Source organism: Thioclava sp. F36-6 (assembly GCF_002020305.1).
GTDB lineage: Bacteria > Pseudomonadota > Alphaproteobacteria > Rhodobacterales > Rhodobacteraceae > Thioclava > Thioclava sediminum.
On the sequence record NZ_MPZX01000002.1, the window covers coordinates 1 to 229,210 of the forward strand.

At 63.4% G+C, this 229,210-nt stretch carries 202 protein-coding genes, 2 tRNA genes and 2 pseudogenes (1 of these 206 cut by a window edge); 87 read left to right on the forward strand and 119 right to left on the reverse strand.

What is annotated here, in order from left to right; translation table 11 throughout:
* Positions 1-463: 463 nt before the first annotated feature.
* Positions 464-1,210, reverse strand: coding sequence for a CDP-diacylglycerol--serine O-phosphatidyltransferase (gene pssA / locus BMI88_RS07120; protein ID WP_078547361.1), 747 nt, complete (start codon positions 1,208-1,210; stop codon positions 464-466).
* A gap of 21 nt (positions 1,211-1,231) precedes the next feature.
* Positions 1,232-1,930: a phosphatidylserine decarboxylase gene (locus BMI88_RS07125; protein ID WP_078547370.1), complete on the reverse strand. Its 699-nt coding sequence runs from the start codon at positions 1,928-1,930 to the stop codon at positions 1,232-1,234.
* Positions 1,931-2,112: 182 nt separating this feature from the next.
* On the opposite strand from BMI88_RS07125, the gene BMI88_RS07130 reads away from it, so the two are divergent.
* Both BMI88_RS07130 and bfr read left to right on the forward strand, forming a co-directional pair.
* Positions 2,113-2,370, forward strand: coding sequence for a (2Fe-2S)-binding protein (locus BMI88_RS07130; protein ID WP_078547388.1), 258 nt, complete (start codon positions 2,113-2,115; stop codon positions 2,368-2,370).
* Positions 2,354-2,839, forward strand: a complete 486-nt coding sequence (bfr, locus tag BMI88_RS07135) for a bacterioferritin (RefSeq protein ID WP_078542760.1) — start codon at positions 2,354-2,356, stop codon at positions 2,837-2,839. The genes BMI88_RS07130 and bfr overlap by 17 nt, the downstream gene beginning before the upstream one ends.
* A gap of 271 nt (positions 2,840-3,110) precedes the next feature.
* On the opposite strand, the gene rpsI is transcribed toward bfr, so the two are convergent.
* The 3 genes from rpsI to BMI88_RS07150 all read right to left on the reverse strand — a co-directional run bounded on the left by rpsI (position 3,111) and on the right by BMI88_RS07150 (position 4,765).
* Entirely contained in the window at positions 3,111-3,611 is a 501-nt protein-coding gene (gene rpsI / locus BMI88_RS07140) for a 30S ribosomal protein S9 (protein WP_078522796.1), read from the reverse strand.
* A gap of 2 nt (positions 3,612-3,613) precedes the next feature.
* Entirely contained in the window at positions 3,614-4,075 is a 462-nt protein-coding gene (rplM, locus tag BMI88_RS07145) for a 50S ribosomal protein L13 (protein ID WP_078522797.1), read from the reverse strand.
* Between the two features lie 261 nt (positions 4,076-4,336).
* The gene (locus tag BMI88_RS07150; protein WP_075775475.1) at positions 4,337-4,765 is read right to left on the reverse strand and encodes a PaaI family thioesterase; all 429 of its coding nucleotides are present in this window, start codon (positions 4,763-4,765) and stop codon (positions 4,337-4,339) included.
* A gap of 63 nt (positions 4,766-4,828) precedes the next feature.
* Here BMI88_RS07150 and BMI88_RS07155 point away from each other — a divergent pair, with 63 nt between their 5' ends.
* Entirely contained in the window at positions 4,829-5,617 is a 789-nt protein-coding gene (locus tag BMI88_RS07155; RefSeq protein WP_078547390.1) for an enoyl-CoA hydratase, read from the forward strand.
* Positions 5,618-5,623: 6 nt separating this feature from the next.
* Here BMI88_RS07155 and proB read toward each other — a convergent pair whose 3' ends face one another.
* From proB to bamE, 10 genes are all read right to left on the reverse strand, one after another.
* On the reverse strand, positions 5,624-6,742 hold the full coding sequence (gene proB / locus BMI88_RS07160; RefSeq protein WP_078547392.1) for a glutamate 5-kinase: 1,119 nt from the start codon (positions 6,740-6,742) through the stop codon (positions 5,624-5,626).
* Positions 6,730-7,758: a GTPase ObgE gene (gene obgE, locus BMI88_RS07165; RefSeq protein ID WP_078547394.1), complete on the reverse strand. Its 1,029-nt coding sequence runs from the start codon at positions 7,756-7,758 to the stop codon at positions 6,730-6,732. The genes proB and obgE overlap by 13 nt, the downstream gene beginning before the upstream one ends.
* Before the next feature lie 96 nt (positions 7,759-7,854).
* A complete protein-coding gene (locus BMI88_RS07170) occupies positions 7,855-8,370 on the reverse strand; it encodes a GNAT family N-acetyltransferase (protein ID WP_078547396.1) in 516 nt (171 codons plus the stop codon).
* A gap of 60 nt (positions 8,371-8,430) precedes the next feature.
* Positions 8,431-8,967 (reverse strand): GNAT family N-acetyltransferase, encoded by a 537-nt coding sequence (locus BMI88_RS07175; RefSeq protein WP_078522803.1) that lies wholly within the window; start codon positions 8,965-8,967, stop codon positions 8,431-8,433.
* 209 nt (positions 8,968-9,176) lie between these two features.
* Positions 9,177-9,446, reverse strand: a complete 270-nt coding sequence (gene rpmA / locus BMI88_RS07180; RefSeq protein ID WP_075775480.1) for a 50S ribosomal protein L27 — start codon at positions 9,444-9,446, stop codon at positions 9,177-9,179.
* 12 nt (positions 9,447-9,458) lie between these two features.
* Positions 9,459-10,091, reverse strand: a complete 633-nt coding sequence (locus BMI88_RS07185) for a 50S ribosomal protein L21 (protein WP_078547398.1) — start codon at positions 10,089-10,091, stop codon at positions 9,459-9,461.
* Positions 10,092-10,283: 192 nt separating this feature from the next.
* Complete coding sequence (locus tag BMI88_RS07190) at positions 10,284-11,402, reverse strand: CaiB/BaiF CoA-transferase family protein (RefSeq protein ID WP_078547401.1); 1,119 nt, start codon at positions 11,400-11,402, stop codon at positions 10,284-10,286.
* A gap of 154 nt (positions 11,403-11,556) precedes the next feature.
* Positions 11,557-13,386: an ATP-binding cassette domain-containing protein gene (locus BMI88_RS07195; protein ID WP_078547404.1), complete on the reverse strand. Its 1,830-nt coding sequence runs from the start codon at positions 13,384-13,386 to the stop codon at positions 11,557-11,559.
* Between the two features lie 141 nt (positions 13,387-13,527).
* Entirely contained in the window at positions 13,528-14,244 is a 717-nt protein-coding gene (locus tag BMI88_RS07200) for a GNAT family N-acyltransferase (protein WP_078547407.1), read from the reverse strand.
* Between the two features lie 50 nt (positions 14,245-14,294).
* Positions 14,295-14,747: an outer membrane protein assembly factor BamE gene (gene bamE, locus BMI88_RS07205; RefSeq protein WP_078522808.1), complete on the reverse strand. Its 453-nt coding sequence runs from the start codon at positions 14,745-14,747 to the stop codon at positions 14,295-14,297.
* A 170-nt stretch (positions 14,748-14,917) separates the two neighbouring features.
* On the opposite strand from bamE, the gene BMI88_RS07210 reads away from it, so the two are divergent.
* The 8 genes from BMI88_RS07210 (at position 14,918) to BMI88_RS07245 (ending at position 20,843) form a co-directional block, all read left to right on the forward strand.
* Positions 14,918-15,508 carry a DUF177 domain-containing protein gene (locus BMI88_RS07210; RefSeq protein ID WP_078522809.1) on the forward strand — a complete coding sequence of 197 codons (591 nt, stop codon included), beginning with the start codon at positions 14,918-14,920 and terminating at the stop codon, positions 15,506-15,508.
* 216 nt (positions 15,509-15,724) lie between these two features.
* A complete protein-coding gene (gene rpmF / locus BMI88_RS07215) occupies positions 15,725-15,931 on the forward strand; it encodes a 50S ribosomal protein L32 (RefSeq protein ID WP_078522810.1) in 207 nt (68 codons plus the stop codon).
* A 78-nt stretch (positions 15,932-16,009) separates the two neighbouring features.
* Positions 16,010-17,131, forward strand: a complete 1,122-nt coding sequence (plsX, locus tag BMI88_RS07220) for a phosphate acyltransferase PlsX (RefSeq protein WP_078549677.1) — start codon at positions 16,010-16,012, stop codon at positions 17,129-17,131.
* Positions 17,128-18,102: a beta-ketoacyl-ACP synthase III gene (locus BMI88_RS07225; RefSeq protein ID WP_078542750.1), complete on the forward strand. Its 975-nt coding sequence runs from the start codon at positions 17,128-17,130 to the stop codon at positions 18,100-18,102. Before plsX ends, BMI88_RS07225 begins: the two co-directional genes overlap by 4 nt.
* Before the next feature lie 145 nt (positions 18,103-18,247).
* Entirely contained in the window at positions 18,248-18,547 is a 300-nt protein-coding gene (gene ihfA, locus BMI88_RS07230) for an integration host factor subunit alpha (protein WP_075775489.1), read from the forward strand.
* A gap of 27 nt (positions 18,548-18,574) precedes the next feature.
* Positions 18,575-19,534, forward strand: coding sequence for a MerR family transcriptional regulator (locus BMI88_RS19860; protein ID WP_078547409.1), 960 nt, complete (start codon positions 18,575-18,577; stop codon positions 19,532-19,534).
* Positions 19,535-19,621: 87 nt separating this feature from the next.
* Positions 19,622-19,699 (forward strand) — tRNA-Pro (locus tag BMI88_RS07240).
* Positions 19,700-19,760: 61 nt separating this feature from the next.
* On the forward strand, positions 19,761-20,843 hold the full coding sequence (locus BMI88_RS07245; protein ID WP_078547412.1) for a 2'-deoxycytidine 5'-triphosphate deaminase: 1,083 nt from the start codon (positions 19,761-19,763) through the stop codon (positions 20,841-20,843).
* A 265-nt stretch (positions 20,844-21,108) separates the two neighbouring features.
* Here the strand turns inward: BMI88_RS07245 and BMI88_RS07250 are convergent, their stop codons facing one another.
* A complete protein-coding gene (locus BMI88_RS07250) occupies positions 21,109-22,281 on the reverse strand; it encodes an FAD-dependent monooxygenase (RefSeq protein ID WP_078547419.1) in 1,173 nt (390 codons plus the stop codon).
* Positions 22,282-22,404: 123 nt separating this feature from the next.
* Complete coding sequence (gene dksA / locus BMI88_RS07255; protein ID WP_078522815.1) at positions 22,405-22,827, reverse strand: RNA polymerase-binding protein DksA; 423 nt, start codon at positions 22,825-22,827, stop codon at positions 22,405-22,407.
* Between the two features lie 238 nt (positions 22,828-23,065).
* Between dksA and BMI88_RS07260 the strand changes: the two genes are divergently transcribed.
* The 3 genes from BMI88_RS07260 to BMI88_RS07270 all read left to right on the forward strand — a co-directional run bounded on the left by BMI88_RS07260 (position 23,066) and on the right by BMI88_RS07270 (position 25,998).
* Positions 23,066-23,908 (forward strand): MoxR family ATPase, encoded by an 843-nt coding sequence (locus BMI88_RS07260; protein ID WP_078542776.1) that lies wholly within the window; start codon positions 23,066-23,068, stop codon positions 23,906-23,908.
* Between the two features lie 267 nt (positions 23,909-24,175).
* A complete protein-coding gene (locus tag BMI88_RS07265) occupies positions 24,176-25,570 on the forward strand; it encodes an MATE family efflux transporter (RefSeq protein WP_078547421.1) in 1,395 nt (464 codons plus the stop codon).
* Positions 25,567-25,998, forward strand: a complete 432-nt coding sequence (locus BMI88_RS07270; protein ID WP_078547423.1) for a glyoxalase superfamily protein — start codon at positions 25,567-25,569, stop codon at positions 25,996-25,998. Before BMI88_RS07265 ends, BMI88_RS07270 begins: the two co-directional genes overlap by 4 nt.
* Before the next feature lie 115 nt (positions 25,999-26,113).
* On the opposite strand, the gene BMI88_RS07275 is transcribed toward BMI88_RS07270, so the two are convergent.
* From BMI88_RS07275 to BMI88_RS07310, 8 genes are all read right to left on the reverse strand, one after another.
* On the reverse strand, positions 26,114-26,317 hold the full coding sequence (locus BMI88_RS07275) for a hypothetical protein (RefSeq protein WP_078547425.1): 204 nt from the start codon (positions 26,315-26,317) through the stop codon (positions 26,114-26,116).
* A gap of 14 nt (positions 26,318-26,331) precedes the next feature.
* On the reverse strand, positions 26,332-26,997 hold the full coding sequence (gene scpB / locus BMI88_RS07280; RefSeq protein ID WP_078547427.1) for an SMC-Scp complex subunit ScpB: 666 nt from the start codon (positions 26,995-26,997) through the stop codon (positions 26,332-26,334).
* The gene (locus BMI88_RS07285) at positions 26,994-27,776 is read right to left on the reverse strand and encodes a ScpA family protein (RefSeq protein ID WP_078522820.1); all 783 of its coding nucleotides are present in this window, start codon (positions 27,774-27,776) and stop codon (positions 26,994-26,996) included. The genes scpB and BMI88_RS07285 overlap by 4 nt, the downstream gene beginning before the upstream one ends.
* Positions 27,769-28,770, reverse strand: coding sequence for a glycoside hydrolase family 3 N-terminal domain-containing protein (locus tag BMI88_RS07290; RefSeq protein WP_078547429.1), 1,002 nt, complete (start codon positions 28,768-28,770; stop codon positions 27,769-27,771). The genes BMI88_RS07285 and BMI88_RS07290 overlap by 8 nt, the downstream gene beginning before the upstream one ends.
* Positions 28,770-29,816, reverse strand: coding sequence for an SPOR domain-containing protein (locus BMI88_RS07295; protein WP_078547431.1), 1,047 nt, complete (start codon positions 29,814-29,816; stop codon positions 28,770-28,772). Before BMI88_RS07295 ends, BMI88_RS07290 begins: the two co-directional genes overlap by 1 nt.
* A gap of 74 nt (positions 29,817-29,890) precedes the next feature.
* The gene (gene argS, locus BMI88_RS07300) at positions 29,891-31,636 is read right to left on the reverse strand and encodes an arginine--tRNA ligase (RefSeq protein ID WP_078547433.1); all 1,746 of its coding nucleotides are present in this window, start codon (positions 31,634-31,636) and stop codon (positions 29,891-29,893) included.
* A 155-nt stretch (positions 31,637-31,791) separates the two neighbouring features.
* Positions 31,792-32,214: a heme-binding protein gene (locus BMI88_RS07305; RefSeq protein ID WP_078547435.1), complete on the reverse strand. Its 423-nt coding sequence runs from the start codon at positions 32,212-32,214 to the stop codon at positions 31,792-31,794.
* Positions 32,211-34,376 (reverse strand): malate synthase G, encoded by a 2,166-nt coding sequence (locus tag BMI88_RS07310; RefSeq protein ID WP_078547437.1) that lies wholly within the window; start codon positions 34,374-34,376, stop codon positions 32,211-32,213. Before BMI88_RS07310 ends, BMI88_RS07305 begins: the two co-directional genes overlap by 4 nt.
* Positions 34,377-34,888: 512 nt before the next feature.
* On the opposite strand from BMI88_RS07310, the gene pepN reads away from it, so the two are divergent.
* The 6 genes from pepN (at position 34,889) to BMI88_RS07340 (ending at position 42,357) form a co-directional block, all read left to right on the forward strand.
* On the forward strand, positions 34,889-37,459 hold the full coding sequence (gene pepN, locus BMI88_RS07315; protein ID WP_078547439.1) for an aminopeptidase N: 2,571 nt from the start codon (positions 34,889-34,891) through the stop codon (positions 37,457-37,459).
* A gap of 141 nt (positions 37,460-37,600) precedes the next feature.
* Positions 37,601-38,014, forward strand: a complete 414-nt coding sequence (locus tag BMI88_RS07320) for a hypothetical protein (RefSeq protein WP_078547441.1) — start codon at positions 37,601-37,603, stop codon at positions 38,012-38,014.
* 86 nt (positions 38,015-38,100) lie between these two features.
* Positions 38,101-39,618, forward strand: a complete 1,518-nt coding sequence (gatB, locus tag BMI88_RS07325; protein ID WP_078542733.1) for an Asp-tRNA(Asn)/Glu-tRNA(Gln) amidotransferase subunit GatB — start codon at positions 38,101-38,103, stop codon at positions 39,616-39,618.
* Between the two features lie 143 nt (positions 39,619-39,761).
* Positions 39,762-40,733, forward strand: a complete 972-nt coding sequence (locus BMI88_RS07330; RefSeq protein WP_078522830.1) for a DUF808 domain-containing protein — start codon at positions 39,762-39,764, stop codon at positions 40,731-40,733.
* Positions 40,734-40,805: 72 nt separating this feature from the next.
* Positions 40,806-41,549 carry an alpha/beta hydrolase gene (locus BMI88_RS07335; RefSeq protein ID WP_078547443.1) on the forward strand — a complete coding sequence of 248 codons (744 nt, stop codon included), beginning with the start codon at positions 40,806-40,808 and terminating at the stop codon, positions 41,547-41,549.
* Between the two features lie 97 nt (positions 41,550-41,646).
* Complete coding sequence (locus BMI88_RS07340) at positions 41,647-42,357, forward strand: alpha/beta hydrolase (protein WP_078547445.1); 711 nt, start codon at positions 41,647-41,649, stop codon at positions 42,355-42,357.
* On the opposite strand, the gene BMI88_RS07345 is transcribed toward BMI88_RS07340, so the two are convergent.
* Complete coding sequence (locus BMI88_RS07345; RefSeq protein WP_078547447.1) at positions 42,343-43,125, reverse strand: NERD domain-containing protein; 783 nt, start codon at positions 43,123-43,125, stop codon at positions 42,343-42,345. The two genes, BMI88_RS07340 and BMI88_RS07345, sit on opposite strands and share 15 nt — an antisense overlap.
* A gap of 129 nt (positions 43,126-43,254) precedes the next feature.
* Positions 43,255-44,565 (reverse strand): polyhydroxyalkanoate depolymerase, encoded by a 1,311-nt coding sequence (gene phaZ, locus BMI88_RS07350; protein WP_078542728.1) that lies wholly within the window; start codon positions 44,563-44,565, stop codon positions 43,255-43,257.
* Positions 44,566-44,675: 110 nt separating this feature from the next.
* Here phaZ and phaC point away from each other — a divergent pair, with 110 nt between their 5' ends.
* The 5 genes from phaC to BMI88_RS07380 all read left to right on the forward strand — a co-directional run bounded on the left by phaC (position 44,676) and on the right by BMI88_RS07380 (position 50,446).
* Positions 44,676-46,469, forward strand: a complete 1,794-nt coding sequence (phaC, locus tag BMI88_RS07355) for a class I poly(R)-hydroxyalkanoic acid synthase (protein ID WP_078547449.1) — start codon at positions 44,676-44,678, stop codon at positions 46,467-46,469.
* A gap of 142 nt (positions 46,470-46,611) precedes the next feature.
* Entirely contained in the window at positions 46,612-47,061 is a 450-nt protein-coding gene (locus tag BMI88_RS07360; protein ID WP_078542726.1) for a phasin, PhaP, read from the forward strand.
* A gap of 150 nt (positions 47,062-47,211) precedes the next feature.
* Positions 47,212-47,760 carry a polyhydroxyalkanoate synthesis repressor PhaR gene (gene phaR / locus BMI88_RS07365; RefSeq protein ID WP_078522837.1) on the forward strand — a complete coding sequence of 183 codons (549 nt, stop codon included), beginning with the start codon at positions 47,212-47,214 and terminating at the stop codon, positions 47,758-47,760.
* A 300-nt stretch (positions 47,761-48,060) separates the two neighbouring features.
* Positions 48,061-50,010, forward strand: coding sequence for a threonine--tRNA ligase (thrS, locus tag BMI88_RS07375; RefSeq protein ID WP_078547453.1), 1,950 nt, complete (start codon positions 48,061-48,063; stop codon positions 50,008-50,010).
* 229 nt (positions 50,011-50,239) lie between these two features.
* Positions 50,240-50,446, forward strand: coding sequence for a cold-shock protein (locus BMI88_RS07380; RefSeq protein WP_075775516.1), 207 nt, complete (start codon positions 50,240-50,242; stop codon positions 50,444-50,446).
* A 91-nt stretch (positions 50,447-50,537) separates the two neighbouring features.
* Here BMI88_RS07380 and BMI88_RS07385 read toward each other — a convergent pair whose 3' ends face one another.
* The 5 genes from BMI88_RS07385 to proS form a co-directional block, all read right to left on the reverse strand.
* The gene (locus BMI88_RS07385) at positions 50,538-50,861 is read right to left on the reverse strand and encodes an ArsC/Spx/MgsR family protein (protein WP_078547455.1); all 324 of its coding nucleotides are present in this window, start codon (positions 50,859-50,861) and stop codon (positions 50,538-50,540) included.
* Positions 50,858-51,541, reverse strand: coding sequence for an ABC transporter ATP-binding protein (locus BMI88_RS07390; protein ID WP_078547457.1), 684 nt, complete (start codon positions 51,539-51,541; stop codon positions 50,858-50,860). The genes BMI88_RS07385 and BMI88_RS07390 overlap by 4 nt, the downstream gene beginning before the upstream one ends.
* Positions 51,534-52,826 carry a lipoprotein-releasing ABC transporter permease subunit gene (locus BMI88_RS07395; RefSeq protein WP_078549679.1) on the reverse strand — a complete coding sequence of 431 codons (1,293 nt, stop codon included), beginning with the start codon at positions 52,824-52,826 and terminating at the stop codon, positions 51,534-51,536. The genes BMI88_RS07390 and BMI88_RS07395 overlap by 8 nt, the downstream gene beginning before the upstream one ends.
* A 146-nt stretch (positions 52,827-52,972) precedes the next feature.
* The gene (locus BMI88_RS07400) at positions 52,973-53,485 is read right to left on the reverse strand and encodes a hypothetical protein (protein WP_078547459.1); all 513 of its coding nucleotides are present in this window, start codon (positions 53,483-53,485) and stop codon (positions 52,973-52,975) included.
* Positions 53,472-54,809: a proline--tRNA ligase gene (proS, locus tag BMI88_RS07405; RefSeq protein ID WP_078547461.1), complete on the reverse strand. Its 1,338-nt coding sequence runs from the start codon at positions 54,807-54,809 to the stop codon at positions 53,472-53,474. The genes BMI88_RS07400 and proS overlap by 14 nt, the downstream gene beginning before the upstream one ends.
* Before the next feature lie 236 nt (positions 54,810-55,045).
* Between proS and BMI88_RS07410 the strand changes: the two genes are divergently transcribed.
* The 4 genes from BMI88_RS07410 to BMI88_RS07425 are packed head-to-tail and all read left to right on the forward strand — an operon-like array spanning position 55,046 to position 60,671.
* On the forward strand, positions 55,046-56,188 hold the full coding sequence (locus BMI88_RS07410) for an AI-2E family transporter (RefSeq protein WP_078547463.1): 1,143 nt from the start codon (positions 55,046-55,048) through the stop codon (positions 56,186-56,188).
* A 2-nt stretch (positions 56,189-56,190) separates the two neighbouring features.
* Positions 56,191-56,865 carry a DnaA/Hda family protein gene (locus tag BMI88_RS07415; protein ID WP_078547466.1) on the forward strand — a complete coding sequence of 225 codons (675 nt, stop codon included), beginning with the start codon at positions 56,191-56,193 and terminating at the stop codon, positions 56,863-56,865.
* A gap of 50 nt (positions 56,866-56,915) precedes the next feature.
* The gene (locus tag BMI88_RS07420; protein ID WP_078547468.1) at positions 56,916-59,081 is read left to right on the forward strand and encodes an RNA degradosome polyphosphate kinase; all 2,166 of its coding nucleotides are present in this window, start codon (positions 56,916-56,918) and stop codon (positions 59,079-59,081) included.
* Positions 59,082-59,120: 39 nt separating this feature from the next.
* Positions 59,121-60,671 carry a Ppx/GppA family phosphatase gene (locus tag BMI88_RS07425; RefSeq protein WP_078547470.1) on the forward strand — a complete coding sequence of 517 codons (1,551 nt, stop codon included), beginning with the start codon at positions 59,121-59,123 and terminating at the stop codon, positions 60,669-60,671.
* Here BMI88_RS07425 and BMI88_RS07430 read toward each other — a convergent pair.
* The 5 genes from BMI88_RS07430 to BMI88_RS07450 all read right to left on the reverse strand — a co-directional run bounded on the left by BMI88_RS07430 (position 60,668) and on the right by BMI88_RS07450 (position 66,095).
* On the reverse strand, positions 60,668-61,096 hold the full coding sequence (locus tag BMI88_RS07430) for a hypothetical protein (RefSeq protein ID WP_078547472.1): 429 nt from the start codon (positions 61,094-61,096) through the stop codon (positions 60,668-60,670). The two genes, BMI88_RS07425 and BMI88_RS07430, sit on opposite strands and share 4 nt — an antisense overlap.
* A 44-nt stretch (positions 61,097-61,140) precedes the next feature.
* Complete coding sequence (locus tag BMI88_RS07435; protein ID WP_078547474.1) at positions 61,141-62,148, reverse strand: endonuclease/exonuclease/phosphatase family protein; 1,008 nt, start codon at positions 62,146-62,148, stop codon at positions 61,141-61,143.
* Entirely contained in the window at positions 62,148-62,834 is a 687-nt protein-coding gene (locus BMI88_RS07440; protein WP_078549681.1) for a TerB family tellurite resistance protein, read from the reverse strand. Before BMI88_RS07440 ends, BMI88_RS07435 begins: the two co-directional genes overlap by 1 nt.
* Before the next feature lie 230 nt (positions 62,835-63,064).
* Positions 63,065-65,194, reverse strand: coding sequence for a methylmalonyl-CoA mutase (gene scpA / locus BMI88_RS07445; protein ID WP_078542714.1), 2,130 nt, complete (start codon positions 65,192-65,194; stop codon positions 63,065-63,067).
* On the reverse strand, positions 65,166-66,095 hold the full coding sequence (locus tag BMI88_RS07450; RefSeq protein ID WP_078547476.1) for a hypothetical protein: 930 nt from the start codon (positions 66,093-66,095) through the stop codon (positions 65,166-65,168). Before BMI88_RS07450 ends, scpA begins: the two co-directional genes overlap by 29 nt.
* A 178-nt stretch (positions 66,096-66,273) precedes the next feature.
* Between BMI88_RS07450 and BMI88_RS07455 the strand changes: the two genes are divergently transcribed.
* Positions 66,274-66,750, forward strand: coding sequence for a DUF4174 domain-containing protein (locus tag BMI88_RS07455; protein WP_078547478.1), 477 nt, complete (start codon positions 66,274-66,276; stop codon positions 66,748-66,750).
* 95 nt (positions 66,751-66,845) lie between these two features.
* On the opposite strand, the gene BMI88_RS07460 is transcribed toward BMI88_RS07455, so the two are convergent.
* The 5 genes from BMI88_RS07460 to BMI88_RS07480 form a co-directional block, all read right to left on the reverse strand.
* The gene (locus BMI88_RS07460; protein WP_078547480.1) at positions 66,846-68,849 is read right to left on the reverse strand and encodes an acetyl/propionyl/methylcrotonyl-CoA carboxylase subunit alpha; all 2,004 of its coding nucleotides are present in this window, start codon (positions 68,847-68,849) and stop codon (positions 66,846-66,848) included.
* A 152-nt stretch (positions 68,850-69,001) separates the two neighbouring features.
* The gene (locus BMI88_RS07465) at positions 69,002-69,208 is read right to left on the reverse strand and encodes a hypothetical protein (protein ID WP_078547482.1); all 207 of its coding nucleotides are present in this window, start codon (positions 69,206-69,208) and stop codon (positions 69,002-69,004) included.
* A gap of 349 nt (positions 69,209-69,557) precedes the next feature.
* Positions 69,558-69,950, reverse strand: a complete 393-nt coding sequence (locus BMI88_RS07470) for a hypothetical protein (protein WP_078547484.1) — start codon at positions 69,948-69,950, stop codon at positions 69,558-69,560.
* An 889-nt stretch (positions 69,951-70,839) separates the two neighbouring features.
* Positions 70,840-71,361 (reverse strand): DUF6497 family protein, encoded by a 522-nt coding sequence (locus BMI88_RS07475; protein ID WP_246831844.1) that lies wholly within the window; start codon positions 71,359-71,361, stop codon positions 70,840-70,842.
* An 8-nt stretch (positions 71,362-71,369) separates the two neighbouring features.
* Positions 71,370-72,902, reverse strand: coding sequence for an acyl-CoA carboxylase subunit beta (locus BMI88_RS07480; protein WP_078522856.1), 1,533 nt, complete (start codon positions 72,900-72,902; stop codon positions 71,370-71,372).
* 235 nt (positions 72,903-73,137) lie between these two features.
* Here BMI88_RS07480 and BMI88_RS07485 point away from each other — a divergent pair, with 235 nt between their 5' ends.
* Entirely contained in the window at positions 73,138-74,532 is a 1,395-nt protein-coding gene (locus tag BMI88_RS07485; RefSeq protein ID WP_078522857.1) for a helix-turn-helix transcriptional regulator, read from the forward strand.
* Positions 74,533-74,593: 61 nt separating this feature from the next.
* Here the strand turns inward: BMI88_RS07485 and BMI88_RS07490 are convergent, their stop codons facing one another.
* Both BMI88_RS07490 and BMI88_RS07495 read right to left on the reverse strand, forming a co-directional pair.
* On the reverse strand, positions 74,594-74,839 hold the full coding sequence (locus tag BMI88_RS07490; protein ID WP_078542708.1) for a YdcH family protein: 246 nt from the start codon (positions 74,837-74,839) through the stop codon (positions 74,594-74,596).
* 71 nt (positions 74,840-74,910) lie between these two features.
* Positions 74,911-75,561, reverse strand: coding sequence for a thermonuclease family protein (locus BMI88_RS07495; protein ID WP_078547486.1), 651 nt, complete (start codon positions 75,559-75,561; stop codon positions 74,911-74,913).
* An 80-nt stretch (positions 75,562-75,641) separates the two neighbouring features.
* On the opposite strand from BMI88_RS07495, the gene BMI88_RS07500 reads away from it, so the two are divergent.
* Entirely contained in the window at positions 75,642-76,025 is a 384-nt protein-coding gene (locus BMI88_RS07500; RefSeq protein WP_078547488.1) for a DoxX family protein, read from the forward strand.
* A 1-nt stretch (position 76,026) separates the two neighbouring features.
* Here the strand turns inward: BMI88_RS07500 and betA are convergent, their stop codons facing one another.
* From betA to betI, 3 genes are all read right to left on the reverse strand, one after another.
* Positions 76,027-77,682, reverse strand: coding sequence for a choline dehydrogenase (gene betA / locus BMI88_RS07505; protein WP_078547490.1), 1,656 nt, complete (start codon positions 77,680-77,682; stop codon positions 76,027-76,029).
* 105 nt (positions 77,683-77,787) lie between these two features.
* Positions 77,788-79,239: a betaine-aldehyde dehydrogenase gene (gene betB / locus BMI88_RS07510; RefSeq protein ID WP_078547492.1), complete on the reverse strand. Its 1,452-nt coding sequence runs from the start codon at positions 79,237-79,239 to the stop codon at positions 77,788-77,790.
* Positions 79,236-79,817 (reverse strand): transcriptional regulator BetI, encoded by a 582-nt coding sequence (gene betI, locus BMI88_RS07515; protein ID WP_078542703.1) that lies wholly within the window; start codon positions 79,815-79,817, stop codon positions 79,236-79,238. The genes betB and betI overlap by 4 nt, the downstream gene beginning before the upstream one ends.
* 118 nt (positions 79,818-79,935) lie before the next feature.
* Here betI and BMI88_RS07520 point away from each other — a divergent pair, with 118 nt between their 5' ends.
* From BMI88_RS07520 to choV, 4 genes are read left to right on the forward strand one after another with little or no spacing between them, the layout of a single operon-like run.
* Positions 79,936-80,880, forward strand: a complete 945-nt coding sequence (locus BMI88_RS07520) for a choline ABC transporter substrate-binding protein (RefSeq protein ID WP_078522864.1) — start codon at positions 79,936-79,938, stop codon at positions 80,878-80,880.
* Between the two features lie 35 nt (positions 80,881-80,915).
* Positions 80,916-81,557, forward strand: a complete 642-nt coding sequence (locus BMI88_RS07525) for a hypothetical protein (protein ID WP_146673516.1) — start codon at positions 80,916-80,918, stop codon at positions 81,555-81,557.
* A gap of 18 nt (positions 81,558-81,575) precedes the next feature.
* The gene (choW, locus tag BMI88_RS07530; RefSeq protein ID WP_078547496.1) at positions 81,576-82,412 is read left to right on the forward strand and encodes a choline ABC transporter permease subunit; all 837 of its coding nucleotides are present in this window, start codon (positions 81,576-81,578) and stop codon (positions 82,410-82,412) included.
* Positions 82,409-83,461 carry a choline ABC transporter ATP-binding protein gene (gene choV / locus BMI88_RS07535; protein WP_078547498.1) on the forward strand — a complete coding sequence of 351 codons (1,053 nt, stop codon included), beginning with the start codon at positions 82,409-82,411 and terminating at the stop codon, positions 83,459-83,461. Before choW ends, choV begins: the two co-directional genes overlap by 4 nt.
* Before the next feature lie 117 nt (positions 83,462-83,578).
* On the opposite strand, the gene BMI88_RS07540 is transcribed toward choV, so the two are convergent.
* Complete coding sequence (locus BMI88_RS07540) at positions 83,579-84,484, reverse strand: DMT family transporter (protein ID WP_078547500.1); 906 nt, start codon at positions 84,482-84,484, stop codon at positions 83,579-83,581.
* A gap of 54 nt (positions 84,485-84,538) precedes the next feature.
* Positions 84,539-85,150 (reverse strand): LysE/ArgO family amino acid transporter, encoded by a 612-nt coding sequence (locus BMI88_RS07545; RefSeq protein WP_078547503.1) that lies wholly within the window; start codon positions 85,148-85,150, stop codon positions 84,539-84,541.
* Between the two features lie 95 nt (positions 85,151-85,245).
* Between BMI88_RS07545 and BMI88_RS07550 the strand changes: the two genes are divergently transcribed.
* Both BMI88_RS07550 and BMI88_RS07555 read left to right on the forward strand, forming a co-directional pair.
* Positions 85,246-86,100: a LysR family transcriptional regulator ArgP gene (locus BMI88_RS07550; RefSeq protein WP_078547505.1), complete on the forward strand. Its 855-nt coding sequence runs from the start codon at positions 85,246-85,248 to the stop codon at positions 86,098-86,100.
* A gap of 122 nt (positions 86,101-86,222) precedes the next feature.
* Complete coding sequence (locus BMI88_RS07555) at positions 86,223-86,558, forward strand: cupin domain-containing protein (protein WP_078547507.1); 336 nt, start codon at positions 86,223-86,225, stop codon at positions 86,556-86,558.
* A gap of 10 nt (positions 86,559-86,568) precedes the next feature.
* On the opposite strand, the gene BMI88_RS07560 is transcribed toward BMI88_RS07555, so the two are convergent.
* A complete protein-coding gene (locus BMI88_RS07560; protein ID WP_078547510.1) occupies positions 86,569-87,342 on the reverse strand; it encodes a transglutaminase family protein in 774 nt (257 codons plus the stop codon).
* 207 nt (positions 87,343-87,549) lie between these two features.
* Between BMI88_RS07560 and BMI88_RS07565 the strand changes: the two genes are divergently transcribed.
* Positions 87,550-88,452: a Stf0 family sulfotransferase gene (locus tag BMI88_RS07565; protein WP_078547513.1), complete on the forward strand. Its 903-nt coding sequence runs from the start codon at positions 87,550-87,552 to the stop codon at positions 88,450-88,452.
* A 49-nt stretch (positions 88,453-88,501) separates the two neighbouring features.
* Here the strand turns inward: BMI88_RS07565 and BMI88_RS07570 are convergent, their stop codons facing one another.
* The 5 genes from BMI88_RS07570 to BMI88_RS07590 form a co-directional block, all read right to left on the reverse strand.
* Positions 88,502-88,933, reverse strand: coding sequence for a peptidylprolyl isomerase (locus BMI88_RS07570; RefSeq protein ID WP_078522873.1), 432 nt, complete (start codon positions 88,931-88,933; stop codon positions 88,502-88,504).
* 194 nt (positions 88,934-89,127) lie between these two features.
* Positions 89,128-89,868, reverse strand: a complete 741-nt coding sequence (locus BMI88_RS07575; RefSeq protein ID WP_078522874.1) for a YebC/PmpR family DNA-binding transcriptional regulator — start codon at positions 89,866-89,868, stop codon at positions 89,128-89,130.
* 109 nt (positions 89,869-89,977) lie between these two features.
* Positions 89,978-90,373, reverse strand: coding sequence for a hypothetical protein (locus BMI88_RS07580; protein ID WP_078547516.1), 396 nt, complete (start codon positions 90,371-90,373; stop codon positions 89,978-89,980).
* 12 nt (positions 90,374-90,385) lie between these two features.
* The gene (locus BMI88_RS07585; protein ID WP_078547519.1) at positions 90,386-92,164 is read right to left on the reverse strand and encodes an SLC13 family permease; all 1,779 of its coding nucleotides are present in this window, start codon (positions 92,162-92,164) and stop codon (positions 90,386-90,388) included.
* 133 nt (positions 92,165-92,297) lie between these two features.
* Positions 92,298-93,113 carry a TIGR00282 family metallophosphoesterase gene (locus BMI88_RS07590; RefSeq protein WP_078522877.1) on the reverse strand — a complete coding sequence of 272 codons (816 nt, stop codon included), beginning with the start codon at positions 93,111-93,113 and terminating at the stop codon, positions 92,298-92,300.
* Positions 93,114-93,271: 158 nt separating this feature from the next.
* Between BMI88_RS07590 and BMI88_RS07595 the strand changes: the two genes are divergently transcribed.
* The 3 genes from BMI88_RS07595 (at position 93,272) to BMI88_RS07605 (ending at position 96,246) form a co-directional block, all read left to right on the forward strand.
* Positions 93,272-95,290: an ASKHA domain-containing protein gene (locus BMI88_RS07595; protein ID WP_078547521.1), complete on the forward strand. Its 2,019-nt coding sequence runs from the start codon at positions 93,272-93,274 to the stop codon at positions 95,288-95,290.
* A 174-nt stretch (positions 95,291-95,464) separates the two neighbouring features.
* Positions 95,465-96,019 carry a fasciclin domain-containing protein gene (locus BMI88_RS07600; protein ID WP_078549685.1) on the forward strand — a complete coding sequence of 185 codons (555 nt, stop codon included), beginning with the start codon at positions 95,465-95,467 and terminating at the stop codon, positions 96,017-96,019.
* Between the two features lie 153 nt (positions 96,020-96,172).
* Positions 96,173-96,246: transfer RNA gene (locus BMI88_RS07605), tRNA-Gly, on the forward strand.
* A 191-nt stretch (positions 96,247-96,437) separates the two neighbouring features.
* On the opposite strand, the gene BMI88_RS07610 is transcribed toward BMI88_RS07605, so the two are convergent.
* From BMI88_RS07610 to BMI88_RS07700, 19 genes are all read right to left on the reverse strand, one after another.
* A complete protein-coding gene (locus BMI88_RS07610) occupies positions 96,438-98,339 on the reverse strand; it encodes a sugar phosphate isomerase/epimerase and 4-hydroxyphenylpyruvate domain-containing protein (protein ID WP_078547523.1) in 1,902 nt (633 codons plus the stop codon).
* A gap of 13 nt (positions 98,340-98,352) precedes the next feature.
* On the reverse strand, positions 98,353-99,234 hold the full coding sequence (locus tag BMI88_RS07615) for a shikimate dehydrogenase (RefSeq protein WP_078547525.1): 882 nt from the start codon (positions 99,232-99,234) through the stop codon (positions 98,353-98,355).
* On the reverse strand, positions 99,234-99,689 hold the full coding sequence (locus tag BMI88_RS07620; protein WP_078547527.1) for a type II 3-dehydroquinate dehydratase: 456 nt from the start codon (positions 99,687-99,689) through the stop codon (positions 99,234-99,236). The genes BMI88_RS07615 and BMI88_RS07620 overlap by 1 nt, the downstream gene beginning before the upstream one ends.
* A 25-nt stretch (positions 99,690-99,714) precedes the next feature.
* Positions 99,715-101,010 carry a TRAP transporter large permease gene (locus BMI88_RS07625; RefSeq protein ID WP_078542689.1) on the reverse strand — a complete coding sequence of 432 codons (1,296 nt, stop codon included), beginning with the start codon at positions 101,008-101,010 and terminating at the stop codon, positions 99,715-99,717.
* Positions 101,007-101,540 carry a TRAP transporter small permease subunit gene (locus BMI88_RS07630; protein WP_078549687.1) on the reverse strand — a complete coding sequence of 178 codons (534 nt, stop codon included), beginning with the start codon at positions 101,538-101,540 and terminating at the stop codon, positions 101,007-101,009. The genes BMI88_RS07625 and BMI88_RS07630 overlap by 4 nt, the downstream gene beginning before the upstream one ends.
* Before the next feature lie 61 nt (positions 101,541-101,601).
* The gene (gene dctP, locus BMI88_RS07635) at positions 101,602-102,594 is read right to left on the reverse strand and encodes a TRAP transporter substrate-binding protein DctP (RefSeq protein WP_078522948.1); all 993 of its coding nucleotides are present in this window, start codon (positions 102,592-102,594) and stop codon (positions 101,602-101,604) included.
* Positions 102,595-102,761: 167 nt separating this feature from the next.
* Positions 102,762-103,448: an FCD domain-containing protein gene (locus BMI88_RS07640; RefSeq protein ID WP_078522949.1), complete on the reverse strand. Its 687-nt coding sequence runs from the start codon at positions 103,446-103,448 to the stop codon at positions 102,762-102,764.
* A gap of 186 nt (positions 103,449-103,634) precedes the next feature.
* On the reverse strand, positions 103,635-104,687 hold the full coding sequence (locus BMI88_RS07645) for a 2-dehydropantoate 2-reductase (protein WP_078547530.1): 1,053 nt from the start codon (positions 104,685-104,687) through the stop codon (positions 103,635-103,637).
* Positions 104,688-104,710: 23 nt separating this feature from the next.
* Entirely contained in the window at positions 104,711-105,499 is a 789-nt protein-coding gene (locus BMI88_RS07650; protein WP_078547532.1) for a glucose 1-dehydrogenase, read from the reverse strand.
* Between the two features lie 14 nt (positions 105,500-105,513).
* The gene (locus BMI88_RS07655) at positions 105,514-106,371 is read right to left on the reverse strand and encodes an intradiol ring-cleavage dioxygenase (RefSeq protein WP_078547534.1); all 858 of its coding nucleotides are present in this window, start codon (positions 106,369-106,371) and stop codon (positions 105,514-105,516) included.
* Positions 106,372-106,385: 14 nt separating this feature from the next.
* Positions 106,386-107,450, reverse strand: coding sequence for a maleylacetate reductase (locus BMI88_RS07660; protein ID WP_078547536.1), 1,065 nt, complete (start codon positions 107,448-107,450; stop codon positions 106,386-106,388).
* Positions 107,451-107,510: 60 nt separating this feature from the next.
* Positions 107,511-110,033 (reverse strand): ATP-binding cassette domain-containing protein, encoded by a 2,523-nt coding sequence (locus BMI88_RS07665; RefSeq protein ID WP_210402019.1) that lies wholly within the window; start codon positions 110,031-110,033, stop codon positions 107,511-107,513.
* 86 nt (positions 110,034-110,119) lie between these two features.
* The gene (locus BMI88_RS07670; protein ID WP_078547538.1) at positions 110,120-111,187 is read right to left on the reverse strand and encodes a substrate-binding domain-containing protein; all 1,068 of its coding nucleotides are present in this window, start codon (positions 111,185-111,187) and stop codon (positions 110,120-110,122) included.
* The gene (locus BMI88_RS07675) at positions 111,174-112,202 is read right to left on the reverse strand and encodes an ABC transporter permease (RefSeq protein WP_210402020.1); all 1,029 of its coding nucleotides are present in this window, start codon (positions 112,200-112,202) and stop codon (positions 111,174-111,176) included. The genes BMI88_RS07670 and BMI88_RS07675 overlap by 14 nt, the downstream gene beginning before the upstream one ends.
* A 29-nt stretch (positions 112,203-112,231) precedes the next feature.
* Positions 112,232-113,212 carry a zinc-binding dehydrogenase gene (locus BMI88_RS07680; protein WP_078547540.1) on the reverse strand — a complete coding sequence of 327 codons (981 nt, stop codon included), beginning with the start codon at positions 113,210-113,212 and terminating at the stop codon, positions 112,232-112,234.
* A gap of 1 nt (position 113,213) precedes the next feature.
* A complete protein-coding gene (locus BMI88_RS07685) occupies positions 113,214-114,248 on the reverse strand; it encodes a Gfo/Idh/MocA family oxidoreductase (RefSeq protein ID WP_078547542.1) in 1,035 nt (344 codons plus the stop codon).
* The gene (locus BMI88_RS07690; RefSeq protein ID WP_078522957.1) at positions 114,248-114,532 is read right to left on the reverse strand and encodes a YciI family protein; all 285 of its coding nucleotides are present in this window, start codon (positions 114,530-114,532) and stop codon (positions 114,248-114,250) included. The genes BMI88_RS07685 and BMI88_RS07690 overlap by 1 nt, the downstream gene beginning before the upstream one ends.
* Positions 114,533-114,542: 10 nt before the next feature.
* Entirely contained in the window at positions 114,543-115,616 is a 1,074-nt protein-coding gene (locus BMI88_RS07695; RefSeq protein ID WP_078547544.1) for an SDR family oxidoreductase, read from the reverse strand.
* Between the two features lie 33 nt (positions 115,617-115,649).
* Positions 115,650-116,717, reverse strand: a complete 1,068-nt coding sequence (locus BMI88_RS07700) for a 2,3-butanediol dehydrogenase (RefSeq protein WP_078547546.1) — start codon at positions 116,715-116,717, stop codon at positions 115,650-115,652.
* A gap of 204 nt (positions 116,718-116,921) precedes the next feature.
* Between BMI88_RS07700 and BMI88_RS07705 the strand changes: the two genes are divergently transcribed.
* From BMI88_RS07705 to BMI88_RS07715, 3 genes are all read left to right on the forward strand, one after another.
* Positions 116,922-117,842, forward strand: a complete 921-nt coding sequence (locus BMI88_RS07705; protein ID WP_078547548.1) for an NAD(P)-dependent oxidoreductase — start codon at positions 116,922-116,924, stop codon at positions 117,840-117,842.
* 26 nt (positions 117,843-117,868) lie between these two features.
* Positions 117,869-119,581: an extracellular solute-binding protein gene (locus tag BMI88_RS07710; RefSeq protein ID WP_168173959.1), complete on the forward strand. Its 1,713-nt coding sequence runs from the start codon at positions 117,869-117,871 to the stop codon at positions 119,579-119,581.
* Between the two features lie 160 nt (positions 119,582-119,741).
* On the forward strand, positions 119,742-119,972 hold the full coding sequence (locus BMI88_RS07715; protein ID WP_078547552.1) for a hypothetical protein: 231 nt from the start codon (positions 119,742-119,744) through the stop codon (positions 119,970-119,972).
* Positions 119,973-120,064: 92 nt separating this feature from the next.
* Here the strand turns inward: BMI88_RS07715 and BMI88_RS07720 are convergent, their stop codons facing one another.
* From BMI88_RS07720 to BMI88_RS07750, 7 genes are all read right to left on the reverse strand, one after another.
* Positions 120,065-121,684 carry a Na/Pi symporter gene (locus tag BMI88_RS07720; protein WP_078547554.1) on the reverse strand — a complete coding sequence of 540 codons (1,620 nt, stop codon included), beginning with the start codon at positions 121,682-121,684 and terminating at the stop codon, positions 120,065-120,067.
* 151 nt (positions 121,685-121,835) lie between these two features.
* On the reverse strand, positions 121,836-122,672 hold the full coding sequence (locus BMI88_RS07725; protein WP_078547556.1) for a TonB family protein: 837 nt from the start codon (positions 122,670-122,672) through the stop codon (positions 121,836-121,838).
* Entirely contained in the window at positions 122,669-123,055 is a 387-nt protein-coding gene (locus BMI88_RS07730) for a biopolymer transporter ExbD (protein ID WP_078547558.1), read from the reverse strand. Before BMI88_RS07730 ends, BMI88_RS07725 begins: the two co-directional genes overlap by 4 nt.
* On the reverse strand, positions 123,052-123,426 hold the full coding sequence (locus BMI88_RS07735) for a biopolymer transporter ExbD (RefSeq protein ID WP_246831845.1): 375 nt from the start codon (positions 123,424-123,426) through the stop codon (positions 123,052-123,054). The genes BMI88_RS07730 and BMI88_RS07735 overlap by 4 nt, the downstream gene beginning before the upstream one ends.
* Position 123,427: 1 nt before the next feature.
* The gene (locus BMI88_RS07740) at positions 123,428-124,108 is read right to left on the reverse strand and encodes a MotA/TolQ/ExbB proton channel family protein (protein ID WP_078547560.1); all 681 of its coding nucleotides are present in this window, start codon (positions 124,106-124,108) and stop codon (positions 123,428-123,430) included.
* Positions 124,105-124,395 carry a hypothetical protein gene (locus BMI88_RS07745; RefSeq protein ID WP_146673517.1) on the reverse strand — a complete coding sequence of 97 codons (291 nt, stop codon included), beginning with the start codon at positions 124,393-124,395 and terminating at the stop codon, positions 124,105-124,107. The genes BMI88_RS07740 and BMI88_RS07745 overlap by 4 nt, the downstream gene beginning before the upstream one ends.
* Positions 124,396-124,511: 116 nt before the next feature.
* Complete coding sequence (locus BMI88_RS07750; RefSeq protein ID WP_078547564.1) at positions 124,512-126,611, reverse strand: TonB-dependent receptor; 2,100 nt, start codon at positions 126,609-126,611, stop codon at positions 124,512-124,514.
* 207 nt (positions 126,612-126,818) lie between these two features.
* On the opposite strand from BMI88_RS07750, the gene BMI88_RS07755 reads away from it, so the two are divergent.
* From BMI88_RS07755 to BMI88_RS07780, 6 genes are all read left to right on the forward strand, one after another.
* The gene (locus tag BMI88_RS07755; protein ID WP_146673518.1) at positions 126,819-127,862 is read left to right on the forward strand and encodes a ChuX/HutX family heme-like substrate-binding protein; all 1,044 of its coding nucleotides are present in this window, start codon (positions 126,819-126,821) and stop codon (positions 127,860-127,862) included.
* On the forward strand, positions 127,859-128,698 hold the full coding sequence (locus tag BMI88_RS07760) for a hemin ABC transporter substrate-binding protein (protein ID WP_078547566.1): 840 nt from the start codon (positions 127,859-127,861) through the stop codon (positions 128,696-128,698). Before BMI88_RS07755 ends, BMI88_RS07760 begins: the two co-directional genes overlap by 4 nt.
* Positions 128,699-128,708: 10 nt before the next feature.
* On the forward strand, positions 128,709-129,764 hold the full coding sequence (locus BMI88_RS07765) for an iron ABC transporter permease (protein ID WP_146673574.1): 1,056 nt from the start codon (positions 128,709-128,711) through the stop codon (positions 129,762-129,764).
* Between the two features lie 2 nt (positions 129,765-129,766).
* Positions 129,767-130,546, forward strand: coding sequence for a heme ABC transporter ATP-binding protein (locus BMI88_RS07770; RefSeq protein ID WP_078547570.1), 780 nt, complete (start codon positions 129,767-129,769; stop codon positions 130,544-130,546).
* A gap of 121 nt (positions 130,547-130,667) precedes the next feature.
* Positions 130,668-131,003, forward strand: coding sequence for a DUF1992 domain-containing protein (locus BMI88_RS07775; RefSeq protein ID WP_078547572.1), 336 nt, complete (start codon positions 130,668-130,670; stop codon positions 131,001-131,003).
* A 109-nt stretch (positions 131,004-131,112) separates the two neighbouring features.
* Positions 131,113-131,946 carry a CPBP family intramembrane glutamic endopeptidase gene (locus BMI88_RS07780; RefSeq protein WP_078547574.1) on the forward strand — a complete coding sequence of 278 codons (834 nt, stop codon included), beginning with the start codon at positions 131,113-131,115 and terminating at the stop codon, positions 131,944-131,946.
* Positions 131,947-131,963: 17 nt separating this feature from the next.
* Here BMI88_RS07780 and BMI88_RS07785 read toward each other — a convergent pair whose 3' ends face one another.
* On the reverse strand, positions 131,964-132,791 hold the full coding sequence (locus tag BMI88_RS07785; RefSeq protein WP_078547577.1) for a DUF6544 family protein: 828 nt from the start codon (positions 132,789-132,791) through the stop codon (positions 131,964-131,966).
* Positions 132,792-133,142: 351 nt separating this feature from the next.
* Between BMI88_RS07785 and BMI88_RS07790 the strand changes: the two genes are divergently transcribed.
* Positions 133,143-133,895, forward strand: a complete 753-nt coding sequence (locus BMI88_RS07790) for an SDR family oxidoreductase (RefSeq protein ID WP_078547580.1) — start codon at positions 133,143-133,145, stop codon at positions 133,893-133,895.
* 16 nt (positions 133,896-133,911) lie between these two features.
* Here BMI88_RS07790 and BMI88_RS07795 read toward each other — a convergent pair whose 3' ends face one another.
* Positions 133,912-134,652, reverse strand: coding sequence for a sulfite exporter TauE/SafE family protein (locus tag BMI88_RS07795; RefSeq protein WP_078549702.1), 741 nt, complete (start codon positions 134,650-134,652; stop codon positions 133,912-133,914).
* A gap of 30 nt (positions 134,653-134,682) precedes the next feature.
* Complete coding sequence (locus BMI88_RS07800) at positions 134,683-136,188, reverse strand: PLP-dependent aminotransferase family protein (protein WP_078547582.1); 1,506 nt, start codon at positions 136,186-136,188, stop codon at positions 134,683-134,685.
* Positions 136,189-136,442: 254 nt separating this feature from the next.
* Here BMI88_RS07800 and BMI88_RS07805 point away from each other — a divergent pair, with 254 nt between their 5' ends.
* The 4 genes from BMI88_RS07805 (at position 136,443) to BMI88_RS07820 (ending at position 140,634) form a co-directional block, all read left to right on the forward strand.
* The gene (locus BMI88_RS07805; RefSeq protein WP_078547584.1) at positions 136,443-137,816 is read left to right on the forward strand and encodes an aminotransferase class III-fold pyridoxal phosphate-dependent enzyme; all 1,374 of its coding nucleotides are present in this window, start codon (positions 136,443-136,445) and stop codon (positions 137,814-137,816) included.
* Positions 137,817-137,908: 92 nt separating this feature from the next.
* Positions 137,909-138,907 (forward strand): taurine ABC transporter substrate-binding protein, encoded by a 999-nt coding sequence (gene tauA, locus BMI88_RS07810; RefSeq protein ID WP_078547587.1) that lies wholly within the window; start codon positions 137,909-137,911, stop codon positions 138,905-138,907.
* Positions 138,908-138,985: 78 nt separating this feature from the next.
* Positions 138,986-139,771 (forward strand): taurine ABC transporter ATP-binding protein, encoded by a 786-nt coding sequence (locus tag BMI88_RS07815; protein WP_078547589.1) that lies wholly within the window; start codon positions 138,986-138,988, stop codon positions 139,769-139,771.
* Positions 139,768-140,634, forward strand: coding sequence for an ABC transporter permease subunit (locus BMI88_RS07820; RefSeq protein ID WP_232621617.1), 867 nt, complete (start codon positions 139,768-139,770; stop codon positions 140,632-140,634). The genes BMI88_RS07815 and BMI88_RS07820 overlap by 4 nt, the downstream gene beginning before the upstream one ends.
* 106 nt (positions 140,635-140,740) lie before the next feature.
* Here the strand turns inward: BMI88_RS07820 and BMI88_RS07825 are convergent, their stop codons facing one another.
* The 3 genes from BMI88_RS07825 to BMI88_RS07835 all read right to left on the reverse strand — a co-directional run bounded on the left by BMI88_RS07825 (position 140,741) and on the right by BMI88_RS07835 (position 143,403).
* Entirely contained in the window at positions 140,741-141,865 is a 1,125-nt protein-coding gene (locus BMI88_RS07825; protein ID WP_078547592.1) for a PQQ-dependent sugar dehydrogenase, read from the reverse strand.
* Positions 141,866-142,105: 240 nt separating this feature from the next.
* Entirely contained in the window at positions 142,106-142,726 is a 621-nt protein-coding gene (locus BMI88_RS07830) for a DnaJ domain-containing protein (protein ID WP_078522979.1), read from the reverse strand.
* A gap of 278 nt (positions 142,727-143,004) precedes the next feature.
* Complete coding sequence (locus BMI88_RS07835; protein ID WP_078547594.1) at positions 143,005-143,403, reverse strand: hypothetical protein; 399 nt, start codon at positions 143,401-143,403, stop codon at positions 143,005-143,007.
* A gap of 175 nt (positions 143,404-143,578) precedes the next feature.
* Here BMI88_RS07835 and cobS point away from each other — a divergent pair, with 175 nt between their 5' ends.
* Positions 143,579-144,550, forward strand: coding sequence for a cobaltochelatase subunit CobS (gene cobS / locus BMI88_RS07840; RefSeq protein WP_078547596.1), 972 nt, complete (start codon positions 143,579-143,581; stop codon positions 144,548-144,550).
* Positions 144,547-145,134 (forward strand): hypothetical protein, encoded by a 588-nt coding sequence (locus tag BMI88_RS07845; RefSeq protein WP_078547598.1) that lies wholly within the window; start codon positions 144,547-144,549, stop codon positions 145,132-145,134. Before cobS ends, BMI88_RS07845 begins: the two co-directional genes overlap by 4 nt.
* 91 nt (positions 145,135-145,225) lie before the next feature.
* Here the strand turns inward: BMI88_RS07845 and BMI88_RS07850 are convergent, their stop codons facing one another.
* Complete coding sequence (locus tag BMI88_RS07850; protein ID WP_078522983.1) at positions 145,226-145,825, reverse strand: NAD(P)H-dependent oxidoreductase; 600 nt, start codon at positions 145,823-145,825, stop codon at positions 145,226-145,228.
* A gap of 278 nt (positions 145,826-146,103) precedes the next feature.
* On the opposite strand from BMI88_RS07850, the gene cobT reads away from it, so the two are divergent.
* Together cobT and BMI88_RS07860 are read left to right on the forward strand one after the other, a co-directional pair.
* Complete coding sequence (cobT, locus tag BMI88_RS07855) at positions 146,104-147,981, forward strand: cobaltochelatase subunit CobT (protein ID WP_078547600.1); 1,878 nt, start codon at positions 146,104-146,106, stop codon at positions 147,979-147,981.
* Positions 147,981-149,780, forward strand: coding sequence for an aminopeptidase P family protein (locus tag BMI88_RS07860; protein WP_078547602.1), 1,800 nt, complete (start codon positions 147,981-147,983; stop codon positions 149,778-149,780). The genes cobT and BMI88_RS07860 overlap by 1 nt, the downstream gene beginning before the upstream one ends.
* Positions 149,781-149,913: 133 nt before the next feature.
* Here BMI88_RS07860 and BMI88_RS07865 read toward each other — a convergent pair whose 3' ends face one another.
* Together BMI88_RS07865 and BMI88_RS07870 are read right to left on the reverse strand one after the other, a co-directional pair.
* Complete coding sequence (locus BMI88_RS07865) at positions 149,914-151,086, reverse strand: acetate/propionate family kinase (RefSeq protein WP_078547604.1); 1,173 nt, start codon at positions 151,084-151,086, stop codon at positions 149,914-149,916.
* The gene (locus BMI88_RS07870; protein ID WP_078547606.1) at positions 151,083-152,471 is read right to left on the reverse strand and encodes a bifunctional enoyl-CoA hydratase/phosphate acetyltransferase; all 1,389 of its coding nucleotides are present in this window, start codon (positions 152,469-152,471) and stop codon (positions 151,083-151,085) included. Before BMI88_RS07870 ends, BMI88_RS07865 begins: the two co-directional genes overlap by 4 nt.
* Before the next feature lie 177 nt (positions 152,472-152,648).
* On the opposite strand from BMI88_RS07870, the gene BMI88_RS07875 reads away from it, so the two are divergent.
* From BMI88_RS07875 to BMI88_RS07890, 4 genes are all read left to right on the forward strand, one after another.
* A complete protein-coding gene (locus BMI88_RS07875; RefSeq protein WP_078547608.1) occupies positions 152,649-154,025 on the forward strand; it encodes an FAD-linked oxidase C-terminal domain-containing protein in 1,377 nt (458 codons plus the stop codon).
* Positions 154,022-154,414: an SgcJ/EcaC family oxidoreductase gene (locus BMI88_RS07880; RefSeq protein ID WP_078542649.1), complete on the forward strand. Its 393-nt coding sequence runs from the start codon at positions 154,022-154,024 to the stop codon at positions 154,412-154,414. The genes BMI88_RS07875 and BMI88_RS07880 overlap by 4 nt, the downstream gene beginning before the upstream one ends.
* Positions 154,415-154,527: 113 nt before the next feature.
* Positions 154,528-155,439, forward strand: coding sequence for a hypothetical protein (locus tag BMI88_RS07885; RefSeq protein ID WP_078547610.1), 912 nt, complete (start codon positions 154,528-154,530; stop codon positions 155,437-155,439).
* Positions 155,440-155,473: 34 nt separating this feature from the next.
* Positions 155,474-156,298 (forward strand): glycosyltransferase domain-containing protein, encoded by an 825-nt coding sequence (locus BMI88_RS07890; protein WP_078547612.1) that lies wholly within the window; start codon positions 155,474-155,476, stop codon positions 156,296-156,298.
* Here the strand turns inward: BMI88_RS07890 and recN are convergent.
* The 16 genes from recN to BMI88_RS07970 form a co-directional block, all read right to left on the reverse strand.
* A complete protein-coding gene (recN, locus tag BMI88_RS07895; RefSeq protein ID WP_078547614.1) occupies positions 156,295-157,944 on the reverse strand; it encodes a DNA repair protein RecN in 1,650 nt (549 codons plus the stop codon). The genes BMI88_RS07890 and recN overlap by 4 nt on opposite strands.
* A 21-nt stretch (positions 157,945-157,965) precedes the next feature.
* Entirely contained in the window at positions 157,966-158,814 is an 849-nt protein-coding gene (locus tag BMI88_RS07900) for an outer membrane protein assembly factor BamD (RefSeq protein ID WP_078523038.1), read from the reverse strand.
* A 179-nt stretch (positions 158,815-158,993) separates the two neighbouring features.
* On the reverse strand, positions 158,994-159,914 hold the full coding sequence (lpxC, locus tag BMI88_RS07905; RefSeq protein ID WP_078522993.1) for a UDP-3-O-acyl-N-acetylglucosamine deacetylase: 921 nt from the start codon (positions 159,912-159,914) through the stop codon (positions 158,994-158,996).
* A 233-nt stretch (positions 159,915-160,147) separates the two neighbouring features.
* The gene (ftsZ, locus tag BMI88_RS07910; protein WP_078547616.1) at positions 160,148-161,845 is read right to left on the reverse strand and encodes a cell division protein FtsZ; all 1,698 of its coding nucleotides are present in this window, start codon (positions 161,843-161,845) and stop codon (positions 160,148-160,150) included.
* 269 nt (positions 161,846-162,114) lie between these two features.
* Positions 162,115-163,440 (reverse strand): cell division protein FtsA, encoded by a 1,326-nt coding sequence (gene ftsA, locus BMI88_RS07915; protein WP_078522995.1) that lies wholly within the window; start codon positions 163,438-163,440, stop codon positions 162,115-162,117.
* The gene (locus BMI88_RS07920; RefSeq protein WP_168173960.1) at positions 163,437-164,336 is read right to left on the reverse strand and encodes a cell division protein FtsQ/DivIB; all 900 of its coding nucleotides are present in this window, start codon (positions 164,334-164,336) and stop codon (positions 163,437-163,439) included. Before BMI88_RS07920 ends, ftsA begins: the two co-directional genes overlap by 4 nt.
* A 53-nt stretch (positions 164,337-164,389) precedes the next feature.
* Positions 164,390-165,304, reverse strand: a complete 915-nt coding sequence (locus BMI88_RS07925; protein ID WP_078547620.1) for a D-alanine--D-alanine ligase — start codon at positions 165,302-165,304, stop codon at positions 164,390-164,392.
* A 66-nt stretch (positions 165,305-165,370) separates the two neighbouring features.
* Positions 165,371-166,303 (reverse strand): UDP-N-acetylmuramate dehydrogenase, encoded by a 933-nt coding sequence (murB, locus tag BMI88_RS07930; protein ID WP_078547622.1) that lies wholly within the window; start codon positions 166,301-166,303, stop codon positions 165,371-165,373.
* A gap of 48 nt (positions 166,304-166,351) precedes the next feature.
* Positions 166,352-166,603 (reverse strand): DUF2484 family protein, encoded by a 252-nt coding sequence (locus BMI88_RS07935; RefSeq protein WP_078522999.1) that lies wholly within the window; start codon positions 166,601-166,603, stop codon positions 166,352-166,354.
* Positions 166,600-167,790, reverse strand: coding sequence for an APC family permease (locus BMI88_RS07940; RefSeq protein WP_078547624.1), 1,191 nt, complete (start codon positions 167,788-167,790; stop codon positions 166,600-166,602). Before BMI88_RS07940 ends, BMI88_RS07935 begins: the two co-directional genes overlap by 4 nt.
* A gap of 84 nt (positions 167,791-167,874) precedes the next feature.
* Complete coding sequence (gene murC / locus BMI88_RS07945) at positions 167,875-169,284, reverse strand: UDP-N-acetylmuramate--L-alanine ligase (RefSeq protein WP_078523001.1); 1,410 nt, start codon at positions 169,282-169,284, stop codon at positions 167,875-167,877.
* Positions 169,281-170,384, reverse strand: a complete 1,104-nt coding sequence (locus tag BMI88_RS07950; protein WP_078547626.1) for a UDP-N-acetylglucosamine--N-acetylmuramyl-(pentapeptide) pyrophosphoryl-undecaprenol N-acetylglucosamine transferase — start codon at positions 170,382-170,384, stop codon at positions 169,281-169,283. Before BMI88_RS07950 ends, murC begins: the two co-directional genes overlap by 4 nt.
* Before the next feature lie 18 nt (positions 170,385-170,402).
* On the reverse strand, positions 170,403-171,569 hold the full coding sequence (locus BMI88_RS07955; protein ID WP_078523003.1) for a putative peptidoglycan glycosyltransferase FtsW: 1,167 nt from the start codon (positions 171,567-171,569) through the stop codon (positions 170,403-170,405).
* A gap of 150 nt (positions 171,570-171,719) precedes the next feature.
* The gene (locus BMI88_RS07960; protein WP_246831846.1) at positions 171,720-172,958 is read right to left on the reverse strand and encodes an FAD-binding domain-containing protein; all 1,239 of its coding nucleotides are present in this window, start codon (positions 172,956-172,958) and stop codon (positions 171,720-171,722) included.
* A 53-nt stretch (positions 172,959-173,011) separates the two neighbouring features.
* The gene (locus BMI88_RS07965) at positions 173,012-173,446 is read right to left on the reverse strand and encodes a cyclophilin-like fold protein (RefSeq protein ID WP_246831847.1); all 435 of its coding nucleotides are present in this window, start codon (positions 173,444-173,446) and stop codon (positions 173,012-173,014) included.
* 106 nt (positions 173,447-173,552) lie between these two features.
* Positions 173,553-174,752 (reverse strand): NAD(P)-dependent alcohol dehydrogenase, encoded by a 1,200-nt coding sequence (locus tag BMI88_RS07970; RefSeq protein WP_078547628.1) that lies wholly within the window; start codon positions 174,750-174,752, stop codon positions 173,553-173,555.
* A gap of 243 nt (positions 174,753-174,995) precedes the next feature.
* On the opposite strand from BMI88_RS07970, the gene BMI88_RS07975 reads away from it, so the two are divergent.
* The 11 genes from BMI88_RS07975 to BMI88_RS08025 all read left to right on the forward strand — a co-directional run bounded on the left by BMI88_RS07975 (position 174,996) and on the right by BMI88_RS08025 (position 184,204).
* A complete protein-coding gene (locus BMI88_RS07975) occupies positions 174,996-175,451 on the forward strand; it encodes a cupin domain-containing protein (RefSeq protein WP_078547630.1) in 456 nt (151 codons plus the stop codon).
* 75 nt (positions 175,452-175,526) lie between these two features.
* Complete coding sequence (locus BMI88_RS07980; RefSeq protein WP_246831848.1) at positions 175,527-176,456, forward strand: LysR family transcriptional regulator; 930 nt, start codon at positions 175,527-175,529, stop codon at positions 176,454-176,456.
* A 182-nt stretch (positions 176,457-176,638) separates the two neighbouring features.
* Positions 176,639-177,502: an aldo/keto reductase gene (locus tag BMI88_RS07985; RefSeq protein WP_078547634.1), complete on the forward strand. Its 864-nt coding sequence runs from the start codon at positions 176,639-176,641 to the stop codon at positions 177,500-177,502.
* 153 nt (positions 177,503-177,655) lie between these two features.
* Positions 177,656-178,417, forward strand: a complete 762-nt coding sequence (locus tag BMI88_RS07990; protein WP_078547636.1) for a carboxymuconolactone decarboxylase family protein — start codon at positions 177,656-177,658, stop codon at positions 178,415-178,417.
* Between the two features lie 11 nt (positions 178,418-178,428).
* Positions 178,429-179,073 (forward strand): NAD(P)-binding domain-containing protein, encoded by a 645-nt coding sequence (locus BMI88_RS07995; protein WP_078547638.1) that lies wholly within the window; start codon positions 178,429-178,431, stop codon positions 179,071-179,073.
* Between the two features lie 36 nt (positions 179,074-179,109).
* Positions 179,110-179,505 (forward strand): cupin domain-containing protein, encoded by a 396-nt coding sequence (locus BMI88_RS08000; RefSeq protein WP_078547640.1) that lies wholly within the window; start codon positions 179,110-179,112, stop codon positions 179,503-179,505.
* A gap of 73 nt (positions 179,506-179,578) precedes the next feature.
* Positions 179,579-180,259 (forward strand): dihydrofolate reductase family protein, encoded by a 681-nt coding sequence (locus tag BMI88_RS08005; protein WP_078547642.1) that lies wholly within the window; start codon positions 179,579-179,581, stop codon positions 180,257-180,259.
* Between the two features lie 235 nt (positions 180,260-180,494).
* Positions 180,495-181,151 (forward strand): TetR/AcrR family transcriptional regulator, encoded by a 657-nt coding sequence (locus BMI88_RS08010; protein WP_078547644.1) that lies wholly within the window; start codon positions 180,495-180,497, stop codon positions 181,149-181,151.
* Entirely contained in the window at positions 181,144-182,097 is a 954-nt protein-coding gene (locus BMI88_RS08015) for an HlyD family efflux transporter periplasmic adaptor subunit (RefSeq protein WP_078547646.1), read from the forward strand. The genes BMI88_RS08010 and BMI88_RS08015 overlap by 8 nt, the downstream gene beginning before the upstream one ends.
* Positions 182,094-183,074: an ABC transporter ATP-binding protein gene (locus tag BMI88_RS08020; protein ID WP_078547648.1), complete on the forward strand. Its 981-nt coding sequence runs from the start codon at positions 182,094-182,096 to the stop codon at positions 183,072-183,074. The genes BMI88_RS08015 and BMI88_RS08020 overlap by 4 nt, the downstream gene beginning before the upstream one ends.
* A complete protein-coding gene (locus BMI88_RS08025; protein WP_078547650.1) occupies positions 183,071-184,204 on the forward strand; it encodes an ABC transporter permease in 1,134 nt (377 codons plus the stop codon). The genes BMI88_RS08020 and BMI88_RS08025 overlap by 4 nt, the downstream gene beginning before the upstream one ends.
* A gap of 141 nt (positions 184,205-184,345) precedes the next feature.
* Here the strand turns inward: BMI88_RS08025 and BMI88_RS08030 are convergent, their stop codons facing one another.
* The 3 genes from BMI88_RS08030 to BMI88_RS08040 are packed head-to-tail and all read right to left on the reverse strand — an operon-like array spanning position 184,346 to position 186,011.
* The gene (locus tag BMI88_RS08030) at positions 184,346-184,888 is read right to left on the reverse strand and encodes a tail fiber protein (protein ID WP_078547653.1); all 543 of its coding nucleotides are present in this window, start codon (positions 184,886-184,888) and stop codon (positions 184,346-184,348) included.
* A 31-nt stretch (positions 184,889-184,919) separates the two neighbouring features.
* Entirely contained in the window at positions 184,920-185,459 is a 540-nt protein-coding gene (locus BMI88_RS08035; RefSeq protein ID WP_078547655.1) for a tail fiber protein, read from the reverse strand.
* A gap of 39 nt (positions 185,460-185,498) precedes the next feature.
* Positions 185,499-186,011 (reverse strand): tail fiber protein, encoded by a 513-nt coding sequence (locus BMI88_RS08040; RefSeq protein ID WP_078547657.1) that lies wholly within the window; start codon positions 186,009-186,011, stop codon positions 185,499-185,501.
* Positions 186,012-186,510: 499 nt separating this feature from the next.
* Between BMI88_RS08040 and BMI88_RS08045 the strand changes: the two genes are divergently transcribed.
* On the forward strand, positions 186,511-191,262 hold the full coding sequence (locus BMI88_RS08045) for an autotransporter domain-containing protein (RefSeq protein ID WP_168173961.1): 4,752 nt from the start codon (positions 186,511-186,513) through the stop codon (positions 191,260-191,262).
* A gap of 398 nt (positions 191,263-191,660) precedes the next feature.
* Here BMI88_RS08045 and BMI88_RS08050 read toward each other — a convergent pair whose 3' ends face one another.
* The 3 genes from BMI88_RS08050 to BMI88_RS08060 form a co-directional block, all read right to left on the reverse strand.
* Positions 191,661-192,647, reverse strand: coding sequence for an ATP-binding protein (locus tag BMI88_RS08050; protein ID WP_078547661.1), 987 nt, complete (start codon positions 192,645-192,647; stop codon positions 191,661-191,663).
* Entirely contained in the window at positions 192,644-194,713 is a 2,070-nt protein-coding gene (locus BMI88_RS08055; protein ID WP_168173962.1) for a Mu transposase C-terminal domain-containing protein, read from the reverse strand. The genes BMI88_RS08050 and BMI88_RS08055 overlap by 4 nt, the downstream gene beginning before the upstream one ends.
* Positions 194,714-194,799: 86 nt before the next feature.
* Complete coding sequence (locus BMI88_RS08060; protein WP_078547665.1) at positions 194,800-195,561, reverse strand: hypothetical protein; 762 nt, start codon at positions 195,559-195,561, stop codon at positions 194,800-194,802.
* Positions 195,562-196,072: 511 nt separating this feature from the next.
* On the opposite strand from BMI88_RS08060, the gene BMI88_RS08065 reads away from it, so the two are divergent.
* Together BMI88_RS08065 and BMI88_RS19510 are read left to right on the forward strand one after the other, a co-directional pair.
* A complete protein-coding gene (locus BMI88_RS08065; protein ID WP_078547667.1) occupies positions 196,073-197,890 on the forward strand; it encodes a TniQ family protein in 1,818 nt (605 codons plus the stop codon).
* Between the two features lie 203 nt (positions 197,891-198,093).
* On the forward strand, positions 198,094-198,330 hold the full coding sequence (locus BMI88_RS19510) for a hypothetical protein (RefSeq protein WP_146673520.1): 237 nt from the start codon (positions 198,094-198,096) through the stop codon (positions 198,328-198,330).
* Between the two features lie 36 nt (positions 198,331-198,366).
* On the opposite strand, the gene BMI88_RS08070 is transcribed toward BMI88_RS19510, so the two are convergent.
* Positions 198,367-199,620 carry a hypothetical protein gene (locus tag BMI88_RS08070; protein ID WP_078547669.1) on the reverse strand — a complete coding sequence of 418 codons (1,254 nt, stop codon included), beginning with the start codon at positions 199,618-199,620 and terminating at the stop codon, positions 198,367-198,369.
* Positions 199,621-200,001: 381 nt separating this feature from the next.
* Between BMI88_RS08070 and BMI88_RS08075 the strand changes: the two genes are divergently transcribed.
* Positions 200,002-201,168 (forward strand): hypothetical protein, encoded by a 1,167-nt coding sequence (locus BMI88_RS08075; RefSeq protein ID WP_146673521.1) that lies wholly within the window; start codon positions 200,002-200,004, stop codon positions 201,166-201,168.
* Complete coding sequence (locus BMI88_RS08080; protein WP_146673522.1) at positions 201,165-202,292, forward strand: hypothetical protein; 1,128 nt, start codon at positions 201,165-201,167, stop codon at positions 202,290-202,292. The genes BMI88_RS08075 and BMI88_RS08080 overlap by 4 nt, the downstream gene beginning before the upstream one ends.
* Before the next feature lie 10 nt (positions 202,293-202,302).
* On the opposite strand, the gene BMI88_RS08085 is transcribed toward BMI88_RS08080, so the two are convergent.
* The 4 genes from BMI88_RS08085 to BMI88_RS08105 all read right to left on the reverse strand — a co-directional run bounded on the left by BMI88_RS08085 (position 202,303) and on the right by BMI88_RS08105 (position 217,765).
* On the reverse strand, positions 202,303-202,824 hold the full coding sequence (locus BMI88_RS08085) for a hypothetical protein (protein WP_168173963.1): 522 nt from the start codon (positions 202,822-202,824) through the stop codon (positions 202,303-202,305).
* Between the two features lie 832 nt (positions 202,825-203,656).
* On the reverse strand, positions 203,657-209,740 hold the full coding sequence (locus BMI88_RS08095; protein WP_146673523.1) for a hypothetical protein: 6,084 nt from the start codon (positions 209,738-209,740) through the stop codon (positions 203,657-203,659).
* Positions 209,733-214,700, reverse strand: coding sequence for a DEAD/DEAH box helicase (locus tag BMI88_RS08100; protein ID WP_078547681.1), 4,968 nt, complete (start codon positions 214,698-214,700; stop codon positions 209,733-209,735). Before BMI88_RS08100 ends, BMI88_RS08095 begins: the two co-directional genes overlap by 8 nt.
* Before the next feature lie 14 nt (positions 214,701-214,714).
* Complete coding sequence (locus BMI88_RS08105) at positions 214,715-217,765, reverse strand: hypothetical protein (RefSeq protein WP_078547683.1); 3,051 nt, start codon at positions 217,763-217,765, stop codon at positions 214,715-214,717.
* A 277-nt stretch (positions 217,766-218,042) separates the two neighbouring features.
* Here BMI88_RS08105 and BMI88_RS08110 point away from each other — a divergent pair.
* From BMI88_RS08110 to BMI88_RS08130, 5 genes and pseudogenes are all read left to right on the forward strand, one after another.
* Positions 218,043-218,844, forward strand: a pseudogene (locus BMI88_RS08110) (IS5 family transposase).
* A 90-nt stretch (positions 218,845-218,934) separates the two neighbouring features.
* A complete protein-coding gene (locus BMI88_RS08115; RefSeq protein WP_078547685.1) occupies positions 218,935-219,639 on the forward strand; it encodes a hypothetical protein in 705 nt (234 codons plus the stop codon).
* Positions 219,639-220,661 carry a hypothetical protein gene (locus tag BMI88_RS08120; protein ID WP_078547687.1) on the forward strand — a complete coding sequence of 341 codons (1,023 nt, stop codon included), beginning with the start codon at positions 219,639-219,641 and terminating at the stop codon, positions 220,659-220,661. The genes BMI88_RS08115 and BMI88_RS08120 overlap by 1 nt, the downstream gene beginning before the upstream one ends.
* Positions 220,662-220,751: 90 nt before the next feature.
* Positions 220,752-221,546 carry a DUF3800 domain-containing protein gene (locus BMI88_RS19515; RefSeq protein ID WP_146673524.1) on the forward strand — a complete coding sequence of 265 codons (795 nt, stop codon included), beginning with the start codon at positions 220,752-220,754 and terminating at the stop codon, positions 221,544-221,546.
* Positions 221,547-221,984: 438 nt separating this feature from the next.
* A complete protein-coding gene (locus BMI88_RS08130) occupies positions 221,985-223,622 on the forward strand; it encodes a DUF262 domain-containing protein (protein ID WP_078547689.1) in 1,638 nt (545 codons plus the stop codon).
* A 216-nt stretch (positions 223,623-223,838) separates the two neighbouring features.
* Here BMI88_RS08130 and BMI88_RS08135 read toward each other — a convergent pair whose 3' ends face one another.
* Positions 223,839-224,402, reverse strand: coding sequence for a hypothetical protein (locus BMI88_RS08135; protein WP_078547691.1), 564 nt, complete (start codon positions 224,400-224,402; stop codon positions 223,839-223,841).
* A 458-nt stretch (positions 224,403-224,860) separates the two neighbouring features.
* Between BMI88_RS08135 and BMI88_RS19950 the strand changes: the two are divergent.
* Positions 224,861-225,190, forward strand: a pseudogene (locus BMI88_RS19950) (YegP family protein); the annotation flags it as partial.
* A gap of 90 nt (positions 225,191-225,280) precedes the next feature.
* The gene (locus tag BMI88_RS08140; RefSeq protein ID WP_348638895.1) at positions 225,281-226,858 is read left to right on the forward strand and encodes a P-loop NTPase fold protein; all 1,578 of its coding nucleotides are present in this window, start codon (positions 225,281-225,283) and stop codon (positions 226,856-226,858) included.
* 390 nt (positions 226,859-227,248) lie between these two features.
* On the opposite strand, the gene BMI88_RS08145 is transcribed toward BMI88_RS08140, so the two are convergent.
* Positions 227,249-229,210, reverse strand: the 3' portion of a protein-coding gene (locus BMI88_RS08145) for an adenosylcobalamin-dependent ribonucleoside-diphosphate reductase (RefSeq protein WP_078547695.1). 303 nt of this gene lie beyond the right edge of the window; 1,962 of the gene's 2,265 nt are visible here — the last part of the coding sequence; its start codon lies off the right edge, out of view — the gene reads right to left on this strand; its stop codon occupies positions 227,249-227,251.

A 229,210-nucleotide genomic window follows, 5' to 3' on the forward strand; every position in this document is an offset into this window, starting at 1 on the left:
CGTGAGGCCAAAAAGAACCGGAAGCGCTTACTTTGTAGCGCAGCCCGCCCTCAAACCTCAGTAGTGTTCGTTGCCGTCCGTGTCAGCGTCGCTGGCCCTTCCGGCGCCCCGCTGCGGTGTGTGCCGCTTCGGTGAGGGGGTTTCTACGCATAGGGACCGGGGTCCGCAACAGGTTTTTTCATCTGATCGTCACTTTTTTCTCGATACCCTTATTTTCTTGGTCAAAAAAGCGGCGAAAAGCAAAGTGGATGGGCTCGGGGCCGATGGGCAGACACGGAATCGCTCGATACTGCCCCGGGGTCACCCGATTCCGTTTCGCGCAAATCACCCGAAATCGCCCTGATGACCGGGTGAATCGCCCCCTTCTCTCCGGTGAATCGCCTCCCCTGCCCTCACACCTCCCGGGAATCGCGAACGCCGCCCCCAGAGGAGCGGCGTTCGGCAGTGTCGAAGAGGGGCGAGGTCACGCGCGCAGAATTCTCCCGCGCGCCTTCCAGATCGCGGGGATCAACATCGCCGCGTAGATCACCGCCAGGATCACCATCAGCAGCCAGATCCGCGTGAAGACCATCCCCACCGCGATGACCGTGCCGATCAGCAGCACGCCCACCGCGCGACGCGGAATGCGCATCGCTTTGGGCGAGAAGGTCTTGATCCGCGAAATCATCAGCAGACCGACAAAGCCCAGCCAGACCGCCACGACCACCGGCACCGCGCGCGCATCACCCAGTTCAGCGAAACTGACGAACATCGGCAATAGGGCGAGCCCCGCCCCTGCGGGTGCGGGCACCCCCGTGAAGTGGCGCATCGACTCGGGCTCGGCGCGCATCACGTTGAACCGCGCAAGGCGCAGACAGGCAGCACCGGTATAGACCAGCACGAAGACCCAGCCGAAGGCGTGCGTCTCCCCCAGGGCGAAGCGGTAGAGCAGAAGACCGGGCGCCACGCCGAAGCAGAGGAAGTCTGACAGGCTGTCGAGTTCTGCCCCGAAATCCGAGGACGCGTTGAGCCGCCGCGCGAGCAGCCCGTCCATCCCGTCGATCAGCGCCGCGAGTAGGATCAGCACCACCGCGCTCTCGAACCGGTCATCCATCGCGAAACGGATCGAGGTCAGCCCCAGCCCCATCCCGGCAATCGTGACGAGGTTCGGCACCAGTTGCAGAAACGGCAACCGGTCCTTTTCATGCGGGTCGAGTTCGTGGTCTTTCATCGCGCCCTCCTCGAGCCTCTCTTACCGAATGCCGCCGGAGCGCGCTTGTTCCGTGCTTTCGAGATCGGCAATTACGGTTTCGCCCGCGACCATGTTCTGGCCGATGCAGACGAGCGGGTTCACCCCTTCGGGCAGGTAGATGTCGAGACGCGAGCCGAACCGGATCAGACCGAAGCGCTCGCCGGTCATCAGACTCTGACCTTCCTTCGACCAGCACAGGATGCGCCGGGCGACGAGCCCTGCGATCTGCACCACCCCGTATTGGCGGCCATCGGGCAGCGTCACCGCAAGCCCGTTGCGCTCATTGTCCGAGCTCGCCTTGTCGAGCGAGGCATTGAGGAATTTGCCGGGACGATAGGCCACCTTCGAGATCCGGCCCGCGCAGGGCAGCCGGTTCACGTGGCAGTTGAAGACCGACATGAAGACCGAGACGCGGGTCATCGGCTTGTCGCCGAGGCCCAGCTCCGCCGGCGGCACAGCCGGCTCCAGCAGAGAGACCACGCCATCGGCGGGCGAGACCATCAGCCCCTCGCGGGTGGGCGTCACCCGCGGCGGATCGCGGAAGAAGTAATAGCACCAGACGGTCAGCCCGACCCCGATCCAGCCCAGAGGCTCCCAGATCAGGAACAGGATGAACGTGATGCCCGCGAAGATGGCGACGAATTTGCGCCCTTCGGGATGCATCGGTTTGACGAAGGTGGAGAGCATGGAGACGGACATACGGGCCTCTTGAACTGTTTGCCCGTGCTTACCCCAGTTGCGCGGCGATGGAAACGGGGCGGGGAATTGGCACTGTGGGCGAGCTTATGCCCGACTCTTTATGTCGGATTGACATTTCCGACAAAACTACTCACCTATAGGCGGACAGGAATCCCCCCTCCCCGGAAACAGGGCGCACGACTATGATCATCTGCCATTGTCAGACCATCACCGATCGCGACATCCACGCCGCGATCGACTGGATGCGGGCCTCGGACCCCAGCACGATCATCACGCCGGGCAAGATCTATCACGCGCTCGGGAAGCGGGCCGATTGCGGTGGATGCATGCCGCTCTTTCTTTCCACGATGCGGAAGAATACCAATTTGAAAGTGCCGGTCGAACTGACCGGGCTGAGACAGGCACCAATGGAAGGAAGACGACATGAAGGGCGACGCTAAGGTCATCGACTATCTCAACGCAGCTCTGCGCAGCGAATTGACGGCCGTTTCGCAATACTGGCTGCACTTCCGGATGCAGGAGGATTGGGGCCTTGCCGCGATGGCGAAGAAATCGCGCGAGGAATCCATTGAGGAGATGCACCACGCCGACAAGCTGATCGCGCGCATCCTGTTCCTCGAAGGCCATCCGAACCTGCAAAAACTCGACCCGCTGCGCATCGGCGAAGGCCCACGCGAGACGCTCGAATGCGATCTGGCGGGCGAGCATGACGCGCTGACCCTCTATCGCGAGGCGCGCGACCATTGCGAAAGCGTGCGCGATTACGTCTCGAAGGATCTGTTCGAGGAACTGATCGCGGATGAGGAAGGCCATGTCGATTTCCTCGAGACGCAGCTCGATCTCTACGACCGCGTGGGCGCGCAGAATTACGCCCTGCTCAACGCCGCCAAGATGGACGAGGCGGAGTAAACCCTGCCCCTCGCAGGTCGAAGATGCTCGAAGGCGCTCCGAACGGGGCGCCTTCTTCTTTTTGCGGGCAAAAGATCGGGGGCGCCGTCCCCGCTTCGGCTTCGCCGAATTCGCCCCCGGGATATTTGACGCAGTTGGAAGTCAGAGCCCGCGCGGCCCTTCCAACTGCCCAAAATATCCCGGGGGAGGCGCGGCACGCGCCGGGGGCGGAGCCCCAAACGAAAAGCGGCCCCCGAATGGGAGCCGCTTTCCAAATCGTATCTCGCGAAGTTTAGCGCTTCGAGAACTGGAAGCTACGACGGGCTTTCGCACGACCGTATTTCTTACGTTCCACAACGCGCGAGTCGCGGGTCAGGAAGCCTGCGGCTTTCAGAGCCGGACGCAGCGAGGGATCGTAGAGCTGCAGCGCTTTCGAGATGCCGTGCTTGACTGCACCGGCCTGGCCCGAGAGGCCGCCGCCTGCGACGGTCGCGTAGACGTCGAACTGGCCGTCCACGTTCGCCACGCCGAAGGGCTGGTTTACGATCAGCTGAAGCACGGGACGCGCGAAGTACTTGTCCATCGCCTTGCCGTTCACTTCGACCTTGCCGGTGCCCGGCTTAACCCAGACGCGGGCGACCGCGTCTTTACGCTTGCCGGTGGCATAGGAGCGGCCTTGCGCGTCGCGCACGGGCTCACGGGGCGTGGAGGTTTCGGTTTCGGTGGCGCCAGCGTTGTCCGAGCCGGTCACGACCGATTTCAGATCGTCGAGGGTCTTGATATCGTCGGCCATGATCAGCTCCGGGTGTTCTTCTTGTTCATCGACTTGACGTCGAGAACTTCAGGCTGTTGCGCTTCGTGCGGATGCTCGGCACCAGCGTAGACACGCAGGTTCGCCATCTGCGCACGACCCAGACGGTTGCGCGAGATCATGCGCTCGACCGCCTTCATAACCACGCGCTCGGGATGCGCGCCCTCGAGGATCTGACGCGCGGTGCGCGACTTGATCCCACCGGGGTGGTTGGTGTGCCAGTAGTAGGTCTTGTCGTCACGCTTCTTGCCGGTCATCTGCACCTTGTCGGCGTTGATGACGATGACGTTGTCGCCCATGTCCATGTGCGGCGTGAAGGTGGCCTTGTGCTTGCCACGCAGACGCATTGCGACGATCGACGCGAGACGGCCCAGCACGACGCCTTCAGCGTCGATGATGACCCATTTCTTCTCGATCTCCGCGGGTTTTGCGGTGTAGGTTTTCATCTGTGATCTGCCCTTGTGGGGTATTTCGAATTCTGATGCGGGCTTTTGCGCGATTCCGGACGCGTTTTCAAGTGGGTTGCGACGGAATTTATTTAGCAAAAACAATGCGGTAAAAATTAGGTATCAAAATACCCCATATCTCGACGCGATGTTGGGCCGGGTTGGGGGCTCTGCCCCCGGCGCATCCGCGCCTCCCCCGAGATATTTGCGTCAAGGCGAAGACGCAGGGAGCGAAGCCCCTACCCATCGCGCGCGGCGGACCTACCCCATCGCGCGCGGCGGAATCGAATAGGTCATGCTCGCGCGCGCAACGGGTCGATCGTCCCCCTCGGAATAGATCAGCGCATCGCCCACGGCGAGGACGCGGCCCAGCTTGAGTACCCGGATCTTCGCGATCAGGTCGGCCCCTGCGGCAGGCTTACGCATGAAATCCATGCTCGCATTCGTTGTCACCGCCAGCGCCACGCGCCCAATCCGGGCGAGGATCGCGATATAGATCCCGACATCGGCCAGCGCGAACATGTTCGGCCCCGAGACCGTACCGCCGGGCCGCAAATGGCGCTCTTCCACCTTCAGGCGCACCACGAGCTCGTCCTCATCGAGCGCGTCGATCGCGAAGTCGCCTTTCACCTGCGGAAACGCCTCGTCGAGAAATTCCGCGAGCTCGTCGCGATCCATTACCAGCGCCATGCGCCCTCCCCTTTTCTTGTCCCTCGCTCGCCCCTAGAGTTTCGCCAAAGAGGAGGAGTTTCAATGACCGATCTGGTGATCCGCGAGGATAAGGGCGCGGTGGCGCATCTGACGATGAACAGCCCCGGCAGCCTCAACGCGCTGTCCGATGCGATGCTGGCCGCGCTCAAGGCGCGGTTTTCCGAGCTGGCCGAGGATACAAGCATCAAGGTCGTGGTGCTGCGCGGCGCGGGTAAGGCGTTCTGCGCGGGCCACGACCTCAAGGAGATGCAGCGCGGGCGCGAAGCCGAGGATCAGGGCCGCGCCTATTTCGCAGATCTCTTCTTCCGCTGCGCCGAGGTGATGCAGATGATCCCGGCCCTGCCCCAGCCGGTGATCGCCGAGGCGCATGGCATCGCGACCGCCGCCGGTTGCCAGCTGGTCGCGTCCTGCGATCTGGCTGTTGCGGCCGAGGGCACCCGGTTCGGCGTGAACGGGGTGAATATCGGGCTCTTCTGCTCGACCCCGATGGTGGCGCTGTCGCGCAACGTGCCGCGCAAGGTGGCCTTCGAGATGCTGACCACCGGCGAGTTCATCGATGCCGCGCGCGCCCGCGAGGTCGGGCTGGTCAATCGCATCGCGCCGAATGACGAACTGGGCGCCGAGACCGAGAAACTGGCGCAGACCATCGCAGGCAAGCTGGGCGCCGCCGTGAAGATCGGCAAGCGCGCCTTCTATGATCAGGCCAATATGGACCTCGCGCAGGCCTATGAGCACACGGCCGCGGTGATGGTCGAGAACATGCTCTGGCGTGATACGAAGGAAGGCGTGCAGGCCTTCATCGAGAAGCGCAAGCCGGACTGGGCGGAGTAAACCCGCTCAGCCCACCACCATATCGTCGCGATGGATCAGCGCCGCGCGGCCGGGATAGCCGAGGATCTCCTCGATCTCGCCCGAGCGGTGCCCCGCGATCAGCCGCGCCTCGTCACCGGTATAGCGCACGAGGCCTTTGCCCAGCACCGCACGATCCGGCCCCGCAATCGTGACCGGATCGCCGCGCCCGAAGCGTCCAACAACCTTGGTGATCCCGGCGGGCAGCAGCGACTTGCCAGAACGCAGAGCGTTGGCGGCCCCCTCATCGACGAAGAGCTCGCCGCGCGGCTTCATCGCCGCTATCCAGCGTTTGCGCGCCGCCTGCGGGTCGCCCTCGGGCAGGAACCAGCTGCAGCGCCCGCCCTGCTCCAGTGCGGCAACCGGATGCTCGGCGAAGCCTTCCGCAATCGCCATCGCGCAGCCGCCCGCCACCGCAACCTTCGCGGCCAGCAGTTTCGTCTTCATCCCACCCTTCGAGAGGCCCGAGACGGGATCGCCCGCCATCGCCTCGATCTCGGGGGTGATGTGTTCGATCACCGGCAGATGCTCGGCGCTCGGGTCGGTCTTGGGGTTCGCGGTGTAAAGCCCGTCGACATCGGACAGAAGCAGCAGCTGATCCGCCCCGATCGTCACCGCGATCTGGGCGGCCAGCCGGTCATTGTCGCCGAAGCGGATCTCGTCGGTCGCGACCGTGTCGTTTTCGTTCACGATGGGCACGACGCCGAGGCTCAGCAGCGTCTCCAGCGTCGCGCGCGAATTGAGGTAGCGGCGACGGTCCGCAGTGTCTTCCAGCGTCACCAGAACCTGCGCGGTACTCACGTCATGCGGCCCCAGCACTTCCTCATAGGCCCGCGCGAGGCGGATCTGACCCACTGCCGCCGCGGCCTGACTTTGCTCCAGCGGCAGCGTTTCGCCCGCGAGACCGAGCACCCGACGCCCCAGCGCAATCGAGCCGGAGGAGACGATCACAACACCCGTGCCGCGGGCGCGCAAAGCCGCCACATCGGCGGCCAGCGAGCGCAACCAATCCGCGCGCAATCCGCTCTGATCGACAAGCAGCGCCGATCCGATCTTGATCACCAGACGCTTCGCCTGCGCCAGAGCGGGCGCGCTCACGGTTGCCATGCTCCGCCCTCGTCCTCCGGCTTCGGCTTGTCCTTGGCGATCTCCGCCCAAAGCGCGCGCAACACATCCGGCACGCCCTTTTTCGACACGCCCGACATCAGCATCACGCGTCCGCCCGACGCCTCTTCCAGCTCCGCCTTGCGCTCGGCCAGCGTCTCTTCGTCAATCGCGTCGATCTTGTTGAGCACGGTGACGCGCGGCTTCTCGGCGAGGATTTCCGAATAGGCCTCCAGCTCGCCGATGATCGTGCGCCAATCCTCGACCGGGTCCTCCGCCGTGCCATCCACCAGATGCAGCAGCACCGAGCAGCGCTCGACATGACCGAGGAACTGATCGCCCAGACCCCGCCCTTCGGAGGCGCCCTCGATCAGCCCCGGAATATCGGCCACGACGAATTCGCGCCCGTCAATGCCGACCACGCCGAGGTTCGGGACCAGCGTGGTAAAGGGGTAATCCGCAATCTTCGGCCGCGCATTCGAGGTCGCAGCCAGGAAAGTCGACTTGCCCGCATTGGGCAGCCCCAGAAGCCCCGCATCCGCGATCAGTTTCAGGCGCAGCCAGATCGTGCGCTCGACACCTTCCTGACCGGGATTCGCGCGTTGCGGCGCACGGTTGGTCGAGGATTTGAAATGCAGGTTGCCCCAGCCGCCATTGCCGCCCTTGGCGAGCAGCACGCGCTGGCCCACCTCGGTCATGTCGGCGATCAGCGTCTCCTGATCCTCGTCGAGAATCTCGGTGCCGACGGGCACTTTCAGCACGACGTCATCGCCGTCCTTGCCAGTGCATTGGCTGCCCATGCCGTGCTGGCCGGTTTTTGCGAAGAAATGCTGCTGGTAGCGGAAATCGATCAGCGTGTTGAGCCCTTCGACCGCCTCGATCCAGACCGAGCCGCCCTTGCCGCCGTCGCCGCCATCGGGACCGCCGAATTCGATATATTTCTCGCGCCGGAACGAGACGCAGCCCGCGCCGCCGCCTCCAGAGCGGATATAGACCTTGGCGAGATCGAGGAATTTCATGGTCAGGCCCCTTTCATCAAGGCGCCGGGATAGCCGTCCGAGCGCGCAGGATCAAGCGCCGCGTGGGGGCGCCGCCCCCACACCCCTGGGATATTTTCACCAAGAGGAAGGGGAATGCGCGTCGCGAGGCGGGCTTTCGCAGATCATGTCGAAGTGCCGGAGCTTTCGCCCCAATGCCCGGTTTTCCTGAAGCGACTCGCCTGTGATGCGGAATCCAAGCTTCTCGAGAACCCTGCGCGAGCGGTGATTGCCCTCGAAATAGCCCGCCGCAAGCGGCTTCGCATCCGCGGTATCGAAATGCACAGCGATGACGGCACGCCCTGCTTCGGTCGCATAACCGTGGCCCCAATGGTCTCGCCCCAACCAATAGCCGAAGGCTCCGACCTTCCCGATGAGGCCGCAAAACCCTCGGTCTCGCGTGATCCCCCAAACACGTCCGAGATGGACGCGAGCGGCAGCGACCAGCGTCTCGGCATCGGTTCTGGTGTAGGGGTACGGCATCCGCGTGAGCCAGCGCGCGACCTCGAAATCATTCGCGGCATGCGTGATCGCATCGACATCTGCCGAAGTCAGGGGACGCAAGACAAGGCGCGGCGTTTCGATCCGGTGCATCTTCCTCTTGGCCCAAATATCCCGGGAGGGTTCGGGAGGGGTCCACGCGCGCGGTCTGCGTTACATTTTGCGCAGATAGGTCCAGGTCGGAACATGGCGACCGCGCGCGAGCGACCAGCTTTCCGCATCGCCCAGATACTCGAAGCCGCAATTGGTCAGGACACGAGCCGAGCCCGGATTGTCCTGAAACACCTCGGCAAAAAGCGTGCGCGCGTCTTGCGGGTTCGCTTCGATGATCGCCGCGACCGCTTCGGAGGCAAGGCCCGTATTCCAGAACCCCGGTCCAACCCAATAGCCGATCTCGGACTGATCGTCGTCGAGACGGGTCAGCGAGACGACACCCAGAAGCTCGCCCATGCCATGACGCGAGCCGTCAATCGCCCAGACGTCTTCGACGCGGTCGTCGGCCTGTGCGCGCGTGATGAAATTCTCGGCCGTGCCGGGCGGCAGCGGATGCGGGATCGCCCGAGTGCCTTCGGCGACGCGTTTATCGCCGGAATACATCTCGATCAGACCGGCATCCGAACGGCGCAGCGGGCGCAGCACGAAGCGCTCCGTTTCGATCACGGGTTGGGTGGAAATCGTCTCCTGGTACATGGGCGCTCCTCCTCGAAACGCGGACGAACCGGCGGCTCCTCCTGCCGCGTGGTCCTAGTAAATAAATAGGACAGTAGGATGACGATACATCCCCCGACCCGGTAAATTTTCTCGCCGCGTTTGCAAACATTTGCGTGCTGCACTGCAACGAGAAAGGGGACCGGCCTTTCAGCCGATCCCCCGATTTTGTGACACGTTCGTCGGTCGGGTTACTCGGCGGCCTCCGCAGCCGGGAGGACCGATACGAAGGTGCGGCCCTTGAGGCCTTTATGGAAGGTGACGCGGCCTTCAGCCGTTGCAAAGATGGTGTGATCCTTGCCGAGGCCGACGCCCTCACCCGGCCACCACTTGGTGCCGCGCTGACGCACGATGATGTTGCCCGGGATCGCTGCCTGACCGCCGAACAGTTTCACGCCAAGACGACGACCCGCAGAGTCGCGGCCGTTACGGGATGAACCGCCTGCTTTCTTGTGTGCCATGGGTGTCTCTCCTTATTTCGCGAGCTCTTTGGCCTGCTCGACCCAGTCGGGCTTGACCTTGGTAGCATCAAAGGTTTCGGGATCGACCGAAGCGAGCTGAGCGTAGGTGGTGATGCCAGCTTCGTTCAGCTTCTTCTCGGCCGCCGGGCCGAGACCGGTGATGACCTTCAGATCGTCCGCTTCCGCGACGGCGGCATCAGCCTTCGGCGCGGCTTTCGGAGCAGCAGCGGCCTTGGCGGGCTTGGCCGGAGCGGCTTCGCCTTTGCCACCATGCGCTGCACGACGTGCGATCGCGGTGCCCACGGCTTCCTTCACGCCCGACTTGTCGCCGCCGGTGGCGAGGACGTCGGTGACGCGCAGCAGGGTCAGCTGCTGACGGTGACCACGGGTACGCTGCGACGAGTGCTTACGACGACGCTTGTGGTAGGTGATGACCTTGTCGGCCTTGATGTTGTCGATGACTTCCGCCTGCACGGCCGCACCTTCGACGAGCGGGGTGCCGAACTGGGGCTTGTCGCCGCCGACCATCAGAATCTCGTTGAACTGGACTTTATCGCCAGCTTCGGCTGCGAGCAGTTCCACGCGGAGCAGATCGCCCGCCTGAACCTTGTATTGCTTGCCGCCGGTCTTGAGGACCGCAAACATGGGTCTTTCCTTTTCTTCATCCGCGCCCTGTGGCCCCTGATCGGAGTTCGTTGGACCTGTCGGCCCGCCGTCGGACTGCGCGCTCCTCATGGGAGCGAAGTTGCAAAAACGAGGCCCGGCGGAAAGAAGCCTCTCCGCCGGGTCGGGCCGATATCGGGGATCAGCCCCCGTCTGTCAAGGAAAAACGAGGTTTTATCCGCATTCGCTCCAGCGGGCGAGCGCCTCCGCCGCAGAGATCCGCCGCCCCTGCGCGCCCGCCTGCCCCGGCGTCGCCGAGAGCCGTGGCGCGGGCGCGGGCTGAGCGATGCCGTCGAGGTCGACATACGCCTCTCTTTCGGCGTTCTGCGGATGCGCAATCGCCTCCGCGATCGACAGCACCGGCGTCGCGCAGGCATCGCTGCCCGCGAAGATCTCGGCCCAGTCATCCCGGCTGCGAGTCGCAAAGCGCTCAGCAAAAGCGTTACGCAAGGCCGGCCAATTCGCACGAGCCTCGCGCGCGGGCAAGTCTTGGGGCGCGAATCCCAGCCCCGCGATCAGTGCCGCGTAGAATTGTGGCTCGAGTGCCCCCACCGCCATATGCCCGCCGCAGGCACATTCGTAGACCGTGTAGAACGGCGCGGCCCCGTCGAGCAGATTCGCCTGCCGCCGATCCACCCACGCCCCCTGCCCGGCCATCCCGGTGATCATCGCCATCAGATGCGCCACCCCGTCGGTGATCGCACAATCGACGACTTGCCCCCGCCCGGTCTCGCGCGCCCGCCACAGCGCCGCCAGCATCCCGAAGGCCAGATATATCCCGCCACCGCCGAAATCGCCCAGAAGATTGAGCGGGATCGCAGGTGCCTCTCCACCCATCGCATGCAGCGCCCCGGTCAGAGACAGGTAATTGATGTCATGCCCGGCTGTTTGCGCAAGCGGCCCCTCCTGCCCCCAACCGGTCATCCTTCCATAGACCAGCGCCGGATGATCGGGGAAATCGTTAGGCCCCAGCCCAAGCCGCTCCATCACGCCTGGCCGCATCCCTTCGATCACCCCATCGGCGCGGGCGATCAGCGTGCGCACCGCCTCGCGCCCGGCGTCGGATTTGAGATCCAGCTCCACCACGTCGCGGCCCCGGTCGAGCACGTCGACCTCCAACCCCAACACATGGTTCTCGGCCCCGCCCGAGCCGGGCCGCGCGATGCGGATCACCTCGGCCCCGAAATCGGCCAGACACATCGCCGCAAACGGCGTCGGCCCCAGCCCGGAAATCTCGACAATGCGCAGCCCGCTGAGCGGTCCCGTCCGCTTGGCCCCCGTTCGTTTGGTCATGCGCCCCTCCTTATTGCCCCGTCAGAGGGGCTCTGCCCCGCTGGCTCCGCCAGCCCCCGGGATATTTCTGCCAATCCGAAAGAGAATGCCCTCCCCTTCGGCTTGGATCAAATATCCCCGCCGGAGGCATCCGACAGCGCCGCGTGCGAAGGGTCTAGGCGTTCTGCGCCTTCTCTTCGAGCTCGAGCCATTCGACCTCGGCCGCGTCGAGCGCCGACTGGCGGTCGCTCAGCATCTCGGTTGCTTTCGCGAATTTCACAGGCTCGCGGGTGAAGAGATCGGGATCGGCGAGCAATTCGTTGATCTTGGAAATCTCATGTTCGAGCTTTTCGATCACGCCGGGCAGCTCTTCCAGCCGGTGCTTCTCGGTAAAGCTGAGGCCGGTTTTCTTCGGTGCAGCTTTCTGGGGCGCGGCGGGTTTCGCCTCTGCCTTGGGCGCGTCCCTCTTCGGCGTGGGCTTGGCCTCCGGCGCGGCCTCGGCCTTCTGCGCCTGATAATCCGTCCAGCCGCCCGCATAGACGGTGGCGCGCCCATCGCCTTCCATCGCGATGGTCGTGCTGGCGACGCGGTCGATGAAATCGCGGTCGTGGCTGACCAGCAGCACCGTGCCGTCATATTCGCCCAGCAGATCCTGCAGCAGATCGAGCGTCTCCACGTCGAGATCGTTGGTCGGTTCGTCGAGAATCAGCAGGTTCGACAGTTTCGCCATGATCCGCGCCAGCAGGAGCCGCGCGCGTTCACCACCCGAAAGCGACCGGATCGGGCCGCGCGCCTGTTGCTCATCGAAGAGGAAGTCCTTCAGGTAGCCCACGACGTGTTTCGGCGTGCCGCGCACCATCACCTGATCGGAGCGCCCCTTCACCGCCATGTCCGGGTCGTTGACCAGCCCGTCCCACAGCGTCTGCTCGGGATTGAGCGTCGCGCGCGCCTGATCGAAGACGGCGATCTCGAGATTCGTGCCCAGCTTCACTGCGCCCTCATCGGGTTCGACCTCGCCGGTCAGCATCTTCAGAAGCGTCGTCTTGCCCACACCGTTGGGACCGACGAAAGCCACGCGATCCCCGCGCAGCACGCGCAGGTCGAAATCCTTCACGATCTGCTTGTCGCCATAGCGCTTGGACAGGCCCGTGGCCTCGATCACCCGCTTGCCCGATTGCTGGCCCGAGTCGAGCTCCATCGCAGCGACGCCCTGCCGCTTGATCTGACCCGCGCGCTCGGCGCGCAGCGCCTGCAGAGCGCGCACCCGGCCCTGATTGCGCTTGCGCCGGGCCGAGATACCCTCGACCGCCCAACGCGCCTCGGCCTTGATCTTGCGATTGAGCTTGTGGCGGGCGTCGTCTTCCTCGGCCCAAGCCTTTTCGCGCCATTCCTCGAAGGTTTCGAAGCCCTCTTCATTGCGGCGCACTTCTCCGCGGTCGATCCAGAGCGTGGCCCGGGTCAACGCGCGCAGGAAGGCGCGGTCGTGCGAGATCAGCACGAAGGCCTTGCGGGTCTCCTTCAGCTGGTTTTCCAGCCAGGCGATCGCCTCGATATCGAGATGGTTCGTCGGCTCGTCGAGCAGCATCAGCTCCGGCCCCTCGGCCAGAAGCTTCGCCAGCGCCGCGCGGCGTCGTTCGCCCCCCGAGGCGGTCTCGACCGGGGTCTCGGGTTTGAACTTCAGCCCCTCGGCGACCATCTCGACCTTATAGGCCTCGGCAGGGTCCAGTTCGGAGGCGGCAAAATCGCCCAAAGTCGCGAAGCCCGACAGGTCAGGCTCCTGCTCCATATAGCCCACGGAAATGCCCGGCGGCACGACTCGCGTCCCCGAATCCGGCTCCACCAGCCCGGCCATCACCTTCATCAAGGTGGATTTGCCCGAGCCATTTCGGCCCACCAGTGCGACTCGGTCGCCTTGCTGGACGGTGAGGGATAGACCTTCGAAAACGGGATTGCCGCCGAAGGTGAGCGAGATGTCGGAAAGCTGTAAAAGCGGTGCGCGTGCCATGCTCGCGAGCTAAGCGGGCCTTGGCGAAAGGTCAATGGGCCATGCGCGATGTAGCCCCTTTGCGCGCCCGCGCCCCCTTCCCCTTGAGACAAATATCCCCGCCGGAAGCCTTCGCCCTCTCAAGCCTCACAGCCTCCCGGCTTACTGCGCCAGCGCCCGCAAGCTGCGCCGCCGCGCCTCGGGGATCGCGGCGATCTCCAGCGCGGTGAAGACGTGACAGGTGTCGAGATCGCGGTCGATCACCGCGTGATCCGACACCCAGCCGCCCATCCCGAGATAGGAACGTAGAAGCGGCGGCAGCGCGCTGACATCGCCGGCCTCCCCCGCCAGCGCCGCAGGATAGCCCACGCGTTCGGGCGCTTTGGGACGGGGGCGCAAGGTAGCAGGGCCCAAAGCGCGGGACGCGAGATGGGCAAGACCCGCGCGATGCGTCTGCCAGTCGCTGCCCGTGAAAGAGGAGCAGCCGATCAGCAGCCCGGCCCCGCTTTCCTCGGCAATCCGCGTGATCGCGGCCCAACCCAGACGCAGCACGTCCGGGTCGCGCAGCCCCGGACGGGTGCAGAAGCGCCCCAGCTCGAGGATCGGCCCGGCCCATTTGGCGAGCGGCGCAAGATCGTAAAACTGTGCGCAATAGCCCTCGGGCAGCGCCGCCCCGTTTTCCAGCAGCAGAAGCCGCGCGGCGGCGGCGGGTCCGTGATCGTCGCAAATCAGGATGTGGCGGCAAAGCGGGTCGAAGCGGTCTGCATCGGAAGCCCCGGCCCGAAACGCATCGGCGCGCAGGCGCAGCGCCGCCTCGCGCTCATCCGGACTTTGGGCCTCGCGGACCTGATAGGCGCCTTTTGCGAAACTCAGGGACATACGACCTCGCGGGTCATGGCGGCGGCCGGCTACCGGCCGCCTCGCCGCGATCAGTTGTCGCCGAGAACCTGGCCTGCATTGATACGACCGATCGAGCCCATCAGCTGACGCAGGAAGCCGATGCCCTTGACCTTGCTCTCGGTCACGCGGCGCGACAGCGTCACGACCTGACCTTTTTCAAGCCCGAAGCGTTCGACATTGGTAACGACGCCATTGTCGTTGAACGACACGGCGACGACTTCCCGGCTGATTTCCTCAGGGGCGTGCCAGGTCACGGTTTTCCAGCGCGAACCAACGTAATACCAGCCCGAGCCTTCCAGAAGCCCGGTCGAACTGGGACGCCCGATCGCGGCGGCGACATCATCACGCGTGCTCTTGCCGACCTCGATCTGAGCGAGGTCTTGGTCAATCGGCACATAGCCGTGGTTACGGTAAATCGGAGAGCAGGCGCCCGCGAAAAGCACCACGCCGAACGCGATAAACAGCATGGCCTTGCGCATCATAGAACCGATCCCCACCTGCAACCCCCTATTGCCTCTGACACTTCGGGCTTTTAGTGACGCTTACATCATGACTGCGCCGCCCTCAAGCGCTAGAGCGCGCCGATTGGGCACTCGGGCGCATGCAAAGGGTCGCAGGACAACACCGAGCGACCCAAAACAAGGAGCCGGACATGACACAGACCCCCGTCGATCCCGACCTGCCCGCCGCCCCCGAGACGATCTGGAGCGAGCCCATGCGGCTGGCCGATCTGCCCAGCCGCAAACCCACGCGCTTCGACATCGAAGCCAAGGGAGAGCGGCTCAAGGCGATTGCAGACTGGGCAGATATTCGCGACGTCGAGGCGCTGCGCCTCAAGGGCGAGCTTGCGCCGAAGGGACGCTCGGACTGGGAATTGCGCGCGACCCTCGAGGCCCGCGTGGTTCAGGATTGTGTGATTACCCTCGCCCCGGTCACGACCGATATTCGCGAAGAGGTGGTGCGGCGTTATCTCGCCGATATGGAAATGCCGACCTCCGAAGAGGTCGAGATGCCCGAGGATGACACCGCCGAACCGCTGCCCACGACGGTGAATCTCGGCGTGGTCGCGCTCGAGGCGATGGAACTGGCCCTGCCGCTTTATCCGCGTGCAGCAGACGCGGAGCTGGAAGGCGCGCAGGTGACCGAGCCGGGCGCCGAGCCGCTCAGCGACGAACAGATGAAGCCATTTGCCAATCTGCGCGACTTGCTTGCCAAGGGCGAAAACGGTAAGGGCGACGCATAGTGGCAGACGCGGTTTCGCACCGCCCGAAACCGCTTGAAAAATGGCCGGAAAAAAGGCTTGCACGGAAAAAGAATCCGAGTATGTTCCCGGCCTCATTCGACGTTTGGCTTCGCACCCCGAGAGACGCTTTCGGCCAAGTGACGAAACCACAAGGAAAATCAGGGCTGTAACGCCGCAAACACGGGCTACTGGCCCCCGAAACCCCGAGGTTGAGACATGGCTGTCCCTCAGAATAAAGTCACGCGTTCGCGCCGTAACATGCGCCGCGCCCACGACTCGCTTACCGCTGGCAACCCGGCGGAATGCCCCAGCTGCGGCGAACTCAAGCGCCCGCACCACGTCTGCCCGTCCTGCGGTCACTACGCCGACCGTGAGGTCGTCGCTCTGACCGAAGAGGTCGATCTGGACGACGACGCGGCGTAAGCCCGTCGACCCGCGCCGCACGTCATGCAAGATACGCAGGACCAGCCGCAGACGGGATCGCAGATGAAGGCCGCAGAAATGCGAGCCGCCCAGAAGGGCAAAGCGCCGGCGAATGCCGGCGCTGTCGTTCTGTCCGTCGACGCGATGGGTGGTGATCTTGGCCCCGAGGCCACGATCGCCGGCGTCGCGAAGGCGCATCGCGCTCACCCCGATCTGCATTTCATCATCCACGGCCCGCGCGCGCAGCTCGAACCGCTGATCGCCAAGCACGATCTTGGCGACTGTGTCGATCTGCGCCACGCCGAGCGAACCGTCACGATGGAGGACAAGCCCGCGCAGGTTCTGCGCAACGGGCAGGACACCTCCATGTGGTCGGCCATCGAATCGGTGCGCGACAAGGAGGCCGATGTCGCGGTCTCCTGCGGGAACACCGGGGCGCTGATGCTGATCTCGATGATGCGGCTGCGCAAAATGCCGGGCGTGAACCGTCCGGCCATCGCCTCCTTCTGGCCCTCCCGGGGGCCTGCGGGCTGGAACGTCATGCTCGACATGGGTGCCGACGTGAAAGCCGATGCGGAGGATCTGCTTACCTACGCCCTGATGGGGACCTCCTACGCGCGCAACGCGCTGGGGCTGGAGCGTCCGCGCATCGGTCTGCTGAATATCGGCACCGAAGAGCACAAGGGCCGCCCCGAGCTCAAAGAAGCCTATGAGCTGATCAGCAACGCCCAGGAGGCGGGTCAGTTCGATTTCGCGGGATTCGTCGAGGGCAACGAGCTGGCCGGCGCACGCGCCGACGTGATCGTGACCGACGGTTTCACCGGAAATGTCGCGCTGAAGACCGGCGAGGGCACCGCGAAATTCGTGGCCGAACTGCTGCGCGAGGCGCTGACCTCTTCGGTGATGTCCAAGCTGGGGGCCCTCTTCGCGATGGGCGCGCTCAAGCGCCTGCGGCACAAGACCGATCCGCGCCGCGCCAATGGCGGCGTCTTCCTCGGCCTCAACGGCACGGTCGTGAAATCGCACGGCTCGGCGGATGCCACCAGCTTCGCCGCCGCGATCGAACTGGCCGCCCGTCTGGCACGCTCGGGCTTCGGCGCGAAGCTGGCCGCACGGGTTGCCACCACCCTTCCCGCGGGGCAGGATGAGACCAAATCCGGCGAGCCACCTGCCGCCGAGAAAAGCGAGAGCAGCCAATGACGATCAGATCCGTGGTGCGCGGCGTAGGCCATTACCTGCCCGAGCGCGTTGTCGAGAACGCCGAGTTCGAGAAAACGCTCGATACCACGGATGAATGGATTCGCGGCCGTACCGGGATCGAGCGTCGCCACATCGCCGCCGAAGGGGAATATACCTCCGATCTCGCGATCAAGGCCGCGAAAGCTGCGCTCGAAGACGCGAATATGAGCGTCGACCAGATCGATGCGATCGTCGTCGCGACCTCGACGCCCGACAGCACCTTCCCCTCCGTCGCCACGATGGTTCAGGCGGGATTGGGCTCGACCACGGGCTTTGCCTATGACGTGCAGGCCGTCTGCGCGGGCTTCATCTTCGCGCTGACCAATGCGAACGGGCTGATCCTTTCCGGGCAGGCCGAGCGCGTGCTGGTCATCGGCGCCGAGACCTTCTCGCGGATCATGGACTGGACCGACCGCGGCACCTGTGTGCTCTTCGGCGACGGCGCGGGCGCGCTGGTCCTCGAGGCCGCCGAAGGCACCGGCACGGCGAACGATCGCGGCATCCTGTCGTCTGATCTTCATTCCGACGGGCGCTACAAGGACCTGCTCTATGTCGATGGTGGCGTCTCCACCACCGGCACGGCGGGCCATCTGCGCATGCAGGGCAACGCGGTCTTCAAACATGCCGTCACCAAACTGGCCGAAACCGCGCACAAGGCGCTCGATAAGGCCGGGCTCACCGGCGAGAACGTCGACTGGATCGTGCCGCATCAGGCGAACCTGCGCATCATCTCGGCCACGGCCGAACGGATGCAGCTGCCGATGGACCGCGTGATCGTCACGGTTCAGGACCACGGCAACACCTCTGCGGCCTCGATCCCGCTGGCCCTCTCGGTCGGCAAGCAACGCGGCCAGATCAAGGAAGGCCAGGTGCTGGTCACCGAGGCGATCGGCGGCGGTCTGGCGTGGGGCTCGGTCGTCCTGCGCTGGTAAGCGCGGCCTCTCTGCATTCGTTTTACGCGTTTCCCGCGCAAACGCGCGTGAGCCCGCGCATCAACCCCGTCCGCCAAGTGCTTGATATTGACTCGGGAATTACGGTCGGTCACTGTTAGCGAAATCGTTTATCCGGGGGGATAGGATGTCGAAGACCCTGACGCGCATGGATCTGAGCGAAGCGGTGTTCCGCGAAGTCGGATTGTCGCGCAATGAATCGGCGCAGCTCGTCGAAAGCGTGCTGCAGCATATGTCCGACGCCCTCGTGGAGGGAGAGACGGTCAAGATCAGCTCTTTCGGCACCTTCTCGGTGCGCGAGAAGGCCAAGCGCATGGGCCGCAATCCCAAGACCGGCGAAGAGGTTCCGATCTCGCCGCGTCGCGTGCTGTCCTTCCGTCCCTCGCATCTGATGAAGGACCGCGTAGCGGCGGGCAACTCGAAGTAACCCGATAACAAATGACAGGTCCTACCGATGGGTAAATCCGCCGACGCGTTTCGGACGATCTCTGAGGTTTCAGACCTTCTCGACACGCCGACCCATGTTCTTCGGTTCTGGGAGAGCAAGTTCACGCAAGTGAAACCGGTCAAGCGTGCCGGCGGGCGGCGGTATTACCGGCCTGCCGATGTGGCGCTTCTGGGCGGTATCAAGCATCTCCTGCATGAAGAAGGCATGACCATCCGTGGCGTGCAGAAACTCCTGCGCGAGGAAGGCATCCGCGAAGTGGCCGCGCGTGGCGAGGTCAGCGTCGAGGACGAGCGCGAGACCAACGAGGCTACGCAGAGCACCCCGGAGCCGATTGCCCCGGTTGCCGCGCCTCAGCACAGCCCGGCCCCGCAAGAGGAGCCTCAGGCGCAGGACGCGAACCTCGGCGAGGCCGAGGCGACCGAGGCAACGCGGGAAGAAATCGCTCCGCAGGAGGAAGCCCCGCAGGAGGCAGCCTCTCTCGAGGACAGCGCGCAAGATACAGCTGAACACGAGTCCCAGACCGAGTCGCTCCCTGAGCGCCCCGAGGAACTGCTCGACCTCAGCCCCGCCGAGGACGCCCCCGTCGAGGCCCATCAGGGCGGCTCGGTGACACCCTTCCCTGCCCCATCGCAGCCTTCCTTCTTCGAAGAGCCGGAGACCGCCTCCAGCGAATCCCAGGAAGAAGACGCGTGGGATGAAGACGCAGAGGCCCCGATGGCGCTCGATGTCGAACCCGAGCCGGAGCCGATGGCCCCTGTCGTGGCGATGACGATCGATCGCGGGCCGCAGGAACGCGCCGCGAAAATCGCCGCGCGGGCCGATCTCGCACGGCTGTTACATGGGCTGCGCACGCTCGATCCGGCGCGGCTGAGCCCCGCCGATCGGGGCGATCTGCGCATGTTGCGCCTGCGTGCGCAGGCCCTTCAGGTGCGGCTCGCACAGCATGGCTCCGCGCAGGCGGAATGAGTGATCTTAACCCCGGACGAATTGGCGTGAAATTTCTCTCACTAACTGCTTGCACCCGCCGCCCGGTTCGCACTATATCCCCCTCGTCGGGCTGTGGCGCAGCCTGGTTAGCGCGTCCGTCTGGGGGACGGAAGGTCGTGAGTTCGAATCTCGCCAGCCCGACCAATTCGACAAACGCCCACCTCTTCATCGGGGTGGGCGTTCGTGTATCCGGAGGAGGGATCGGATGACCATCGGCGTGCTGCCAGACACGATGCTGCAAGACATGATCACGCGCGGTGAGATCGCCGCCGAGCCAGCCATCATTCCCGAACAGATCCAACCTGCGAGCCTCGACCTGCGGCTTGGCACCGTGGCCTACCGGCTGCGCGCCTCGTTCCTCGCGGGCAAGGGGCAGAAGGTTTCGCACCGCCTGCATGACTTCGAGATGCACCGCATGGCGCTGACCGATGACGGCGTGGTGCTGGAAAAGGGCTGCGTCTATCTCGTGCCGCTGATGGAGACCCTCGCGCTGCCCGAGGGCGTCACGGCGGTCGCCAATGCCAAAAGCTCCACCGGGCGACTCGATCTGCTGACCCGCCTGATCACCGATGACGGGACCGAGTTCGACCGAATCCCCGAAGGCTATAACGGCCCGCTCTATGCCGAGATCTGCCCGCGCAGTTTCTCGGTGCTGGTGCGACCCGGTATGCGGCTCAACCAGATCCGCTTCCGCGCCGGTCAGGCGGCGCTCAGCGATGCCGAGCTGAAGATCCTGCACCAGCAGGAGCCGCTCGTGGATGGCCCCGCGGTGATCGACGAGGGTCTGGGTTTCTCGGTCGATCTGAAGCCCGCCGAGGGCGATCTGGTGGGCTACCGCGCCAAACCCCATACCGGCGTGATCGACATCGACAAGATCGGCCATTACCCGGCCCGCGATTTCTGGGAAGAGGTGCGCGCCTCCGATGGCCGCATCATCCTCGACCCCGGCGCGTTCTATATTCTCGTGAGCCGAGAGGCCGTGACGATCCCGCCCGATCACGCCGCCGAAATGGCGCCCTACCTCGCGATGGTCGGCGAATTCCGCGTCCATTATGCGGGCTTCTTCGATCCCGGCTTCGGACATGGCGCTGCTGGCGGCACCGGCTCGCGCGGGGTGCTGGAGGTGCGCTGCCACGAGGCCCCCTTCGCGCTCGAGCACGGGCAGGTCGTGGGGCGCCTCGTCTATGAGCGCATGGCCGAGGAGCCGCGCCAGCTTTACGGCAAGGACATCGCCTCGAACTATCAGGGACAAGGCCTGAAGCTCGCCAAGCATTTCCGTATGGGGTGAGCCGGGAAAAGCGTCCTTCCAGTGGAAGAACGCCCGGCGAACGCCCGAAGCGCAAGCGAAGGGCCGGGGCAGCGTCTCTGTAGCGACTGAGGGTCGCGCCCGAGCCTCGGGTGGGCGCTTGTCGCACTTTGTGGCTTGGCACTTTATCTCGCAAGTCCGCAGGTCGGTCGTGCCCGCGCTGACACCGCCAATGCGCCCTCCCGTGGGGAGGGTCGGGCGCGGCCCGGGGATGGTCGCCCCGCTCCCTCAGACAGGCACCACCGCCCTACCCCGCCTGCTGCGTCACGTCGTGGCCGTAGATCCAATCGAACCGCCCCACCAGCCGCTCCGGCGTGAAGCGCGAGGCAGCACGCAGCGCGAGATGACCAAAGGTGCGCGGCGCCCCCGAGAGATGATAGTTCCGCGCGTTCTTGTTCGCAGCAGTCACGATCTGATCGCAGCGATCCCAGCGCGCGTTCTGATAGGCGGCGAAGGCCACATCGTCGGTCTCGTAATTGGCAAGCGCCTCGGCGAGAACCCAGGCATCCTCCATCGCCATCACCGCCCCCTGCGCGAGGAAAGGCAGCGTCGGATGCGCGGCGTCGCCCAGAATCGCGACACCGGGCGCGAACCAGCGTTCGGCCACGGGGTGACGGAACAGACCCCAGAGGTTCACCTTCTCGACCTGATCGAGCCAACCGCGCACGGTCGGGCAAAAATCGTCGAAGGCGGTGCGCAGATTGATCGGATCATCCTCGAGCGCCCAGCTTTCCTCGACCCAGCGATGCCGCTCCTCGACGGCCACGACATTTCGCAGCCCCCGGCCCAGCGGATAGCTCACCAGATGCTTGCCCGCGCCCATGAAAACCTGCGCGATCTTCGGCTCGGCATCGTCGCACGGCACCAGTGCGCGCCACGCCACCTGATGGGTGAAGAAGGGCGCCACCCGCCCGTTGAGCGCCTCGCGCGTCTTCGAATTGAGCCCATCCGCGCCAATCAGAAGGTCGGTCTCGATCTCGGCGCCCTGCTTGGTGTGCAGCACCGGGTGCGCCCCTGACAGGTCTACCCGCTCGATCTGCTGCAGCAGGCGGATTTTCACCCCCGCCTCGCGCGCCCCATCGGCCAGCAACTCGATCAGCCGGGCGCGATGGACGAAGTGGTAATCCGCGTCGGGACGGAGCCGCGCCATGTCCAGCTTGGCCACCTGGCTCCCGGTCTCGCCATCGATGAGCCGCACCGCCTCGGCGCGCGGCCCCGCCGCCTCCAGCGCCTTACCCAGCCCCAGAGCGCGCAGCACCGCCGCCCCGTTGGGCGAGACCTGCAGCCCGGCGCCGACTTCGCGGATCGCCTCGGCCTGTTCGAGCACCTCGACATCCGCGCCGCGCATCGCCAGAGCCCGCGCCACGGTCAGCCCCGCGATCCCCGCACCCAGAACCGTAACCTTGCGCCCGATCAGCATGGGACCTCCTTCAAAAGCGAACACCGGCACCTTGGCGGCGCCGGTGTCGAAATGTTTTGCGCGCCTTCCCGCCCGAAGGCAACGCGCGTTTTGTGCATCCCCACACGCAGTCCGCGCAGGCGATCAGTCGTCGCGATGCACCCGTTCGCGGCGCTCGTGTTTTTCCTGCGCTTCCAGCGTCATCGTCGCGATCGGACGCGCATCGAGACGCTTGAGCGAGATCGGCTCCCCGGTCTTCTCGCAATAGCCGTATTCGCCATTGTCGATCCGACGCAGCGCCGAGTCGATCTTGCTGACCAGCTTGCGCTGACGGTCGCGGGTGCGCAGTTCCAGCGCACGATCGGTTTCCTCGGAGGCGCGATCGGCAATATCGGGAACGTTGCGCGCGGATTCCGCGAGACCTTCGAGCGTTTCAGCGGATTGTTCGAGAAGTTCGGCCTTCCACGCCAGAAGCTTTCTGCGGAAATACTCCAGCTGCCGGTCATTCATGAAGGGTTCATTCTCGGCCGGACGATAATCATCCGGAAGGAATACTTCAGCTCTCATACCTGCCCTCTCATACGTGCCGGGGGCGTCACCTTGATCGTCATTCGCCATCGGCCAACTCTCCTCGGGCGAGGCAATACCCCAAGAACACAGTGTTGTCACGTCCGCATTCGCCCGGACTGCGTGTTTCCTCATCAATTCTTACGCCCGGGTTGCGGCAGCATTTTGGCGCAGATAGGTTGCAAACGATTTGCGCAAGATCATTGCGCAGCGATCTCGAAACCGGAGCGTGTTCCCCGTGCAATTTCAATCGACCGACAGCTATGTCGCCCCGCCCGATCTGACCGTCGCGGTCAATGCCGCCGTGGCGCTGGAGCGCCCCCTTCTGGTGAAGGGCGAACCGGGCACCGGCAAGACGGAACTCGCGCGGCAGGTGGCGCAGAGCCTCGGGATGGAGATGGTGGAGTGGAACATCAAATCCACCACCAAGGCACAGCAGGGGCTTTACGAATATGACGCCGTCAGCCGGCTGCGCGACAGCCAGCTGGGCGACGAACGCGTCAACGACGTAAAGAACTACATCCGCAAGGGCAAGCTCTGGCAGGCCTTCGAGGCGGGCAAGAAAGTCGTGCTGCTGATCGACGAGGTCGACAAGGCCGATATCGAGTTTCCGAACGACCTGCTGCAGGAACTCGATAAGATGGAGTTCCACGTCTACGAGACCGGCGAGACGATCCGGGCCAAACACCGCCCCGTCGTCATCATCACCTCGAATAACGAGAAGGAACTGCCCGACGCCTTCCTGCGCCGCTGCTTCTTCCACTACATTCGCTTCCCCGAGCCGGAAGTGATGCGCGAAATCGTCGCCGTCCACTTCCCCGACATCAAGGACCGTCTGCTGACCGAGGCGCTGAGCCAGTTCTACGAGATCCGCGAGACCCCGGGCCTGAAGAAGAAACCCTCGACGAGCGAAGTGCTCGACTGGCTGAAACTGCTGCTGGCCGAGGACCTGAACCCCGAAGACCTCAAACGCGAAGGCGCGAGCCTGCTGCCGAAACTGCACGGCGCGCTTCTGAAGAACGAGCAGGACGTGCATCTGTTCGAGCGGCTGGCCTTCATGGCGCGACGGCAGGGGCGATGAGTCCGGATTGAGCCCATAGCTCCGGGTCTGGACTTAATAGCGTAACAATCATGCATCTCGGGGCCGCGCGGTCGCGCGACCTTGCATGGCCTATTGCGCTTTATGGGGTTCCCCCTTAGGAAAGCGGTAGGTGCCGGGCACCTGCCGCCTGCGGACGCGAGTCACGGTGAAGCCCGGAACAAGACGACATCTCACCCTCGAAGCATTTCGCAGGTGGGCAATGCAGGCTCCCTCCCGATCCGAAATGCCTCTCCGGAGGAGTGAGCCATGTCCGCTGGACCTGCATCTAATGCAATTGAAAACCGTCTCCTGACACAGCCCGTCGGACGATTGTTCGTGTCGAACGCCCTACCCATGGCAGTGGTCATGTCGATGGGTGGCCTGCTCAACGTCGTAGACGGGATCTTCGTCGGGCGCTTCGTCGGCGCGCAGGCCCTGGCGTCGGTCAGCCTGGCCTTTCCCATCGTCATGCTGCTCACGGCACTGACGACTTTGGCCGGTGGCGGCATGTCGAGCTTGCTCGCCCGCCATCTGGGCGCAGGTGCCCGCACACAGGCTGGAGCCGTCTTCGCAGGTGCCCACGGGCTGGCCCTCGCAATCAGCGCGGCGCTGATCGCAGGTGCTTTGTCGGTGGGGCCTGTCATCATCTCCGCACTCGCAGCCGGAAACGCGGCGGTCGCAGGTGGGGCGCAGAGCTATCTGTCGATCCTGATCCTCGGCGCGCCAATCCAGTTCGCTTTGGGTCTGCACGCCGATGCCCTGCGCAACGAGGGACGTGCAGGGCAGATCGCCATGCTCTCGGTACTCGTGAATCTGCTGAACATCGGCGCGAACTACATCGCGATCGTGCTGCTTGGATTGGGGGTGGCGGGCTCTGCAATCGGCACGGTGGGCGCGCAGACCCTCGGCCTCGCGCTGCTGCTGGTCCTGCGGGAACGCGATCGCGACCTGTTGCCCCTTGGGGCGCTCCGCCGCCACAGTTGGCTGTCGGGGTGGCTGCAGATCTTCTCGCTCGGGCTCCCTTTGTGCCTGACCTTCATTGGGATGGCCTTGGTTTCAAGCGTGGTTCTCCTCGTCGTCGGCACCGCCGCCACGAACCATGCGACCTTTATCGCGGCCTACGGCGTGGTGACACGCATTCTCGGACTGGCCTTCCTGCCACAGATGGCGATCGCGCTGAGCACTCAGAGCATCACCGGCAACAACGCGGGCGCGGGCCGGCTGGATCGGGCGGGCGCAGCCTTGCGGCTTGCCATGGGAAGCGCGTTCCTGTGGTGCCTTGGTGTGACGCTCACCGGAGCCTTTCTGGGCGAGCCCTTGGGCGCGATGTTCTCGAACGACCGGGAGGTCGTCTCGGCAGTTGCCGCAATCCTGAGGCCGATGACGGCGCTCTACGTCGTCAGCGGCCCCATCCTCGTCCTCGCCTTGCATTTTCAAGCGATGGGGTATCCGCTCCGGACCGCGGCACTCACCTTGACCAAGCCGTGGCTGCTGACGCCTGCTTTGCTGCTTGTCCTGAACGCAATGGCGGGGATCGACGGCCTGTGGTTCGCCTTCCCCATCGCCGATGCTGCGCTGTTTGCGCTGGCCTTGATCCTTGTCGTCCGAAACCGCCTCACTGCGCCCATCTCCGCAACGCCGCACGCGAAGGAAACCGCATGACACAAGCATCCCTCGACACCGTCAAGATGCAGGCCAAGGCACTGCGTCAGGCCTTGCAGGCCCAGGGTATGACCGTCAGTCATGCCCAGGCTCTCGAACTCGTCGCCCGGCAACATGGGGCGCGGGACTGGAACACGCTTCACGCCCGTCTCAGTCAACGCAATGCGCCACCGGAACTTGCCCTGGGCGACCGGGTGACCGGACACTACCTCGGACAAGCCTTTAGCGGAAAGATCGTCGCCCTTTCGGGTCCCGCCGCGCATCGCCGGGTCGAAATCGCGCTGGATAAGCCGATCGACACGGTGCGGTTCGACAGCTTCTCGAATTGGCGGTCCCGCATTCGTGGCACTCTGCGCGAAGATGGGTGCAGCCACAGCAGAACGTCGGATGGCACACCCCATCTTACCTTGGAGAAAGCGCTGTCCTGATCTCACATTTCCTTTGAGCGGTAGCCCTTTGCCGGACCTCTTCGGGAGGTTCGGCCGTCGCAGCGAATGGCAACTTTGTCCGCAAAGCTGCCGCGTCGCGAGCTGCCGGAGCCCCTCACATGCGCCGCGTGATCCGCGCCGCCTTGCGCGCCCGCTTGACCGCGTCGCGCGCGGTCTGGGCTTGCTTGCGCTCCTGCGCCGTCATCGGGCCCTGAGCTTTGCGCTTGCCGCCCCGCTTCGAGGCCATTCCGACGCCCTTGTTGATCCCGCGGCGCAGGAACATCCGGATGACCATGTTGATGATCTGGTTGAAGTTCATCGGATATCCCCTTGTCAATCCTCGAACAATTCGGACTGGCCGGTTTGGGCCTCGTCCTCCTCGCCCTCCTCGTCGTCATCCGAGCCTGCACCCGGCAGGGGGCGCGAGTCCAGCAGACCGGCGGCGCGCAGCTCCTTGAGGCCCGGCAGATCGCGGGCGCTCTCGAGGCTGAACTGGTCTAGGAATTCCTGCGTCACGACGAAGGTGACGGGGCGGCCCGGCGTCATCCGGCGGCGACCGAAGCGGATCCATTCCATCTCCAGCAACTGGTCGATCGTGCCGCGCGAGACGGCGACGCCGCGGATTTCCTCGATCTCGGCGCGGGTGACGGGCTGGTGATACGCGATGATCGCGAGCGTCTCGACGGCGGCGCGGGACAGCTTGCGCTCCTCCACCGTCTCCTTCTGCATCAGGAAGGCGAGATCGGGTGCGGTGCGCACGGCCCAGGCGTCGCCCACCTTCACCACCCGCACGCCGCGCCCCTCGTAGCGCTTGCGCAGATGCACGAGCGCCTCGGCGGGGTCGCAGCCATGCGGCATCCGCTCTTCCATCTCGCGCAGTCGGACGGGTTCGGCAGAGGCGAAAAGGATCGCTTCGACCATCCGCTCCTGCTCGGCGATAGGTGGCGCCGCGAAAAGGGTTTCTTCTTTTTCTTCAGTCTGTTCCGGTTCGTCGTTCATGTCTTCTTCCGGATCGAGATGGGTTGGAACGTATCGCTCTGGCGCAGCTCGATCTGGCCTTGCTTGGCCATCTCCAGCGAGGCCGCGAAGGTCGCGGCGGTGGCCGAGCGTCGGCGTTTGGGATCGGCGGTCCAGCCGTCGGGCAGGAAGGTGGTCAGCTCCGACCAGCCGCCCGCAAAACCGATCAGCCCGCGCATCCGGTCCAGCGCCTCCTCCATCGTGAAGACATTGGTCCGATCGAACGCATAGGGGCGGAATTCGTCGCGCGTGCGGATGCGCGCATAGGCCTGCATCAGGTCCATCAGCGAGGCCGAATAGGTGACCTTGCGGACACGCTCGACCTCTTCCGAGATGCCGCGCGCGAAGGTGTCGCGCCCCAGCCGGTCGCGCGCCATCAGCTGCGCCGCCGCCTCGCGCATCGCCTGCAGGCGTTCCAGCTGGAAGGCCAGATGCTCGGCCAGATCTTCCGCCGAGGGGCCTTCGGCCTCCGGGTCGGGCGGCAGCAGCAGGCGCGATTTCAGGAAGGCGAGCCACGCCGCCATCACGAGGTAATCGGCGGCCAGCTCGATCCGCAGCGCCTTGGCGCGGTCGACGAAGGCCAGATATTGCTCGGCCAGTTGCAGGACGGAGATTTTGCGCAGATCGACTTTCTGGCTGCGCGAAAGCGTCAGCAGAAGGTCGAGCGGGCCTTCGAACCCGTCGACATCGACGATCAGCGCCTCGGCCTGAAGCCGATCCGCTACCGTTTGCGAGTCGAACAGATTTTCGGTGTCACTCATCCATGCCGCCGCTCAAGAGTGCCTCAAGTTCGGCATCGAGCGCGGCCATGTCAACTGTCTCGGGCGGCAAGCGCCGGTCGAGCGCGGCCTCGGCGCGGGCCTTTGCCGCCTCGCTCATCGCCGGGGCAGCCATCGCCACTTCTTCCATCGCGGGCATGTCGCCCTTGCAATGGAGCACCAGATCGCAGCCCGCCGCGAGTGCGGCAGCCGTGCGAGTCCCGAAGCCGCCCGCCAGCGCCTCCATCCCGATATCGTCGCTCATCAGCAGCCCGCCGAAGCCGATCTCCTCGCGGATCATCTTGATGATCTTCGCGCTTTGCGTCGCGGGGGCGTCATCTAGCGCAGTGAAGCGGATATGCGCGGTCATCCCCAGCGGGAGATCAGCGAGCGCCTTGAAGGGCGCGAAATCAGTCGCGATCAGATCGGCCTTGGAGGCCTCGACCACCGGCAGGTCCTTGTGGCTGTCGGAGATCGCACGGCCGTGGCCGGGGATATGCTTGATAACTGGGAGCACACCGCCCGCCAGCAGCCCCTCGGCGGTGGCGCGGGCATTCGCGATCACGGTGGCCGCATCCTTGCCCAGACAGCGGTTTTGCAGGAACGGATGGGTCAGAAGCCCCGCGATATCGCAGGTGGGCGCGCAGTTCACGTCGATGCCGACCGCACGCAGTTCCTCGGCCATGATCCGCGAGCGCAGCCAGAACGAGCGCGGAGCCGCATCCCCTGCCCGCTTCGCCTGCTCCAGCGGCGGCAGCCATTCGCGCCATTGCGGACCGCGCATCCGCTGCACCCGCCCGCCTTCCTGATCGATCAACACCGGCGCATCGCGCCCCACGGCCCCGCGCAGCGCATCGGTCAGCCGGGCGACCTGCTCGGGCGTGTCGATATTGCGCGAGAACAGGATGAAGCCCCACGGGTCGGCCTCGCGGAAGAAATCGCGTTCACGCGCGGAGAGCTCGGTCCCCTCGCAGCCGAAGATCGCGGCGACGCCCATCAGCGCGCCTGCGTCGGGATGCAGTTCTGCCGCTCGGCCACGAGGGCGGCGCAGAACTGGCGCGCTTCGGTCACGTCGTCAAAGCCCGCAACGCGCAGGCGATAGAAATCGCGCCCGCCCGAGCTCGCCTTCTGAACCACGCGCTTTTTGCCGGACATCAGCGCGTCGAAGTGCTTGGCGATGCGGTCCCATTCGCCCTTGGCCGCGGCCTCGGTGTCGAAGGCGCCAAGCTGCACGAGGCGCGTGCCCGCCGCCAGATCCGCAGGGTTGATATCAACGACGCCCGCCTCGGCCTGACCGGAGGACATCTGCTTCGTCACCGCCTGCTCCAGCGCCGCCGCCAGAAGCTGATCGCGCATCGGCTTGGTCTGCGGCCGCGGCGAGCGCGAAACGCCCGGCACCGAAGCCGGGATCACACCGCTGACGGCTTCGCTCTCCGGCGTTGCTTCCTGCTCGACCGCATCGGGGCGCGTCTCGGGCATCGCCGGGCTCATCAGCGCGGGCTTAACGGGAATGTCGGGCGCGTCCTTCACCTGAGAGGGATCGGCATTGAGCGCGGCAGGCTCGAGCGCGGCGATCGCGGCCTCTACGGCCGGATTGGACGCAGCGTTGGCCTCATCGCCTGCCACCTTGGCCTCTGCCGCCAGCTCGCCCATCGGCTTGTCGTCGTCGGTGAAGCCTTCCGGGCTGGGCGCGAGCGTCACTTTCTCGGGCGCAGGCGCCGCCTGCCCCGTGCCCGCCACGTCGTTCACGGCCAGACCGGTATGGCGCGCAAGTTCGCCGCCCGGGTCCTCTGGCGCGATGCGGGCGGGCCCGTCCATCGCGCGGATCACCGGCACGCCGTTGAGGTCGCGCATCGCCAGCTTGTAGCCCCAGACCACCAGACCCGCGATCATAGCCACGGATGTCAGTGCGCCGGCCACATTGACCCAGCGCGACACGACGCGTGGCGCACGTTCAGGAGCGGGATCTTCGGGATGCGCGTAATGGGGCTGCGGGTGTTCATGCCCGTACCCCCCACTCTCGCGGTAGTCGTAGGTCGCCATGCTCGTCGCCTCGCCGCCGGTTGCCCGGCCTTGCCCGGTTGACCCGGAATTTGCCTGTTCCCGGCGGCGTGCGTTTATCGCATCTCTTCAGCCGGGGTCACGCCAAGAATACCAAGACCGGCGGAAATGACAACGGCGCTGGCACGGGCAAGGGCGATTTTCGCCGCCGATGCGGCCTCATTGCCATCCTGCAGGAAGCGCAGGGCCGGCTCGTCATTGCCACGGTTCCACAGGCTGTGCAGGTCGGACGCGAGATCGTAGAGGTAGAACGCCACCCGGTGCGGCTCGTTCGCGCGCGCCGCGATCTCCAGAAGACGCGGCCATTCGGCGATCTTCTTGACCAGTTCCAGCTCGGACGGATGCCAGTCGCCGGACAGATCGACCTCGGCCAGACGCGCGTCGGACATGTCCCAGCCCGCTTCCGCCGCCTTGCGCAGCACCGAGCAGACCCGGGCATGGGCATATTGCACGTAGAAGACCGGGTTGTCCTTCGACTGCTCCAGCACCTTGTCGAAATCGAAGTCCAGCGGCGCGTCGTTCTTGCGGGTGAGCATGTGGAAACGGGTCACATCCGCGCCCGCCTGCTCCACCACGTCGCGCAGCGTGACGAAGGTGCCCGCGCGCTTCGACATCTTGAAGGGCTCGCCATTCTTGAACAGCTTCACCAGCTGGATCAGCTTGATATCGAGCGTCACCTTGCGATTGGAGAGCGCAGCCACCGCCGCCTTCATCCGCTTCACATAGCCGCCATGGTCGGCGCCGAAGACGTCGATCAGAAGATCGTAGCCACGCTCGATCTTGGTCCAGTGATAAGCGATATCGGGCGCGAAATAGGTCCAGGACCCATCCGACTTCTTCACCGGACGGTCCACGTCATCGCCATAATCGGTCGAGCGGAACAGCGTCTGCTCGCGCTCCTCCCAATCCTCGGGCAGCTTGCCCTTCGGCGGGTCGAGCACGCCTTCGTAGATCAGCCCCAGATCCTCGAGCCGCTTCAGCGCCGCTTCGATCTGGCCGGTGCCGTAGAGCGACTTCTCGGAGGAGAACACATCCATCTTCACGCCGAGACAGGCGAGATCCCCGCGGATCATCTCCATCATCTGCTCGGTCGCGAATTCGCGGATATCTTCGAGCCAGTCTTCTTCGGGCTTGTCGAGCAGGCTCTCGCCATACTTGGCCTTGATCGCCTCGCCGACCGGGATCAGGTAATCGCCGGGGTAGAGCCCCTCGCGGATTTCCGGCTCGAGACCACAGGCTTCGCGATAGCGTTCATAGGCGGAGCGGGCGAGCACATCGACCTGCGCACCGCCATCGTTGATGTAATATTCCCGCGTGACGTCGTAGCCCGCGAAATCGAGCAGGCTCGCCAGCGCATCGCCGAAGACCGCGCCGCGCGTATGGCCCACATGCATCGGGCCGGTGGGGTTCGCGGAGACATATTCCACGTTGACCTTCACACCTTTACCCAGATCGGAACGCCCGTAATCCGCGCCCTCTTTGAGCACGGCGTGGGTCACATCCGCCCAGACCTTGGGATCGAGGCGCAGGTTGATGAAGCCGGGACCGGCCACATCGGCGCTGACGATCCGGTCATCTGCGGCCAGCTTGCCCGCCAGCGTCTCGGCGATGTCGCGCGGCTTCGATTTGGCGGGCTTGGCCAGCACCATCGCGGCGTTGGTCGCCATGTCGCCATGCAGCGGATCGCGCGGCGGCTCCACCGCGACGTTTGCGTAGTCCAGCCCCTCGGGCAGCGCGCCCTCGGAAACCATCTGATCGAGTGCCGCAATCACCGCGGCGCGGATGTCGGAAAACAGGTGCATTCTCATTGTCCTTATTTGCGCTCTCCCCTGCCAGAGCGCGCCGGGCGCGTCAATGGCCCGAGCGCGGGCAGAGCGGGGCCCAAGCGGGGGCAGAGACGACGCGGGCGGCCCGGCATCGCCTGCCGGACCGCCCGAAATCGGACCTTGCGAGAGGATCAGTCCTCGGCAGTAAAGCCCGCAGCCTCGATCCCGGCGACAGCCACCTTGGCGTCATTGTCCGAGGTGTCGCCGGTGACTCCCATCGCGCCGATCACCGCCCCGCTCTCGTCGCGGATCAGCACGCCGCCGGGCACCGGGCAGGTCTTACCGTCATAGATGCCGTTCACCGCGGCCATGAAATAGGCCTGCGCCTCGGCCCGCGCCATCTGCGCCTTGCCGCCCATGCCCAGCATCACCGCGCCGTAAGCCTTGGCGCGCGCAATCTCGAACCGGCCCGGCGCGGCGCCATCGGCGCGCGCGAAAGCCAGCGGGTGGCCGCCCGCGTCCAGCACGATCGCCGAGAGCGGTTTCAGTTCGTCTTCCACACCTTGCGCGAGCGCGGTGTCGATCATCTTCTGCGCTTGTTCGAGGGTGATCATGCGCGTTCCTCCTTCACTTGCAGGCGGCGCTGATGCAGCACCGGTTCCGTATAACCCGAGGGCTGGACCGTGCCCAGGAAGCACAGATCGCACGCCGCCTGGAAGGCGAAGCCGTCATAGCCGGGCGCCATCGGGCGGTAGTTCGGGTCGCCCTCGTTCTGGCGGTCGACGACCTTGGCCATCTTGCGCAGCGCCTCCATCACCTGACCTTCGCTGACCAGCCCATGCTCGAGCCAGTTCGCGATCGCCTGGCTGGAAATCCGGCAGGTCGCGCGGTCTTCCATCAGGCCGACGTCGTGGATGTCGGGCACCTTGGAGCAGCCCACCCCCTGATCGACCCAGCGCACGACATAGCCAAGGATGCCTTGCGCGTTATTCTCGATCTCGGTGCGGATTTCCTCTTCCGAGTAGTTCTTCCCGCGTGCGAGCGGGATCGTCAGCAGATCGTCGAGCCGCGCCGGGCGGTTCATCGCGGCGATCTCCTGCTGGCGACGTTTCACATCGACCTTGTGGTAATGCGTGGCATGCAGCGTGGCGGCCGTCGGCGACGGCACCCAGGCGCAGTTCGCGCCCGCGAGCGGGTGATTGACCTTGGCCTCGAGCATATCGGCCATCCGGTCGGGCATCGCCCACATGCCTTTGCCGATCTGCGCCTTGCCGGCGAGCCCGCAGGCCAGCCCGATATCGACGTTACGATCCTCATAGGCTTCGATCCACGGCTGGCCCTTCATCTCGCCCTTGGCGAGCATCGGACCGGCCTGCATCGAGGTGTAGATCTCGTCGCCCGTGCGGTCGAGGAAGCCCGTGTTGATGAAGGCCACGCGGTTCTTCGCGGCGCGGATGCATTCCTTGAGATTGACCGAGGTGCGGCGCTCCTCGTCCATGATGCCCAGCTTCACCGTGTAACGCGGCAGGCCCAGAACCTCCTCGACCTTGTCGAAGATCTCGGTCGCGAAGGCGACCTCTTCGGGGCCGTGCATCTTCGGCTTCACCACATAGACCGAGCCGGTGACCGAGTTGCGCGGGCCTTCGGTCTTCTTGAGGTCATGCATCGCACAAAGCGTGGTGACCATCGCGTCCATCAGCCCCTCGAAGGCCTCTTCGCCGTCGCGGGTCAGGATCGCGGGCGTGGTCATCAGGTGGCCGACATTGCGCACCAGCATCAGCGAGCGGCCCTTCAGCGTGATCTTCTCGCCACCGCCCCCGGTGAACTGGTAATCGCCTTCGAGCCGCCGGACCGTTTTCTCGCCGTTCTTCACGACGTTTTCGCGCAGATCGCCTTTCATCAGGCCCAGCCAGTTGCCATAGGCCTGAACCTTGTCCTCGGCATCGACGCAGGCGACCGAGTCCTCGCAATCCATGATCGTGCTGATCGCGGCCTCGAGGATGACATCGGCGATATCGGCGGGATCGGCCTGCCCCACCTCGGTGGTCGGGTCGATCTCGATCACGAGATGCAGCCCGTTATTTTCCAGCAGAACCTCGGACAGCGCGCCCTCGTCGGAAATGTTGAACCCGAGGAACTGCGCCGGATCGGCCAGCCCGGTTTCGCCCACCGCGTTCTCCACGAAGAAGACGCCGTTCTCGACACGCAGCGCGGTCACGCCGGTCCAGCTGCCGCCTGCAAGCGGCACTGCCTCGTCGAGAAATGCCTTCGCACGCTCGATCACGCGGGCGCCACGTTCGGGGTCATAGCCCTTGCCCTGCGGCAGATCGCCAAGCGCGTCGGTCCCGTAAAGCGCGTCGTAAAGGCTGCCCCAGCGCGCATTCGCGGCGTTGAGCGCATAGCGCGCATTGGTGATCGGCACGACGAGCTGCGGACCGCAGACGGTGGCGAATTCGGGATCGGTTTCCGGCGTCTCGATCTTGAAGTCGTCGCCTTCGGGCAGGAGGTAGCCGATCTCTTTCAGGAAGGATTTATAATTTTCGAAATCAAAGCCTTCGGCGCGGTGATGCGCATGCCAATCGTCGAGCTTGGACTGGATCGCCTCGCGCGTCTCCAGCAGCGCGCGGTTCTTCTGCCCCTGCGTATGCAGCAGGTCCGACAGCCCCTCCCAGAAGCGCTCCGGCGCGACGCCGGTTCCCGGCAAAGCCTGATCCTCGATGAAGGCGGCCAGTTCGACCGCCACCTGCAGTTCGTTTCGTGCGACCCGCTGTGCCATTGTGCCCTCCCGGTTTTCTTAGACGCGTACTAGATGAAACCGCTGAGCGTGAATGTCCAGCGGATTGCCTGTCGCGGGCGGGAAGACGCTAAGACGGAGAACGGGTGAGAATAGGCTCTCCGATCGCCCAAGGGACAACGCTGCCACTCATTACCCGACCGAGCTCACTGCTGGATCGGGTCGGCCTCGGTCGCCGCGCCATTTCTTTCAGCAGTACCGACGCCGGTGGTCTCGGGCGCTTGCGTGGTGGACAGGCCCCGTTCACCTCAGGTAACGCAACCCACCCGCTTCAGGTTCGTCCGGCCTGCCACGCGTCTCTCAGAGCGGTCCGCGAAACCGCTTTGAAAACCCCGAGCGGGCCAGATACTGTTCCGCCAGCTGCGGGACTGCGACGCCAAGACCGGGTCGCGCCCGCCAAACATCAGAGGCGCGGCTCACGCAAAGGCGAACTTGCTTTCGCACGGGCGCGCGCCACCTGAAATAACCCGAAGTTAATTAGGAATATCGTTAGAATGTCCGCTGAACTGACGGCTGCCGAAGCCCCTGCCAAGCGCCTGAGCGACTACCGCCCCTACCCCTTCACCCTCGAGACCGTGCGGCTTGATTTCACGCTCGACCCGGACGCGACCGAAGTGCGCGCGGGTCTTTCCTTCTCGCCCCGGCAGGAGGCGGCCGCGCTGGAACTCGATGGCGAAGATCTGGAGCTGGTCTCGGTCGCAGTGGACGGGCGGGCGCTGACGCCGGACGACTACGAGCTGAGCAAGACCGGCCTGACGATCCCGGCGCATGTTCTGCCCTCGCAGCCCTTCACGCTGGAGACTGTCACGCGGATCGCACCGTCGAAGAATACCGCGCTGGAAGGGCTTTACATGTCCAACGGCATGTATTGCACGCAATGCGAGGCCGAGGGCTTCCGCAAGATCACCTTCTACCCGGACCGCCCCGATGTGATGGCGCGCTTCCACGTCACGATCACCGGCGACCAGCCGGTGCTGCTGGCGAATGGCGATCTCGTCGAGAGCCGCGACGGCTATGCCGAATGGGTCGATCCGTGGCCCAAGCCCGCCTATCTCTTCGCGCTGGTCGCGGGCGATCTGCGCGCGCATTCGGGCACATTCACCACGATGTCGGGCCGCGAGGTCGCGACGAATATCTGGGTCCGCCCCGGCGACGAGGACCGCTGCGACTTTGCTTTGCAGGCGCTCCACCGCTCGATGCGCTGGGACGAAGAGGCCTATGGGCGCGAATACGACTTGGACATTTTCAACATCGTCGCCGTCGATGACTTCAATATGGGCGCGATGGAGAACAAGGGGTTGAACATTTTCAACTCCAAATGGGTTCTCGCCTCGCCGGAGACCGCGACCGATGCCGATTACGAGCGTATCGAAGGCATCATCGCGCATGAGTATTTCCACAACTGGACCGGCAACCGGATAACCTGCCGCGACTGGTTCCAGCTGTGCCTGAAGGAAGGGCTGACGGTCTATCGCGACCAGCAGTTCACCGGCGACATGCGCGGCCATGCGACGAAGCGGATCGACGATGTGCTGGCGCTGCGCGGACGGCAGTTCCGCGAGGATCGCGGCCCGCTCTCGCACCCGCCGCGCCCCGATCATTACCGCGAGATCAACAACTTCTACACCGCGACCGTCTATGAGAAAGGCGCCGAGATCGTGGGGATGCTGCATCGCTTGCTGGGGGCTGACGGCTATCGCGCCGCGCTCGACCTCTATTTTGAGCGCCATGACGGGCAAGCCTGCACGATCGAGGACTGGCTGAAAGTCTTCGAGGACAGCTCGGGCCGCGATCTGAGCCAGTTCAAGCGCTGGTATACCGATGCGGGCACGCCGACCCTGCGGGTGCGCGACAGCTTCAAGGACGGCGCATATACGCTTGAATTCGAACAGGAAACGCGCCCCACGCCCGGCCAGCCGGAGAAACTTCCCCGCCACATTCCGATCGAAGTCGGCCTTCTGTCCGAGAATGGCGACGAGGTCCTGCCCTCCACCGTTCTGGAGATGACCGAGGCGAAACAGAGTTTCACCTTCGACGGGCTCGCGACGCGCCCGGTGCCCTCGATCCTGCGCGACTTCTCCGCCCCCGTGCGGCTGGAGCGCGACGCCGACACGTCCGAGCTGGCCTTCCTGCTGACCCATGACCGCGACCCGTTCAACCGCTGGGAGGCAGGCCGCGCGCTTGCCCAGAAAGTGCTGATCGGGCGAGTGTTGGGAGCGCAGACCGACGCGTCCTTCTCTGATGCGATCGGGGCGCTACTGCGCGACGAGACCGCCGATCCGGCCTTCCGCGCGCTGTGCCTGAACCTGCCCTCCGAGGACAGCATCGCGCAGGCGCTTTATGATCAGGGCGAGACGCCCGATCCCGCGGCGATCTACGCGGCGCGTGAAGGGCTCGCCCGCGATCTGGCGACTGCGCACAAGACGCTTCTGGCCGAGATCTTCACCAGCACCGAAGCGACGGGCCCTTATAGCTCCGATCCCGAGCAGGCCGGTCCGCGGGCGCTGCGCCTTGCCGTTCTGCGGCTCCTGAACCGCATCGACGGCGGGGCACGGGCGGGGGCGCTTTTCGCCTCGGCCGAGAACATGACCGAAAGCCTCGGCGCGCTCGCAGCTCTGGTGCAGATCGGGCAGGACGCCGCCGCCATGGCCGAATTCCGCGACCGCTGGCAGGGCGACCGGCTTGTGATGGACAAGTGGTTCCTCGTCCAGCTGGCCAATTGCCCGCCAGAGATGGCGCTGGAAGGCGCAGAGGTGCTGACCGGCGATCCGCTCTTCACGTGGAAGACGCCGAACCGCTTCCGTGCGCTGATGGCTGGGCTGTCGGGCAATCACGCGGGCTTCCACCGCGCGGACGGGGCGAGCTATCGCTTCTATGCCGACTGGCTCCTGAAGCTCGATCCGGTCAATCCGCAGGTCGCAGCCCGCATGTCCACCGCCTTCGAGACGTGGACGCGCTATGACGAAGGCCGGCGCGAGAAGATGCGCAGCGAGTTGGAGCGGATCGCCGCTCAGCCGGGCCTCAGCCGCGACCTGTCGGAGATGACGCAGCGTCTGTTGAGCTAATTTCCGCTCAGCGCCCCCGGGCGCACCCATCTCACCACGGATTGGCCGTATTTTCGGCCCATCCGTGCCGGGTTCTCGCGCTACGAAACGCGGACGCCCGCGCCTTGCGGGCGTTACGCAATTTCGCGGATGGGCTCGACCATGGACGACAATGAATTTGAATACCGACACCAGGCCCGACGGGCGGGAGGCTATCTCGCCCTCGCCTTCGGGATGGCGCTGCTTTACAGCGCAATGAAACTGACCGCGACGACCTGGATTCATGTAGCTGCGTGGATCTATCTCGCCCTCACTTTGTACAAGCTGATGCGCAACCGCTCGGGGCTGCTGCGGATCACGCCTGCGCGAATGGAAGTCTATCGCAACGGGCGGCAATTGGGCACGTTCCCGCTTGCGCAGATCGACTCGGCGCGGCTGCGGCGGCGCAAGCTTGCGGGCGACGAATGCATGGTCACGCTGCGCGACGGGCGTCGCGCCTACCTGCCACGAGAGGCGACGCCGCCGCTCGACCGGCTCAGCGCGATTTTCGAATCCTATGGGGTGCCGGTGGTCTGATCCCCAATCCGGGGCGGTCGCCCTCTTGCTCCCGCCCCTGCCCTGTCCTAGAAGCTTGCCCAAGCCTTTACTGACAGGATGTGGACATGCTCGACCATCTCGAATTCCAAGCCCCCGAACCCAAGGTCATTGCCGGTGCCAAGTCGGATTGGGAGCTGGTGATCGGGCTTGAAGTCCACGCGCAGGTGGCCTCGAAAGCCAAGCTGTTCTCGGGCGCCTCGACCAAATTCGGCGCAGAGCCGAACTCGAACGTGGCCTTCGTGGACGCGGCGATGCCCGGCATGCTGCCGGTGATCAACGAGTTCTGCGTGGCGCAAGCCGTGCGCACCGGGCTCGGCCTCAAAGCCGATATCAACCTGCGCTCGGCCTTCGACCGGAAGAACTATTTCTACCCGGATCTGCCGCAGGGCTACCAGATCAGCCAGCTGTATCACCCCATCGTGGGCGAGGGCGAAATCATCGTCGACATGGGCCCGGGCGTCGCCCGCAAGGTCCGGATCGAGCGCATCCACCTCGAACAGGATGCGGGCAAGTCGATCCACGACATGGACCCGCATATGTCCTTCGTGGACCTCAACCGCACTGGCGTCGCGCTGATGGAAATCGTCTCGCGCCCCGACATCCGCGGCCCCGAAGAGGCTGCGGCCTATGTCGGCAAGCTGCGCCAGATCCTGCGTTACTTGGGCACCTGCGACGGCAACATGCAGAACGGCAACCTGCGCGCGGACGTGAACGTCTCGATCTGCAAACCGGGCGCTTACGAGAAATATCAGGAAACGCAGGATTTCAGCCATCTCGGCACGCGCTGCGAGATCAAGAACATGAACTCGATGCGCTTCATTCAGCAGGCCATCGAATACGAGGCCCGTCGCCAGATCGCCATCGTCGAAGACGGCGGCGAAGTGGTGCAGGAGACCCGCCTCTACGATCCGGACAAGGGCGAGACGCGCTCGATGCGTTCGAAGGAAGAAGCGCATGATTACCGCTACTTCCCCTGCCCCGACCTGCTGCCGCTGGAAATCGAGCAGGCTTGGGTCGACGATATCGGTGCCTCGATGCCGGAACTGCCCGACGAGAAGAAAGCGCGCTTCGTCAAGGAGCTGGGCCTGTCGGAATATGACGCCTCGGTGCTGACCGCAGAAGTCGAGAACGCGGATTACTTCGAGGCTGTCGTGGCCGAGGCCGGTGACGGCAAGCTCGCCGCGAACTGGGTCATCAACGAGCTGTTCGGTCGCCTGAAAAAGGAAGACCACGACATCACGTCGAGCCCGGTCGATGCCGCGCAGCTTGGCGCGATCATCCGGCTGATCAAGTCCGACAAGATCTCGGGCAAGATCGCGAAGGACCTCTTCGAGATCGTCTATACCGAAGGCGGCGACCCCGAGAAGATCGTGGAAGAGCGCGGCATGATTCAGGTCACCGATACCGGCGCCATCGAGGCCGCCGTGGACGAGGTGATCGCCGCCAATCCCGATCAGGTCGAGAAGGCCAAGGCCAACCCCAAGCTGGCTGGCTGGTTCGTCGGTCAGGTCATCAAGGCCTCGGGCGGCAAGGCCAACCCCAAGGCGGTCAACCAGATCGTCGCGCAGAAGCTGGGGCTGTGAGCCTTTCAAACCATTCCGATCAAGGCGCCTCCGGGCGCCTTTTTCATGTCCGCCCGGAAAGAATTCGGGAACAAGTCTTCGCGCTTGTGGCTTGGGAAGACGCGCCCTAGGCTCACGCGGGCGTGATTGGGAAAGGGTTTGCGATGAGTGGCTTGCTGGCATTGCTGGATGACGTGGCGGGGATCGCCAAAGTGGCGGCGACCTCGATCGACGACGCGGCAGGTCAAGCGGCCAAGGCGGGCTCGAAGGCCGCTGGCGCGCTGATCGACGATGCCGCTGTCACGCCGAAATATGTCCACGGCTTCAAGCCCGCCCGCGAACTGCCGATCGTCGGGAAAATCGCGCTCGGCTCGATCAAGAACAAGCTGATCTTCCTGCTGCCAGCGGCGCTGCTGCTGTCCGCCTTCGCGCCGTGGCTGATCACGCCTTTGCTGATGCTGGGCGGCTCTTACCTGTGTTTTGAGGGCGCGGAGAAGGTTTATCACCTGTTCAAACCGCATGAGCCCGATGCCGAGGGTCATGTCGCGGCGGAGACCGCCGACCATCTCGAGGAAAAGCGCGTCAAATCCGCGGTGAAGACCGATTTCATCCTCTCCGCCGAGATCATGACCATCGGCCTCGCCGCCCTGCCCTCGGGCCAGCCGATCTGGATGGAGGCGATCGCGCTTGCGATCATCGGCATCGGCGTGACGGTGGTGGTCTATGGCTCGGTCGCGCTGATCGTGAAAGCCGATGATGCGGGGCTCTGGCTGGCCGAGAATGGCAAGCTCGGACCTACGCGCGCACTCGGGCGTGGCATCGTGCATGTGATGCCCAGATTGATGCAATTGCTGATGATCGTCGGCACCGCCGCGATGATCTGGGTCGGCGGCAATATCGTGCTGCACGGTCTGGCAGAGCTTGGCTGGCACGCGCCCTATGACTGGATCCACCATCAGGCCGAGGCCGCAGCCCATGCGGCAGGCACCGCCGAAGGCTTCGTCAGCTGGGCCGTCACCGCATTCTTCGACGGCATCTTCGGGCTGATCTACGGTCTGGTCTTGATCCCCGTCGTCACCCGGATCATCCAGCCGATCTACCGCGCCGTTACCGGCAAGGAAAAGCCCGCGCACTGAGCGCAAGCGGACAGGTTGAGGCCACCCGCGCCGCCCGATAGGCTGGGCGCGAACAGATCGCAGGGAGCGCAGATGACCGAGTATTTCGAGACCCAAGAAGGCCGCCGCATCGCCTATAATCTGACGCCGGGCAAAGGGCCGGGCGTGGTGTTCCTCGGCGGGTTCAAATCCGACATGGAAGGCACGAAGGCGCTGGCGCTCGAGGACTGGGCCAAGCGCGAAGGCCGCGCCTTCCTGCGCTTCGACTATTCCGGCCACGGTGTCTCGGGCGGGGAATTCGAGGACGGCGCGATCGGTGACTGGTTCGAAGATGCGCGCGACGTGATCATGGCCAAGACCGAAGGCCCGCAGATCCTCGTGGGCTCCTCGATGGGCGGCTGGATCTCGCTCCTGATGGCGCGCGAACATCCCGAGAAAGTCGCAGGCCTCGTGACCATCGCCGCCGCGCCCGATTTCACCGAAGACGGCTATTGGGCGAGCTTCGACAAGGAAACCCGGCACAAGCTAGAGAGCGAAGGCTCCATCGCCATTCCCTCGGATTACGGCGAGCCCTATGTCATCACGCGCCGCCTGATCAACGAGGGCCGCGAGCGGCTGGTGCTGCGCAGCCCGCTGGCGCTGCCCTTCCCCACGCATTTCCTGCAAGGCACCGCCGACGAGGCGGTCAGCACCGAGACCGCGATCCGGCTGCTCGAGCATGCCGAAGGCGACGATATGCGCCTGACCTTGGTCAAAGGCGCCGATCACCGCTTCTCGGACCCCGATTGCCTCGCGCTGATCGAGACCGCGCTGGCGGAGGTGCTCGCCCGGCTGTGATCCGCTGCTTGCGGCATTTCGATTTGCTTGACCTCGGCCCTTGCGGCACACTCGACGCGAGAAGCGCGAAAACGCGCCGCGATTGAGGTTTCGAGCGATGCCAAGCGACCCGCTGGTCTTTCTACCCGGATTCATGTGCGACGCACGGCTGTTCTGGCACCCGCTGCAGGAGCTGTCCTCCGAGCGCTCGGTGATGGTGGCGCGGCTGCGTGGCGCGACGATCGAGGAGATGGCGCAGACCGTGCTGGACGAGGCCCCGCCGCAATTCGCGCTGGTCGGGCATTGGCTGGGCGCGATCGTCGCAATCGAGATCCTGCGCCGCGCCCCCGACCGGGTGAGCCAGGTCGCGCTGCTCGACGTCTCCCCCCTGCCCGAGATGCCGCAAATCGCCGCCGCGCGCGAAACCCGGATCGTGAAGGCGCTCACCGGGCGGCTCGACGAGATGATGCTGGAAGAAATCCCCGCCGAGAGCCTCGCCCCCGAACCCGGTCGTGCGGAAATTCAGGCAATGATGCTGGAGATGGCGGCAGGCTTGGGCGCCGACACGTTCGAAGCGCAATCGCGCGCCCTGATGCGCCGCCCCGACCTGCAACGCACGCTGCGCGCCACGAAAACCCGCGCGCTGCTGATGTGCGGCGAATACGACAAGATCTGCCCACCGCGCCGCCACGAATTCCTCGCCGAGCTGATGCCCCACGCCGAATTCCGCCTGATCCTCGGCGCAGGCCACCTGAGCCCGCTGGAGCAGCCCGAGAAGATCACCCAGAACCTGCGCGACTGGCTGGAGGCGCCGTTATTGTTGGCGTGAGAACGCAACAACCTTCGGGGCTTCGACTTTCCGGGTCCCACGGCATTTGGGGAAATTCGTACAGCCCATGAAGACGTCATTCGTCTTCTTGCTACGACGCTCGACCATCGCGGATCCGCATCGCGGGCACGCATCTGTCGATGCCTGCGCTTCGACTTGCGTCCTCCTGACGTTCTTGATGTGCAGCTGCGTGGTCCGCAAACCCCGCTCGAACCGCCGATTTTCCAAAGCCTGACATAGCGCCGCAACCTCACTCTCCCTGAGTATCACTTGGCGGGGAGCCTTCAGAAAGTTGAACATCGATTTCCGTCGCCAGTGAACGCTGGAAGGAAACTCGGTTTTCGGGACCGCCCCACCAACGAAGACGATAACCCCCTGAACCTTGCTGCCATCTACACCAAGACAGTCTTCGATCGCTTTGATGTGCTTGTAGTTTTGCCGCAGCGGATTCTGAAACTTGGTCTTTTTCTTATAGAGAACCTGCGTCCACTGAGATTGCCTCTCCGCACCGAATATCCAACCGCTCATGTTCTTGGTCTCGATCACGAACACGCCGCTCCGCGATATGAGGACATGATCGATCTGCGTCGTCCCGTCCTTCACGGGCAGGGTCACATCATCGAAGAGATGCATGTCCCCCTCTTCAGCGAGCTTCTTGAGCCCTTTGCTGACGTAAACCTCTCCGATGAACCCCTTGAAACGGGGGGATTTTACGATCGCAACTAAGAGGAGGAGAAGCAGTACAACGGGGAAAAACAATGCGTTCATAATTTCGGTCTCAAAAAATCAAAGTGATTTTCCGATCATGCGCCGAAACCCGTCAAAACGATGGCGAAGTCGCGAATAAAAAAGCGCTGCCGAAGCAGCGCTTTTCTAAAACTCTCGCGTGGAGTGAGATCACCCCGCCTCGGCCGTCTTCACCTTCTTCTTGCGGATCGGGGTGACCGTCGCGGGCTTCCCCTTCCCGGGCGCGGGGTTGTCGGCGTTCTCGTCGATGAAATCGAGGACCAGCGGGCGGATGTTGTTGCGCCAGTGCGACCCTGCGAAGATGCCGTAATGGCCTGCGCCGGGCTCGAGGTGCTGTTGCTTCATCGAATCCGGCACGCCCGAGCACAGGTCGAGCGCGGCGACGCATTGGCCGGGCGCGGAGATGTCGTCCTTCTCGCCCTCCACGGTCTTCACCGCGACCTTGGTGATCTTCGAGATATCGACCATCTTGCCGCCGACCTCGAAGCGGTTCTGGGCGATCTCGAGGCCCTTGAAGATGCGCTCCACCGTCGAAAGGTAGAATTCCGCCGTCATATCCATCACCGCGAGGTATTCGTCGTAGAAGCGGTAATGCTTGTCATGCTCGGAGCCTTCGCCCTGCGCCTCGCTCCAGATCTTTTCCTGGAAGGCCTGCGCGTGCTTGTCCATGTTCATCGAGATGAACGAGGCGAGCTGCATCAGGCCCGGATAGACCAGACGGCCCGCGCCCTTGTATTTGAAGCCGACGCGCTGGATCACCATCTGCTCGAGCTGGCCCATCGTGACGCGACGCCCGAAATCGGTAACCTCGGTCGCTTTCGCGTCGGGATCGATCGGCCCGCCGATCAGGGTCAGCGTGCGCGGCTGCGCGGCCGGATCTTCGGCTGCCAGATAAGCGGTTGCGGCCAGCGCGAGCGGTGCGGGCTGACACACGGCGATCACGTTGCAGTCAGGGCCCATCTTCTTCATGAAATCGACAAGGTAGAGGGTGTAGTCCTCGATATCGAACTTGCCTTCGGAAACGGGGATGTCGCGCGCATTATGCCAATCGGTCACCCACACGTCCGCATCGGGCAGCAGCGAGGCCACGGTCGAGCGCAGCAGCGTCGCGTAATGGCCCGACATCGGCGCCACCAGCAGGATGCGCCGCTCCATCGGCTCGCGGCCGTGGACGTTGAAATGCACGAGGCTGCCGAAGGGCTTGTCGAGCACGGTCTCGACCTCGACGAGGTGATCGCGCCCGTCCTCGGCTGCGATCGAATGGATGCCCCAGTCGGGCTTGATCACCATCCGTGCGAACGAACGCTCCGTCACCCGGCCCCAGGCCGACATGATCTTGAACATCGGATGCGGGGCGAGCCCCCAGACCGGGTAGGACGCCATGGCGCGCGCCGAGGCGCCCATCCACTCGTTCGTGTTCCTGAAGGTCTCCATCAGGTCGTAGGACATGATCGTTTTCATATACAACTCCTCGGGGCGGGCCACGCACTCACTCGGCAATGGAAACGCCGCTTTACCCCAAGACTGCGGCGATATTATGCTGGTGCAGAGGATAGGGAGGAATATCATTTATGACAACCGAGGAGACGGACAAAATTGCTGCGTCGCAGAAAATGCAGGACAATCTGGCCCGCATCGAAGAACTGACTGAGCGCATGGTCGATGCGATCGCGCATAAGCGACCGATGAACCCGGCCCTCGAAGGCCCCGGCGCCGATCTCTACATGACGTCCTCTGCCGCCATGATGAACGAGTGGCTCGAAAAGCCGTCGAAAATCCTCGAAGCCCAGGTGAATTACTGGGGTCAGGCGATGAAGCATTACCTCGAAGCGCAGGAGGCGCTCGCCAAGGGCGCGTTCCGCCCACCGGAAGATCCCGGCCCGTCCGACCCGCGCTTCGCCAATCCGCTCTGGGACAGCCACCCCTATTTCAACTACATCAAACAGCAGTATCTGATCGCGGCCAAAGGCGTGAAAGAGGCGGTCGACAAGCTCGACGATCTCGATCCGGTGGACCGTCAGCGACTGAACTACTTCTCGCGCCAGATCATCGACCTGATGGCGCCGACCAATTTCCTCGCCACCAACCCGGACGCGCTGGAGAAGGCGATCGAGACCGAGGGCGAGAGCCTCGTGAAAGGGCTCGAGAACCTCGTGCGCGACATCGAAGCGAACCGCGGCGACCTGCTGGTGACGCTGGCCGACAAGGACGCCTTCACCGTGGGCGAGAATATCGGCACCGCCGAGGGCGCGGTGGTCTATCGCAACCGCCTGTTCGAGCTGATCCAGTACACGCCGACCACCGAGAAGGTTCACAAGACCCCGCTGGTGATCTTCCCGCCCTGGATCAACCGCTTCTACATCATGGACCTGAAGCCGCAGAACTCGCTGATCCGCTGGATCGTCGATCAGGGCTTCACCCTCTTCGTGGTCAGCTGGAAGAACCCCGATCAGAGCTATGCCGATGTCGGCATGGATGACTACGTGCAGGAGGGCTATCTGACCGCGATCGACGAGGTGAAGAAGATCACCGGCGAGAAGAAGGTCAACGCGGTCGGCTATTGCATCGCGGGCACCACGCTCTCGCTGACGCTGGGCCTGCTGAACAAGCGCAAGGACAAGTCGATCAACTCGGCCACCTTCTTCACCACGCTCACCGACTTCTCGGATCAGGGCGAATTCGCGGTCTTCCTGCAGGACGATTTCGTCGACGGGATCGAGCGGCAATGCAAGGCCGACGGCGTGCTCGACAGCTACTTCATGTCGCGCACCTTCTCCTACCTGCGCTCGAACGATCTGATCTACCGACCCGCGATCCGCAGCTACATGATGGGGGAATCCCCGCCCGCCTTCGATCTGCTGTTCTGGAACGGCGACTCGACGAACCTGCCGGGCAAGATGGCGGTCGAGTATCTGCGCGGGCTCTGCCAGAAGGACCGCTTCGCGCGCGACGGCTTCGAGGTGCTGGGAGAGACGGTCAAGGTCTCGGACGTGAACGTGCCGCTGATGGCGATCGCCTGCGAGACCGACCACATCGCGCCCTGGGTCGCCTCGTTCAACGGCGTCGCGAAGATGGGATCGAAGGACAAGACCTTCATCCTGTCGCAATCGGGCCATATCGCCGGGATCGTCAATCCGCCCAGCAAGAAGAAATACGGCCACTACACCTCCGAAGCCCCGGTCGCGAATCCCAACGAGTGGAAAGCGCAGGCGGAGTTCCACGAGGGAAGCTGGTGGCCGCGCTGGGGCGAATGGCTGGCCAAGAAGTCCGGCGCGATGGTCCCCGCACGCCAGCCCGGTGACGCGGAGCACCCGGTTTTGGCTGATGCGCCCGGCACTTATGTCAAAGAGATGGTTAAGATATAACTTTCCCGCTCGGGTTGAAAATTTCTGCGGCGCAGCAATTCCTCTCTTGAAATGCTGCGCCGCAGCATGTATATACGTTGCGTAACCCAAAGGGCCCCGCCAACGTTCCAGACCACGGGCCCCAACCCAACGGAGCACTCACATGGCTAAGACCCAAGACTACACCAAGATCATGCAGGACATGATGGCGTCCTTCCCCGTCGACACCTCGAAATTCCAAGACGCTTTCAAATCGCAAGCGGCTCTGGGCGAGAAGATGTCGCAGGTGGCGCTTGAAGCTGCCGGCAAGTCGACCGAAATCTCGACCAAATGGACCAAGGGCACCATCGACAAGATGGGCGACCTGACCAAAACCAAGGAAGAGCCCGCCGATTACGCCAAGGCGATGAGCGACTTCGCGTCGGCTTCGGCCGAGATGGCTGCCGAAAACATGGCCGCTTTCGCTGAAATCGCGAAAAAGGTTCAGATGGACACCGTCGAACTGATGATGGCTGCCGGCAAGGACATGTCGGAAGAAGCCTCCGCAAACGTCAAGAAGGCGACCGCCGACATGACCGCTGCGACGAAGAAAGCCACGGCGGCTGCGAAGTAAGAATTCACCGCGGGCACCGGCTTTCTCCTCCCAGTCGGCCTCGCGTATCTCGGGCGCGCCCTCGTGGCGCGCCCTTTTTCTTTTATTGCTTTTGGCAGCGCGGCGTCACACAATCGCTGCACAAGCACAATCCGGGGAGGATCGCATCACATGGCCGAAGACGAAAAGCCCTTGCTGATCAAGCGTTACGCCAGCCGCCGTCTCTACAACACCGAGACCAGCGATTACGTGACGCTCGAAGACATCGCGAAATTCATCCGCGACGGGCGCGAGGTGCAGATTGTCGATCTGAAATCGGGCGACGACCTGACGCGGCAATATCTGCTGCAGATCGTGGCCGAGCACGAAAGCCGCGGCGAGAATGTCCTCCCCGTCGACGTGCTGACCGATCTGGTGCGCTCCTATACAGGGGCTGCGCAATCGGTGGTGCCGCAATTCCTCGCAGCCAGCTTCGAGATGCTGCGCGAGGGGCACTCGCATATGCTCGAGAACATGAACAAGATGCCGAATCCCATGGCCTCGATGCCGGGCTTCGAGGCGCTGCAGGCGCAGCAACAGGCCTTCTTGCAGAACATGATGGCAGGCTGGGGCACGGCAGGCTCGTCCGGCCCCGCGCCCGATGACGGCGACGATCGCGGCGAGTTGGACTCGATCAAGAAACAACTCGCCGATCTCCAGAGCAAGCTCAACAAGATGTAAGCGAGAGGCGCCCGAGCGGCGCCTTTTTCTTGGCCCATAGCCAAGGGGGCTCTGCCCCCTCGGTGCTGCGCACCTCACCCCCGGGATATTTTCGCCAACACGAACGCGCACGAGGCTCTCAGCTTCGGCTTGGCCAAAATATCCCGGGGGAGCGCGCCAGCGCGGGGGCGGAGCCCCCCCTGCGACATCTCCCCCTGCCCGGCCCCATTGACAGCCGCGCGCGAGCCGCGCAAAAGGCTCGGGAAGCATATATCCCGCAACCGGGCGTTCCGTGGGCGCCAAACCGACGAGGAGGACGACATGTCCCAGATCTCCCTCACCTTTCCCGATGGCAATTCGCGCGACTACGACGCGGGCGTGACGCCGGCCGAAGTGGCCGCCTCGATCGCACCGTCGCTGGCGAAGAAAGCGATCTCCGCGCAGGTCAATGGCGCGCATTGGGATCTGCAATGGCCGATCCAGGAAGACGCGCAGATCGCCATCAACACGATGCAGGATGACGGCCCCGCGCTGGAGCTGATCCGCCACGACCTCGCCCATATCATGGCCCGCGCCGTGCAGGAACTCTATCCCGGTGTGAAGGTCACGATCGGCCCGGTCCGCGACAATGGCTGGTTCTACGACTTCGACCGCGAAGAGCCCTTCACGCCCGAAGACCTCGGCGCGATCGAGAAGAAGATGCGCGAGATCATCAACGCGCGCGACGCCATCAAGACCGAGGTCTGGAGCCGCAAACACGCGATCGACCACTATCTGGCGACGGAAGAGCCCTACAAGGTCGAGCTGATCAACCGGATCCCGCAAGGCGAAGACATCCGGATGTATTGGCACGGCAACTGGCAGGATCTCTGCCGTGGCCCGCACCTACAGCATACCGGTCAGGTTCCGGCGGATGCGTTCAAGCTGACCCATGTCGCGGGCGCCTATTGGCTGGGCGATTCCAGCCGTCCGATGCTGCAGCGCATCTATGGCGTGGCCTTCAAGACCAAGAAGGATCTCAACGCTTGGGTCACGATGATGGAGGAGGCCGCCAAGCGCGACCACCGCAAGCTCGGCCGCGAAATGGACCTGTTCCACATGCAGGAAGAGGCGCCGGGCCAGATCTTCTGGCACCCGAACGGCTGGACCATCTACACCGCGCTGCAGGACTACATGCGCCGCAAGCAGCGCGATGACGGCTATGTCGAGGTGAACACGCCGCAGGTGGTGAACCGCAAGCTCTGGGAGGCCTCGGGCCACTGGGAGAACTATCAGGAGAACATGTTCATCGTCGAAGTCGACGAGGATCATGCGCGCGAAAAGACGGTCAACGCGCTCAAGCCGATGAACTGCCCCTGCCACGTGCAGATCTTCAATCAGGGCGTCAAATCCTATCGCGACCTGCCCCTGCGCATGGCCGAGTTCGGCTCCTGCGCGCGCTACGAGCCCTCGGGCGCGCTGCACGGGATCATGCGCGTGCGCGGCTTCACGCAGGACGACGCTCATATCTTCTGCACCGAGGATCAGATCGAGGCGGAAACCGAGAAATTCATCAAGTTCCTCTCGGGGATTTATGACGATCTCGGCTTCACCGACTGGCGCATCAAGCTGTCGACGCGTCCCGAGAAGCGCATCGGTAGCGATGAGAGCTGGGATTACACCGAAGCCGCGCTCGGCAATGCCTGCAAGGCCGCTGGCTATGATTACGAGATCTTCGAAGGCGAAGGCGCATTCTACGGGCCGAAGCTGGAATTCGTGCTGACCGACGCGATCGGGCGCGACTGGCAATGCGGCACGCTGCAGGTCGACACCAACCTGCCCGAGCGGCTGGATGCGGAATTCGTGGGCTCGGATGGCGAACGCCACCGTCCCGTGATGCTGCACCGCGCGGTGCTGGGCTCGTTCGAGCGCTTCATCGGCATGCTGATCGAGAACTTCGCCGGCAAGATGCCGCTCTGGCTCGCGCCGCGTCAGGTGGTCGTGGCCTCGATCGTCTCGGATGCCGACGATTACGTGCTGGAAGTGACGTCGAAGCTGCGCGCCGCCGGTATCCGCGCCGAGGCCGACACCCGCAACGAGAAGATCAACTACAAGGTCCGCGAGCACTCGCTCGGCAAGGTCCCCTACATCTTCGCGATCGGGATGAAAGAGGTCGAGGAACGCACCGTGTCTGTCCGCAAACTCGGCGACACCCGCACCTCCACGGTCGCAATCGACGAGATCGTCGAGCAGTTGATCACCGAATCGACGCCGCCCGATTTGCGCGGATAATTGCCGCAAATTCAGGCTGATCCGGAATTTTCACAGACCTGTGAGGGGCTTGCGCCCCTCACGGAATGTCATTGCATTTTTGCAATTCTCGGAGAGACTTGAATATGCGTGTGTTACAGACTTTCCTACCGCCTCGCTTCTGAAAAAGGCAGCCGGAAGACCCGAAAGAGACTGGCTGCACGGCCCGGACGCAATATCGCGCCGGGAGACTACGAAGGAGAAGACGGTAATGGCCACTGGCACCGTGAAATGGTTCAATTCTACCAAGGGTTACGGCTTCATCGCGCCCGACGAAGGCGGCAAGGACGTGTTCGTGCACATCTCTGCTGTCGAGCGTGCGGGTCTCAAGGGGCTCGATGACAATCAGAAGATCCAATATGAGCTGCAGTCGGGTCGCGACGGCCGCTCCTCGGCATCGGATCTGGTCCTGCTCTGATCGGGTGATCGGACGGTAAGGATTTGAAACGGCGCGCATCGCAGGATGCGCGCCGTTTTCTTGTCTCAGCCTATGACGAAGGGGTGTCCGGTCAGAGCCACGCGGCCTGCGTGGCCTTCGCCCAGCCCAGCGTCAGCTTGTCGCCCTCGCGGATCACCGGGCGCTTCATCAGCGCGGGATGTTCGCCCAGCAGATCGGCGACGGGCTTCTCGCGCTCGCCTTCGGGCAGGTTGCGCCACGTTGTGGAGGCGCGGTTGACGATCTTGTCGCCGAAGGCCGCCTCGAACTCCGCGACCTCGGTCCCCGTCAGAGGCTCCGCCCGCACGTCGCGGAACTCCACGTCGCGCCCGGCCGCTTCCAGCGCTTTGCGCGCCTTGCGCACCGTGTCGCAGGTCGAAATCCCGTAAACGATCATATCCCTTCCTCCAGCGCGCCGTTATCGAGATGCAACACGCGGTCCATCTTGGCGGCGAGCTCCATGTTATGCGTCGCGATCAGCGCCGACAGGCCCGTCTCGCGCACCAGCCCCATCAGCACGTCGAACACCGTATCCGAGGTGGCCGGATCGAGGTTGCCCGTGGGCTCGTCGGCCAGCAACAGGCTCGGCCCGTTCGCGAGCGCCCGGCAGAAGGCCACACGCTGCTGCTCGCCCCCCGAAAGCGCCGAGGGGCGGTGATCCATCCGACCCGCCATACCGACGCGGCTCAGCAGGTCCTTGGCCCGCTCTTCCGCAGCCTTGCGGCTGACGCCATTGGCCAGCTGCGGCAGCACGATATTCTCGACCGCCGAGAACTCCGGCAGCAGGTGGTGGAACTGGTAGACGAAGCCCAGCTTCTCGCGCCGGGCCGCCGTGCGTTTGCCATCGCGCGCGCCGCTCAGGTCCTCGCCATCGATCAGAACCCGCCCGGAATCGGGCGTGTCCAGCAGCCCCGCGATATGCAGAAGCGTCGATTTCCCCGCCCCCGAGGGCGCGACAAGCGCCACGACCTGCCCTTTCGGAATGGTCAGATCGAGACCTTTGAGCACCGTGATCTCGTTCGGCTTGCCCCGGTTGTAGCACTTTTCCAACTGTTCGCAGATCAGCACGTCATTCATAGCGCAGCGCCTCCACCGGGTTCATGCGCGCAGCACGGCGCGCCGGGAAGATGGTCACGATGAAGCTCAGCGTCAGCGACAGCGCCACCGCCTTGGTCACGTCCCAGGGCTGCAATTTCGCTGGCAGATGATAGATGCCGCGGATCGACGGGTCCCAGGCATCGCCACCATTGAGCCAGTTCACGAAGCCCATGACGTGGTCGATATTCACCGAGAACAGCACCCCGATTCCCAGACCGGCCAGCGTCCCGATCACCCCGGTAAAGGCCCCGCACAGGAAGAAGACCCGCAGGATTGAGCCCTCGCTAAGCCCCATCGTGCGCAGGATACCGATATCGCGGCCCTTGTTCTTGACCAGCATGATCAGCCCCGAGGTGATATTCATCGAAGCGATCAGCACGAGGATCGAGAGGATGATGAACATCACGTTATCCTCGACCGAGAGCGCGCGCAGGAAGCTCGACGAGGCGTCCTTCCACGTCCACAAAAGCGTGCCCTTGCCGCTCGCATCCATGATCGCGGGCTCCCATTCGGCGATGCCTTCCGGATCGGCGACATCCACGTCGATCTCGTCCACCCCGCCCTCGCGGTTGAAGAAGCCCTGCGCCTCCTTGAACGGCATATAAAGCCGCGTCTGGTCGATGTCGTAGCGCCCGGCCGAGAAGACATAGGACACCTTGTAGGCATTCACCCGCGGGCTCGTGCCGGACGGCGTCTTGGCCCCGTTCGGCGAGATCACCTTGACCGTGTCGCCCACCGTCACGCCCAGATCGCGCGCCATCCCGATGCCGATCGCGATGCCTTCACCGTAATTGTCGATATCGCCCTGCGCGTCGTCGGAATGCGCGATATTGGGGATGTTCTTCAGGTCCGACAGCGCGAGCCCGTAGACATCCGCCACGTTGGAGCGGTCGCCAAAGCTGACCATCGCCTGTCCGCGCACGGCCGGCGCGGCGCTCACCACGCCCGGGATCGCCTTGATCCGCTCGGTGCGCTCGGCATAGTCGCGGATCAGCTTGGAATAGACGCCCGAGCCTTCGGCCACTTCCATCGGCGCGGAATAGACGGTGATCTGCGGGTTCGAGCCGACGATGGTCGAGACGAACTCGGCGCGGAAGCCCGCGCGCACGGCAAGCGTCGCGATCAGGGCGGCGACGCCAAGCGCGATGCCGATCAGGGAAATCCATGTCATGACCGAGACGCCACCTTCGGCGCGGCGCGCGCGAAGATAGCGCCATGCGATCATGAACTCGAAACGGGAAAACGGGGCAGTGCGTGCGGCCATCGGCTCCATCCACGAAAATTCGGCGCAAGCTGGCGCGGCGGGGTCGAAAGGTCAAGCCTGCGCCCGGTCATAGCGGCGAGAGCGCGCCTGTTTCGGCTTGGTCGAAATATCCCGGGGGAGCCCGGAACGGGCGGGGGCAGAGCCCCCTATTTGCAGCCCAGCGTGCCGGGCACATCGGCCAGAAGCGGCGCCATGCCCTCGGCCAGATCGGCGGGGTAATCGGTCTGCACGGAGGCGAGCACCGCCCCACCCGCGCAATCGAGCCGCTGGGTCTTGCGCAGCGTCACCTTGCCGAACGAGTCCTTGGAGCGGATTGCGAACCCGTCCTCGGTCACATCATCCGACAGCACCGTATCGCCATCGAGCAGGATCGTGTGCAGAAGTTGTTCATGCGCCACCGTGAGGTCGGCCCCCTGATCGGCATGGGCGCGTAGCGCGACATGGGCGGTCTTGTGAGGGTCGATATCGGGGGCAGAGAACAGGATCCCGCCCCCCGGCATCTCGTCCGACGTCCAGCCCTGCGGCACTTTCGCCGAGATGCCGAGCGCGTCGCTCGACCACGGCACGAGACCCTGCCCCGTGCCTTCGGCCAAAGCGGGCCCGGCGAGCAGGCTCGTCGCGACCGCGCTGGCGGCAAAGATCAGATCAAAGCCCTTCATAGATGCCCACGATCTTCTCGACCGCCTCTTCCGCCGGCATCTCTTCGCTCTCGCCGGTGCGGCGGCAGGTCAGTTCCACCTTGTTCGCCGCGATCCCGCGCGGACCGACGGTGATGCGCCACGGCAGACCGATCAGGTCCATGGTGGCGAATTTCGCGCCTGCGCGCTCTTCGCGGTCGTCATAGAGCGGGTCGAGCCCGTGATCGAGGAACGCCCGGTAGAGCGCCTCGCAGGCGCTGTCGCAGCTGACATCGCCCTGCTTGAGATTGACGATACCGACATGGAACGGCGTCACGCCCTCGGGCCAGATGATGCCCTTCTCGTCGTGGTTCGCCTCGATCAGCGCGCCGACGAGACGGCTCACGCCGATCCCGTGCGAGCCCATATGGACCGGGACTTTCGAACCGTCCGGGGTTTGGACACTCGCGCCCAGCGCCTCGGAATATTGCGTGCCGAAATAGAAGATCTGACCGACTTCGATGCCGCGCGCGACGCGGCGCCGCTCTTCCGGGACCTCGTTGAAGGCCGCCTCGTCATGGGTCTCGTCAGTGCGGGCATAGCGCGAAGTGAACTCTTCCAGCACGCTCTGGCACTGCGCCACGTCGTCATAATCGATCTCGCGGTCGCCGAAGGTCAGATCGGTGATCTCGCTGTCATAGAAGACCTCCGACTCGCCCGTCTCGGCCAGCACGAGGAATTCATGGGTGTAATCGCCGCCGATCGGGCCGCTATCGGCGCGCATCGGGATCGCCTGCAGGCCCATGCGCTCATAGGTGCGCAGATAGCTGACGAGATGGCGGTTATAGGCGTGCAGCGCGTCTTCCTTCGACAGATCGAAGTTGTAGCCGTCCTTCATCAGGAATTCGCGGCCGCGCATCACGCCGAAGCGCGGGCGGATCTCGTCGCGGAATTTCCACTGGATCTGATAGAGCGTCAGCGGCAGCTGCTTGTAGCTCGACACATGCGCGCGGAAGATGTCGGTGACCATTTCCTCGGCCGTGGGCGAGTAGAGCATATCGCGCCCCTGACGGTCGGTGATGCGCAGCATCTCTTCGCCATAGCCGTCATAGCGGCCCGACTCGCGCCACAAATCGGCAGATTGCAGCGTCGGCATCTGGATCGCGAGATGGCCGGCGCGCGCCTGCTCTTCATGCACGATCTGCTCGATCCGGCGCAGCACCTTGAAGCCCATCGGCAGCCAGGAATAGATCCCGGCCTGCTGCTGCTTGATCATACCTGCACGCAGCATCAGCCGATGCGAGGCGATCTGCGCCTCGGCGGGGGTTTCCTTGAGAACGGGAAGAAAATAGCGGGACAGGCGCATGAGCGGTCCTTCGAGGGTTGGTGTCAGACGTTGGGTTTGGCCTAGAGGAAACGGGGGCGTTGGGCAAGATGGTGGCGCAGGTTGCGACTGTCGCCTATGAGGGGGCTCCGCCCCCGGCGCATCCGCGCCTCCTCCGGGATATTTCCGCCAAGAGGAAGGGGCGCGTGCGCCCGCACTTGATTTCCCACCGCATTTCGCCACGTTAGAGCGAACGCATCACTGACAAAGGACCGCGCATGGCTCTGCCTGCCCGCCAGCAAGTCACCTATTGGTCCGTCGCCGCTCTGGTGCTGATCCTGTCGCTGTGGTGGCTGGGCAATGTCATTCTGCCCTTCATCATGGGTGGCGCGATCGCCTATTTCCTCGACCCGCTGGCCGACCGGCTGGAGAAGCTGGGGCTTAGCCGCGCGGCCTCGACCGCGATCATCGGGCTGGTGACGGTTCTGATTTTCGTGATCCTTGCGCTGGCCGTGGTGCCGATGCTGGCGCGGCAGATGGGACAGCTCGTCGCCCTCGCCCCCGATCTTCTGGCCTCGTTGCAGGCCTTCCTGAACGAGCGTTTCCCCAATCTCCTGCAAAACTCGGTCGTGAACGACACGCTCAATACGCTCGGCACCGCGATCAAGGCGCGGGGCGGTGAATTGGCCGCGACCCTGCTGAGTTCGGCAATGACACTGGTGAATGTCATCATCTTCATCGTCGTGGTGCCGGTCGTGGCCTTCTACATGCTTCTCGACTGGGACAGGATGGTGGCGAAGGTCGACGGCTGGCTGCCGCGCGATCACGTCCATACGATCCGCACCATCGCCCGCGATATCGACCGGGTGCTCTCGGGCTTCGTGCGCGGTCAGGTCACGGTCTGCCTCGTGCTCGGCGGCTTCTACGCGATCGCGCTGATGGCGGCGGGGCTCGATTTCGGGCTGCTGGTGGGCTCGGTCGCAGGCGCGCTGACCTTCATCCCCTATATCGGCGCGATCATCGGCGGCGCGCTCGCCATCGGCCTCGCGCTGTTCCAGTTCTGGGGCGAGTGGTTCAATATCGGCATCGTCGCGGGCATCTTCGTGCTCGGTCAATTTCTCGAAGGCAATTTCGTCACCCCGAAACTGGTGGGCGATTCGGTCGGGCTGCATCCGCTCTGGCTGATCTTCGCACTGTCCGCTTTCGGCACTTTGTTCGGTTTTGTTGGTATGTTGGTCGCCGTTCCCGTCGCTGCGGTGATCGGAGTGGTTGCGCGCTTCTTCATCGACCAATATCTGCAAGGGGCGCTTTACCGAGGGCAAACGGAGCGCGAGCCGACAGCCCATTCGCCGATCTCTCTCATCAACGAGGAGACCGGGGAAGTGACGGGCGCGACCGAGACGACCGAACACGAGAGCTGAGAATGGCCGAGCAGTTGACCTTCCCGCTGCACCTGCGTTCCGCGCAGGGGCGTGAAGACTTCTTCATCTCGCCAGCCAATGCGCTGGCGGTGACGACCCTCGATGCGCCCGAAACATGGCCGCTGGGCCGGATGATCCTGATCGGGCCGGAAGGCGCGGGCAAGACGCATCTCGCGACGATCTGGGCCGATGAACAGGGCGCCGACATCCTGCCCGCGCGCGAGCTGACCGAAGAGATGGCCCCTGCCCTCGTCGCCAAGGGCGCGACCGTGATCGAACGGGCCGAGAGGATCGGCGCGGATGAGGCGGGCCAGCGCGCGCTGTTTCACCTGCACAATCTGATGCAGGCCGAGGGTGGGCGGCTGTTGCTGACCGCGCGCACGCCGCCGCGCGACTGGGGGATGACCCTGCCCGATCTGATCAGCCGGATGGAGGCGACCGCGACGGTGCGGATCACGCCCCCTGATGACGCGCTCTTGGCGGCCGTGCTGGTGAAGCTGTTCTCGGACCGGCAACTGACCGTGCCGCCGAACCTGATCGGCTGGCTGGTCACGCGGATGGACCGCTCTCTGGCGACCGCGCGCAAACTGGTCGCGGCGCTCGATCGGCAGGCTCTGGCGCAGCGCCGTGCGATCACCCAAAGACTGGCGGCGGAGGTTCTGGACAGTCTCGACTGAGCCGCGCAAACTGTCACGGAGCCATTACAAAATCCAACGATAAGCGCGCCATGACCCAAGCAGATTTCCTCAAGACCCCCTTCCCCACGCCGATCACACTGCCCGAGTCGGAGATCAGCGGACCGGGCCGGTTCTTCAACCGGGAACTGAGCTGGCTGGCCTTCAACTGGCGGGTTCTGGAAGAGTCGCGCAATCCGCGTGTGCCGCTCTTGGAACGCGTGCGCTTCCTGTCGATCTCGGCCACGAACCTCGACGAATTCTACACCGTGCGCGTGGCGGGCCTTATGGAGCTTGTGCGCGAAAGCAACGTGAACGCCTCCGATGACGGGCTGACCCCGGCCGAGCAACTGGAGAAGATCAACGCCAATGCCCGGCGGCTGATGGACACGCAGCAGGCGACGTGGTCGGCGCTCAAGCGCGAGATGGAGCGCGAAGGCATCCATGTCGTAAGCCGCTCGCGGCTGACCAAGCGCGATCTCGACTTCCTCTCGGATCACTTCCTCAACAACGTCTTCCCGGTGCTCTCGCCGCTGGCGATCGATCCGGCGCACCCCTTCCCATTCATCCCGAATACCGGCTTCTGCCTCGCACTGGAGCTGGAACGCGAAAGCGATCAGCGCCGGTTGCAGGCGCTCTTGCCGATCCCGGCGCAGATCGACCGCTTCGTGCGTCTGCCGGGCGAGGCGCGGTTCCTGCCGCTCGAACAGCTTCTGATGCTGCATCTGAGCTCGCTCTTCCCGGGCTACAAGGATGTGGGCTCGTGCTCGTTCCGGGTGCTGCGCGACAGCGATCTGGAAGTCGAGGACGAGGCCGAAGACCTCGTGCGCGAGTTCGAGACCGCGCTCAAGCGCCGTCGCCGCGGGCAGGTTATCCGGATGTCGGTCTCTCCCGGCGCACCCGAGGACCTGCAGGCGCTGGTGATGCGAGAACTGCATGTCGATCCCGACGAGGTCGTCGAAGAAAAGGGTCTCGTCGGCATTGCCGACGTGAAGGAACTGATCCTGAACGAGCGGCCCGATCTGCTCTGGCCGACCTTCACCCCACGCGTGCCCGAACGCGTGCAGGACCACGAGGGCGACATGTTCGCCGCGATCAAGCAGAAGGACATCCTTCTGCACCATCCCTACGAGACCTTCGATCTGGTGGTGCGCTTCATCGATCAGGCGGCGAACGATCCCAACGTGCTGGCGATCAAGCAGACGCTCTATCGGACGTCGAAAGACAGCCCCGTCGTGTCGTCGCTGTGTGAGGCGGCGGAGAACGGCAAATCGGTGACCGCTCTGGTCGAGTTGAAAGCCCGCTTCGACGAGGCCGCCAATATCCGCCAGTCGCGCCGTCTGGAGCGCGCGGGCGCCCATGTCGTCTATGGCTTCATCAACTACAAGACCCACGCCAAGATCTCGACCGTCGTGCGCCGCGAGGGCGATCAGCTGGTGACCTACACCCATTACGGCACCGGCAACTACCACCCGATCACCGCGAAGATTTACACCGATCTGAGCTTCTTCACCTGCGATGCGGCGCTGGGGCGCGATGCAACGAAGGTCTTCAACTATCTCTCGGGCTATGTGCAGCCCGAGGGTCTTGAGAACCTCGCCATCTCGCCGATCACGCTGAAGCCGCGCCTGCTGGACCTGATCGACCGCGAGATCGAGCACGCCAAGGCGGGCAAACCGGCGGCGATCTGGGCGAAGATGAATTCGCTGATCGAATCCGACGTGATCGACGCGCTCTACCGGGCCTCGCAGGCGGGGGTGAAAATCTCGCTCGTGATCCGCGGCATCTGCGGCATCCGTCCCGGCATCAAGGGCCTGTCCGAGAATATCCGCGTCAAATCCATCGTCGGGCGTTTCCTGGAGCATTCGCGCATCGTGTGCTTCGGCAATGGCCACGCCCTGCCGTCGAATGACGCGCGGGTGTTCTTCTCCTCCGCCGACTGGATGGGGCGCAACCTCAATCGCCGGGTCGAGACGCTGGTGGAGGCCAAGAACCCCACGGTGAAAGCGCAGATCGTCAGCCAGATCATGGCGGCGAACATGGCCGACGAGGCGCAAAGCTGGATTTTGCAGCCCGACGGCAAGTTCATCCGCCATCTGCCCGACGACCGCGAGGACCTGTTCTCCTGCCACCGGTTCTTTATGGAATATCCCTCGCTCTCGGGCCGGGGTTCCGCTGGGGCAAGCGACGTTCCCGAACTTGCCCATAGCTTCGACTAGCCCTAGCTTTGGGTGCGAACGACTCGAACGGACGGGCAGATGAGCAAAGACAAAGCGGCGCCGGCAGTTGATGACAGCGACGATTGGGATCCGTTCGGCCAGCCTCTCTTCGATGACCCATCCGTGCGCGCGCTCTCGCGCGTCGGCGTCGTCGATATCGGCTCCAACTCGATCCGGATGGTGGTCTTTGACGGCGCGGCACGCAGCCCCGCCTATTTCTTCAACGAGAAGGTCATGGCGGGTCTCGGCCAAGGGTTGGCGGAAACCGGCAGGCTCAATCCCGAGGGCCGCGAACGCGGCCTGACCGCGCTCAAACGCTTCGCCGCGCTTGCCGAGGGGATGGACATCGGCCCGCTCACCTGCGTCGCCACCGCCGCGATGCGCGATGCCGAGGACGGCCCCGAGTTTCACCGCAAGATCGAGAAAGAGACCGGCCTCAAGGTCCATATCGTCGACGGGCTCGAAGAGGCGCGGCTTTCGGCGCAAGGGGTGCTTCTGGGCTGGCCCGAGGCAGAAGGCCTCGTCTGCGATATCGGCGGCAACTCCATGGAATTGGCCGAGATTCGCGGCGGCAAGGTCTGGCGTCGCGCCACCTCACAGCTTGGCCCCTTCCGCCTGCAGCAGATCTCCGGCGGCAAGAAAGCGATCACCGCCCATATTCAGGCGACGATGCAGGAGCTGGCCGAGAAGGTCGGCACCGAGCACGAACGCATCTACCTCGTCGGCGGCTCGTGGCGCGCCATCGCACGTCTCGACATGGAGCGGCGCGACTATCCGCTCCTCGTGCAGCACGAATACCGGATGAAGCCCGACGAGCTGGGCGAGACGATCGAGTGGATCGGGAAATCCGACATGGAGAAGCTGCGCGCGAAAACCGGCACCTCCTCGGCGCGGATGGAACTCGTCCCGCTGGCAAGCCAGGTGCTGCGCGAGTTGATCGCCACCTTCGAGCCCAAGGAGATCGACGTCTCTGCCTATGGGATCCGCGAAGGGCTGCTTTACGAACAGATGCCCGAACGGCTGCGCCGCCGCGATCCGCTGGTGGAAGCCGCGCGCCATACCGAGCGCGTGATGAGCCGGATGCCCGGCTTCGGCAAGAAGCTCCACGCCTTCATCGAGCCGATCTTCGGGCCCCTTCCGCCCGAGAAATTCCGTCTCGTCCGTGCGGCCTGCCTGCTGCATGACACGACGTGGCGCACCCATCCCGATTACCGCGCCGAGGCCTGTTTCGAGAACGTCACCCGCGCGAACTATTCCGCCATGTCCCACCCCGAGCGGATCTGGCTCGGCGTGGCGCTGCTGCACCGCTACAAGAACTCGCGCGGCGGATCGCGGCTGGAGCCGTTCCTGCCGCTGCTGACGGAAGAGCAAATTCAGGAGGCCGAGGTTCTGGGCAAGGCGATGCGCTTCGGCTCGATGTTCGCGACCCACAGCCCCGCCGATGCGGGCGAGCTGAAATATTCGGCCAAGAAGGGCGAGCTGGAACTGAAGCTGACCAAGCGCGGCAAGGCGCTGATGGGCGAGGTCGCCGAGTCCCGCTTCCGCTCGCTTGCGAATGCGTTGAAGGCCGAGCCGATCATCACGGATTAAAGCTCGATCCCGCCCTCCGGGATCTCGATGGGCCCGCCCTGGTTCGGCGCGTCCTTTTGCGGCGCGTCCTCCGGCGGCTCGGTCATCAGGGGCGGCGGCGGCGGCGCATCCGCGTTGCGCCGCATGATGATATCGCCATTGGGCAGTCGCTCGGGCGCACCGTAATTTGCCATATCATCGACCAGCGCGAGGAATTGGCGCAGCTTCGGCCCCAACTGGGCCGCAGCCTCCCCCAAGCCTTTCTGCATCTCGTCGAGCTGCGGCTTCATCTCACCCATGAGCCCCCGAAACAGCGACTGCGCGCCCTCCTGCAGCAAGGAGAATCCGCGATCGACATCGCCGCCAGCGTGGCCGCCCTCCTCCTGCGCGGAGACGGGCATTGCCAGAAGGGCGAGCGAGAGAGCGATGACGAGCGGCTGTTTCATAGCTCCGATCCTACGCTGAAGCGGCGCGAAAATCACGCCCCCGATCAGTCGATATCGACCGAGACGGGAAAATGATCCGAGGCCTGCAAAAGCGCCTCGCGCAATTCGGGCACGCGGTAGATATGCGGGTCGTCGAACGGGTGCCAGATACGCCATTTCTTCGCCCGGGCCGCCAGATCGGGCGAGAGCATCACATAATCCAGCATGGCCGAGAAATACTGCTTCTGATCGACGAGGTAGAACCGCGCGGAACTCGGCGCAGCGGCCGTGTGATGCGCTTTCGACAGCCGCGCATGGGGATCGTGCAGCCGCTCCGCTTCCGGGCCGCCCTCGCCCGCGACGATCTCCACGCCAGAGCGCCCGAACAGCTTCTCGTATTCGTCGAGCCCGGGACCGTCGTTGAAATCGCCCAGCACGATCAGGCTGTCGCCCGCCGCGAGATGCTCCTCCACGCGGCCCCGGATCCAGATCGACTGCGCCAATTGCTTGCGCCGGTTCTCGATCGCCATGCGGGTGGCTGTCTCGAGGCTCGTCGCGCCATGCGGGGCTTTCGACTTCACATGCACGCCGATCAGCCGAAGCACTTCCCCGCTCTGCGTTCCCAGCGTGACTTCGAGCGGTGGCTTGGAAAAGGTGACCGTATCCATCCGCGCATCGATATCGAGGTCGATCCGCAGGCTGCCATCGAAGCGCGGCCACGCCTCCGAACTTTGCGGATCATGCCGCGCCGTTACGACATCGGGGTCGTAGAGCAGCGCCAGTTCCTGCTGGGTATCGTTGGAAAAGCCCAGAAGCGCGCGACGCTGGCGCAGCCCGAACCGCTCCGCGAAGCCTTCGAGCATATCCACCGTCTTGTGGCGATGATTGTCGTCGGGCGCCTCGACCACCAGAAGCACATCGGCCTCCAGCGCGCTCATCACGATCGCGATCGCGCCGGTCTGCTGGCTGCGCGTCACGTTGTAGCGCGCCGACCATTCACTATCGTCGAGAAGCGTCCCGTTGCGCGCGAAAAGGCTGTTGAACCACTCGATATTCCAAGTGGCGATCCGCATCACGCCTCCGCATGGCTGGCGCGGATTTCCTCCCAGGCCTTGTTGAGCGCGATCACCCGCGCCTCGGAGAGCTGCACTGCTTCCTCAGGCAGACCGCGCGCAATCGCCCGGTCGGGATGCGCCTCGCGCACCTTGTTGCGCCAGACCTTGCGCACCTGATCGAGCGGCGTACCCGGCTCGACCTCCAGCACGGTCCACGGATCGGGATCGGCATCTTCCACGAAGGCCGACCGCATCGCACGGAAACAGCATTCCTCCAGCCCGAAAATCCGCGCGACCTCCAGCAGGAAGGCATCCTCGCCCTCGTGGTAATCGCCATCGGCCAGCGCGATGAAGAACAGCCCTTCGAGCACGTCCTTCAGAACATCTGCCCCGGGGCCGAACATATTGGCGATCTTGCGGGCATAGGCATCGAAGCCCGCTACATCGGTGCGCGCCATGTTGAAGACGCGCGCGGCATTGGCTTCCTCTTCCGGCGGAATCTGGAAAATGCGCCGGAACGCCGCCACCTCGTCGCGCGTGACCTGCCCGTCGGCCTTCGCCATCTTCGCCCCCAGCGCAATCACCGCGATGGTGAAAGCGACCGAGCGTTCCGGCGGCTGGCGGAGATTGTCGAAGACCGTCGACAGCGCCTCCCCCCGCCCGAGAGCGGAGAGCGCCTGCGCTATACGCGACCAAAGGGAGATGGGCTTGTCCATGGTTCAAGTCTAGCCGCGCTGCGGCAGAAATGCACCCGCGCAAATCCGCCCTGTGATTAAATCGTTGTAATGTTTTGAAATGACTGGCGGCGCGCAGAGTTCCCCCGCGCGCCGCTCAAACTCAAAGCAAAGCCCGAACTTCGCCTTGGTCAAAATATCCCGGGGGGCGCGTCAGCGCGGGGGCAGAGCCCCCTCGCCCGTGCCACCTCCCCGCGCCCTCAGGCCCGCGCCTGACGCACGATGTCGAGAATCTCGCGCGCGGCCAGCGGGATGTTGGTCCCCGGCCCGAAGATCGCCTTCACACCGGCCTTCTTGAGGTAGTCGTAATCCTGCTGCGGGATCACGCCGCCGCAGATCACGATGATATCCTCGGCGCCCTTCTCCTTGAGCGCCTCGATCAGCTTCGGTGCCAGCGTCTTGTGACCCGCCGCCTGCGACGAAATCCCGACCACGTGCACGTCGTTGTCGATTGCGTCCTGGGCGGCTTCTTCCGGCGTCTGGAACAGCGGCCCCACATCGACGTCAAAGCCGATATCGGCGAAGGCCGTCGCGATCACCTTGGCGCCGCGGTCGTGACCGTCCTGCCCCATCTTCACCACCAGCATCCGCGGACGGCGGCCCTCTTCCTCGGCGAAGGTCTCGACGTCCTTCTGGATCTGGGCGAAGCCCTCGTCGCCGTCATAGGCCGCGCCGTAGACACCAGCCAAAGTCTTCACCTCGGCGCGGTGACGTCCGAACACCTTTTCCATCGCCATCGAAATCTCTCCCACAGAGGCCCGGGCGCGTGCAGCTTCCACCGCCGCTTCGAGCAGGTTGCCACCCTCGGAGGCGCGGCGCGTCAGTTCCGTCAGCGCCGCCTCGCAGGCCGCCTCGTCGCGGCTGGCCCGCATCTTCTCGAGCCGCGCGATCTGGTTGTCGCGCACCTTCGCATTGTCGATATCGAGAATATCCAGCTCGTCCTCAGTCTCGCGGCGATACTTGTTCACCCCGACCACGACATCCTCGCCCCGGTCGATCAGCGCCTGACGCCGGGCGGCCGTCTCCTCGATGCGCAGCTTGGGCATGCCCGAGGCCACGGCCTTCGTCATGCCGCCCATCTCCTCGACTTCCTCGATCAGCTCCCAGGCCTTCTCGGCCAGTTCCGCCGTGAGGCTTTCGACGTAGTAGGAGCCCGCGAGCGGATCGACCACGTTGGTGATCCCGGTCTCTTCCTGCAGGATGAGCTGCGTGTTGCGCGCGATCCGGGCCGAGAACTCGGTGGGCAGCGCGATCGCCTCGTCCAGCGCGTTGGTGTGCAGCGACTGCGTACCGCCAAGCGCCGCCGACATCGCCTCGTACGCCGTGCGGATCACGTTGTTATAGGGGTCCTGCTCGGCCAGCGAGACGCCCGAGGTCTGGCAGTGGGTGCGCAGCATCGAGCTTTGCGGCTTCTTCGGCTCGAACTCTTCCATGATCCGGCTCCACAGCAGGCGCGCCGCGCGCAGCTTGGCGGCCTCCATGAAGAAGTTCATCCCGATCGCGAAGAAGAAGCTCAGACGGCCCGCGAACTTGTCGACATCCATCCCCGCCTTGATCGCGGTGCGCACGTATTCGCGCCCGTCCGCCAGCGTGTAGGCCAGCTCCTGCACGAGGTTCGCGCCGGCCTCCTGCATGTGGTAGCCCGAGATCGAGATCGAGTTGAAGCGCGGCATCTCGTTCGAGGTGTATTCGATGATATCCGCGATGATCCGCATCGAAGGCTCGGGCGGATAGATATAGGTGTTGCGGACCATGAACTCCTTGAGGATGTCGTTCTGGATCGTGCCCGACAGAACGCTGCGGTCATGGCCCTGCTCTTCGCCGGTGACGATGAAGTTGGCGAGGATCGGGATCACCGCGCCGTTCATCGTCATCGAGACCGAAATCTGATCGAGCGGAATGCCGTCGAACAGGATTTTCATGTCCTCGACGCTATCGATCGCCACACCCGCCTTGCCGACATCGCCCTCGACGCGCGGATGGTCACTGTCATAGCCGCGGTGGGTGGCGAGGTCGAAGGCCACCGACACGCCCTGCTGCCCGGCGGCGAGCGCCTTGCGGTAGAAGGCGTTCGACTCCTCGGCGGTCGAGAAACCCGCATATTGCCGGATCGTCCACGGACGGCCCGCATACATCGTAGCCCGCGGCCCGCGCGTGAAGGGCGACAGGCCCGGCATGGTGCCCAGATGGTCGAGCCCCTCCACGTCCTCTTCGGTGTAAAGCGGCTTGACCGCGATCCCTTCGAGCGTGTTCCAGGTCAGGTCCTCGAACGGCCTGCCACGCAGTTCCTTCTCGGCGAGCTTACGCCAGTCCTCTTTCTTGTCCGTCATGGCCAAATCCTTCTTCCACTGTCGCCGCGGCGGGTGTCTTCCCCGCGTCTTCGGCCGTCATTTCCACGAAATTCAGTCCCGGCGGCGCGCGGCGCAGCCAGGTCAGATCCTCCAGATAGCGGGCGGTCATCTGCGCGCGCTGCACCTGATCGAAAGGCATCCAGCGTCCCGGCCCCGCCGCGACGCGGTGCCCGGCGCGGATCAGCCCCTCACGCAGCGCCGCGCGGCCGGGAGCCGCGTTACGCCGTTTGCGGGCATCGAACAGCCCGGCAGGCAGGCCTTCGCCCGGCACAAGCGCCTGAAGCTGGGCCTGCGGCTCCGCCCCCAGCGCCTCATGGCTCCAGACCGTGACGGGCGCCCCAAGCGCGGACTGCGCCTGCGCGATCACCTCCGGCCAGCCGCGCGGATGATCGGCAAGCCGCGCAAGCCCGCGCGCATCGGGCAGCCCAGCGCCCCGCCCCGCCATTACCGACAAAACCGAGGACCACCACATATCATAGCGCCGCATCGACAGCGCCACGCCGCCCAGATGCTCGCCCAGCACCTGCCGCGCGCGCTCCAGCCGTCCTGCCGCATCCGGGTAGAGCGTCAGCATGTCCACGCATTGCGGCATCGCGCCCAGCAGGTTCTCCTCCGAGATCACCAGATGGCGCATCCCCTGATCGGCGAGCCGGTCCAGCTCGAACGCCAGCGCGGTTCGCAGCCGCGATAGCGCCGCCCCATCCTCGGGCGTCACCAGATCGGGGCGCTTCACCAGCCCCGAGAACAGCCCCGCCCGCGTCCGGTCCGGCCCCCAATAGGCGATCCCGCCTGCAACCAGCGCGTCGGCGTTTTGCAGCATCCACGCCTGAAACGTCGTCGTCGCGGTGCGATGCGCCCCGATATGCAGAATGACATCCATGCCCGGCCCCCACGGCCCCGGGTCCAAGCGGCACCCCGCCGCGGCCCCGAAAACCCGGCGCCAGTCTGCACCGCGAGTCCTTGCTGCGCGCTTAAAGGCCGCATTTGGCGAAAATTCGCACGGTCCGGCATGGTGCGAGGGGGCTCGCGCGCATATATCAGGAACGAGAGAGGAGCCCATGACCCGTCTATTATCCCTTGGACTCGCTGCATTTCTTGCGCTGACGCCCTTTGCGGTCGCAGCCCAAGAGAGCACCGTCGATCTCGCCGTGGCAGAGCCCGAGGTCACGCCCCCCTTCGCACCGGTCGATGGGTCGGATGCGGATCTGGACGCGTTCGTCTGGCAGAAACGGCCCATCGTGGTCTTCGCCGACAGCCCGCTCGACCCGGCCTTCAAGGAACAGATCCGATATCTGAAGGACCACTGGGCAGAACTGGCCCAGCGGGACGTCGTCGTCATCACCGACACCACGCCCGATCCGGCCAGCGACGTGCGGCGCACGCTGCGCCCGCGCGGGTTTTCCCTCGTCATCATCGCCAAGGACGGCACGGTGAACCTGCGCAAGCCCGCCCCGTGGGACGCGCGCGAGATCGTCCGCTCGATCGACAAGATGCCGATCCGGCGCGACGAGATCCGCGAAGAGCGCGGCTTCTGACCGCTCCCCCGATGCGCACACGCCAATAGATCGCGCCCCGCCGTAGCGGGGTGAGCCGGTCGCCCGGCCTCCCTATGCCACGGCGCGGGCCTCACTTATTCGAACTCCATGATGATGTCGTCGACGGCAAGGCTCGCGCCCGCCTCGGCGTTGATCTTCTTCACGGTGCCCTTCTTCTCGGCGCGCAGGATGTTCTCCATCTTCATCGCCTCGACGGTGGCCAGCGGCTGACCCTCCTGCACTTCCGCGCCTTCCTCGACCGAGATCTTCACGACGAGACCCGGCATCGGGCAGAGCAGGAATTTCGAGGTGTCCGGCGGCAGTTTCACCGGCATCAGCTGCGCGAGCTCGAACTGGCGCGGCGTGCGGACATGGACCTTCAGATCGGCGCCACGCACCCGGATGCGGAAGCCCATCGGAATCTTGCCGACTTTCAGCACCAGGGGCGCACCGTTCACGCTCAGCTCGGCCAGCGGGTCGCCCGGCGTCCAGTCGCTCTCGACGCGCATCTCTTCGCCATCCTCGAAGATGATGGTCGAGCCATGGCGATCTGCGTTCACCTTCAGCTTGAAATCCTCATCCTGCAGCGAGACCGCCCAATCCACGCCGACCTTGCGCTCGTGGTTGCCGAGCGTGCCGGAGATCTTCGTGCGCCGGATTTCGGCTACGCGCTCCATCGCCGCCGTGGCGGCCGCAACCTTGCGCAGCATCCCCTCGTCCAGCGTCACGCCGTTGAACCCTTCGGGATATTCCTCTTCGATGAAGGCGGTGGTGATGTTGCCGGTCACGAAGCGCTCGTGATCCATCACCGCAGCACAGAACGGCAGGTTGTGCCCGATGCCCTCGACCTCGAACATATCGAGCGCGAGACGCATCTCTTCGATCGCCTCGCCACGGCTCGGCGCCCAGGTGCAGAGCTTGGCGATCATCGGGTCGTAGAACATCGAGATCTCGCCGCCCTCGAAGACGCCGGTATCGTTGCGCACGATGCCGCCCGAAGCGGTCTTGCCTTCCACCGGCGGGCGGTAGCGGGTCAGACGCCCGATCGAGGGCAGGAAGTTGCGATAGGGGTCTTCGGCATAAAGGCGGCTCTCGATCGCCCAGCCGTTGATGCCGATATCTTCCTGTTTCATCGGAAGTTTCTCGCCATCGGCCACGCGGATCATCTGCTCGACGAGGTCGATGCCGGTGATCAGCTCGGTGACCGGGTGCTCCACCTGAAGACGGGTGTTCATCTCGAGGAAGTAGAAGTTCTTCTCGCCATCGACGATGAATTCCACCGTGCCCGCGCTGCAGTAATCCACCGCTTTCGACAGGGCCACGGCCTGCTCGCCCATCGCCTTGCGCGTCTCGGGGTCGAGGAAGGGCGACGGCGCCTCTTCGATGACCTTCTGGTTGCGGCGCTGGATCGAGCATTCACGCTCGTTCAGGTAGACGCAGTTGCCATGCTTGTCGGCGAGCACCTGAATTTCGATGTGACGCGGCTGCGTCACGAATTTCTCGATGAAGATACGGTCGTCGCCGAAGCTGTTCGCCGCCTCGTTCTTGGACGACTGGAAGCCCTCGCGCGCCTCTTCGGCATTCCACGCGATACGCATCCCCTTGCCGCCACCACCTGCGGAGGCCTTGATCATCACCGGATAGCCGATCTCGTCGGAGATCTTCACCGCCTCGTCGGCATCCGCGATCAGGCCCATATAGCCGGGCACGGTCGACACGCCCGCCTCTTTCGCGAGCTTCTTCGAGGTGATCTTGTCGCCCATCGCCTCGATCGCGCCCGAGGGCGGGCCGATGAAGGCGACGCCCTCTTTTTCCAGCGCCTCGGCGAACTTCTTGTTTTCCGACAGGAAGCCGTAGCCCGGGTGAACCGCTTCCGCGCCCGACTGGCGGATCGCATCCATGATCTTGTCGATCACGATATAGGACTGGTTCGCGGGCGGCGGGCCGATATGGATCGCCTCGTCGGCCATCTGGACATGCAGCGCCTGCGCATCGGCATCGGAATAGACGGCGACCGTCTTGATCCCCATCTTCTGCGCCGACTTGATGACGCGGCAAGCGATCTCGCCACGGTTGGCGATCAGGATTTTCTTGAACATGTCAGGCCCTTCCCTTCCGGTGCGGGAGGGGCATCCCCCCGCCCCGCGTGTCGTGTTCATGATGTGAGACAAAAGAAAAACCGCCACCGGGGCGTACAGCCCAGATGGCGGTCGAATAGCGATCGGACGCGGTCAGAGCCGCGCAGATGTGCTTAGTACGAGCGCTGGCAGACGCCTGCGTCGTCGCAATAGGTGCCCGCGAGCGCGCCGAGAGCCGCGCCGGTGAGCGCGTTGTTGTCGGTCGCATCCGCGATGATCGCGCCGCCGGCCGCACCGGCGAGGGCGCGCTGGCCGTCGGTTTGCATGCAGCCTGCGAGAGCGAGGCCGGCAAAGACAAGAAGGATCGGGGTTTTACGCATGGGAAACTGCCTCCAATAGCGGTTATGATTGGACGCGAGTTTATCGCGGCGCCGTGAAAAGCCAACGGCGAAAACGCGAGCTGAAGCCCCATCGGCGAGCTATCGCCGCTCCCCTTCACATCTTGGCGGTGCCCCCCTTGCCCCCCGAAAGAAAAAAGCTGCGGCCCGACCATAAGATCAGGCCGCAGGAATAGGGAAGGGGTAGGGATATTAAACAAGCCGCGGGTGTTGGGGACAGTACGGCTTGCCCGCTCAATGTGACCGCGCGCACCGGCGATTGCAAAGGCGAAATCCTTGCAACCATGAGGTTCGGCGGCATGCCGCCATTTCGCGTAGGACATCAGCGAAATCATGCCCAATCCTCATCCTCGTCATCATCGAAGGCGAAGGCGTCGGGATCGGCGAAGACCTCCGGGAAGGAGGCTTCCGCGCGTTTCACGTCGATTTTGAGAAGCGCCTCGTAGCTTTCGGGATCGAACGGATCCTCGGCGGCAACGACTTCGCGCCCAAAGAGCCAGCTCAACCGGCCCGCATCGAGATTGCCGCGCTCGAACGGCTCTTCGCCGAACTGCGCCCAGAGCGCCGCCATGAAGCCGGCATCGGCCTTGCGATCGCCGTGGCCGCGATCGGCGTAGCGTTCACGCCGGATGAGCTTCGTCGCGCCCTTCTTGTTGGCACGGCGAATGGTGAATTGATAATCCGTCGAGGGTAACCGCGACGGGAAACCGCGATGCTTCAGCATGACGCGCCCTCCCCTTTAAAGTTGCTGGGACGGCGCGTGCTGAGCGTTAGCGGTGCAACACTGTTACCCGCGCGTCGGGTCGTTCGGAGTTGTCGAGCGAGGCGTTCCCGTCGGCTGACGCGTCGATCCGCCACGCGGCTCGGGCACACATTGTGCCGGTCGCTGCGTTGTTGCGGCAGTCGCCATTTCAAGCGGTCCGCATTCGAGCGGACAGTCGGGCACGGAAGCCGGATATTGCGAGTCGACGAGCCGTCCAGTCGGTCGGCAGGAGCCGCCACTGGCGACGGGGCCGCCATATTTGCCGGTATAGACCGGCTCAACGGTGACAGGTGCAGGCTCCGGCTTGGGCGCACAGCCCACAAGCAGAGCCGCGCAGGCAACCGCGCCCAGAGAAATTCGGACCATTTCACTCTCCCCCATTCTTTGTTGGAATGGCTAAGAGCGTACTCTGGAAGGATAATTGCCGCTAGGTAACCGTATGGCGTATCACACAACGCCACCGTTCCCGCAGAGATCGTGGGGGCAAGGCGACGGCTGCCGCCCCGCCCCGCACGCAGATCACTTGTACTTGCCGGTATAGGTCGGCTCGGTGGTGACGGCCACTGGCACCGGCTCGGGCTTGGGCGCGCAGGCTGCGACGAAGGCCACGAGGCCAAGGGCGATGAGAGCTTTCGACATGTCGTTCTCCTGTCCAAGGGGGCGCCCACCCCGATCTCGGCGAGGTCCGGCACGACCCGTTTCAACGCGGGGACCGAAATTGCTTTCCCCAAGGGCAGGTTAGCCTGCAAATCCCGCTCACGAAAGCGCGATTTCGCCGTGAGCGTCTGCGCTTGCGCGCGCCCCGGCATCATGCCCCCCAAGCTGTGATCTGCGGTTCCGGCCAAAGCCATCAGAAAAACTCCCAAACGCAGTTTCCGTCCTCGACGGAAAAGCTGTCGAAATATTGCACCACCTCGGGGGCGGCATCGCCGAACGGCACGATCTGGTCCGACAGGCTCACCATCACCTGCGCGGGCTCCGGACCGGGCTGCGGCAGGCGCGGCACCACCCACCCGTTGCACAGCGCCTCGATATCCTTCAGCGCGATATCGGAGGAAAGCGGCCTGCGCCCTCCGATCTGCGGCGCGAGGAAGCGAAAGCGATAGGTCAGCCCGTCCGGCCCGGCCTCGTTATGGATCACATCGATCCACCAGACCTTCTGCCCGGACGGGACCGGGATCGCATCGCCCTTGGTCCCCTCCGGCCCATCGCCCGGCCCCAGATCCTCACCCAGATTGCCCGGATGCATCATCGCCCCGTAATCGGGCACCGGCGGCACCTCCCGCAGCTCCTGAGCCGGCGCCGGAAACGCCAGCACCAGCCCGGCGAGAGCGCCGGGCAAGAGCGTCGTGATCCTCGGCCTGCCCGTCATGCGCCTCCTCAGAGCGGGATGTTATCGTGCTTCTTCCACGGGTTGGACAGCTTCTTCGAGCGCAGCGCCGCAAAGGCACGGGCCACCCGGCGACGCGTCGAGCGCGGCTGGATCACCTCGTCGATGAAGCCCTTCTCGGCCGCCACGAACGGGTTCGCGAAACGGTCCTCATAATCGGCGGTGCGCTTGGCGATCTTCTCGGGTTCGCCCAGCTCCGAGCGGTAGAGAATTTCGACCGCGCCCTTGGCGCCCATCACCGCGATTTCCGCGGTCGGCCAGGCGTAGTTGAAATCGCCACGCAGGTGCTTGGAGGACATAACGTCATAGGCCCCGCCATAGGCTTTGCGGGTGATGACTGTGACCTTCGGCACGGTCGCCTCGCCATAGGCAAACAGCAGCTTCGCGCCGTGCTTGATGACGCCGTTATATTCCTGGCTGGTGCCCGGCAGGAAGCCCGGCACGTCGACGAGCGTCAGGATCGGAATTTCGAACGCGTCGCAGAAGCGCACGAAGCGCGCGGCCTTGCGGCTGGAATCGATGTCCAGACAGCCCGCCAGCACCATCGGCTGGTTCGCGACCACGCCGACCGTCTGCCCTTCGAGACGGATGAACCCGGTGATGATGTTGCCTGCGAAATCCTTCTGGATCTCGAAGAAATCCCCCTCATCCGCGATCTTCAGGATCAATTCCTTCATATCGTAGGGGGTGTTCGCGTTCGACGGCACCAGCGTGTCGAGCGACGCCTCGATCCGGTCCACCTCGTCGAAGAAGGGCCGCACGGGAGCCTTCTCGCGGTTCGACAGCGGCAGGAAGTCGATCAGACGGCGGGTCTCGAACAGCGCCTCGACGTCGTTCTCATAGGCGCCGTCGGCGACCGAGCTCTTCTTGGTGTGGGTGGAGGCGCCGCCCAGCTCCTCGGCCGTCACATGCTCGTTGGTGACCGTCTTCACCACGTCGGGGCCGGTGACGAACATGTAAGACGTGTCCTTCACCATGAAGATGAAGTCCGTCATCGCGGGCGAATAGACCGCACCGCCGGCACAGGGGCCCATGATGAGGCTGATCTGCGGCACCACGCCCGAGGCCATGATGTTGCGCTGGAACACGTCCGCATAACCCGCAAGCGAGGCCACGCCTTCCTGAATCCGCGCACCGCCCGAATCGTTGATGCCGATCACCGGCGCGCCGTTCTGGACCGCCATATCCATGATCTTGCAGATTTTCTCGGCATGGGTTTCCGACAGCGAGCCGCCGAAGACGGTGAAGTCCTGGCTGAACACATAGACCATGCGCCCGTTCACGGTGCCCCAACCGGTGACGACGCCGTCGCCATAGGGCTTGCTCTCTTCCATCCCGAAATCGGTGCAGCGATGGGTTTTGAACATGTCGAACTCTTCGAAAGAGCCCTCGTCGAGCAGCAATTCGATCCGCTCGCGCGCGGTCAGCTTGCCCTTCTTGTGCTGCGCCTCGATGCGTTTCTCGCCGCCACCAAGGCGGGCTTCGTCGCGCCGATGCTCCAGCTCCTTCAGGATGTCTCTCATGAGGGTCCTCCGCATAATTTCCCGGCACACTATTCCGAACGCAACAATCTTACAAAGGGGATTCGAGAAAATTTGCAAATAATTGGCAAGCAACGGATAGCGAATTGCATAACTGCGAAGTCCGCCGCTGATCGAAGCCTATCCCCGGTTGTTCCCGCGAAGCCGCCTCTGACCCGAGAAAATTTGACGCACGATTTTTGCAAAGCTACAAATTCCTTTGCAAAGGGAGGGGCAGATGGCGACTCAGAAACTCTATGCCGGTGTGAAACTGCGCGAAACCCGCACGCGGCTCGGCCTGACCCAGAAAGCCTTCGCCGAGCGGCTCGGCGTGTCGCTGCCCTATCTCAACCAGATGGAGAACAACCACCGCCCGGTCTCGGCGCAGGTCGTGCTGGCGCTGGCGAGCGAATTCGGGCTCGACGTGACCGAGCTCTCGGCAGGCGATGCGGAGCGGCTGGTCTCGGACATGCGCGAGGCGCTGGCCGACCCGATCTTCTCCGATGGCGCGCCGCCCTTGGCAGATCTGCGGCTCGCGGCGTCCAATGCACCCGCCCTCGCCCGGTCCTTCCTCGAACTACACCGCGCCTATCGCCAAACTCATGAACGCCTCGCCTCGCTCGACGAAGCCCTGGGCCGCGAAGGCGCGCAAACGGTGGTCTCCCCTTGGGAGGAGGTCCGCGACTTCTTCCACTATTGCGACAATTACATCGATGCCGTCGACCGCGCGGCCGAGCGCTATTCCTGCCGCGATGGCAATAGGTTGGAGCCCATTCCTCATGCGATCGACACCCTCGCGAAGCGGGGCATCGACGTGCAGTTTTCCGACATTTCGCAGCTGCGCGAGCGCGATGGCAATCGCCTTCTGATCAACGCCCATGCGGGCCGCCCGACGCAGGCCTTCCAACTGCTCCATCAGGTCGCGCTGATGACCCAGAACGACCTGCTGGAGGCCACGCTCGACCTCGCGCGCTTCCAGTCCGACACCGCCCGCGCGATCGCCAAGATCGGTCTGGCCAACTACTTTGCGGGCGCCGCGCTTCTACCCTACCGCCCCTTTCTGGAGGCGGCGCAGGACACGCGCCACGATCTGGAGCGGCTCTGCGACATTTTCACCGCCTCGACCGAGCAGGTCGCCCACCGCCTCTCGACCCTGCAACGGCCCGGCGCGAAGGGCATCCCCTTCTTCTTCGTCCGCGTCGATCAGGCCGGCACGATCACCAAGCGCCACTCCGCGACCCGGCTGCAATTCGCCCGGTTCGGCGGCGCCTGCCCGCTCTGGAACGTCCACCAAGCCTTTGAAACACCGACGAAATTCCTGCGGCAACTCGCCGAGACCCCCGATGGCGTGCGCTATCTCTGCCTCGCGCGCGACGTCTCGAAATCGGGCGGCAGCTTCACTGCGCCCGTGCGTCGTTACGCGATCTGTCTTGGGTGTGAGGTGAGCCACGCGAAGGGGCTCGTTTATGCCGACGATATGGAGCTCGGCAATCCCAAGGCCTACCAGCCGATCGGGATCTCCTGCCGAATCTGCGAGCGCAAGGACTGCCACCAGCGCTCGGTTCCGCCGCTGGAACGCCGGCTGCATGTCGATCCCGACCATCGCGGCCTTCTGCCCTACGACATCGCATAGAAAAACGCCCCGGGGCCGAAGCCTCGAGGCGTCCCACCAAAATCACTCGTTACCCTACAACTCAGGCGTCGGCGGTGCCCAGCATCCGCGCGATCTCGTCCTTCACTGCGGCGCGTTGCTTGCGCAGGTCGGTCTCGGCCAAGCTGTCCATCGGCTCCACATTCGTCTCGGCCCGGTGCACGCGATCGTTGAGCGCGTCGTAATCGTCCAACAATTTTGCAAAATGCGCGTTGGAGATTTTCAACTCGTGAATCCGATCGAGTTTCGTCGGGAATTCTTCTTGCAGCGTGTGCGGCGTATTGGCCATGTCGCTCCCTTTCCTTGCTGTCGGGTCGACATTAGGCCAGCGCGACTCGGCCCACCTTGATGCGCATCAAATCAGCCGCCCGCGCGACGCCATCCTGCGCTTTTTGCGTCGGCTTCCGAACAGAACCACCGCTCGCCCTTGGCCTCGTTGATCCGCGTGGCGGCATAAGCGCGCGTGCCCGGCAGATGATAGAGCCGTCCGCGCCCGGAAATATTGCCTTTGATCGCGCAATTTTCCGGCGGGTTCTGCACCTTGGCGGCTGCACGGACCTTTGCGGGCCGCTGCGCTGCGCCCTGCCAGACACCGAGGCCCGCGCGCCGCGCCCGCTCCTCCTGCGACACGTAATCGCGCGAATATTTCCGATAGGCGAAGGCCGCCCCGCGCGCGACCATCTCGGCATTCAGGTCGCGCCCGCCTGCCCGGCAGACCGCGATCAGCCGCCCGTAGCGATCTTCCTCATCGCCCGAGCAGCGCACCCCCTGCCCCACAAGCCGCTGCAGCTCCGCCGTGGCCGCCCGGCCGCAGGCCCAGCGCACACCCTGCGCCGTCTTGCAGCTCTGCTTCGCCTCCGGCGCGTCGATCCCGAAAAGCCGCACCCGCGTATTCGCGACCACCAGCGTATCGCCATCGACGACGCGCGGCAGACCGGTCACCGTGGCCGCCGAGAGCTGCGATGCGGCGGGCACCGCCAGAAGAACGAGGAGTGAACAAATCCTTAACATGCCCCAGATATCGGCGGAACTGATCTCGCACGCAACAGATTTCGTAGCCGATTGGTAAACGCGAAACTTGGGAGCCCCACATGTCCGACGCACTCAACCTGATCGGCCGCATCCTGATCGCTCTGCTGTTCTTCGGCGGCGCGGTGCAGAAAGTCACCGATCCGCAGATGGTCGAGGAGATGATCGGCTGGCTTGGCCTGCCCGGCTGGCTGGTCTGGCCCGTGGCGCTGTTCAACCTGATCGCAGCGCTCGGCCTGATCTTCGGCCCGAAGGTGCGGGGCTGGGCGCTGATCCTCGCCGCGTATTGCATCTTCACCAGCTGGTTTCACTGGCAGCTGCGCGCCGACCCGTGGCAGGTGACGATCTTCGTGAAAAACTGGGCGATCGCAGGCGGGCTTTTGATTCTCGCAGCGCAGGGGCCGGGACGCTATGCCCTCAGCACCCTGCGCCGCAAGAACGGTTAACTCAGCGCTGCGCCACCTGCCAGTTCGGTGCGACCCACGGTTCGAGGTTCTCGCGCGCGAGCGGCGCGCGACCCAGCAGGTGATCGGCGATCTTCTCGCCCACCATGATCGAGGGCGCGTTCAGGTTGCCATTGGTGATGCGCGGGAAGACCGAGCTGTCGGCGACCCGCAGCCCCTCCACCCCGATCACGCGGCCTTCCGGATCGACGACGGCACTCGGATCGTCCGCCGCCCCCATCTTCGCGGTGCCGCAGGGGTGATAGGCGCTCTCGGCATGCTCGCGGATGAACGCGTCGATCTGCTCATCCGTCTCGACCGCAGCGCCGGGCTGGATCTCGTGCTTCACATGCGCGGCCATCGGCCCTTGGGCAAAGATCTCCCGCGTCAGCCGCACGCATTTGCGAAACTCGGCCCAATCGTCGGGATGGCTCATGTAGTTGAACTTGATCTCCGGCTTGGCCTCGGGATCGCCCGAGCTGAGCCGGACATGCCCACGCGATTTCGAGCGCATCGGCCCGACATGCGCCTGGAAGCCGTGCCCCTCGGCAGCGGCCTTGCCGTCATAGCGCACCGCGATCGGCAGGAAGTGATACTGGATATCCGGGTAGTCGATCCCGGCATCCGAGCGGATGAAGGCGCAGCTCTCGAACTGGTTCGACGCGCCGAGCCCACCCTTGGTGAAGAGCCACTGGGCGCCCACCCGGGCCTTGCCGTAGAGGTTCCAGTATTTGAACAGCGTCACCGGCTGCTTCGCGGCGAATTGCATATAGATCTCAAGGTGATCCTGCAGGTTCGCACCCACACCCGGGCGATCCGCCAGCACCTCGACACCATGTTCGCGCAGATGCTCTGCCGGGCCTACGCCCGACAGCATCAACAGCTTCGGCGTGTTGATAGAGCTGGCCGCCAGCACAACCTCCGAGCTCGCCCGGACTACCTCAATCTGCCCCTTGCGCTTGATCTCGACGCCGACAGCCTTCTTGCCGTCGAAGACGACGCGCCGCGCCAGACCGCGCACGATCCGCAGCTTGCCGGTCTTGAGCGCCGGGCGCAGATAGGCATTGGCCGCCGACCAGCGACGCCCCTTGTAGATCGTGGCCTCCATCGGCCCGAAGCCTTCCTGCTGCTGGCCGTTGTAATCCTCGGTCACCGGGTAGCCCGCCGCCTTGCCCGCCGCGACGAAAGCGTCGAACAGCGGGTTGGCGCGCGGCCCGCGCGTCACATGCAGCGGCCCCGAACGGCCACGCCATTCGGTCTCTTCGCCGCCGTGCCAATGCTCCATCCGCTTGTAATAGGGCAACACATCCGCATAGCCCCAGCCGGTTGCGCCGCTTTCCTCCCAATGGTCGAAATCGCGCGCATGGCCCCGGACATAGACCATGCCGTTGATGCTCGACGAGCCGCCCAGCACCTTGCCGCGCGGAGTCGCCAGACGCCGCCCGCCCAGATGCTCTTCGGGTTCCGACTGAAAGCCCCAGTCGTAGATCCCCATATTCATCGGATAGCTCAGCGCGCCGGGCATCTGGATGAACGGCCCCGCATCCGAGCCGCCATGCTCGATTACCACGACGTCGCGACCCGCTTCCACGAGCCGATACGCCAGCGCCGAGCCACCCGAGCCCGCGCCTACGATCACAAATTCTGCCGAAACACTCATATCTTCCCCTTGGCGGAAATATCCCGGGTGTCGCCGTTTGGTGCGCCATCGGCCCAAAGACCAACCGGCGACGGGCAGCGCCCCCAAGCCTCGTCAAATTCGAACTCAGTACGGGCTCTCGACCGGTCCCATGCCGACATAGACGGATTTGAGCTGCGTATAATGCTCCACCGCCGCGCGCGAATTCTCGCGCCCGAAGCCCGATTGCTTGACCGCGCCGAAGGGCATCTCCACCGGCGTCAGGTTATAGGCGTTGATCCAGGTTGTGCCCGCCTGAAGCTGGCCGACCACACGGTGGCCGCGCGCCAGATCGCCGGTGAACACGCCCGCGGCGAGGCCGAACTGCGTGTCATTGGCCCGCGCGATCGCCTCTTCCTCGGTCTCGAAATCGAGCACCGACATGACGGGGCCGAAAATCTCCTCGCGCGCGATGGTCATGTTGTCGGTGACATCGGCGAAGACCGTGGGCTGCACGAAGAGCGGCCCCTCGTTGCCCGCCGAGCCACCGCAGACCAGCCGCGCGCCCTCGGATTTCGCGCTCTCGACATAGGACATCACCTTGTCGAACTGCGCCTTCGAGATCAGCGGACCGAATTGCGTCGCCTCATCGAGCGGATCGCCCGCGACGATGGTCTCCGTGCGCTCTTTCAGCCGGGCGAGGAATTTCTCCTTGATGCCCTTCTGCACGAAGACCCGCGTCCCGTTGGAACAGATCTGCCCCGAGGAATAGAAATTCCCGAGCATCGCCGCCCCGATCGCGCTTTCGATATCGGCATCGTCGAACACGATCATCGGGGATTTGCCGCCCAACTCCATCGTGACGTGCTTCATGCCTGCCGAGGCCGCCTGATAGACCTTCGCGCCCGTCGGCACCGAGCCCGTCAGCGAGACCTTCGCGATACGCGGATCGGTGGACAGCGCCGCCCCCACCGGGCCGAAGCCCTGCACCACGTTGAAGATTCCCGCGGGCATCCCGGCTTCGATGAAGATCTCGGCGAGCTTCAGCGCGCCCAGCGGCGTCATCTCGGAAGGCTTGAACACCATCGCGTTGCCGGTCGACAGCGCGGGCGCCGATTTCCAGCAGGCGATCTGGCTGGGATAGTTCCACGCGCCGATACCCGCGCAGACGCCGAGCGGCTCGCGGATCGTGTAGGCGAAATCACCGCCCAGCGGCATCGTCTCGCCGGTCAGCGTGGGCGCCAGACCTGCGAAATATTCCAGCGCCTCGGCGCCCGAGGGCCAGTCGGCCTCGCGGGTTTCCTGAATCGGCTTGCCGGTGTCGAGGGTTTCCAGCAGCGCCAGCTCCTCACCACGCTCACGGATGATCGCGACGGCGCGGGTCAGGATGCGGCCGCGCTCGACTGGGCGCAGTGCGGCCCAGTCCTTCTGCGCTTTAACCGCGCCGGAAATCGCGGCGTCGATCACCGCAGGCGTCGCGGCGTGCAGCTTGGCGATCACCTCGCCGGTGCCGGGATAGGTGACGATCAGCTCGTCGCCGTCCGTGTCTTCCATCCAGTCGCCATTGACGAAATGGCTTGCTTTCGGCTGTGCCCTCATTGGTGGACCTCCAATTCTTTTTCCAGATGCGCCAGCACCAGTTCACAGGCGGCCTCGCGGTCGGGTTCGCCCGCGACAAGCGCCGCGCGGATGTAGACGCCGTCGATCATCGCGCCCAAACCCTCGGCCACGGAGCCCGCACGGTCGCCGACCAGCGGACGCAGCCCGTGCATGAGGTTCGAGCGCAGACGGCGCTGATAAATATGCAGCAGGCGCCGGGCTTCGGCGCTCGACTGCGCGAGAACGTAGAAGTTCAGCCACGCGGCGATCGCCTCGTGACGGAACGAGCCAGCCGCGAAAGAGCCCATCACAACTGCGCGAACACGCTCATGCGGGGTCTGCGCCATCGCCATCGCGCCACGGACTTCCGCGCCATAGATCGACAGAATCGACCGCATCGCGGCGAGGAAAATCCGGTCTTTCGACCCGAAATAATGGTGCGCCAGCGCCGAGGACATACCTGCGCGCCGGGCGATCTGCGCGACCGTCACGTCGAGCGATCCCGCCTCGCCCACTGTCTCAATAGTCGCTTTGACCAAGGCAGCGCGCCGTATAGGCTCTGCTCCAAGCTTCGGCATGTGATCGGCCTCCTTCCGGGTGGCTTGCTTGCATGTCGAGCTAGAACATGTTTATTGACTCGTCAATCAACAACCGCATCCCGCGGTTTTTCTTAACGCTGCACAGGGAGAAAAAAGCATGAAACTTCGTTCCACGCTCCTCGCAATGGGGGCTGCGCTCTCGCTCGGACTGGCAGGCACCGCGCCCGCACAGGCCGCCGATTGCTCGAAAGTGACCTTCTCCGATGTCGGCTGGACCGACATCACCTCGACCACCGCGGTCGCGACCACGATCCTCGAAGCGCTCGGCTACGAGACCGACACCAAGGTGCTCTCGGTTCCGGTGACCTACGAGGCGCTCTCGAAGGGCGATGTCGACGTGTTCCTCGGCAACTGGATGCCCTCGATGGCCGCCAACGTGGATCCCTACACCAAGGACGGCACGGTCGAGACGCTCGGCACCAACCTGACCGGCGCGAAATACACGCTCGCGACCAACGCGGCTGGCGCCAAGGCCGGCATCAAGGACTTCTCCGACATCGCCAAGCACGCCGATGAGCTGGACAACCAGATCTACGGCATCGAGCCGGGCAATGACGGCAACGCGCTGATCCTCGACATGATCGACAAGGACGCGTTCGGCCTGAAGGACTTCGACCTGAAGGAAAGCTCCGAGCAGGGCATGCTCGCGCAGGTCGCGCGCGCCGACAAGGCCGACAAGCCGATCATCTTCCTCGCGTGGGAACCCCACCCGATGAACTCCAACTTCGACATCACCTACCTGTCGGGCGGCGATGACTTCTTCGGCCCCGATTACGGCGGTGCGACGGTCATGACCAACGTCCGCGCGGGCTATGTCGACGAGTGCCCGAACCCGGGCAAGTTCGTCTCCAACCTGAAGTTCACCCTCGGGATGGAAAACGAGATCATGGGCAAGATCCTCGACGACGGCGATGATCCCAAAGACGCCGCGAAGGCTTGGCTCAAAGCCAATCCCGATGCCTGGAAAGCCTGGCTCGACGGTGTGACCACGAAGGACGGCGGCGACGCGCAGGCAGCGGTCGAGAAAGCGCTGAACTCGTGAGCCTTCGGGCGAAATATTCGCGCGGGCGACAGGGCATGCCCCTCCGCCCCCGCTTCCCCTCGGTCCGCGCCCTCACCGGCGCGGCCCTTCTCTTCGCGGGGATGATCGCAGCGCCCCTCACCCCGGCGCGCGCCGCGGATTGCCCCGACACCGAGGCTCTGCACGCGGCGGGCGTCACGCTCACCCGCAACACCCCGAAAATGGCGCAGGCCTATCGCTACGAGAACGGCACGCTGACCTCCTACCGGGTCGACGATCCCGAGCTCGGCCGGCCGCCCAAGCGCGAGCGCTACGACCATCCGCTGGCGGTGAGCCTGCAGGAAATGGACGGGCGCAGCTTCGCGCTCCTCTATGACGACGACCCCGCGCGGCTCGACCAACTGCCGCAACTGGGCAACTGGCGCACTCCGGTGAGCCTGAAAGTCGACGGCGAGACCAAGGATCGCGGCACCATCTCCTACGCCTATCGCGGCACCGGCTCGGTGCAGATCGGTGCCTGCCGCTACGATGTCTGGCAGGTCGTCGAACGGATCGCGATGGGCAAGCTGCGCACCGCCTTCCTCAAGGAATTCTCTCCCAAGGCCGGGCTGGTCCTGCGCGTGACCAAGCTCGACCCCGAAACCGGCAAGGCGCAATCGCAAGTCGCCTTCGACCGCATCGAGACGCGCCAGAAATAACAAACCGCAAGGACAGCTATGAACTGGTTGACCGATACCAAAATCCCCGTGGGCAAGACGGCCAAGATCGTGATCGACTGGCTGCAGGACCACGCCGCACCGCTCTTCGACGCGCTCTCCGTAGCGCTCAAGGCGCTGATCGACGCAACGCTCTGGGTGCTGCAAGGCCCCCCGCCCCTTCTCGTGATCCTCGCCTTCGCGGTGATCGCCTACCTGCTGCAGCGCAGCTGGAAGATTTCGCTCCTGGTGATCGTGGGCTTCCTGTTCATCCTCAACCAGGACTACTGGGAGGAAACCACCGAGAGCCTCACCCTCGTGATCGCCGCCTGCGTGGTCTGCATGGGCATCGGCGTGCCGATCGGCATCGCCGCCGCCCACCGCCCGCGCCTCTATTCGGTGCTGCAGCCGGTACTCGACCTGATGCAGACGCTGCCGGCCTTCGTCTACCTGATCCCGGCCATCGTCTTCTTCGGCATCGGCATGGTGCCCGGCCTGATCGCGACCGTGATCTTCGTGCTGCCCGCGCCGATCCGCCTGACCCATCTGGGCGTCTCCTCGACGCCCGATACGCTGACCGAGGCCGCCCAATCCTTCGGCGCGACCAAGAGCCAGCTTCTGTGGAAGGTCGAACTGCCCTATGCCACCCCGCAAATCATGGCCGGTCTGAACCAGACGATCATGCTCTCGCTCTCGATGGTCGTGGTGGCCGCGCTTGTCGGCGCTGACGGCCTCGGCGTGCCAGTCGTGCGCGCGCTCAACACCGTCAACACGGCGCTCGGCTTCGAGTCCGGCTTCGTGATCGTCGTCGTCGCCATCATCCTTGACCGCATGCTGCGCCGCGGAGGTTCGAAATGACCCAGACCAAAGCCAAAACGGCCGTCAAATTCGACAATGTCTCCATCGTCTTCGGCGACCGCCCGCAAGAGGCCCTGCCGCTGATGGATGAAGGCCTGTCGCGCCCCGAGATTCAGGAGCGCACCGATCAGGTTCTGGGCGTGCATGACTGCTCGGTCGAGGTGCCCGAAGGCGAGATTCTCGTGCTGATGGGCCTCTCGGGCTCGGGCAAATCGACGCTGCTGCGCGCGGTGAACGGGCTGAACCCGGTCGTGCGCGGTCAGGTCGAGGTGCATGACGGCGAGCGTCTCGTCGACGTCACCCATGCCGACCCCGCGACCTTGCGCAAAATGCGCCTCAACAAGATCGCGATGGTCTTCCAGCAATTCGGCCTGCTGCCCTGGCGGACCGTGCGCGAGAATGTGGGCCTCGGCCTCGAACTCGCCGGCATGAGCAAGGCGGAACGCCGCAAGAAGGTCGACACCCAGCTGGAACTGGTGGGCCTGTCGGACTGGGCCGACCGTCAGGTGGCAGAGCTGTCGGGCGGCATGCAGCAGCGCGTGGGCCTCGCCCGCGCCTTCGCCACCGACGCGCCGATCCTTCTGATGGACGAGCCCTTCTCCGCGCTCGACCCGCTGATCCGCACCAAGCTGCAGGACGAGTTGCTGGAGCTGCAGACCAAGCTCAAGCGAACGATCATCTTCGTCAGCCACGACCTCGACGAAGCCTTCAAGATCGGCAACCGGATCGCGCTGATGGAAGGCGGCCGGATCGTGCAATGCGGCACCGCGCGCGACATCATCGCCAAGCCCGCCAACGGCTATGTGGCCGATTTCGTGGCCCATATGAACCCGCTCGGCGTGCTGACCGCCGAGGATATCGCCGATCCCGTCGGCACGCCCACCGGCGACGCCACCGGCGCGCCGATGCCCGCCGACGCGCCCGTGCGCGACGTGATGGAGCGGCTGCGCTACGAGCCTGCGGTGCCGCTCACCGATGGCCGTGTCGTGACCCGCGAGGGCGTCATCACGCGGCTCATCGACCCCCAGCGCAGCGCCGAGGCGAGCTGAGGGACGCTTCGCGGAGGATATTTTGACCAAGCCGAAACCAAGGCGCGCGCGCCCCTTCGGCTTGGCTCAAATATCCCCGCCGGAGGCATCCGACATTTGCAGAAAAGCGCCGCGCTGTCAGATCTTGGTGGCAGGCGGAGGCGGCGTCACCCGGCGTTTGAGCTGCGCCTCGCGGAAGGTCATGTAGCTGACCGAGGCGATGATGATCGCACCGCCGAGGATCACGTAAGGGTCCGGGCGCTCGCCGAAAATCGACCAGCCCGCAATCGCCGCCCAGACCAGTTGCAGGAAGATGACCGGCTGCGTCACCGTCACAGGCGCCGCGGCGAAGGCTCGCGTCATGCAGTAATGCCCGCCCGTCGCGAACACTGCCACCGCGCCCAGCCAAAGCGTCTCCGACAGCGTGATCGGCTCCCATTTCCAGATCGCCACCGGGGCGAGCGCCACCGTCACCACCAGCGTCATCATCGCGACCACCGTGCCCGCGGGGACGTAATCGGTCAGCCGCTTCGCGGCGAGATAGGCGCCGCCGAAGAACAGCGCCGCGCCAAGCTGGGCGAGATGGCCCGGCTCGATCGCGCGCATCCCCGGGCGCAGGATGATCAGCGCGCCGATCAGCGCGACGACCACCGCCGTCACGCGCCGCCATGCCAGCCCCTCGCCCAGCAGGAGCGCGCCGCCCACCGTCACCACGATCGGGTTGAGATAGTTGATCGCAGTGACATCGGCGATCGGGATATTGCTCATCGCGAAGAACCACAGCCCCACCGCCACCGCGTGCAGGAGACCGCGCACCCCGAACAGCGCCCAGACCTGAGGCGGAAACTTCTGGCGCAGGATGCGGGCCAACGCGGGCGCGAAGAAGATCAGCCCCCACAGGAAGCGCACGAAGGCCGATTGCGCGGCGGGCACCTGATCGCCCAGCCAGTGAACGATGATGTTCACCATCACGAAACAGGCGGTGGTGGCGAGCATCCACAGGATGCCGATCAGCGGTTTGTTGGGTCTGTCTTGCGCGGTCATGACACCTCTTGGACGCTGGTTCGGCACCGCGCGCAAGGGGCGGCTTTGTGTCGGTTATAATGCGCCCGCGGCGAGCTTCCAGGCGATAGAGCCCATCAGCACCGCGATCAGCGCATCGAGCACCCGCCACGCGCTCTCCTTGGCGAAAAGCGGTGCCAGAAGCCGCGCGCCATAGGCCAGTGCGAAGAAGAACACGAAGGAGGCCACGATCGCACCCGTAGCGAAGCTGATCCGCGCGCCTGCGAACTGCGCCGAGACCGCGCCCAAGAGCACCACCGTATCAAGCCAGACATGCGGGTTCGCCCAAGTGAAGGCCGCCACTGTCACGAGCACGGCGCGCAGGGACGGCGCGCTGCCTGCGCTCGGGTCGAGATGCTCGCCGCCCCGGATCGCCGCCCATACGGAGCGGATCGCATACCAGCTGAGAAAGACAACACCGCCCCAGCGCAGCGTCTCCGGCAGCCATGGCAGCGCCGTGGAGGCGGCAGCGAAGCCCGACACACCGAGCGCGATCAGCACCGCATCGGAAAGCGCACAGAACAGCGCCACCGCGAAAACATGCTCGCGCCGCAGCCCCTGACGCAGCACGAAAGCGTTTTGCGCGCCGATCGCCACGATCAGCCCGAGCCCCAGTTTCAGCCCCGCCCAGAATGCCACCAATTCCATCCGCCTCACCCCCAGTCTTCACAGAGACGCTTCTCAGTGCCGGGGCGTGCGTATAAGTTCAACTTAATTAAACTAACTCTGTATAAGTAAAACTTATGTTCGACTATGCCGCGCTGGATGCGCTCGCCACCGTGATCGAGACCGGAAGCTTCGAGGCCGCGAGCGCGCGGCTCGGGGTGTCGCAATCCGCCGTCTCGCAACGCGTCCGTCAGCTGGAGGAACGCATGGGCGCGGTTCTGGTGATCCGCGCCATGCCCTGCCGCGCGACCGAGGATGGCGCGCGGCTGATCGCCCATCTGCGCGAGGTGGCGCTTCTGGAAACCGAGCTTGCGCCCTCCGAGACCCCGCCGGTTTTGCGCATCGCGGTGAATGCGGACAGCCTCGCGACTTGGGTGCTGCCCGCGCTGGCCGAGGTCGAGGGTGTGCGTTTCGATCTGGTGATCGACGATCAAGACCATTCGGCGGGGCTGTTGCGCCGCGGTGAGGTCGCGGGCGCGATCACTGCCGACGAGGGGCCGATTGCGGGCTGCGACAGCGTGAGCCTCGGGCGGCTGCGCTATATCGCGACGGCGAGCCCGGATTTCGTCGCGCGCTATTTCCCGGACCGGATCGACCGGCACTCCTTGCGCGCGGCCCCTGCCCTGCAATTCAACGCCAAGGATCGGCTGCAGGACCGCTGGGCCTCGATGATCGCGGGCATGCCGATGGGGCTGCGCGCGCATCGTATCGGCTCGACCGAAGGTTTCGTGGGGGCCTGTCTGCGCGGCATGGGCTGGGGGCTGAACCCAGAGGCGCTGGTGCGCGCGCATCTGGAAAGCGGCGCGCTGGAACGGCTGGGCCCCGCGCCGATCGACGTGCCGCTCTACTGGCAGAGCGCAAGGCGGCTGAAAGCCCCGCTCGCGCCGCTGACCAAAGCGCTGCGGCAGGCGGCGAAAGCGGTGTTGTTGTAAGGGGTCAGGAAGGGGTTGATCCGGCAGAGCGTCCCAACGGCCTGAGCGCACGCATGGCCCACGACCAACGCGGCGCGCATAGTGACGCATATCCCGCAGGCCCGTCAGGAGGAGAGACGCCCATGGAGCTACCCGATTTCATTCAGGCTTTTCCCGCCCTCGACCTGCCCTTTCCCGAAGATCAGGTACGCAGCCACGCGATCCGCTCGGAGGCGGGGCTGGTGGTGTTCCTGCACTTCCTCACCGATTTCGAGCTTCCGCCCCATGCGCATAAGGCCCAGTGGGGCACGGTGATCGAAGGCGAAGCGGAACTGACCATCGCAGGCGAGACCCGGATCTATCGCCCCGGCGAGAGCTACGACATCCCCGCCGGCGCGGAACATTCGGCACGGCTCAAGGCGGGGACGAAAGTGATCGACGCCTTCGAGGAGGCCGATCGCTATCCGCTGAAAGCCTGAGGAAAGGCGCTCAGACCCGGATCACCGAGACGCTCTGGTTGATCAGCATCGCGGGGGCCTGCGATTCCATGAAGGCCACGTCATAGGCATCGCGCCCCACCGCGACCAGCGCCATGTTCTCGGGCCCGCACATGCCGGTCGCATCGACCATATGCCATGCGCCATCGAGCCAGACCTCGGCCACGGCGTGGAAGTCCTGCGGCCACACATCCGGCCCGTAGGAGGACGCCATCCGCGCCGGGATCTGCGCCGCGCGCACCATCGCGCAGAACAGATGCGCGTAGTCGCGGCAGACCCCTGCCCGGCCCGCGAAGGTCTCGAGCACGTTGGTGTCGCTGTCGGACGCGCCGGGCACGTAAGACAGGTTCTTCTCGATCCAGTCGCGGATCGCGGCCACTTTCGCCCCGCCCTGCAGATCGCCGAAACGCTTGCTCACGAAGGAGACGAACTTGTCCGACTGCACGTAGCGCGAGGGCCGGATATAGGGCGCGGCCTCGGCGGGCAGCTCGTGCAGCTGCGCCGCCCGCATCTGCGTCAGGTCGATCGCCGGACGCGTGATGTCGATCAGCGCCTGATAATGCAGCGTCATCTGCGTGCCGACCTGCGCCCAGATCCGCTCGCCCACGCCGCAATCGCCCGCGATCCGGCCCACGCTCGCATCGCCGAGATTCATCGATGCGCTGACGATTTCCTGCCCCGGAGCCTGCGCCGCTTCGAGCACCAGCGCGACCGTATTCGGCTGCGGGAACTGGTATTGCATCTGCACGTCGACGGAAATGCGCATGGCGGCTCCTTCTCTCGGGATTCAGGTGGTGTCACTGGGATGGAGCGCGCCGCGTAACAGAGACACGTCGGTGGGGAAAGGGGGGCGCCGAGGGTTTGGTTCCCTATCGCACGCCGGAAAGCCGAACCCGCTGGACCGGGCTGGTCGTGCGCCTCGAGACCGTCCATGATACAGGTGCGAAAACGCCCCGGGACAAAAAGGTGAGTAATGGCGCCCAACGATAGCTACAGACCGGCTTGCCTGCTCGTCTTTTCCACCCAGAGGACCGGCAGTTCGCTGCTTTGCGACTATCTGCAACGCGCGGGTTTGGGAAAAGCGGGCGAATTTTTCCTGCTTATGATGCGCAGCAAACCCCGCAATGAGATCACACCTGCGGATTTCTTCGCCGCGGCTGAAATGGGGCGTGGCGAAAACGGGACCTCGGCGATCAACGTGATGTCGAACCAGCTTGCTCCGATCGCGGAAGCCTTTTTCGGCAAACCGGCCTATGAGGCTTTGGAGCCGGAGGCGGCTCACGCACAGTTCATCGGCGCCTATGCAAAAATCTTCGGATCGAGCGCCTATCTGCGCATCTCTCGCAGCGACCGCGTCGCGCAGGCGGTCTCGCGTCTCGTGCATCGAAAGAGCGGCGTCGCCCATGTGAAAGCCGGAGAGGCGCAACGCACGCCGAACCACAAAGCCGGCAGCGGCGATCCGGTCGACGAGATCACCGGGTCGGACCTTGCCCACGAAATCTTTCGGATCGATCAGGACGAAGCCCATCTCGATGCGGTTCTTGCGCAACTCGACCAGCCCGTTTGCGACCTCACCTATGAAGACCTGACCGAAGCCCCGGAGCGGCAGTTTCAGGCCATCTGGCAGTTTTTCGGCTGGGGTAATTTCGACATGCCCTTGCGCACGGACCACACGAAGGTGACCAAGACCGCGGATCTCACCGTTCTGCGGACGAAACTTGCCGCCTATCTGGGGGCCGATCCGGAGAGCAGCGATGCGGACCTGCTCGCGCTGTGCCGGGCCCGCAATGCGCAGGAAGGTCACGGCCCCCGCAGCGCGAAACGAACTGGCGGCCTGAGCAGGCTCCTGCGACGCGGCGCACGCTCGCGCGCATGAAAAAGGCGCCACGAGGGCGCCTTCTCAAGCTCTGGAAGCAAACGCAGGCTTACGCGTCGATCTTGACGAGTTCCACGTCGAAGGTCAGCGCCTTGCCGGCGAGCGGGTGGTTCGCGTCGAGAACGAGTTCTTTCTCGTTCGCCTCGGCGACGGTGACGTTCACGGTCTGACCGTCCTGGGTCTGAACCTGAAGCTGGGTGCCCGGCTCGGTCGGGATGTCGTCGGGGATGTTCGCGCGGTCGACCGACTGCATGCGCTCGGGGTGATGCTCGCCATAGGCCTCTGCGGGCTCGACGCGCACGGTGCGCTTTTCGCCCTCTTCCATGCCGGTCACGCCCTTGTCGAGGCCGGGGATGATCTGGCCGGAGCCGAGCGTGAAGGACAGCGGGTCGCGGCCTTCCGAGCTATCGAAGACGGAGCCGTCGTCGAGTTTGCCGGTGTAATGAAGATGCAGGGTGTCGCCAGCCTTTGCCTGGGTCATGGTGATATCCTTTCGCGGGGAGATGAATTTGCCGAGGCCACGGGGTTACGCGGGTGCTCGGAGCGTCACGCGACAAACTGGGGGTTCTGACCCGGAATGTAAACCGGGGGACAGGAAATCGGGCGGTTTCGGGCCGCTTGGGACGCAAAAAGCGCCCCGGAGGGCGCTTTTGACGATTTTCAGGGCATTGGGCCTTACAGCTGCGCTGCGACCTCTTCGGGCACGTCGAAATTGGCGGTGACGGATTGCACGTCGTCATCGTCTTCGAGCGTGTCGATCAGCTTCATCAGCTTCTGGGCGGTCTCGAGGTCGACCTCGGTGCGGTTCTGGGGCTTCCAGATCAGCTTGGCTTCCTCGGCCTCGCCCAGTTCCTTCTCCAGCGCGTCGGAGACATCCGAGAGGTCTTCCATCGTGCAATAGATCCAGTGGCCTTCGTCGTCGCTCTCGACGTCTTCGGCGCCCGCCTCAATGGCGGCCATCAGCACGGTTTCGGCATCGCCCACGGAGGCGGGATAGATGATCTCGCCCATCCGGTCGAACATGAAGGACACCGAACCGGTGGTGCCCAGATTGCCGCCGTTCTTGGTGAAGGTGGAGCGCACGTTCGACGCGGTGCGGTTGAGGTTGTCGGTCATCGCCTCGACGATCACCGCGATGCCCTCGGGGCCGTAGCCCTCGTAGCGGATCTCCGTGTAGTCATCGCCGTCGCCCGCTTGCGATTTCTTGATCGCGCGGTCGATCACGTCTTTCGGCATCGACTGGGACTTGGCCGCTTTCACGGCGAGACGCAGGCGCGGGTTCTTCTCGGGATCGGGGTCGCCCATCTTGGCGGCGACCGTGATCTCCTTCGAGAGCTTGGAAAACATCTTCGAGCGCGCCGCATCCTGCTTGCCCTTGCGGTGCTGGATGTTGGCCCATTTTGAGTGGCCTGCCATGGGTATCTCCGTTCGGAATAGTCGCGAAATCGACCCCGTATAGTGCGCAACGGGGGGATGATTCAAGATAGATGGGTTGCGGGCGGTGCCGGACGCCCGCCATTGCCGATCAATGCGGCAGCTTGAGGACCCCGTCGGGCTGGCTGCGCGAGGGGATCGGCTCGGGCGTCTTGAAGCTCCAGCGGCGGCCTTGCGCGTCCTTCAGCGTGACCTCGGCATAGGGCTGGAAGATATTGCCGACCGCGACGCCGCCGAGATAGCTCGGCTCGAACCGGGTCACCTGATAGCGCATCGGATGCGGGCACCCGGCCAGATCGCCGGTATACTGGCCCGAGATATTCGCGTGGCAGACCGTGCCGTCGATGAAGGAGACACGCATCACCGTGCCCTGAAAGGTCACCCGGTCGGGCCAGGAGGGCGCGCGGGTGCCCTGCCCCGGCACGCAGGCGGCGAGCGCGAGCGGTGCGAGAAGCGACAGGGCGGCGAGACGGGCGGCAAAGCGCATGGGGGAACCTCCTCAGAAAGGCCAGATCAGCGGGATCAGCAGGCAGGCGGTCAACCCGGTCACGATATCCATCGGGATGCCGACGCGCAGGAAATCGGTGAACTTATAGCCACCGGGGCCATAGATCATCATGTGAGTCTGATACCCGATCGGGGTCGCGAAGGCCACCGAGGCCGAGAACATCACCGCCACCGCGAAGGGCCGCGGATCGAGCCCGAGGGCAGCAGCCAGCGAGATCGCGATCGGGGTGTAGATCACCGCGACCGCGTTATTCGACAGCAACTCGGTCATGACGAGACCGAGGAAATAGACCACGATCAGCGCGAGCTGCGGCGGCAGCATCTTCAGGAAGGGCGCCACGCCCGAGACGATCAGCTGGACCGCGCCGGAATGCTCCAACCCCGCGCCGACCACGAGCATCGCGAAGATCAGCGCAAGCAGGCGGCCCTCGATGAAGGTGAAGGCCTCGTCGGTATCGATGCAGCGGGTGACGAGGATGCCCGCCACCGCCACCATCGCGAGCGCGAGGATCGGGGCCACGCCAAGCGCTGCGAAGATCACCACCGCGCCGAGCGCGCCCATGGCAAGCGGCAGATGCGAGCGGCGATAGGCGCGCGCCTGCGGTTTGGACACGTCCACGAGGTCCATGTCAGAGGCCAGACGCGCGATATCCTCGGGCGCGCCTTCAAGCAGCAGCGTATCGCCCACCACCACGATCAGATCGTCGAGCTGGCGCCCGATATTCTGGTTCCGGCGGTGCGCGGCCAGCGTATAGACGCCGTAGCGGCGGCGCAGGCGCATATCGCCCAGACGCTGCCCGATCATCCTGCAGCCGGGCGAGATCAGCACCTCCACCGTCTCGGTCTGCACCGAGGACAGCTTGTCGACCATGCGCAGGTCGCGGTTCTTCTGCATCCCCAGAAGCTCTTCCATCTCGGAGCGCAGAACCACGCGGTCGCCCGCCATCAGCTCGACCGAGGCGAGATCGCGGCGCAGCGACGCATCGCCGCGCAGCACGTCGATCACCCGCACGCCCTCGCGCTTGAACGTGTCGGTCTCGAGCACCGACTCGCCGATCAGCCCGCTTTCCTCCGGGATCGCGACCTCGGTGAAATATTTCATCTTCGGACGGTCGCCGAGCATGAAGGAGAGCGATTGCCGCTCGGGGATCAGCTTCGGCGCGAAGATCGCGAGGAACGTCCCGCCGACCAGACAGATCGCGAAGCCCAGAGGGGCGATCTCGAAGATCGTGAAGGGCTCCATCCCCCGCCCCCGCACGACGCCATCGACGAGAATGTTGGTCGAGGTACCGATCAGGGTGATCATGCCGCCCATCACCGTGACATAGCTCAGCGGCATCAAGAGCCGCGACGGCGAGAGGTTCAGCTTGCGCGCGACCTGAATGAAGACCGGGATCATCACCGCGACGACCGGCGTGTTGTTCATCACGGCGCTTGCGAACATCGTGACCCCGAACATCAGGAGCACGGTCAGCTTCGGGTTCTGGTCGATCCGCGATTCCGCATAGCGCGTCATCGCGTCGAGCGCGCCGGTGCGAACCAGGGCGCCGACGATCAGGAACATGAAGGCGATGGTCCAGGGCGCCGGGTTCGACAGAATCGCGGCGGCGTTCTCGTAGGGCACGAATCCGAAGATCAGCATCAGGGCCGCGCCCGCCATGGCGGTGACCTCTGGCGGCCACGTCTCGCGGACGAACATGACGAACATCCACCCCACGACGAGAAGGGCCGCGACGGCGGTCTCGGTGCCGGTGAAGGGCAGTTGGATCATGTCAGGCTCTCGCGTAAGCGCATCGGCCCGATACTATCGACACGTGTTGCACGAGCAAGCGCGCTCTGTCCGCGGCTGAGGAATTTTCCACGTAACGGCATGAGGTTCGGGCAACTCGGGACGCGAACGACGCTCAGATTGGCACCGATTGTGCGAGCCTGCCGCCGGTGCGCACCGCTTCGCAGCGAGTGGCGCGCCCGGTCTTGTCGTCGGTCTCGACATAAAAGCCGCAGAGCGTCACCGGACCGCGCGCGGGCGAGAAGCGTTCCTTCGCCATGCCGGTCACGAAACGGCGCATCGGTTCGGCCTTTGCCATGCCGATGACGGAATCGTAATCGCCGCACATGCCCGCATCAGAGAGGTAGGCTGTGCCCTTCTCGAGAATCTGCGCATCGCCCGTGGGCACATGGGTATGGGTGCCCACGACAACGCTTGCACGCCCGTCGCACCAATGGCCCATCGCCATCTTCTCCGACGTCGCCTCGCAATGGACATCCACCAGGGCAGCCTGCACCGCCCCGCCCAGCGGGTAGCGCTTCAGCTCCGCCTCGATGGCCGAGAAGGGGTCGTCGAAGGCGCGTTTCATGAACACATTGCCCAGCACCTGCGCCACCAGCACCTTGCGCCCGCGCCGGTCCTGAAACACCCGCGCGCCCTTGCCCGGCGCTTCCTTGGCGTAGTTCACGGGGCGGATGATGCGCGGCTCGCTCTCGATGAAGCGCAGCATGTCCTTCTGATCGAAGGCGTGATCGCCCAGCGTCACCACATCCGCGCCCGCATCCAGCAGAAGCTTCGCGTGATCGCCGGTCAGCCCCATGCCGCCCGAGGCGTTCTCGCCATTGACCACGACGAAATCGAGGCGCCACTCCTCGCGAAGTTTCGGCAGGGTTTCGGTGATCGCGGCGCGGCCCGCGCGGCCCATCACATCGCCTAGAAAGAGTATCTTCATGGCCCGATTAGATAGAACGCGGCGCTGGGGAGAGCAATGGGCGGCGCGCATCGGCTGCATGATGATGATGACGATTTCTCATGCAGGCGCGTCGGTTGCGGGCTTTGCTCTGCCCCGCTTGAGCCCTAGAACGGGGGCAAGGAAAACGGGAGCGCGATATGGCCGACGACGTGCAGGTGATCTTTACCCCCTCTGGAAAGCGGGGGCGCGTGGCGCGTGGCACAAGGGTGCTCGCGGCGGCGCGCAAGCTGGGGGTCGACCTCGATTCCGTCTGCGGCGGGCGCGGCGTGTGCTCGAAATGCCAATGCACGCCCTCCTTCGGGGATTTCCCGAAACTCGGCCTGCATGTGGAGCCGGACGCGGTCAGCCCGCTCAACGCGGTCGAGGAACGCTATGACCGGATTCGCGGGCTGAAACCGGGGCGGCGTCTGGGCTGCCAGACCGAGATTCTCGACGACGTGGTGATCGACGTGCCGCCCGAAAGTCAGGTCCACAAACAGGTCGTGCGCAAGGCGGCCTCAGAGCGCGTGATGGAAATGGATCCGGCGACGCGGCCCGTCTATGTCGAAGTCGCGGAACCGGATATGCACCGTCCCGAGGGCGACCTACAGCGGCTCTCGCAGGCGCTCGAAAAGCAGTGGCAGATCAAGGGCGTGCGCGCCGATCTTGATGTGCTTCGGATGCTGCAGCCCGCGCTGCGCAAGGCCGAGTGGAAGGTCACCGTCGCGATCCACGATGCGGGAGACGGGCCGCGCGTGACGGGCATCTTCCCCGGCGTGCGCGAGGTGCCGCTCTACGGGCTGGCGATCGACCTCGGCTCGACCACGATCGCGGGGCATCTGGTCGCGCTCGATGACGGGCGGGTGCTGGCGAGCGCGGGTGTGATGAACCCGCAGATCCGCTTCGGCGAAGACCTGATGAGCCGGGTCTCCTACGTGATGATGAATCCCGGCGGCGATCAGGAAATGACCAATGCGGTGCGGGACGCGATGGGCGATCTGGCGCGGCAACTGGCGGAAGAGGCTAAGGTCGAGACGGGTGAGATCGTCGAGACGGTCGTCGTCTGTAACCCGGTGATGCACCACCTGCTGCTGGGCATCGATCCGGTCGAACTGGGTCAGGCGCCCTTCGCGCTGGCCACCTCGGAAAGCCTTGAATTCGCCGCGCGCGAAATCGGCATCGAGGCCAGCCCCGGCGCGCGGGCCTATATCCTGCCGCTGATCGCGGGCCATGTCGGCGCGGATGCGGCGGCGGTTGCGCTGTCGGAGGCCCCGCAGAAGCGCGACGACCTGTCTCTGATCGTCGATGTCGGCACCAATGCCGAGATACTTCTTGGGAATAAACAACGGGTTCTGGCCTGTTCTTCACCCACCGGTCCCGCCTTTGAGGGCGCGCAAATCTCCAGCGGCCAGCGCGCCGCCCCCGGCGCGATCGAGCGGATCGAGATAGATCCCGCGACCAAGGAGCCGCGCTTCAAGATCATCGGCAACGATCACTGGTCGACCGATCCGGACTTCGGCACGCCGAGGATCACCGGCATCTGTGGCTCGGGCATCATCGAGGCCGTGGCCGAGATGCGGATGGCCGGGATCGTGGACACCTCGGGGCTGATCGGCTCGGCCGAGCAGGTCGGCACGCCGCGCTGCGAGCCGAACGGGCGTACCCATGAATACGTGATCTATGACGGCGGCGAGGAAGGCCCGCGCATCACCGTCACCCAAGGCGACATCCGCGCGATCCAGCTGGCGAAATCCGCGCTCTATGCGGGCGCGCGCCTGTTGATGGACGAAATGGGCGTGGACACGGTCGACCGCGTGGTGCTGGCGGGCGCGTTCGGCGCGCATATCTCGCCAAAGCACGCGATGGTGCTGGGGATGATCCCGGATGCGCCGCTGGGTCACGTCACCTCGGCGGGCAACGCGGCGGGCACGGGCGCGCATATGGCGCTGTGCTCGGTGAAGGCGCGGCGCGAGATCGAGGCGCAGGTGCATCAGATCACCAAGGTCGAGACCGCGATCGAGCCGCGTTTCCAGGAGCATTTCGTGGCCGCGAACGCGCTGCCGCACGCGACCGCCCCCTTTCCCGAGCTGCGCAAGATCGCACCGCTTCCGGAGGTCAGCTTCAACACCGGCGGGTCCGGCGAGGATGGCGGGCGCAGACGGCGCAGGCGCGGCTGAGGCGGGCCTTCGGGCCTCGCCTCGGGGCGCTGCGAAGCGCCCGATTTCAGGCCGGATCAGGCTGCACACGGTTTCGTGATAAGACATAAGTGATCGGCTCGCCCCCGGCGCGCCGTAACCCTTGTGCTTTGGCGGGAACAACCGTCGCTCAACAGGGAAGGAAAACCTATGTCCATGAAATTCCGCGCATTCGCCGCATCACTCACCGCAGCTGCAACGCTGGGCCTTGCCCTGCCCGCGCTGGCAAACCCGATGGTCGGTGGCGCGAAAATGTATGAGAGCAAGCCGATCGCAGCCAACGCCTCGGCCGCTCCGAACCTCACCACGCTGGTCGCCGCGGTGAAAGCGGCGGGCCTCGTCGACACGCTGGCAGGCCCCGGCCCGTTCACCGTCTTCGCACCGACCAACGCGGCCTTCGACAAGCTGCCCGCGGGCACCGTCGAGACGCTGGTGAAGCCCGAGAACAAGGAAATGCTTACGCATATCCTGACCTGCCACGTCGCCAAGGGCGTGATCACCGCCGAGAACATCATGGCGACCGTTCAAAAGGGCAACGGCATGGCCACGATCGAAACGCTCGGCGGCTGTAACCTGACCGCGATGGTCAAGGACGGCATGGTAATGCTGAAGGATCCGAAAGGTGATGTCGCGACGGTTCAGACCGCTGACGTGAAGCAGTCGAACGGTATGGTCCATGTGATCGACACCGTGCTTCAGCCGAAGATGTAAATCGACCCCGCGCCTCGTCTCCCTTTTTTCGCGCGGCGCCTGGCGTCCGGTGAGTTGATCCTCGCCGGGCGCTTTTTCATTGGAGGGCACGAGGACCCGCGCGATCCCTCTTGACCGTGGCTTTCGGCTGGAATACCTCTGCGCTCGCACCATGCGGGTATGATGTAATGGTAGCCTGTCAGCTTCCCAAGCTGAACGCGCGGGTTCGATTCCCGCTACCCGCTCCAGCTCCCTCGAAATCGTAAGAGACTGATTTCTGGTGAAAATCACACCAGAGACTGAGCATGCCGCCATTTCGCTGCGAAACGGGAAAACGGACAGTACGCGGGAGAATGGAGGATCAGCGGCAAGCCGAGTTCGGCATCCACCTGCTCCCGTCTCCAAGACACTCGGGGACATTTCACCGAGTCGCCGTCACTCAGAGGTCGGGCATGCCCTTCACGCGGCCAAACCGCTTCTGCGCGGCGATCCGGAACGGGGCGTTGGCCGCACCGAACCCCTCGTAGCCGCCCCGCCTTTCGAGGATTTCGAAGAACATGCCCCCTGCGAAGGGCCGCGAGTAGAGCTGAAGAAAGGCGCCGTGCGCATCCTCGTCATAGAGGACATTGGCCGAACGCAGCCGCTCCAGAAAGTCGGATGACAGGTCGAAGCGCGCTTCGAGATCGGCATAGTAGTTGGCCGGCATCGGCAGCGGGTCGAAGCCCAGATCGGCCAGCGCGGCGGCGGTCTCGAGCATATCGTCGGTTCTCAGAGCCACGTGCTGCACAGACGCGCCGAAGCCATGCGTCAGGAAATCGCCTGCGAGGGTGCGATGGGTCTCGGCTCCGTTGAGCGTAACCTGCAGGCCCTTTCCATCGGGGCGCGCGCGCGATGCGATGGCTTGGCTGCGAACGAGCCCGTCCGGGTCGATCACGTCGACCATCGGAGCTTTCTGCATGTCGAACAGCGTCGTGTAGAACAGCGCCCAGCTGAGCATCTCGTCATATTCCATCGTCTGCGCCACATGGTCGATGGAGGTCAGGCCAGCGTCTCGGTTCGACATGTCTTCTGCAGGCTCGAACTCGACGTCCCAGACTTCGCTGAGACCGCTCGAGGCATCCACGAAATGCAGCACCGAGCCCCCAAGCCCACGGATCGCCGGGATGTCCAGTTCCCCCGGCCCGACGGGCTGCGAGAAGGTATCGGCGCCGAGCGCACGCGCACGCGTGACCGTCGAGACCGCATCCGCGACCTTGAGGCCGATGTCGCAAACATTGGTGCCGCGCGCGGTCCAAGTGGAGGCGGCAAAGCCCGTGGTCTCGGAATTGATGAGAATGCGGATATCGCCCTGACGCCAGACTTCCAGCATCTTGTTGCGATGCCGCCCCGACATGCGGAAGCCGAGGGTCGTGAGCAACGTCTTCAGCGCCTCCGCCTCCGCGCCCTGCGCCGCGAACTCGATGAACTCGACCCCGTCCACGGCGACGCGCGCGGGAATTTCGTCGATCTTGTCTTCCAGCCCGGGCTCGGTGCGGCGAACGTCATCCATCAGCGCCACCAGCGAGCGGTAGCCGTCGCGTGCGATGGTTCGCGTCGGGCCGCCGCGGAACTGGTCGTTGAAAATCTCGAGGCTCGCCGGTCCGTCATAACCGGTGGCCATCACGGCGCGCATGAAGCCGGTGACGTCCAGATCGCCTTCGCCCGGCATGTTGCGGAAGTGGCGCGACCAGTAGAGCAGGTCCATGTCGATCGCCGGAGCATCGGCAAGCTGGACGTAGAAAATCTTGTCGCCCGGGATCCGCCGTATCGTATTCGGGTCGATCTTGCGGGCGAGCGTATGGAAGCTGTCGAGGATCAGCCCGAAATTGGGATGATCGGCCCGGCGCACCACTTCCCACGCATCGCGGTGGTCCCAGACATGGCGCCCCCAAGCGAGCGCCTCGAACCCGACGCGAATGTCGTAGCCTGCGGCAAGCTCGCCCAAGGCGGCGAAATCATCTGCCATCCGATCGATCCCGCCAAGCGCCTCGGCATGAACCGAGGAACAGACCAGCATGTCGCGGGTGCCGAGTTCGCGCATGAGCTCGAATTTGTGCTCGGCGCGCCTCAAAGCGCGGTGACGTAGCGGCTCCGGGAGGCCCTCGAAGTCGCGGAAGGGTTGGAAGAGGAAGATCTCCAGCCCATGGTCGCGCACCATCTGGCCGACCTCGCGCGGCCCGCCGTCATGGGCGATGAAATCCTGTTCGAAAATCTCGATCCCGTCGAATCCCGCTGCAGCAATCGCCTCCAGCTTTTCCTGCAACGTTCCCGAGATCGAGACAGTGGCGATAGCGGTTTTCATGGGAGGCCTCCTTTCAGGATGTGGCCGGGTCGGTTTTCGCGAGGTCGCTGCGCAAGCGGGCGACGTCGAGCGGCAGACCCGTGAAGAGCTTCCAGGCATCGACGCCCTGCCAGATGAACAGCTCGTAACCCGGGATGACCTGCAGGCCCGCCGCCTGTGCTGTGGTGAGGAATTCGGTCTCGACCGGTGTGTAGACGGCGTCGAAGGCCCATGCGCCGGTGATCGCGGATGCCGCAAGTGGCGAGCCCGGATGGCCGGTCATGCCGACCGGGGTCGCGTTGATGAGGCCTTCGGCGCCTTCGGACATCTCGGCGGCGTCCCGCCCCACGGTGACGCGAAGTCCCGGTTTCGCAGCTTCCAGTTCCGACGCGAGAACCTCGGCCTTCTCGATGTCGTGGTCGGCAAGGCGGATCTCTGAGGCGTCGAGTGCAACAAGCGCGAAGGCGATGGCCCGCCCGACGCCACCGGTGCCGATAAGCAGGGTGGCTCCGGGCGGAGTGCTCCCCCGCGCGGCGCGGTAGGCGGAGATGAAGCCGGAGTGATCGGTGTTGTGGCCCTCAGGTCCGCCGGGTTCGAAAAGGACGGTATTCACCGCGCCCAGCCGCCGCACCATCGGGTCGGAGATGCGGACCAGCGCCGCCACCTTCTCCTTGTAGGGATAGGTGATGTTGAGCCCCCGATAACCCTGTGCGGCGCAGTTGGCGAGGATCGTCGCGTGATCCTGACCAAGCTCGCGCGGGACAAGCCGGTCATAGGTCACCTTCCGTCCGTTCTGCAGCCCTGCCAGCCGGTGCAGGCGCGGGGCCTGCGAGACGGCGATATTGTCGCCGATCAGACCTAGCCGGATGACCGCGTCGTCCGACGCGGCCTCGGAAGGGCTTACCGGGGCAGGCATCACTTGGCGCCTTTCACGAGCTGGGCGATCCGGGTGATCGCGAAGCCGTAACCGGAGATGCCGAAGCCTTCGATCTTCGCCGTCGCCGCTTTCGAGACATAGGACGGATGACGGAATTCGTCGCGCCGGAACAGGGCCGAGACGTGAACCTCGAAGATAGGCCCGTCGAAGATCAGCAGGGAATCGAGGATCGCGATGGAGGTCGAGGTGAAGCCCGCCGGGTTGATCAGGATGGCGCAGGCGTTGGTGCGAGCCCATTGGATCCAGTCGACGATTTCGCCCTCGTGGTTGGATTGGCGGAAGTCGATTTCCACCCCCGCCGCAGCGGCCGCATCGCGGCTCAACCGCTCTGCATCCTCAAGCGTGTCGTGCCCGTAGATCTCCGGCTGGCGGGTGCCGAGCAGGTTCAGGTTGGGGCCATTGATGACCAGGATCGGAAGGTCTTTCTGGGCCATGTGAGGTCTCCTGATTTGCGGCCTGTCAGCCGCCGTAACCGTAAAGCCGGGGCAGCCACAGCACGGTGCCCGGCACGAAAGTGATGATCGCGAGTCCGACGATCATGATGATGAGGAAGGGGACGAGATGCCGGATCGTCTGACCTATCGGGGATTTGGTGATCCCGCTGACGACGAAAAGCAGCAACCCATAGGGGGGCGTTGCGAGCCCGATCATCGTGTTGACCACGACGACCACTCCGAAATGCACCGGGTCCACGCCGAGCGAGACCGCGGTCGGCAGCAGGATCGGCACGATCACGAGGAGGATCGCATTGGCTTCCAGCAGGCATCCGAGAACCAGCAGGAGCACGTTGACCAGAAGCAGGAAGGTGACGCGGTCGAGCTGCATGTCGCCCAAGGCGCCGCGGATCTCGTTCGGAATCTGCTCGACCGTGACCACGTAGTTGAAAGCCAGCGCCCCTGCGATCAGGATACCCACGCTCGCCGTGGAGCGAGCCGATTGGCACACCGTCTCATAGGCTGCGCGCAGGCTGACGGAGCGGTAGAGGAAGGTCGAGATCAGGAAGGCGTAGAGCGCAGCGAGTGCAGCCGCCTCGGTCGGCGTGGTGATGCCGCCATAGATGCCGACCAGAAGGATCACCGGCATCAGCAGGGCGGGCACGGCGCGCAGCGTGATGCGGGGCATCTCGCGCACCGGCACGGGCACTTCCACCGGGAAGTCGTGACGCCGCGCCTGAATGGCGTTCATTACCATCAGCAGAAGCGCGAGGATCAGACCGGGCCCCACGCCGCCGAGAAAGAGGTATCCGATCGAGGTGTCGGAGACGAGCGCGTAGAGCACCATCGGGATCGAGGGCGGTATGATCGGGCCGATGATCGCGGCGGCTGCGGTGATCGCCCCGGCATAGGCCGGGGGATATTTCCCGTCCTTGGTCATCAGCTGGATGATGATCTTGCCGATCCCCACCGCGTCGGCGATGGCCGAGCCCGACATGCCCGAGAAGATCAGCGAGGACACGACGTTGACATGGCCCAACCCGCCCCGGAAGCGCCCCACCAGCGCGCGGCAGAAATCCAGCAGCCGGTCGGAGAGCGAGCCGATATTCATCAGGTCCGCCGCGAAGATGAACAGCGGGATCGCCAGCAGGACGTAGGAGCCGTAGAGCCCGCGCAGAACCTGCTCGGCGGCGATGCTCATGTCCTGCTGTTCGAGCAGAAGATAGAGGATCGAGGCCCCCAGCATGGCATGCCCGATCGGCAGGCCGACGATGGCGGTGGCGACAATGGCCGCCACGGCGAGGGTGAATTCCCAGCTCATTCGGAGAAATCCTTGCGCGCGACATGCGTCAGGTCGGGATTGTCATCTTCGGGGCCCTGGCCGCGCAGCTCTTTGATCAGGATCCAGCCATAGCGCAGGATCGTGACCGCCGTGAAAATTGCGAAAACGGAGAAGACGTAGCTGAAGGGGATCTTCATATAGGCTGTCTTCTCGATCTTCATGAAGGAGATGTAGCTGAGGACATCCGGCAGCGAGGCCGCATAGACACCAACGATGAAGAGCGAGAACAGGATGCGGAACACGCGGCGCACCTTGGGCCGCACCGCGCCGTAGATGATGTCGAAGCGGATCTCGTCTTCTTCGCGCGCTGAGACGGATTGCCCCCACAGCACGACCCAGAGCCACGCGATGACGCAGAGCTCGACCGTCCAGCCGACGGGGTGGTTCAGGACATAGCGCATGAAGACCTGAACGATGAAGGCCAGGAACATGGCGGCCAGAAGCAGCGCCGGAACGGCGTCTGCCAGACGGCGCGCTACGTTCCGCCAGCGGCGGCTCGTGTTTTGCATCGGTTTGCCTTTCGAGGGGCGAAGGGCCCGCATGGCCCCCCGCCCTCAGTGTGTCCGGGGGTCAGGCCTGGATCGCGTTGATCTGTTCGAGCATCCCCTCGGGCCAGCTCTTGGCGAAGTCGCTGGCGAGATACTTCTTCTGGGCGTAGTCCCGGAAGGCGGCGCGGTCGGGTTCGTAGACCTCGAGGCCCTGTTCCTTGAAGAAGTCCACCAGTTCCTGCTCGCGCTTGAGGTGTTCCTCGGTGCTGGCGGCGATTTCCTTGTCCACGGAGTCCTTGAGCAGCTTTTGCTGATCGGCGCTCATGTCGTCCCAGACCTTCTTGGAGATACCAAGCACGTCGAAGCCGACGAGGTGGCTGGTCAGGGCGATCTGGCTCGTGACCTCGTAGAACTTCATGTTGTAGTCGTTCGGCAGCGGGTTGTCCTGACCGTCGATCGCCCCGGTCTGGAGCGCGGTATAGACCTCGGAATAGGCCAGCGGCGTCGGGCTGGCGCCGATCGCCTCGCCAAGGAACTGCCACGCGTCGCCGCCCGGCATGCGCAGGGTCATTCCCTTCAGATCTTCGGGCGTGTTGATCTTCTTCTCGGGCTTCAGGTTGACCTGGCGCGCGCCGAAATAGACCGGCGCGAGGACATGCAGCCCGGCCTGCGCGGCGAGATCGTTCAGCTGCTTGCCCACGTCGCTGTCGAACACGGCTTTCATATGGGCCGCATCGCGCAGCACGTAAGCGGCAGTCAGGATCGACCATTCCGGCACCTGATCGGCCAGCTTCTGCGGCGCGACGAGGCCCATTTCCAGCGTCCCGCGCTGGATCGAGGTCAGTTCACCCCCCTGCGGCACGAGCGTCGACTGGTTATAGACCTGCAGGTCGAAATCCTTGGCGACATCCTCGGAAATGCGGGCGAAGGCCTTGGCGCGAATGTCGTTATTCGACACCACCGAAGACAGGCGGAGCCGTTTGCGATCTTGAGCGAATGCAGTGCCTGCCATCAGGGTCGCGGCTGCGCCAGCGGCCCCTGTCGCCAGCACGCTGCGGCGAGTCAATTTGGTCATAGTTCCTCCCTTTCGCCGCATCGAAAGCGGCTCATTCAATTCGGCATCTCAAATTTCATATGTCAACTTTAAAAATATCATACATTTTTATTTTTGCCGGACAAAATCACGAGCGGGTGTTCTTCTCCACCCGCTTGCCGACTGTCAGACGCCGTCGTTCAAAGAGATCAGGGAACGCGACCGGTCGCCAGAATGTGGTCGACGCCGCTTTCGACATGGGAGATCAGCAGCTCTACGGCCGCATCCGCATCGCGGGCCAAGGTCAGGTCGCGTAAGCGAATGTGGTCTTCCTTGGCCTTCTCGCCGCGGAATTCCAGAATGATCATGTGATAGCGCATGAAGCGATCGAAGACCGAGGAATGCGTGCGCATCAGGTTCGGCCTGTCGCATGCCGCGATCATCGCGAAGTGGAAATCCCAGTCGTGACGCACCCAGGGTTGCACCGGCCCGTCGCCGCCCGCGATCAGCTCGCGCTCGATCGTTTCGAGTTTGTAATGCGAAGACACGACGCCCGCTTCCCACTCTATGTCGCCATTCGCGATGGACTGGCGAAGAGCGTGGGTCTCGAGCAGCAGTCGCAGGTCGGCCAGATCCCGCAGGTCGGCCTTGCTGATCGGTGCCACCTCGAAGCCGCGCTGCCCCTCGGCGGTGACGAGCCCTTCGTTCGTCAGGCTGCTGAGCAATTCGCGCAGGGTCGTCACGCTGATATCGTATTTCTTGCGCAGCAGATCGAGCTTTAGCTTCTGCCCCGGTTTGAACCGCCCATGCACGATGTCGCCGCGCAGGCGCCGGTGGGTGATGTCACCGACGGTCTCCCCGGGATGTCCACTGATATCGAACTTATGTATCTTCACGTCGCGCGTCGATCTATTGCCATTGCCTTCCGCTTATCGCCTTGCGCGAGGCATCATCCAAGCAATTTATCCGAATTCAGGCGCAATCCGCTGAACGTGCGACAACCTTTGCTACCGAAAAACCACCGGCGACGGCGCAGCCTCATGCAAGCAGCCGAAGGGTTTACGAGCTGTGCAGACACGTCCCTACTGCGCCAGCCCCCGGTAATGCGCCACCAGTTCGTCCGAGTTCGCGGGGCTGAGGACGCGTTTGCCCGCTTCGATCTCCTTGGCCATCTCGACAACCTTGCGGTTCATCGGCGCGGCTTCCCCCTTCGCTTCGAGGATATCGACAACGAGCCCGTTCACCTCGTCGACCTCGGCCCGCCTGCCCTTGCGCCAGTCCTGCAGCGAGGTCGTCAGCGTGTCTTCGCGCGAGAAAGTGCGCAGCACCTCGTCGAAGATCTCGTCCACGTAGCGCTCAGGGTGATTGCTCATGACCGGCGGCATCCCGATGATCGGCATGACCGTGGCGCCGTCGGCCAGCGCCGCGTCCATCGCCTCGTAGCCTGCCTTGCGCATTACCTCGAGAAACTCGGGCTGGCGCGCGGCATCGTTGAGTGCCGTGTCGATGATCGCCGAGGGGATCAGCTCCGCCGCATTCACCACGAGCTTCATCCATTTGGCGGAGTGGATATCCTCCACGACTTCGACGGTGCCGGAATGGCGCAGGATATTGGCGACCTCCTCCACGCGCGGCTGCTGCTCGGGGTCGAGCGCGCCCAGCGCGAACCAGCTTTCATCGGTGTCGTTCTGGCGCGTGGTGATGCCGGGTTCCCACATGTTCGAGGCGATCTCGATCACCGCGCCGATCGTGCGATGCTTGCCGACGATCTCTGCGATCGCCTCTTGGGTCATACCGTTCTGCAGCCCAACGACGAAGCCGTCCGCTGCCAGAACCGGCTTGATCATCTCCGCCGCCCAGCGGGTATCGTAGGCCTTCACCACCATGAAGACGAGATCGAAAGGTTCCTTAATTTCGGCGATCTCGCACAGGTGCAGCGCCTTGACCGGCGTGTGCAGCTGGCGGGTCGGCATATTGACCGTCAGGCCGTTCGCCCGCATCGCTTCGACATGCGCGGGCCATTGGTCGATGAAGGTGACGTCCAGACCTGCGAGCGTGAAATCCGCCGCGATGGAAGCGCCCTGCGCACCGGTGCCGATGAAGGCGATGCGCGGGAATGGGGTTTGCTTGGTCATGGGTCGCGTCTCCTCGGTTGCGGTCATTGCATGATCATCCCGCCGTCGATCTGCAGGCATTGGCCGGTCATGTAATCTGAGTCCGGCGAGAGCAGGAAAGCCACCGTTCCGGCCACATCTGCGGGCGTCGAAGTCCGGCCGAGCGGGATTCCGGCGGCGAAGTTGCGCAGCGCCTCGCCCGGCTCGGAAGAAACACCCATTTCCATCAAGTCCTTGTCGAGCACCGTCCAGAGATCCGTCTCCACCACACCCGGCGCGAAGGCGTTCGCGGTGATTCCGTGCGGGGCAAGGGTGCGCGCAGCCGCCTGAGTCAGGCTGATGACGGCGGCTTTGCTCGCACAATATGGGGCGAAATCACCGAAGCCCGCGCGACCGGCCATCGAGGCGGTGTTGATGATCTTGCCTTTCCGCTTGGCCGCGATCATCGCCTTCGCGGCCTCCTGAATACCGATCAGCACGCCCATTCCGTTGACCGTCATGATCTGGTTCCAGTTCTCCTCGGTCGTCTCAAGAAACGGCTGCGGGCGGTTGAAACCTGCGTTGTTTACGATGGCATGGAGAAAGCCGAACTCCGCCTCGCAGGCGGCGATCGCGGCCCGGGTCGCCGCCCGGTCGGTGACGTCGGTCTTGCAGAAAATCGCGCGACCGCCCTCGGCAGTCAGGGTCTTAGCCGCCTCCTCGCCTGCCGCGTCGTCGAGATCGGCGATCACCACGCCATATCCAGCCGCCGCCGCACGCCGGGCGATTTCGAGGCCGATGCCCCGCGCAGCCCCCGTGACGACGACGCCTCCCATCTCGTCTTTGTCCGACATGGTAGCCTCCCTGCTCACTCGGTCCGATGCAGCACGAAGTCGTAATTGGACTCCCACAGCGTCTCGCCGTTTTCGACCGGGGTGAACTCGGCGATCAGGGATTCCTTGACGCCGAACACCGCATCCGAGGTCAGGTATTTGTCGCCCGCCACGAAGGTATGGGTCGTCACCGGATCGAAGCCCTCGGCGCTGACGATGAAATGCATATGCGCCGGGCGATACGGGTGACGCCCGAGCTGGCCCAGCATCTTGCCCACCGGACCGTCGTCGGGTATCGGATAGGAGACCGGCTTGATCCCCTTGAACCAGTAGCGCCCGTCCGGCCCCGTGGTGAACACGCCGCGATTGTTGTTGCGCGGCTGAATGTCGGGCTGCTGGACGTCATAGAAACCGTCCTCGCTATCCGACCAGACGTCGATCCGCGCACCTTCGACCGGCTTGCCGTCGAGATCGGTGACGGTGCCATAGAAGCGGCAGGTCTCGCGTCCGCCCGCTTGGGTGATGTTCGCGCCCATCTCATATTCCGGCACGTCGTCGACATGGAATGGCCCAAGCACCGTGTTCTCGGTCGCCCCGGTGGGGCGGCGGTTGTTGATCGCATCGACCAGCATCGAGACGCCCAGCACGTCGGAAAGCAGGATGAACTCCTGACGGTTCTCGTCGCAGATCTGTCCGGTCTTGGTGAGGAAATCGATCGCGATGTCCCACTCGGCTTGGGTCAGCTCGACGTCTTTCACAAAAGCATGCAGGTGGCGGACGAGGCTCGCCATCACGGTCTGGAGGCGCGCATCGGTGCTCTCCGAAACCCGGGCGTTGACGGTTTCGACCGAGGCGTCCTCGGTGAAATAGGCGATCTTCGGCTCTTGGGTCATGTCATTCATTCCTATCAGGTCGTGATGGGCCGCTGACCGGCATGGGCGCGGGTCAGCAGGGCGAGAATGCCGTCGCGCGTGACGTCGCGCGGGTTCTTGTAGGGGTTCTGGACGGCCATATCGGCGGCGCGCGCCAGATCGCTTTCCTTGAGGCCATAGTCGGCCAGCGCGAGAGGGGCGCCGATGGAGCGCGCGAAGTCGTAGAGTCCGCCGCCCAGATCGCCGCCGAACAGCTCGGTTGCTCGGGCGAGCTGCGCCGACGCGGCCTCGGCGTTATAGGCGGCGGTATGCGGCAACAGGATCGCGTGGGTCTCCGCATGGGGCATGTCGAACCCGCCGCCGAGCGTGTGGCAAAGCTTGTGATGCAGCGACATGGCGACCGCGCCCAGCACGGTACCGCACAGCCACGACCCGTAGAGCGCATCGGCGCGGGCATCGCGATCCTCCGGCGTCTCGACGATCCGCGGCAGCGCCGATTTCAACGCACGCAGCCCTTCGACCGCCATCAGCGAGGTGACGGGGTTCGCGTCGGGCGCATAGAGCGCCTCGACCGCGTGGGCCATCGCGTTCAACCCGCTCGCGACGCTCATCGCGACCGGCAGGCCCAGCGTCAGATCGGGATCGTAGATCACGGTTTCCGGGCGGATCTTGGGATCACGGACGGTCGTCTTCTGCCCGTTCTCTGTCTGGCCGAGAATGTCGGTCACCTCGGAACCGGCATAGGTCGTCGCGATCACCACCTGCGGTGCGTCATTGCGCCACGCGATGGCCTTGCCCAGACCGATGGTCGAACCACCGCCGAGCGCCACGACGCAATCGGCTTTGGTCTCGTTATAGACTTCGAGCGCGGCCTCGGTCACGGCGACCGGCGTGTGCATCGCGGCATCAGTGAAGGTTCCGGCCGCCATCTCCCCGAGCTTGTTCGCAAGCGCCTCGGCATCGGTTTTCTGGAACGGCGTCGACAGGATCAGCGCGCGGGCGCAGCCCAGTCTCTCCACCTCCTCGGCGACTTTCGCCAAGGTCCCGGAGCCAAAGACGATGCGCCCCGGAGTGGATGTGTAGATGAACGCTTCAGGCATGGTTCCTCCCTGCGCCTCGCACAGACGAGGCGTTGAATTGAGCCAGCGTGGGCCGCGAGGTTACTCCTCGCGGCGCCGACGCGCGGTCGTGTAGATGAGCGCCGCCACGAGGATCAGCACCCCCTGGAAGCCGTATTGGTAGGCCTGCGACAGCCCGAGGAAGGACACGGCGTTGAGCACTTCGGTCAGAAGCACCGCGCCCAGCAGCGAGCCGATGAAGGTGCCGCGCCCGCCGAGCAGGCTGGTGCCGCCCAGCACGACCGCGGTGATGCTGCCCAGCGTGTAGTTCACGCCCTGCGCCGGATCGCCGACGCCGATCTGCGCCATCAGCATGATCGCCCCGAGCGCAGTCAGCAGCGACACGGCGATGTAGCCGAGCACGAAGGTCCGGTCCGTGCGCACACCGATCCGACGTGCGGATTCCTCATGCGAGCCGACCGCGCGAAGCTGCCACCCTGCCCGCTTGCGGCGCAGACCCAGCTCCATCGCGATGGCGATCGCAATCATCACGACGAAGGCGACAGGCACGGGGCCGAAGCTGCGGGTGAGCGTGTCGATCACGTCGAAGGAGATGTAGCCGCCCGGGCCCTCACGCAGCACGAAGCTCATGCCCTGCAAGCCGATGAACATCGCCAAGGTCGCCGCGATGGGGGTAAAGTTGGCAAACCGGATCAGTACGCCGTTGATCAAGCCGACGACGATCGCCGCGCCGAACATCAGGGCGAAACCGAGCGCCATCGTCGTGGCCGGGCTGCCATCGTTGATGAAGAAAGACCCGATCACCACAAGGAAGCCAGCGAGCGGCCCGACCGACAAGTCGATCCCGCCCATCAGCAGGGCAATAGTCTGCCCCAAGGCGATGAAGCCGAGCGCGGTCGCAAGGATCAAGATGTTCGAGACGTTGAAGGACGACAGGTAATTCTCGTTCTGCGCGCTTACGAACAGCGCGAGCAACACAGTCACCAGCGCAAGCGGCACGATCGTCGCATTGTCGGTCTGCACGAAATGGCGCAGTTTCGCGCCAAAGCCCTCTTTCGCCCGATGCTCTTCATCGACGTGATGCGCATGCGTGTCGGCCTCGACCGCAGCCCCGACGATGCGGGCCTCGGTGATGTCGTCGCCGCGCAGGGTCTCGACGATGCGGCCCCGCGACATGACCAGAACGATGTCGCACAGCCCTTCCAGTTCCGCCGCATCCGAGGAGTTGACGATCACCGGGGTTCCCGCGTCGGAGACTTCGCGCAGGATCCGGTAGATCTCGAAACGCGCGCCGACATCGACGCCCTGCGTGGGCTCGTCGGCCACGATGAAGCCCGGCTCCGAGAGAAGCGCGCGGGACATTACGATCTTCTGCTGGTTACCGCCCGAAAGCTGGGACACCTTCGCCTCGACGCCTGCGGCCTTCACCGCCAGTGAGGAGAAGACCTCCTGCACCTTCTGCATTTCCTTGCCGCGATCCAGCACGCCGCCCGAGGCATATTTGTCGAGCGAGGCGAAGGTCGCGTTTTCCCGGATCGTCAGATCCGCGGCGAGGCCTTCCGAGTGGCGATCCGACGGCATGAAGGCCGCCGCGTGTTTCAGCTCTTTCGATGCGAGCGTCCGGCCATGAAGCTTGATCGCGCCGCGATAGGGCTGAAGGCCCACCAACGCGCGCATCAGATCGGACTGGCCGTTGCCCTCGACACCGGCGACGCCGATGATCTGACCGCGCCCGAAGGCGAAGGACACGTCCGAGAATTTACGCCCGCTGAGGCCTTCGACCTCGAAGTTAATCGGGGGATTGGCGTCGGCGCATTTCGGCGGGAAGGCAGAGGCAAGACGGCGCCCGACGATCAGGTCCAGAAGCTGCGAATTGCTGATCTCGCTCGCCGGCGCGCTGCCCCGGTGGCGGCCATCGCGCAACACGGTCACGCGGTCCGCGATCTGACGCAACTCGGCGAGACGGTGGGTGATGTAGATGACGGCGGTGCCGGAGGCTTTCAGCGCCCGCACCTTCGCGAAAAGCATATCCGTCGCGTCCTGATCAAGCGCGGCCGTCGGTTCATCCAAAATAAGCACACGCGGCTGTACGGCGAGCGCTTTCGCCAGTTCCAGCAGGTGTTTCTGCGCGATGGTCAGGGTATCGACACGCGCGTTCAGCGGCACCTCGAGGCCGACCTCTTCCAGCAGACGCTGGCCGACGCGGTCCTTGCGGTCGCCTTGGAAGACAGAGGCAGGCAGAGAAACCTGCAGGTTCTCGAGCACCGTCATGTCGGGCAGGATTGCCGGGTGCTGATAGGAGATCGCGACGCCAAGCGCCGACGAGCTTTCCGGCGAGAGCGGCATCACGTCCCGCCCGTCGAATTCGATCCGACCGGTGCTAGGCTGGAGAACGCCGGTGATCAGGTTCATCAGGGTCGATTTCCCGGCCCCGTTCTCGCCCAGGATCGCATGCACCTCGCCTGCGTGAATGTCGACGCTCACGTCGCTCAGGGCGCGGACCGCCCCGAAGGATTTCGACACGCCGCGCAAGCGGATCACGGGGGTGCCCGTTGACGTTTCGCGGAGCCCGTCCGCCTTCTCCATCGGTTCGATTTCAGCCAATGCTATCATCCGTTTAGTTCCGCCGATCTGAGGGGGTTGGCGCGGCAGTCTCCGGGCGGATCGCGCCGCCCGGAGACAGGGGGAGGTTACTGGCCGACGGCCTTCGCCTGCTCGTCACCCGAAAGCTGAGCAGAGAGATAGATCGCGCCGGGCAGATCCGAGCGACACTGGACGGGGTTGGGATCCCCATCGGTCGAGTCCTCGAAGTTCGGAGCCTTGAAGATTTCCTCCGACGGCGGGGTGCCACCGGTCGCTTCCGCGATCGCCCATTGCACGGCGAGGCGAACGTTGTCGTTGCCGGTCGCGACCGTGAAGAGCTTGAAATCGGGGTTGTCGGCGTGGGTCTTCTCCCAGAAGCAGCCGAGCGAGTTGCCGTCCGAGGTCGCGAGCGCCGGGATCGAGCGGTCGAAGTTCGCGAACACCGGCAGCGCGCCCACGAGCGACGGCCCGAAGTCGGAGACGATGACGTCGATATTGTCATGCTGCGCGATGGCGGCCGACAGCACCTGCTGCGTCAGAGACGGATCCCAGTTGGTAACCGCGAAGGGGTCCGGGTTCAGGAACTTGTAGCTGTCGTCGAGGATGTTCTTCATCCCCTTCAGCTCGTCCAGACCCTGGCTGTTGCCCGCCGGGCCCGACAGGAACAGGATGTTCGCGCCGTCCGGGAAGTTCTCCTTGATCCACTTGCCCCAGCTTTCGCCGTCATAGACGAAGTCGGCACCGACGAAGCGGGTGTAGTTCTTGCCAGCCTCACCGCCAACATTCACGCGGTAGGGCACGACGACCGCGCCGGAGCGGTAGGCTTTGGTCAGTGCAGGCAGGATTGCCGGGCCCGCATCGCCGAAGACGACCATCGCGTCGACACCGCGCGCCGCCATCGAGTTGATGTCAGAGATCGCCTTCTGCGTGTCACCCTGACCGTCGGCATAGTAGTAGTCGGTGATGCTCCGGCATTTCGCCGCTTCCTCCTTGCCCGAAGCGGTCGTCACCAGACGCCAGCTATTGCCCCCGAAACCGTCGAGCAGCGCCAGCGAGGCTTTGTTCGGGCCGCACCAGGAGGGTGCGTCCTCTGCGCTGGCCGCCGAGGCCGAGAGGGCAATTCCAAGCCCCAGCGCCATATAGGCAGCGCATCCTTTCAGGTTAGACAGTTTCATGGTTCTCCTCCTCTGTAGAACTTGTCTGTTCTTTCTTGAAACGGTTCGTCCATTCGATCGAGTAGACCCCGATGCCGAATACAAGAGCGAGCGCCTGCACGATGGTCTGCGCCGAGTAAGGCACACCGATCGACAGAGCGAACTGGCTGAGCTGATTGAGAAAGAAGGCGGCGATCACGACCGAGATCGGAAAGCCGCGCCCTCCCAGAAGCGAGGTTCCTGCCAGCACCACCACGGCGACCGAAGGCAGAAGCAGGCTGTTGCCCTGAAATGCCGTGGGTTCGCGGGTGATGCCTGCGATCAGGATGCCCGCGGTGCAGTAAAGGATCTGCGCCGCCACATAGGCCATCGCCTGATACGGTTTGACGCTCAGACCCGCCGCGCGGGCCGCCTTGGGATTGGCCCCGATCGCCTCGAAGCGACGGCCAGCCACCGTCTTTTTCAGGCCGAAGGACACGAGGGCCAGAATGGCGAGGGCGAACAGCACCGAATGGGGAATACCCAGGGTCTGACCGCCCGCGATATGGGCCAGCAGGTTCGTCGTGATCCGCGGCACGCCGCCCGAGATCGCGAAGACCGCCGAGAACAGAAGCGCGTTCATCCCGATGGTCGCAACGATCGCGTTCAGGCGGAAATAGGCGACCATAATGCCGTTGAGCACCCCCGCGGCGAGCGCGAAGCCGACCGCGATGATCAGGGCGGGCAGAAGCCCCGCGTCCTGCCCATTGGGCATGTGGGTCGCGATCACCACCGCGAGCGATACCGAGCCCGGCACCGACAGATCGAAGCCGCCCTGCTGCACCACCAGCATCTGGCCGAGCCCGACGATGCCAAGCACCGCCGCGAAAGGTAGGCTGCCCATCAGCGACCCGGCGGTGACCGCCGAGGGCGCGAAGATGATGCAAAGGAGGATGAGCGCCAGCGTCGAGGCGACGATGGTCACGAAGCCCTTCGACAGGGACATCGAAAAAAGTCCCATCGAACCTCCGAAGCTATGCGGCGTCGTCTCAGCCATGTTTTTTTCCTCCTCCCTCGCGTCGCGTCTCAGCTGATTTCCAAGGTGACCTTGACCGCCTTGTCGGGCGACTTGCCCAGCTCCAGCGCGGTCATCGCGTCATCGATGTTGTAGCTGTGGGTCTGGATCGGCGAGAGATCGAGCCCGGTGCGCTCCAGGAACCGGATCGCCGCCGGCCAGACGCCGGGCGACCCGATGCAGCCTTTCACGTTGAGGTTCTTGATCTGGATCTTGCCGAGCTCGACCGGGAATTTCTGGCCGATATTGATGCCGACCATCGAGACATCCCCGTCGTCGCGGGCATAGTCGAAGACATTGGCCAGCGAGGCCGGATGGCCCGCGCATTCGACCACCAGATCGGCGCCGCCCTTGGTCATCTCCTGCACCGCTTCGATCGGATCGCCATCGGTCGGGTCGATCGTCGCATCCGCACCGAGCTTCATCGCGATCTCGCGGCGCAGCGGCACCGGGTCGACCACGATAACGCGCGCACCCATGCCGATCGCGGCGGCAGCCGAGACGAGGCCGATCGTGCCGCCGCCAGAGACGACGACCGTATCCGCCGCGCAGACGCCACCATGGCGCATCACCGCGTAATAGCCGCAGGTGAAGGGCTCGATCAGCGCGCCTTTCGCGTCATCCACCGCATCGGGCAGCTTGTGCAGCCATTCGGGACGCGCGGCGAAGAATTCACGATCCGCACCGTCCATCGAGAAGCCGAAGTGGTGGATGCGCTCGGGCGTGTTGATCACGCATTCGCCGACCACACGATCCCCGGGCTTGAGACCGTCGACATTCTTTCCGACTTCGACGACTTCGCCGACCCATTCGTGGCCCGGAACGACCGGGTAGGAAATCGGGATGATGTATTGACCGGCCAGCAGCTCGTAATCGGAATGGCAAATCCCGACGCGGCGCGACTGGATGAGCACCTCGTTGTCGGTGATGCCGGGCGTCTGCACCTGCGTCACGATGGGCTTGTTTGGTTCGTCGAAGATCAGGGCTTTCATGTCAGGCTCCAACTTTCGCTGCGGCGGGTTGCGCCACGCGTTCGATTTGACCACTGCGGGAGGAGGCGAAGACCGCCTCGAGCAGCGCGATATTGTCGACCAGATGATCGGCGGTGATCGGATAGGTTTCCTGTCCGCGCACGGCGCGGGCGAAACTCACCAGGTTGTCCTTCACAGGCTCGGCCTTGCCGATCTCCACGGTCTCGATCGGGCCACCGGCCATGGCCGAGGTCACGATCCAGCCGTCAGGCGCTTCGACATGCGCCTTGTCGCGAATGTCGATCCAGCCTTTCGATCCGTAGACAGTGAAGCGGGACATGAACGGGTTCGACAGCGAGGCCGACACGTAGGAGGTCCCGCCCCCGGCGAATTTCACATAGGCCGCGACCGTGTCGCCCTGCGGCAGTTCCGAAGACAGCTGCTCACAGATGCACAGCACGCTTTCCGCGCGGCCCAGAAGGCGGACCGACAGATCGAGCAGGTGGATGCCCGTCGCGGTCATGCCGCCTGCGGGTGCTTCGCTCGCCTGAACGCGCCAGTTGCTCGGGTCCATGCCGACGAATTTGTCGTGGCTGAAATTGGCCTCGATTTGCTGGATACGGCCTAACTCACCCGCATCGGCCTTCGCCAGCATCTCGGCGATCGGCGGCTCCCAGCGGCGCTCATGGCCCATGCCGAGAACCAACCCGGCCTCGGCGCAAAGCGCGACCGAACGGGCGGCTTCTTCGGCGGTGAGCGCGAGCGGCTTTTCGCAGAAGACATGTTTGCCTGCCGCGACGGCCTTGGCGATCTGATCCGTGTGCAGCGAGTGCGGCGTCGCCAAAACGACAGCCTCGACCTCGGGATCGTTCAGCGCATCGGCGTAATCCGCGCTGAGCGTCACGCCCTTTTCGGCGCAGAGATCGCGCACCGCATCCGTGTTCGGCTCTACCGCGCGGACGACCTTGATGTCATCAGGGGCGCTCGACAGAACGGCGAGCATCTTCTGCCCCCACCAACCCAGCCCGACGAGGGCGATTTTGACCGGCCCCGACATCAGCGGTTATCCACGCGCTTGGAGAACGGACGGATCGAGACGGACTTCCACAGACCGACCTTCGCGAAGGGGTCGTTGCGGTTGAACTCTTCGACCTCTGCGAGGCTGTCGGCCTCCAGCACGAAGCAGCTGCCGATCATGGTTTCCTCGTCATCGGCCAGAAGCGGGCCCGAGATCACCGTCTTCACCGGCGCCTGAGCCAGATAGGCTTTGTGGTCCTCGTAATTGGCCAGCCGCTTGTCGACGGCACCGTCATGGTCGAGGCAATGGATCACGTAATGCATCTCAGTCTCCTCACTTCGCCGGAATGATCTTGCGCTCGCGCAGCTCTTCGAAGACGTCGAAGAAGCTGTCGGGCGTGCTCTGATAGGCGTCGAAGCCCAGCTTCCGGCTGTTGGTCATATCGGTGAAGCATTCCAGTTCGCGGCCGAGATCGGCGTCGCTGTGCCACCACGAGGCCAGCTTGGTCACAGGGATGTCCTGCAGCCCATATTGTGCGACCATCTCGGACCAGATCGCGGGCGCATCCGCCATCTGCTCTTCGAGCGGCGTCGTGTGACCGGGGTATTCCGCGACCTCGAGGCCGAAATACTCGGCGATCCGCGCCCAGAGCCACGTCCAGCGGAAGACATCGCCATTCGCAGTGTTGAAGGGCGTGTTCGCAGCTTCCGGCGTCGTCGCGGCCCAGTAGAACTGTTTGGCGAGGATGCGCGCGTCGGTCACATCGGTGACCGCGTTATATTGCTCGGGCGAGCCGGGATAGAGGAACGGCTTGCCGGTGTGCTTGCAGATCGAGGCATAGACCGCGAGCGTGACCGCCATGTTCATGTAATTTCCGACCGTGAAGCCGATCATCGTGTGCGGGCGGTGCACCGACCAGGTGAAGCCGTATTTCTCGGCCATCTCCAGCAGCACATCTTCCTGCGCGTAGTAGAAGTTCGGCCCCGGCAGACGCGGGCTCGATTCGAGGAAAGGCGTGTAGGGCGTGACCTTGGCGTAATCGTCGAACGCACCGAGGTAATGCTTGAGCCCCGTCACCAGCGCGCCGTGCTTGATCGGCGCGCCTGCGATCCCCTCGAAGAGGTTGCGCACCATCATCCCATTCACGCGGACGTTCTCTTCCTCGTTGGCCTGACGCGACCAGGTGCAATAGAACACATGCGTCACGTCTTTGGCCGCAGCCAGCGCGGCCTTACTGGCTTCCGCATCGGTCAGGTCTGCGGCAATGTGCCGGTCGGACCACTCGAGATCGACATCGCTGCGCGACACCGTCACGACCGTCCAGCCGTGAGATTTCAACTCGCGCGCGGTGTAGCTGCCCGAGAGGCCGGTCGCCCCGACAATCAACGCAATATTCTGTTCAGCCATGGGTCTTCGCCCCTTTCTTGCAGTTCCGTTTCGTCAGGTGGTGACGAGAATTTTCAGATGTTCCCCGGCAGGATCGAGAAGCGCCTCGAAGCCCTTGTCGACGACATCTTCCGCCGCGATCCGCGAGGTGATGACTTTCTCGATCGGGAAATTGCCCGAGGCGACCATGCGGCCGATCCGGGGCCAGATTTGCGTCGGGTAGCACCAGGTCGCTTCGACCGAGATGTCCTTGAGCGCCCAGAGCATCGCATCGATGCTGGCGGGTTTCATGTGCAGGCCCACCTGCACGACCTTGCCCTGGCGGCGCACCGCTTCGGCGCAGGCGTTGAGCGAGGCTTCGAGCCCGACACATTCGAGCGCGACATCGACGCCGACACCCTCTTCGGTCAGATCGCCGACGACGGTCGGCAGCTCGCCGCTGCGGGGGTCGACGACATGCGCATAGGGCGCGATTTCCGAGATGATCCGGCGACGGTTCGGGTTCGGCTCCGACACGATGATCGTGCTCGCACCCGCCGCACGGGCCGACAGCACCGTCAGCGCACCGATCGGACCGGCGCCCGAGACAAGAACGGTCGAACCTGCCTCGACGCCGCCGCGATCCACGCCGTAAAGCGCGACCGCAGCCGGCTCGATCATCGCAGCCTGGTCATCCGTCAGCCCCTCGGGCACGGATTGCGCGTTGTAATCCTTAATGACGGCTTTCTCGCCCATGCCGCCCCAGGCCCAGCTCAGGCCGATGCAGCCCAGTTGCGGCGAGAGGTGATAGAGGCCGCGCTTGCCATAGTAGTCATTGCGTGGCGCCACGAGCGGCTGGACCGAAATGCGCTCGCCCACCGTGACATTGCTGACCTCGTCGCCCACTGCGAGAACCTTGGCGGAGAATTCATGGCCAAGAATCTGCGGGTTGGACGCGCCGGTATAGATATGCGGTTCGGACGGGGTGACGATCGGCCCCGCGATATATTCGTGAAGATCGGTGCCACAGATGCCGGTCACGATCGGCGCGACCAGAACGTCATCCGGCGCCAGTTTGCTCGACGGTTCTTCGACATCCTCGACGCGGATGTCCTTCGCTCCGTGAAAACGAACAGCTTTCAAAGCTTTTCCTCCCTTTCCAAGTCTCGCGATCCTCTGGGTCTGCCGGGATCACCCCGACATCGAGATCGCCATTTGGCTGCGACGATTCGTAACAAACCAATCCGGCCATCACTGCAGAAAAATTTCCGCTTCGGATAAATTACATCCATCACCACCATTTTGGCGACGTAATGTCGGCCCAGTACAGAAGTGGGAGATATCAGCATGAGCCAGACCCAAGTGGCAGACACGGATCAGATCGATACGCAACAGACGCTTGGCTGGATCGGCGTGGGCAAAATGGGCGGCCCCATGGCGCGCAACCTCGTAGAGAGCGGCGCGAAACTCGTCGTGTCCGATCCGGCGAAGGAGAGCCGTGATCGCCTGACCGCTGTGGGCGCATCCGAGGCCACGTCTATCTCGGACTTCGCTAATGCAGGTATCGTCTTCTCGACGCTGCCGAACGATCAGGCTTTGCTGGATGTCGTCGGCAATGGCGAAGACCTCGGCCTCGCAACCACCTTGCCCGCGGGCGCGACGCTGGTCGAGATGAGCACAGTCTCCCCCGAATGCTCCGAAAGCGTTGCGAAGGTTCTCGCAGCCAAGAAAATCAACTATGTCAGAGCGCCGCTTTCCGGCAGCACAGACATGGCGGCGAGTGCCGCGCTCACCGTGCTCGCCTCGGGCGACCGCGAGGGCTGGGACGAAGCGCTCCACTACATCCGCAAACTCTCTGCACGGCAATTTTTCCTCGGAAATGGCGAAGAAGCGCGCTACATGAAGCTCGTTTTGAACACTCTGGTCGGCGCCTCTTCCGCGGTGCTCTCCGAAGCCTTGGCCATAGGCGCCAGCGGCGGCCTGACCCGAGCCGATATGATGGATGTAATTTGCGAAAGCGCAGTGGCCTCGCCGCTGTTCAAATATAAGCAGAAGCCGGTCGTCGAGGATGACTTCACGCCCGCCTTCACAGTGTCTCAGATGATCAAGGACTTCACGCTCATCAGCGAAGCCGCCCGACGCAACAGCGTGCCGCTGATGACAACCGGCCTGATCCTCGAGCTTTATAGAAGCGCCTCGAACGCGGGTATGCAGGACGAAGATTTCTTCGCATTGGTGAAATGGCAGGAAAAGTTGTCGACAAGATGAAATTGGCGGAGCAGCATTCGGAGGCTATGCAACCTCAGGATGCTGAACTCACAAGTCACGAGTTGTCCCGGATCGTCGATTTCCTCCGGCAGCTTCGTGCGCCCTTCGACGCAAACATGCCCGGTGGCAAACCGGACGTGTATTTCAACATCACACTCGAACTGGTCGATGCGCATCTGCGCGTGAACCCGATAGACAAGTCGGGCCTGATCAGCCTCGCCGATGTGCCCTACAGCACCGGCAACCGGATGATCCTGAAGATGATCGAGGATGGCCTGATCCGGCAGGTGCCGCGCGGCAACGGGCTGAAGACGCATTTCCTCGAACCTTCCGACACCCTGCTCAACACTTTCATGGACTACGCCACCTACGTGAAGGGGCATCTGGCGAAGACCTTCGGTTTGCGGCGCGGGATGGAGACCAGCGAATACTATTTCGGCGGCAGCTATTTCGCCTCGCAGATCATCTCTCCCGTGCGCGGGGAGGACATCTCCTCGATCAACCTTGGCGATATCAAGTTCCTGCTGAACGACGACAACTACTTCATCGCCATGCGCAACATGTGGTCCGACTTCCGCAACGATTTCGGCAAGCGCAGCAGTTTCGATCTTCAGCGCCTGCCAGACCTTTATGCCAACACGCGGCGCACCCTGTCCGAGATGTCGCCGCGCTATGATGTCGTCGCGATGAACATGCCGTGGCTCGGGGAATTCGCGGAGCGTGGGGAGCTCGCCCCGCTGGACGATCTCATCTCGGATGCCGCGATCAACGCGCTGGATTTCCATCCCTCGGTCTGGGGGACTGGCAACTGGAAAGGGACGCAATACGGCATCCCGCTCTATTGCACGATCGAGATTCTCGCGGCCCGCAAGGACCTGTTCGAAAGCCGCGGCCTCGCCTATCCGAAGACCTTCGACGAGACGATCGCCGCCGCGCGGGAATTCCATAACCCGCAGGACGACTTCTACGGCATCGCGTGGAACGGGCAGCGCGGCATGCCCATCGCGAACTCCTTCATGTTCTTCCTCGCAGCCTGCCGGACTACGGTCATCGATATGCCGCTGCGCAATCAGGAGAGCTGGAGCTTCGACACGTTCGAGAAGCTGAAGCTTCAGATCGACACCGAAGACGCGCTCGAAGTGATCGAATACATGAAGCAGCTCGTCGAGGTGTCGCCCCCCGACATCGCGACGATGGATTGGGAGCGACGGATCCACTACTTCATGTCGGGTCAGACCGCGCTCGCCTATTGCTGGACAATGCGCGCGGCGCGCTTCGAGCATGAGCTGAGCTCCCGCGTTGCCCGGCGTGTGGCCTATCTCCCCCCACCGTCGCGCCGGATGCGTCGCGTGTCGGCCCCGATCGGCGGCTTCCTTCTGACGATCCCCGCCTATGTCGAACCCGCGCGCCAGAAGCAGATCATCGACGCGATTGCTTGGATGGTCTCGCCCGAGGCGATGAAAGAGCACGTCAAGAACGGCTTCCCCGTGGCTCCGCGCTTCTCGGTCTGCGCCGACCCGGAGGCACTGGCCTCCTCGCCCATCGTCAGCATGGTCGACCGGATGGCGCGCAAGAACGAGCTAGTGACCTGGGCGCGCCCGCCGGTGCCGGAATTCAACCTGATCGAGCGCACGCTCGGGGAAGAAATCCACGACATCGTCTTCAATGGAAAATCGCCCCAACGCGGCCTGAGAGACGCGGAGAACCGAATTCTCGACGCCGTCCGATCCGCGGGTTGAGACTGCTTCCCGCTGGCTGCCCCCTCGCGCTCCGGGGTAACGCTTCGCTGAGCAGCCCCGGGTCATTCAACCGGCCGACACTGGCGCCCGGGCAGCGTTCACGCCGGGCGGTGCAGGTTGAAGCAATCGTCCGACAGGCGGCATCGAGACGCCGATCCTGATGCTCTTCCCGGAATTTCTGAAGGTGCTCCTCTCCTTCGTGGAGCGCGAGCGTGCGCTTCGTCACGTCGATTATTGGGTTTCTACCTATTCGACCTGGCTGACTGCAGCGGAGAAAGCGCGGGACCACATGCTCGATCTGCAGATGGCCATTCTCGACGAACGTTGTGGATCAAATTTTTGGATGGCAGGTCGACACGTCATCCACTTCGGGATGCCCCAAAGCCCCTAGACGGACCCTCCGTGGGTAATTGACGGGGGCACGGTGGGATGCGCGCGACCCATGCCGCATGAGCGGACGGCTCGGCCGGTTTCCGGATATCGTCAGGCGAGCTCGGCGACAGGCGGCGGCGCGGCCTCGGGGGCGGAGACGGCCTCATGGTCCAGATTGCTGCGCACCTCGCGCTCATATTCCCCGACGCGTTGGACGTTGTGCATGATCCGCGTGAACCAGCGCATCGCATCGGTCGCCTGAAACGTCTCCTGCATCGTATAAAGCCCGACATGCTCGCCCAGCAGAAGCCCGCGCCGGTGCCGCGCGAAGCGATGGACGACCGGATCGGCCATCAGCGCCATGCGCGCGCCGATCTGCGGCAGATCGAGCGGACGCTCGGGCGACAGGCAGGCGGCGAACCATTGCGCGGGCCGCGGCGTGATCTTGCCGCGCAGCAGGATCGCGATGTAGCCGCGATGTTCAGCCTGCTCCACCAGCCGCATCAGATGGTCGGCCTGATGCATCAGCGCGGCGAAGGCGGCGGCCTCGGTGGGCTTGTCGCGCGGGACCGAAATCTGCGCCATGTAATCCTTCAGCTCATCCAACGCGATCCCGACCCGCGGGCCCAGTGCGGACATCCGCCGAAGATCGCGCGCAGGGCCGATGGCCAGAGAATAGGCCGCGAAGACCTCGCGCGCGGCCCAGATCACCATCGCATGCGCCGATTGCATCGCCGCGCCCTCGTCGCTCAGCAGGCGGCGGTCCAGTTCCGGCGGCGCAAACCCGCCCAGATCGGGGCGCAGCTTCGCGACGAGCGTCGCGAATTGGCGTGTGACGGGCAGAAAGACCAGCGTCCCCAGCAGGTTGAACCCGGTGTGAAACAGCACCAGCGCGGTATCCACCCCGGTGCGCGCGGCCAGCGCCTCCAGCGGGCCCGCGATCAGCTGTAGCAGCGGGAAGGCGATCACCATCGTCCCGCAATTGAACAGCAGGTTCGCAATCGCCGTCTGCTGCATCGCCCGCGATCCCCCGAAAGCGGCGATCAGCGCAGTGAAGGTCGTGCCGAGGTTCATCCCGATCACCGCCGCCGCGGCCTGGATCAGCGGCAGCGCGCCGTTGCTGACCAGCACCAGCACCACCGCGATGGCCGCCGAGGAGGATTGCATCACCACCGTGACCGCCAGCCCCAGCGCCGCCATCGCGAGCAAGCCGCCCACCCCGGTTCCGGGGATGCGCTCCACCGTGATCCAGTCCGCAGCCCCCGACATGCCCTGTTGCATCATGTCGAGCCCGATGAAGAGCAGGCAGAACCCCGCAAGCACGCGCCCGATGCGCGCCGCGCGACCATGCGAGAGAAACAGCGTCAGGCTTGCAAAGAACAACAGCCCCATCGCTAGCGCGCCGAGCTTCAGCTTGAAGCCCACCAGCGACACGATCCAGCCGGTGACGGTGGTGCCGATATTGGCGCCGTAGATCACACCGAGCGCCTGCGTGAAGCTCAAAAGCCCCGCGCCGACGAAGCCGACCGTCATCACCGTGGTCGCGGAAGAAGACTGGATCACTGCCGTCGTGACTAGCCCGCTCGCCACACCCTTGAGCGGCGTGGTGGTGAACCGTGCCAGCAGGCGGCGCAGGTTCGCGCCTGCCGCTTCGCGCAGCGCCTCGGTCATTATCTTCATGCCGAGCAGGAACAACCCGATTCCGCCCAGTGCCGACAGTGTCTCCGACATGGCTTTCCACCCTTCGCCGTCGAGAATGCGACCGCGCGATACGGAATTCAAGCGCTGGCAAGTACGCCGTGCAAAGCTCTGTTTTACCGGATGAATCCGGTTCTGCCTGACCTGAGCGAGCAGCCCACCGGGTCGTTTGAGGGTCGAAGCCTTAACCGCGGGCGACGAATTCGAAGGAGAACTTCATTCCCGGCTTCGGCGGGGGCGGGAACGGCGCGGCCCGGCGGACATGGTCGAGCGCTGCCGCATCGAGCCCCGAAGAACCGGAGCCGCGCAGGATGCGCACCGTGCTCAGCCGCCCGTTTGCGGAGATCACGAAACCGACCACCGCGCGCCCGCGGCCCTGCCCGCGTCGCTTCGGCGTGGACTGGATCTTGCGAATGACCGAGGCCGCGTATTGCCGGGGCGATTGGCCGGATCGGGCGGCGCTGGGGGCCTTGGCGGGCTGGCCTTTATCGGCGGTGTCACGCGCCCTGGCCGCGCCTTGCGAGGTGCCGCGCCGGGCATCGCGGGCGGCATTTCCCGCGTTGCTTGGGGGGGCTGGTTTCGCTTCGCTTTGCGCCTGTTTTCTGAGCTTGGTGGCCTTCTGCGGCGCGGGGCGTTTGGGGCGCGCTTCGGGGCGCTGGCTTTGCTGCGGGGCGAGCGTGCTCTGGGCGCGCAGAGTCTCGGGCGTGGGGGTGACGGCGGCGAGGCGGTCCGGCGCTGCGGGCGCGGACGGGCTTGTGGCCTTGGGCATTGCGGGCGTCTCCGGCTGCACCGGGCGCGTGACCTTGCGGGCAATCGGTTCGGCGCGCTCCGGCACGACAGGCGTGGCGCGTCCTGCCGCGAGATCGGCGAAATCATTGCCAAGAAGCGGGGCCTCCTGCGCAGCCTGCCCACCTGCGGGCGGCAGCTCCGGCGCGGCGACGGGCGTCTGCGCCAGCCCCAGCGCGTGCAGCCCGGCCGAGGCCGCAAGCGCCGCGAAGGCGATGAGCGCGCCCCGGGTCATGGCGTCTCTCCCCGCTCGGCCACGAGGCGGATAACCTGCGCCCCGGCCGCGCTGAGATCGCGGGCCAGCGCCACGAGCGCGGGCGCAGGGGCCGCGCGGTCGGGCAGGATACGAGCCACGCCGCCTGCCTCGGGCGGAAGTTGTGCGATGAAGGCGGCCGCATCCGCGACGCCCTCGGGCCAGAGAATCTCGCCCTGCGCGCTCAGCGCCACCCGCCCCGGCTCGGGCGCGCGAGCGCCTTCCGGCAAAGCGACAAGCTGCAGATCGGCGGGCGGGCGCGCGGCGAGCGTGCCGGCGACGAGGAAGAAGGCCAGCAGCAGGAAGACCACGTTGATCAGGGTCAGGATCGGCTCGCTTCGGCGGCGGGTGAAACGCGTGCTCATCCCAGCACCTCCGCCTGCAGCCCCGGCACCGCGTGCAGCCGCACCAGCAGATCGGCGAGCCGCTGGCTCGACGTGTCAGGCGCGAGGCTGACCAGCAGGCGCGGCGGGGACTGTCCGAAATCGTCCCGCAAGGCCGCCTCCAGCGCGTCCAAGTCCACCGCTTTGCCGTTCAGGCTGAGCCGCTCGGGCCCGAGCTTCAGGAAGGCCAGCTTGCTCTCGGGCGCAGCCGCGCCCCCTGCCCCGCGCGCCGCGATCGGCAGTTCGGTCATGCGCGAAAAGCTCGAGGCCAGCATGAAAAACATCAGCAGCAGGAAGATGACGTCGATCAGAGAGGTCATCGACAGGCTGCGGCGGCGAAGCGGCTTGCGCATGTCACTCTCCGGCGGTTTGCACAGCGCGATTGAGTTCGGCCCGGGCAGGTGCGCTCTCGGGCAGCGCCGGGCCGCAGAGCGCCTCGATCATCAGCGCGGCGCTCTGGCTTTCGCGGGCGATACGGCTCTCGACGAAGGACAGAAACAGCGAGACCGGCATCGCGATCCCGAGGCCGAGCGCGGTGGTCAGAAGCGCCACCCAGATGCCGCCCGCAAGCTGCGCCGGATCGACCGAAGCGCCTGCGCTCTGCAGCGTCTGGAAGGCTTCGATCATGCCCAGAACCGTGCCGAACAGGCCCACAAGCGGCGCGGTCTGCGCGATGGCGTCCAGCAGCCGCATCCCGGCCTCGCTGCAGGCGGCTTGGATTTCGGTCTCGGTCTGCAGACGCGAGCGCAGAGCCTGCGGATCAGACGCAGCCATCGCGCGGCGGGTCAGCTCGGCCAGAGGGCCACGGGCTTGCGCGAGGCTCTGACGCGCCGCCCCGCGCTGGCCCGCCTGCCACAGGTCGAGCGCGGCCTCCAACCGCGCGTGAGCCCCGATGCGCAGGCTCGCCAGATGCCAGAGCTTCCACAGCACCGCCGCCCCGGCGATCACCGAGACACATAGCAGCAGCGCCACGACCCAGCCGCCAAGCGCGACGAAATCGCTCAAACCCTGTTGGATTGCCGCAAGAGAGATCATCCCGTCACCTCCGTTCCATCGACGCGCGAGCCGGTTTCCAGAGCATCCGCGCAGGCACCCTCACCCGCGCCCTCGCAGGTCTCGACGCCATTGATCAGGATCAGGCCAAGCGCCTCGCAGCGCAGCCCGGCCAGATCGAATTGCCGCACGCGGGGCTTGCCTGCAGGCAGGTCGCGGAAATCGAGGAGCAACAACCGCTCCACCCCGCCCGCGCGGGTGAAGATCACGGCCTCCACCACCAGCGCGTCGAGATCGCTCTCCAGCCCGTTCTCCGCCAGAAAACTCACCCGGCAGGCTTTTTCGGCCTCGGTTGCCCCGACCAGCGTCAAGCTGAGCCGGGGCGCGCCCTGCGCGGAAATGCCATGAGGGAGGCACGCGCAAAGCAGTGTCAGGAGCGCCGCCCTTACCATGTGAAGGCCTTGGCGACAGAGAGTTTCACGTTCCGGCCCGGTGCATTGTCGAGCGAGAGGTTGTTGCGATACTCGCGGTCGAAGACGTTCTCGACCGTCAGGTTCACCTCGATCCCGGCGAGCCGTTCGGGTTTCCAGCTGACGAAGAGGTCATGCGTGGCGTAGCCCGGCGCGGAGGTCGAGGCGGACGCCGTCTCGATCCCGCTGAAGCCCTGCACGCGCCAGCCCGCGCGCACGCCCTGATCGGGGAATTTCGCCCCCAACGTCAGCGCGATATTCTCGGCGGGCGTGTCGGTGAGGGTCTGGCCCGTCGCCTCGTCTTTGGATTTCACCTTGGAATAGGCGAGCTGCCCGAACCAGCGATCGGCCTCGTAGGACGCCTCGATCTCGCCGCCCCAGATTTTCGCAGAGTCGACATTGCGGAAATAAGGCACGCCGACCGAGCCGGAGGGGTTGGCCGCGATCAGATCGGTCAGATCGTTGTGGAACAGCGTGGCTTTCGCGGAAAGGCTGTCGCCCTCCGAGAGCAGTCCCGAGGTCTGATAGGTCACGCCCAGCTCGACCGTGGTGGCTTTCTCCTTGTCGAGATTGAGGCTCGCAGTGCGGCCAGCCGCCCCGATCCCGTCGGTCTGATAGAGCTCGTCCAGCGTCGGCATCCGCTCGGTCCGTGCGAGCGAGCCGAAGACGCCCCAAGTGTCGTTGAACTGATAAAGCGCCGCGATCTTCGGCGAGATCGCCGTGCCGTCCTGATCGGTGCCGCCTTGGGCCGCCGCCGCCGCATCGGGCGAGAGCCACGCCCGGTCCACGCGCAGGCCCGGCGTGATCGTCAGCTTGTCGTTCCAGACGAATTCGCCCTGCACATAGAGGCCCAGCTTGTCCTCGGTGCCGCCGGGGTGGAAGGCAGGCTCGCCCACCGAGGAATTCGCGTAGCGGTTCTGATGCGAGAGCTGCGTACCGAAGGTGAGGTAATTCTCCCACGCGCCGCGCGACATCTCGACGGTGTTCTCGAGCTTGAGCGCGGTGGTCTCGTAGCTCGCCGTATTGGGGCAGAGCACCGAGAAACGGCCCGCCGAACACATCATCCCGAGCGAGAAATTGTCCCGCTCCGTCGAGGTTTTCGAGTAGCTCAGCTGCGCTTCGAGATCGAGCCACGGGTTGCCCACGCCCTCATTGGCGTAGGTCAGGCTGAGCGTGTCGTCGATCGCATGCAGATCCGAGGTGCCGAAAGCCGAGGCCAGCGCCCCGCCGGTCTGCGCGACGGCGGCATCCTTCAGGTCGCTATCGGTGCGCGAGGCGGAAAACGTCAGGCGCTGATCGCGGTTCTCGCCGAAATAGTAGTTCGACTTCAGCAGCGCCGACCAGCGATCGCCTGCGGTGGCCGGGATCGTTTCGCCCGCACCGTCTTCCATGTCGTCGGACGCGCCCTGCGAGTAGCTGAACAGCATATCCGCATCCTCGCCCAGCTTCTGGGCATAGGTGAGCGTGCCAATCTTGCCGTCGCCATTGCTGTCATACGCGCCCTTGAGCCGCACCGCGCCGGTCTGCCCCTCGGGGATGAAATCGGTCGCGTCCTTGGTGGTGAAATTCACCACGCCGCCAATCGCGCCCGAGCCATACATCGTGGACGAGGCCGGACCGCGCAGCACTTCAACACGCTTGTAAAGCTCGGGATCGCCGAAGAAGGAGCCGGTGCGATATTGCTCGAAGAACTTCACCGCACCGTCGACGGTGATGATGATGCGGTTCTGGCTGCCGGTCTGCTCGGCATTGCCGATACCGCGGATATTGAAGGCCTGCCCCAGCATCCGCGCCGAAGCGCCCGCCGCCTGAACGCCCGGCACATCGGCGAAGAGATCGCCCATCGTGCGGGGCTGTTCCTCGTCGAGGTCCTGCTGATCGATCACCGTGACCGCCTGTGGCGTGTCGATCGCCACTTTCGGCGTACCCCAGCCATAGATCAGGCGGCCCAGCATCGTGTAGCCGTCATCGCTCCCGCTCTCCTGTGCGAGTGCCGGACCTGCGGCGGCGATCAGCGCGAGGCTGGTAACTGTCGTGAAAAGCCGCATCCGCGCGGCGTTAGGCGTCGTAGCCATGGTTGTCCCCTTTGTGGTCTGCATGGGGCTGGCGTGACGCTGGCAGCGCAGAAACTGTCTTGATCTCGATGATGTGACCAGCTAGAGAATCCGATAAAACTAGTCAAGTATATTCCTGAGATATATTTGATCCAATCCGCGCCCAGCCCGAGGCCTCGCCCTCTCGCCAGATTCGCGCCTTTTGCGAAAACGACGAGAGGACTCCCCATGCCCGCAGACGGCACCCTGCCCCAACAGCTTTCCCCCGAAGGTATCCGCGCGCTCCGCGCCGAACGCCCCGAGATGCGCGCGCGCGATTTCGCCTCGCAGCACGGCATCGCGGAGGCCGAACTGGTCGCCGCCCAGATCGGCACGACCGCCACCGCGATCGAAGCCCATCCCGATGCGATCATGCCGCGCCTGACCGCGCTTGGCGACGTGATGGCGCTGACCCGCAACGAGAGTTGCGTCATCGAGCGGCGCGGCACTTACGAAGAGTATCACTCGGGCGCGCATGCGCAGATGGTGCTCGGCAAGGAGATCGACCTGCGTCTCTTCGCACAGCACTGGGCCCATGCCTTCGCGCTGGAGGATGGCGAGAAACGCTCGATCCAGGTCTTCGACCGGGCGGGCGATGCGATCCACAAGGTGCATCTGAAACCCGAGAGCGACGTGGCGGCCTTCCATGCGCTCGTCGCGGATCTGCGCCTGCCCGCGCAGTCGGATCAGCTCGACCTTGCGCCCCGTGCTAAGGTCGAGGCCGCGAAATCGCTGCCCGAGAAAGCGGAGACCCTGCGCGCGGAATGGGACAAGCTGACCGACACGCATCAGTTCCTGCGGCTGGTCTCGAAGCTGAAGATGAACCGGCTTGGGGCCTATCGCATTGCGGGTACGCCCTATGCCACCGAGATGTCCCCCGATGCGGTCGAGGCGCTGCTGACCCGTTGCGCTACTGACCGGACGCCGCTGATGATCTTCGTCGGCAATGCGGGCTGCATCGAGATCCATGGCGGCACGATCGAGACGGTGAAGCCGATGGGCCCGTGGATCAACGTGCTCGACCCGCGCTTCAACCTGCATCTGCGCAGCGACCACATCGCCGAGGTCTGGCTGGTCGACAAGCCGACGAAGAACGGCCCCGCGCTCAGCCTTGAGGCCTTCGACAAGCACGGCGCGCTGATCACGCAGATCTTCGCCTCGCGCAAGGATGGCGGCGTCGAGGCGTTCAACGCGACGATCCGCGCATTGCCGCGTCTGGAGGGGCAGGCATGAAGCGCCTTGCCCTGATCGCAGCCCTTCTCACCGCAGGCCCCGCACTGGCCGAGCCCGCCCGCGTGATCTCGCTCGGCGGGGCCGTGACTGAGATCGTCGTGGCACTCGGCGCGCAAGACCGGCTCGTCGCGCGCGACACCACCTCGCAATATCCCGCGACCATCACCGAGCTGCCCGATGTGGGCTATGTCCGCGCGCTCTCAGCGGAAGGGGTGCTGGCGCTCGATCCCGACCTGATCCTCGCCGAAGCCACGGCAGGCCCGCCCGAGGCAGTCGAGACGCTGAAGGCGGCGGGCGTCGAATTCGTCGCGCTGCCGGGCGATCCGAGCGTGCAAGGCGTGCGTGAGAAGATCGCGGTGGTCGGCACCGCGCTTGACCGCGAGGAGGCAGCCGAACGGCTCACCGCCAGTTTCGACGCCGAGATGGACGCGGTGCGCAAATCGGCGGGCGCTGTCGCCACGCCGAAGCGGGTGCTGTTCGTGCTGTCTCTACAGAATGGCCGCGTGATGGCGGGGGGCGAAGGCTCCTCGGCGGAGGCGATCATCGAGCTTGCGGGCGGGGCGAATGCCGCAACAGGGTTCGCGGGCTACAAGCCCGTCACCGACGAGGCGATCCTTGCTGCCGATCCGGATGTGATCCTGACGATGGATCGCGAGGGCGAGATGGCGGTGACCGAGCGCGACATCCTCGCCCATCCTGCGCTGGGGCAGACCCGCGCGGCCCGGGGCGGCGCGCTGGTCGCGATGGACGGGATGCTGCTTCTGGGCTTCGGGCCGCGCACGCCGCAGGCCGCGCAAGCTCTGCATGCAGCGCTTTATCCCGAGGCGGAGGGCTGAGGCGATGGCGATGACCTCCCTCGCCCTGCCCGACGCCGTGCGGAGCCCCTGCGCGCCGCTGCGGCTCGGGCTGATCGCGCTGCTGGTGATCGCGGCGGCCCTGTCGCTCGGGACCGGGGCGGCGGGGGTCTCGCTGCCGCAGGTTCTGGGACAGTGGCTGACGGGCGACGAAATCTCGACCCGCGACCGGGTGGTGCTCCTTGATATCCGGCTGCCGCGGCTGGTCATGGGATTGATGGTCGGCGCGGCGCTCGCGGTGGCGGGCGCGGTGATGCAGGGGCTGTTTCGCAACCCGCTCGCCGATCCCGGCATCATCGGTGTCGGCGCAGGCGCGGGCTTCGGGGCCGTTGCGATGATCGTGCTGAGCGGCTTCCTCCCCGCCGCCATCGCCGCTTTTTTCGGCACATGGCTGGTGCCGGTCGCAGCCTTCGGCGGGGCCTGGAGTGCCACACTGCTGCTCTACCGGGTTGCGAGCCGGGGCGGTCAGGTCTCGATCGCGACGCTGCTTCTGGCCGGGATCGCGCTGGCCGCGCTGGCGGGCGCGCTCACCGGCATCCTGACCTACCTCGCCGATGACACGCAGCTGCGCGATCTGACCTTCTGGGGCATGGGGTCGCTGGCTGGCGCGAGCCACATGAAGCTGCTGGTCGGCGGGCTGCTGATCGGGCCTGCGCTGATCCTGACCCCGCGGCTTGCGCGCGGGCTGAACGCGCTGGCACTGGGCGAGGCGACGGCGGCGCATATGGGCCACGATATCGAGCGGCTCAAGCATCGCGCGGTGATCGGCGTCGCGGCGCTGGCGGGGGCTGCGGTCGCGATGGCGGGCGGGATCGGCTTCGTGGGCATCGTGGTGCCGCATCTGCTGCGCATCGCGGGCGGGCCGGATCACAAGACGCTGCTGGTGGATGCGGCCCTCCTCGGCGCGGCGCTGCTGGTGCTGGCCGATCTGATCGCGCGGCTCGTGGTCGCGCCCGCGGAACTGCCCATCGGGATCGTCACCGCCATTCTGGGCGCGCCGGTCTTCCTGTGGATCCTGATCCGCCGTCAGGGATTGGGAGGGGTCTGAACATGCTCGAGATTTCGGACCTGCATGTCGCGCGGGGGCGTAGCGACGTGTTGCAGGGCCTCTCGCTGACCGCCCAACCGGGCGCGGTGACGGTGATCCTCGGCCCGAATGGCTCGGGCAAATCCACGCTGGTGCAAGCGGCCTCGGGGGCGCTGCCCTATCGCGGGCGGATCACGCTGCAAGGTCATGAGATCGCGAAGACGCCCGCCTGGCGGCTGGCCGCGCTGCGCGCCGTGCTGGAGCAATCGAACAGCGTCGCCTTTCCCTTCACCGTGGCCGAGGTCGTGGGGATGGGGCTGCATGCCGGGATCGAGGCCGATCACCCCGAAATCGTGGCCGCCGCTTTGGCCGAGGTCGGGTTGAGCGATCTGGCCCATCGCCCGATTCAGTCGCTTTCGGGCGGGCAGCAGGCCCGCGCGCATCTGGCGCGGGTGCGGGCGCAGGTCTGGCAGCCGGTCAGCCACGCAGGGCCGCGCTGGCTCCTGGTCGACGAGCCGGTGGCGAGCCTCGATATCGCGCATCAGCTCGAGGTGATGGCGATCCTGCGCCGCTTCGCCGATGCGGGCGGCGGCGTGGTCGCGGTGATGCATGACCTCAACCTCTCGGCGCAGCTCGCCGACGAGATGGTGCTGATGCGCGAAGGCCGGATCGAGGCGCATGGGTCGCCCGAGGCGGTGATGCGCGGGCCGGTCCTCAGTCGCACCTATGGATGCGAGTTGCAGGTCGGCGCGGCGGCCTCGGACGGTCTTTGGGTTCTGCCGCAATTCGCGCGACCGGCCTGAGCCCGCGCACTGTCCTTTCACAGGTTTCGCACAGAACTCTGAGTGTTCGCATCGCCAAAAGCGCGCTATGCTCGCGGCAGTGCCGCACTTCTCGCGGCGCCGGATCAGGCAGGACCGTCACATGACCCAATCCTTGAACCGCCTCGTCGAGCGGCAAATCCAGAAGGCCCTCGCGGAGGGGCAGTTGAGCGGGCTTTCCGGCGAGGGCAAACCGCTCCCGGATCGCTCGGGCGAGGCGTTCACCGATATGGCGACAGCCGTGGCGTCGCGCATCATGGCCGAAGCCGGCGCGCTGCCCGAGGAGTTCAAGCTCAAGAAGCTGCTGGAGGCCGCCAAAGAGAGCTACCGGGAGGCGGAGGGAGAGGATGCCAAACGCGTCGCGATGGCGCTGATCGCCGATCTGGAGCAGCGCTACAACATCGCAGTGGAAGCGCGGCGGCGCTTCATGGCCCCTTAGACTGTCGTAGACGTTCGAGCGTCGATGCGCTTGACCCAGAACAAGGAAATCCGCGCGGAAAGCGGCGACGGTGACGCGTTTCCTGACGTCATGCTCCAAGGCCAACCCAATGTCTGTCGCTCGCGAACACCCGGCCCCGGCATCCACGGCGCGCACCCTGCTCGCCTTTCTCGCGCTGACCTTCGCGATCACCTGGGGCGTGATCGGTAGCTACATCTTCTGGCCTGAAGCCATGGCCGCGCGGTTCGGCCAGATCAGCGGTTCCCACCCGCTCTTCTTTCTGGCCACCTGGGCCCCGGCCATCGCGGGTTTCACGGTGGTCGTGGCCTCCGCCGGACTAGGCGGCTTGCGCGGGTTCCTGTCGCGGCTTCTGATCTGGCGCTGTCCCGCGCCGTGGTGGGGCTTCATCCTGCTCGTGATCCCGCTCGTCTTCATGGCGGGCTCGCTGATCAAGGGCGGGCCCCTGCTCGCACCGATCCCGCCCGAGGGCGTGGGCACGATGGTCAGCGTGATGTTCATGATGCTGCTTCTCGGCCCGATCGAGGAGTTAGGCTGGCGCGGCGTCGCGCAACCGCTGTTGCAGCGCCATGTCGTCCCGTTCTGGGCGGGCGTGCTAATCGGCGCGATCTGGGGCGTCTGGCACCTGCCCGCCTTCTACCTCGCGGGGGTGGTCTTCGCGCAATGGAGCTTCCTGCCCTTTTTCATCGGCAACATCACCCTTGCGGTTCTGGTCACGCCGATCTTCAACGCGGCGCGGGGCAGCCTTCTGTTGCCGATGCTGTTCCACTGGCAGCTCATCAACCCGTTCTGGCCAGACGCGCAGCCTTGGGACACATGGATTCTGGTGGGCGTCGCCGCGATCGTCGTCTGGTGGAAGCGCGACATGATGTTCACGCGCGAAGGCGCCGTGACCGAAGTGATCCCCGGAGAGGCGCGGCCCTGAGGCACGGGTAGGCGCAGTCACCTGGGAAAGCGAATGTCGGTGACATCGGCAATGTAGAAAGGGAAATAGGCCTCACTCTCGAAGTCATTCCCCGCCTCAACATGTGTCGGCAGGCGGAAGCCCTCGACGTGGCGAAACTCCGAAAGATGGCCGCCGAAGGGCTGAAGCCGGTGGCGCTTTTGCGGGTTCGCATTGCTCCAACGCTGGAAGCGGACCTGCTCGGGACGGCCATCCTCGGCGACGGTGAGATCGACGGACTGCTCCAGCCCATTATGGCGCATCGTCATCCGGGCGATGTTCGTCGAGACCGGCTCCCACGTCACATTCGGGCCCGGCAGCACCGCGGCAGGCGTCCAGAAAACCGCTTCGGCCACGTAGCGTCCGAAGGCGGAGCGTTTGTGATCCGGGCTGCCGCCGAACCGAGCCACGGGGGCAAGCCCCGCGATCCAGAACCGGGTCCATTTCGCGCTGTCGGAGCCGCTGAGACGCATCCCGCCAGTCCCGCCCGACATCGCCCAGACGAAGCCATGCGGCGCGGCGAGCACCTGCGTGGCGCGCATCGGCATGTAGCCGGGGGCGGATTTGCCCCCCATGCCGAACTGCCCCTGCATCTTCAGCCGGGCGACGGTGTAGAGCGGCGTTCCTTCCGCAATGGCGAAGGTGAAAAATCGGCGCGCGGGCTCGGGGAGATCGGCGACCATATCGGCGGAGAAGCGCGGCGGATCGGTGGGCTGAAATGCACTCAGGCGCGCCATCTCGGCACGGTCTGCCCGCAGGTCGAGACGCCGCCTTGCGAACAGACCGAAAAGCCCGATGGCGACAATGGCCAGAACCCAAAGAGCCATGCAGCGTCTCTCCCTTTCCATGTCCGATCCGCGAGGCGCCAATTGCGCGCCGTCCCGAACTTGAGGATAGCACAAAGACTTAGCGCGCTTCGATCCGTTCGGAGCCCCCGCCTCCCAAGAACTGACCGCCACCGCTCAGATCACATAGTCGCAGTCACGCGCCCGTGAAATTGCAGTTCCGCCCCCCTGCCCCTATCGTGCCGCGGCAAGCGGTGAGCAGGCGCGCAGGACTGGCCCCATGGGAAACCCCCGACTGGCCCTGTCGCATCGGCAGACCACGAAGACAGACTGGCCGCGACCGCCGCGCCGAGATGCGCGGACCGACAGGCAGCAAGACAGGAAGGCCCCTTCATGACCAAAACCGCCCTCATTACCGGAGCCACCGCAGGGTTCGGCGACGCCATCGCCCGCCGTTTCGCCCATGAGGGCTGGAAGGTCATCGTGACCGGGCGCCGTCAGGAACGGCTCGACGCGCTGGTCGAAGCGCTCGGCGGACCGGAGGTAGCGCATCCGCTGTGTTTCGACATCCGCGACGAGGCGGCGACGCGCGCAGCGCTCGACAGCCTGCCCGAAGGCTTCGCGCAGATCGACGCGCTGATCAACAATGCGGGCCTCGCGCGCGGCACCGCGCCTGCGCAGGACTGCGATCTGGATGACTGGCGCGCGATGATCGACACCAATATCACCGGGCTCGCGGTGATGACGCGGCTCACGCTGGATCGTCTGATCGCGCGCCGGGGGCTGATCGTGAACCTCGCCTCGATCGCGGCGAACTGGCCCTATCCGGGCGGCAATGTCTATGGCGGCACGAAAGCCTTCGTGCAGCAGTTCTCGCTCGGGCTGCGCTCGGACCTGTCGGGCACCGGCGTGCGCGTGACCTCGATCGAGCCGGGCCTGTCGGAGAGCGAATTCACCCTCGTGCGCACCGGTGGCGACAAGGCGGCCTATGACAAGCTCTATGCCGGGGCCGATCCGCTGCAGCCCGAGGATATCGCCGAGAGCATCTACTGGGTTGCCGCGCTTCCGCCGCATGTGAACATCAACTCGATCGAGATCATGCCGGTGAGCCAGAGCTGGGCGCCGTTCCAGATCCACCGCGACTGAAGTTACGCGGGGCCGATCACAGATAGACCGAGAGGCCCCGCCACCCTGCCAGCACCGCCGAGATCGCCATCACCCCGATCGCGATCTTGCGGTATTGCGCATGATCGAGCCGCGCGAAGGCCGCCGTGCCCGCCCAGGTGCCCAGCGCCATCGGCGGCACGGAAATCGCGGTCAGCCAGAGCACCTCCCCGTCAATCGCACCTGCGAGCCACAGCCCCGGCACCGCGATCACGGAAGCCACGAAGAAGAACAGCAGCAATGAGGCCCGCGTTTGCGCAGGCGGCGTGCCTGCGCCGAGGTAATAGACCACAGCCGGCGGCCCCGGCATCGCGGCCAAACCTGAGAACGCCCCCGAGGCCACACCCGCCAGCAGCGCCAGCCCCGAATGCGGCTGCGGGGCGGTGGGCTTGTAGCGCAGCAGCATCGCGAGCCCTCCCAGCACCAGCACCGCAATCGCCATCCGCGCGGCATCGGGGCTGAGCGCACTGAGCGCCCAGATCCCCAGCGGCGTCCCGATCAGCGAGCCCGCACAGAGCCGCAGCAGCGAGGGCCGATGCACCGCGCCGCGCAGTTTGACCAGATCGTGCAGCCCCACGACCACCTGCAACAGCACCGCCATCGCGACCGCCTCCAGAGGCGGGATGAACAGCGACAGGATCGGCACGGCGGCAATCGCGAAACCGAAGCCCGCCATGCCGCGCAGCACCGCCGCATAGGCCACGGCGAGGATCACATAGAGGGTCGTGGCGTCGAACATCATCGGCTCCGTCAGGGTCGTTCCCTCGCCCTAGCTCGCCGCCTGCGCGCCCGATTGGTCCAGAGCGGCATTTTCGTTGGGGCCAGAGGTGCCCTCTTGCGCCAGCCGCGCCGCGATCTCGCCCAAGAGACGCATCCCCGGCACGATGGCTTCGGTCTCGATCAGCGACAGGCCAAGCCGGATGAAGCGCCCCGCCTGTTCAGGGGCCACGAAAGGATCGCCGTTTTCCAGCAGGATACCTTCCGCCCCCGCCGCTGCGATCAGCTCGCGCCCGTCGACACCCGCGGGCAATTCCAGCCAAACCGAAGAGCCGCCATGGCACGGATCGGGCGCGCGGAAACCGGGCAGCAGATCGGGCAGATGCTCCATCACGCGATACCAGCGGTCGGCATGGGCCGCGCGCAGCTTGCGCAGCAGCGACAGGTAATGCCCCTCGGCCAGAAAGATCGCGGCCGTGCGCTGGTTGTTAAGCGGGACCGAGCGATGCACCAGCCGTCGCAGCCAGCGCGCCTCTTTCACCAGCGGCTCGGGGGCCACCAGAAAGCCCAGGCGCACCCCTGGCGCGAGCGTCTTGGACAGCGTGCCGAGATAGATCACCCGCCCGTCCCGGTCGCGCGATTTCAGCGCCGGTTCGCGGGCGAAGGCGACCTCGCCCTCGTAGTCGTCCTCGATGATCAGGAAATCGTCCTGCGAAGCCCGCGCTAGGATCTCGTCGCGGCGCGGCCCGGGCATCATCACCATCGAGGGGCAATGCGCGCCCGGCGTCAGCAGCGCCAGATCGAGCCCCTGCCCCGACGCGATCCGCGCGCCTTTCTCGTCGATCGGCAGCGGCACGGACTGCGCGCCGGACATCTCGAAGATGAAACGCGAATCCGGGTAGCCCGGCATCTCGCAGCCGACCCGCTTGCCCGCGCCCGCCAGAAGCTGGGCGAGCAGGTAGAACCCCTCCTGCGCGCCGAGCGTGATCAGGATCTCCTCGGGCCGCGCATAGATGCCGCGCTCGGGCAGGATGCGGGTGCGGATTTGCTCGATCAGCATCGGATCATCGTCGACCGCGCGATCCGCCGCCCACCAGTCGAGCGAGGCCCGCCCCAATGTATCGCGCGAGGAATTGCGCCACGCGTTGAGCGGGAACAGCCGCGGATCGACCTGCCCGAAGATGAACGGATAGGGGTAATCCTGCCAGTTCAGCGGCTTGCGGATATGGTTGAGCTGCGACGGGGTCACCCCGATGCGCGCTTGCCAATCGACCACGGAGGCGCCTGCGACGCTCTGGCCCTTTCCCTGCCCGCGGGTGGCGACGAACAGCCCGCGGCGCGGCTGCGCCTCGAGATAGCCGCGCGCGACCAGCTCGTCATAGACGGCGGTGGCGGTGTTGCGCGCGATGCCCAGCTTCTCGGCCAGCGCGCGCGAGGACAGCACCTTCTGCCCCGGAGCCATCTTGCCCGCGTGAATCGCCGCGATCAGCGCCTGACGCAGCTGGCTTTGCAGCGGCTCGGGGCTGTTACGGTCGATGGAGACGGGCAAGCGGTCCATGATCTGGCTCCTTTGAATTGCCCTCGCATCTGCGCTCTGGCCCCATCGAAGAGCAAGCTCGAGCGGGCCAGATGCCGCCCGATCTTCGGCAATCGCCCAATTTCCGGTCATTTGCCCAGCTCAGGGCTTAAAACCTCTGCCCGAAATACATCGATGCCGAAATCTGGCCCCATCGGAATTGGCGCCCTGGCCCTCACATGCTGCGCTGCCGCAATGCTTGACTGGCGCCGAACCCAAAGGAAAGGGAAACCCCGATGGACGGTCAGTTCAACGATATCAGCGCCACGGTCGAAGCCGACCGCGCCCATGTCTGGCACCACCTGTTCCAGCACGCCGCACTGGACCACCGCGATCCGCGCATTCTTGTCGAGGGCAAGGGCATGACGGTCTGGGACCAGAATGGTCGCGACTATCTCGATGCGGTCTCGGGCGGCGTGTGGACGGTCAATGTCGGCTATGGCCGCGAGAGCATCGCCAATGCCGTGCGCGATCAGCTTCTGAAGATGAACTATTTCGCGGGCTCGGCGGGCACGATCCCGGCGGCGCAATTCGCCGCCCGTCTGGTCGAGAAGACGCCCGGCCTGAGCCGTGTCTTCTTCGCGAACTCGGGCTCCGAGGCGAATGAGAAGGCCTTCAAGATGGTGCGCCAGATCGCGCATAAGCACCATGGCGGCAAGAAGTGGAAGATCCTCTACCGCGAGCGCGACTATCACGGCACCTCGCTGGGCGCGATGGCGGCCTGCGGTCAGGAACAGCGCCGCGACCAGTATGGCCCCTTCCCGGACGGGTTCGTCGCCGTGCCGCATTGCCTCGAATATCGCGCGCAATGGGATGACGAAGATTACGGCCTGCGCGCCGCGAACGCGATCGAAGAGGTCATCCTGCGCGAAGGCCCCGACACCGTGGGCGCGATCTGCCTCGAGCCGATCACCGCAGGCGGCGGCGTCATCACCCCGCCCGCGGGCTATTGGGAGCGGGTTCAGGAAATCTGCACCAAATACGACATCCTGATCCATATGGACGAGGTCGTCTGCGGCATGGGCCGCACCGGCGAGTGGTTCGGCTACCAGCATTACGGCATCAAGCCCGATTTCGTGACCACCGCGAAGGGGCTGGCCTCGGGCTATGCCGCGATTTCGTGCCTGATCACGACAGAGGAAGTCTTCGAGAAATTCCGCTCCGATCCCGACGATCCGATGAGCTATTTCCGCGATATCTCCACCTTCGGCGGCTGCACGGCAGGCCCGGCGGCGGCGCTGGAGAACATGCGCATCATCGAGGACGAGAACCTGCTCGCGAACACCAACGCGATGGGCGACCTGCTGATGGACCGCCTGATGGAGCTGAAGGAAAAGCACGCCGTCGTGGGCGATGTGCGCGGCAAGGGCCTGTTCTGCGGGCTGGAACTGGTCGCGGATCGCGCCACGAAAGAGCCGCTCGACGAGAAGCTCGTCGAAGGTGTGGTCGGTGCCTGCGACGCGGAAGGCGTCATCATCGGCAAGACCTCGCGCTCGTTCAAAGGCTTCAACAACACGCTGTGCCTGAGCCCCGCGCTGATTGTCGGCCCCTCCGAGATCACCCGGATCACCGAGACGATCGATCGCGCGCTGGCCAAGCTCAGCGCCTGACACGGATCAACACCGGCCCGGGCGGGCGACCGCCCCGGCCCCTCCCCGAAAGAGGCCGCAAACGGCCCGCAATCCAACAGACGAGGATAGACATGTTCAAGAAAACCGCTCGTTACGCGACGCTCGCGCTGATCGGCCTGCTGCCGATGGCCACGGCCGCCTCGGCCGAAACGCTGATCATCGGCAATTTCGGGACGCCGATCCCGATGATGACCAAGGTGAACACCGAGGAATACGCGAAGGCGATGGGCTACGATGTCGAGTGGCGCAAATTCGCCTCGGGCACCGATGTGATCGCGGCGATGGCCTCGGGCGACGTGAAGCTCGCAGCGCTCGGCTCCTCGCCCTTCGCCATCGCCGCCAGCCAGGGCGTTCCGATCAAGCTGTTCATGATCGGCGACGTGATCGGTCAGGCCGAGAGCCTGATCGCGCATGACGGCTCGGGGATTTCGTCGCTGGCCGACCTCAAGGGCAAGCGCGTGGCCGTGCCGGTCGGTTCGACCGCGCATTTCTCGCTGACCGGTGCGCTCAAGCATGAGGGCATCTCGGAAAGCGACCTGACCATCCTGTCGATGTCGCCCGACCAGATCGCCGCCGCGTGGGAGCAGAACGCTATCGACGCCGCCTGGATCTGGGATCCGGTTCAGTCGCAGCTGCTGAAATCGGGCACCCGCATCATGGGCGCGGATGAGACCGCGAAATGGGGCTACCCGACCTTTGACGGCTGGGTCGTCAACAGCCAGTGGGCCGAGGAACACCCCGAAGCCGTCGCGGGCTTCGTGAAGGTCACCGCCGCCGCCGACGCCGCCTATATCGACAACAAGGACGCCTGGACCGCCGACAGCGACGAGGTGAAAGAGATCGCCACGAATACCGGTGCGGACGCAGCACAGGTTCCTGGTATCCTCGGTGGCTACACCTTCCTCAAGCCCGCCGATCAGGTCGGCGCAGACTGGCTGGGTGGTGCGATGGCCCCCGCGATCAAATCGACCGCCGAATTCCTGAAGGAAGCGGGCCGGATCGACTCGGTGGCAGATGACTACTCGCAGTTCATCACGCTCAAGCCGCTGCAAGACGCGATGGGCGAGTAACGACACGCCCCAGCGCCCGGCCAGAGATCTGGCCGGGCGTTTCCCATTCCCCAGCTCCGCCCCGGAAAGGAAGCCCAGATGCTTGAAATCCGCCGCGCCTCCGTACTCTACCCCGCCCGTGACAAATCCGAGCCGGTCGAAGCCCTTCGCAATGTCGAGCTGACCATCGAGCCGGGCGAATTCGTGGTCGCCCTTGGCGCCTCGGGTTGCGGGAAATCGACGCTCCTGAACCTGATCGCGGGCTTCCTCGCGCCCAGTTCGGGCCAGATCAAACTCGACGGCGCCCCCGTCACCGGCCCCGGTCAGGACCGCGCCGTGGTGTTCCAGAAACACGCGCTGATGCCGTGGATGAACGTGCTCGACAACCTCGCCTTCGGGCTGAAGCTGCAGGGCGTCGCCAAGGAGAAACGCTACAAGGTCGCCCGCGAATTCCTGACCGTGCTGGGCCTTGAGGGGTTCGAGGACAGCCCCGTCTACATGCTCTCGGGCGGGATGCAGCAACGCGTGGGCATCGGCCGGGCGCTGACCGCCGATCCGCGCATCCTGCTGATGGACGAACCGCTCGGCGCGCTCGATGCGCTGACCCGGGAACGCGCGCAGGAACTGATCCTGAAAATCTGGGAAGCGCAGGGCAAATCGGTCTTCCTGATCACTCACTCGGTCGAGGAAGCGCTCTTCATGGGCTCCAAGCTGATCGTGATGTCGCCCCGTCCGGGCCGGATCACGCATCGCTTCGACCTGCCCTTCTCGCGCCGTTTCCTCGCAGGCGAGAGCGCCCGCGACGTGAAGGCATCCCCCGAATTCATCGCGATGCGCGAGACCATTCTCAGCATCATCTTCGCAGACGAGGAGAAGGCCGCATGACCATGGATATCCAAGATGACAGCCGCCCCGCCCCGATGATCAAACGCATCTTCCGCCAAGCCCCCACCAAACCCGGCCAGACCTATGGCGTGCCGGGCGAAGGCAACACGATCAAGATCTCGGTCGTGGCCGTTCTTGTGGTGCTGGGCCTGTGGCAGATCGTGACCGCCTCCGGGCTGATCGCACCGCTGTTCCTGCCCTCGCCCGTGGCGGTCGTGCAGAAGCTCTTCGGGCTGATTTCGACCGGCTTCACCGGCGTGCCCCTGTGGGAGCATATCCTCGTCTCCGCAGGCCGTGTCTTCGCCGCCTTCGCGCTGGCCTGCATCATCGGCATTCCGCTGGGTCTGGCGATGGGGATGAGCCCGGTGATGCGCGGGCTGTTCGATCCCTTCCTCGAGTTCTACCGCCCGATCCCGCCGCTGGCCTATCTGCCGCTTATGATCATCTGGTTCGGCATCGGCGAGACCTCGAAAGTGCTGCTGATCTTCCTGTCGGTGCTGGCGCCGGTGGCGCTCGGTGCGCGCGCAGGCGTCCGCTCGGTCGCGATCGAGCAGATCCATGCCGCCTATTCGCTGGGCGCGAGCCGCGCGCAGGTGCTGCGCGAAGTGGTGCTGCCCTCGGCGCTGCCGGAAATCCTGACCGCCATGCGCATCGGGGTGGGCTTCGGCTGGACGACGCTGGTCGCCGCCGAGATGGTCGCGGCGACGATGGGGCTTGGCTACATGGTCCTCTCGGCCAGCCAGTTCCTGCAGACCTCGACCGTGCTGGTGGGCATCTTCCTGATCGGCGGCATCGCATGGTGCTTCGATCTGGCGATGCGCTGGGTGGAGAAGAAGGTCGTGCCGTGGAAGGGCCGGATGTAAGCCCGCAACGCGAAAGGCCGGGCATGATCCGCCCGGCCTTTGTCCAAGGCGGCGGCGCTGCGCTGAGAGGCGCGCGCCGCCGTTTTCATTTACGCACTCGGGAAGATCACTTCGGCACCAACTGATAGAGCGCGCCGTCGCCCGCATCCTCGATGATCCAGACCTCGCCCTTGGGGCCCACGGCCACGTCGCGCACCCGCATCTGCAAATCCCAGCGCGCGATCTGATCCGAGCCGTCGCCCGCGATCAGCGCAAGCCCGTTGCCCGCAAGCCCGCCGATCAGCATATCGCCCTGCCAGTCGGGGAAGTCGCGCCCCTCATAGACCGCGAGCCCCGCGGGCGCGATCACCGGCGTCCACCACAGTTTCGGCGCCGCGAAGTCGGGCCGCGTGTCGTGATCGGGGATCGACAGGCCGGAATAGTGCCGCCCGTTCGAGACCGCGTTCCAGCCGTAATTCTTGCCCTTCTCGATCAGGTTCAGCTCGTCGCCACCGCGCGGCCCCATCTCATGCTCCCAGAGCTTTCCGTCGGGCGTGAAGGCGAGGCCGTATTGGTTGCGGTGCCCCTCGGTCCAGGTCTCGGCGCGCACCCCGCCTGCCCCCTCATGGGGGTTGCCGGGCGCGGGCTGCCCGTCGCGGGTCAGGCGCAGGATCTTGCCGCGCGGGTTGTTGGGATCCTGCGCGGTGTCGGGCTGCATCCGGTCGCCGACCGTGAGGTAGAGCATCCCGTCGGGCCCGAACGCCACGATCCCGCCGGGCTGGCCACGCCCGCCGGGCGTCTGCTGCCAGATCGTCTTCAGCTGCGTCAGCTGGCTGCCATCCAGCACGCCGCGCGCCAGATGCAGCGCGTTATCCGGCGCGACATAGGTGATATAGACCTCGCGCGTGCCCGAGAAATCGGGCGGGACAGCGACATCAAGCAGCCCGTTCTGGCCGCTATATTGCACCTTCGGCAGACCGCTGATCGCCTGCGCTCCGCCGCCCGTGACATGCCACATCTTGCCCGCCTTGCCGGTCACCAGAACCGAACTGTCGGGCAAGGCCGCGATGGCCCAAGGGTTTTCCAGCTGCGCTATCGGCTTGAGCACGAAAGGCAGATCGCGGCTCGCGGGTTTCTCGCCCACGTTCTGCGCGGCGGCAGGCGTGGCGAGCGGCGCGAGGCCGAGGCTCGAGAGGACGGGGATCGTCAGGGCGAGCGCCAGTACGGCGCGCAGGCTCGGGAACGGGTTCATGAAGCACCTCCTCCCCTAGAGATGGGGCGGGGGCGCGCGAGTGGAAGGGGTCTAAGGGGCGCTGCCCCTCTGCCTGCGGCATTCACCCCGGGATATTTCAAAAGAGCGAAGACATGTAAAAAGGCGTCTTCGCTCTTGCGCAAATATCCCGGGGGACGCGCGTTAGCGCGGGGGGCAGAGCCCCCAATTCCTTAAGATAAGATTTGTCGCCCTCAGACGAAGGAAGTAGAGCCCCTGCCGTCACTTGAAGTTGCGGCTGTCTTTCAGCTGATCCCAGGCCCAGACGACCTCTTGCAGCATCTCTTCCTGAGAGCGGTCGCCGCCGTTCATATCCGGGTGCAGCACCTTGATCAGCGCCTTGTAGCACTTGCGGACCTCGGCCTTGGTCATCGAGTCCTTCGCCTCGAGAATATCGAGCGCGCGACGTTCGGTCGGCGGCAGCTTGCGACCCATCGTCCGGCCGGGGTTCTTCGTGGCGTTGTCGCCGAGGATCTCATGCGGGTCCGAGATGCCGTGACGCGCCCAGCCGGCCTCTTCCTTGGCCTTGCTGAAGGGCTTGGTCGGGCGCTCCCAGACCGTCGCATTGTCGAGGAAGGCCTGGAATTCCTCCTCGGACTGACCCTGGAAATAGTTCCAGTTCAGATTGTACTCGCGGACGTGGTCCTTGCAGAACCAATAGTAGTCATCGAGAATTTTCGGGCTTTTCGGCGCACGGTACTTGCCCGGCTCGTTGCAGCCTTCCTTGTCGCAGATCCGGGTCGAGGTCTCGAACGCCCCCGACATGCCGCGCCTGCCACGCGAGCGGCGCTTCTTGTCCGCCGCGGCCGAAATGTTGAAGCCGAAAGGATCGCTGTTGCTCATGCTTGCCTCTTGCCTGCTGCCCGAATGCCACTTCGGGGCGGCGTTTGAGGCCTGCCTCCGAGTCGGGTCACGCAGTCTACTGGAAATGACAGATGTTGAAAGGGGGTCGGGCGGAAATGGGGCCGCTATTTGCGCGGATCAAGGGTCGGCGCGGGCCGCCCCTACGGCAACGCAACCGGCACGCCGAGATGGGGCGCGCGGCATGTCTAGCAGCTGGAAGCTCAGGACGGGCGGCACCCGCTTTCGGAACGCCGCCGTAGCAACGCCCCTGCCCCGCGTCAGTCTTCGTCTTTGGATGCCCCGTCGCGGTTGGCGCGCAGTTTCGGCGCGCGCCCCTCGGGCGCATCGGCGAGAAGCGCGCGGCGCTTGGCCTCGGGCGCGTCCTCGTCATTGGCCGCATCCTCGGGATCGGGATGCGCGCCGACCGCGCGCGCCGGATCGGCGCTGGTGGGACGGCGGAAGACGAGCAGGTTGTGATAGACCGTGGATTTGCCGGTCAGGCCGGTGCGCTCTTCCGCGGGCAGGGTCTCTGCACGCAGGTATTCCCAGCCGCGCGTGGCCATCTCGTTCATCACGCCCGAAAGCGCATGGGCGAAGCGGTCCGCGCCGGATTTCAGGCCGCGCTCCTTGTCGCCGCGCGCGGGCGCCGGGATGACCTTGTATTCGTAATGCTGCATGATGCACCTCAAGCTTTGCGGCCTTTCTAGCGGATGGCGGGTCCGGGTCAACTCAAACCAAGCCACGCTGGCGGGAACGGGCCGATTGCAGCCTCGCGCATCACGCGTCATCGCCCCCTTGCACGCCTGCGCGCGATGGTTCACAAATCGACCCAACCACGAAAGGACGTCCGCGATGCTCGACCAGACCGCCAAGCCCACCGAAGAAATCGACCTGCGCGAGGTGTTCGGCCTCGATTCCGACATGAAGGTCAAAGGGTTTGCAGAGCGCACCGACCGCGTGCCGGAGATCGACTCCACCTACAAGTTCGACCCCGACACCACGATGGCGATCCTCGCGGGCTTTGCCTATAACCGCCGTGTGATGATCCAGGGCTATCACGGCACCGGCAAATCGACCCATATCGAGCAAGTCGCCGCCCGCCTGAACTGGCCCTGTGTGCGCGTCAATCTCGACAGCCACGTGAGCCGGATCGACCTGATCGGCAAGGATGCGATCAAGCTCGTGGATGGCAAGCAGGTCACCGTGTTCCACGAGGGCATCCTGCCCTGGGCGCTGCGCAACCCCACCGCGATCGTCTTCGACGAATACGATGCGGGCCGCGCCGACGTGATGTTCGTGATCCAGCGCGTGCTGGAAGCCGACGGCAAGCTGACGCTGCTCGACCAGAACGAAGTCATCACGCCGAACCCCTATTTCCGCCTGTTCGCCACCTCGAACACGGTGGGTCTGGGCGACACGACCGGCCTCTACCACGGCACCCAGCAGATCAACCAAGGCCAGATGGACCGCTGGTCGCTGGTCTCGACGCTGAACTATCTCAGCCATGACGCCGAGGTCGCGATCGTTCTGTCGAAGAACCCGCAATACAACACCGAGGCCGGCCGCAAGGTGATCAGCCAGATGGTGACCGTGGCCGATCTCAGCCGGACCGCCTTCATGAATGGCGATCTTTCGACGGTGATGTCGCCGCGCACGGTGATCGCCTGGGCGCAAAACGCGCGCATCTTCGGCAATATCGGCTATGCGTTCCGCTTGAGCTTCCTCAACAAATGCGACGAGCTGGAGCGCCAGACCGTGGCCGAGTTCTACCAGCGCCTCTTCGACGAGGAACTGCCGGAATCGGCGGCGGCTATCGCCTCGTGATCCCGCGCCTCGCGATCCGGGGCGCGCTCTTCGCGGCGCTGCTGCCCTTCGCGGCGGCAGCTCAGGAGGCGCCCAAGGATGGCGAGATTTTCGCCGCCATTACCGGGGATTGGAACGGCGACGGCACGCAGGATGCGGCGATGCTGGTACAGAACGGCGCGGATGCGGCCGATCTGGTGATCTATCTCGGCGATCCGACCTTCGGGCTGAAACGCGAGATGACGATCGAACGGGTGGTCTTTTCGGGCCAGATGGGCGGGCAGACGCCTGCGCTCGAGTCGCTTTCCGACAGCGCGTTCAAGCTGCATTCCGAACAGATCGGGATCGGGCGCACCCCGTGGGAAAGCGCCTATTCCATCGCGTGGCGCAATGGCGGCTTCGTCGTCTCGGGCTACAGCTACCGCTATTACGACCGGATCGATCCCGAGGATACCGGCACTTGCGACGTGAACCTGCTCAATGGCGATTACGTCATGACGCGGCGCGGGCAGACCGCGAAGGGCTCGCAGGATCGTCGCGCCTTCCCGCTGAGTACGTTGCACGCGGACTGGATGCCGATGATCTGCACGGGGCTTTTCCAGTAATCGCAGCCCCTGGAGGCGCGCATAAAAACGCCCGGCGCGGGGGCCGGGCAAACTCGTTACTCTACTACTACGTGTGGCAGATCCGTTTGGATCATGCGGCTTGACGATTTTCTGTCTCGCCCTTGGCCAGCTTCGCCGCCTGACCCCAGAACGCCATGTCGTCGAGCAGCGTTTTCGCCGGGCCGTCCAAATGATCGCCCAGCTCCGCGATCGGCGTGCCTTGCGCGGCCTTCACGAAATCCGCACCGCCGATGCTGACTGCGCCTGCGACGGGAACCATGCCGAAGTTGATCGCGACGAGCCGCAGATGCTCGACCGCGCGGGCAGCGCCCACGCCACCATAGCCCACGGTGCCCAGCGGCTTGCGACGCCAGCCCTCAAACGCATAGTCGAAGGCGTTCTTGATCGTGGCCGGGATCGAGTGGTTGTACTCCGCCGTCACCACGATGAACCCGTCGAATTCCTTGAGCTTCTCACCCCAGGCCTGCGCCTTCTCGCTGGTCACGGGCTTCGCTGCAGGCGGAGCCACCTCGTCAAAGAAGGGCAGCGCGGCTTCGCGCAGATCCAGAACCTCGTAGCGCATGTCGTCGCGCGCATCGATCTTGGTCTCGAACCATTCGAGTGCGCGGTCAGCGAAGCGCCCTTCGCGCGTCGTGCCGACGATCAGGCCGATGTTCAAAGTCTCGCTCATGTCGAACTCCTTTCGGGTATGTCGTCCGGTGTGTCGCACGGGGCCCTCGATTGGGGAAGTCGGGCCACAGGGGGAGGCGTGCGTCTCGTGTTCAACTCTACGTAAGCCCTGTTTGAGCCCATCCAACCCGTCCGCTATGTGCACAGGTGAACGGATGCCGCGCGCCAGCAGCGGGAACTTTCCCAGCCCCCGCCCCGCGCAAACCAAGCCGATCTGCCGCGCGCGTCTCGCGCGATCGGCTCTTGCGGGCGGACGCGCGCGATGCTTTATCTGAGGCTATGAGCAAGCCTTCCGACAACCCCGCGGATCCCTTCAAAAAGGCGCTGGCCGAGGCCACCAAGACCATGGCCGACGCGCCAGATATGACGGTGAGCTATTCGGTCGACCCTTCGGGTATGACCGCCGACACGATGCGCCTGCCGCAGGTCTCGCGCCGGATGACGCGTGACGAGGTTCTGCTGGCGCGCGGCACGGCCGATGCGATGGCCATGCGCCGGCGCCACCACGATGCCGCGATCGACAGCCGCTATGCGCCCTCGGGCGATCTGGCGAGCGCGATCTACGAGGCGATGGAGACCGCGCGCTGCGAAGCGTTGGGCGCGCGCGACATGCCCGGCACGCTGTCGAATATCGACGCCAAGATCGCCCATGAGGCCGAGCGCAAGGGCTATGCCCAGATCCGCGCCCCCGAAGAGGCGCCGCTCTCGGTCGCCGCGGGGTATTTCGTGCGCGAACTGGCGACGGGCCGGAAACTGCCGCCCGGCGCGGATAACGTGCTCGACCTGTGGCGCCCCTTCATCGAGCAATCGGCGGGCGACGATCTGGAGAACGTCAAACACGTCCTCGCCGATCAGGCCGCTTTTGCGCGCCTCACCCGCAAGGTGATCGCCGATCTCGGCTATGCCGATCAGTTGGGCGACGATCCCGACGAGGATATGGGCGACGAGGCCGAGGACGAGCAGGAAGAGAACGCCGACGAGGAACAGGGCGAAAATCAGGCCCGCGACGAGCAGGAGGACGACGAGGCCGAGGCCACGCCGGAATCCAGCCAGGAAGCGCAGGACGACCAGACCCAGACCTCGGTCAGTTCCGACGATCTCGCCGATCAGGAAATGAGCGACGAGATGGACATGCCGCAGGCCGATGCGCCGCTGGAGCCACCGCCGCCCCCGCCGCATTCGCAGGCCGATCCGAATTACGCCGTCTACACGACCGAATTCGACGAGGAGATCGCCGCCGAGGACTTGGCCGAACCGGCCGAGCTGGAGCGTCTGCGCCTCTATCTCGACCAGCAGCTCGATCCGCTGAAAGGCGCGGTCTCACGGCTCGCCAACAAGCTGCAACGCCGCCTGCAGGCGCAGCAGAACCGGTCTTGGGAATTCGACCGCGAGGAAGGGATGCTCGATGCGGGCCGCCTCGCCCGTGTCGTCGCGAACCCGACGACGCCGCTCAGCTTCAAGGTCGAGAAGGATACCGAGTTCCGCGACACCGTGGTGACGCTGCTTCTCGACAATTCCGGCTCGATGCGCGGCCGCCCGATTTCGATCGCGGCAATCTGTGCCGACGTGCTCGCCCGCACGCTGGAGCGCTGCGACGTGAAGGTCGAGATCCTTGGCTTCACCACCCGCGCCTGGAAAGGCGGGCAGAGCCGTGAGAAATGGCTCGCCGATGGCCGCCCGCAAAGCCCCGGTCGCCTCAACGACCTGCGCCACATCATCTACAAGCGGGCCGACGCGCCGATGCGCCGGACGCGGGCCAATCTGGGCCTGATGATGAAGGAAGGCCTGCTCAAGGAGAACATCGACGGCGAGGCGCTGGAATGGGCGCATCGCCGGATGCTCGCCCGCTCGGAGCAGCGCAAGATCCTGATGGTGATCTCGGACGGCGCGCCGGTGGACGACTCGACGCTGTCGGTGAACCCCGCGATCTATCTGGAAAAACACCTGCGCGACGTGATCGCGATGGTGGAGCGCCGCCGCGCGGTGGAACTGATCGCGATCGGCATCGGCCATGACGTGACGCGCTATTACCAGCACGCGGTGACGATCACCGATGTGGAGCAACTGGCGGGCGCTATGACCGAACAGCTCGCCTCCCTCTTCGACAGCGATCCGCGGGCCCGCGCCCGCTTCCTCGGGATCAAGAAGGCTATCTGATGTTTCAGGATTTCTCGGTGCAATCGCGCCCCGAACTGGGCCCGCCCCGGCTGGCGGCGCTGCGCGAAGCCATGTCCGCAGCGGGGCTCGACGGCTTCATCATTCCCCGCGCCGATGCGCATCAGGGAGAGTACGTCGCGCCCTGCGATGCGCGGCTGGGGTGGCTGACGGGCTTCACCGGATCGGCAGGCTTCTGCATCGCCCTGCCCGAGATCGCGGGCGTCTTCGTCGATGGCCGCTACCGGGTGCAGGTGCGCGCCGAGGTCTCGCTCGACCATTTCACGCCGGTGAACTGGCCGGAGGTGAAGCCCGCCGACTGGCTGAAAGACCATGCCCATGCAGGTGCCAAGATCGGCTTCGATCCGTGGCTGCACACGAAATCCGAAATCGCGAAAATCCGCGAAGGGCTGGAAGGCACCGGCATCGCGCTGATCGAGAGTGAGAACCTCGTGGACCGCGTCTGGGACGACCGCCCTGCCCCGCCCGCCGAACCGGCCCGTATTCATCCGCCGGAATTCGCAGGCGAAACCGCCGCGGAAAAACGCGCCCGTCTCGCCGAGGGCTTGCGCGACGACGATATCGCCGCCGCCGTGCTCACCCTGCCGGATTCGATCTGCTGGCTGCTAAACATTCGCGGCTCCGACATCCCCCGCAACCCGGTGGTGCAGTCCTTCGCGGTGCTCTTCGACGATGGCGCGGTGAAGCTTTTTGCGGATGACGCGAAATTCGACGCCGACCTGCGCGCCCATCTGGGCGAAGGGGTCTCGATCCTGCCGCCCGACAGCCTGACCGCCGCGCTGGAGGCGATCGAAGGCCCGGTGCTTGTCGACCCCGACAGCGCGCCGCTGGCCGTCTCGCTACTGCTGGCCGATCACGACACCAAGATCCATGAGGCCCGCGATCCCTGCATCCTGCCGAAAGCGCGCAAGAACGCCGCCGAAGTCGCGGGCATGGAGGCAGCCCATCTGCGCGACGCCACGGCGATGGTCGAGTTCCTCAGCTGGCTCGACACGGAATCCCCGAAAGGTAAGCTGACCGAGATCGAAGTCGTCACTGCGCTCGAGGGCTTCCGCCGCGACACCAACGCGTTGATCGACATCTCCTTCGAGACGATCTGCGGCGCGGGTGGCAATGGTGCGATCGTCCATTATCGCGTGAACGAGGACACCAACCGGCCCGTGAAACCGGGTGAGTTGCTGCTGGTGGATTCCGGCGGCCAATATGTCGACGGCACCACCGACATCACCCGCACCGTCGCCGTCGGCGACGTGCCACAAGACGCCAAACGCCCCTTCACCCGCGTGCTGCAAGGCATGATCGCGCTGTCGCGCACGCGCTTTCCGCGCAGCGTGGCGGGGGCCCATCTCGATGCGCTCGCCCGTGCGCCGCTTTGGGCCGAGGGCTGGGATTACGATCACGGCACCGGCCATGGCGTCGGCGCTGCGCTCTGCGTGCATGAAGGCCCCGCGCGGATTTCCCGCGTCTCGACCCTGCCGCTCGAACCCGGGATGATCCTGTCGAACGAGCCGGGCTATTACCGCGAGGGCGCATTCGGCATCCGGATCGAGAACCTGATCCTCACCGAAGAGGCCGAGGCCAAGGGCGACAATCGCGACCAGCTCTCCTTCTCGACGCTGACCTGGGTGCCGATCGACCGCCGCCTGATCGATGTCGAGCTGCTTGGTCCCGAAGAGCGCGACTGGCTCGACGCCTATCACGCCGAGGTGCTGGAGCGGATCGCGCCGAAGGTCGGCGAGCGCGCCAAGGCTTGGCTGCAAACCGCCTGCGCGCCGCTCTGAGGCGGCGCGCGTAGTAAGCCGTCGGATGCCTCCGGCGGGGATATTTTTACCAAGCCGAAAGCAGGGCGCCCTCTTTCGTATTGGCCCAAATATCCCCCGCGGAGCGTCCCGCAGAGGCCGCAAGCGCCGTCGCCTACAAGTCCAGCACGGCCTTTGCCGCCCGCGCGATGACGATTTCCTCGTTGGTCGGGATCACGAGCACCCGCACCGCGCCCTTCCCGATTTCGCGCGCATTCTCGGCATTGGCCTCGGCGTCAACTTCGACCCCAAGGAATCCCAGACCGTCGCAGGCCTGCGCGCGCACGCGCGCTGAGTTCTCTCCGATCCCGCCGGTGAAGACGATCCCGTCCAAGCCGCCCATCGCCGCCGCCATCGCGCCGATCTGACGCTTGATGCGGAAGCAGAAATAGTCGATCGCCTCTTTCGCCTTGGGATCGCTTGATCCTTCCAGCGTGCGCATATCGTTGGAGATGCCGGACATGCCCAGAAGCCCGGATTCCTTGTAGAGCAGCGTCGAGATCTCGGACGCGCTCATCCCCTCCTGATCCATCATGTAGAGCAGGATGCCAGGATCCAGCTCGCCTGGGCGGGTGCCCATCGGCAGCCCTTCGAGGGCGGAGAACCCCATCGTCGAGGTCACGGACTGGCCGTTCTCGATCGCGCACATCGACGCGCCCGAGCCTAAATGCGCGACGATCATCCGGCCCTTATGCAAGTCGGGCTCGGTGCGGGTCAGCTCGCCATTGATGAAATCATAGCTCAGCCCATGAAAGCCGTAGCGGCGCACGCCCTTCTCGTAATAGCGGCGCGGCAGGGCGAAGGTGTCGCTGACGAAGGGATGGCCGCGATGAAAGGCCGTGTCGTAGCAGGCGACCTGCGGCGTGCCGGGGAAGGTATCGACCGCCGCGCGGACACCGGCGAGGTTATGCGGCTGGTGCAGCGGCGCGAAGGGAGCGAGCTTGGCCAGCTCCTTCATCAGCGGTTCGGACAGGGGCTCGGGGGCGGCATGGTCGATCCCGCCATGCACGATCCGGTGGCCGACCGCGATCACTTCCAGCCCCGGAAAGGCCGCCTGAAAGGCCGCGAGCGCGGTGTGGAGCGCCGCCGCATTGGTCGCGAAATCGTCCGGGGCGGAGGCGGGCAGCGGTAGCGGCGCGCCATCGGGGCCGCTGAGTTTCATCGCTGCCTCGCGCCGCCCGATCCGGTCGACATGTCCAAGTGCGAGCGTGTCGAGGTCTTCCGAGAACAGCCCCAGTTTCAGCGAGGAGGAGCCGGAGTTCAGCGTCAGGATCGCGCGGGTGCTCATGCGCGATCCCCGCAGGTCCGGTGGTAGTGGATCGAGGCCACGGCGGCGGAGGCCAGCCGCGCCATACCGCTATCGGAGCGCGAGTTCAGGATCACCGGCACTTTCGCGCCCAGCATCAGCCCCGCCCCTTCCGCATGGGAGATATAGGCGAGCTGCTTGGCCAGCATATTTGCGGAGTCGATCCCGGGTGCTACCAGCACCTCGGCCCGGCCCGCCACGGCCGAGCGGATGCCCTTGGTACGCGCGGCGGCCAGATCGACGGCATTGTCCATCGCGAGCGGCCCATCGACCTCGCCTCCGGTGATCTGCCCGCGCTCTGCCATCTTCGACAAGAGCGCCGCATCGAGGGACGACGGGATCGCGGGCGTCACGGTCTCGACCGCAGACAGCACGCCCACTTTCGGCACCTCGATCCCGATCGAGATCGCCACGTCGATCGCGTTTTGCACGATATGCACCTTGGTCTCGAGATCGGGCGCGATGTTGATCGCGGCATCGGTGACGATCAGAGGATGCACGACGCCGGGCACATCCATCACGAAGACATGGGTGAAGCGTTTGCCGACCCGCAGCCCCGTCGCCTTGTCGAGCATCGGCTTCAGCAGCGCATCGGTATGCAGGTGGCCCTTCATCACTGCGCCCGCGCGCCCCTCGTTGACCAGCTGCACCGCCATGCGCGCGGCATCGCGGGCGGTCTCGGCGGGCAGGATCTCGAACTTGGTCACGTCGCGGCCCAGCTCCTTCGCGACGGACATGATCTTTTCGGGATGGCCGATCAGCAGCGGCTCGATCAGGTGATGTTCGGCGGCGAGGAGCGCACCGTCGAGTGACACCGGCTCTTCGGGGCAGACGACGGCGGTGACCAGATCGGGCAGCGGCTCGGCCTTCTCCAGCAGTTTCTCGAAATGGCGATGGCGCTGCGAGATCAGTCCCGGCACTTCGAGCGCATCGAATTTCAAATGTTTCTGCGGGGCATGAACCTCGGCCTCGCCCTCGACGATCAGCGCGTCGTCACCCACACGGCGCACTTCCGTCTTCATCCGCAGAAGATCGCCAGGCAGCTTCTCGAGCACCTCGACGCGGGCGCAGAGCTCCTGCCCGGCGGCCGCGAGATCGTGGAAGCGCAGGCTTTGCGAGCGATAGAGCGTCCCCGGCCCCGGCAGCAGATTACCCAGCACGGCGGTGATCAGCGAGGCCACGAACATGCCCGGCGCATAGGCCTCCTTCTGGCCGTCGCCATCGCCGTCCTCGGCCTCCAGATGAACCGGGTTGTGATTGCCCGAAGCCGCCGCGAAGACGTAGAAATCATCGGCCGTGCACAGCCGCTTCAACTCGGCCGATTGACCGACCTCGATCTCGTCCCATTTCCGGCTCTCGAAAATCATTGCGCGCTCCTTCTTCATTGCCTGCGGCGCAAGTCTGCCGGACCCGCGCGCTGCTAGCTAGGCAGAGATTCGCGACAAATCCTTGATCCGAGACAAAAACCGCCGACAAACCGCAGGAACCCTTTCACTCGCGCGCGGCTGAGCCTAAAGCTTGGGCAGCAAAAATGGGAGGCGTGCATGGCATTGGCAGAGGCGCTGGCGGAACTCGAAACTTTGCTGGGCGACCGGCTCGACACCTCGAAAGGCGCGCGCGACCAGCACGGCCGCAACGAGACATGGTTCGCTTTCGCGCCGCCCGATGCGGTGGCCTATCCGATCAGCGCCGAGGAAGTCAGCGCGATCGTGAAAACCTGCGCCGCCCATGACGTGCCGATCACGCCCTATGGCACGGGCACCTCGCTGGAGGGCCATGCCGTGCCGGTGCGCGGCGGGATCAGCCTCGATCTGATGAAGATGGACCGCGTGGTGGACGTTCTGGCCGAGGACATGCAGGTGCGCGTCCAGCCCGGCGTGACCCGCGAGGCGCTCAACGAAGACCTGCGCGCGACGGGGCTGTTCTTCCCGGTCGATCCGGGCGCAAATGCCTCTCTTGGCGGTATGGCGGCGACCCGGGCGAGCGGGACGACGACGGTGGGCTATGGCTCGATGCGCGACAATGTGGCGGCGCTGGAAGTGGTGCTGGCCGACGGTCGCATCATCCGCACCGGCAGCCGCGCGAAGAAATCCTCGGCAGGTTACGATCTGACCGCGCTGATGGTCGGCTCGGAAGGCACGCTCGGGATCATCACCGAGCTGACGCTGCGCCTGCATGGCCAGCCCGAGGCGATCTCGTCTGCGGTCTGTGCCTTCGACACGCTGGAAGCGGCGGTCGAGACGGTGCAGATGACGATCCAGATGGGCATCCCGATGGCGCGGATCGAATTCGTCGACGACCTGACCGCGCAGATTTTCAACGAGGCGAACGGCACCGATTTCCCCGCGAAACCGCATCTGATGATCGAATTTCACGGCTCGGAAAGCGGCGTGGCCGAGGCCTCCGAGCGCTTCGGCGAGGTCGTGGCCGAGATGGGCGGCGCCGATTTCCAATGGGCGACGACGACCGAGGACCGCAACAAGCTGTGGAAGATGCGCCACGGCGCCTACCCTGCCACGATCGCGCATCGCCCCGGCTGCATGGGGCTGGTGACCGATATCTGCGTCCCGATCTCGCGGCTGGCAGAGGCCGTGGCCGCGACGAAGCATGACATTCTCGAAGCCGGGCTGATCGGCCCCGTGGTGGGCCATGTCGGCGACGGAAATTTCCACTCGGTCCTGCTGCTCGATCCCGAGGATAAGGACGAGTTCAAACGCGCCAAGCAGGTGGCCGCGAAGATGGCCGAACGTGCGCTGGAGATGCAGGGCACCGTCACCGGCGAGCACGGCATCGGCATGGGCAAGATGGGCTATATGCGCGGCGAGCATGGTGCAGGCTGGGACGTGATGGGCCAGATCAAGCGCGCGCTCGACCCGCAGAACATTCTCAATCCCGGCAAACTGGTGGAGCAGGACGAATGAGCTTCGAGACCCCGGACGCGCTGCCGCGCGCCTTTGCGAAAGCCTGGGGCGCGCGCGACGCGCAGGCGCTTGCGGGCTTCTTCGCGGAAGATGCCGATTTCATCTCGCTCACCGGCGGGATCGCCTCGGGCCGCACCCAGATCGCGGAACTGTTCGCAGGCGAACTCGCCGGCGCCTTCTCGCGCGCGCGGCTGGTGACCGGCAAGGCCAAATCGCGCGCCGTCGGCGCCGAGGCCGCGGTCGTCCTCCAACGCTTCGTCCTGACCGGGATCATCACCGAAAATGGCGCGGATGCGGGCCGGATCGGCTGCACGCTGGCCGCAACGCTTGGGCTGACGCCAGCGGGCTGGGAAATCGTCGCCGCGCAATTCGTGGTGGAGGCGGGGTAAGACGCCGTATGGCGGCTCCAAGCCGCTTAACCTATGGTTGCGACATGGGAGAAATCAGACCAAGAATCGTCTTCGTTTGCAGCGACCGGCACCTCTCGCTGGGCAGCACCTTCATGCGCGCCCATCAGCTGATTGAACTGATTTCGCCCGAGCTTGGCGACGAGATCGATCTCTCCATTTCCCTCGCGCCGCGCAAGTCGAAGCTTTGGGGCAAGATCGCGCGCCGTCTCTGGGCTGCACGCCAACCTGAAGACGCGATCTTCTTCGTCACGAAAAGCGCCCTGCCCGTGCTGCGCCCCGAGGTCGCCGCGAGCCTGAAGAAACGCGGCGGGACGATTTGCGCCGACTATGTCGATGGCGATCTCGACCGACTTCTGTCGCCCGCAGCCGATCTGCATATCGCAAGCTCGTACCAATCCGAGCGTCAGCTGCACGACCTTATCGCTGAGTGGAACGCCGGCGGTCCCCGCTTTTCGTCCAAAGTCCACACAATCCTGCATGGCCCAGACATCCGCCTTGCCAATCAGGCTGTGCGCGCGCAGCAGGACACATTCCGCATGGTCTATTTCGGCGACCCGCTGAACTGCCAAATGAGCGAGGCGCTGCGAGACAAGATCGACGTGCTCAACGCGGCCCATGCCGAAGATTTCGAGGCCACTTTCGAAGCGCTTGGAGATTACAGCGCGCATTACTGCGTCCGCCCCGACGCGCAAGGCGGCCGCGTGACGAAACCATTCACCAAGGGGATGATCGCCGCCGCCTGCGGGGCCGTTCCGCTGGTGAACCGCTCGGTGCCCGATGCCGAAGCGCTGCTTGGCGCGGACTATCCCTATTTCACCGAAGACGACAGCGACACGGCGGTAGAAGCGGCTTTCCAGAAGATGGCCGCCGAGTTCGGCCGGCCGAACTGGACACAGGCCTTGAGCGCGACACAGGCGATGGCCGCGCGTGTTTCCGCCCCCGCCATTGCTGAAAGATTCAGAGAACTCGTGAAAATCGCGCGCGGGAGCGTGTTTTCACTTTGAGCCGAGTGGCGCTTTGGATAAGCGGAATGACATCATGACCCCCAGTTCATCCTCTTCAGATCGGCCAAGATTTGTCGTCTATACGGCCATAATCGACGATTACGACTTGCCCCTGCCTCCGCGCCAGCCTGATCCGAACATCGACTATATTCTACTGTCCAACACCCCCATGCCCAAGGCGCGCGGCTGGACCGTCCGGCCGATTCCCGAACCGGCCCGTGACCTGCCCTCGGGCGATGCGAACCGCTGGTGCAAAATGTTCGCGCATGAGATTTTCCCTGAATACGGCTATTCGGTCTATCTCGACGGGAACATTCGGATCGTCAGCAACCTCAAGGATTTGCGCGACGAATTCATCGCCTCGCATGCCGCGATCGGGCTGTTCAAACATCCGACGCGGTCCACCATTGACGAGGAATGCACCGAACTGTGCGCCTCCCCCCGCTTCTCGCCCGAGGATAAGGCTGCGATGCTTGCGCAGCTAAACCGGTATCGCAGGGATATGCCGACCGGGTGCGGCGTGCCGCTCTCCGAAAACAGCATCATCTTCCGCAACCATCGAGCCACCAATCTCGCGCCGGCGATGCAACTCTGGTGGGAGGAATATCGTCACAACTCGAAGCGCGATCAGCTGGCCTTGCCGTGGGTACTGCAAAAGGTCGATCTATCGGTCCACCGGTGGGGTTGGTCCTTCCGTCACCCGAACCCGCATTTCATCCGGATGCCGCATTTCAGCGGTCGCTCCGGCGGGGCGCTTTCGATCGCGCGTTACTATCTCTCGATGCATCGAAAGACCCTGCGCAATCAGGTACGGTGCTACCTGTCCAATCGCCGCAAAACACGCGCGACCGACGCTTAACCCTTCAGCAAATCCAGTGCCGCCGCCTTCGCGGCTTCGGTGACTTCGGCGCCGGCGATCATGCGGGCGATTTCGTCGGTGCGCTCGGCTTCGGCCAGCGCGCGGACCTCGGAGGTGGTCATGTCGTTGTTGACCGATTTGGCGACGCGGAAATGGGTCGCGCCGCGGGCGGCGACCTGCGGGGAATGGGTGACGACGAGGACCTGTGCGCCCTCGGCCAATTTCGCCAGACGGCGGCCCACGGCATCGGCGGTGGCCCCGCCCACGCCGCGGTCGATCTCGTCGAAGATCAGGGTCAGCGTATCGGCACCGCGCGCGAGCACGACTTTCAGCGCGAGGAGGAAGCGTGACAGCTCGCCGCCCGACGCAATCTTGTTGAGCGGCCCTGCCGGCGCACCGGGGTTGGTGGCGACGGTGAAGCGCACGGTATCGGTGCCCTCGGCACCGGGCTCGCCCGCGGAGAGACGCGTCTCGAACACGGCGCGGTCCATCTTCAGCGGCGCCAATTCGCCCGCCATCGCGGCGTCGAGCTGCCCTGCGGCCTCGGCACGCGCCTTCGACAGCGCAGCGGCGGCCTTGTCATAGGTCGCGCCTGCTTTCGCAAGATCAGCCTCAAGCGCGCCGATCCCTTCTTCGCCCGCGTCCAAGGCGGCAAGCTTCTCGCGCAGACCTTCGGCGAAATCGGCCAGTTCATCGGCGAGCACGCCATGTTTGCGCGCAAGACCCCGGATCGCGAACAGACGTTCCTCGCAGGCCTCCAAAGCATGGGGATCGAAATCGAGCGCATCCAGCGCGGTTTCCACACCCTGCGCGGCCTCACCCAATTCGAGGAAGGCACGTTCCAACGCTTCCAGCGGCGCATCGAGACGCCCCTCGGCCCGGTCTGCCGCGCCTTGCAGCCAGCGATCGGCGTCGCGCATCATCCCCTCCGCCCCTTCCGGGCCGAGGGCCGCAAAGGCGCGCGACACATCTTCGCGGATTTTCGCGGCGCCCTGCATCAGGCGGCGCTGGCTGTCGAGTTCGGCTTCCTCGCCGGGTTTCGGATCGAGCGTGTCGAATTCCTTCACAGCATAGCGCAGGAATTCTTCCTCCTCCTTCACCGCCGCGAGAGAACTCCGCGCCGCCTCCAGCTTGCGCGCCGCCGCGGCCCGCGCTTTCCAAGCCGTGCGGGTGGCCTCTAGCAGATCGGAATGGCCCGCGAAGGCATCGAGCAGCGCCCGGTGGCCGCGTTCGTTGAGCAGACCGCCATCGTCGGACTGGCCGTGCAGCTCCACCAGCGAGGCGGAGACCTGCCGCAGCACGTCGCCCGACGCCCGGCGGTCGTTGATCCACGCGGTCTTGCGGCCGTCGCGCGCATTCACCCGGCGCAGGATCAACTCGTCCGAGACAGGGATGCCCGCTTCGGCCAGTACCTCGCGCGCGGGGTGATCGGAGGGCAGCTCGAACACCGCCGTCACCTCGCCCTGATCGGCGCCCTGACGCACCAGTTCGGCCCGACCGCGCCAGCCCAGCACGAAGCCCAGACAATCGAGCAGGATCGACTTGCCCGCCCCGGTCTCGCCGGTCAGCACATTGAGGCCGGGGCCGAAGTCCAGCTCCAGCCTCTCGATAATCAGAATGTCGCGGATATCCAGCGAATGTAGCATTTCAGACCATGAGGGCCCCGATCAGAGCCACTTGCCCTGAACCACCTGACGATACACGCTGGACAGCCATCCGTTGCCCTTCGCCTCGGGCTTCAACCCACGCTTTTGCAGCAGGTTGAAAGCGTCCTGATAGAAGGGCGAGGACTGGAAGTTGTGGCCGAGGATCGCGCCTGCGGTCTGCGCCTGATCGGTGATGCCGAGCGCCAGATAGGCCTCCACCAGACGTTCCAGCGCCTCGGGCGTGTGGCTCGTCGTTTGGAATTGCTCCACCACCACGCGGAAGCGGTTGATCGCCGCGGTGTAGTTGCCGCGCTTGAGGTAGTAGCGCCCGATCTCCATCTCCTTGCCCGCGAGGTGGTCGAAGGCGAGGTCGAATTTCAGGATCGCCGACTGGGCGTATTCCGAATCCGGGTATTTCTCGATCACGTCGCGCAGCGCCTGCAGCGCCTGGAAGGTCAGGCCCTGATCGCGGCCGACCTCGTCGATCTGATCGTAATAGCTGAGCGCCAGAAGATATTGCGCATAGGCCGCATCTTCGTCGCCCGGATAGGTGTCGAGGAATCGCTGCGCCGAAGCGCGGGCTTCTTCGTAATTCTTCGCCTTATGCTGGGCATAGGCTTCCATGATCAACGCGCGCTTGGCCCATTGCGAATAGGGGTAAAGCCGCTCGACCTCGGAGAAATACTTCAGCGCGGTATTGGGGCGGCGCGGATTGCCGACCTCCAGCTCATATTCGCCACGCTCGTAGATTTGCTTGGCCGTGAAGTTTTCGAGGTTCGGTGCTTTGTTCGGGTCAGTACCGCAGGCGGAAAGCGCCATTACAAGACCAAGAGCCCCGAGTTTCGCTGCCGCCAGTTTGCCGCGCGCCATGCCCTGCCCCATCCCTCTTTCGTTGCCGGAGAAAGGCCCCGGACCCGTCAATCACTACCCCGTTTCGGAGGCCGTTCGGCATGTCCTAGCATAGAAAAATCCGGGGCGCAAAATGCCTTTGCGGGTTTTGACGCCCCTTTTCCCGATGCCCGCGAACCCGTGACCGGGCCGCGATACATTCAGGCCGATGCCAGTGCCGCTGCCGAGCATACACCAGCGCCGGGCAAGCTGTAAGCCTGCGCGGGCGAACAGGTTTCCCAGCACCACGCATCGGGGCGCTCGAACAACGCCCGCAGAAGCTGGTTGGTCATCGCATGACCCGCGCGGTTGCCGCGATAGCGACCGAGGATCGGCGCGCCCGCAAGCGCGAGATCGCCAAGCGCATCGAGCATCTTGTGGCGCACAGGTTCATCCGCATGACGCAGACCGCCGGGGCTGAGCACCTTGTCGCCATCGACGACCACGGCATTCTCGAACGTGCCGCCGAGGCTGAGCCCCTTCTCGCGCATCGCGTCGACATCGGCGAGGCGGCAGAAGGTGCGGCTGTCCATCAACTCGCGCACGAAAGCGCCATTGGCCATCTTGAGGCGCTTGCTCTGACGGCCGATCGCGGCGTCGGTGAAGTCGATCGCGAAATCGATCTCGAGACCCGCGGCAGGTTCGATGCGCGCCACGGCCTGCCCGTTGCGCACTTCGACCGGCTTCAGGATGCGGATCGCGCGCAGTTCAGCGGCAAGCTCACGCAAACCAGCCGCGCGGAACGCCGCGACGAACTGGGCCGAAGACCCGTCGAGGATCGGCACTTCCGGCCCGTCCAGCGAGATCAGCGCGTTGTGGATGCCCGAGCCCACGAGAGCCGCCATCAGGTGCTCGATCGTGGAGACCTGAACGCCGTCTTCGTTTTCGATCAGCGTGCAGAGCGTCGCGCTCGGCACGTTGCTCCACAAAGCGGGCACACGAGGATTCACGCCGGACACATCGGTGCGACGGAACACGATTCCATGGCCCGCAGGCGCCGGATGCACATGCATCTCGACCGGGGCGCCCGAATGGAGCCCAACGCCGGAAAAGGCCACGGATTTGGCAAGCGTCGTCTGCACGATAACCTCACAACTTTTTTCTCTGGCGATCCACGAACACACGGGTCCGAGAGCCGCAGCATCAGTTAGTCAGAGACGGCGGGGTTAACAATTCACTCTTTGTAACGGCCTGAAACATTGCGGCCGTGATCTGGCGGAAGGCCGCGCAGAAGCACATAAGCCACTGAGATAGAATGAAAAAAGGCCCGCTCTCGCGGACCTTTTTCGGCGTTTCGTGAAGCCTTTGTGACCGATTAATTCGCCTGACGGCGCAGGAAGGCCGGGATCTCGATGCGATCCTGATCCTCGGATTGCTCGTCATCATAGGCCTCGGCGCGCGGCTGAGCGGTCTGCGGACGCGGCTGCTGGGGCTGCGGCGCGGGCTGCTGCGGAGCGTGCTGCTGGGGCGCGTGGCCCTGCTCGGCATGGCCGTGGCCGGTCATGCGATTGATCAGCGAGTTGATGCCAAAGCGCGGACGCTCTGCCTGCGGCTGCGGTTGCGGCTGCTGCGGTGCGGCCGGGCGAGTCGCCGCCATCGGACGCTGCGCGGGCGCGCTCGACGGAGCCTTGTTCACCGCCGCCTCGAGACGACGCAGGGCTTCCGGCGACGGGGTGCCGGGCTGACGCGGACGCGGTGCGACATAGTCATGCGCGCCGTCTTCGACATGCAGATCCTGCGCGGGCGCAGGCTGTGGACGATAGGCCGGCGGCGGCAGGTCGTCAGCGGCTTCCTGAGCGCGCGGCTGCTCCATCGTGGCGCGAGCTGCGGGCGCGTCGAACAGAGTCCGCTCTTGTGCGGTCTGTTGCGGCGCGGGCTGCGGGGCTGCCTGAGCGGCCGGTGCCTGTTGCGGCGCGGGCTGCGGGGCCGGAGCGGGCTGCGGCGCCGGAGCAGGCGCATGCTCGATGGTAGCTTCGGCTGCGGTTTCCGCGGGCTTCAGCGGCTCGGCGAGCGAGCGGCGCGGCACCGGGACTTCCGCCGGGGTGGCCAGCGCATCTATACCGGTCGCGACCACGGAAACGCGCATCGCGCCTTCCATGTCGGGGTCCAGCGTCGAGCCGACGATGATGTTGGCATCCGCATCGACCTCTTCGCGAATGCGGTTGGCCGCTTCGTCGAGCTCGAACAGCGTCAGGTCGTAGCCGCCGGTGATGTTGATCAGCACGCCCTTGGCGCCTGCCAGCGAGATCTCGTCGAGGAGCGGGTTCGCGATGGCCTTCTCGGCGGCCTGAACCGCGCGATCTTCGCCCGTCGCCTCGCCGGTGCCCATCATCGCCTTGCCCATCTCGTCCATCACCGCACGCACGTCGGCGAAGTCGAGGTTGATCAGGCCCGGACGGACCATCAGGTCGGTCACGCCCTTCACGCCCTGATACAGAACGTCGTCGGCCATCGAGAAGGCTTCGGTGAAGGTGGTCTTCTCATTGGCCAGACGGAACAGGTTCTGGTTCGGAATGATGATCAGCGTGTCGACGACCTTCTGGAGCTCTTCGAGGCCCTGCTCGGCCTGACGCATCCGCTTGGAGCCTTCGAATTGGAACGGCTTGGTCACGACGCCGACGGTCAGAACACCCAGCTCACGCGCGGCCTGCGCGATGATCGGAGCAGCCCCGGTGCCGGTGCCGCCGCCCATGCCAGCGGTGATGAAGCACATATGCGCGCCAGCGAGGTGATCGACGATCGCCTCGATGCTTTCTTCGGCCGCGGCCGCGCCCACCGTGGGACGTGCGCCTGCGCCCAGACCCTCGGTGACCTTGGTGCCCATCTGGACCCGGGCCTGCGACTTGGACTGCTGCAGCGCCTGAGCGTCGGTATTCGCGACCACGAATTCCACGCCCTCAAGCTGCTGCTCGATCATGTTGTTGACCGCGTTCCCGCCCGCGCCCCCGACGCCGAATACGGTGATCCGGGGCTTCAGGTCCTCGTGCTCTGACATCATCAAATTCAACGCCATGTGGTATGTCCGCCTGTTGTTGCTGCCCGACCCTGTCCCAGGCCGATTTCAATGGAAATTAGACCGATTTTAGCGATGAATCGCCGCAGCGTCACGTAAAAAACCGCTTCGGACCACAAAATCTGGAGCTCCAGATTCCGTGACCAGCGGTATTTCGCGCAGACGTCAGCATATTGTGTGGATGATGCGGCCAGACCGCCGCCGCTACGCGAACTTGAACTTCGCGCGACAGGGGCCTGAGATCAGTCAATTTTCACTTTTGCAACATTTCACCAATTATCGCGGAACCAGCGGATGGCCCGGCGCAGCGAGCGCCCGCCCAGCGTTTCGGGGGGCATCTCGAAATCCCACCACTCGTCTTGCGGATGCGCCGCGAAAAGCGACAGACCCACCACGGAAGAGAAGCCCGAGCCGGTCGCGGCCTGCGGCAGACCCTGCACCCGCATGGGCCGCCCGAGCCGCACATTCTGGCCGAGGATTCGCGCGGCCAGCCCGTCGAGACCGGGAATCTGGCTCGCCCCGCCCGTCAGCACGATCTGCTTCGAGGGCAGATGCTCGAACCCCGCAGCATCGAGGATCGCGCGCACGTCTTCGAGGATTTCCTCGACGCGCGGGCGCATTATTCCGATCAGTTCGGCGCGGCTCACCTGGCGGCGATCCTTTTCCCAGTCGCCGGAGTCGCCGCCCAGCTCGATCATCTCGCGATCGTCCATGCCGGTGGCGACAACGCCGCCGTGGAAGGTCTTGATCCGCTCGGCGACCGACATCGGCACCCGCAGCCCCGCCGCGATGTCGCGGGTCACATGCTCGCCGCCCAGCCGCACCGCGTCGGCATAGATCATGTGTTTCTTCATGAAGATCGACACGCCGGTCGCGCCGCCGCCCATGTCGATGCAGGCCGCGCCCAGCTCCTGCTCGTCTTCGACGAGGCTCGAGACGCCCGAGACATAGGCAGAGCTGGCGATACCCGCGAGTTCGAGATCGCAGCGCCGGATACAATAGATAAGGTTCTGGATCGCGGTGTCGGAGACGGTCAGCAGATGCATGTCGACCGCGAGGCGTTGCCCCGCATGGCCCCGCGGATCGGCCAGACCCGAGCGGTGATCAAGCGCGAAGTTCACCGGCTGCGCATGAAGCACCTCGCGCCCTGCCCCGAGCGGCGGGATATCGCACGATGCCAGCACGCGGCTCACATCGACCTCGGTGACCTGATCGCCCTGCACTTCGATCTCGCCCGCCAGCCCGTAGGACCGCGGCTCGGCGCCCGCGAAACAGGCGATGACGTGATCGACGCGGGTATTGGCCATCTTCTGCGCGGCCTGCACGGCGGTCCGGATCGCGCGCTCGGTCTCTGCCATCGCGTCGATCTCGCCGAAGCGCACCCCGCGCGAACGCGTCGTCGCGGCCCCAATCACCCGCACCGAGGCGTGCCCGGCCAGCGAGTCCTCATCCTCGGACCCGTTCGGATTGTCGAATTTCAGAACGAGGCAGGCGATCTTGGAACTGCCGATATCGAGAAGCGCGATCACGCCCCGTTGCATCGCTGCCTTACGCATGTTGCGCATTGCGCGCTGGAACTCGTAGAGATCGGTCATTGCGTGGCCCTCGCTTTGAGAATGTCAGACTGCACCCGGCGGAATTCGGCGAGCGCGTTATCGCTGAGCCGGATCGTCGGACGGTCCTTGTTTCGAAAATCAATCACGGTGAAATCGCGGGCGAGCAGATCCTCGGCGGTGTTGAGCGCGAGGATGCGGTCGAGTGCGGCGACGGGATCTGTCTCGGGCAGCATGATCCGCTGGTTATGATCGAGCACGAGATCCCAGCGCCGCTCGCCCAGCCGCTCCAGCCCGCGCAGACGCGGCAGAAGCGGACCGGCATCGGCAATGATTTCCAGCGCCTCGGGCACCGCCTTATCCGCGCCCATGCCGGAAATCACCGGCAGATCGGGGCGCGCTTCGCGCGAAATCAGCGTGGCGACCCGGTGGCCAGACGCATCGAGCATCTCAAGCCCCGCAGGCTGGCGCCAGAGGATCGCGGGGACGCGCTCGGTCACGTCGGCCTCGAGCACCCCGCCCGGACGGATCACCAGCCGCGCATCGGCCACCGCATCGAGGCGGCGGATCGTGTCGCGATAGGCGTCGAGGTCGATATCGAAGCTCGACGCGGGCAGCCCCACCGGCAACATCGCGCGCACGGCATGGGCGACCTCGGGGCTCGCGCCTTCGATCTTCAGCAGCTTGACCATGAATTCAGGGCGATGCTCGATCGCGTCCTTCACATCCTGCACCTGTGCGACCAGCTCGGCGCGGCGGCCCGGATCGCCCAGCCACACCCCGAGGCCCGCGACGATCAGAACAATCGGCACGCCGATCCGGGTGAAGGCACGCACGGCGGGCGTGAGCCACAGCCGTTCGAGTTTGAAAGCAAGCCGCGACGGTGCGGGATCGCGGCGGGTAGGACGTTTGGAGCGTTGGTAAACACGAGGGGCCATGCCACCCGAAGGGCCTTGGCGATGCCCGGGGGCTTCGCGCGGCGGGGCACCGTTCAGCGGCCGCATGAGGCGTCCTCCACCAACCAGGCGCAGAGCTCGGGGAAATCGATGCCGCAATGCGCGGCCTGTTCGGGCGAAAGCGAGGTGGGCGTCATGCCCGGCTGGGTGTTGGTCTCCAGCAGCACCAGACCGGCAAGCCCCCTGCCCTCGTCCCAGCGGAAATCGGTGCGCGAGAGCCCCCGGCAGCCCAGAACTTGATGCGCGCGGACCGCGTAATCGAGGCAGGCTTCGGTGATCTCGACGGGGATTTCGGCGGGCAGAACGTGGCGCGAGCCGCCGGGGCGGTATTTCGCGTCATAGTCGTACCAGCCCTCGGTGATGATCTCGGTTACGCAAAGCGCGCGCTCGCCCATCACGGAAACGGTCAGTTCGCGGCCCGGGGCGTAGGTCTCGACCATCACCTCTTCGGGCATCTCGGCCGACAGCTGCGGCGGGGAGTTCGCGCCGTCCATCACCAGATAGACGCCGACAGACGAACCCTCGTTATTCGGCTTCACGACATAAGGTGCGGGCAGCACATGCCGCGCCATCACGTCGCCCTTGGTCGCGATCACGGATTGCACGATGGGCAGGTTCGCGGCGGCATAGGCCTGCTTGGCGCGCGCCTTGTCCATCGCCAGCGCCGAGGCCAGCACACCGGAATGCGTGTAGGGGATGCGGAGCCATTCGAGCATGCCCTGAACGCAGCCATCCTCGCCCCAGCGACCATGCAAAGCATTGAAAACGCAATTGGGCGCGGCATCGCTCAGCCGTTGCGGAAGATCCTCTCCCGCGTCGATCTCGATCACTTCGAAACCCGCCGTGCGCAACGCCTTGGCGCATTCGCGCCCCGAGGACAGAGACACCTCCCGCTCAGCAGAAGGGCCGCCCAGAAGAACCGCCACACGGTGGGATGCCCTGCTCGACATACCCGCTACTTTCGCCTCATGCGGGGGTTGACCCCCGTCCGGTAATTGCGTTGCAGGGTGGAGGTCTTACGCCTCGAATTCTCCTACACGCATGATTTCCCACTCTAGCGAAATTCCGCTCGATTGCACAACCTTTTTGCGCACCTCTTCCCCGAGATTTTCGAGATCGGCCGCGGTCGCCCCGCCAGTGTTGATCATAAAGTTGCTGTGTTTTTCCGACATTTGCGCGCCACCGATGCGCGCGCCGCGCATTCCGGCGTCGTCGATGACCTTCCACGCCTTCAGCTCATGCGTGTCATCGGCCCGGCCCGTCGAGGAAAAGCCCGCCGGGTTGCGGAAGGTCGATCCGGCGGTGCGGTCCTTGGTGGGTTGGGTCGCGTCGCGCTTGGCCAGTTGCTCGGCCATATGCGCTTCAAGCGCGTCGGGGTCACCGGCCTCCGCCCGGAACGTCGCGCCGGTCAGCACCCAGCCTTCGGGCAAATCGCTCTGACGGTAGGCGAAGTTCAGATCCCCGGGCGTGAGCGTGACCCGCTCCCCTGCCCGCGTGATCACGCGCGCTTCGATCAGGTGATCGGCGACGTAAGAGCCGTAGCAGCCCGCGTTCATCCGCACCGCCCCGCCGATCGCGCCGGGAATGGTGCGCAGGAAAGTCAGGTCCAGCCCCGCCTGCGCCGCCTTGCGCGCGACATGGGCGTCGAGCGCCGCGGCGCCCGCGGTGACCGTGTCGCCCTCGCAGGCGATGCCGTTGAAGCCCCGCCCCATGCGGATCACCACCGCCCGCAGTCCCCCATCGCGCACGATCAGGTTCGAGCCTACGCCCATCGGAAAGACCGCGATCTCCTCGGGCAGCCCTTTGAGGAACTCTGCAAGGTCATCCTCGTCGGCAGGCTGGAACAGCCAATCCGCCGGGCCGCCCACGCGCAGCCAGGTCAGCGAGTCGAGCGGACGGTTCGGCGTTAGCGCGCCGCGCGGGGTATAGGTCGAAGGACAATCAGTCATGGCGCATCTCGTAGCCGCGCGCGCAGGGCGAGGCAAGCGATCGCGATCTCATTCAGCGGGGTCGCGCGCGCCGCGCAGCGCACGGACAAGGAAAATGACCGGCCAGCGCAGCACTGACATGCCGCCCGCCAGCACCAGCAGCCCCATGATCGGGCCGTTCTGATAGGTGACCCAGCCCACCAGCGGCACGCCGACCGCGATCAGCCCCCACGCGCCCGGCCAGTGGAACCGCCTCGGTCCCATCGCGATCAGCGTGGCAATGAGCGCCCAGACACAGGCAAGAACGAGCGAGACGGTCATGAGAAACCTCCCAGGGCTGCGATCAGGGCCGCTCCGGCGACCAATGCGCCCACGACCGGAACGGCCATAGGCACCTTGAACGGCGCATAGTCGGACCGGCTTTTCAGCGCGACGAGCGACAGGTTAACGAGAAGGAAGACGCCCAGGAGCACCTTCGAAGTGATACCGGCCAATTGCTCGACCGGGGCAGCGAGCGCAAGCGCAATCATCGCCATACCGCAAAGAAGAGTCGCGAGGACCGGCGTGCCAAAGCGCGGATGCGCCTGATGAAAAACGGACAGCGCAGGACTGCGGCGACCCAGACCGAACAGCACGCGCGCCGCCATCACCACCTGCGCGAGCACTCCGTTGAGCGCCGCCGCCACCGCGATCGCGGCGAGGATGCCCGGCCCGTGCCCCGCCGATTGCCAGACCAGTGCCAAGGGCTGCTCGGAGCGGGCGAGATCGGCCAGCGGCACCGCGCGCACGGCAGCGTAGCTTACGGTCAGATAGAGGATGGCGGTGATCGCGAGCGCGGCGAGGATCGCGCGCGGCATGTCGCGGATCGGGTCGCGCATCTCCTCGGACATGTTCACCATATCCTCGAAACCGATGAAGGCGAAGAAAGCGAGCGACGCGGCCGCCGCGATCCCGGCCCAATGCGGCGCGGGCACCGGCGTGAGATCGGGGCTTGGATCGGCCGAAAGTCCCGCCCAGATCACCAGCGCGAGCCCGACCACTTCGACCAGCGTCAGCGCCACGGCGAGCCCTACGGATTCCAGCACACCAAGGCAAGCGACGCCGATCAGCACCAGTCCGAAGGCGATCATCACGCCCTCGACCGGCAGCGGCACCAGCAGTGTCAGATAACCAGCCCCACCACGCAGCACCGCCGCCGCCGAAACCGTGCCTGCGACCACGATGCCAAGCCCCACGATCAGCGCCAGCGCATGACTGCGCAGCCCTTCCTCGACAAAGGCGGCCTCTCCGGCAGCTTCGGGGATGCGTGAGGACAATTCGGCATAGGACAGCGCCGACGGCGCCGCGATCAGCCCCGCCAGCACGAAGGCCAGCGGCGCCCAGATTCCGGCTTGCGCCGCGACCGCGCCGACCAGCACATAGATACCCGCGCCCACCATGACGCCGACCCCGTAGCCGGTCATCAGCCACGGACCCAATCGGCGTTTCAGATGCGTCTCGTCACGCATGACGCGGCCCTTCTTGCCCACATGAGACGACGTGGCAGCGCCGCAAGTCTTTTCGATGTCGTGCCGGGTCGCCCCGGCGCCTGCTCAGCCCCCCAGCTTCGCAGGCAGGTTGTTCGCCCAGGTCGAGATCGTCCCCGCCCCGAGGCAGACGACGATATCGCCGGGACGCGCCTGTTCACGCACCAGCCGAGCCAGATCATCTTCCGACAAAATGGCACGAGCATGACGGTGACCATGCGCGATCAGCCCGGCGACCAGATCGTCGCGCGTGGCCCCCTCGATCGGCTCCTCGCCTGCCGAGAAGACCTCAGCGATGGCGACAACGTCAGCCTCGTTGAAACAGGTGCAGAAATCGTCGAACAGCGAATGCAGGCGCGAATAGCGGTGCGGCTGGTGGACCGCGATCACACGCGCACCGGGCTTCACCGCCTGACGCGCGGCTTTCAGCACGGCAGCGATCTCGACGGGATGGTGGCCGTAATCGTCGATGATCGTGACGCCGCCCAGCACGTCGCCGACCTTGGTGAAGCGTCGGTTCACGCCGCCGAAACTCGCCAGAGCTTCCTTGATCTCGCCCATCTTCATCCCGAGGTGACGTGCCACCGCGACGGCGGCCAGCGCGTTCGAGACGTTATGATCGCCCGGCATCGGGAGCGTGCAGCCCTCGATCACGGGCTTGCCCTCTTCGCCCTGCAGCGCGATGTCGAAATGCGCGACGCCCGCATCGTAATGCAGGTTGATCGCACGGATATCGGCCTGCGCGTTGAAGCCGAAGGTCACGACGCGGCGGTCGTTGAGCTTGCCGACCAGCGTCTGCACTTCCGGGTGATCGGTGCAGCAGACAGCCAACCCGTAGAACGGGATGTTCGAGACGAAATCGTAGAAGCCCTTACGCAGCGCGTCGAAAGAGCCCCAATGCTCCATATGCTCGGGGTCGATATTGGTGACGATCGCGATGGTCGCGGGCAGACGGTTGAAGGAGCCGTCGCTCTCGTCGGCCTCCACCACCATCCATTCGCCCGCGCCTGCGCGCGCGTTCGAGCCATAAGCGTGGATGATCCCGCCATTGATCACGGTCGGATCGAAATTGCCCTTGTCGAGCAGCGTCGCCACCATCGTCGTGGTCGTCGTCTTGCCGTGGGTGCCGCCGATCGCGATGTTCGATTTCAGGCGCATCAGCTCGGCCAGCATCTCGGCGCGGCGCACGACCGGAAGACCGCGACGGCGTGCTTCTTCAAGCTCGGGATTGCCCGGCTTGATCGCGGTGGAGATCACCACCACGCCCGCCTCGCCGATATTCTCGGCGCGCTGGCCTTCGAAGATGGTCGCGCCCAGTTTCGCCAGACGGTCGGTGATCTTGGAGGATTTCGCATCCGAGCCCTGAACCGTGAACCCTTGGGTCATCAGCACTTCGGCGATGCCGGACATGCCGATCCCGCCGATACCGACGAAATGGATGGGGCCGAGTTCTCCGGGCAGTTTGGTCGCGTTCATTGAGTCTTTCCTGCTAGGTCTTCGACGAGGGCGACGAGCCGCTCGGTGGCGTCCGGCACCCCGTAAGAGAGGGCCGCGCGCGACATCTGCAGCGCGCCCTCGGGGTTGTCCAGCACCAGTGAAATTTGATCCGCGAGGCTCTCGGTCGAGAGCTGGCTTTCGGGGATGGTGATCGCGCCGCCGGTCTTCGCGAGACCGCGCGCATTGGCCGCTTGGTGATCGCCAGCGGCGGCGGCATAGGGGATCAGGATCGCGGGCCGTCCGATGACGGAGATATCCGCGACCGAGGACGCACCGGCGCGCGAGATCACCAGCTGACATTCGCTGAGACGGCGCGGCACGTCGTTGAAGAAGGGTTTGACCTCGGCGCTGATGCCGGCCGCGTCATAGGCGGCCACGACCCGGTCGAGGTCTTCGGGGCGCGCCTGATGGGAGACGCGCAGATTGGCGCGGGCGGTTTCCGGAAGGCTCGCCATCGCCGCCGGCACCGTATCCGACAGGATGCGCGCGCCCTGCGAGCCGCCGATCACGAGGACCGACATCGGGTAATCGCCCGGCGGGATATAGGCCGCGCCCGCCCGCTCCAGCACGGCAGCCCGCACCGGGTTGCCCGTATGCTCGCCTTGGACGCCCTCGGGCAGATCGGTCGGCCAGGTGCCGCAGGCGAAGCGGTTCACCTTCTTGGCGAAGACGCGGTTCACCTTGCCCATGATGCCGTTCTGTTCGTGGATCGCGCGGGGAATGCCCAGAGCGACCGCCGAAGACAGCGCCGGGATCGTCGGATAACCGCCGAAGCCCACAACGACTGTCGGCTTGTCCGACAGGTTCTTGCGGATGGCCGAGGCCACGCCGCCCGCGATCTTGAACGGCACGCCCAGCTTGCCGAGCGCCCCACCGCGCGCGAATGTCGCCGAGGCGATCTGCTCGACCGTCACCGTATGGGGAAAGCCGCCCGCATAGCGCGCCCCGCGCGCATCCGTGGACAGCTTCACGCGCCAGCCCCGGCGCACCATCGCCTCGGCCAGCGCCTGCGCGGGGAACATATGCCCGCCGGTGCCGCCAGCGGCGATCAGCAGTAGCGGGGTCGTGTCCTTGGCCATGTCCCCCTCCTGAGGGTTTTAGCGACCGCGTCGGGCGAGAATATCCGAAATCTGTCCCTGCGGCCGGGTCCGAGTCAGCGCGAGCAACATACCCACCGCAATCCCCGAAGCAATGACCGAAGAGCCCCCGTAGCTGACGAACGGCAAAGTCATGCCTTTCGCGGGCAGAAGGCGCACCGCGACGCCCATATTGATGATCGCCTGAACGCCGAAGGCGCAGGCCAGACCGGAGCCCGCAAGCCGGGTGAAGGGATCGCGCTCGCGCATCAGGCGCAGCAGCGACCGGATCACGACCGTCGCGTAGAGCGCGATTATCACGAGGACGAGGATCAGCCCGTATTCCTCAGCCGCGACCGCGATGATGAAGTCGGTATGCGCATCGGGCAGCGACCATTTCACCGAACCCTGCCCCACACCGACGCCAAAGAACCCGCCCTCTTGGATCGCGTTCGTCGCGTAGCCGATCTGCGTGCGCGGATCGACATCCGTCGACAGGAAGCCGTTGATCCGGCGCGCGAAGTGTTCCGAGAAATTATAGGCGAAGAAGCCGCCCGCCACGGTCAGCGCCCCGATCCCTGTCAGCAGCGCAATCGGCGCGCCCGAAATGAAATACATCACCGACCATGCGAACAGCACCAGCGACGCCTGCCCGAAATCGGGTTGAAGCGCGAGCGCCACCACGATGATGACCATCAGCAGGAAGGAATAGAGCCGCCCCTTGGGGCCCCCGACGTCATGGGCTGCGGCCATGAACCAGCCGGAGATGATGACGAAACCGGGTTTGAGGAATTCGGACGGCTGGATCGACGCGAAGCCGAAGGAATACCACCGCACCGCGCCCTTGCCGAAATCGGTGCCCAGCACCGGCAGCAGCATCACCGCGACGAAGGCGCCGACGAAGCCGATCACGCCCAGCCTGCGCACCTGTTTGGGGTCGAGCATCGAGATGCCCAGCATCACGCCCAGCGCCACCACCCCGAAGAAGGCCTGTCGCTTGACGTAATAGAAGGGCTCAAGACCATTGCGCTCTGCCAGCGGCACAGAGGCTGCGAGCCCCAGAAGCATGCCAAGGCCGAACAACGCCAAAACGGCGCCGAGCGCCCATTTGTCGATCGTGCGCCACCATTTCGGTAAGACGGGTTCACCGGCCCGCACGGGGACGGTGCCGAATGCCATTTCTGTCATGGGCTATACTGCCGTTACTGCCTCGAATACGCCCGTTTTCCGGGTCTGATCGGAATCGTAGCCCAAAAGCTTTGAGATGACTAGGAAAATTCCGAAGAGGCGCGATCACTCGGCGATGATCGGCAAGGGCGCGCGCAATTCCCCCTGCCCTCAGGCCAAGCCAAGCTCTGCAAGGATTTGAGGGAGTTTCTTTTTGACCTTGAAGAACCCGGCCGTGGCATGGGGCCAGATCACGCGATCCCACTCCCGCGTCGACTCGCACAGCGCGATGCCATGCTCGCCCAGCGCTGCCTCCGCGCTCTTGCGCCAATCGCCGAGCGGCCCGACCGGAATGTAAGGCGTGACGATCTGCTGCACGCCGAGGCTTTGCGCCCAATCGAGCAGCGCTGACGGGTCACCGGCCTTCAGGCGTTGCACGTCCGGCACCCCGGCGCGCTCAGCGGCATCGGCAAGTGCGTCGCGCTCGAACCGCGCGACATGCGGCGCCACCTCGCGCGTCGAGCGCAGGTGGCTGGCAGTGACAGTCGCGGCTCCGCGCAGGTCGAACGCGCTCAGATCGAAATCCTCGACGCGGCAATCTTCCTCGGTGATCAAAAGCGCCGTGGGCACTCCCGGCTGCGGGGCGCGCGGCGCGCGCAATGGCGCGACCGGGGGCAGCCCCTCGGGCTCTTCCGCCTCCAGCCCCGTGCTCACCTCCGCCAATTGCGCGGGATCGGGCGCGAACCGCCCGCCGGTATAGCGCACGATATTTCCGGCCTCGGCGGCGTAGAACTTGCCCCGCGTATGCAGCCCCGCCACCCAGCGCCAGCTGAGCGTGTTCGAGGCCGGATCGCCGTCGAGCAGATGGCGGTAGAAGAAATCCGCTCCGATCCGCCATGGTAGCCGAAGCGTGAAGATCCAGATCGAGGCGAACCACATCCGGGCGTGATTGTGCAAATAGCCGGTCTCGCGCAGCTCACACGCCCACGCGTCGAAACAGGCGATCCCGCTGCGCCCCGCCTCGGCCTCGGCCACGCGCGCGGCCAGATCGGGCGCGTCGTCGAGCGCGGCAAGGTCTTGCGCCAATCCGTCCCGATAGCGCGCCCAGATCTCCGGGCGCTGTTCCAGCCAGCCCTTGAAATAGCCCCGCCAGAGCACCTCCTGAACGAATTTCTTCGCAGCCTCCGGCCCATGCGCCTCATACGCCCGCGAGACCGCCTCACGCTCGAGCACAAGACGCCGCCGCAGATAGGGCGACAGTTGCGAGACGTCCCTATGCCGCCCCGCCCCGTGATCGAAATTGCGCCCCTGCGCGTAATCCGCGCCCATCTTTGGGGCGAACCGCGTCAGGCGGTCCTCGCCAGCCGCGCGGGTGGCGGCGGGCAATGGCAAAGGCTCGGCAGCGGTCACGGCATCTCCTTCCGGGTCGGGCTACCGATCTACGCCGTCGAGGGGATATGCGATCACTCGGCCCGCTCGAACCGAACCGTCGGATTTCTCATCAGCGCCTCGAGCGACCCGTCGAACGCGCCCAGCCGCACGAGGCCCGGCGAGTTGGCGAAGGGTTTGTAGAAGATCGCGAGATTGCCCCAAGGCGCATAAAGCGTGATGTCGCCCGTCTTCGGCTCGTAGGCGCGCGGTGCGCCGGTCGTGTCGAGCTTGCGCGGCAGATCGGCGATCTTCTCGATGCCGTGGTAGTCGCGCAAGGTCAACTCAAGCGGCATGAGCGCCGCGAAATCGCGCCCTGCGGGGGTGTCGTCGAGCGTGGCGGTCAGAACCGTCTCGCCTGCGGTCACGGTGATCGGGATCATGCTGTCTCCTTTCGTCTCCTGAGCGCAGGCCATGCTGGCGGCGACCCATAGCGCCGCGACGGGTGTCAGAAACTTCGTGAAGCTCATGGCCGATGCCCTCCTGCTGCTGGAGACAAATCTATGCGCGATTGCGCGGGAGGATTACCCCCCGCGCAATACTGCCACAGATGAGCGGCACTCATCAGTCGCCGTTTCAGGCCTGGGTCATGTCGATCACATAGCGATAGCGCGCCTGCTTGTTCACGACCTTCTCGCAGGCTTCGCCGATCTGCTCGGGGGTGATCATCTCATAGGTGGCCGCGACCCCGTGATGTGCGGCGAAGTCGATCACCCGCTGGGTCTCGGCAATGCCGCCCGTCATCGAGCCCGCGAGGCTCTGACGCCCGAAGCCCATCATCATCCCATGCGCCCCCTCGATCGGGAACAGCGCGCCAACATTGACCAGCGTCTTGTCGAGCTTGAGCAGGTTCAGGAATTGCTGCATCGGATAGGCCACCGGAACGGTCGAGAGCATCAGATCGAAGCTGCCCATCTGGCTCCGCATCGCGGCCTCGTCGGACCAGAGATAGGCCTCGGCGGCGCCGAAAGCCTTGGCATCGGCGATCTTGTCCTCGGAAGTGGTGAAGACGACGACCTCGGCCCCTTTCGCCGCCGCCAGCTTCACCGCGAGATGGCCCAGACCGCCCATTCCGATCACGCCGTAACGTTGGCCGGGCTGCAGATCCCAGTGATTGATCGGCGAGAAGGTGGTGATCCCGGCGCAAAGAAGCGGCGCGAACCCGGCCAGATCGACCCCAGGAGGGATGCGCAGCGCGAAGTCTTCCTTCACGACGATCTTCTTGGAATAGCCGCCATAGGTCACCCCGCCCGAGATCTTGTCCTCGGAATTATAGGTGAAGGTCGTGCCGTTGAGGCAGTTCTGCTCGCGATCCGCCAGGCAATTGGCGCAGGTGCCGCAGCTGTCGACCATCGTGCCGACCCCGGCGATATCGCCCTCGCGGAACCTGGTGACCTCCGCGCCGATGCCGACAACCCGGCCGACCATCTCGTGACCGGGAACAAGCGGGAACTGCGGCATCCCCCAGTCGCCCTTGTAGGTGTGAATGTCCGAGTGGCAGATCGAACTATACATGATCTCGACCACGACATCCTTCGGCCCAGCGGCACGGCGCGGGATCGTGTGGGGCGCGAAACTGCCATCCGTGTCGAAGGCCGCCCAAGCCTGCACCTCGGAAGCTTCGAGCGATGCGCCGGCCTCTTGCGCGACCGCTTGCGTGGCGACGCTCGCCGCCAAAGGGGCCGCGGCCAGCGCGGTGCCGCTGCGCAGGAAATTGCGGCGGCTTTCGCCATCGCGGGTCAAGGTTTGGAACGTGTCATTGCAGGACTGGCACATCTTGGGCCTCCTTTTTCGGGAACTGACGAAGAGCGCCGGAACAGGGGTGGCGCCTGCCTTCCAACATGCCGCGAAACGCGCCGCAGATAATCACCGCTTTGCGCACAGCATCCATGAATCCTGCTCATGAGGCTTTCCGGCTTTTGCGGCATTAACCCCGCGTCTGCGGTCCTTACCTCAATGAAAGCGAGGCCAGGGAGATCACGGCCTTGCCACTGAAACGCAATCCAAGGGAGACCCCTGATGATCCGCACCTTCACGACGCTCGCCGTCCTTCTCGCCGCCCCCGCCGCCGTTGCGCAGTCGATGGAACTGACCCCGGCGGAGAGCCGCGCAGCCACGATCGGCAGCTCTGACACCTTCACCGGCACCGCCCTCGTCGCCCCCGTCTTCGGCCCCGACATGGGCGATGTGAGCGCGGGCGAAGTGACCTTCCTTCCCGGCGCGCGTTCGGCTTGGCACACCCATCCGGCGGGCCAGAAACTCGTCGTGACGGCAGGCTCCGGCTGGGTGCAGGAACGCGGCCAGCCCAAACAGCTGATGCAGGCAGGCGACGTCATCTGGTGCCCGCCGGGCATCGAGCATTGGCATGGCGCGACCGACAAGACCCACGTGACGCATTTCGCGATCCAGCAGGTGGTAGATGGCTCCGCCGTGACCTGGGGCGAGAAGGTGAGCGACGCGGATTATCTGGAGTGACGTCGCCTGATCCACGGCTGAATAATCCGTGGACGTCATGAACCACGCGCATATATCGTGAGGGAGACCCGCCCGATGGCGACACCAACATTCAGCGAGGCCTCCCTCATGCTGCGCGAGAATATCAACGATCTGATCGCCCTGGCCGCCGTCGCCGAAGAGCGCAGCTTCACCAAAGCTGCGGCGCGGCTCAACGTGTCGCAATCGGCGCTGAGCCACACGATCAAGGCGCTGGAGCAACGGCTGGGCCTGCGGCTGCTGACGCGCACGACGCGCTCGGTCGCGCCGACGCTCGAGGGCGAGGATCTTCTGGCGACGCTCAACCCCTGTTTCGAGATGATCGAGGCGCGGCTGCGCGCGCTCGACGACGCGCAGGACCAGCCCACGGGCACGGTGCGCATCGTCTCCACCGATTACGCGATCGAGACGGTGCTTTGGCCGAAGCTCTCGCCGCTGCTCAAGCAATACCCTTCGATCAATGTCGAACTGGTGATGGATTACGGCTTCACCGATCTGGCCTCGGCGCAATGCGATGCCGGGGTGCGCTATGGCGACAGCGTGAGCGAGGGGATGATCGCCACAAGGATTGGCCCGGACGAACGGATGCTCTGTGTTGGCGCGCCGCCCTATTTCGAAGCGGCTGGCGTGCCGCAGACCCCGCATGATCTGAGCGAGCATAACTGTATCAACCTGCGGCTGGCGACGCATGGCGCGCTTTATGCCTGGGAATTCGAGGATGCCGAGGGCCACGAGATCCGGGTAAAGGTCTCCGGTCAGGCCTGTTTCAACACGATCGGGTTGGTGCAGCACGCGGCGCTGGATGGGCACGGGCTGGCGCTGGTGCCGGATCGGCTCGCCGCGCCCCATCTGGAAAGCGGCGCCCTGCAAGCCTGCCTCGAGGAATATTGCCCCTTTTTCCCAGGTTTTCACCTTTATTACCCCAGCCGTCAGCGCCCCTCCTCGGCCTTCGGCGCCGTGCTGGAAGCCCTGCGCATGCGGAGTTGAGCGGCTCCCTATTATCACGCCTGATTGAATGAACGTGCGCATTCATGCAGAGAACTCATGAGTGCTATAAAAATTCCGTCGATTATCCTCCCGCGCCGCTCACCTTAGATTGCAGGACATGAACCGAAGCCGTGCTCTTGAAAAATGAGGGGCGTGGCGCACTCCAATGCAAGGAGCCAGACATGATCCTGAACGAAACCCTTACCCTCCCCAATGGCGTCGAGATCCCGAAACTGGGCCTTGGCACCTGGATGATCGACGATGACAAGGTGGCCGATGCGGTGAAGGCCGCCGTCGAGATGGGCTATCGCCATATCGATACCGCGCAGGCCTATGGCAACGAGCGTGGCGTCGGCGAAGGCATCCGCAATTGCGGTGTTCCGCGCGACGAGATTTTCCTGACCACGAAGCTCGACGCGGGCATCAAGAACTATGCTGACGCGAAAGCCGCCATCGACGGCTCGCTCGAGACGCTCGGGCTCGACAAGATCGACCTGATGATCATCCACAGCCCGAAGCCCTGGACCGAGTTCCACGGCGACGATGGCTACTTCGAGGGCAACCTCGAAGCGTGGCGCGCGCTGGAAGAGGCCTATGAGGCCGGCAAGCTGCGCGCGATCGGCGTGTCGAACTTCGAAAAGGCGGATCTCGACAACCTGCTCGACAACGCCAAGGTCAAGCCGATGATCGACCAGATCCTCGCGCATGTGTCGAACACGCCCTTCGAGCTGATCGACTATATCCAGAGCCGCGGAATGGTGGCCGAGGCCTATTCGCCGATCGGTCACGGCCAGATCCTCGACAATGCCGAGATCAAGGCGATGGCCGAGAAATACGGCGTCAGCGTTCCGCAGCTGTCGATCCGCTACGTGCTGCAACTGGGCATGGTCGCGCTGCCGAAGACCGCCAATCCCGATCACATGCGCTCCAATGCGGCGCTCGATTTCGAGATTTCCGACGCCGACATGGAGGCGCTGAAATCGGTCGAGGAGATCAAGGATTACGGCGAGGCGAGCATGTTCCCCGTCTATGGCGGGCAGCTTTAAGCCAGACCATCGCACTGCCGGGCCTGTCCCGGCGGTGCCTTTCAGGCCTTTCGATGAATCTCGCTCATGAGTGACTTGGCTTGATGCGGCATTAACCTGAACGCCGCCTCCCCCATCTCTGAAGGACAAGATCAACCCGACAGGAGAGATGATATGAAAACCCGTTTTGCAGCTTCTGCTTTCGCCCTGATTGCGTCCTCGGCCTCCGGCGAGGCGCTCGATCGCACCATCCCCGACGCCGTTGGCCGCGCGGCCCCCGCGCTCGAGGCCTATTCCAGCAATGATCTTCTCGGCTCGGTCTGGACCGGCGAACAGCTGTCCATGCGGGACCGCTCGCTCGTGACCTTCGCGGCGCTGATGACCCGCCACGAGACAGGAAACCTCGAGCGTTTCGTCGAACTCGCGCTCGATAGCGGCGTGACGCCTGCCGAACTGTCGGAAACCGTCACCCATCTCGCCTTCTACACCGGCTGGGGCAATGCGACCGCCGCGGCCGAGGCGATGGCCCCGGTCTATGAGGCGCGCGGGATCGCCGCGGACAGCCTTCCCGGCGCAGAGGTCGATCTGCTGCCGCTCGATGAGGAGGCCGAGGAATCGCGCGAGAGTTTCGTGCGCGGCACCTATGGCGACGTCTCGATGGGCGTGGTCGACAACACGCGCGAGCTTCTGTTCCGCGACCTCTGGCTGCGTCCCGACCTCGCGCCGCGCGACCGGTCGATGGTCACCGTCGCGGCCCTGATCGCGGCGGGCCAGCCCGAGCAGATGACCTTCCACCTCAACCGCGCGATGGATAACGGGCTGACGCAGGAGGAAGCGGGCGCGATGCTCTCGCATCTGGCCTTCTACGCGGGCTGGCCCAAAGTCTTCTCCGCCCTGCCGGTGGCCAAGGACGTCTTCGAGAAACGCGCCGAATAAAGGACCCTGCCATGAAGATCGCCATTCTCGGATCGGGACTGATGGGCGCAAAGCTCGGACGGATCTGGGCGCAATGCGGCCACGAGCTGCGCTTCGCCTATTCGCGCAGTCAGGCCAAGCTGGAGCGGCTCGCCGCCGAGACCGGCGGGTGCGCGACTTCCGTGGCCGAGGCGGTCGCGGATGCGGATGCGGATGCGATCCTGCTCGCCGTGCATTGGAGCCGGGTCGAAGATGTGCTGTCTCAGGCTGGCGACATGGCAGGTCAGGTGGTGCTCAACTGCTGCGTTCCGCTCGATGCGAGCAATAGCGATCTCGTGCTCGGCCCCAAGACCTCCGGGGCCGAGCAACTCGCCGCCATGCGCCCCGATGCGCGCTGGGTGGCCACATTCAACACCTCTCCCTCCGAGAGCTTCGCCCCGGTCTTCGCCCGCAAGGGACAAGCCGACCCGCCGCAGCTTTTGACCTACGGCGATGACGACGGCGCGAAATCCATCGCCCGCGGGCTGATCGAAGATATCGGCTTTACGCCGGTTGATGCGGGCGGGCTGCGCACCGGGCGCTTCGTCGAACCCTTTGCAATGGTCACCGCCGAGCTAGCCTATGGGCAACCCGGCGGTCCCGCCCTGACATATCGTTTCGAAAAACTGCGCGACTAAGCCCGCGCGTCCCTACCCCAAGAAAGGAGTTTTCCCATGAAAATCATTCGCTCCGGCACCAACGCCTCGATGCAGGGCCCCGAAGACTGGTTCACCGGCACCGTCCGCGTCGATCCGCTGTTTCAGGCCGAAGAGCCCGGCCGCACCTCGGGCAGCCATGTCACCTTCGAGCCCGGCGCGCGCACCGCATGGCACACCCACCCGGCAGGCCAGACCCTGATCGTCACCTTCGGGCGCGGCCGCGTTCAGCGCGAAGGCGGCCCCGTCGAAGAGATCAGCCAGGGCGATGTCGTGTGGTTCCCGGCAGGCGAAAAGCACTGGCACGGCGCCTCGTCCCAGACCGCAATGAGCCATATCGCGGTGCAGGAAAGCATCGACGGCTCGCCCGTCACCTGGCTCGAGAAAGTCGCCGACGAAGACTATAACGGCTGACCTTGAAGGCCGGGCCTGCGCGGCTCGGCCTTCTCTTTCTTCTTCCCCCGAATTGTCCAAAAAAGGCCCCGCAATGCCCCGGCCGCATATCACTTGCCACATGATCACCACGCTCGACGGACGGTTGAAGACCGAAGGGTGGCCCTATTCCGAAGACGAATTGCTGACGATCTACGATGCGGTCGGTGCGCGTCTGGAGGGGCAAGGCTGGATCATCGGGCGCGCCTCGCTCGAAGGCTGGGTGCCGCATGTCGAACCGATGCTCGACCCCGCGCCCACCCCGCGCCCCGATCGACTGGCGGATCTGGCGGGCCGCACCCTCGGCATCGTATTCGACCGAAAGGGGCGGCTCTTGCCGGATACGGACGAACTCGAGGGCGACCATATGGCGATCGTGCTCTCCGAGCGCGTCGCGCAGGCGCATGTCGAGCGGTTGATAGACCGCGGAATCTCGGTCGTGTTCGGCGGCCCCGACGGTGACGATATCGAAGACGCGCTGAGCCGCATCGCCGAGGGGTTCGGGATCGACCGGCTGCTGCTGGAAGGCGGCGGCACGCTGAACGGCACCTTCCTCGCCAAAGGTTTGATCGACGCGACCAGCACCCTGATCCTGCCCCTGATCGACGGCAATAGCGGCGCGCCCGTGATCTACGAACAAGGCACCGGCCCCGCGCAATCGCTGGAGCTGGTGCAGGCCGAGACGCTGGAGAATGGGATCGTCTGGCTTCGCCACCGCGTGAGCAGGGAAAGCTGAGACAGGCTTGCCCCACAGCCCCGCGAGGCATCGTTGCGCTCGGGGCGGCGCAACGCTCAGCGAGGCATGGCAAAACTGCGCCTGTCGGCCTTGAGCGATTTTCCCTTCAACTTCCACGAAAGACTAACGGCGTCGGGCCTACCCCCCCCTCGCCTTTTTCCTAAAGCTGTCGAAAGACATAGGGATTTGAGTCAAAAATCTTGCTACTGACTGACCGGTCAGTTATTTTCTGCCCATGACAGATCCCGACTCGCCCGAGCCCAAATTTCGACGTCGCGCAGAGGCGCGGCCTGACGAGGTGCTCGACGCGGCGCTCTCGCTCTTCGATGAGAAGGGTTACGCCCATACGTCGGTGGCGCAGATCGCCAAGACGGCGGGGCTCTCCAAGGGCGCCGTCTATCTCTACTTCCCGTCGAAACAGGCGATCCTCGAAGGCTTGGTGCGCCGGGCGGTGTCTCCGATCGCCACGCGGGCGCAGGCCCTTGTCGAACCGACCTCCGACGACGCGCGCGCCACGCTGCGCGCGCTGTTCTCGCTCATCGCGACCTCGCTCGGGGATCCGAAAGTGCTGGCGGTGCCCAAGGTCGTGATCCGCGAGGCCGTCGTCGCCCCCGAGATCGCCGCGATGTATCGGCGCGAGGTGTTCGACCACGTCCTGCCCGCCGCCACCGAAATCATCCGACAGGGCATCGCCTCGGGCCAACTGCGCCCGGTCGATCCCGAACTGACCCTGCGCTCGATCATCGGCCCGATCGTCGTCCATCTTCTGCTTGCGGAGATCTTCGACGTCGTGCCGGAGGGCGGGCTGTCGCTCGATCAGCTGATCGAGAACCACCTCGACATTCTATTCCACGGCGTTTTCCTGTCACCGGAGGGTTCGACCGATGCTTGATACCATTGTTGCGTGGATCAGCGCCCTGCTCACCGCGATCATTCCCGGCTATGGGGACGCCCCGGTGCCGCATTACTCGGGCTATGTGGAGGGCGAATACGTCTATGTCGCCCCCTCGGTCACCGGACGCATAAAGACGCTGGCGGCGATCGAAGGCGACAGCGTGAAGGCCGATCAGTTCCTGTTTGATATGGATTCGACGAAACAGCAGGCGGCGCTGCGGGCGGCCGAGGCCAAGATCGGCACCGCGAGCGCCAATCTCAACAACCTCGAGACCGGATCGCGCGACGCCGAGATCGACGTGATCAAGGCCTCGCTGGAGCAAGCCATCGCCCATCGTAATCTCGCGGAATCCGCGCTGAAACGCACCGAGGACCTGTTCGCCCGCGAGATCGTCGCGCAGGCCAAGGTGGATGTCGACCGCGCCGCGCTGGAAGAGGCCGAGGCGCAGGTGGCCCAGCTCAAAGCCCAGCTCGAAGTGGCGGCCCTGCCCGCGCGCAGTGCGCAGGTTCTGGCCGCCCAGAAAACGCTCGAGGCGGCGCAGGCTGATGCCGATCTCGCCCGGTCGCAGCTGGATGACATGACGGTTACCGCCCCCGTGGCCGGTCGGATCGAGACGGTCTATTACAAAGCCGGTGAAGTGGCCGCTGCCGGGTCGCCCGTGCTGTCGATCCTGCCGCCGAACGCGCTCAAGGTCCTGTTCTTCCTGCCCGAGGCCGAGCGCGCGGATTTCGCCATTGGCGATCAGCTGGAAATGGAATGCGACGGCTGCGATCCGGGCATCAAGGTGACGATCAGCAAGATGGCCTCCGAGCCGCAATACACGCCGCCGATCATCTATTCGCGCGAAGAGCGCTCGCGGCTCGTGTTCCGCGCCGAGGCGCGCATTCCGGCGGGCGCGTCGCTCCTGCCGGGCCAGCCTGTCAGCCTGAGGCGGCTGCAATGAACACGACACCCGCCGAGAGCGTGAGCACCCAGAGCGAGCCCGCGATCGTCGTGAAGGGGCTCACGAAGATCTACAACGGCAAGAAGGTGGTAAACGCGGTCGATATGTCAGTGCCCAAAGGCGCGATCTACGGCTTCATCGGGCCCAACGGTTCGGGGAAGACCACCACGATCCGGATGATGTGCGCCCTGCTCACCCCCGATGGCGGCGAAGGTCACACCCTTGGCTACGACATCCACAAGGAGGCGCGCGCGATCAAGGAAAACGTCGGCTACATGACGCAGAAGTTCTCGCTCTATGGCGACCTGACGATCCGCGAGAACCTCGACTTCATGGCGCGGATGTATCGGGTGAAGAACCGCAAGAAAGTGGTGGACGAGACCCTGCGGACGCTTGGCCTCGAAGGGCGCGGCAAGCAGCTGGCGGGCACTCTGTCGGGGGGCTGGAAACAGCGTCTGGCACTGGCCGCCTGCATGCAGCACAAACCCGCGCTCCTGCTTCTCGACGAACCCACCGCCGGGGTCGACCCGAAGGCGCGGCGCGACTTCTGGGACGAGATCCGCCAGCTCAGCAAACAGGGCGTCACGGTGCTGGTCTCGACGCATTACATGGATGAGGCCGTGCAATGCGATTACATCGCCTACATCGCCTATGGGAAGAAGCTGATCGACGGCCCCGCGGCCGAGATCCCGCATCAGGTCGGCCTGACGACATGGCGGGTTTCCGGCCCGGACTTGATCCAGTTGGAGGAAGAGCTGCGCGCCGATCCGCGGGTCGAACAGGTCGCGCGCTTCGGCGCCCAGCTTCATGTCTCCTCGACCGACAGCGCCGGGCTCGACGCGGTTGTCGCTGAAAAGCGCGGGGAAAACGACGCGCGCAAATGGGAGAAGAAAGAGGCCGAGCTTGAAGAGGTCTTCATCTACCTGATGGCGACCGCGGCTGACAATTTCGGTGTCAACGGAGGCCCCTCGCCATGAGCTGGTTCTCGGTCTCGCGTTTCGGAGCGGTGCTCTACAAGGAATTCATCCAGATGCGGCGCGACCGGATGACCTTCGCGATGATGATCGGCATCCCGATCCTGCAGCTGGTCATGTTCGGCTACATCATCAATTCCGACCCGCATCACCTGCCGACCCTGATCGAGATGGCCGATGAAAGCCCGGTGGCGCGTGCGGTGCTGTCGGGCATGGAGACCTCGGATTATTTAAAATTCGAGGGCATCGTGACCAGCGCTGAGGAAGGCGATCAGGCGCTCCGCGACGGCACGGCAAATTTCGTCGTGGTCATTCCGCCCAATTTCGAGCGCGACATCGTGCGAGGCCTGTCGCCGAAACTGCTCGTCAGCGCCGACGCGTCCGACCCGACGGCCGTGGGCACCGCTGTCGGCGCGCTGTCGGGGATCATCGACACTGCGGTGAAGCAGACCTTCCAGGGCCCCCTCGCCCCGGTCGCAGGGCAACCGCCGCCCTTCTCGGTCGTGGTGCACAAGCAATTCAACCCGGCGAGCAAAACCTCGCTGAACATCGTGCCCGGCCTGATCGCCGTGATCCTCGCGATGACGATGGTGCTGATCACCGCCATCGCGATCGTGCGCGAGACAGAGCGCGGCACGATGGAAACCCTGATCGCGACGCCGGTCCGGCCGCTTGAGGTGATGCTGGGCAAGATCCTGCCCTATGTCGTGATCGGCTACATCCAGACCGTCGTGTTCCTGATCGCCGGGAAGCTTCTGTTCGGGGTGCCGTTCCTCGGATCGGGACTGGCCTTCTTCATCGGCTTCAACCTCTACATCGTGGTGAACCTCGCCCTCGGCTTCCTGATCTCGACCCTCGTGCGCACCCAGATGCAGGCGATGCAGGCGAGCTTCATGACGATCCTGCCCACGATCCTGCTCTCGGGTTTCATGTTTCCCTACGCCGGCATGCCCGGCTGGGCGCAGGTGATCGGCTCGGCGATCCCCGCCACACATTTCCTGCGCATCGTGCGCAAGGTGATGCTGAAAGGCGCCCACCTAGCCGACATCACCGGCGACTTGCGGGCGATCGCTATAATCGGCGTGGTGATCATGCTGATCTCGATGCTGCGCTATCGGCAGACGCTGGATTGAGCCGCTTCGGCAAGGGGTTCGGATCAGGTCGGAGCGCGTCGCGATCTCTCACGGCACCTCATCCCACGAAAAAGGGGCGCGCCGCGCTGCGACCGCCCCTTTGAATTGCAAGCCGCGCGCCTCGCAGGGAGCGCTGAGTTTTCAGTCGAAGCTCGGGTAGATTCCCTGCATGGCGATGCAATAGACGAGCCCTAGCGTCGGCTGGTCGTTCTCATGCGGCTGGCTGCCGCCAGTGGGTGCGATCGCGCCGGGCGCGAAGCTGGTCGCATCCTGGATCGGCGTGCCGGTATAGCCATTGGCCCCCGTCGAGATCCAGGTATCGCCTGCAGTCGGCGCGGCACTCGCATCCGTGCCTTCAGGAAACACCGAAAGCGAATGCGAATGCGGCGGCAGATCGGCTTCGGTCAGCGTCACCGTATCGCTGCCCACCCGCTGGCCGAGCGCGCGAGGGGTAAGCCCCGGCCCTACGCCCTGTCCGGCAACGACGCTCAACGGCGAACCACTGCCTCCGTTGAGATTGGGCAGCCCGAAGGTCGTGCGCCCGTCCCCGCCATAGGTCGTCCCGATCAACGAGTAGACCGCCGAGTATTGTGACATCGGCAAGACCTGCCCGTCACAAGGCATCCAACCCTTGGGGATGAAATTGTAGGGAAATGGCATGACCGTGCAAAGAATGGGGTCCATATCCTGTCCTTTCCGAAAAGACCGGGCGCGCTTACGAGCGCGGCGGGTAAATACCGTCATAGGCGATGCAGTAGTTCATCACAGTGGTCGGCATCATGTTCTGGTGCGGGTGGGACGCACCGCTCGACCCGATCGAGGCCGGATTCAGCGTCGCGGGCGCGCCACCGGGCTGGGCCGAGTAGCGCGTGACACCCGTGCCATCTGCAGTTGCGAACTCGACCTCCGGGCCGGGCACGGCGGTCGCGTTGGCTGCCGGGCTCTGGCTCGACGCCTGGATCGCGTGGGAATGCGACGGCATCTCCGCGACGCTCAGCGTGACCGTCTCCTCCCCGACCTTGTCGCCGACCTTGTAGACCGAGAGCCCCGGCGCGTGTCCCATACCGAGCGGAATACGCCCGCGCAGATCCGGCACGCCGAAAGTCGTGACGGCGTCGCCGCCATATTGGGTTCCGATAAGCGAGAACAGCGCCTGATATTGGTTGATGGGCAACAACTGCCCCTGACAGCTGAGCCAGCCGCGCGGCGTGCGCGGGAAGGCAAACAGCGTGATTTGTCCGACAATGGGGTCCATGAATATATCCTCTCCGTTCCGGCGGATCCGTTGCGCGCTTTACGCGCGCTGCGGGAAGATGCCCTGGAGGGCGATGACGTAATTGACGCAAAGCGAGGGCTGCATGTTGGGATGCGCAATGCCGCCGCCCGTGTGACCGATATTGGTCTGCGCCAGCGCGACCGGCGCCTCGGCGCTGCCATAGAGATTGCCAGCGGGAATATTGCCCGAAGCGATCACCATGTCGTCGGGCGCAATCGGCGCACGTCCCGCGATCGCCAGCTGCGAGGCCACGAAAGGGTGGCTGTGGCTGGGCATCGTGGCGTCCGTGAGCGTGACCGCCTCGCTCCCCGGTTTTTGCCCGCGCGCCTGCATGGTGGCACCGCGCGGGCTGCGCCCACGAAGATCGGGGAGGCCGAACGTCGTCCGCCCGTCCCCGCCGAACTCGGTCCCGAGAAGCGAGAATAGCGCCGAATACTGCGCGATGCTCATCAACTGTCCATTACACAACGCCCAGCCCTGCGGCGCGAAATCGAAGGCTACGGGCATGATCATGCCCAGAAATGGTTCCATCGAACTGTTCCCTTGAATTCTCCTCTAAGGCGAGGCTACGGGCGAACATGTCCTGCGACAACTTACAACTATGTGTTGTGTCGCTATATTGACAAATTACCCAAACGGGAGCTCGCGATGCGCGCGCGAGAGCGCTGCAGATGGCGTCCCCTGGCCACCCGGCGACTGCGCTCTTCGCGCCACAGCCCTGTCGGCACATTTCGGCAAGATACCGGCAATACGCGCTAAAGATTGACGAAAATTAATACGCGACATAGCGTCAACATCAGGGAGCAGAGACTCGCGCATTATTTTACCAATTGCCCCACGGGGATTTTCAGACGATTTTCTTTGATGCGTCCGGGCCACGCTGCAATTTCAGTGGGGACAACAAGATATGTTCAGGGCATTGACGCTGAGCGGTCGCATTGCATGCGCCGTCAATCAGGCATCCAACCGATTTTCTCGCATAACGCGAATTTCGACCGTCCAGATTTTCATTCTGCGACTTCTGGCGGGTGTGCTTCTGACAACCGCCGGGGCGAGCGCCTCTCTGGCCGCCTGCGGCACCGGCACGACACTGTTATTGGATGGCGGGCAGGGTTCGACAAAGACGCTCGACGTGAGTGCGGAATGTCTCGATGTCCAATATGGCCTCTATGACGCGACGGGTGTCAACGCGAACGCCTATTGGCCGATCCAGGGCGACACGGTTAATAATCAGATCACGAGCCAGACCTTCACGGATCCGAATTCAGGCGCGGTGATCACGGTATCCCCGAATCTCGACACAAGCTCCGGCATCTATATTTTCCCGACTTACACGGTCACTCTGGACACCGCTCCGACGACCTATGTGGCCAGCGGCTTCAGCGTCCCCCTGTATTATGCGACGGGCATCTCGTCGGGCGGAAACACCACAACCGATACCACCTACACCGTCACATTCACCTTCCCGGCCCCCGCGACCGCGCCGGATGCGCCGACGAATGTCTCGGCCACGGCCCGCGATGGCAGCGCGCAGGTCAGCTTCTCCGCCCCGGCCTCGAATGGCGGCGACCCGATCACCGGCTACACCGCGACCGCGACGCCGGGCGGGTTCACCGGAACCGGGACCACTTCTCCGATCACGGTGAACGGCCTCACGAACGGCACCAGCTATACCTTCACCGTCACCGCGACGAATAACTTCGGGACGAGCCCGGCTTCCAGCCCCTCGAACGCGGTGACCCCGAAGGCCACTCAGACGATCACCTTCGCCAATCCGGGCGCGCAAACCTACGGCACTTCGCCGACGCTAAGCGCAACCGCTTCGTCCGGCCTGACGGTCAGCTTCTCTTCGACCACCACCGGGGTCTGCACGATCACCTCGGGCGGCGCTCTGACTTTTATCTCGACCGGCACCTGTACGATTGACGCCGATCAGGCGGGCAATGGCGCCTATAACCCCGCCCCGACCGTCACGCAGAGCTTCGCCGTGAACGCGGTTGTGCCGGGCGCGCCGACGATCGGCACCGCGACGGCGGGCGATGGGCAGGCCGAGGTCAGCTTCACCCCGCCCGCCTCCGATGGCGGCGCGACGATCACCGGATACACCGTGACCTCCACGCAGGGCGGGTTCACCGGTACCGGGAGCAGCTCGCCGATTACGGTAACGGGCCTCACGAACGGCACCAGCTACAGCTTCACCGTAACCGCAGCGAATTCCGTCGGAACGAGCCCGGCGTCCAGCCCCTCGAACGCGGTTACGCCGAAGGCTGCACAGACGATCACCTTCGCCAATCCAGGCGCGCAGACCTACGGCACCTCGCCGACGCTGAGCGCAACCGCTTCGTCCGGCCTGACGGTCAGCTTCTCTTCGACCACCACCGGCGTCTGCACGATCACCTCGGGCGGTGCGCTGACATTCGTCTCGGCGGGCACCTGCTCGATCGACGCCGATCAGGCGGGCAATGGCAGCTATCTTGCGGCGCAAACCGTCACGCAGAGTTTCACGGTCAACCCGACCACGACCCCTCCGCCGACGAATGTCACAGCCGTCGCCGGCGTCGAGAGCGCCACCGTCAGCTTCACCCCACCCACCGACAGCGGGGGCGCGCCGATCCTGGATTACACGGTGGTGTCTTCACCTGGAAACAAAACCGCGAATGGCACCAGCACGTCGATCACCGTCAACGGATTGACCGCCGGTACGGCTTATACGTTCACGGTCAGCGCCGATAACGGCTACGGATCGGCCGGGTTCTCAGCGCCCTCGAACAGCGTCACGCCGACGGCGGGCCAAACCATCAGTTTCGCCAATCCGGGCGCGCAGGATTACGGCACCTCGCCGACGCTGAACGCAACCGCGTCCTCCGGCCTGCCGGTCAGCTTCTCGTCGACCACAACCGGGGTCTGCACCATCACCGCAGGTGGCGCGCTGACCTTCGCCTCGACCGGCACCTGCTCGATCGACGCCGATCAGGCGGGCGACAGCACCTATAACCCCGCCCCGACCGTCACGCAGAGCTTCGCCGTGAACGCGGTCGTGCCGGGCGCGCCGACGATCGGCACCGCGACGGCGGGAGATGGACAGGCCGAGATCAGCTTCACCCCGCCCGGTTCCGATGGCGGCGCGACGATCACCGGATACACCGTGACCTCCACACCGGGCGGGTTCACCGGAACTGGGACCAGTTCACCGATCACGGTGAACGGCCTCACGAACGGAACCAGCTACAACTTCACCGTCACCGCGACCAACTCTGCGGGCACCGGCCCGGCCTTGGCCGCGTCGAACAGCGTCTCGCCGCTGGCGGCGCCGACCGCGAATGCCGTGAGCCTCACCGCAGGATATGGCTCGACCGACAACGCGGTGCCGCTGAACTTCTCCGGCGGCGCGGCGACATCGGTCACGGTCGCCTCCGGGCCCAGCCACGGCTCGACCAAGGTGAGCGGCACCACGATCAGCTATACGCCCACGGCGGGCTATCACGGCGCGGACAGCTTCACCTATACCGGCACGAACGCGACGGGCACATCCGCCCCTGCGACGGTCACGATCACCGTCTCGGCGCCCACCTTCACCGTCACTTCGGGCGCGCTGTCCGATGGGCAGGTCGGCACGAGCTTCGCGGCCACGCTGAGCGTCTCGGGCGGCACCGGGCCCTACACGTTCGACACCGCTGCGAAGACCGGCTCATTCCCGCCGGGGCTGTCGCTCTCACCCACCGGCACGCTCAGCGGCACGCCCAGCGTCAATGGCAGCTACAGCTTCACCGTAAGCGGCCATGATTCAAGCGCGCCGAATGCGAGTTTCCAAAGCGCAACGATCACCGTCGCGATCCAGCGCGCCGCCCCCACGATCACCGCGATCAGCCCGGCACAGGGGTCGGCCAGCGGTGGCACCTCCGTCACGCTGACGGGAAGCGATTTCACCGGCGCGACGGCGGTCAGCTTCGGGGGGAAGGCCGCGAGCGGCTTCACCGTCAATTCCGACAGCCAGATCACCGCGACCGCGCCTTCGGGCACGGGCACGGTGCATGTGAGTGTGACCGCGCCGGGCGGCACCTCGAGCGCCACCAGCGCGGATCAGTTCGCCTATCTGTCGAATGTCGCGACGCTCTCGGCGCTGAGCGTGAGCCAGGGCACGTTGAGCCCCGGGTTCAGTTCGGGCACGAGCGGCTATTCGGTGGACCTGCCCTATGGCACGGGCTCGATCACCGTCACGCCGACGGCCACGGATAGCGGCGCGAGCCTCACCGTGAACGGCAATGCGACCGCCTCGGGCAGCGCCTCGGCGCCGGTCTCGCTGGCGACGGGGGCGAACACGATCACCGTGGTAGCCACCGCAGCCGATGGGATCGCGACGCAAAGCTACACCATCACCGCCACCGTGGCGCGCCAGACCGATACGATCACCTTCGCCCCGGTCAGCTCTCCGGTGCGGATCGGCAGTGCGCCTTTCGCAGCCACCGCGACGGCGAGCTCCGGCCTGACCGTGACGCTGAGCAACGCGACACCTTCGGTCTGCACGCTTAGCGGCGCCGTGGTCACGCCGGTCGCGGCGGGTAGCTGCCAGATCACCGGCACGACCGCCGGCAATGCGAGCTACGCGCCGGGCAGCGCCACGCTGACGGTTCTGGTCGAGGTGGCCCCCGATCCGACACAGGATCCGGATGTGATCGGGATCGTGACCGCGCAGAACACGATGGCGATGCAATTCGCCCGCACGCAGATCGGGAACTTCTCCTCGCATCTCGAAGCGCTGCGCGACGGCAATGGCCTGCGCGACAGTTTCGGCGCGCGTCTCGGCATTCCCAGCGTGACCCGCGCGCGCGGTTTTGCCGACCCGGTCGATCCGTTCGAGACCCAGACGGGCGGTACGCCCGCGCCGAGTCGAGGGGCTACGCGTGGCGCAGCTGCTGCGCCGACCCCATCCGTCTCGACCAGCGGCACCTCCGAGAACCTGTTCGGCCCGCAAACCGCGATCTGGACGGCGGGCACGCTGAACCTGACGAAGGACGGCGCAATCGACCTTCATAGCAACGGGCTCAGCGCAGGTCTCGATTACCAACCCAGCGCGGATGCGATCCTCGGGCTCGGGCTCGGCTATGGCAACGGGCGCTCGGATATCGGCAGCGATGGTTCGAAGACCAGCGGGCATAGCGTGAACGCGGTGGCCTACGGAACCTTCCGCACCGGCGAACGCGGCTTTGTCGATGTGCTTGCGGGCTATGGCACGCTGGGCTTCGACAGCCGCCGCGCGATCTCGGGCGGGCCGGATATGGCCTACGGTTCGCGCGATGGCTCTCAGGTCTTCGCACAGGTCCGCACCGGGATGGAGTTCCGGCAGGATAACTGGATGCTCTCGCCCTATGCGGGGATGCAGGTGATCTCGGGGCATCTGAATGCCTTTACCGAGCGCACTGCGGACCCGGCCGATGCGCTGAGCTTCGACCGTCAAAGCTTCGGCTCGACCCAACTCGACTTTGGCCTGCGCGGCGGCTTCACCCGAAAAACGAGCTTCGGGACGGTCTCGCCGAACTTCCGGCTGGAATATAACCGGGTGATGAACCGCGATATCGCCGCGGGGATGAGCTATGCGGATCTGGTGAACGGCTCGCAATATGTGCTAAACCTGCCGCAATCCGATCAGGACCTGCTCACGATCGGGCTGGGCACGAATATCGCCTTCGAGGGCGGCACGCAGCTCAGCATCGACCTGCGCAACACCTCGGGGTCGAACAGCCACAGCAACAGTATCTCGCTGAGACTGTCCAAGCAGTTCTGACGCAGGAGACAAGCGAAAACCAAACGGGGCGAGGATGTGCATCCTCGCCCCGTTCCTGTTTCAGCCTGACGCCCTGGGATCATTCATTGACCAGCTTGGGCGGCCCGTGGGCAGGCTTATGCTTTCGCCTGCGCAGTCATTTGCTTTTTTTGGCTTCAGCCAGAGAAACCAAAAGAGTGCCCAAGAGCTCGGCCCACCGATTCGATGACGGTGATTTTCCATTTATTTTTATACACTTAAGAAGATAGAAAGCCACTCCAGAAACCATATCCGTGCGCAGAAAACCATAAAGCTGCGCGGGGAATCTCGACATTCGAGCGATCCTTTTGGAGAAGGTCTGAACAAAAGAAAACCCGCGCTAACGCGCGGGTTCATGCGGGACAAAGCGGTGGTGAGTGTCAGTCGAGGCAAGCCTCTTCGAAGGGGCGATCCCGACGGTAGACGCTTCTGTAATTCGGGCTCGAGAAGGGTGAGGCGATCTCCGCCGTTCCGGTCTTCTTAGCCCAAGCCTTATCGAAATCCTGCCGCGTCAACTCGCGAGCCCCACGACCGATAGCGACTTGAAGGGCAGCGAGCACGATCTCGAAAACCAATCCCCATCGGAACGCGGCAGCGGTCGCGAGGCGGTGAAGAAACTCAATGTCTCGCAGCTCATCAGGCACCTCGATAGTTTCTTTATCGGCGTAGCTTCCGAGGATCGTGTTCAGGGTGAGGTAGTCGCCCAATGAGCCGTCCTCGCGTTCCGTCAGGTCAATGTCCTCAAACCGGACGCGGGTGGTCAGGCGAAACAGCTGTGGCTCCTGACGAACGTAATCGGCCAGCTCAGGAACACCTGACAGAATAAGCATCAAGGGCCAATCATGGGACTTCATCAGCGCCTTGAACGCGTCCAGAATAGCGAGAAGCTCTCCCTGCCCCCTACCCCGCATGATATGCTGAGCTTCGTCGTAATGGATGCCGATGCACCCTTTCCTTTTCGCCTGATCGACGACGAGGTTCCAGATTTCAGTTTGAGTGCGGCGTGCCTTGTCGTGGATAGGATATCCAAGATCGCGCAAGGTATTCTTGCCAAGATCTTTCCATCCTTCCTTCGAACTCAACACACAGTCGGCGAAGGATGCCCTCGCACCGGACGGCAAGCGCGTATCGCTGGCATTGAAGCGCCCCAGCAAGTCGCCAATTTCCTTACTCTTTCCGGCACCGGACGGGCCGGTGACGAGAAGCGCCCCGGTTTCGAAACGAGCTCCGCTCTGTAACCCGCCGAGGTGGCGGCTCAGAAGCTGGGAGAAGCTGTTTTGGAGGACGCGAGCACGGTCCAACGGATAATGGCGGGCCGCAAGATCACCACTCAGGGCGACGATTTCTGGGATGACGAATTCGTTCAAAACTTGCTCTCCTTGCTTGGCGGTAGGACGGTTCGGTTCAGGCCTGTCTCTGCACGTTCTTGTAATCTTTGATCAGGCTGCTGATGACTCGGGGGGGAAAGACGAGTGCCACCCTCTTCGCGCCGCTCCATAATCTCACCGGGAGCCACCAGATGCTTCATGGGAGCGCTCGAGGCCGTCGATATCTCGAGGCACCGCGCAGCGCGTTTTTCAAGCTTGGCGATTGTCTGATAGTTTGAAGGATCGCGCGAATCCGGGAAGAAACCGGATCGTCGCGCGCGATCGGCAATCGCCTCACGCAAATGCCCTTCGTGAAGCGCGCTCTGCTGCGGGTTGGAGCGAGTCGCCGCTTCCATCACTTCAATGGCTTCTTCGAGCGTCAGGTCGTTGAAAGCCGTCATGCTCAACTTCGCCTCGATAATCTCCTTCTCGCCTTCGGCGACAATGAAGACGCGGCGCAGGTCATCGGGGTCAAGATGAACGAGCACCTTCTTCGCCTGCCCATCCGCGAACCGCAGCAGTGCCGGGGAGTTAAAGGGCAAGCCGAAAACTCTCACACCTTCGGATGTCGTGGTCGCCTCGCGCTTCACGCCAAGGTGCAAGCACCTGTCTCGCTGAGTTGGCGGGTCGATCTTTCCATAGAGCCGTAGTGCTTCCTCACTCTTTTGTCGGACAGTCGCACCAAACATCCCGGTCCCACGGTGAGAATGGAACGGATACTCATCGATGAAATACCGTGTGATTGCCCCGTAGAGCTCGTCATGTGTCAAGGTCGCCGATCCCTTCGGATCGACCTCCTTCAACTCACCCGGTCTACTGCCTGTATATCCGGCATGAAAATTGAGGACCTGAAACTGAAGTGGGCCGAAAAAGCTCTCAACGAAAGGCTTATCGGAGCTATGATAGGTTCGGCCAAGCATGGGCGTTGCCCCGATCCCAAGGAGAGCCGCGAAGGTGCTAGCATTCCGAATAGCGCTACCGTTATCCGAAGAAACGACACCGAGGCCGACCGGCGGTGCCGGGTCATGTTTGCAGCCATACCGGATCTTTTCCCGGGTCTTGTCGCGGGTTGCCATCCGCAGCAGCGCCGCGCTGTGATCTGCATCTGCGGTCTCCGAAAGGATCCATCCGAGCACCTCTCGCGTCGCGACGTCCATGATGACATGCAGCCAAAGTCGACAAATTTCGTTTTCTTCGAGTTCATCCGATGCGGAACTTGGGTCGATCACCTTCCCGGCCACCGAGCCGTCTGGTTTCGAGAAAATCGAGAGATAGACTTGGTCTGTCTCCAACCTCAGGCCGAACTTCTGAGCGCGAACATCGGTTGAGCCCGCGCCCAGCAAATTGGTTGCATGACGCCCCCCCTCACGCCCGATCGTTTTCACGACTTCAGAGATTGCTTTGAGCCGGATGCGTATCGTCGTGATCGACGGGAAGCGGAAGCCACGCGCATGTTCCTCAGGCGGGACGTCGAATAGTTCCATTGCAGAAGTTACAAGAGGCGCGAGTTGTGGCTTCAGTTTGCTGTGCCAACGATTGAGGACGTAGGCGATGAACCGTTCCTCATGCGCTGAAAGTCGGGGTTCGCGCCTGCCCTTCAAATGATCACGATCCGCCAGCACGACCGGGTTTCGGTCGAACTGCTGGAACAGTTTGTAGTAACGCATGAGCGTCCGCCCCTGCGGCCATACGAAACTATTGAAGACCTTTCCTCCGCGCGCCTTGGGGGCGAGGCTTGGCTCCATCGAAATTTCTCGAGCGCGCGCGATGAGGCGTCTCCGGAGCATGCCGTCTGTGTTGAGCCCTCGTTGCGTTAGCTTGAAACCCTCTTCCTCGAGCCCCTCCATAGCGAGCATCGCCGCCAATCGCGGCTGAACATCACGCCGCGCCTGTTCGGAAAGTTGCTCGATACGCTCAAAACCGCCCGTATATTCGAGCAGCTCTCGGTTCTTCGCCGCCACGGCTGGCAATGTGACGTCGCAGGATCGGTCTCGGATCGCGCGCTCGACATGCTCGACCGAAAGAGTAATGCATTCGCCGTCTTGCACATCCGAAAGATCAAACATGCTGTCATCGCGCCGATCCACGCGCCAGCAACGCCCGTCCATGACGAGCTCGGATCCTTTGGGGATGTTATAGAGCGGCTTTTGCGTCACCCGCGCAGTTCCACCCGCGAATGGTAGTTGATCAGCGCATTCCAATCGGCCCGAAGACTTTTACGCCCGATCATGCGTAGTGAAGCGTCGAAGCATCGCGACGGTTCGATCTGACACCGTCCGATCAAATCTCGCAGCAGCCAATAGCCACCCCGCCGGGCAACCCGTTCGACTTCGGTGTCGGCCTCTTCGTCCTCTTTGTTCCAGACTTCCCAGACCTGGCGCAGATTGTCCCGGTAGGCGCGAGAATAGTCGTCGGTCCGGACGACCACGCAGTCATCCGCGAACCCACGCGGCACCGCCGAGAAGAGATCGGCGATCTCGGCCTGGGTATCCAATCGAGCCAAGCTTGCAGCGTGTCGAATAAAGTAAGCGCGCCGGAACCCGTCGCGAAACGTAATCCGCATGTCAAAAGAGTGCTTTCGCTGCTTTCGCGCAGTCCGACTGAAATATGTAACGGGCGGGAGCTGCACTTCGAGGCCGAAAAGATCCGGATTCAACAGAGCATCGATTGCGACTGCGGACTCACCTTCGGACTCGAAGTGATATACGCGCCGGACACCATCGGTCGCAGGGGTCGCGAACGCCATCGAGAGCCGACGAGCGGTGTTGCTACGCGTGAGCGGGTTGCGCGAACCGGCGAATGATTGGACCCCGTTGATTGGGTCGACTTCGAGCGCCGGAAGCTTCTTGGTGGGGATCTCGGTAGGTTCCCAGTCACCGTATTTTCCCGCGATATAGTCTCCGTATTCAGACATGCATTCTCCGTGTCCCCGAAGCGGGCGCTCCGGGGAGTATCCAGTTTCACTTGGGAGCACGGAGCAGGCTTGCCGGGACCGTTTTCGGCCTCTAACGTGGCAAGTAACAACCGGACGCTCGTCGTCCCAACTTTCGACGCGCGTCCGATCAGGGCGCGCGTTTTTTCTTCTTGATCCCAGTCGCCCTTCTGAAAGCGATCTCGAACAAGCTTAGCCTGATCGAATCATATGAAATTCCGAAGCGGAAAAAACATGATGCTTTGAGCATCACGCAAAATCTGAGTCAACCAATTGATTTCGTGCGAAAAAATGATGTGGATTACGGCTTCAAAGAGCCTTCCGAGAGAACATTCGGGAGCAAAGAACCTTCCGCAGCGGTGGTGATTGACGCGACAGACGCTTGACCGCGTTGACGATACCGGCGCACGAAAGAAGGAGATCGCGTTGCGAAAAACGGTGCTTTCAGTGAAAAGGGCATGAGAACCCCTTCGCTCCCACCGAACGTGAAACGATGACACGCCGTCTCTCTATGGCTCCACAGCACGGCGAACGCGAACCAGCGTTCTCCTATCTCTCACGTGTGGCGGCACGGTATGGCGTGCCCACACGAGATTTCGCGGCCGATATGGGGCTGTCCTTCTCGCGGATTATCGATGGCGACCCAAGGGACATCACTGCGCTCGCCGAACTAACCGACACCGAAGCAGAACGTCTATTGGCCTGGTCCCCGAAATATCTCGGCAACCGCAACCACTACTTCTGCGGTCACGTCATGCACGCGAAGGCCATCAAAGAGAGCTCGGTCCGAGGGTGTCCAGACTGCCTGAGAGAAGATTTGGAGAACGGCGCCTCTGCACCAGAGCATTCGCCATACATTAGAGGTGAATGGCTATTCCGTCCCATAACCCTCTGTGCGAAGCATAATCGACCGCTGTCGTCACTTTGGCAGGTGTCAGCCCAGCAAGACCGTTACGATGTCGCCTCCCGCATGGTCGAAATCGCTCCCGCTATCGCCTCAGGGGAACTTGATCACGAAACGAGAGAGCCCACGAAGTTCGATATCTGGGTCGCCGACAGGGTCGCCGGACGATCAACCGGCATTTGGCTAGATCAGTTTTCACTCTACCCTGCCGCTCATTTCTGCGAGTTGTTCGGGCGAGCGCTTTGGACGGTGCGGATACCGAAATCGCAGAAGTTTGCGCCCGAAGAGGCGCATCTGGCTTTTTGGCTCGGGTTCAAATTCGCGAAAGATGGAGAAAGCGGTGTTCGTCTAGGTTTGTCGAGCTTGCAGGAATTTGAAGGGGCCCCGACCGACGGTCCCAAGAAGAAATTCGGCGATCTTTACGATCGACTGACCTTCGACCTTACGAATGAGGACTACGCGCCTTTCCGGAACCTGCTACGCGATCACATCCTCAAAACTTGGCCGCTCGGCCCTGGGGATGACCTGATGGGCGAGCCTGTTCTGACGCGCCACCTTCACTCGGTGCTCACCGCATCTCGGGAGTATGGCATCGATAGTCGACGGCTGCGAAAATTGCTCGTTACCGCTGGGGTCGTGCGTGCAGTCGAGCAAGGTCGGTCAGATGCCTGGGAGCTGTTCACCCCCGAAGAAGCTGAACCGGTCCTCAGCCGTCTGGAGACGCTCGTCTCCGCAACAGATCTTCAAGATGCGCTACTCATTTCGCGCACGCATTTTGAATCCTTGCGTAAGGACGGCTACTTCGCGCCGACATTGGAAGGCCCTGAGCACAAACCACTTTGGGACCTCCGAGAAGCTCGCAGTTTTATCGACGGTCTCCTGCAAGGAGCGGAGCCTGTCTATGTCCCGATGCACAGCTGGGCTTACCTGTCGGATGCGGCTATCCGCCTAAAAGTTTCTCCTGGCACCATCATTCGCCTTATCGAAGAGAGAAGGCTTCATCGAGTTGGCAAACACGTAAGCCGCGACGGGTTCGCTGCGATCCTGGTGACGCTCGATGAAGTCGAAAGGTTGCTCGATCGCCCCACTACGCCCGGGATCAGCATTCAGGTTTTCGCAAAGCAGTGCGGGCTCAAGGATCTCTACCTACGCCGGCTCGTGCGCATGGCGCACATTCCGTCAACGGAAGGCAGAAATCCGAAAACAGGAGCGAAACAACGCTTCCTGTCGATCGAGGACATCGATGCCTTTTATGCTAGGTTCGTCACTCTACGCGACCTCGCAGTGGAACATGGTATGAGCTGGCAGGCCCTCCGCCACGAGCTGGCGCAACGGGGGATTGAGCCCTTCAGCCCGGACGGGGAGGACTATGGCGCGGTGTTCGAGCGGGATACGATCACGCTTTAACCGCCATTGGCGCCAGCTGCCTTAAACACCACCCCTGCCACCTCTGCGACTGCGCGAGATCGCTGCCCCCTAAAATGGTTAGCTGCACACAGGGTCAAAATTGCATGCCTGTTCACACGCCATGGCGTTTGTCCCACGACTCTACCTAGTTTCTCGAACGTTCCATGGCATGAGCGCGGTGTTCACTACTGATGGAGAATAAAATGAACACCACGAACAAGCAGTCCGCTGGGCGCCCGTCGAAGCAACACGGCAAAAAATCCGGTGGCGGTCGGGACAACGAGTCCCCCAAATCAAACAAGGCGCATCCGACGCCTCGGAAGCAGATCACTCAAAGCGATGTCGACCGCATTCACGACGGGAAAGGCCAAGATAAGGGCTTTCCTGTTCGCGCCCAAAACGCTGTGGATAGACGTCGCGGCAAAGCAGTGACTCGCTGAGCCAACTTACGACGCAACATGCCTTGCCGGATGTCTCTAACGAGCGAATTCGGCAAGGCGCTCGCGATGGCCTTTCAAAGCGTGACTGTATAGGCATGGCCAATCTTGCCAAACAGCGTGTAAATCCTGAAGAAAGTCAGGGCGTTGCATCTCTACACTCGAACATTCCCAAACACGCTCGATGTAGCCCATAAAACCAGAAATATGTCCGTGCAGCCGAAGCTTAAAAAGATGAGTTTGCCAGTCATCGTATTCTGAACCAGCCGCAGCATCAGTCTGGAACTCTTTTGGAACGGCATGCATAGCTTCGTCAATTTTCCGGCAAATATCTTCGATCGCTTTGAAGGTCATTGGTGTTTTACCGGACTTGATGTCGTTAATCCGTTGAGCGCGATAAGAGCTCCCGTGCCTGTCTCCGCCCCACTGTATCAGCGAGTTTATTCGGCTCGCCTCACTGTCTGGACCACGACTGCCAACTTTGGATCCTTTGTGATACAGCCGCACGAACTCTGTCACCGCGGCAACCCAAGCTTCCCCAGCGGACCAACGCTCACCACCTCTCTCGGTCGCCCGAGGAGCTAGCGAACGCGTCAGTTTGTCGTCCGTTGCATCCATCAGGGTGACTTCACAAAGAGCAAGTTGCCATGTGAGGCCGGTCAATGCAGCAAGACGTGCCAAACGTTCGGGATCGGGATCGCTTGTCGCTCGAAAGCGCTCATCGAGAGCCGTGCCTGATGGCAGCCCTCCTAGAAATATCGCCTCAACATCAATGTGTTCTTCTTTGCCCCTCTCTACAAAGAGAGAAGTGCGTTCTGGCTGACTCAGCACGTCGATGAACTTCCTGAAGAAGGCAAGCGCCGCATCAGTCGGCGGCACTTCGCTTCCAAAGCGGCTCGAGAGCATCCCCAACATCATCGAAGTTAAGCCGCCATGCCACTTCGAACACTCGTCAAAGCTTAGTTGGTGCTTGCAGCGGAAATCGCTGAGCACGTCGACGAACCCATCGAATTGAAGCCGCTGTCGTCCTTGGAGTTCGGCGCGATCAGATGCGTGGTTGAGAAGCTCGGATAAGAGCTTCTTGGCCTTCGGATCAGTGAAGTCAAATAGTTCGCCCCTAACCAAACGTGAGAGCGCCTTGCGGAGCCGATCGGCCTCGCGTCGATGAGAGGCCTCCATCCCATTGTTGCGCGCCAATAAAGGATAGAAATTCATCCTAGCCGTGGGCTTAGGCGCGTCTAATGCCGCGCAATAGGCGTTCATCAATGCCGCTTGGTGAGGAAATGTGATCATCTCAAAATATCCGATGTGAAATCATGCATCATAGAAGTTTAACTGCTCAAGACGAAAAGTAGCCTCTGCGCGAGCAGGTTGATACCAATCTAACAGAGGAAATAGTCTTATCGGCAGCCTAACACTGGCAGTGATAAAGCTCTTTCCCCAGCCCCCTGTTGCGCAAAGTGTCACCACCTGAGGCACGGGAATTAAGGACAGAAAGCCGAACGCCGGTGTGCCCAGCATGAATTCCAAAAATGCGCAGGAAGCGGACCTCGCCATACTCGGATTATACCACGCCGGTGGATTGACGGAGCGAAGAAGGTGACGCTACGATAACTTGGGGTCATCAGAGTAGCGGCGCCGAGACTATTAGCGCCAGAGATATTTCCACCAACGATGTTTCAGCCTTGGTTTTTCACACTGATCGCTTTGTCGCCACTCCTCGCCCTGGCGACCGATGTCTCAGCGGAACCCATGACATTTCGCGAGGCAACGAGTGGTGGATTTTGCGCAGGATGCACGTGGATAGCTGCGGAAGGAGATATCACCGCAGAGACGCCGAACGATTTCAGGTCGTTCTTTGGGGCTTCGCCTAGCGAACAAGAAATGCCACTTATCGTTGTCAACTCGCGTGGTGGGAATGACCTTGGCGCCGCTCTAGAACTTGGTCGATTGTTCCGAGCATATGGTGCCGTCGTTAGTATTGGAGATACACAGGAAGAGGACAATGACGGTTTCATGGTCGCGACATTGGAGCCTGGGCAATGTCTCTCCGGCTGTGCATATGCATTTCTTGGTGGTCGTGGACGGCATTTCGATAGCGATCAGGAACTTGGCTTCCATCAGTTCTTTGATGCGGCTGTCCTTTCAAACGCGGATCGAGAAGCCTTTAGTGGCATAGATCGATTTAGAGATCAGTTCGTCGCGGGCGAGTTGATCAGCTATTTGATCGAGATGGACGTCTCTACCGATGTATTCGCCTTTGCCTCTAAGGCGCCACCAGACAAGTTCGCATTCATGTCTCAACGCGAAGCTCAGTCTTTCCGAGTTGTGGATATGGGAAGCGCAATGAAGCCGTGGGAAATCATACCGCTGGCGTCTGGTTTGATGATTGAGGCACGGTCCTTCGATGACCGCACGGGCGTCCGCTTCTTTTGCCTTCGCAAGGATAGCGACCGCGTTCACGTCCAGATCCTGAACCGTTCTCCGAATGGCACGAAATTTCTCTCGACTGAATTCGCGAGTGGAACACCAGAGGACTTCTTTGAACCGGCGGTCGGAGCGCTCGAGAGCCAGTTCGTATATCCGGATGGAAGGACAAAGTCGCTTAAACTGGCATTCAATCGAAAATTGTCGGAACCGGAAAGTAAATTCCACGTAAATTTTGATTTCACGATGAGTTCTTCGGACTTCAAATCGGCAATCGGAGCGACTCAACTTACCTTAGAACCCAGAACCATGAACGTTTCGGTAACGAGCTATTGGCATGAGTTCGTCGATAGAAGCCTGCCGGGGGGAATGAACTTTAACCTCAACCGAATGGTGTTGGAGAATTGCGTGTGATCAAACGCTTCATTCTTTTCTTAGCGTCAGTTTTTTGCATTCCCTTTTCGGGACATGCTTCTGAAATGACCTTTACTCGCGCAAGTAATGGCGGAAATTGCTATTACGGATGCAATTGGACAATAGCGCAAGGAGAGATCACCTCACGCACTCCGCGCGTTTTCCAAGATTACCTTAAACACGGACACGACGCGGAACTGGTTTTCGACTCGCCTGGTGGAGATGTCGTGGCCGCGATGGAACTCGCGAGACTGATCCGAGCCGCCGAAATGGACACGATGATTGGCAGATCGGAGCCATATGAAGAGAGATGGTTTACGGTAGTCGAAGGGGGCGAGTGCCTGGGTGCCTGTGCGATCGCGTTCCTTGGAGGCAAGGAGCGCATCATCGGCACCCAACTATTCGACGGCGATTTCGAAGGAAGAATTGAGTTCGACAGATTGAATGGTCATGAGATCCTAGAAGGCATTGCGGGCAAAAGCCTTACGGGCGCCGACCTACTTGAAGAACAAATTGAAATTGGAATTTTTGTGGAATTTCTGCTAGAGATGGGAGTGAGCCCTGAACTCTACGCGCGCATCGCGGCCTTGCCGTTGGGAGCGAGCTTGGCCATCTCTAACGAAGTTTCCGAAGAGCTGCGCGTTTCGACTTCTCGCGTCTCCCAACGTCCTTGGAGATTGGACGAACTGGGTTACGGGCTGATTGCAAGAACTGGCCCTCGTGAAGACACCGACAGCCTTTGGGCGTTTTGTGCAAACGACGGTTTCCATCTTGCGCGCGCGTTCTCCAACGTCGACGCCGAAGGCGCTCCCTGTGACCAGGACACCTGCTACAGTGCTAGCGATGTAATGTTTCAAGATGCGCAAATTGAAATAGGCGACCGCCATTTCCCTATCGAGTTTCTAGGCTTACGGGTTGGTGGGATTCCAGGCGTAGAAGTATTGGTCGACTCTCTCGTCCCTCGCGAGGCGCTCGAAACCTTGCCAACCGCCAAAAGCATATCCCTCAACTTAAACACTGTGAGCCGCCTCACATTAGATCGCGCAAGGGTTTTCAAGTGGAGATGGGGTGAAGAATTTGATCCAAGATTGATCAAACTGGCTCTAAACAACTGCGTTCAGTAGAGCGAAGGCGTTAGCAAGCTTTCTTGTAGTCGACAAAGCTCCGAAGTTCGTCTCCCAAGCCCTCAAGCAGCTGCTCGCGCGCGATTTTCTGAGTATAGGGCAATAAGAGGCAGGCATAGCGAGTCGCCGTCTCGCCCAGGCTGGTTCTAATGACGGGTTCATCGCATGTTCCGACATTCACGCATATCGCCACATCATCAAAATAGCTAACGATGGTAATGATATCCTGACGGATTTCGTCAGGCGTCGCGCTTGCGGACACGAGATTGGAAACGATGTCCCCAATAGTCTCTCTTTCGATGGCAATGCCTTGGAAGCGCCCAAGTCCTAGCTTCGCGAGCTCGATCGCCAAGCGGCGCTGACTGGCGAGCAGATCACCAGATCTAAATTCGGACGCGAGAGCAATTGCTGCGTCGCGCTTGGTCTGAGCTATCTGCGAAGTGTATGATAAGACGGCGATCGTGAGCGACACAACAACGGTGACATTCGCAACTATCGTGGAGACCGCGGTTACGCGGCTCATTGACCACATTTTGGCCTCTTCGGAAGGAAAGCTAACCCATTCTCCACCCGCACCACTTCCTCAGAAAGACAGTCGAAGTCTTTGGCAGAGAATGTGATAACTTCGTCCACATCCGAGCTCTCCCCCGTGCTCTCTATCTTGCTGACGCCTCCAAAGTTACTCTTGCCAGACGTAGCCCCGGCGAAGGGACTTGGATCAGGACAGGACGCTACGTGGATAATGATGACTGGCGTCTGCATGCTCTTGTAGTCGGCTACATGCTTCAGAATGCACTCAGCCTGGTCTGCGTTCACAACCCACTCATCGGGTTGTGCATAGGCTGCAGCGGCTGGGTTGCACAGCATCGCGAATAGGACAATCTTTCGCATAGCGTTCAAAATTCGATCAGAGAAAGCGAGTTCGAAATATATTGAGAAGCATGGCTGTTTTTTAGTCAACCCTCCTTGATGGCCCCTAGGAGCTGAGTTGCCACCCTTTGTTTTGCCTTTGCGATGGCTAACGATGTGAATAGCCCCGTGCCTCGTTGACACCTTTATCGCTAATCTTGAGGCAAGGAGACCATGATGAGCAGGGACGAGTTCAAGCTAGATGCCGTCGCGCAGGTCACGGAGAGGGCTTACCCGTCAAAGACGGGGAGAATAGTTCGCACTTGTGAGGCTATTTCATTAAGTCATTCATGATCAATCTGGGTGATCATGGGCGTTTGACATGCGAGGAGACAAACATCTTCGCCAAAGCGACTTCGGAACCAAGCAAAGATCGTTCCGGCCTTAGCTTCACCCAAATATAAAAGTCAGGCGTGCATGAGCGACCCGAAAAGGGGCCGCTCATGCAAGAGGATTTAAAGCTCAACCGAAGAGGCAATCAATTGCCCAAATGCAGTAAGGCGATACTGGGTCTTTCGGTCATGACTGCGGGCAACGAGGCCGGTTGCCTGTAGGTCAGGACCGATCGACTCGAAGTCTTTTCCAGCGTTATCTCGAAGGATTTCGTTCTTCGTATCGAAGTCCCCGTCCTCATTCAGAACCCACAGTGCGACTCCAACGGCATCGCTCAGAAAGCCGTTTGGGAGTTTTGGCTTAGCTTTCCAATTCTTGGCTTCTTCAGATGGGCGCTCAGAAGCGATCATAGTAGAAACCAGACTTGTGACTTCCAAAGGAATTCCGCCCGTCTTGGCCAGAATGGTGTTGCGAAGGTCGGGCGTGTCGAGGTCCGTTCGCTCGAGTTCATCGAGGTGAACCCGGATCATTTCTGCACCCCAGGGAGACAAGAACTGAGTCTGCTCGCCGCGTCGGATCGCGAGGGCGCGCATGTCCGGGTCCGAAGCGCTCAGAATAATGACCGGTCGGATAGTCCCATTGAGGACGGTTTTCTGACCACCCAACCAGTTCAGAAGTGATTTGGCTTCGGCAGGATCTTCGGTCTCATAAACGAGAATTTTGCGCTTTCCGGTTTCTGCGCGCGTGTTGTCGACGATGCGACGCAAGTCACTGGTTGAGACTGCCTCCTGAACGAGTATCTTGTCCTCCTGCGCCCCCGGGAAATTCCCCGTCTCCGCGATGCGTCGAAGAGACTGCGAGACTTTGGCGATCCCAAGGACTTCAAGGCCGCAGATTATCTGAACCGGATCTTTCGTGTTCTTGCTAATTAGCCGCTCGATCTGAAAGTCACTCAAGGGCGCATATGGCCACTGGTTCGGCGGTTGCTTTGGCGCCGCTGAATAGCGCTTGCGGTGCGTCGCCCTGTCGTAGGAGATCGTCGGGTCCTTGTTCTCGATGTCGTCGAGTGCATGATAGATGTCGTTACCCGTGCCTAGCATTGCCGCAACTTCACGCGTGCGGAGCAGGTAATTGTAGCGGTTCTCGCTTCCCGGGACCGGATTGCGACCGAGAACCCCGAGATCGAAGAGCTCTTCCAGAAGCGCTTCAAACGAAGGGAGCGTTGGGGCTTCACTGGTCTTGGGCCAGTAGATCAAAGCCTCTTCCATGAGAAGACGTGTGGAGAGGCCTGTGATGAGAGCGCGCCGCTCATCTCCCTCGTAGATCAGGCGAGCAAGGGTGTAGGCGACAAGAGCGTAGCGCGGATCGAGGTTTAGCGTGAGATGGAACTTCTCACGGATTCGAGTCTCGATGTGCTCAAAGCCCCGGTGAGCAAACAAAGTGTTAGACGGAATGGTCCAGAGGGGCTCGCCCGCGGGCAGCTTGTAGGTTTTTCCGCTACCGATGCCGTGCATCGTGGAGAGAAGCCCCTTCATGTATTCCTGAACGAGGGACGGATAATAGTTTGCCCAAGTCAGGATTTCCTCGACGGCTTGCATGCTTTCGAACGCGAAACCGGCCGCGCGCATAGGCGAAACGACAAGATCGAAGGCCGCGCGCTTGTCGTCGATGTTGCGGTTGAGAGGGCCGATACAGATCGGCTCCCCAAGGTGCCAGAGCGGTGAGTTCGGCTGTTTGTGCATCCGCTGAACATTGTGAAGACCAGCGAAGACGACTTTGAAGGCGCGTTGTGTCTTCTCCATTAGCTCTTTGAGTTTGCTAAGCTGCGGATAGTCGTCACGCGTATCTTGGGTCATGAAGTTATCGGCTTCATCGAACATGCAGATGATACGCCCGTTGGGGTGCCGATTAACCCATGCCTGAATGTCTTTTGCGACCAGATCGGCGGTCGTGTGATCCGGCTTAACGATGTCGTCCGGTAGCATGTTGGAGATATGGCGCCAGACCTCGCTGGTTTTCTCCGAGATACCAAGCGGTTTGATCTCACGATTGACAATGAAGCGCTTCTCTTGAGCGCTACTCTGAGTTTGTGCGATGTGTGCGAGCAGCGCGGATTTTCCGAGTTGCCGGCCGCCATAGACAAGGCACCCATCTGCCGTTTTAGCTATGATTTTGCGAACCTCATCTTCGCGCCCGAAAAACATCTCGGGTGGAAGCTGGCCGGCATCGGTTGTGTAGGGGTCGATGCGCCCGTAGGGTAGACCGCATTCGAATACCGTCCGCGCGCGGGTATCACGGCGGGTGGCCGCGAATGCGATGAGCGCCTCGTCAATGAGCAGTGCGGGAATCGCTTTCGTGCGCAGACGTTCTGCGATCTCCCGGCGCCGTGAAGTATCCGCCACTCCAGACAGAAAGATGATCGCCGGCTTACTCGTGTCTCCGATAGCCTTGATCATTATCTCAGGAAGAGTTTCCGGAGATGCGACGATAAAGCTGTAGCCGCTGGTGGCATTCGAGCCAAAGACGGGTGGCAAGAACCAACCGTCAGAGACAATCCGCGCATGAAGTGTTCCGGTCCAGGAGCCTTTCCTGCCAAGTTCGTCGATCTTCCCGACGTTGACTTGTTCGAACCCAATTTCTTCGAAGAGTTCCTTGATCTGCCCGAGCGTTGGTTTCTTTGTGCGCATGCCAAGCATGAGGTTGCGATAAATGGCGATGAAACTCATCGCGGCAGCGCGTCGGTCCTCTTCTGCGAACAGAAGGTTGCCTTCCGTTGCAGTCGCTTCCTCGAAAGCCTTATTGTTCGCCGGCCAATTGTCAGAGCTGGCGAATGGCAGGAACTCAGGCGTGAATGCCCCGATTAGGCCTTTTAGATCGGTTTCAAAAACGGCCGCGGATCGTCCGTCACGAAGTTGGGCAATCCGATCCTCCACGGCTTCAATGGTAAGGTCATCGAGCTTGGTGAGGAGCGATTCAACATCTTCCTCGTTTTCAGGCTTGCGATATTCGTTGATCCGCGTGACCTGGCCTTCGCGGATGCTTTGTTCGATGTCAGCGATCGATTGATCCAAGACGGCAAGCCGCTCTGCGATGCCAGCAATGTCATGAACTTCGGTTCCATCAGCTAGTCCGCCGATCTTTTCGAGGGTGAGCTTACACCATGTAAGGTGCCGACTGATCTGTTCCTGGTTCTTGAAGTCGACCTTATCGAGCGCTGTAAGCAGACGATTCCGACTTTCGACTTCAGGCCGCCAAGTGGTAACGAACGCCTTGATCGCGTCCTTTACATCTTCATCTGAAGAGACGTCGAACTCATCGACCATGCGGAACGCGGTGTCGAAGGCTCCTTCTGCGCAAGCCCGCTTGATTGCATCCTCTTGGCCAAGGATCTGATCTTCGTTGAGGATCTTCGTGTAGATTTCAGCGCGCTGTCCGCTTTCTGAAAGCGCATCTCGATCGACTGGCGGGAGCAGATCCATCTCCGCATAAAGGGCATCTTCGAGGGTCGAGAACCGGCCGGTGTCGCGTCCGAGAAGTGCATGCCGGGTCTCGTTAATTTGCTCGCTGATCCAGTTGGCGATAGCCGCAACCAGAGGATCATCTGTGCGGCTGACCTCTGCTTCGAGGCCAACTTTTGCTTTTTCAAGCTGAGTGCGGAGCGTGGCAGTGGTCAGTTTTGTCCGTTCTTCGGACTGCTGACCGTTCGCTGCGGCGGACTGTGTCGTTTCGACCCAACGCTCCAAGATCGCAACGGGTTCGTCGAACTGGCGAGCGAGATAATCCACGCCTTTCGAGTAAAGGGCGAGATCGTTGTATCCTTTTTCTGCCGCATAGGTCTCAGACAGTGCTTCGATGGATTGAGCATTCCGCAAATTCTCAATTGCGGTTCGAGCCAGTTTCGGCGCCGCCATGTCCTTTTTGGAGATTGCATGAACCGCAGCGCCTAGCTCACCGGTGGCCGACACAACGTAGTGCATAAACTCGGTGGCGAATGGCCAACGCGATTTCTTCTGGCTAAGGGCGTCGCAGATCTTCTCCAGACGGACCGCGAGGCGTTGCTTTTCCGGTGTGCCCGGCTGGCCCGAGAGCTCGGCCAAGCGGTCAGGGCTCGGGGGAAAGTCGAAACTGAGCCGTGACACCGTATCGTTCACTTCGATCAAATGTTGTCCAAGGGTTCCCTTGCAAAGATCGGAAACCTGAGTGCGAAGTGTTGTATCTTTGGACAGTATGGCCGGACGCAGGATCGCACCGAGAACGAGAACCGAAGCGAGATCCGAGAGAGGCTTGGAGGTGGCGTTGCCGACCTGCTCGTTGAACTTCTGTAAATCAGGCCCAAATCCGCGGTAAGGAGCGCGGCTCGCTGCCGCGACACGTAATGCAACAGCCGGGATCGGCAAAGTCATACCTTCTTCCTCATACGCTGACGCGGCATCTGCAGCGATCGCGATGAAGTCCCGATCGACAAGCGACGCGAAGGTCTCCCTGGCGATAGGCGCTGGTTGAAGCGACTGAAACGTGGTGTCTTCAAATGTCTCCGGCTCGGATTGCGGTTCGTCCTCGACCGGCTCGCTGGTGACTTCTTCCTCTTGATCGTCAGGCTGGTCCTGTTCCTCTACGTGATCATGATCGCTTTCGTCCTCAGCCTGGCAATCCTGAATTTCGCGATCGGAAGAAGGAAGCTCGTTCCTTGCGGTTACTTCGGTCGGTTGTCTATCTGAGGCTTGTAACTCGTGTGCCGAAATGTCTTCTGCATCGGGGTGTTGCTCTCCAGGCACCTCGACGGTATCCGCGTCTTCTTCCAAAATGTCATCAAAGAGGCTTACGTCATCCTCGTCCGCTTCTTTTTCGACGTTGCGATTATCGGCTTGAACCTGAAGAAGGCTCTGGTCGCGGATCCTGTCAAAGATTTCGAAATAATCGGACAGATTGAAATTTTCGTCAAATGTGTCCGCGTCTTGAGCGGGATCGAAGTTGTCGAGAAGCGACATGAAGCGATCAGGCGTAGTGTCGCCAAGTGACCGGAAGAGGTCGAGGATCGTTTGATAGGCCTCTTTCATCCGGTTGATTTTGTTCTCAAGTTCTTCTGCTTGGGTCGCAATTTCGCCGATTAGGGCGAATTTTTTTGCCGCTGTCGCCTCGGCGATCTCATTGCCGAGCGCCTCAAGTTTCGCGGTTGTAGAGGCGATTTTTTCTTTGCGTCCAAGGATCAGGTCGTAGAAGCGGTCCGACAGCAAAACCCCTGCTGCTGGACTCGCAATACGAGCGACGTCATCGCCATCCTCGATCGCGCCGATTGTTCTCAGGCGCGCTTCGACTTCTTCGGATATCTCTTCTGCGAGAGACGCTTGCATGTCTCGTGCTGCTACTGAGAGATCGGCGATGAGGCTGATCCTTTGATCTTCGACCACAACTCCAATCTGAAGTTCTTCGGCCAAGCCCTGGATGGCCATATGGAGATGCCCCAATATGAGGATGGAGCATGCATCCGGCTCAAGTTCGAGTAGATCGATAATGTCGCGGGCGAAATCGATCCAATCCAGGCCCTCATCGATCTCTGGCAGCCTTTTCTGGACCCAGTCAGTTGGGCCGCGGTATCTCAGGATTTCCATGGCCTCGTCATGCATCCTCTCGAAGCTGTCAGGATCAGACAGAACGTGGTAATAGTTCATGATCGCGTATTCGCAGAAAGAAGCGACGGCGATTTCGGGTGATACATCCTCAAGAAGAAGCTCATGGACGCGGTTGTGCAGTTCAGGATGGGCTTCAAGGCGCAGCTTCGAGAGCGGCAGTTTTGCGATGACGCCCTTCTTTATCGCGGCCTTTTTCGCGCGCGGCCCTTTCTGGGTGCCGCGTTTCTGCATCACGACAGTTTCGAGTATGGGAAAAATCCAAGGTTGTCTTTGTGTGCGTAAGATCAGTTTCTTGTAGAGGTCGGCCGGGTCGTTCGGGTCGAAAGACTCGCCCATGAGAGCCGCAATGAACTTCATATCCTTGTTGGTAAAATGCCCTGATTCAGCGAAGAAATCCGGCGCTTCAGGGCAGATTTCGATCAAGGGAAATTCACTAAAATTTTCAGGAGCTTCCCAGCGTTCAAGATTCCATGAGCTCATGGTTTGAACAGCGGCTCGAACGCCGGCAAAAGAGGTGCTGTCGGAAGAAGGTGTTAGGGCGAACGTCGTCGGTTTTTGCAGCGCATAATCAGGCATGTTCGGTCCCATATCTGTTCCAGCTTTGCGTGAGACTCACGCTTGCATCGAGCAGGATGGCTTCAATCCATGCAAGCGCGGGGCGCCGTTCGAACTCGGACCACAGCCGTTGGTTCGAATAGTCGTTGAGGCAGCGCGTGCAACTTGTCACGCAGTCGGGGTTCTCGCAATTCAGGATCGTTCGCGCGGCGAGTAGCAGGTCAACAGATTGGAAGCCTTCTTCCTGTGTCAGTCGCGTGGAATAGCCTGCGCCACCGGAAACCGTGTCAAAAAGAACGATCACGAGGTGGCCATCGAGCCTTTGGACAATCGCCCGGAGGTCGCGAGCATCGGTCTCAAGAAGTTCTGCTGCACCGAGGCGCAAGGCCTCTTGCAACGTTCGGTCGATCTTATTTGATATGATAAGATCTCCATTCGGATCGTGCGGCGTGCCCTGAAAGAGGATAGCACGCACATCTGTTTCAAAGACGTGCGCGAGATCAATCGGCCAAACTTGGAAAGAAGGGTCGTATCGGCAGTCCCGCCCGGTTCGTGGGTTGGTATGCGGCTCTAGGGTCATAGGAGTTTGCCAGGCATTGTTGGGGCCAGCGCTTATGGCAGGCACGGCATGTTCGCAGCTGGGGCACCAAGCAAATCCTCCGCCATGTCGACCTTTGTTGACGGTAATGATGCGTCCTAATTGCTCGTCAGGACGATTTGAGCCTGGTGCGTGGAAAGTCAAAATTCCAGGCAGATCCGTTGGCTGGTAGCTAGAGATAGGCGCTTCGGTAAGTAACAGCGCTTCCTCGGATACGGTCGACCGAATTCGACTGGCACCCGGGTCTCTGCCCTGACCGTCGCGCACTGAGGTCAGGAAGCCGTGAGGTTTGATGAAGTCGCGCTTTCGATTGATGGAGGAGAACTGCGCACCGCATTGAGAGCAATTGTCGTCAGGCGACACCCGTTGAGGGGTGATCTGCGGGGATCGACAGACCTCGCAAACGCGATATTGAGCCTTCTCGATGAAGGTATCATCGCCAGTAAATTTCGATCGTTTCGAAATCCCGTCCGAGATCCAGACGCGCCCGCCAGCGACGATTTCCGAGCCAGGTGCGTATTCAGAAATACCAATGGCGCCATCACGATCGAGTTCGAGCACGGAAGTATCGGAAGTTTGCCCCGCTGCGTTGAGCACCTCGAGTGAGACTGAATGCACGGGGAACGAATAAGTCGGGATGACCGCACGGCGAGAAAGCTGGTCGATCATGAATTGCCCGATGTAAAGACGTTGCTGCGTCCGAAGCGCCTCTTGGTATCGACCGATGCGCGTGAAGCCAGCTGAGTCATTCGCGTCGAGTTGCTTTCGCTCCTCTTCAAGATCGTCGATGCCAGATTGCATGATGGTCCATCGTCCCCAGACGGCATCGGCGAACTGCATCACTCTCTTACGGAGCTCACGGCGGCACCCTTCTGCGTCGAGAGCGATATCTGCATACGCCACCGGAAGTCGCGCCCCAAGCGCGGCCGCCGCGGCTACGTCCTCATCTGCATTATCAAGCCAGGTGTGGAAATCTTCATCGAAGGCGATGCGTGCATCGTCGGTAAGCGAGCTCGCAAAGACATCACGAAGTTGAGGGGAACCGCTTCTTTGATAGTTTGCGAGGCGATGCTCAAGGAATTTCGCCAGAAGCATCGAGAGCTGGTGGCGCTGGAAGAAACCGCCATTGTCGAGGCTGAGATACGGCACGCGCGGTTGCTCGGCCAGATACTCCTCGAAGCGTTCGAAGACCGCTCTGTCATATCTCCCGGAACGGGAGGTCGTGAGAACGATCGGGGCGACCTGGGCGCGCCGCCCTGCCCGACCCGCACGCTGTTGGTAGCTTGCGATGGAAGGTGGAACATTCTTGCAAAGGACGCTTTCCAGGTCGCCAAGGTCGACACCCATTTCCATCGTCGTGGTGCAGGAGAGAAGGTTCACCTCTCCGATCTTGAAATCCTCTTCGATCATAGTTCGGATTTCACCTGCGATCGCCGCGGTGTGTTCGCGTGCGATTCCCATGGTCGGATGGCCGTGGTATCTCGCTACGTAGTGGTTCCGCTCGAAAAGCTCCGCGCGTTCTTCCGGGGGGATTTCAGTCAGTGTCCCCTTGCAGCCCATCGACTGACAGACCCCGGCGGTATCGAACTGGGTGCGGCTTCCGCACTTAATGCACTGGAAGAGGCGAGTATCTTTGCCTGACACGACTTTGATGCCCGGCCCAAACTTCAGACCTCGCCCGACCCCATGTCTGGCGGTTATTGAGCGAGGCATCTCCATCGCCTTCCAGAAACTGGTCAGAATGTCGAGGATTTGGTTGTCGTCTATGGCCTCCCCCGTTGCGGTAGACATTTTTTTCAACAATGCGGTGAAGCGATTTGGCCGGTTCGCTGCGGGCACAAGGTTCATCGCGGTTGTCGCTCGGCCATTTTTCTCGCGCGTGAAGCAGCGTGGCTGCTGTGCCGCAATCCGGGTCCAGATGGATTCATCGACCAAGTCGATCATACCCGACCCCTGATCCGAGACAGCGCGATGCTCTCTGATCATCTTGAGAAGATATCGGGTGTATGCCTCCGCGAAAGGCTTCATCTTTTCCGGCATGTATTTTGCGACGGCGAACACGGTGCGATCGAGGCCATCGTAGTTGACGCTTAGAAGCCCAAAGCCCTCAAGTCCGAGGCGGCCACGACCAAGCGTCGTCAACTCAGCCACGATCAGAGCCTTCAGGCGCTGTAGTTCATTGGTGCCGGTCTCCAGCTCAGGCAGAACGCCGGGTCGGTATAGCCTCAGGCCATCTTTGCGAAGCTCGTTTCGAACAGCCGACACAAGATTGTCGATGTCGACCTCACCGTTGGCATCCACGGCACGCAGAATGGCGCTGCGAAGCGCTTGCTCGCGAGAGGTGCGCTCGAAGAAGGGTGCGAAGAATGCAGCGTCTTGGCGGTTATCGGAGAACACTAGCAGGTTTCGTCCACTCATAGGTGGATTTGTCCCGAAATCTCGCGTCGGCATCGATTCAAGAATTGATTGCGCGGCGACGGCGGCAAGTGCCTCATCGCCCGGCCGCACCGTGGTGATGGGCTCGGGAAACCGAGACGAGCGATGGTGGCAGGCAACGCAGCGCGGCATGTAGCGGCGACCATCATCGGGGTCTTCTTGGAGTTCGACGTTCTCGAGAGCGACAGCACCAACCGCTTCTTCTTCGACCGGCAGACCAGAGGCGGGATCGAAGTAGATCATGTGCCGAGTATCATCTTCGGTCGAGATATCGTCTTCATCATCCTCTTCTACCGCTTTGCCGCCCGGCACCAATCGCAGAAGGCGACGGGGGCCGTTACCAGGTGTCGCCTCAAGGTGCGTGGGACCATCCCAGGCCTCGATGTAGGGTTCGCCGCAGTTCCGACAGACGAACAACTCAAAGGCTGGTCGCGCTTCGTCGTCCATCTCTGCGCCAATGACGACTTGCGACAGGCTTTCGCTATCGTTGGCCTTTAAGGATACGCCCGCTCTGTCCGGCGCTCGCGATATCAAGTGATAACGGGCGGGAAGGAGTGGAAATACAGCGGCGCTCTCGCTGGCGGCCAGCACGCCAACGGAGATCAATCCGACCAGTGCAGGAATTGCACCTTCACCCGCATCAGGAAACACGTATTCAGCAAGTCGCGCAAGTGGAATGGATCCACCTTCCAGACGGCGGGCAATCTCGTGAACTTCCTCGAAATCGGATAGACGTTCGATCAAGGCGTCGCCCAAGGATGGTTGAGAGAGATCGAGGGTCAGCGCCTCCAAGCCGAGGAACTCCGCCTCTGCGTTCCAGCTCTCAATGTCCATCGGATAATCCGTCAGGGCGGTCTCGCGAACGATGCCGGCCAAATCGGAGGCGCGAGCCCATTTGTCCGGGCATAGTCCGCTTGTGGAAGCTGGCTTTGACAGTTTTGGATGCAGTTTTCGCTGCGAGGTGATGACCGCCCGCTCGTCAGCGAAAGGTTCGCCGAAAAGCCTTTCAGCGAAGTCGGACAATTCGCACTTTCGCTTTGGGTTCAGCGAGGCAGACGTGCCAACGCATCTGACTTGGCCATCGGGGATTTCAAGATGAGCCTTCAGGCGCCGCAACAGGAAGGCTACCTCGATCGCCTGAGCGCCGGTATAGGTATGTATTTCATCGAGAACGATCCGACCGAGCCGCGCATTTTGCAGAAGCGGGCGGTTTGTCGGCAGGAGCAGTATGTGTTCCAGCATAGCATAGTTGGTAATGAGAATATGCGGTGGTGCCTGTCGCATTTCTTGCCGCGACAGTTTCCAATTCAGAGGCACGTCTGTGTCTTCCCCGAATGTTTGCTGGAAGCTGGGAGTTTCGCGGAGCCTTGTCACTTCCTGTTCTCGTGTTGCATGGGACTTCACCTGTCCGGTGTAGCGGCCAAGCGTAATGCCGGGATCTCCGAGGTCACGGAAAAGGAGCTGCGCGATCCGACCGAGCTGATCGTTTGCTAGGGCGTTGAGCGGATAGACCAGGATCGCGCGCACGCCAGGACGCTCAAGATCACCCTCCTTGAGGATGTCGTTGATCATCGGATAAAGGAAGCTCTCTGTCTTGCCTGAGCCAGTGCCGGTTGCGACGAGATAGTTTTCGTCCCGCAGCAAGGCTTCTTCTTGGTGAGCATGTAGAGGGCGCTCCCATACGGACCGCTCATTCTGTCCAAATTCGATCCACCGGGGGTCCAGTAGCCCTTCGCCATGCAGTTGTGCGAGACTGCGCCCCTTCTCGAAATCAGGTAGGGTTTCGACGTAGGGCCCTTTTACAAAATTGAGGCGACTGACTTTCTCTCGGAGTTGCTCGGCAAGCTTAGGCGCGCGGATCTCATTGATCGGAGAGGATGTCGCCACAAACCGCGCTAGGGTCCGGTTAAGGTCTTCGCGGTAGGCATTTGGATCGAGAATGGTCATCGGACGAATCCTCCCTAGGTGGTCGCGTGGCCCCAGAGGACACGGAAATAGACGAAGAATTGAACTCCTGCGCGAAGCATCATGGTCAAAGTGTGACCAATGTCCTGCCGAGAAAGTCCAGTTCTCAAGATCAAATCCCGAAGGAACTCCTCCGAGCGTTTTTCAGCACAGGCTCGAGCAAAACGCTCGATTTGCATCGCGATCTTGGCGGGCGTCGGATCTCCACCACCGCCGGTATCGAAGTCTCGAAGCTTATTCAGATGCTCCGCATGAGTTCCGCAAATGATCCGGCAGGCGTTGCCAAGAGCCCCTCCCCCGGTAAGGTCCGCCATATCAGTCTCATTAAGGCGAAATCGGAGATCGACAAAGGCGGTGTTCAAGGCCTCAGCAGTCAGGCCATTCGGAATGTCAGAATCTTCTTGCAGTCGACTGAGCCAAGCCCCGAGGGGATGTTGGGCCTCGAGGTCTGGTAGTGGGTCCGGTGCGTGAATTGATCTCATGAGGTCGAGACCTGCGAAGCCCGTGCCTTCTGACAAGCCGGATAATGCGTGGGCACCCGCCTCGAAAACCCAAGGGGCGACCCCGACGATGTCATGACGCGCTGTTCCGCCGCCGCGGCGTGTGACATTCAAGATAGGCTTGACGGCTCCGACGATCCTGTTTGTCGAAAGAGCCTCGAACGCCTGAGCATAGACCGGATAGAGTGTCTTTGATACTTGTCCGTTCAGTTCTTCCGGCTCAGGATCCGCCAACATCGCTGCAAGCTTAATAACAGCAGCACGGTCGGCAAATGGAACCGAACCAGCGAGCCCGACCGCAACTGGAGATCGAGATCCATCTCTAACGGGTTCGAGGGCTCCGGCCGCAGAGATAGTCTCAAATGTGATCCGCGCTGGACCCGCGACCTGGGTTTTGTCGACGCGAACCGTGATTAGCTTAGTGGCTTGGTCTCTTGTTGTCAGGATTCCTGGCAGGGGCGGTAGTGAGGCGGGAAGGACGCCAAAAGCATAATCTCCCGTATCGGTATCTTTCTCGACCTTTTCAACGTGGACGCGGAGGGCATCGACTTCATCATGCGGACGAAAGGTCAAGACGACTGTATTGTCATCTTCGCGGAGCGAGAGTGAACCCGCATCTACCACGCGGCGAAGGCGCGCGAGTAGGTCGAGCCTTCCATCCGACCGCCGGATGGCGATGCGGTCGTCCCCTGTGTCCACTTCAAGTTTCTCGGCACCGATCTCGAAGATCTGGCGCTGGATAAAGGGGCGATTGATTTGCTTACCCAGAACGATCAGGTCCGCGTTCCGATCGTGACAGCGGAGCCGGAGCATGTCGTGCCGATTGTCGTAGCCGAACGTCACCGTGCCTCCTTTTGGGACGAACACCTGATCGTTGCTCGCAATCCGAAAGTGCCAGAGCTTCTCAGATCTGGCGACCAGGTCGAACTCGAAGGTTTTCTCTTCGAACTTCAAACCGAGGATCGGCGTTTCAACGTCAGATCGTGAATCGACCGAAAGTCGATCGAAGGAGTCAATGTGCAGCCCCGAGCTTCTCGCCGGGACGTAGTTCGACGGAACCCTGACGTTCTCGAGGTCGCCGGGCGGCGGGGGCACTCCGGCCCAGACCCAAGAGGTCGCCTTGAGATCCGCGCGCGCGGTGAGTTCACCGGCGGCACCAGGGACCAAGACCTCGAAGGTAATCTTTCCTGGGTTGTTGTCAGGAGCGAAGCCAAAATCATCGAAGGTGATGCTCGCTTCGTTCTTGGCATCAATGCAGATGCTTCTGTATCGCGATGCAGTGCCAATTTGAGCGCGCAAAATCCGCTCTATTCCACCGACCGCGGGATCCAGACGCATGAAAACCTTGAGGTCATTTGCATAGAGAGCACTGGTTCCGTTCCTGCCGAGAACGGTCCCGTCAAACCAAATCGCCGTATCGATCGGAGCAGTGATTTGCAGGGGAGACCGATCCGAAAACGTGAGCATTTCACCGGCTTCAATCCATGCGGAAAGAACTGCGGGATCCGCAGTCGGGATCGCTTCTCCAAAGCCTGAGGCGTTGAAGTTGGTCTTACTCAAGGCGATCAGGCGCGTCGCCGGAACCTCGACTTGGTCGATTGCTTCATTAACACGTTGGAGCAATGCACCACTGTCGGCATCGAAGATCATCACCTCGTTTTCAACTGGTGCGAAGGCCACGTCGATATTTGCTGGTCCGGCGATCCACTTGATTGTATCGGGCCAGGGGGCGGTGATCGATGTCCGCTTTCCGCCAGGTATCTGTCTTGGGAAAAGGCCATCCTTGATTGACTGAGATTTCGACGAAGTCTCGGGAAGAAGGCCAAGTCCATTTCGATGCCAGATGACCAGCGGCGGTCCGACAAAATCAGACCGCTTCTGTCCCATCCGGCTGGCAAAGGTGTCGTAAGCTTCGAAGAGAGATATCTCGCCTGCGCCGACACCAGAGGCTCCGCGTCGCCATGCATCGAAGCGGCGCGCGTAATGCGCAGACTCATCGAAGCGAATTGGGGCGATGAGGCGCGGTTGTCCCGAACAATAGTTGATAACCGCGAGACGTTGCCAATGCCGGGAGGCGACCGTATCCTCAATCGCCGGAGGTCCTTTCTGGAGAGCTCTCAATATAAAGGCTTTTGCCAAGTTCGAATGCTGCGGCTCAGGCGCGCCGAGCGGAGCGAAAAAAACCGCCGTTGGATCAGTGCTACTTACAACAGGAATACCTATCCTCCGCGCCGCAGTAATGAAGACTGCCTTCAAATTTCTTCGGCCTTCATTCTGAAGTGGTTCCTTGAGGAATTCCTCAAGGTGCGGATAGACGTCTCGGTCTTTGGCACTATAGTTCTTTGAGAGCGGATAAAGGACTGCCCACACCCCGAGGGTTGGGAACCGCGTGAGCAGAAGTCCGATCGAATATTGACGAGCGGCTCGTCGCGCAGAAGTAAAGAGTTCATCCGTGAGCCTCAGATCCGCAAGGAACGGAGTCGCGCCCTCGGCAGTCCACAGGGATTGCATTTCCTTCTCAATTAAATTGAGGTCGTCGATCGTCAATATATTTCGCTTTCCAAACGGGCATGCATTGAGAGTGGAGCTCAGGCGCGAATAATAGAAGATGTCGAATGTTTCTCTTTGCCATCTTGATACTCCCATCCCAGCAATCCCATAAGGTTGAGACGGTCTCAAGGCACTAAAAAGAAAAATATGTGCCCAGCACCGGTCTCTAGGCTCAGGACCCATTAATCGACTTATGCCGCCGCTAGCGGCGTGACGCACGCTCCCCAACCATGGGGAGTCACGATGAACAATTTTTCGGCTGAGCGAGGAGCAGATGGCGCTGCTCCGGCCGCTCGTCAGGAAAACAGTCCACTGGACTGTTTTCCGATCTTCTTCACTTCCGAAGAGTCACCGTCGACCTCGTGTCGATGACCGGCGAGTTCTGAGCGGCATAATCTCCACCAATCGCAATGGGTTGCGTTGGCGCGATGCGCCGAAGGAGTTTGTCCGCCCAAGCCCCTCTAATACCATTGGAAGCGATGGAGTGAGAGGGGCATGTCTGTCAGAATTTTCGAAGGGTTTGCGATCGAAGCTGAGGAACCGACGACCATCATGATCGACGCGACCTACCTGAAAGCCCACCGCACGGCCTTGAGCCTGCGGTCGAAAAAGCCGGATGTAGGCGCCTTATTGGTCTGACCAAGGGAGGGATCGACACAAAGCTCTACGCGGCGATTGACACAAGTGGTCGCTCGATCAGGTCCTTCATTTCTCTTGGACGAGTCAGTAGCGACACCGGCGCCGCTGCCCTTCTAGGCAGCCTGCCGACGGCGGAGTGGTTGCTGGCGGGACCTGGCTAAGATGCAGATTGGTTCCGCGACGCCCTGCACAAGAAGGGGATCAAGACCTGCCTTCCCGGCCGCAAAGCGCTCAAGATTCTCGCCAAATACGACAAGCGCCACTACAAACGCCGCAACCGGATCGAGATCATGTTCGGCGGGCTCAAGGACGGGATTCGATCGCTCTCTCGAACAAGTTGCGATTAAAATCTCAACGTAGCTTCCCGCTACGACAGATACTCGAAGGTTTTCCTCTCCGCCGTCGCGCTCGCTGCTACCTTCCCGTTCTGGTTATGAGTCCTAGGCTTAAGTCGATGAAAATATTGCTGGCGCAACAGCGCATCTTTGGCAAAGTATCTTCGAAGTCATTTACACGATCGTCGAGCGATGCGCTTTCGTTCGCCACCGGAGTTTGAGCCCATCGCCTTTGACCTGAACGAACTTGAAGCACGCATCCAATTATTGGAGTGGCGCGATGCCGAACTGATAGCGATCACCAATCAGCTCGAAGATGCGTTTCCATCTCTCGTCTCCTCGATCGAAAGCCAGATAGCCAAGATGTCTGCAATTCCAGTAACCCGGGCCCAACTTCGCGCTAAAACACTTGCCAAAGAGCTTATTGAACCTTGGGCAGAAGAACAGTGTCGGGAAGCGCTCGCTCGCGCTGAGGAGAGCATATCGACGCTGGTTGGCGAGCTAGATTTGAAATCTGATCTCGGCGATCACCTTCAGGCGGCGCTCCCAGCCATACTCGGCGTTGGAACTTTGACCGCCTCGGTCGCCAGCCTGCCTGCTGTGGTGTCTTTCGCAACCGTCACTACGTCAACATTGGTATTCTTTTCGACGTCGGCCGTCAGCGTGCCGCTTCTCCTGGCAGGTGGCGTCGCTCTCACAGGCCTATCTCTCGCCGGCATGAAGGGCATTGATTATGCTCTCGACAAATCCCGAGCCCGGCTCGCGCGGCGTATCATCAATCTAGCAAATACCGCCGTGTTCGGGGTTGGCCTGCCAGCCGATTCTCCATCCCTTATCACGAAACTTCAGGCTTTCGTTTTGAAAGCTGGCGCCAACAAACTCGAGGAGACCACCTGATGCCATTGCTCTATGACGTTCCTGCGCACCTCGTAAGCTTGGTCAATTCTCAACAAGCTTCGGTCGTCGGGGCCATCATCAAGGACACGGCAACCGGACAAGTCCTCGGCCACGTCCAGCAGACTTCCGCATTGCAGCAGCTCATGCAAAGCGCGATTGGCTCAGCCGGTTCTGGTGGCTTCTCACCGCTAAGTGTGGTGTCGGTTGTCCAGAACGAACAGTTGAAACGAGGGATTGCAGATCTGCAGAACAGCATGGTGCTCATGCAGAACCTCCAATACGGCACGCTGGCACTCTCCGGACTTGGCCTAGGCGTCTCCATAGCCGGGTTTGCTGCCACCATTGCGAAGCTGAACGCGATTGAGAAGCGCATGGACGCCCTGTCCGAAGAGGTTGCTCTCGTTACAACTGAGCGTCGCGAGGACGACCTGAAGGCGACCTTTGCTGACGTAGGCGCGGACCTTCAAAATGTTGACACGCTGATTGATCGGCGAGATCCCAAGCGCGTTGCAGAACAACTCCAGCTCTCCCTCGCCCGCTCAGCGAGACGGATCGAAGTCCACTTCATGCGCGACGCCGACATCGGAAAACTAGAGTCCATGCCGATGGCGCAACTTGATCGCATGTGGACGCTCGCCGCCGCAATCCGGCTTTGCCAAGAGGCAGCTATCCAGGCACTCTTTGCGGCCGACGAACTCGAAGTTGCGCAGAAGCTCGGGCGCTCAGAGCTAGAGCGACAGATGGTGCTATTGGAGCAGCTCAACCCGGACGCTTATAGCCGTCTGATTGGCCGGAGCGCTGGCGAGAATGAGGATGCGGGAGCACTTCGCCACGAAGCTCTGTCACAAGCACGCCTTCTTTCAGATGGGGTCAAAGGCGGAGTTCTCGGCCTCGGCAGCCAGATTAGCATCGCGGAGACCCTTCATCAGGAAGGAATCAGTGGGATTGAGTATTTGCGGACGGCAAGCGAAGCCAACGCAGCGCCACTGCTATGTTTGACCACAACCGTGCCAGTGGCTTGAACGATCGTGGAGGAAAAGTCCCGTGGCAGGTCACGACTAGCGCAGCTAGTCTCTAAAGAAATAGATTGACAAGAAGGTGGCGCAGGAACAATGCACTTAGCAATTGACGACACATACGGGCCAACTACGACGAAACCTTCAAGATACATTACTGGAGGCCGCCGCACTTACGTCGCTGTTGAGTTTGCTGACAACGAGGTCGACTATATCCGCACGAATGTTGTCAACTGCCTGTCTGATATTCCAGGTTTGCTTGGTATAGAGCCTGCTGAGTTTCACTTTGTCGACATCTACAACCGCAACAAAGAGTGGAGAAATGCACCGCCCGAGCGAAATCTCGAAATATTTGAATTCTTTGCAGAAATTTACCGAATGCACCGATGGCGTGTGCATGTCCAAACTGTTGATGATCGAACCTTGGCAGATCATCGAATGCAATTCGACTTGACCGTGGACGGCATTGACCTGAGCGAAAGGGATGGGCAGGCTCTGTTTTTTCTCTTGACGAAAGTTAAGCACAAGTTGCCTGGACCAAGGGAACCGCTGACTCTGCTTATTGACGCTGGGCGGGAGAAGCCCGGCAAGCCAATCGCAAAAGCACTGTTCCGCGAATGGGGAGATCACTACGACGGGCAATATGCGGAGTCGCATCTGGAGCCTCTGATACAGATCGCCGACTTCATTGCCTTCAGTATTAATCGTGTCACCCACCTTTCGCTCAAACCGAAGCGCACCGAAATCGACCTTTGGTTTCTGAACCTGATAGGTAGCATGGGTATAGTCTCGGACGACCTGAAATTGGCATCACTGTCACCGGATTTTACGACTGCAGATATTGACGAATTCCATTCGGCTGACAGGAAAACAAAAGGTCTTGAGTGGTAACCCCTCTATACCCCGGCTGACTATGCGCGAGCGCTGACCACTGCAATCGCCCGCACCGCTATGCGAGATGATAACTCCGCGTGTCGGGCAATTGCTCAACCTGCGCCGATTGACGTAAATATTGATCTGATTTCCGGAAACTGGACCGTTTGAAGCTTGAGTTTTCCGCTACGCTTCCTTGGCTGGAAGAGGAGTGGAATCTCATGAAGGCGAGCAAATTTTCGGACGCGCGCGGGCACGCCCGCCCAACAGGCAGGCCGTTTCCATCGCGTCGTCCTGATTGGCAGCAGCACAAGAAGCTCTCGCGATTCTTGGGCGGAAGACGGCCTGAGCTTTACAAGCCGCCGTAGTTGTCCCACAGCATTGATCGTGTTCTCTTTTTAGTATTCAGCGGAGCGAGCTTCGCGCCTCTTCGTTTCAAAGTCAGGAGCTATTCTTATGTCCGTCTCCACGCTGCTCGATGGTATCGAAAGAGGGCGCATCGTGTTGCCCGCTATCCAAAGGGACTTTGTGTGGAATGCAGATAGGATCGAGAAGCTGTTCGATTCCCTGTTTCGCGGCTATCCTATTGGAGTCGTCCTGCTTTGGGATACTACGGAGGCGATCCAGTATCGGACTTTCGTAGCCAACCATCGTCGCGGCGCGGAGGCGGCCTATAAGGTCAACGACGGGGAAACGGTTCAGCTGGTCCTCGATGGGCAACAGCGGCTAACCTCCCTCTATATTGCGATGCGCGGCTCCCTGAACGGCCGCAAGTTGCACTTCGACGTCCTCAGCGGTCGCAGTTCAGACGACGCGAGTGAGGAGAAGTTCTCGTTTAAGTTCATGACCTCGGAAGAAGCGAAGGCGCGGAACGCCGAAGCCGTGGAGGATAAAGGCGAGGATGCGGTGCCTTCGCACTACATCGCGCTCGCGGACTTCTCCGGTCAGTCCGCTCCTGGAAGCAAGCTCAGCCGCAAACTTAAGAAGGACTTCGATCTGAGCGAGGATGACGAGGACCGCGTCATCGACAATCTGCGGCGTCCCGTGAGCATCATGACCGAGACGGGTGGGCTGCTTCAGGAACAGATTATCGACGCGGGCCTTCCCCAATACTCCGCAGACCGGAAGACTGTGTTCGACATCCTCGAAATCTTCATGCGAATAAACACGCAGGGCATCAATCTGACGCGGTCGGACCTGATCCTGTCTATGCTCCGCCTCCACTGGCCAGACGCGACCGACGCGCTGCCGAAGTTCATCGCGGACGTAAACGCCAAGAGCAGCATTCAGATCGACTCAGACTTTGTGATCCGCTGCATTTTCTCCGTGGCGGGGCTCGGGACCCGGCTCGACATCGGGCTGCTTCGCAAAGCCAAGAACGTTGAGAAGGTGAAAAGCGCCTACGAGAGGACGACGGCCGCGATCTGTTCGGCGGTCGATTTCGCCCAGGACGAGTGCCGGATCGGATCCGTCAAGCTGCTCAACGGCCTTAACACGCTGGTGCCCGTCGTCCACTTCCTCGCGGCAAAGAAGAAGCCCGTCGTCTCGCCGACCGAGAGGGCGGACCTGCGCAGGGCCATCTACCTGATCGCATTCTCCGGCGTTTTGACCAAGCACTCAGACAGCCGTCCGGGAGGACTGGTCCGCGAGGCCCTCGGAGGCAAGGCCATGGGCTTTCCCTATGACCGCGTTGCGCGATATGTGAAGGCCAAGACCCGTATCGAGAGTGCGGATAACCAACTCTTCGGAAACCACGTCCCCCTAGCCTTGGCCTTAGTGCAGAACAGAACGGATGGCAAAACCCTCTACGCGCGCAACGTTGTCGAGACGGATCACATCTTCCCTCGCGCGAAGCACGGGGATGACCCCTTGATCGATGACATCGGGAACCTTTGGTTCCTTCCCCAACACGTCAACCGTAGTAAAACGGACACCAAGCCGGCGACCTATCTGGCGGACGTAGACGACGCGGTGCTCGAGGCGGCGCTCATCGACCGTGAAAAATTGACGAAGCGCTTCGCTACTTTCGTAAAGGGGCGACGCAAGGCGATGATTGCAGCATTACAGGAGAGAACCGGAATCTCGTCCCTTTAGACGTTGTCCAGCTGAAACGGACCTTCGCGTCTTTGGCAGCGAAAGACGCTTCTTTCCGCAGTGCGGACCCCGGGCTGGAAGGCAATGCAGCACGTTGGCACAAAGGGCCAGTTTGGGGAAGCTGCGATGCAGGTATGGCCAGCCTAGTGAACGTCCACTGAGGCCGGACGCGCCATCTTCCAGTTTTGGCCTGCTGATGCCCCAAGCTTAGCTTTCTTAGAGGCGCTCAAACCAAGGGTAGCGAGCTCCGGGCACTACGAGCTCTATGTCATCTTCAATGTCCGCGTAGAGATCGATAGTCCACTTTCGTTTGTGCCCCAATGCTGCACACCAAGCCGCCACGATGGCGTCCCCCTCATGGTCTTCTCCCAGGTTGGCAACTGCGTCTTGATAGACCTCACGGATTGCATCCTCATCGGATACACGGAGTAAAAGCTTAGGGTGGCTCTCATAGACCGGCAATCCAAGCCGCTTGGCGACAATCGCGCCATTCAGGGTCATGGAGCTGTATAAGCTGTTCTGAGCAATAATCGAGTTGCTGCCATACTTGCGTCGTAGAGCATTATCGCAGGCACGTCCGCTCTTGGGTGACCAGGCCAAGAGCGTGTCGATGCCGAGTGCATCCGCTGTTCTTGCATAGGACCCAAGCCAAGACAAAGCCTCGGCAGCATCGCGAACAGTCGCTTTGTCCACAACGTCTGGCACGTCAGACCCCACCTGAATGGCAGCGACACCGTTTTTTCCTTTTCCACCTGGGTCGTAACCAAGAAACAGCGCCATACTCAATGCTTTCTTGTTGCTGGAGATAAAGCATTCTCCTTACGGCCGATATTGGCTTCGGCTGAGTGATTGCTCAAGGCTTGAACGCGCGGCGCCCTAATGCTGCGCTACAGCTCATGACCTATCCAGGGAAGGCAGCTAAGTGTAGTTTGGAGCTAAACGTCTAAACGCCCTTGGCCCGGGTGACCTGCCATGAGTCTTTCATCCAGCCACGACCGAAGCCCGGTTGATGTTTACGCCGATCGGCGTGGGTCACGAAGAGATGCTATGAGCCGAGAGCACCGCCACAGTCGAAAGAGCGGAAAGCGGGATTTGTAAACGCAAGAGGGCAGCGACTAGGATTAAAGCCGCTAAATGAGCAAGCGAAGGTGTTGCGTTCACGACAGTCTTTGATGGTGATTTTATACTCATCGGAACTCTCCTTGGTTTAATTCAGAAAATTATGGGAATCTGTATCTATGGCCGGAAAATTCGAACTCTATAAAGATAAGGCCGGCGAGTTCCGCGCCCGCCTTAGATCTGCCAATGGAGAAATCATTCTTGCCAGCGAAGGCTACAAAATGCGCGCCAGCGCCGAGCAAGGGATCGCTTCGGTCAGGAAGAGCGCCGCCAACGACGCACGCTATGAGCGCAAGACGACTGCGTCGGGCAAGTTCATGTTCAATCTCAAGGCCAGCAATGGCCAGGTGATCGGCACCTCTGAAAGCTTTAGTAGCGCCTTGGCTCGCGACAACGCCATCGAGAAACTCAAAAAAATCGCGCCGAGTGCCAATTTAGAAGATCGAACCTCAACCGCGTCCGATGTATCGAACCATTCTCACGATCTTGATGAGGCCGCACCTTCTGAACCATCCCAATCCGACCTAGGGCAGGGTGGAATGGAGGTCGCTCGCAAGAATGGGTTCGGTCTTCATTTTAAGCGAGATTCCCGAGACATTGCTCTGAATGCAAAAGGCTTCGCGTTAGCTCTGGCTCGGCTTTTCAAGAATGCGGATGGGGAGTTCTCCTTTGCATTGTTCGGTCGTTGGGGAAGCGGGAAGACTTCAATTGCTAACCTCGTCAGCGGCTACCTTGAGGATCCTTTAAGTTACAAAAATGATTTTCGGATCGCTTTCAATACTGACCCAATGGAAGGATGCGATCATTTAAAATACAAGACTGTACATTTCAACGCATGGAGATACAGGCAAAAGCCTGAGCTTTGGGTATATTTGTATGAGAGCTTTTTGGTTGAGTATCTTGATTGCAACTTCTTCGAACGGATAGCAAAAACTGTTCGTGTCAACTTGCACAAAATAGGCGTTTTTCAAGCCCTTTTTTCACTTTTTGTATTGGCGTTAGCAGCATTTCCACTAATGTGGATTTCTCTGATCTTTCCTTATGCACAGGCGGTATTCGGTGTCGCGGGAAGCATAGGGTTGGTGCTGTTAGCCTATCGTTGGAAAGCCTCTCTTCGCCACCTCTACGATCAATATGGGGTTATCAAATCGCATCGAGAGCATTTAGGAATGCAAGCCGTCATTGGCCTTGATCTTCAAATCCTCCTAACCTCTTGGTCCAAAACAGGTCATTTCAAGACTTGGGAGAAGAATGCGCTAGGATTTGGTGCGCTGCTCGTTTCCCTCGCATGGCTCTCCACCTTTTGGACATTTGCTTCATTCAGCATTGCTTCCTTAACAGGATGGTTGATCTGGAGTCTTGTGAGTGCAGCTTTTTGGATTTCTGGCGTCTTCAAGATTGGAGGGGTGGACCGGATTCTCCTTGTGATCGATGATTTAGATCGGTGCCCAGAAGAAGAAATTGTCGATTTGATAGATGGCATCAAATTAATGATTGACGACGAAGAAATCGGAAAGGTCGTTCAAGTGCTCGTCCTAGCAGACGATACTGTTCTAGATGCGGCTGTTCGAAAGCGCTTCGAAGCCTTGTCGTCCGATGAAAGCGATGTTCGATGGATAGAAGCGATCAATGAACATATGGAGAAAGTTTTCTTGTGCCATGTCCACCTCCCAAAGTTAACTCAGGCTAATGTTGTTGATTTGGTTGATGTTTACGCTCGTGAGTTTGGCTTGGAACCTTTGAATGCTGACCAAGGGGATATCTCCGAGGCATGGGCTGCAGGGGATAAGTCAAATTACGATGTTCAGCACGATGAAAATTCGGCCGCTCTGCAAACCGGGTTTGTCATCACTCAAGAAGAGCAAGAGGCAATTAGGGAAGCACTACAGAAGGCATTCGAGAATGCAAAATCTCCAGTGACGCCACGCTTTGTCAGGTCATTTTTATATAAGTATCAACTTGTTCGAATGCTTCTTCAGCTAAATAATATTGGGTTCGAGACCTACGAGTTGGCCCATTCACTAGTCGAAGCTGTCCTGTGGGCACGTTCTTCGGTAAAGCCGTGGAAGCCAGAGATTGTGTCTCAAACAACACATTACATTCGCATGGTCGCCTAGTCTTAGGCCTTTCTTTCCAGCTCTTGCACTCACAGATCGTCTTGTGGGCTTTGAGGGTCGACGCAAACCTGATGCTCACTGCATCTCGGCTCAAGTTCCGTTGCGGACTGGGACCGGACTTTCTCCTCGCTTGGCGTCAAAGTCGGCTTTGGGCCAAGAGCAGAAACACCACTTACCCCGCAAGAGAACCGGTGGCTCCGGGGCTACTCAAGCCCACGGGTAACGCGACGATCTTAATCGTGCCGTCGACCCATTTACTGAAGAACTAAGTGCGCTCGCTGCCAATAGGCGCGCCTGCCAAGTTCAATTCTAGCTTGACAGCCCGTGCGCAGACTTATGCTTTCGCCTGCGCACTCATTTGCTTTTTCTGGCTGCTTCAACTCACCCGGCTCAGCCGCATTTGGAGTGGCCGCAATCGGCGCAGGTCATGCAGCCTTCGACCATCCGCAGGGCGTAGGAGCCGCAGGACGGGCAGGCTTTGCCGCGGGGGGCTTCGCCGATGGCCATGCGGTCGGCCTCGGGGTCGGATTTCAGGCCCAGCCCTTCGCCTTCGAGGAAGCCGATCGAGATCATGTGCCGCTCGATCACGCCGCCGATCGCCGCGAGGATGGAGGGGATGTATTTACCCTGCATCCAGGCCCCGCCGCGCGGATCGAACACGGCTTTGAGCTCCTCGACCACGAAGGAGACATCGCCACCGCGCCGGAACACCGCAGAGATCATCCGGGTCAGCGCCACGGTCCAGGCGAAATGCTCCATGTTCTTCGAGTTGATGAAGACCTCGAAGGGACGGCGGTGTCCGCCCTGGACGATGTCGTTGATCGTGATGTAGATCGCGTGTTCCGAACCCGGCCACTTGATCTTGTAGGTCGAGCCTTCGAGCGCCGCGGGACGGTCCAGCGGCTCGGTCAGGTAGACCACATCGGCGCCTTCATCGACTTCCGGCGCGTCTTCGGATTTCTCCGACACGCTGAGAACCGAGCCGGTCACGTCGTTCGGACGGTAAGTAGTGCAGCCTTTGCAGCCGGTGTCCCAGGCTTCCATGTAGACCGATTTGAACGCCTCGAAGGGGATGTCCTCGGGGCAGTTGATGGTCTTGGAGATCGAGCTGTCGATCCATTTCTGCGCTGCCGCCTGCATCCGGACGTGATCCATCGGGGCAAGCGTCTGGGCATTGACGAAATAGTCGGGCAGCGGTTTGTCCCCGAACTTGTCGCGCCACATCTGCACCGCGTAATCGACCACTTCTTCCTCGGTGCGCGAGCCGTCGGGCTGCAGCACCTTGCGCTTGTAGGCATAGGCGAAGACCGGCTCGATACCGCTGGAGACGTTGCCCGCGTAAAGCGAAATGGTGCCCGTGGGCGCGATCGAGGTCAGCAGCGCATTGCGGATACCGTGTTCGCGGATCGCTTCGCGCACGTCGTCATCCATCTGCATCATGTTGCCCGAGGCGAGGTATTTCTCGGCATCGAAGAGCGGGAACGGACCCTTCTCCTTGGCCAGATCGACCGAGGCGAGATAGCTCGCCCGTGCGATCTGCTTCATCCAGGCTTCGGTCTGCGCGGCGGCCTCTTCCGAGCCATAGCGCAGGCCCAGCATCAGGAGCGCATCGGCGAGACCGGTCACGCCCAGCCCGATGCGGCGCTTGTTCTGCGCCTCTTCGCGCTGCTGCTCCAGCGGGAAGCGCGAGGCGTCGACCACGTTATCCATCATGCGAATGGCAAGGCGCACCATCTCGTCGAGCTGCGCGGGGTCCAGACCCGCATCCGCCTCGAACGGATTCGTCACGAGCCGCGCGAGGTTGATCGAGCCCAGCAGGCACGCGCCATAAGGCGGCAGGGGCTGCTCGCCGCAGGGGTTGGTCGCGGCGATCTGCTCGACATAGTTGAGGTTGTTCATCTTGTTGATGCGGTCGATGAAGATCACGCCCGGCTCGGCATAGTCATAGGTCGCGCGCATGATCTTGTTCCACAGATCGCGGGCGTTCAGCGTGTGATAGACCTTGTCGCCGTATTTCAGATCCCACGGACCATCGGCCTTCACGGCCTCCATGAACGCGTCGGTCACCAGCACGGACAGGTTGAACATCCGCAGCCGGGCCGAATCCTGCTTGGCGGTGATGAAGCTCTCGATATCGGGGTGATCGCAGCGCATCGTCGCCATCATCGCGCCGCGCCGCGAGCCCGCCGACATGATCGTGCGGCACATCGCATCCCAGACGTCCATGAAGCTCAGCGGGCCGGACGCGTCGGCGGCGACGCCCTTCACCTCGGCGCCACGCGGGCGGATGGTCGAGAAATCGTAACCGATTCCCCCGCCCTGCTGCATCGTCAGCGCGGCTTCCTTCAGCAT

Excerpts from the sequence above, each read along its gene's own strand:
- pssA (WP_078547361.1), bottom strand. The coding sequence starts at position 1,210 with ATGAAAGACCACGAACTCGACCCGCATGAAAAGGACCGGTTGCCGTTT.
- BMI88_RS07125 (WP_078547370.1), bottom strand. The coding sequence starts at position 1,930 with ATGTCCGTCTCCATGCTCTCCACCTTCGTCAAACCGATGCATCCCGAA.
- BMI88_RS07130 (WP_078547388.1), top strand. The coding sequence starts at position 2,113 with ATGATCATCTGCCATTGTCAGACCATCACCGATCGCGACATCCACGCC.
- bfr (WP_078542760.1), top strand. The coding sequence starts at position 2,354 with ATGAAGGGCGACGCTAAGGTCATCGACTATCTCAACGCAGCTCTGCGC.
- rpsI (WP_078522796.1), bottom strand. The coding sequence starts at position 3,611 with ATGGCCGACGATATCAAGACCCTCGACGATCTGAAATCGGTCGTGACC.
- rplM (WP_078522797.1), bottom strand. The coding sequence starts at position 4,075 with ATGAAAACCTACACCGCAAAACCCGCGGAGATCGAGAAGAAATGGGTC.
- BMI88_RS07150 (WP_075775475.1), bottom strand. The coding sequence starts at position 4,765 with ATGGCGCTGGTAATGGATCGCGACGAGCTCGCGGAATTTCTCGACGAG.
- BMI88_RS07155 (WP_078547390.1), top strand. The coding sequence starts at position 4,829 with ATGACCGATCTGGTGATCCGCGAGGATAAGGGCGCGGTGGCGCATCTG.
- proB (WP_078547392.1), bottom strand. The coding sequence starts at position 6,742 with ATGGCAACCGTGAGCGCGCCCGCTCTGGCGCAGGCGAAGCGTCTGGTG.
- obgE (WP_078547394.1), bottom strand. The coding sequence starts at position 7,758 with ATGAAATTCCTCGATCTCGCCAAGGTCTATATCCGCTCTGGAGGCGGC.
- BMI88_RS07170 (WP_078547396.1), bottom strand. The coding sequence starts at position 8,370 with ATGCACCGGATCGAAACGCCGCGCCTTGTCTTGCGTCCCCTGACTTCG.
- BMI88_RS07175 (WP_078522803.1), bottom strand. The coding sequence starts at position 8,967 with ATGTACCAGGAGACGATTTCCACCCAACCCGTGATCGAAACGGAGCGC.
- rpmA (WP_075775480.1), bottom strand. The coding sequence starts at position 9,446 with ATGGCACACAAGAAAGCAGGCGGTTCATCCCGTAACGGCCGCGACTCT.
- BMI88_RS07185 (WP_078547398.1), bottom strand. The coding sequence starts at position 10,091 with ATGTTTGCGGTCCTCAAGACCGGCGGCAAGCAATACAAGGTTCAGGCG.
- BMI88_RS07190 (WP_078547401.1), bottom strand. The coding sequence starts at position 11,402 with ATGACCAAACGAACGGGGGCCAAGCGGACGGGACCGCTCAGCGGGCTG.
- BMI88_RS07195 (WP_078547404.1), bottom strand. The coding sequence starts at position 13,386 with ATGGCACGCGCACCGCTTTTACAGCTTTCCGACATCTCGCTCACCTTC.
- BMI88_RS07200 (WP_078547407.1), bottom strand. The coding sequence starts at position 14,244 with ATGTCCCTGAGTTTCGCAAAAGGCGCCTATCAGGTCCGCGAGGCCCAA.
- bamE (WP_078522808.1), bottom strand. The coding sequence starts at position 14,747 with ATGATGCGCAAGGCCATGCTGTTTATCGCGTTCGGCGTGGTGCTTTTC.
- BMI88_RS07210 (WP_078522809.1), top strand. The coding sequence starts at position 14,918 with ATGACACAGACCCCCGTCGATCCCGACCTGCCCGCCGCCCCCGAGACG.
- rpmF (WP_078522810.1), top strand. The coding sequence starts at position 15,725 with ATGGCTGTCCCTCAGAATAAAGTCACGCGTTCGCGCCGTAACATGCGC.
- plsX (WP_078549677.1), top strand. The coding sequence starts at position 16,010 with ATGCGAGCCGCCCAGAAGGGCAAAGCGCCGGCGAATGCCGGCGCTGTC.
- BMI88_RS07225 (WP_078542750.1), top strand. The coding sequence starts at position 17,128 with ATGACGATCAGATCCGTGGTGCGCGGCGTAGGCCATTACCTGCCCGAG.
- ihfA (WP_075775489.1), top strand. The coding sequence starts at position 18,248 with ATGTCGAAGACCCTGACGCGCATGGATCTGAGCGAAGCGGTGTTCCGC.
- BMI88_RS19860 (WP_078547409.1), top strand. The coding sequence starts at position 18,575 with ATGGGTAAATCCGCCGACGCGTTTCGGACGATCTCTGAGGTTTCAGAC.
- BMI88_RS07245 (WP_078547412.1), top strand. The coding sequence starts at position 19,761 with ATGACCATCGGCGTGCTGCCAGACACGATGCTGCAAGACATGATCACG.
- BMI88_RS07250 (WP_078547419.1), bottom strand. The coding sequence starts at position 22,281 with ATGCTGATCGGGCGCAAGGTTACGGTTCTGGGTGCGGGGATCGCGGGG.
- dksA (WP_078522815.1), bottom strand. The coding sequence starts at position 22,827 with ATGAGAGCTGAAGTATTCCTTCCGGATGATTATCGTCCGGCCGAGAAT.
- BMI88_RS07265 (WP_078547421.1), top strand. The coding sequence starts at position 24,176 with ATGTCCGCTGGACCTGCATCTAATGCAATTGAAAACCGTCTCCTGACA.
- BMI88_RS07270 (WP_078547423.1), top strand. The coding sequence starts at position 25,567 with ATGACACAAGCATCCCTCGACACCGTCAAGATGCAGGCCAAGGCACTG.
- BMI88_RS07275 (WP_078547425.1), bottom strand. The coding sequence starts at position 26,317 with ATGAACTTCAACCAGATCATCAACATGGTCATCCGGATGTTCCTGCGC.
- scpB (WP_078547427.1), bottom strand. The coding sequence starts at position 26,997 with ATGAACGACGAACCGGAACAGACTGAAGAAAAAGAAGAAACCCTTTTC.
- BMI88_RS07285 (WP_078522820.1), bottom strand. The coding sequence starts at position 27,776 with ATGAGTGACACCGAAAATCTGTTCGACTCGCAAACGGTAGCGGATCGG.
- BMI88_RS07290 (WP_078547429.1), bottom strand. The coding sequence starts at position 28,770 with ATGGGCGTCGCCGCGATCTTCGGCTGCGAGGGGACCGAGCTCTCCGCG.
- BMI88_RS07295 (WP_078547431.1), bottom strand. The coding sequence starts at position 29,816 with ATGGCGACCTACGACTACCGCGAGAGTGGGGGGTACGGGCATGAACAC.
- argS (WP_078547433.1), bottom strand. The coding sequence starts at position 31,636 with ATGCACCTGTTTTCCGACATCCGCGCCGCGGTGATTGCGGCACTCGAT.
- BMI88_RS07305 (WP_078547435.1), bottom strand. The coding sequence starts at position 32,214 with ATGATCACCCTCGAACAAGCGCAGAAGATGATCGACACCGCGCTCGCG.
- BMI88_RS07310 (WP_078547437.1), bottom strand. The coding sequence starts at position 34,376 with ATGGCACAGCGGGTCGCACGAAACGAACTGCAGGTGGCGGTCGAACTG.
- pepN (WP_078547439.1), top strand. The coding sequence starts at position 34,889 with ATGTCCGCTGAACTGACGGCTGCCGAAGCCCCTGCCAAGCGCCTGAGC.
- BMI88_RS07320 (WP_078547441.1), top strand. The coding sequence starts at position 37,601 with ATGGACGACAATGAATTTGAATACCGACACCAGGCCCGACGGGCGGGA.
- gatB (WP_078542733.1), top strand. The coding sequence starts at position 38,101 with ATGCTCGACCATCTCGAATTCCAAGCCCCCGAACCCAAGGTCATTGCC.
- BMI88_RS07330 (WP_078522830.1), top strand. The coding sequence starts at position 39,762 with ATGAGTGGCTTGCTGGCATTGCTGGATGACGTGGCGGGGATCGCCAAA.
- BMI88_RS07335 (WP_078547443.1), top strand. The coding sequence starts at position 40,806 with ATGACCGAGTATTTCGAGACCCAAGAAGGCCGCCGCATCGCCTATAAT.
- BMI88_RS07340 (WP_078547445.1), top strand. The coding sequence starts at position 41,647 with ATGCCAAGCGACCCGCTGGTCTTTCTACCCGGATTCATGTGCGACGCA.
- BMI88_RS07345 (WP_078547447.1), bottom strand. The coding sequence starts at position 43,125 with ATGAACGCATTGTTTTTCCCCGTTGTACTGCTTCTCCTCCTCTTAGTT.
- phaZ (WP_078542728.1), bottom strand. The coding sequence starts at position 44,565 with ATGAAAACGATCATGTCCTACGACCTGATGGAGACCTTCAGGAACACG.
- phaC (WP_078547449.1), top strand. The coding sequence starts at position 44,676 with ATGACAACCGAGGAGACGGACAAAATTGCTGCGTCGCAGAAAATGCAG.
- BMI88_RS07360 (WP_078542726.1), top strand. The coding sequence starts at position 46,612 with ATGGCTAAGACCCAAGACTACACCAAGATCATGCAGGACATGATGGCG.
- phaR (WP_078522837.1), top strand. The coding sequence starts at position 47,212 with ATGGCCGAAGACGAAAAGCCCTTGCTGATCAAGCGTTACGCCAGCCGC.
- thrS (WP_078547453.1), top strand. The coding sequence starts at position 48,061 with ATGTCCCAGATCTCCCTCACCTTTCCCGATGGCAATTCGCGCGACTAC.
- BMI88_RS07380 (WP_075775516.1), top strand. The coding sequence starts at position 50,240 with ATGGCCACTGGCACCGTGAAATGGTTCAATTCTACCAAGGGTTACGGC.
- BMI88_RS07385 (WP_078547455.1), bottom strand. The coding sequence starts at position 50,861 with ATGATCGTTTACGGGATTTCGACCTGCGACACGGTGCGCAAGGCGCGC.
- BMI88_RS07390 (WP_078547457.1), bottom strand. The coding sequence starts at position 51,541 with ATGAATGACGTGCTGATCTGCGAACAGTTGGAAAAGTGCTACAACCGG.
- BMI88_RS07395 (WP_078549679.1), bottom strand. The coding sequence starts at position 52,826 with ATGGCCGCACGCACTGCCCCGTTTTCCCGTTTCGAGTTCATGATCGCA.
- BMI88_RS07400 (WP_078547459.1), bottom strand. The coding sequence starts at position 53,485 with ATGAAGGGCTTTGATCTGATCTTTGCCGCCAGCGCGGTCGCGACGAGC.
- proS (WP_078547461.1), bottom strand. The coding sequence starts at position 54,809 with ATGCGCCTGTCCCGCTATTTTCTTCCCGTTCTCAAGGAAACCCCCGCC.
- BMI88_RS07410 (WP_078547463.1), top strand. The coding sequence starts at position 55,046 with ATGGCTCTGCCTGCCCGCCAGCAAGTCACCTATTGGTCCGTCGCCGCT.
- BMI88_RS07415 (WP_078547466.1), top strand. The coding sequence starts at position 56,191 with ATGGCCGAGCAGTTGACCTTCCCGCTGCACCTGCGTTCCGCGCAGGGG.
- BMI88_RS07420 (WP_078547468.1), top strand. The coding sequence starts at position 56,916 with ATGACCCAAGCAGATTTCCTCAAGACCCCCTTCCCCACGCCGATCACA.
- BMI88_RS07425 (WP_078547470.1), top strand. The coding sequence starts at position 59,121 with ATGAGCAAAGACAAAGCGGCGCCGGCAGTTGATGACAGCGACGATTGG.
- BMI88_RS07430 (WP_078547472.1), bottom strand. The coding sequence starts at position 61,096 with ATGAAACAGCCGCTCGTCATCGCTCTCTCGCTCGCCCTTCTGGCAATG.
- BMI88_RS07435 (WP_078547474.1), bottom strand. The coding sequence starts at position 62,148 with ATGCGGATCGCCACTTGGAATATCGAGTGGTTCAACAGCCTTTTCGCG.
- scpA (WP_078542714.1), bottom strand. The coding sequence starts at position 65,194 with ATGACGGACAAGAAAGAGGACTGGCGTAAGCTCGCCGAGAAGGAACTG.
- BMI88_RS07450 (WP_078547476.1), bottom strand. The coding sequence starts at position 66,095 with ATGGATGTCATTCTGCATATCGGGGCGCATCGCACCGCGACGACGACG.
- BMI88_RS07455 (WP_078547478.1), top strand. The coding sequence starts at position 66,274 with ATGACCCGTCTATTATCCCTTGGACTCGCTGCATTTCTTGCGCTGACG.
- BMI88_RS07460 (WP_078547480.1), bottom strand. The coding sequence starts at position 68,849 with ATGTTCAAGAAAATCCTGATCGCCAACCGTGGCGAGATCGCTTGCCGC.
- BMI88_RS07465 (WP_078547482.1), bottom strand. The coding sequence starts at position 69,208 with ATGCGTAAAACCCCGATCCTTCTTGTCTTTGCCGGCCTCGCTCTCGCA.
- BMI88_RS07470 (WP_078547484.1), bottom strand. The coding sequence starts at position 69,950 with ATGCTGAAGCATCGCGGTTTCCCGTCGCGGTTACCCTCGACGGATTAT.
- BMI88_RS07475 (WP_246831844.1), bottom strand. The coding sequence starts at position 71,361 with ATGACGGGCAGGCCGAGGATCACGACGCTCTTGCCCGGCGCTCTCGCC.
- BMI88_RS07480 (WP_078522856.1), bottom strand. The coding sequence starts at position 72,902 with ATGAGAGACATCCTGAAGGAGCTGGAGCATCGGCGCGACGAAGCCCGC.
- BMI88_RS07485 (WP_078522857.1), top strand. The coding sequence starts at position 73,138 with ATGGCGACTCAGAAACTCTATGCCGGTGTGAAACTGCGCGAAACCCGC.
- BMI88_RS07490 (WP_078542708.1), bottom strand. The coding sequence starts at position 74,839 with ATGGCCAATACGCCGCACACGCTGCAAGAAGAATTCCCGACGAAACTC.
- BMI88_RS07495 (WP_078547486.1), bottom strand. The coding sequence starts at position 75,561 with ATGTTAAGGATTTGTTCACTCCTCGTTCTTCTGGCGGTGCCCGCCGCA.
- BMI88_RS07500 (WP_078547488.1), top strand. The coding sequence starts at position 75,642 with ATGTCCGACGCACTCAACCTGATCGGCCGCATCCTGATCGCTCTGCTG.
- betA (WP_078547490.1), bottom strand. The coding sequence starts at position 77,682 with ATGAGTGTTTCGGCAGAATTTGTGATCGTAGGCGCGGGCTCGGGTGGC.
- betB (WP_078547492.1), bottom strand. The coding sequence starts at position 79,239 with ATGAGGGCACAGCCGAAAGCAAGCCATTTCGTCAATGGCGACTGGATG.
- betI (WP_078542703.1), bottom strand. The coding sequence starts at position 79,817 with ATGCCGAAGCTTGGAGCAGAGCCTATACGGCGCGCTGCCTTGGTCAAA.
- BMI88_RS07520 (WP_078522864.1), top strand. The coding sequence starts at position 79,936 with ATGAAACTTCGTTCCACGCTCCTCGCAATGGGGGCTGCGCTCTCGCTC.
- BMI88_RS07525 (WP_146673516.1), top strand. The coding sequence starts at position 80,916 with ATGCCCCTCCGCCCCCGCTTCCCCTCGGTCCGCGCCCTCACCGGCGCG.
- choW (WP_078547496.1), top strand. The coding sequence starts at position 81,576 with ATGAACTGGTTGACCGATACCAAAATCCCCGTGGGCAAGACGGCCAAG.
- choV (WP_078547498.1), top strand. The coding sequence starts at position 82,409 with ATGACCCAGACCAAAGCCAAAACGGCCGTCAAATTCGACAATGTCTCC.
- BMI88_RS07540 (WP_078547500.1), bottom strand. The coding sequence starts at position 84,484 with ATGACCGCGCAAGACAGACCCAACAAACCGCTGATCGGCATCCTGTGG.
- BMI88_RS07545 (WP_078547503.1), bottom strand. The coding sequence starts at position 85,150 with ATGGAATTGGTGGCATTCTGGGCGGGGCTGAAACTGGGGCTCGGGCTG.
- BMI88_RS07550 (WP_078547505.1), top strand. The coding sequence starts at position 85,246 with ATGTTCGACTATGCCGCGCTGGATGCGCTCGCCACCGTGATCGAGACC.
- BMI88_RS07555 (WP_078547507.1), top strand. The coding sequence starts at position 86,223 with ATGGAGCTACCCGATTTCATTCAGGCTTTTCCCGCCCTCGACCTGCCC.
- BMI88_RS07560 (WP_078547510.1), bottom strand. The coding sequence starts at position 87,342 with ATGCGCATTTCCGTCGACGTGCAGATGCAATACCAGTTCCCGCAGCCG.
- BMI88_RS07565 (WP_078547513.1), top strand. The coding sequence starts at position 87,550 with ATGGCGCCCAACGATAGCTACAGACCGGCTTGCCTGCTCGTCTTTTCC.
- BMI88_RS07570 (WP_078522873.1), bottom strand. The coding sequence starts at position 88,933 with ATGACCCAGGCAAAGGCTGGCGACACCCTGCATCTTCATTACACCGGC.
- BMI88_RS07575 (WP_078522874.1), bottom strand. The coding sequence starts at position 89,868 with ATGGCAGGCCACTCAAAATGGGCCAACATCCAGCACCGCAAGGGCAAG.
- BMI88_RS07580 (WP_078547516.1), bottom strand. The coding sequence starts at position 90,373 with ATGCGCTTTGCCGCCCGTCTCGCCGCCCTGTCGCTTCTCGCACCGCTC.
- BMI88_RS07585 (WP_078547519.1), bottom strand. The coding sequence starts at position 92,164 with ATGATCCAACTGCCCTTCACCGGCACCGAGACCGCCGTCGCGGCCCTT.
- BMI88_RS07590 (WP_078522877.1), bottom strand. The coding sequence starts at position 93,113 with ATGAAGATACTCTTTCTAGGCGATGTGATGGGCCGCGCGGGCCGCGCC.
- BMI88_RS07595 (WP_078547521.1), top strand. The coding sequence starts at position 93,272 with ATGGCCGACGACGTGCAGGTGATCTTTACCCCCTCTGGAAAGCGGGGG.
- BMI88_RS07600 (WP_078549685.1), top strand. The coding sequence starts at position 95,465 with ATGAAATTCCGCGCATTCGCCGCATCACTCACCGCAGCTGCAACGCTG.
- BMI88_RS07610 (WP_078547523.1), bottom strand. The coding sequence starts at position 98,339 with ATGAAAACCGCTATCGCCACTGTCTCGATCTCGGGAACGTTGCAGGAA.
- BMI88_RS07615 (WP_078547525.1), bottom strand. The coding sequence starts at position 99,234 with ATGCCTGCCCCGGTAAGCCCTTCCGAGGCCGCGTCGGACGACGCGGTC.
- BMI88_RS07620 (WP_078547527.1), bottom strand. The coding sequence starts at position 99,689 with ATGGCCCAGAAAGACCTTCCGATCCTGGTCATCAATGGCCCCAACCTG.
- BMI88_RS07625 (WP_078542689.1), bottom strand. The coding sequence starts at position 101,010 with ATGAGCTGGGAATTCACCCTCGCCGTGGCGGCCATTGTCGCCACCGCC.
- BMI88_RS07630 (WP_078549687.1), bottom strand. The coding sequence starts at position 101,540 with ATGCAAAACACGAGCCGCCGCTGGCGGAACGTAGCGCGCCGTCTGGCA.
- dctP (WP_078522948.1), bottom strand. The coding sequence starts at position 102,594 with ATGACCAAATTGACTCGCCGCAGCGTGCTGGCGACAGGGGCCGCTGGC.
- BMI88_RS07645 (WP_078547530.1), bottom strand. The coding sequence starts at position 104,687 with ATGACCAAGCAAACCCCATTCCCGCGCATCGCCTTCATCGGCACCGGT.
- BMI88_RS07650 (WP_078547532.1), bottom strand. The coding sequence starts at position 105,499 with ATGTCGGACAAAGACGAGATGGGAGGCGTCGTCGTCACGGGGGCTGCG.
- BMI88_RS07655 (WP_078547534.1), bottom strand. The coding sequence starts at position 106,371 with ATGACCCAAGAGCCGAAGATCGCCTATTTCACCGAGGACGCCTCGGTC.
- BMI88_RS07660 (WP_078547536.1), bottom strand. The coding sequence starts at position 107,450 with ATGCCTGAAGCGTTCATCTACACATCCACTCCGGGGCGCATCGTCTTT.
- BMI88_RS07670 (WP_078547538.1), bottom strand. The coding sequence starts at position 111,187 with ATGAAACTGTCTAACCTGAAAGGATGCGCTGCCTATATGGCGCTGGGG.
- BMI88_RS07675 (WP_210402020.1), bottom strand. The coding sequence starts at position 112,202 with ATGGCTGAGACGACGCCGCATAGCTTCGGAGGTTCGATGGGACTTTTT.
- BMI88_RS07680 (WP_078547540.1), bottom strand. The coding sequence starts at position 113,212 with ATGAAAGCCCTGATCTTCGACGAACCAAACAAGCCCATCGTGACGCAG.
- BMI88_RS07685 (WP_078547542.1), bottom strand. The coding sequence starts at position 114,248 with ATGTCGGGGCCGGTCAAAATCGCCCTCGTCGGGCTGGGTTGGTGGGGG.
- BMI88_RS07690 (WP_078522957.1), bottom strand. The coding sequence starts at position 114,532 with ATGCATTACGTGATCCATTGCCTCGACCATGACGGTGCCGTCGACAAG.
- BMI88_RS07695 (WP_078547544.1), bottom strand. The coding sequence starts at position 115,616 with ATGGCTGAACAGAATATTGCGTTGATTGTCGGGGCGACCGGCCTCTCG.
- BMI88_RS07705 (WP_078547548.1), top strand. The coding sequence starts at position 116,922 with ATGAGCCAGACCCAAGTGGCAGACACGGATCAGATCGATACGCAACAG.
- BMI88_RS07710 (WP_168173959.1), top strand. The coding sequence starts at position 117,869 with ATGCAACCTCAGGATGCTGAACTCACAAGTCACGAGTTGTCCCGGATC.
- BMI88_RS07715 (WP_078547552.1), top strand. The coding sequence starts at position 119,742 with ATGCTCTTCCCGGAATTTCTGAAGGTGCTCCTCTCCTTCGTGGAGCGC.
- BMI88_RS07720 (WP_078547554.1), bottom strand. The coding sequence starts at position 121,684 with ATGTCGGAGACACTGTCGGCACTGGGCGGAATCGGGTTGTTCCTGCTC.
- BMI88_RS07725 (WP_078547556.1), bottom strand. The coding sequence starts at position 122,672 with ATGACCCGGGGCGCGCTCATCGCCTTCGCGGCGCTTGCGGCCTCGGCC.
- BMI88_RS07730 (WP_078547558.1), bottom strand. The coding sequence starts at position 123,055 with ATGAGCACGCGTTTCACCCGCCGCCGAAGCGAGCCGATCCTGACCCTG.
- BMI88_RS07735 (WP_246831845.1), bottom strand. The coding sequence starts at position 123,426 with ATGCGCAAGCCGCTTCGCCGCCGCAGCCTGTCGATGACCTCTCTGATC.
- BMI88_RS07740 (WP_078547560.1), bottom strand. The coding sequence starts at position 124,108 with ATGATCTCTCTTGCGGCAATCCAACAGGGTTTGAGCGATTTCGTCGCG.
- BMI88_RS07750 (WP_078547564.1), bottom strand. The coding sequence starts at position 126,611 with ATGGCTACGACGCCTAACGCCGCGCGGATGCGGCTTTTCACGACAGTT.
- BMI88_RS07755 (WP_146673518.1), top strand. The coding sequence starts at position 126,819 with ATGCCCGCAGACGGCACCCTGCCCCAACAGCTTTCCCCCGAAGGTATC.
- BMI88_RS07760 (WP_078547566.1), top strand. The coding sequence starts at position 127,859 with ATGAAGCGCCTTGCCCTGATCGCAGCCCTTCTCACCGCAGGCCCCGCA.
- BMI88_RS07765 (WP_146673574.1), top strand. The coding sequence starts at position 128,709 with ATGACCTCCCTCGCCCTGCCCGACGCCGTGCGGAGCCCCTGCGCGCCG.
- BMI88_RS07770 (WP_078547570.1), top strand. The coding sequence starts at position 129,767 with ATGCTCGAGATTTCGGACCTGCATGTCGCGCGGGGGCGTAGCGACGTG.
- BMI88_RS07775 (WP_078547572.1), top strand. The coding sequence starts at position 130,668 with ATGACCCAATCCTTGAACCGCCTCGTCGAGCGGCAAATCCAGAAGGCC.
- BMI88_RS07780 (WP_078547574.1), top strand. The coding sequence starts at position 131,113 with ATGTCTGTCGCTCGCGAACACCCGGCCCCGGCATCCACGGCGCGCACC.
- BMI88_RS07785 (WP_078547577.1), bottom strand. The coding sequence starts at position 132,791 with ATGGCTCTTTGGGTTCTGGCCATTGTCGCCATCGGGCTTTTCGGTCTG.
- BMI88_RS07790 (WP_078547580.1), top strand. The coding sequence starts at position 133,143 with ATGACCAAAACCGCCCTCATTACCGGAGCCACCGCAGGGTTCGGCGAC.
- BMI88_RS07795 (WP_078549702.1), bottom strand. The coding sequence starts at position 134,652 with ATGTTCGACGCCACGACCCTCTATGTGATCCTCGCCGTGGCCTATGCG.
- BMI88_RS07800 (WP_078547582.1), bottom strand. The coding sequence starts at position 136,188 with ATGGACCGCTTGCCCGTCTCCATCGACCGTAACAGCCCCGAGCCGCTG.
- BMI88_RS07805 (WP_078547584.1), top strand. The coding sequence starts at position 136,443 with ATGGACGGTCAGTTCAACGATATCAGCGCCACGGTCGAAGCCGACCGC.
- tauA (WP_078547587.1), top strand. The coding sequence starts at position 137,909 with ATGTTCAAGAAAACCGCTCGTTACGCGACGCTCGCGCTGATCGGCCTG.
- BMI88_RS07815 (WP_078547589.1), top strand. The coding sequence starts at position 138,986 with ATGCTTGAAATCCGCCGCGCCTCCGTACTCTACCCCGCCCGTGACAAA.
- BMI88_RS07820 (WP_232621617.1), top strand. The coding sequence starts at position 139,768 with ATGACCATGGATATCCAAGATGACAGCCGCCCCGCCCCGATGATCAAA.
- BMI88_RS07825 (WP_078547592.1), bottom strand. The coding sequence starts at position 141,865 with ATGAACCCGTTCCCGAGCCTGCGCGCCGTACTGGCGCTCGCCCTGACG.
- BMI88_RS07830 (WP_078522979.1), bottom strand. The coding sequence starts at position 142,726 with ATGAGCAACAGCGATCCTTTCGGCTTCAACATTTCGGCCGCGGCGGAC.
- BMI88_RS07835 (WP_078547594.1), bottom strand. The coding sequence starts at position 143,403 with ATGCAGCATTACGAATACAAGGTCATCCCGGCGCCCGCGCGCGGCGAC.
- cobS (WP_078547596.1), top strand. The coding sequence starts at position 143,579 with ATGCTCGACCAGACCGCCAAGCCCACCGAAGAAATCGACCTGCGCGAG.
- BMI88_RS07850 (WP_078522983.1), bottom strand. The coding sequence starts at position 145,825 with ATGAGCGAGACTTTGAACATCGGCCTGATCGTCGGCACGACGCGCGAA.
- cobT (WP_078547600.1), top strand. The coding sequence starts at position 146,104 with ATGAGCAAGCCTTCCGACAACCCCGCGGATCCCTTCAAAAAGGCGCTG.
- BMI88_RS07860 (WP_078547602.1), top strand. The coding sequence starts at position 147,981 with ATGTTTCAGGATTTCTCGGTGCAATCGCGCCCCGAACTGGGCCCGCCC.
- BMI88_RS07865 (WP_078547604.1), bottom strand. The coding sequence starts at position 151,086 with ATGAGCACCCGCGCGATCCTGACGCTGAACTCCGGCTCCTCCTCGCTG.
- BMI88_RS07870 (WP_078547606.1), bottom strand. The coding sequence starts at position 152,471 with ATGATTTTCGAGAGCCGGAAATGGGACGAGATCGAGGTCGGTCAATCG.
- BMI88_RS07875 (WP_078547608.1), top strand. The coding sequence starts at position 152,649 with ATGGCATTGGCAGAGGCGCTGGCGGAACTCGAAACTTTGCTGGGCGAC.
- BMI88_RS07880 (WP_078542649.1), top strand. The coding sequence starts at position 154,022 with ATGAGCTTCGAGACCCCGGACGCGCTGCCGCGCGCCTTTGCGAAAGCC.
- BMI88_RS07885 (WP_078547610.1), top strand. The coding sequence starts at position 154,528 with ATGCGCGCCCATCAGCTGATTGAACTGATTTCGCCCGAGCTTGGCGAC.
- BMI88_RS07890 (WP_078547612.1), top strand. The coding sequence starts at position 155,474 with ATGACCCCCAGTTCATCCTCTTCAGATCGGCCAAGATTTGTCGTCTAT.
- recN (WP_078547614.1), bottom strand. The coding sequence starts at position 157,944 with ATGCTACATTCGCTGGATATCCGCGACATTCTGATTATCGAGAGGCTG.
- BMI88_RS07900 (WP_078523038.1), bottom strand. The coding sequence starts at position 158,814 with ATGGCGCGCGGCAAACTGGCGGCAGCGAAACTCGGGGCTCTTGGTCTT.
- ftsZ (WP_078547616.1), bottom strand. The coding sequence starts at position 161,845 with ATGGCGTTGAATTTGATGATGTCAGAGCACGAGGACCTGAAGCCCCGG.
- ftsA (WP_078522995.1), bottom strand. The coding sequence starts at position 163,440 with ATGACCGATCTCTACGAGTTCCAGCGCGCAATGCGCAACATGCGTAAG.
- BMI88_RS07920 (WP_168173960.1), bottom strand. The coding sequence starts at position 164,336 with ATGGCCCCTCGTGTTTACCAACGCTCCAAACGTCCTACCCGCCGCGAT.
- BMI88_RS07925 (WP_078547620.1), bottom strand. The coding sequence starts at position 165,304 with ATGTCGAGCAGGGCATCCCACCGTGTGGCGGTTCTTCTGGGCGGCCCT.
- murB (WP_078547622.1), bottom strand. The coding sequence starts at position 166,303 with ATGACTGATTGTCCTTCGACCTATACCCCGCGCGGCGCGCTAACGCCG.
- BMI88_RS07935 (WP_078522999.1), bottom strand. The coding sequence starts at position 166,603 with ATGACCGTCTCGCTCGTTCTTGCCTGTGTCTGGGCGCTCATTGCCACG.
- BMI88_RS07940 (WP_078547624.1), bottom strand. The coding sequence starts at position 167,790 with ATGCGTGACGAGACGCATCTGAAACGCCGATTGGGTCCGTGGCTGATG.
- murC (WP_078523001.1), bottom strand. The coding sequence starts at position 169,284 with ATGAACGCGACCAAACTGCCCGGAGAACTCGGCCCCATCCATTTCGTC.
- BMI88_RS07950 (WP_078547626.1), bottom strand. The coding sequence starts at position 170,384 with ATGGCCAAGGACACGACCCCGCTACTGCTGATCGCCGCTGGCGGCACC.
- BMI88_RS07955 (WP_078523003.1), bottom strand. The coding sequence starts at position 171,569 with ATGACAGAAATGGCATTCGGCACCGTCCCCGTGCGGGCCGGTGAACCC.
- BMI88_RS07965 (WP_246831847.1), bottom strand. The coding sequence starts at position 173,446 with ATGAGCTTCACGAAGTTTCTGACACCCGTCGCGGCGCTATGGGTCGCC.
- BMI88_RS07970 (WP_078547628.1), bottom strand. The coding sequence starts at position 174,752 with ATGTGCCAGTCCTGCAATGACACGTTCCAAACCTTGACCCGCGATGGC.
- BMI88_RS07975 (WP_078547630.1), top strand. The coding sequence starts at position 174,996 with ATGATCCGCACCTTCACGACGCTCGCCGTCCTTCTCGCCGCCCCCGCC.
- BMI88_RS07980 (WP_246831848.1), top strand. The coding sequence starts at position 175,527 with ATGGCGACACCAACATTCAGCGAGGCCTCCCTCATGCTGCGCGAGAAT.
- BMI88_RS07985 (WP_078547634.1), top strand. The coding sequence starts at position 176,639 with ATGATCCTGAACGAAACCCTTACCCTCCCCAATGGCGTCGAGATCCCG.
- BMI88_RS07990 (WP_078547636.1), top strand. The coding sequence starts at position 177,656 with ATGAAAACCCGTTTTGCAGCTTCTGCTTTCGCCCTGATTGCGTCCTCG.
- BMI88_RS07995 (WP_078547638.1), top strand. The coding sequence starts at position 178,429 with ATGAAGATCGCCATTCTCGGATCGGGACTGATGGGCGCAAAGCTCGGA.
- BMI88_RS08000 (WP_078547640.1), top strand. The coding sequence starts at position 179,110 with ATGAAAATCATTCGCTCCGGCACCAACGCCTCGATGCAGGGCCCCGAA.
- BMI88_RS08005 (WP_078547642.1), top strand. The coding sequence starts at position 179,579 with ATGCCCCGGCCGCATATCACTTGCCACATGATCACCACGCTCGACGGA.
- BMI88_RS08010 (WP_078547644.1), top strand. The coding sequence starts at position 180,495 with ATGACAGATCCCGACTCGCCCGAGCCCAAATTTCGACGTCGCGCAGAG.
- BMI88_RS08015 (WP_078547646.1), top strand. The coding sequence starts at position 181,144 with ATGCTTGATACCATTGTTGCGTGGATCAGCGCCCTGCTCACCGCGATC.
- BMI88_RS08020 (WP_078547648.1), top strand. The coding sequence starts at position 182,094 with ATGAACACGACACCCGCCGAGAGCGTGAGCACCCAGAGCGAGCCCGCG.
- BMI88_RS08025 (WP_078547650.1), top strand. The coding sequence starts at position 183,071 with ATGAGCTGGTTCTCGGTCTCGCGTTTCGGAGCGGTGCTCTACAAGGAA.
- BMI88_RS08030 (WP_078547653.1), bottom strand. The coding sequence starts at position 184,888 with ATGGACCCCATTCTTTGCACGGTCATGCCATTTCCCTACAATTTCATC.
- BMI88_RS08035 (WP_078547655.1), bottom strand. The coding sequence starts at position 185,459 with ATGGACCCCATTGTCGGACAAATCACGCTGTTTGCCTTCCCGCGCACG.
- BMI88_RS08040 (WP_078547657.1), bottom strand. The coding sequence starts at position 186,011 with ATGGAACCATTTCTGGGCATGATCATGCCCGTAGCCTTCGATTTCGCG.
- BMI88_RS08055 (WP_168173962.1), bottom strand. The coding sequence starts at position 194,713 with ATGTTTGATCTTTCGGATGTGCAAGACGGCGAATGCATTACTCTTTCG.
- BMI88_RS08060 (WP_078547665.1), bottom strand. The coding sequence starts at position 195,561 with ATGTCTGAATACGGAGACTATATCGCGGGAAAATACGGTGACTGGGAA.
- BMI88_RS08065 (WP_078547667.1), top strand. The coding sequence starts at position 196,073 with ATGACACGCCGTCTCTCTATGGCTCCACAGCACGGCGAACGCGAACCA.
- BMI88_RS19510 (WP_146673520.1), top strand. The coding sequence starts at position 198,094 with ATGAACACCACGAACAAGCAGTCCGCTGGGCGCCCGTCGAAGCAACAC.
- BMI88_RS08070 (WP_078547669.1), bottom strand. The coding sequence starts at position 199,620 with ATGATCACATTTCCTCACCAAGCGGCATTGATGAACGCCTATTGCGCG.
- BMI88_RS08075 (WP_146673521.1), top strand. The coding sequence starts at position 200,002 with ATGTTTCAGCCTTGGTTTTTCACACTGATCGCTTTGTCGCCACTCCTC.
- BMI88_RS08085 (WP_168173963.1), bottom strand. The coding sequence starts at position 202,824 with ATGTGGTCAATGAGCCGCGTAACCGCGGTCTCCACGATAGTTGCGAAT.
- BMI88_RS08095 (WP_146673523.1), bottom strand. The coding sequence starts at position 209,740 with ATGCCTGATTATGCGCTGCAAAAACCGACGACGTTCGCCCTAACACCT.
- BMI88_RS08100 (WP_078547681.1), bottom strand. The coding sequence starts at position 214,700 with ATGACCATTCTCGATCCAAATGCCTACCGCGAAGACCTTAACCGGACC.
- BMI88_RS08115 (WP_078547685.1), top strand. The coding sequence starts at position 218,935 with ATGCGCTTTCGTTCGCCACCGGAGTTTGAGCCCATCGCCTTTGACCTG.
- BMI88_RS08120 (WP_078547687.1), top strand. The coding sequence starts at position 219,639 with ATGCCATTGCTCTATGACGTTCCTGCGCACCTCGTAAGCTTGGTCAAT.
- BMI88_RS19515 (WP_146673524.1), top strand. The coding sequence starts at position 220,752 with ATGCACTTAGCAATTGACGACACATACGGGCCAACTACGACGAAACCT.
- BMI88_RS08130 (WP_078547689.1), top strand. The coding sequence starts at position 221,985 with ATGTCCGTCTCCACGCTGCTCGATGGTATCGAAAGAGGGCGCATCGTG.
- BMI88_RS08135 (WP_078547691.1), bottom strand. The coding sequence starts at position 224,402 with ATGGCGCTGTTTCTTGGTTACGACCCAGGTGGAAAAGGAAAAAACGGT.
- BMI88_RS08140 (WP_348638895.1), top strand. The coding sequence starts at position 225,281 with ATGGAGGTCGCTCGCAAGAATGGGTTCGGTCTTCATTTTAAGCGAGAT.